This window comes from Phycisphaerae bacterium (assembly GCA_018003015.1).
GTDB lineage: Bacteria > Planctomycetota > Phycisphaerae > UBA1845 > PWPN01 > JAGNEZ01.
In genome coordinates this window covers 57,672-255,751 of the sequence record JAGNEZ010000002.1, presented here as the reverse complement: position 1 = coordinate 255,751, position 198,080 = coordinate 57,672, and the positions used below count along the sequence as shown (strand labels likewise).

Here is a 198,080-nt window from a genome sequence, read left to right as displayed (position 1 = left end):
GGTGCGGTCTCGGCTGCACGCAGGCCGTCCGCGTCGAACAGGCGGATCAGGGCGAGCGGGTGGACGTCGACACCCTCCTTCACGAGCAGCTGCAGAAGGAACCGATGGTTACCGTGGCGGAGGCCTACCGAGCCATGGTCATCCTCGCGGACGGTGACGACGCGTACAAGAGTTTCGAGGAGCGACGGGCATCACTGGAGAACCGGGGCATTGCCCGGGCCGAGTGGAATCTGAGGCGGGAGGCGTGCATCGACAAGGGCAGCGTCGCCTACATGGTCTGCCAGATCATCCAGGCTCCTGGAGGGGCGAATCTCAACTTGCTGGGCCGGGCGGCGCATGTCGGTGACCGGCGATACGCCCTTCGCGAACTGGCCTTTCTCGATCTGATGCCCCAGACCGCCCCGTACCGCTACATCACGGGCGGAGAACTGGTCGATCTGACCGCCAAAGCTGACCGCTACATGGCGGCGCACGGCCGCTACGCCTCGGAGCCGACCGACGTCCAGAAGGAGCTTGAAGCCCCAAGCTCGCAACCCGCGAGGAATTAGGCTGTTTGTCGAGGCAGGACAGGCTCCCATCGGCTAGAATGGTGTATCAGGTGAACATGATGAGACACTGCACAACCATCTGGTCCGGCGTTGGGATTCTTCTGATCACCGCGGCCTCGTGGGCTCAGGACGTCGCCCCCTCGGCTCAGCCGGCCGGCGGAGCCCCTGCCGCCGCTGCCACGGCGCCGGTGGGACAGCCGCCCGCCACCAGGCCGTCCGGCGAGCCCATGCAAGCCCGGGTGGCCAAGCTCGAGGGTACGGTCCACTACGCCTTGGTGGGCGCCGGGGGCACCACGGGTGAGTGGAAAGCCGCCAAGGTCGGCGACCTGCTGCCGGCCGGCACACGCATTCGCACTCGCCTGCGATCCCAAGTCGTCCTCACGTTTGGGGATGACACCGTGGTGATGATCGACCGGGCGACGCTGGCCAGTATCGATCAGTTTCAGCGTGTCGCAGACACCAAGGAGGTTCGTCTGGGACTGGGGCACGGCGCGGTCCGAGCCGGCGTGGCGGAGACCACCTTGCGAAGCGATATGACCATCGAGACGCCGACCGCGACGCTGTCCAAGAAAGGCACGATGGATTTCGGCATCGAGTACGAACCCAGCACCGGCCGGTTCAAGATTGATTTGGCCCAGGAGGGCCTGGTGACAGCCCTGAACAGGATGACCGAGGAATCGCGAAACCTGCACGCCGGACAGTACGTCACTGAACGCATGGTTCGCTGGATCGAGACGGCGACCTTCGACCGGCACGTCTCGTTTGCCGATGTCTTCGGACAGACAGGCGCTGAGAAGCTGTTCAACGTGCTGAACGGCTCGGGCGCCGGGTCGCTGGAGCCGGGCGGCGGAATCACCACCCGCGCTTTCGCCCGGCGTTTCCAGGGGGGCGCGGGGGGGCCTGCGTTGGGCCAGAACTTGACCAACGTCCTGAGCACGACGGCACTCCTGGCGCCACGGAGCACTGGCGGCGGCACGCGCGTGGTAAACAGACCCGAGGGCAACTTCGGCACCGGCAGCGGCAGACTTCCTCACCTCTGGGGCACCCGCTAGGCGACAACACGCACATCATGCGATGGATGGCGAAGCATCGGTGGGAACTGGCGACCGGCCTGGCGCTGACCCTGCTCGCAGTCTCGACCCACACGGGCCGTCTCGCTCTCACCCAGCGGCTCGAATGGGACGGCTTTGATTTCTTGGTTCGGCGTTTCAGCCGCGTTCCGGCCTCGGACCGGATTGTTCACATCGATATCGACGACGACGCGCTGAATCGCGTGGGAAGCTGGCCCTGGCCGCGCGATCTGCAGGCGGAAATGGTCCGCGACCTGAAGGAGCTCGGCGCCGCCCGAATCATGATCGACATCGTGTGGAGCGAACCTCGCCCGCGGGAGCTGCGCGTACCCGGACTTGATCGCTTCACGGACGTGGAAGGACCGGTCGCACAACTCGGGGAAATCTCGGAGGGCAATCTGGTCTACCCGGATGATGAACTGGCCGGGGCAATCGCCGAGGCAGGTCACGTCTGCCTGTCCATGTACTACGAAGCGGGCGGTGCAAGGCCATCCGCCAGCCGGTTGGAGGAGCAGCTGGCAGACCTGCTCCGCAGACAGTTCGAGCAGGATCTGGACGTTCTTGCGAAGACAGTGGGCCGCGGCCGGGGCGCCGTCGAAGCCGTTCTCCCCGGAGCCAAGCGGCGGGTAGCCGAGGAACGCGTGACCGCCTTCCTGGCCGAGCATCCTCAGGCGGATTACGCCACGGTTCATCGTGCGATTCTCTCAACCCCCGCCAATCGGCTGACCGCCGACCGCGAAGACGTGCTGGCGGCTTTCCACCGAGCCAAGAGCCTGCAGGTGCTGCGCGAGCGCTGTCCTCCCGTCCCCGCGGTCCTCAGGGGCCGACTGCCGAAGGCCGACCATGTGGTACCGCCACTTTATCAGATCGGGATTGCGGCCAAACGAATGGGATTCGTCACTTTCCATCCCGACGCCGACGGGCGAACCCGCCATGTGCCTCTGCTGCTCGACTGGGATGGCCGGCTGCTCGAGCACCTGGCCTTTGTGACCGTCCGCGAAACCCTGGGTATCAGGACCGAGGAGTTGACTTTTGACCGTCAGGGGCGGCTGATCATCGCCGGTCGTGACGGACGACCGGAATATCGCGTGCAGCTGAACGAACAAGGCGAGATGCTGATCAACTGGCACGTCGCCGGACGTGGCTGGCAGGAGTGCTTCGACCACAAGCCGGCCGCCCTGCTGCTGCGGCTCTCCGACTGTCGACGGCGGATGCGTGAGAACGACCAGGCTCGCCAGTGGAAGATCGGCCGGGCCATCAGCCTCATCAAGGACGACGCCGGATTCTCACTCTACCGCGCCCAGGTTAACCGGATGCTCGAGCTGGAACGGAGCGTGGGCCGAGCTCGCCTGCTCGGCCAGGGCGACACCGACGCGTCGCGGAAGGAGGCCGCCGAGGCACGGCAGCTACGTTCGATGGTCGAGCAGGATCAGAACGACACGCTGACCCTGATCCGCGAGGAATGGAGTCGGCTGCAGGCCGAACCCGATCCGCACAAGCCCGATATCGCCGCCGACTACAAGCGCTTCAAGGAAGCCCACGAATTGATCGCCGGTGACGTGGCGGAACTGGACCAGGCCATCGTCCAGCTCACCCGGGAGCACAAGCGTCTGACCGACCAGATGCGCCCGTTGTTCGAGGGAAAGACCTGCGTGGTCGGCTACACGGCCACCGCGGTGGCCGACATGGTAACCACCCCGCCCTACCCACGCGTGCCGGGCGTTCTGGTCCACTCCAATGTGCTGAACAGCTTCCTGGTCGGCCGTTTTCGCACCTGGTCGAATACGAGCACCCAAGCAGGGATCATCGCCCTGCTCGGCTTGGTCGCCACGCTGGCCAGCATTACCCGCGGCCCCTGGACGACGTTCCTCCTGCTGGTTTGTATCGCCGTCGGCGCCGCCCTTCTAAGCGCATTCGGGCTGTTCGCGAGGATGGACCACTGGCTGGCGCTGGTCACGGCTATCCTGTTGATGTTCGTCAACTGGGCCTTCATTGTCATGGTTCGCTACCTCACCTCGGAGCGTGAGAAACGGCGATTTAGTCGTGCAGTCGCCCAGTACGTCTCGCCGGCAATGGCCCGGCGGATTGCGGACAACACGGCCAAGCTCGACCTCGCCCCGGTCCAGGGCGAGGTGAGTTGCTTCTTCAGCGACCTGGCCGGCTTCACGCCCTTGAGCGAGCGCCTCGGACCGGAAGGGACGCGGACACTGCTCAATCCCTACCTCGAATCCATGTCCGAGGTTCTTCACCATCATCGGGCCCTGATCAACAAGTTCATGGGCGACGGGGTCTTCGCCTTCTTCAACCCGCCGATCCTGCCGTGCCCGGATCATGCGGTCGCAGTCTGCGAAGCCGCACTCGACAGCCTCCAGGCGCTAAGGGAATTGAAGGCCAGTCACCTCAACCACCCGCTCGGGCGGGAATTCGAGCGGCTGTTCGTGCGCATCGGGATCAGCTCCGGCCCGGTATTCGTCGGCGACTACGGCAGCGAAAACAAGCTGGATTACACCTGCATGGGCGACACCGTCAACCTGGCCGCAAGGCTGGAGTCCGCCAACAAGTACTTCGGCACGGCCATCATGGTGGCCGGCAGCACCCACGATATCGCCGGAGAGCGCTTCCTGTACCGGCGCCTCGGAGCGATCCAGGTGAAAGGGAAGAGCGAAGCCCTGGCGGTGTACGAGCTGTTGGGACGACCGGGGAAAGTGAGCGCCGAGCTAATCGAGGTGGCTGGGCAGTACGAACGAGCCGTGGCCGCCTTCAGCCGGCGCGACTGGCAGGAGGCCGACGCTGTTCTGCAGCAGTGCCTGCGCATCAGGCCCGGCGACTTGGCCGTCGAACGCTATCGGGAGACCATCCGGCGATACCTGTCCGCCCCCCCGCCGCCGGAATGGCACGGCGAAATCGAGCTCACCGAGAAGTGACGGCTGCGGCGGATCACGGCAGGCAAGCGAAGTCCACCGGCACGCCGGCACCGCTCAGACAGCCGATGAGCAGACGGAAATCGGTATCGTTGACAAAGCCGTCAGCATTGAGGTCGGCATCACGACAGGCAACGTCGGTTTGCGGCTCCAGCGAGCCGAGGAGGCACGCCTGCATGTGACCGGCGTCATCCAAGTCCACATCACCATCGGCATCGAAGTCGGCCTGAGGCACCAGCGGGCATGCGGAATAGGCGGCATAGTCCGAACCGCAGAAGTCGGCCGGCAAGCCGCTGCCCGGGGACAGGCCGACCAGGCCGTGAATCGGAGCCAGGCTCAGATACGTCACCCGCACCCGGCCGCTGAAGAACATCTCGATCTGGAAGCTACTCACCGTGCTGGCCCCATACTCGGGCACGCCCTGCCAGGTAACGACCACCCGATCGGCCAACTGGCACCAGGAGACGGCACCCGCCGACGACGGATCCAGGTCGCCGAAAATCCCGGACACCCGAGGCAGGCGGAAATGATCGGCCGCCGAGGCGCTCCAGTCCGCATCACCCTCATCGAAGGTGATGTAGCCGTTGCTGCTCACGAAGAAGGCGGAATGCATCTGACCGAAGAAGGGTATCTCCGCGCCACCGGCGAGGACGACCTGCTGATAGGCGTCGTCACTGAGACTCAGCGTCATCCCGCTCGACGGATCCACGGGAAAGGCCGTCGCCGGGCTCTGGCACACGGCGTAGGTTCCACTCCCGCTGCCGTATGTGAACGTCCAGGACTTGTTGGCAAGACTGCCGCTGTCTCCGTCAAAAAGCGCCGTCAGGTAATCCGGCTGGACGAGGGTCGCCAGGACATGGCAACTTCCACTGTTGTCGTCCAAGGCCTCATTGCCGGCAGCATCTGTGGCCCGCACGGCAAACGTGTAGCTCGTGGCCGGCGTCAAGCCACTGAGCGTGATCTGGTGCGACGTCGCTGCAGCACAGCCAAGGCGAATGTCGGAGAGTGATCCGCACTCGCTGCCCAGCAGAACCGCGCCACTACCGGTCTCGTTGGCCTCGAACGACACGGTCGCGGTGCGGGCGGTGATATCGCGGACGGCTATGTCGGAGATGACCGGGGCAACGCAGTCCACCACCGCCGCGTCGGTCGCCACCGCCTGCTGGCCGGTCCCGTCATCCGCATCGACGTACGTCGCAGTCACCGTCTGACCATCACTCACCTCGAGGATACCGCTTCCGCCGCTGGGTGCACCCTGCACAGTCGAGATTGAGCCGGCGAACACGCCGCTGTCGGGTGGCGTCTCCTGAACCATCACCTCCTCTGCGTCCTCACCCACGACCAGGGTGACGACCTGCGCGCCCTGGCCACGCAGGCCGGAGTCAAGCAGCGTGACGCCGACGGTGTCCGCACACCGATAGCTCTTGCGGTCCACTGTCACCGCCGCGGTCGGCCCGGGACCTGAACCGCTGATCAGCAGCGAGTAGTACTGCTGCCCGCCGGTCAACGCCCCCTTGTAGCTCACGTTGACCGTGTAGTAGCCTGATGTCGGCTTGGCAACAACCACCTGCTCGACGTTGTCGCGGGTGTTGTCGCCCGTGGTGGCAGCGGCCGAGGGGCTGGTCGGATCGAGAATCCAGGGCAGGTGAACGACCGCCTCAGCCGGGACCACAATTCGGAGATCGAGGTCGTTCACCAGGCGAACCGCAGCGTTGTCCAGTCCGGTCACGACTGCCGCCGGCGGATCCGTCCAGCAGAGCGTGGCCTTCAGGCTGTGCACACCATCCCAGGTGACGCGGTAAGTATCCACAGCATGGGTACCGGTCAGAAGGCCCTCGACCAGACCACGGGCGACAGGGATATCACGACAACTCCTGAGGTAATCCGCAGCAGTCTTGACGTTCACCAATCCCCAGCCGGTTCGGTAGTCGGGCCCCGCATCGCCGAGATCGTCGGCCGTGTGGATCAGCAGACCTTTCAGCGTGCTGGACCGCATGTATTGCCCAGGAAAGAGTAGGCCGTAGTCCTGGACGAGGAGTATGGCCGACCCACTGGCGTTGGGGGTGGCCATGCTCGTTCCATTCATGCTGGCGTAGCTTTCGTTCGATGCTGCGGTGCAGGAATACAGGCTCGCGCCGTTAGCCACGACATCCGGCTTGACCCGACCGTCGTCGGTCGGTCCCCAGCAACTGAATGTGGTCATGGTCGCAGCGGCCAGCGAACGTGCACCACTCGCCACCGCGTCGTTCACCGCACCGACGGTCACAATGTTCTTGGCGTTGCCGACGAGGGAGATGGTGTCGTATCCTCCGTTGTCCCACCCGTCGTTGTACGGATCGGTGGCCGAATCGTAGGTCTTGGTCACCCAGTCACCGCCGTTCTCGTACTGGAACGAGCTGCCCGACGAAGGAGCTTTCTCATTCCGATCATTGCCCGCAGCGACAAACGGCAGGAAGTACGGGGCATCGTGACAGAGCATGTCCCAGTCGTGGGCGAGGCTGTCATACTGCCCAAAGCTGTCCGACTCGCGATGACCCCAGGTCCCGTACCAGCGAGGCGGCGTCGTGCTGTGTGACCAACCGGCCAGGTACCCATAGGAATGACTGGAGACCTGGAGCGTTCCCGCCTCCCCCGGTTCGGCCATCGCCCGCAAGGTCATCTCCGCGACGTCGTTCGTCCAGTCGTAGGAATCGATGGCCACGCCGGAGGCCATCCCCAGCGCCGCCGCAGTCACGCCCGCTCCCCCGATCGTACCGCTGACGTGCGTGGCGTGATCGGCAGCGGCAACCACATCCCGGACGGTCACCCGTGTCCCGAACTCCTGGTGCGTGGCCCGAACGGCCGCACCGTCCCAGACGCCGATCGACAGGCCCTCGCCATTGAGGTTGTACGGACTGATGTTGCGGATTTCGACGGCTGCCGTGGAGATGGCCGCGTTCACGTTGCTGGTGGCGACGACCAGCATGGGGCGGCCGTCCGGGGCAGCCATGAGTTCATACGTTCTGCCACCAGCATGCCATCGCACCGGCAGGCCCCGCTGTTTGGCTCGCTGCCAGGCGACGGACTTGGCCGATTGGGCGGCGGCCGCCATACGCCTGGACCGCGCGGCTCGGACGGCAGGCACCCCCAGAGACCGGCCCCCCGCATCTCCGCCCCCCGCCTGCAGGGCAGCCGTCGAACTGACGACCGATAAGACCGCCAAGAAAAGGGGCACAAGGGCCGCCTGCTTCATCCCACACTGCCGCATACTCTATTGTAGGATCTTTCCGGGTATCGCTGCCCCGCTCGAAGCCACTACTGGAGCAGTTTCTCGGTCCGCAGAAGCTCGGGAACGGTCTCATCAGGAATCCCGAGATCCGTGGCGAATTGCAGCTCATTCATCGTCCGCTCGGTCTGAACCATGCTGGACGCCACCTGGTCCACCTGAGCCGAAATGAAGTCGGGCTCTTGGCGATTCACCGCCAACTCGCTGAGCGAGCGGATCTTGTTCTCGAGCCGTTCCAGTTCCAGTTGAACCAGTTCGCAATTGGCCTTTGCTTTCTGGTAATTGGCCAGCCGATCCCGGGAGGTCTGAAGGTTGTCCTCCAGGGCCTTGGCGAATCGTTGCCGTTGGACTTCGTCGCTAACCCCGGTTACGGCCTTGAGCCGCTCCTCGAGGCTGGCGATATCCCTCTGGATCTGGGCCTCGCTGGTCTTCTGCAGAAAGCGCTCGATGGAATACTGGGTGTAGAGCATCCGCAGGTAGATCCACAGAAGTCGATCCAGGCCGGCCCCCTGGGACTCCTCGAGGATGGCCGCGGGCTCGACCGCCTCCGGCCCTTTGAGCTGCTGGGCGATCTGGCGGAGCTCGAGGCACTGCGAACGAAGAAGACGAAATCGCTCGACCGACTTGGGCGGCAGGGACTGGATGATCGTCCGGTAGGTCTGCTGAGCCGTGTCCGTCCCCTGCTGCCGGAACACCTTGGCTTCATGGGCGTCCACGTAGGCCTGGAAACGCGAATGGGAGGCCAGCAGTCCGAGGTAGGTCACTTCGCCGGCCAGGACCAGCGGCACCCAGATGTCGGCCTGGCCGCTCAACATCGCGAAACCTATGGCTCCCGCGGTCACCAGCAGGTTCCAGCGGTTCAGGAAGGCGACCTTGAGATACTTGGCAAAGCGCATGCTAGCCGTCCTAGTCGCGACCTTCCTCGAGCTTGCTGATCAGATCCCGAATGAAAAACACCGTCTCCTGGAAACGCGGCTCGCGCTGCATCTCCCGGGACGGCCGGTCCGACGGCTCGATGGTCAACTCCTTGAGGATTGTACCCGGTGAGTTGCTCATCACGTAGACCCGGTCACCCAGAAAAACCGCTTCCTCGATGGAGTGGGTCACGAAGAAGACGGTGGCTTCCACCGATCGCCAGAGGCCGAGGAGGAGGTCTTGCATGTTCATCCGCGTCATCGGGTCAAGGGCCCCAAAAGGCTCGTCCATGAGGATAATCCGGGGCTCCAGGATCAGCGTGCGGGCGATGGCCACGCGCTGACGCATGCCACCGGAGAGCTCATGGGGGTACTTGTTGGCATCCTTGTCCACGTCCAGCCCGACGCGTTTGACCCATTCCCGGCCCAGCCCCTGGCGCTCCCTCCGGGGCATGCCCTGGCACTCCAGGCCGAAGGTCACGTTTTCCAGAACGGTGCGATGGTCAAAGCTCGTGTAGTCCTGGAAGACCATCCCGCGGTCCGCCCCGGGCTCCGTCACCGGCCGGCCCAACACCAAGACTTCGCCCGATGTCGCGGGATGCTGCGGCTCCAAGCCGGCAATGAGCCTAAGAATCGTGCTCTTGCCACAACCGCTGGGCCCAAGAACGCAGATGAACTCGCCCTTGTTTGCCAGATCCTCGACCACGAAGGTCACCTCTGTGATGGCCGTGTACTCGTTGGCTTGGCCGGGGTTGTAGGTTTTCGTCACCCGGTTGAACTGAACCACGTGGGGACGGGTCAGTTCCTCCGGCTTGCGGACGGCGGGTAGTACCTGGCCCACACCGACCGGCTGGGCCGAGAACCCTCTCAACGCAGTGCCAAGCGCGGCCGCGGCGGGTGCGGCGGTGACCGGGGCGAGCAGAGGATCACTCATGGTTTCTTCTCCGGGGCCGAAACCGAGGTGACAGGAAGCTCAACCCGCCGGTGGGAGCGCCAGAACAAGCCCTTCAGGTCCTCCCACAGATGCACGACGAAGCGCACCCCCGCGTGCAAGAAGCCGAAACCCCCGTATCGATGCGGGAACAGCTCTCGCTGGGCCCAATACAGGATCCGGTCGATCGCCAGGGCCACGACCGGAATGATCATCAGCACCAAGAGGATGTGCTCCTTCGGTCCGCGCCGCTGCGATGTGATGATGATGTCGCCCAATCCGCCGCTCTCACCGCCGAACTTCACCAGTTCAGCCAGCATGATGTACCCGAACGCCAGCCCGAACAGCAGGCGCAGAGAATTGAAGATGTCCGGCAAGGCCAACGGCACCAGGACCTTCATGATGATCTGCCGCCTTCGCGCGCCGAGCGTGTGGGCGGTATCCACGTAGCGCATGTCCACGTCGCGGACCGCCTGGGCGGAATCCGAGATGATGAAGGCGACACAGGCAATGAAGATGAACATGATCTTCTGCTGCTCGCCGATCCCGAAGAGCGAGAAAGTCAGCGGGATCAGGGCCGCGACGGGTATGTTCCGACCGAAGATCGAAAGCGGGGCGAAGAAGGCCTGGCACCAGGAGAAACATCCACACAACACCCCCAACGGAACGCCGATCAGCGTGGCCAGGCCGAAACCCAGAGCCACGCGCCGCAGACTGGCCAACGTGTTGCGCGTCAGGGCCCGGTCGAACCATAGCGTGTCGAAGGTGGCGAAAGTCTCCCCCGGGCTCGGCAGGACCGCCGGCCCCACGGTTCGGCTTTCCGCCTCGCCGCGGGTCACCAGCCACCAGACGCCCAGGCAGATGCCTAGGCAGAGGGCCCCGAAAAGGACCGATTGCCAAAGTGTCGGCTCACCGCGCACACGAAAAAGCCACCCGATCGGGCGCAAGACCCCGACGCCGGCGGCCCCCGGGGCAACTGCCGCCGGCCCAGGCTCCGCCGCTGCCGACGAGGCCGCGGAAGAAGGCTGTTCACTCATCGCCCGACCCGCTCTTTCGTGTCGTCACCCAGATCCTCCCTCACCCCTGTCCTGGTGGCTCGATCATCCTTTCTCCGCCGGGTAGACCTTGACCTCGACCCGGCGGTTCTTGGCGTGGTTGTCGGGGTCATTGGCGTCGGCCGGCTTGTCCCAGCCCACTCCTTCGACGGCGAACTGGTTGGGATCCATCTTGAACTTGTTGACCAGTTCTTCCTTGACCGCGTTGGCCCGCTGCAGCGAGAGCTCTTTGACCATTGTGGCGGGAATTTGATTCCGCATCGAGCCGTCGGTGTGTCCCTGAATGATGATCCGGGCGGCACCGAACTGGGCGGCCAGCTTGGCGATGTCCTCGAGAATGAAATCCACGTTGGGGTCGTACAGCTCCTCGACGTCCTTGCCTTCCCGCTTCTTGGCCACCTTCTTCCGAAGTTCCCAGCTGTTGGGGAAGAAGTGAATGAAGACGGTGTTGGTCAGGATTTCGTCCTCGGCCTTGATGCTGCCCGGCGTGGTCGGAGTGAACTGGACCTTGTACTCGTCTTTTTGGGAGGAGTACTTCTCTTCCTGGCCGAGCTTCTCGATGACCGAGGAGTCCATCACCTGATCGAACGGCACCTGCGGATTCCTGACCGCCCCGATCTTGCGATACAGGTAGTAGGATTGATTCCAGATCCGCTCGAAGTTGGCCGGATTGTTCTGATTGCGGAAAAACTGGTAGTTCTCGGCCCAGTTCGTGCTGTGGGCGTCGCCGAGCATGTTCAGGGCGTCGGACGCAGGAATGTTGTACCCCTGGGCCATCAGCTCCGCGACGTGCTTTCTGGCCGCCTCATCCTTGAGCGTGACCATGGCGTCAAAGATGCCCCGGACAATCCCCTCGCAGATGCCCGGATGATCCTTGGCGAAGTCGGCTCGGGCAAACCAGACGTCGGCGATGAGCTTGTTGGCCGTGGCCGTGGTCACCAGCAGCCGGTTGCCCGCAACCTTCTCGAGATTGTAGATGTCCGGCGCCCAGGAGACGGCACCGGCGATATCCTTCTGGGTGTTGAATGCCGCAGCGGCCTGGAACGCATCCTCGGTGAAAACCATGTTGACTTCGGAGGGCTGGAGACCGCCCGCCACCAGCATGTTCAGGGCAAAGTAATGCGACGGCGAGTTCTGAGCCAGCACCAGCTGCTTGCCGCGAAGATCGGCCACCGTCTTGATGGCGTCGCGGACCACGATGCCGTCGCCGCCGTTGGACCAGTCCACCTGCTGGTAGATGCGGGGCATGACCCGGCTGTCACGAGGCTTGCCGGTGGAATCGACGAAGCCCTCGACGAACAGCGGAACCATGTCCAGCGTGGCCCAGCCTATATGCACGTCGCCGGAAGCATAAGCATCGCGCATGGCCACCGGGTTGTCGATGAGCACAAGTTCGACCTTGAACTCCTGCCCGTCGGCCGTCTTCCAGACCTGGTTGGGCTTGAAGCCTTCATTGGCCAGAATGATCGGAGCCCAGCCAGCCCAAACATTCAGGGCGAAGCGGACGGTGTTGTCCACCAGTGGCTTGTACGCGCTGGTACCCTTGACCTCCGGCAGACGCTCCGAGGCCTTGAAGGTGTATTCCTTGACCGTGGTCACGCCGCTGGCGTCACTGGCGTTCTCGACCTGCTGGGCCGGAGGCAACTGCATGGGGCCGCCCGTGTCGGCCTTCCTCTCCCGCGGGGCGATGAGATCGCTCCGGTAGATCGCGAAGCCCACCAGCGCGGCGACCACCAGGGCCAGCGCCACAAAGAACGGTGCCTTGGGTTGTCCTGCCATGACTTGACCTCCATGTTGCTGGACCTTGCGGGCCGAACGCCCGCCGTTCCACTCGCCTTCGTCTCCACACCCGCTACTTCTCGACGGGCATCTGCTCCGCCAGGATCCGCTTCTCGTAGATCTCAGACAGCTTGGCCTGCAGTTGGGCCCCGTCGGCCGCTTCAACCACATGCCCGTTTACCCTGTTCAGGAAACCAAAGTACTTGGCCGAGGTGTCGAACGCAACAAAATGAAGCTCGACCTCGCCCTTGGTCTGGGCATACAACTGCTGAGCGATCCGATCCGGCCGCGGCCCCACCGTGTTCTCGCCGTCGGTGATGCACACCAGATGCTTGCGCGTGCAGCCGGACTGGTAGAGAGCCTTGAATCCGGCAGTCAGCGCCTCGCCAATGGCAGTCCCGCCGCCCGGACGACCAATGGAGCTGACCGCCGCGTCGGCCTGATCGGCCCTGAATTCGCCCATCGGCAAGATCTGCACCGGTGAACTGGAGAAACGGTAGATCCCCACGTTCAGAAGCCGGTCAGTGTGGTTCTTCTGCCATTGGGCCGTGTAAGCCACAATCCGCTTCAGGGCCTCCTGAGCCAGGACGTACTTCTGCTGCCAACCGCCGGTTGAGCCTCGGACCGACTGCTCCATGCTGCCCGAGGTATCGATCAGGATCGCCACGGCCGTGCACACCCGCTGCTCGGCTTCCGGCAGGGGAATGGTCGAACCACCGGCTGGAGGTGCCTGGGTCGATACCACTCCCGACTTGCTCGGGGGCGGTGACACCTGGCGGCCGTCGCAGCCGCCGAGCACCCACTTGGCCATGAAGGCAACGATCACCACGAACATGACGGCCCGTATGCCCGCCACATGAACCCGGCTGACGTCCGACCCCGCAGTCCACCGCCGTCGCGGGAAAAACCTGCGCCCCAAGCCGCCATGTCTCATGGCCCATCCTCCTCGCCTTCGCGCAATCCATGGCCCATGGGAGGATCCAGAGTCAACCCTGGAACACGCTCTTGGGCCGGTTCTCGCACATTGCATGCATCATCTGCATGATGTCGTACGCGGTGAGCTCACACAGGAGCTCGGTGACTTTCGCGTGCAGCGCGTCATTGAGCCTGGGCTCCACCTCTTTCATGAGCTTCACCAGCCGCTCTTCCTGGGCAGCCAGTTCGCGCTCCTCGATCACGCCGTCGGCCACGGCTTCCAGGAAACTGCGGAGCTGCCTGGCGTAGCGGTCGATCAGCGGTCTGTGGGAGGCACCGTCCAGCCAACTCAGGCGGGATCCCCTCTTGGCCGGAGCAGCCTTGGCCGCCCTCCCGGCCGTCTTCTTGGCCCTCGGGCCGGGCTTGGACTTCCCCCTGGCGGTGACCTTGCCCTTCGCCGGCCCCTTCTTGCCTGCCGACCTGGCGGCGACGGCTTTCCTCGAGGCTGCCCTTTTCACTTTCTTCGTAGTCGCCATTTCATCGCCCTCATTTCATCGAACCCAGAACGATTCCAAGGAGACCGAACCGGGGTCGGACCGGCGTCCGACGGCCCTCAGTCCTTCAACAGGCTTCGAATGGCCATCATCCGCTCCTGGAGCTGGGCCCGGCCACCGGGCTCTGCAACCCTCGCGCGCCACTTGGGCGGCAGGAACGTCAGCTGGGTACATTCCAGCACCGCCGCCAGTTCCTGCAGCTCCTTCTCCAGACCGTGAGCTGACGGGATGAACTCGGTGAAGGCCTCCTGGACGTCCGTCTGGGCCAGTTCCGTTCGACCGGCCCCGAGAGCCTTCCGCCTGGCGGTCAGGACGATGCTCTCGATGTCCGCACCACTGAGCTGCCCCTGCGCGGTGATCGGCGGCAGCGTCTCAGGTCTGAGGACCACCTTGTTCTTCCGGGCCATGGCCAGGAACATCTCCCGAACCTCGGCCTCGTCCTGCGGATAGAACATCGGAATGTGCACCTCGGCCCGCCCCTGCCGTTTCAGGTCGATCGGAAGCAGGTCGGGCCGGCAAGTCAGCAGCATCCAGACAATCTTGCCGCGATAGCGGGTGTCGCCCATCTGGCTGGCAATCATGGAGAATACGCGGCTTGATGTGCCCGAGTCACCTTCCGCCGAGCGATTACCCAAAGCCGCGTCAGCCTCGTCAATGATGACCACCACCGGTCCGAGCGAACGAAGGACGGTCAGCACGTTCTCCAGATTACCCTCCGTCTCGCCCACGTACTTCGATCGGAAATTGCGGAGTTTCAGACAGGGAATGCCGACCGAGCCGGCGTAGCACTCGGCCAGGAATGTCTTGCCCGTGCCGACCGGCCCGCTTAACAGGTAGCCCATCGGGGCCGCCTCCAGCCGGTTGTGCAGAATGAGATCGGCATCGTCGCGCAGCCGCTGCTTGGCGGCGGCCTGGCCGGTGACCAAGTCGAGCGTGTGCGGCGGCTCCACGAACTCGACCAGCCCCTGGCACTGCCGCTCGATCATGGTCTTCTTGAGCTGTTTGAAACGCCCAGGATCCACACCCCGCTTCGCATGCCGGGCTTGGGACAGGACCACGTTGAGATTCACCAGACTCAGGCCATTGGACATGACGGCCAACTCGGCCGGGGACATGTTTTGGCCCGTCGGCGGACCACTCGTCGAGCCCTGCGCCTCCATCACCGGAGACGAACCGGACTTGCCGGCATCGACCTGGCCGGCCGCCCACCGGGCAAAGGCCTCCCGCGTCGTGATGTCGGGCAGTGGAATCTCAATCGCGGCCACATGAGGGCTCTGGACCAGCCGGTCGTTCACCTCGGAGAGCTTGTCCGCCACCAGGATGAACGCGACGTTGATGCGCTTGATGTACGGATTCTGGGCCCAGGACAGCATCCGGACAAGATTCGTGCCCTGCCCGCGGGCCAGCGCCCCCAGGTCGCCAGCCGGCGCCAGGTACTGGGCATAATCCAGAACCACGGCGATCTTCTTGCGCCGACCGGGATCATCCTCCAGCAGGTTCCGCTCGATCAGCGCGTCCAGCAAAAGGAGCACTTTGTCGGGGTCGCGCGGCCAAGATGCCGGCTCGCCCATGCGTGCAGTCAAATACTGAACCATCTCCTTGAGACGGTCGGGATCGCCCCCACTCATCGGCCGCAATCCCTGCCCCAGATCATAGTGCAGGACCAAATGCCATGATCCAAACACCTGCGCCGCCAGGAACTCGGGCAGACCGCAATAGCCGCCATTCTCGTCGTTCGACAACGGGATCAGATCATGAACATTCCCGTGCAGAACGAACAGACAGGTCGTTCCGGAGAAGTAAGCCTCGGCCAGGGACCTTGCCCAGGCAGGGAAGAACGAAGGAAGATCGAAAGGACGGGCCACAAGTGATGAGTCGCAATGGGATACGGGCGCATTCTGCGTCATGGAACATCACTCCGCTCGGCAGAAAGCCGAAGTCCCTCCCGCAGGCAACGACATCCTCAGTCCAGCCGCTTCCTCCGACCCTCACTCATCGGTCATCACCTGCTTCTCCTTCGCCGGGCCGAGTTCCTTCGCCGTGTCCGTCACCTTGGCCGTCTCCGGGGTCACCAGGCCAGCCTGGATTTCGAAGTCGCGCAGAGCCTGGTCGGCCATGACCTTCTCCATGGCCTGCTCCTGCTTGATGTCAGCAATCCCGTCACCGGACAGATCGGCAGCCACGCGGGCCTTCGCTCGATTCAATCCGATCTTGTCCTGGATCACCTGCTCGATCTGGCCGAAATCCGTGGTCACGTCAAAGTTGAAGTCCGTGGCGAGCTTGGCCATCTCCGCCTCGGCCCGGCTCATCTTCAGTTCAGCGTCATACTTGGAAATCTTGTCGCGCACCTGAGCCAGTTTGCCGCTGGCATGCTTGATCTTGAGCAGGTTGTTGTTGTACGCCTCCTCATGAAGATTGAGCTGAGCCTCGTTCTCAGACAGCTCCTTCTTGGCCTTCTGCAGTTCGAGGGCGTACTTGCCAGCCGACTCCCGGTCGCCCGCCTGAAGATAGGCCTTCACCTTGGCCTCCAGGTTGGCAACGTGGGCCTTGTTCGCGGCAACCTGCCGGCCGACACGCTCGACCAGGCCCCGGTACTGCTCCAGGCCTTCCCGGCCTTCCTTCAGCTGATTGACGGCCAAGTCGTACTCGTACTGCATCTGGGCAATGGGGTCGGCTGTCCAGAAAAAGTTCGCGATCTTGTTGATCTGAGCCTTGATAGCGTGCCACAGCTTGCCTGCGATCATCTCGACACCTGGCCTTTCCATCCAAACAGGTCCAGCACACCGGGGGCGACGCAGCAGCGGCGAGCCGCCCCCGCGTCCACAGGTAACGAACTGCGCTACCCTTTCCTGTATAATCGACCCCTGGGCGAACGTCAACGAGAACCGTCTGGCATTTGCCCCCGATCACGGGTAGCTTTGGACCGGCGATTCCGCATATTCACGGGGAAACACCACGATGGCGACGAGTCAGACGAAGATCCGCACACTCATCGGCTCCGATGTCGGCAACGTCCTGGCAATCTGGAATCGAGCCCTGAGACGCGACCCGATGACGGAAGGGCGTTTCGTGGCCGGGATTCTGGCCGATCCCGACTACTGGGCAGGCGATGATTCCGGCTTCTTCTTGGCCACCAGCCACGACCGGCCGGTAGGCTTCCTCCGGGCGATCATCCGGCGACTGCCCAACGATCGCATCGGCCTCGAGCCCGAGGTGGGCTGGATCCCGATCGTGGCCGTCGACCCTGACCATCAGCGGGCGGGAATCGGCACCGACCTCATGGAGGCCGCCCTGGCCTACTTCCGCCGTCACGGCCGCAAACGCATCTGGGTCTGCGGCGGCAGCGGCTCCGCGCCAGGCTACATCTTCCCAGGCGTGGACAAGGACCTGTACCCCGGCGGACTCGCTCTCTTCAGGAAAACTGGCTTCAGCACCAACCGCGAATCAGAGTCCATGGCCCGAGAGATCGTCGACTTCGAGGTGGACAGGTTCCGTGCCGAGGCCTGGGCAACCGGCGATGATGTCAAGGTCGTGTCGCTCGTGCCCGAGTTGGTGCAGGATTTCGTCGAGTTTCTCGCCGAGTCGTTCCCCGGGGACTGGAACACCGCTGCCCGGGCGAAGATCCGCGCCGGACTGCTCCACGAGGTCCTGGTCGCAATCATTGACCGACAGGTCGTCGGGTACTGCCAGTGGGAAGGTGAACACTTCGGCCCGTTCGGCGTGAGAGAGAACCTGCGAGGCCGGCGCGTTGGAGCCAAGCTCTTCATCGAGGCCGTCCAACGAATCCGCGAAGCCGACGGCCGCACCGTCTGGTTCAACTGGGCTGAAGAGAAGGCGGCCAGGTTCTACCGGCGATTCGGCCTCGAGGCCACCCGGCGGTTCGTCATCTTCGAGAAGAAGCTATGACCCCAGGAACCACGATTGCGGCAGGCCGGTCCGGACAGCTGACCGCCCGTCTACCGTTGGCCGCCTTGACTATCTTTCTCCTGCTGGCCCCCCTCGCCTCGGCAGCCGAGTACTTCGTCAAGCCGGATGGACACGACGAGACCGGCGGTACAAGCCCCGATTCCGCCCTGCGCACCATCCAGAAGGGAGCAGACCGCCTGGCCCCCGGCGATACCTTGACCCTCGCCCCGGGAGAGTACCTCCAGCGGTTCACCATGCGACGATCCGGCACGGCCGAGAAGCCCATCACCATCCGGGCAGCCATCCCTCAGTTCTCTGTCATCCGAGGAAATGAGATCGTCAGGGGCTTCCGGAAGGTCGAGGGCATGCGCTTCATCTGGTCGATCCCCCGCAGTCGCCCCGTCTACCGAGTCCTGGAGCGGGACACGCAAACCGCCTATCTGGAGGCTCCTGCGCTGGTCGACATGGACCAGTTCAGGCGGTCTCACCTGTATGACCCCCGTGCGAAGATCCTGTACATCCACACCAGCGACGGCCAGCCCCCCGACCAGCACGTCATCGCCGCCACCGTCATCCCAGCCTATGGCGTGGAGATTACCGGAGAGTACGTCCACGTCGACGGCCTGGTGATCGAGGGCTTCTTTCCCACGCAGATGCGGGACTCGGGTCGAGGCTTCGGCATGTCGGTCACAGGCCAGCAGCATGAGATCCGACGATGCGGATTCCTGTTCAACGGCGGCGGAATCACCATCAACGCCAGGAAATGCGTGATTCGCGACAACCTCTTGATCGGGAATCTCAATCCGGGTTACGGCGAACTCGCCCAGATCTACTGCACGGGGCAGAGCGAGGGCGTGCGAATACTCAACAACACGCTCCTGAATGCCCAGATGTATGGCATCCGCAACTACGGTCAGCCCTCGGATGGCGAGGTCGCGGGCAACATCGTCAAGGACCATGCGATCGGGATCGACTTCAAGGCCAGCAAGGGAAAAAGATCTGCAGTACGTAACGTCTCCGTGGGCTGCAGCCACTTCAGTTGGTATTCCGGCGCGTTCGGAAACGATCTCCGGGAAGACCACAACACCCTGCAGGCGCCGGGTTTCTGGGCCCAAGGCCCCCAACCATGGATGGGCAAGCACACCCTGTTCTTCGGACCTGACCAGGGCGATCCGCGATTCGCGGCCCCGGATCACCTCGACTACCGCCTGCAGGCCGACAGCCCGTTCCGCGGCAGAGGACCGGACGGAGCCGATCTTGGCGCCCATCCCTTCGAGCCGAGTGTGTTCTTCGTCGGTCCGACGGGCAACGACAGCAACAGCGGACTGAGCGTCAACCAGGCCTTCAAGACCGCCGGCCGGGCGATGCGCGAATGCCGTCCCGGCGTAACCGTCTACCTGCTCGAGGGCGAGTACCGTGAGCCGGTGCGCCCGGAGACATCCGGCACAGCCGAGAGGCCGGTGATGATCCGGGGGCGGACCCTTGGACCGAACGTCTCCGTCAACCGTCTCGATCTGAGCGGACTGCAGCATGTGTGGGTCGACAACCTCGGGATCAAGGAAGGCGCAGTCCTCCGCGACACAACGAATATCCGGCTGGACCGCTGCCGCCTGCTCACAGCAGCCGGCGATGCCCTCACCGTCGAGAACGGAGCCGACATCTGGCTCCGTCGACTCAGCGTGTCCAGCACCACCGGATCCGCAATCCGGCTGAGAGGCGTCTCCAAAGACGTCAGAATCACCAGCTCAATCCTGCACGCCGCGGCCGGGCGCTCGCTGGACACCAGCATCGATCACACCCGCGGCCTGTTCTGCGAATACAACGACTACTCCTGCCCTCCCCCGCTGGCGATCGTCAACGGCCGACCCGCCCAGGACCTGACGGCTTTGCAGAGGTTGACCGGTGGGGATCGATACAGCCTCGCGGCCGAACCGCGATGGTCGGATCCGGATAGCCTCGCCTCGATCGAGCCGGATTCGCCGTGCGTGGCGGCCGGCGAATTGTGCTACAACATCGGAGCAGGCCAGACCGCGAGCAAACCGATCGAACCTCAAATTGCCGAGATCCAACTTCGCGACGTGACGCCAACGACCGCCAGCCTCACCTGGTGGACGCCTTACACGTCGAACGCCACTTGGCGAACACCACTGGATTGGAGCGCCGATCATCCCGTACACAGCGAGATCCACTACGGAACGAATTCGACCGCCAACGGTCGACAGTACTCGTTCGGGGACCTGTACCATCAGGTCACGCTGCATGATCTCAGACCCGGTACGTTGTATCAGTTCAAGATCGTGATCCCCGACCGCCCATGGCGGGACAGCATCCGACAACCGTACGCGGCAGCCGCCCCCCGAACCGGCTGGCGCGGAGCGGAAAGCCAGACCCTGGCCTTCAAAACACCCACGGTCGCCGAGTGGAAGCCGACACGCCGAACGTTCTACGTCGCCCCGACGGGCAGCGAAGCCAATCCCGGCCTGGACGAACGGGCCCCTACTACCCTCACCGCGGTCAGCGATCGCGTGCGAGCCGGCGACACGGCAGTCCTGCTCGACGGCATCTACCACGAGATGTTCGCCCCGGCGGCCACCGGAACCCAGGACGCCCCCATCACACTCAAGGCCCGATCACCCGGACGCGCCTGCCTGGACGGAAGCACATTCCTGCGGCCGGCCGCCATCGCCCTCTTCTGGAAGGACCAGATCGTCATCGACGGACTCGTCATCCGACGTTTCGCGGACAAGGCCTACGGCGACCGGGCGGGACTCTGCTCCAGCCAGGTGTTCCTCGCCCGGTGCGGCGAGGTCACGATCCAGAACTGCGTCCTGGCAGGCTGGGGCATCGGATACGGCCACGGTATCGTGGCTCGCGGCGGTGACCACATCACCATCCAGAACTGCGTCATCACCGGATTCGCCCACGCCGCCAACGCCCGGCAAACCCGAGCATTCACCCTGACGGGCAACACCTGGTATGTGCCGCTGATCGACTGCTTCAACCTCGATGGGCGAGTCGTCGTCAAGAACAACCTGTTCTTCGGCCAGGAACCACAGAAGGTGGTCAACTTCATCCCCATGGTCTGCACCAAGCGCCCAACCGAATCCGACTACAATACGTTCTACTTCGGCCCCGGCAACGAGGCACGATACATCGGCTATGGACTGAACCGCCGTCGTGAACGCGACATGGGCGGCGTGAGGCGCATCCAACAGGAACTGGGCCTTGAGCAACACAGCCTGGAGGCAACCACCCAAGACGTCCAATTGTCGGGCCCGGTACCCACCGAATACATGAACCCCGCCCTGCTCAATGCATTCGGAAACCGGATCAGGTCAGGCGAACTGATCCCGACGATTGAGATGTTCCAGTTGCCAGCCAGAAGCCGGCTCAGAACGGCGGGAGAGAACGGGCGGCCTATCGGAGCACAGCCTCCCGCCCGATGACGGTTCGTGACCTGCGTCGCCGGGCCGATGGAAACCCGAGCCTCGAGCGACTCCGGTCCGCATATCAGCCCCCCCCCCGCACCCGCCCGATCCCGACGCGCCGTGTCCTCATTATCGGCTGGCCGGACCCCCCACGATCATCCCGACGACAGGGTTCCGCGAGCCCTCATAACCTGCACAATCCACACCAACGCTCGAGAATGCCCCAATTCTCTCGGCGGCTCCCGGTTGCGTTTGACATTCAACCACAGATATCCCAAGTTTACACTCGGAGGCTCTGAAAGCGGGTGGAAGCAACCCCACGCCTTTTCAGAGACGTCCGGAACAGTGACGCCAAGCGGCCGCCTGACGGGCTGCGTCAACAGAACCAGGAGGGGCGATATGGGCGCCTTTTCGTGTGCATGGACCGTTCGTCGTGTTGGAGTGGCTCAGCTCTGCGGCTTCCTGATCATCGCCAATCTCGGCGGCACTTGCGAGGGCCCGGCTCTTCCGGTCCCCTCGTCGACCGGTAACGACGCGATCGATCCGGCCAGCACCGACAGCACCGACAGCAACGTCGATGACAACCCGACCGATAATCAGGTCGCCGGATCGACGCCGAGCCTGCCCATCGGCCAGGTCCGCGCCCAGCCGACTGGCATGACCGCCACCGCTGTCGCCGCCCATCAGATCGACCTGACCTGGAAAGACAACTCCGCCGACGAAGAGGGTTTCCTACTCCAGAGATACTCCGCCGACTCGGGATGGACCGATCGAGCCACGCTGGCAGCGGACACGGTCACTTACTCGGACACCGATATTGCCGTCGAGACGAACTACTGCTACAGGGTGCTGGCCTTCAAGGGCGCCGAGCGAACCGCCCCCTCCCCCTTGGCCTGCACCAAGACCTCCCAGTTCGATGGCAGCGGCAACACCATCAATCCCGCGACGACCGGCAACGTTCCGCAAGGAGCCCCCACCGCTCTGACCACGACCCTCTCCGAGGCCAACGAAGTCTTACTCAACTGGCAGGACAACTGCTCGGACGAGGAGGGGTTCAGGATTCGTCGATTTGTCGCCGGCGGTAGCTGGGCGGATTATGCGACAGTCGCGGCGAACAGCACCAGCTACGTCGACACCAACGTCGTCGCGGGAACGAGCTACTGCTATCGCGTTCTGGCGTTCAAAGGAACGGTCCAGACGGGGGCGACGGGCGTTGCCTGCGCCTCGCCGGTCGCTGCCGGTACGGAACCCGAGCCCGGCACAACTCCGTCCCTACTGCCCGACGGCATTCCCAGCAACGTCGTCGTGACCGCCGTGGGACCCGATCAGATCCAGATCCAGTGGCAGGACAACTCCTCGAACGAGGATGGCTTCAAGATCACGCGATACACCGCCAACGACGGTTGGGTCGAGCTGGCCGAGACCGCCGCCGGAGCCACGCAATACACGGATCAGAGTCTGCAGGCCCAGACCAGCTACTGCTATCGGATCGCCGCCTTCAACGGCAACGGTACGACCACTTCCACAACCCTCAAGTGCGCGACCACCCCGGAAGCCCCAGCGATCCCCGGCGACGAGCCGAACACCAACACAACGACCGACGACGAAGCGTGTTACGTCAACTGCGCCAGTCCCGCCCCCTACCGGGCATTCCCAAGCGCGGAAGGCTTCGGCGCCCAGACCCAAGGCGGCCGCGGGGGCCGGATCCTGCAGGTCACGACACTCGCCGACTACGATCCCGGCGCTAACCCGCCCGAGGCGGTCATTCCGGGTAGCCTCCGCTGGGCACTGCAGGCCCAGACGGGACCACGAATCATCGTGTTTACCGTCGGCGGCACCATCTCGCTGAAGGGCACTCTGGACCTGGTAGGTGAAGCCGGCAGCTACGTGACCATCGCCGGCCAGACCGCCCCCGGAGACGGCATCCAGCTCGGCGGGTGGGGAATCCTGATCAAGAGCGGCGCTCACGATATCATCATCCGCCACTTGCGCGTCCGCCCAACCATACCGTCGACCATCATCAACGATCCCTACTACGTGGGCTTCCAGAAGAAAGCCCTGCAGATCTACGGAAAGGCCAACGTGGGAGACAGCCATGACATTATCCTCGACCATTGCTCGTTCGAGTGGGGACTCGACTCCTCCGTGGGCATCCGAGACGCGAGAAGGGTGACCATGCAATGGTGCATCATCGGGGAGGGCTCCGCGTACGGCGACGCTCTCCCGACCGGCGTCTACGCCGGAAATCCTGCCCTCGCTCGCCCCGGGACCCCCAGCCAGGGAATGACCGTTGACTCGCAGACCCGATACGACGACTTCCTGACCGTCCACCATTCACTGTTCATCCACAACAGCCACCGAAACATGGGCATGGGCTCGAACGGGTGCGTGGTCGAGTTCATCAACAACTTCGTGTACAACCACAACGTCGGCACCTTTGCCTGCCAGGTCAAGGGCATCAAGGAAACCACCCGGGTCAACTTCATCGGCAACTCCTATCTCAGCGGCCCCAGCCGCCCCGAGAAGTGGCGCCAACGCCCGCTGGCACTCACCGAGTACAACGATGTGGAACATAATGCGAATGACACCCCGACCAGCCACTGCTTCTACGTGCAAGACAATCTCGACGACTACTTCCGCACCAGGACGTCCGAGCCCGAGTGGGCGGTGGCGGCCTGGGTCCATTGGCCGGGCTACAATGCCCCGCCCACACCCCCGTACGTGAGCAGCTACTTCTACAACCCGCTGCCCGAACTCTACCGAGCCACCAGCCCGTTCGCTGGGGCAGCTATCCCGGTCACCGTTCACACGGCGAGCACGCTCGAATCGAGGCTCGCCCCGGCAGTGGGCGCCACCCTGCCTCACCGTGATTCGGTCGACAACCGCCTGATCAACGAGTGGCGCACCAGAACCGGGGCCCAGGGCATTGGCGGCAACCAGCAGCCACCTGCCTGGGATGTGAATGGCAACCTGATCCGCAGCGGCTGCGATCCTCTGCCCACGCTGAGTTCAGGCACGCCACCGGCCGACACGGACCGCGATGGGATGTCCGACGACTGGGAGATCGCCCAAGGACTGAATCCCAACAGCGCGGCGGACGCCAAGACCGACCCGGACAGCGACGGGTACACCAATATCGAGGAGTATCTCAACTACCTCGCCGGCGAGGAATAACCGAGTTGGCTCGATCGGAACCGCGGCCGGCGCGCAGATCCACCGTTCGACCCAAAGCCACCGTCCCTCAGGATCGGGCGGCGGGGTCGGAGGTCAGATCGGCAACAACCTGCTCGATGGTGGAGAACTGGTAGCGGGAAAAGAGACGGCGGAGTTTGGAGAGAGTGTGCTTCCGCCAGAGGCGTTGATGGTAGTTGAAGAACACGTAACTGAGCCGCTGCTGGAGACCCATGCCCGGTAGCGGCTCGATCACGGGGTCGGTGATGACCTCGTAGGGATGCAGGTACACGACGGCCGGTAGCCCCTCGGCGTGCAACCGCCGAAAGGCCGAATCGGTAAGCCACAGGGGAAAGTGCCGCAGGTAGCCCCCGCCGCAAACCGGCCAGCGCCGCCCCAGCCAGGTCACCGTGCTCATCGGCAGCTCCCACAGCGTCCGGCCGTCGGCAGCACGATACTGGTACAAGCCCCGAGACCCCGCCGGAATGCCGTAGCGCCGGCCCTGGAAGGGATAGATCGAAGAGTCGTATTTGAAGCCCAGATCAACGAGAATGTCGAGCGCCCAAAGCGTGGACTCGACGATCGAGAAAGCCACTGCGCGGTGAGCGTCGGCCGTCCGGCCGGCGATATCCTCGACCAGCTTCTTGGCTCGCTCGATCGACTGCCGAAACTGTTGCGGGCTCTGCCGGTAGATGTGCAAATGATAGTAGCCGTGGATGCCCAGGTGATGACCCTGGGCAGCGATCCGGCGAACCAGATCGGGAAAATGCTCGGCGATCTCGCCCAGAATGAAGAACGTCGCCTGGACCCGGCATTCCGCCAGCAGATCCAGAACGCGATCCGTGGCCCGAACGGCCTCCTCCGCGGGCGGAACAATGCGATCCTGAAAATCCAGGGCAAGCTGATCGTGGTAATCCTCCACGTCGACCGACATGACGTTCACGATCGTGTCCGGTTTCATCATCACTGACGAGCCTGCCCCAGACGATAACGGAACGCACGCTCCCGGGCGTTAAGGATAATCAGGGCGTTCTCCAGAAGATAGCCGATCATAGGGCCGGGATCGCGAAGCGACCAGAGGTTGTCCGTGGTGCTGGGATCAAAGAAGTCAAAGAAGCTCGGCCTGGTCCTGAACCGCTGCCCCCTCGCGGTCAAAAACCACAACGCATCCCCGGCCAGAAAACGAAGATAGCGGTCGGTCTTGTACCCGAGCACCGGCCGGACCTTCTTGCCGCAGGCCATGCGGTGGAGAATCTCCGGAAAATCGACGCCGGCGATGGCGCACATCCGGAAGCTCTCCGGGAACCGAGGGTTAATCTCCATGATCTTCGGCGCGTTGTCGCGCACGTCATGGATGAAGTCGAAATCACACATCCCGAACCAGCCAATGCCGCGGGCCAGCCGGGCCGCGTGATCCAGCAGCTCCGGGTAGCGGACACTCTTGTTCAACACGCTGGAGCCGCCGGCGGGCGGATAGTATCGAATCTTGTTGTAGGCCACTCCCGCCAGCAGCGTGCCGTCCCGGTCGAGAATGATGTCCGCCTTGTACTGCATGCCGGTGTGCGGAATGAACTCCTGCACAAACGTCCGCCCGAATGCCCGGAACACCTCGTCATACGTCCGAACCAGATCACCCCGGTCGTGGACACAGTGGATGCCCCGGGCGCCGTTCGCGACGGCTGGCTTGACCAGAACCGGGTACTCGACCTCGCGGGCGATCTGATCCAGACTCCGCTCCTCGGGATACCAGGTGTTGGGCAGAGGCACGCCACAGCGGGCCGCCGCCTTCATGGTCTCAATCTTGTCACGGCCGAGCCGAAACGTGTCGTAGGGCACGACCACCAACCTCGAATACCGCGCAAAGTCATCCCGATGCTGTGAAACAAGGCCGGTCACGATATCACCAAGCGGCACGATCATCTCGAACCGCCGGCGCCGAACGAGACGGAGCAGGAAGGCCAGGCAGGCATCCGGTTCGTGCACCTCGCTGGGCATGGCAATCCGCTCACGAACCGACCGCGAGTAGAACGACGCGCAGCAGCGCCTGCTGGACGCCGCCACCACGCGGAAACCGCGGCGATGAAACGACTCGGCCACGGGCAGCGAGCTCTTGGCCTCAGCCTCGAAAACCAGAATTTCAGGACGCTTGGACACGCCGGAAACGAACCTTCACCCGAGAAACCAGAGAAGCAGGATGGCCACCATACTCGCCGCCAGCACCCCGGTAATCAGGACCATGCGCCGCATGGACAGGTGCCCACCCGGAATGAACCGCAGAATGACCTTCCGAAGCGGCAGCCACCAGGCCGGCCCCAGAATCCGCCCCGGCAGCCGCTTGATGAACGAAAGCGGTCGGCGCTGGGCGATCCCCCAGGGGCTCATCGCGGTGATAAACTGGCCAAGCGTGAACTCACCCTCGACATTGACTCGGTGCAGCCCGTAGCGGTTCGAGCCCGGACGGACGAAACCCGGGTTGGAGACCCACACGGCCCGGTAACCCACTTCCCGGGCAACCTGCATGACCTTCGCGTTCCACCAGTTGCCGGGAATGGCGAGATACTCGACCGGACGAGAAAGAAGCTGCTCGAGCTGCCGCTTGGACCCAGCGAGTTCGTTGCGAATCTCATCCTCTGCCAGACCGCGGAGCGGCCGGTGAGTCACGCTGTGAGATTCGAACTCGACGACGCCCCCATCCAGGGCCTTCATCTCCTCCTCCGTCAGCCGGGGTTCGTATCCCGCACCGATGTCGAACACGTAGGCGGATGGATCGGTGGTCACGAACACCGTGGCCTTGGCTCCGAAACGCGCGAGCGAGGGAACGGCCAGCGAAGCGACACTCCGGCAACCGTCATCAAAGGTGATCAGCACCGCCCGCCGCGGCATGGGCAGTTCTCCGGCGGCAAACGCCCGCACCTGGCCGGCAGAGACACATTCATACCCGGCGGACTTCAGGTACTCCAGCTGCGCGTCAAAGGCATCCACAGGCAGAGCGAAGACGCGCTCCGTACCCCGAACCGAGCGATAGGCCTCACGAGGACTCAGGCGGTGATACATGAGACATACGAGCCGGGGACTGCGAGTCTCCCACAGGCACAGCCCGACCAGCCCGACAACCGACAGGGCCAGGATCGATGCGAGGATGATGACCAAACCGTGAAGCATGCGGGCTCAGATCAGCACGGCATCCCGGCGTGCACGTCCCCTCAGCGAACCAGAAGGCTCCAGAAGAACAAGACGCTGCCCAGAAGGTAGAGAAGCCCTCCGGCCGCAATCGCCCGTTTCAGATTGCGCGTCTCGAACAACGGAAGCAGAGGGCCCCGGTACAGGATCTTCCGCACCCGGGCGGCAAATCGACCACCGCCCAGCCGCTCGGGAATGCGTTTCATGTTACCGGTGATGCGGAGCATGAGAGCGCCGCGCGGACTGAGGCAGCGGGCAAAGTCCGCCACGCTCATGTCGCGCTCGACCACGATCCGCGGCAGGGCCAGAAGATCCGACCAGCCGTTGACGCTTCCCTTGTTGTTGCAGCAGGCGGTTCGGTACCCGGCCATGCGGGTCAGCCGCTTGATCCGCCGACTGTATCCGGCGCGCGGGATGGCAATGTGTTCGACCGGTCTGCCGGTGATCTCCGCAATGCGCCGGCGAGACTCCTCCAGTTCGCGCAACGCGACCTCGTCGGCAAGATCGGCGAGGATGCAGTGCGTCACCGTGTGCGACTGGATGGACATTCCGCTGCCGGCCATCTCGCGCATCTGGTCCGGGCTGAGAAAACCGTCCACCCCCTTGACCAGGTTGCGAGTGTGCTCGTCCGGCTCCAAGGATACGAAAACCACACCCTTCTGCCCGAGACGCTTGAGCACCGGGAAACCCATCGTGTAAGTGCTGAGATAGCCGTCGTCAAACGTCACGATGACCGGCTTCGCCGGCAGCGGCATCTCGCCGGCACGAACGCGCAGGTAGTCGTCGAAATCGAGCGTCACGTAGCCGGCGTCACGCAGGTACTGCATCTGCTCGGCGAACCGGGTGTCGTAACTGACCCAGATCATCTCCTTGTCCGGCACCAGCCCCTGCTCCGCCGCCGCGTGGGAGATGAGGCGATGATACAGCAGGACGGGAACCCGGTCCCGTCGGTACTCGAGATAGACGTAGCGCAGGACTTCCAGCACCGCCAGGAGCGGCACCACCATGAAGACGACAACACCGGCGGCGGTCCATGGATCGATGTCCGCCAGGGGCACACAGCGTGCCGGCGCGGCCAAGTCGAGGATCGAGCTGGGACTCATTCGTGAACTCCGGAGCTGATCGAGTGGAGCCGCCCGGACCGCCTCCACCGTGGTTGGCTACGCGGGACGACAGGTCTCACGCAGGAATGCGACGATGCGTTTCGCGCACCTCAGACTGACTCGCGAATGGTTGGGCAGGTTGATGACTTCGCGGGCGGCTTTCTCGGCCTGCGGGCACTGGCCGGGAACGTAGCCGAACACCTCCTGCGCGGTCAGTCGCGAGTGGAGCGGGCGTATGAACCAGTCACCAATCTCCACCCGGCGAGCGTCGGCGATACGCAGAATCTCGTCCTTGTTGCTCACCCTCACCGGCACGCGCAGCAGGGCAACTTCCGCGTCGTGAGCTGGAAGCGGTATCTGCCAGCACGCGTCAGCCAGAGCGTTCAGGTAGTATTCGGTCACCCTCCGGCGATGCTCAAGCGTCTCCGCAATCCGGCCCAGCTCGTGAAGCCCGGCAGCGGCCTGAACGGCACACATCCGTCTGAAGTACTCCGGACTCCAGTGCAGGTTCTCGACCTTCCCGGTAGAACCGGCGATGATGCCCCGGCGAGTCAGCCAGCGATACGCCTCACGGGCGATGGCGGTGGTCCACGGGTAAACCAGCAGAGCGTGAAGGATGTTCTGCAAGGCCAGCTGAGCGGCGGATCTCCGACTCGGGGAAACGGCCTCGGCGTCACGCAGCCGGCACACGCGCTCATAGAGGTCTAGATCGCCACAGACCAGCAAACCGCCCAGCCCGGTGGTGTACGGCTTGCTCCACTGGGTGGAGAAGAAACCCGCTGCGCCAAAGGTACCCATGTGACGGCCGCCCAGACGCGTGCCCAGGGCATGGCAACAATCCTCGATGACCGGCAGACTCCTGGAACGACAGAGTCCCATGACCCGATCCAGACCCGCACTCGGGTAGCCGTACGTGTGCTGGACCAGGACGGCTCGGGTGCGCGGCGTGATCGCGGCGGCAAGTAGATCCGGATCGAGCGTGCAGTAGCCGGGCTCGATGTCCACGAAGACGGGCACGGCGCCAAGAAACCTCACCGCGGCCGGCACCGCCACGCAGGTGTAGCCGGGCATGACCACTTCATCACCCGGCCCGATGCCCAAGGCCTTGAGGACGGCGAAGAACGCCACCCGCCCTTTCCAGAAGCCGGCGCAGCAAGCAGAGCCGACCCGTTCGGCAAAAGCCCTTTCGTAGGCCTCGATCGTCTCCTGCCCCCCGCCAGGATTCGGCACAAGCAGATGTTTGACCAGAATGCGTGTCTTGCTGAGCATCGGCTGGTCCTTGTCAGCGCGAGGGTTTCCATCGGGCGACGCGCTCGCCTCGAAGATACTTCACCATCGCCACAATGTAGGCCAGGTTCACCGAGTTGTAGAAGACGAGCCCTGCGAGACCAGGTACCCGGATCCCCAGGTTGGAGGACACGTACCCGAACAGAGTCAATCCGTAATAGGCAAGCTGAAAGCAGAACAGAATCGCGTACACCCAGTGACAGGGGATCAGGATCGCGTTGATGATCAGGATCGGAATCATCAAGGGCCCCACCAGCCACCTCAGGAACTTGTGCGACATCACCTGGAAACAATAGAGAGGCGAACGCAGAACGGGAAAACGACGAAAAGCGTAAAACATGAAATCCAACGCCCGCATGCAGATCCGCACACGGGCTTCCCATTCATCCTTCACCTGGGTGCGGGATTCCTCCCAGGTCACGGCTTCGGGCTCGAACGTGGTCCTCAACCCCTGCTGCGCGGCGTGAAACGGGTCCGCCATGTCACCGGACGTGGTCGTCGGCAGCGGGCGGAAGACGGTCTTGCGGATCGAGTGAATCGATCCAGGGGCAACAATCCCGCAGCCGAACGAGGCCTCCGCGCGGCGCAGACTGGTCACGAAACGCTGGTACACGCTGAATCCCTGGGCGGTCAGGCTCTGGTCGTAACGGTACGCCACCCAGCCGGCCACACACCCAACCCGCGGGTCGGCATAGTGCTCCGCCATCTTACGAATGGACTTCGCGTTCCAGTGCCCGGTGGCATCCGAGAACGCCAGGATATCACCGCCAGCCCGCTCGGCGGCCACGTTGAGCGCCGCGGACTTCCCAAGATTGCCCTCGACCCGGAGAAGCTTGACCCCGCGCTCCGCAAAACCCCGAACGATATCGTCGGTGCGGTCGGTGGACGCGTCCGAGACCACCACAATCTCCAGCTTGTCACGCGGGTAGTCAAGGGTGAGGGAATTCTCCAGCTTGCTGGCGATCGACTTCTCCTCGTTGAACGCGGCGATGATCTGGGTCACGGTGGGGGTGACCGGCTCCCGGACAAACCGGCGGGGGAAAACCTTGCTGAGCACGTACATCAGCAGGGGATAGACGACCATGGTGTAAATGGGACACAGGATCAGCACCCACAGAATGACCTCGAGAATCCGCAAGGGCTATCTCCTCTGACACGGGGACTGGAACGCGACCTCCTCGAAGACGGCCGCCAGCCGATCCATGTTCTTGGCCATGTTGCCGTCCCGGTCCACCCGGCGGGGGTTCTCAAGGAAAGCCCGCCGACGAAGATCGCCGTCCGCCATCGCCGTGGCTAGAACCTCAGCCAGGCTCTCCGGCCGGCCGGTCTCGAAAAGCAGACCGTTGACCCCGTGCTCGATCCAGGGCCCATTGGCCCGAATGCGCGACACGACCGGAAGTATGCCACTCGCCATGGCTTCGAGCAGGGACGAGGCCGTGCCGTCGCTCAGCGACGCGGAGATGTAAATGTCGGAGTCCCGAAACAGCGCGGGCAACCGATCATGCGGCTGGTGACCGAGAAAAGTGACCACGTCGCTCAACCCCAGCTCCGCCGCCAGCGCCTTGTGCATCTCGAGGCGGGTGCCGCCGCCGGCCATCGTGCAAGTGAACAACCGGCCGGACGACCTCAACCGGGCCAGGGCGTGCAGGATCGTCGGGATGTCATAGACCCGCTGGTGCCGGCGAACGCAAACCAGTCGGGTGGCGTCCGCCCGAGGCCCCTCCTCCCGGGGATGAAACCGCTCAACGTTCACCCCCACCGGAATCCGGAACAGCTTCCGGGCCGGCACGCCCAGCCGCATCAGCTCGTTGTCCAATCCCTGGGACACGGTGTGGACCATGGCCGCCCGCCAGCAGACGAATCGCACCACCGCCTCACGAAACCACTGCCTCGGCCCCGAACTTCCGGCGTGCTCAAACACGTCACCTCCACGGGCGGCCACAATGACCGGATACCGCGAGGACAGCACCGCCGTCATCCCGTTTGAGGTCAGGTAAGGCCCGTAAACCAGGTCCGGCCTGAACGCCCGGATGATCCTTCGCACCCGCGGCACGCGGGTCAAAAACAGCCGCTTGTTCTTCCGGAAGTCAAACGGCTCGACACCCATGAAGACCGTCTCGATCCCCTCAATCCCATTGGGCGCAAACGTCACCACCAGGACCTCGTCCCCACGCGCCTTGAAATAGCGCGCGTAGTGCGGCGTCCAGGGGGCATCGCTGTGGGCCACCATCAGTAAACGCATGACAGCTCCACCCGCGTCACCGCCCCGGCGCGCTCGACGGATCCGAGCAGGGAGTGCGACGGCGAATCACCCTGGCGGGCGACCCGCCGACGATCGCATACTCGGGGACATCCTTGGTAACCACGGCACCGGCCGCAATGATCGCCCCGCGGCCTATTTTCACCCCGGGCAGGATAATGGCCCGTATGCCAATCCACACGTCATCCTCAATGACCACCGGTTTCGCCGGATAGTCGCCCTGCTGCCACATGGGAACGTCGGTGCGGTCAAACCTGTGATTCGAGGTCAGAATCACTACGTCGGAAGCCATCATCACACCCTTCCCGATGGCCACTGGGCCAATCACCAGGGCATTGACCCCGATGCCCGAGTAGTCGCCGATCTCGAGCTGGCTTCCGTCGCCGAAATAGGCCCCCTGCTCCACATTGATCTCTAGCCCCGCCCGCTTGAAGAGACCCCGGCAGATCCACCGGCGGAGAACACGGATCCCTCGACCACCAAAGTGATTGGAGGAAGGAAGAAACCGGGCAAAACAGTAGTAGGCGGCAAGCCTGACCGCGCGCGAGATCTTCACCCTCCCCCTCCTTCGCCCATGGCCGCGCTCTCCAGCTTGTCCGCCAGCCGCTTCATGTTGACTTGCTGGTCGGCTCGCTCGCAGACCAGCCTGCGATTCTCCTCGAACGCCCTGCGCTGCAGCTCCTGATCCTCGATCGCCCGATCGAGAAGCTCCGCCAGCATGTCCGGCCGCTGAGTGTCGAACAGCAGTCCGGTGACGCCGTGCTCCACCCACGGCGTGTTCGCCGGAATACGCGAAACAACGGGAAGCAGCCCGACCGACATCGCCTCCAGCAGCGCCGAACTCGTGCCGTCGCTCAGCGTCGCGGAAACATAGATGTCCGCCTGGCGAAGAAGCTCGGGAACCTGCTCGTGCGGGACTTCGCCGGTGAACCTCACCCGATCGAGAAGGCCAAGCTCCTCCGCACGCCTCTTGTGCGCCGCCCACAGCGTGCCCGTGCTCGCCATCACCCCGGTGAACTCCCGGCCGGCCGCCCTCAGACGGCCCAGGGCTTCGATGACCGTGATGTTGTCGTAGATCCCCTCGTGTTTGCGTACACAAATCAGCCGGGTGGCCGGATGACGCGGCATCTCCGCCGCCGGCATGAATCGCTGCGAATCGATGCCAACTGGTATCTGGAATATCTTGCTGGCATGTACACCCAACCGGAGTAGCTCGTTTTCGATCTCCTGCGAGACCGTGTGAATCATCACGCAGCGGTCACAGACAAACCGGATCAGTTTCTCCCGCATGCCCCGCCGCCAACCGACACGACGCTCCTGTTCGAGCACGTCGCCACCCCGCCCGGAGGTCACCGTCGGACCTTTCCAGGCCAGCACGGCAGTCAGACCGTTCGAGGCGATGAACGGGGCGTAGACCAGATCCGGCCTGAAACGCCTGATGATCCGCCGCAGCCTCGGCACGCGCGTGACATAGAGATGCTTGTTGGCGTGCTTGTCCCAGGGGTCCACGCCAATGAACTCCATGTCGATACCCTCGATCGGCTCCGGACTGAAGCTGACCACCAGGGTCTTGTCTCCCCGGGCAGCGAAGTACCGCGCGTAGTGAGGCGTCCACGGGTTGACGCTATGGGATACGATCAGAAGACGCACGCGATCCGCCTTCCAGATCCGAAAACCAAGTCTCGAGCCCGCCGTCCCCCAACCCATATCTCAACATGGCCGCTCCGGATCTGCCAGACTCTCCACCAGGCTCAGATACGCCCGGTAGAGATACTTCCGATCCCAGAGGTCGACAGCCGACGCCCGTGCCGCCGCACGCATCGAAGCCAGCCTCGCCGGGTCCGCGGCCAGCTCGGTCAGCGCCCGACACGCCCCCTCCTCGTCACCCGCCGCGTAGGTCACGCCGGTTTCGGTCCTGGCAATCCACTCGGCACACTCGCCCGGAATCGTGTTCAGGATGGCCAACCCGGCCGCCCAGTAGCCGAACACTTTGTTGGGAAAGAGAATCCTGGATTCCGGCCGGACGGCATTCCAGCCGATGTCGCACTCCTTCACCGTCGCCGCCCAGTCCGCCGCACCGACAAAGTCGAAAAGTCGAATGCCCGGCACGCCCGCGATCATCTGCCGCAGCTCGGGAACCAACTCGCCACGCCCGTTGAAGATGACCTCCAGATGGGGATGGGCGGCGACTACCCTCCGAGCCGCCCGCGCTGCGGTCAATACGTCGTAGTTCCGCGAGAGACTACCACTGTAAATGACCCGAACCTGGCCTTCCGACCGGGCAGGCAGCAAAGACCGGCCGGATGCGGCCGCCACATCAAAGGCGGCCAGATCAATGCCCAGCGGGATGACCTCCCGCCGACAAGCCCCGCTGCCGTACCGAATGGCCTGGTCCGCGTAGTCCCGGGCTACGCCCACCACCGCATCCGCGGCGGCAAAAGCCTCCCGATTGGCCCGAATCCACGGCCGGAATAGCAGCGGCCAGGCCCACCGGATGAGGAACGGAAGGAAACGCCGGCTGGTCTCAATCCAAATGTCCTGAACATCCACGATCAGCCGGGCACCAAGATCACGGGCCACTCGCCCCGCCGCCGCGGCCGACTCCATCGGCGGGTTGCTGGCTACGATGACCACCGGAGCCGCAAACGCCAAGGACGCCCGGGCAAAACCATCCGCGAAGGCCCGGTGCGACCGAAAACGGCTCAGGCTCACGTTCCGCTCATACGGCGGCGTTTCAACGAAACAAACCTCGATCCCCTCGCGACGGCAGGCGTCCAGCAGCGGCTCCTGATCGAGCCGACGCTTGTACCGATGTGAGAACGACGCCGTCCACCAGGTCACCACGTACCCGGCATCACGCAGCACACGAGCCAGCGACGCATACCGGCCAGGCGGCTCGGGATCACCAGGCAGCGGGTCAAACGGGTTGACGATCCACACCCGTTTCCGGTCAGCGGGGCAATCGATGGCCTGAGCCCTCCTCGACCGGAACACGATCCTCCAAGCCCTTCCGCCCAGCTAGCTCCTCATAGATCTCGGACATCGTCTCCACCAGACGGTCCCATGAGAAATGCCGCTGAACATGCACCCGGGCGGCCATCCCAATGTCTCGGCGGCGCTCCGGCCGAGCCAGGAGATCGCCGATCGCCTCGGCCATGCCCGCGTCGTCGTCGCACGATACCAGGATGCCAGCCCGCGGGTCGAAGATCATCTCCCGGGCCGAGGGAAAATCCGTGCAGACCACCGGCAACCCGGCCAGCATCGCCTCGAGCACCGCATTCGGAAAGCCTTCCGAGTCCGACGTGAAGCAGAAGATATCAGCCCCGGCCAGGAGCGAGGGGACATCGCCGCGAAACCCGAGGAAACGCATCCGTGAATCCAGTCCCGCGTCACGCACCCGCCGCTTGAGCACGTCCTCGTCCGGACCGGTACCCACCACCGCGACAACCGCGTCTGACTCGCTCCGCTCCAGCCGCCCGACTACGCGAACCAGCATCGGGTAGTTCTTCGGAAAACCGAGACGCCCCACGGTCAACACGACCGGGGTGTCGGCGGCGAGACCCAGTTCCCGACGAAGCGATGATCTGGCCTCTTCACGGTTAGGAAGCTCGAAACCCACGGCGTTGTGGACAATCCGCGTCTGCTCCGCAGGCAACCCGAAGTGCCGCTCCAGCGAGGAGGCGATGAACCGGCTGTTGGCCAGCCGCAGCGTGCGCCTCCTGAAGAACCACTCCGAAGCGCGATCGATGAGACCGGTCATACGCACTTCGCCCCGCTCGCTCGCGATGATGCCGGACACGCCGCAGGTCACAGCGGCCAGGCGCCCCCAGAAGTTGGCCGAGTACATCCAGGTATGGATGATGTCCGGCTCAACCTCCTTGACCACGCCGCGAAGCCGCTCAAAGAAACGCCACACGGACATGGACGGCTTGCTGAAAAAATGCGTCCACACACCCGCGCGGCGAAAGTCCTCCTCCAGCTCATCGGCCTGCCGAACATACCAGCAGATCGCCGAGTCGAAACGTGCCCGATCCAGCCGCCGACAGAGCCCCAAAAGCTGAAGCTCACAGCCCCCCCGCCGAAGCTGACCGATGACGTGGAGGATGCGAATCTTCCGCATGAGATCAAAACGGCCACGACCATCGATTGCCCGATCGACCGGTTGGATCGAGGCCGCACCGGCGCTCACACCAACGAATCCAGCGAGTCGTCGGGCCCCATCGTTCGATCGACGAACATCCGGAACCATAACTCCAGCCACAGCAGCAGCCAGAAACGAGTGCCGTGGCACGCCACGTGCGATTGATGCTCCTCCCACAGCCGGGCGACATAGCCATAGTCGAACAAACCCCGCTCACGGGCGGTCTTGCCGAGGATGATCTCGTGGGCCCGCCTGGCCCAGGCCCCTTCAAACCACCCGTCGATCGGAATCGAGAAGCCGTGCTTGCGGCGGAAGACGACTTCCTTCGGTACCCGTCTGGCCGCCAGTCGCTTCAACAGGTACTTCCTCTCCCACGGCCGCAGCTTGACCCCCGGCTTGAGGCGGGCCGCCCACTCCACCACCAGCTGATCCTGGAAAGGCGATCGGGCTTCAAGCGAACTCATCATCGTGGCGACGTCAACTTTGACGTTGTAGCAGAAGGGAAGGAGCACGTGCAGGTCGTCGAAGAGGGCCCGATCCAGGGCACTGTCCCCATCATAGCCTTTCATGACCTCCTGCGTGTAAGCCAGAAGGTTCTCACGAGTGGCAAGCGGTCTCGCAGCCCCCGCCCAGATCCGGTCAAGATGGTGCAGGGCCCAGCTGCTCACCCCACCCCAGGCCACGAGCGGGTCGGAATGAGCGTAACGCAGAAAACGGGCCGCCATGGCCGCCGGAGCACGCGATTCCGAGTACATGTACCCCCTGACCAGAGAGTAGACCCGATTGAGCAGCGCGTCGGGGAGACACCACCCGACCAGATGGGCCAGGTAGTACCCGTGGTGCTGGCTGTAACCTGCGAAGGACTCGTCCCCTCCGTCACCGGTCAGCGCCACGCTCACGTGCTGCCGGGCACAATGAGCCACGTAGTAGGTCGGAATGGCTGACGCGTCTCCGAATGGCTGCCCAAACGACCACACCAGCCGGGGCAGCAGCGACCAGGCGTCCGGAGAGACCTGGAACTCGGTATGATCCGTATTCCACCGACCGGCTACGATCCGGGCAAACGCTCGCTCATCGTGATCGGGATCCTCGGTGCCGATGGCGAACGTGCGCACCCGACCCGGACTGGCCTCGGCCATCAGACTTACGATGTAACTGCTGTCCACGCCGCCGCTCAGGAAGGCACCCAGCGGCACATCGCTGACCAGGCGGCGCCGGACCGCGCCGAAAACCAGTTCCGAGGTCCGCTCCATGATGTCCGAGAACGAGTCCCGTACCTTGTCGGCGAAGGACAGATGCCAGTACCGCCGCTCCACCCACCCGGCACGCGTCAAGGTGAGATAGTGCGCGGGAAGCAGCTGGTACACGTCCTTGAACGCCGCCTCGCGGCCGGGCACGAACCGCCAGTAGAGATACCGCGCGATGGCCTCCATGCGCGGTTGCCAACCGGAAGGGGCAACGCTCCAGATCGACTTGATGTCCGAGCCAAAAAGGAATCGGCCTTCATGCCAGCCGTAGTACACCGGCTTCTTCCCCAACCGGTCCCGGGCCAGGTGGAGCTCCTCGCGCCGCCCATCCCACAACGCCAGACCGAACATCCCGTTGACCCGCGTCAGCAGGCGCTCAATCCCCCACTGCTCATAGCCGTGAATGAGCACTTCCGAATCCGTGTCCGATGCGAACCGGTGGCCGGCCGACTCCAACTCCGGTCGCAGCTCCTGGAAGTTGTAGACCTCTCCGTTGAAAACCATCCAGAGAGTCTGATCTTCGTTGGCCATCGGTTGATGACCGCGAGGCGACAGGTCGATGATGCTCAGGCGGCGATGCCCCAACCCTGCGTGCGGCAGAACGACCGTCCCGGCGTCGTCCGGCCCGCGAGGCAGCATCATGTCGCGCATCCGGTCAACGAGCTCGCCGCTGATCGGCCGATCACTGAAGTCCACGATGCCGCAGATTCCACACATGCCAATCCTCTCGCCTCATCGACCCAAGGAAGAGCTCATCAACTCCTCATAGACGGATGCGGTCTCCCCAACCACTCTTTCCCAGCTGAAGCGTGCCGCCACGTGGTCCCGGGCGGCGGCCCCCAGATCCCGACAATGCTCCGGAGCGGCAAGCAGCCTGCCGACCGCATCCACCATCTTGTCCACGTCGCCGCAGGGAACGAGCACGGCGTGTTCCGGGCCCAGAATCACCTCGCCCGCCGACGCGAACTCCGTGCAGACCACCGGCAAACCGGCCGCCATCGCCTCCAGCACCGCATTAGGCAGCCCTTCGGAGTCGGAAGTGAAGGCAAACACATCCGCCGCCGCAAGGAGCCTCGCGATGTCCGGCCGCTCTCCGAGAAAACGGATCCGGCGCTCCCAGCCCTCGCGCTGAACCTGCCCGCGGAGCGACGCCTCCTCGGGCCCGCCCCCCGCAGCCAAAAAGTACGCCCGCTCGAACCGGCCGCACACCAGCTGGCCAACCCGGATGAACATCAGGTAGTTCTTCGGCCAGGTACAACGCCCCACCATCAGCACAAGCTGGCTGTCCGGGGGGAGACCGAGTTCGTCCCGTATCTCCCGCCGAGCCTGCTCTCGCTCCGGCAACGGTACCTGAACGGCATTGTAGATGACCCGCGTGCAAACGACGGGCAGGCCAAAATGCTCCTCCAGCGACCGCGCCACCGCCAGGCTGTTGGCCAGTCGCGTGGTTCGAGACGCCAGCAAGCGCTCGGCGATGCGCACAACCGTATTGTCCATCGCGACCTCGCACCGGTCACTCGCCACGATGCGCGGAACACGGCAGCTCATCGCCGCAAACCGTCCCCAGAAGTTGGCGGAGAACAACCAGGTGTGCACGATGTCCGGTGAGGTCTCCTTGATCACGCGCCTGAGCCGCCGGAAAAACTGCCACAAAGACCCGGCCCTCTTATCAAGGAAGATGGGCTGCACTCCCGCTCGCGCAAACTCCTCGTCGAGCTCCTCGTCCATCCGGACAAACCAGCATACCGAGAGATCGAAGCGAGCCTTGTCAAGACGTTCGCACAGACCCAGCAGCTGCGATTCGCAACCGCCGCGTCGAATCTGGCCGATGATGTGAAGAACCCGGATCCTGCTCATGGGCAGACCCATTCCCCATGACTCGCCTGGCGATGACGCCAAGAAGGCTCAAGCCCCTCTCGACTCGACCACCGACTCCCCCCTCACCGCCCGCCGCGACTTCAAGGCCCTGGTGAGACCCGGGAAACTCCGGCGGAGATGACCTTCCAGATAGCGAGCCTGAGCCTCCATCGTCTTCCCGCGAGCCCAGCGCAGACCGGACCTGGCCAGGCCCTGTCGGAACGCATCATCAGTCAAGATCCGTCGGATGGCGTCGGCCAGCGGCTCCACCTGCTTCGGTGGCACCAGGATGCCGGTCTCCGGCGGGACAAGGTCCGGAATCCCGCCAACCCGCGTGGCAACGATCGGCAATCCGTTGGCCAGGGCCTCAATGACGACCTTCGGTATCCCCTCCGTGAAACTGGGGAGCACGAAAAGATCATGCTCGCGATACACGCGCCAGAGCTGCTCGCCCATCGGCACATACCCGCGGAAGGTGACGGCATTCGCCACGCCTAACTCCTGGCCCAACACCTCGAACTCGGCGCGGTTCGGCCCCTCCCCGACCAGGGTCAATACCGGCGTCAAACCCTCGCCTCGCAGCAAGGCCAGGGCACGCAACAAGACCGCGATGCCCTTCAGATAGTCCAGCCGACCCACAAACAGCAGTCGAGGGGATGCCGGCAACGGGCCCAGCGTCTCCTCCGGGCGGATATCATCCTCGCGGAAAGTACTGTCCTCGCCCAACACGACATTCCTGCCACGTCCCTGGTAGGATTCGGCCAGCTTGCGGCCATAGGCAAACACCAGATCGCTGCTGAGAATCCAGCGGAGCAACGGGCGGTGAGCCATCACAAAACCGCGAACCAGCCGGGGATGACGCTCGGCCACTCGAGTGACCCCAAACAGAGCCTCCCAGTCGCCCACCATTGAGCAGAAGACCGGCTTCCTCAGCAGCCGGGCAAGAAAGAAACCGAAAACCTGGAGGTAACCGGGGAACATGAGGTGAACAATGTCCGCCCTTCGGATCACCGCCAGAAGCGGCATCGAGTAACCGATGGGGTGTAGCAGCGACTGAAAAGTGTATCGTTGCCTGTAGGTGGGCAGTTCAGCCACCTGGGCTCGCGCCACCCTCAAGGGCGTTACGCCGTCCGCGGGCATCTGGTGACGAACGGGAACAGCCACGATCACCCGGTCGAACAGCTGAGCCAGCACCTCGATGTACCGGCCAAAACCGCCCGTCGTACAGTACTGCCCGTCGACCCGGTAAAACTGCTTGTGCGAGATCACGCAGCAGGTGCCGCCGAAGGCCGCCTCAGGCAGAACGCTGGCAGAGTCATGCGGAGGGTCCGCCATTAGCGAAAGCTCCTTGCGGCTGGGCCGATCGCCATCTCTAGACGAGGCTCCCACAGGTCAGTACGCCGGAACCGGTGTGTAAACCGGCGCTTCGTATGTCTCCTGAACCCATGGACGATAAGTCCGCTCAAGCCAAACAAGGTATCCCAGAGACGCGGCACTCACGACCCAGAAAAGCTTGTAGTTCACCAGCGTGGCCGCCACTCCCCAGAAGAGCAGCAACACCTGGAGAAGACACAGACACCTCACCAGGACAAAGTCCGTTCTTGGCAGCGGCAGCCTGCTCACCGATCGAATCCGCAGCAGCAGGAACGCCCACCCTCCATAGAACAGACCCCAGCCGATGAAGCCCGTGTTGGCCGCAAGCCCAAGAAAGGTGTTGTGCGGGCTTCTCAGGCTCGAGCCGCCCAGACGACCAAGTTCGTAAGACACACAATCATACCCCACGCCCAGCATCGGATTATGCAGGGCCACTTCGAGCGACTTCCGCATGAACGCCGCACGGGCACCGGCGCTGGATTCCATCCGGCTGCTGGACGCAGTACCCAACATGGTCTCCATCCGCTTCCAGAACGGCGTCGTCGACATGTACAGAATCGCCGCGGCCAGCACGCCGCCAATCACGATCGCCCAGACGACCTTGCCGCCCGCCCGCGTGCTGGTCCTGCGGAGAACGTACCAGTACAGGGCCACAATGAGGAGGAAAAGGCCGATCATGGCCTGCCTTGAGCCGGTCAGGCCGATGGTCACCACGATGAAGCCCAGGCCCCCGATGAGTGCAGCTTTGGCCAGCTTGCCCCGACTGATCAGGAGGAGAGAAGCACCCGCCCACAGGGCCAGGCAACACAGCTTCCCAAGACCGTTCGGGTTGCCAAAGAGCCCCTGAATACGCTGTTCCCTTCCACCCGCATCCGTGGCCACCTCCACCCCTCGAGCCAGACCTGAAGCTCCACCCAGCGAGGCTGCAATGGTGGTCACTACGACTGCGGCCACCAGCCACAGAAACGCCCGCCGCCCGTTCACCGCGTTGGCCACCACGAAGGCCATCGGCAGCAATTTGAGCAGCGTCTTCAGGCCGTCCGAGGCAACCTGATGCTGTGAGGCACCGGGATAGCCCAGCAGGGCCCACGCGCAGAAACCGCTGGCCATCAGCATCTCCCGGGTGAATACCACCGGAACGCGGCTGGCGAAGATCGAGATCACGATCATCACCCCCAGCAGGCCGACAATGCCCTGCGAAAGATACCCCAGCTGGGTCGCAATCGACGCGTTGCCCCAGTAACTGATCAGGCCGGTGCAGAAGAAGATAATCGCGAGCATCGGACCCCGAACGCCCGCCGGTGGGCTATGGGCGCTTGCACCCTCCTGCACCTCCTGCGGGTATCCCCCCTGGAGAAGACTCGGATCAGCGGTTATCTGAGACACCATGCGACTCCTTCACTAGGCGGGACCATCCATCACCGACCTGAGCAGGTCGGCCAACCTGCGGCTGATCGAGCGGGATTCGTACGCCCGGACCCGCCCCTCGTCACGGTGGGACGCCAGACGACCCAAGACCAGATCACGAAGACAGTCGGCCAGACCCTCGACATCATTCAAGGCCACAACGCGCCCTACGCCGGTCTCACGGATCACATCGGCCGCAGCGCAATCAGGCGCCCCGGCCATGATGACCGGCCGCCCTGCACCCAAGTACTCATAGAGTTTACCCGGAATGCTCGTCTCGTGCCCCGACCCCACGATCAGCAGCAACGCCCCGGCCCCCTTGACCGCGGAAAGCACTTCCTTGTGGCTCCGCGAACCCCGAAACTCAACCATGTCCGCGACCCCCCCCGCCACCGCGGCCTCGTGCTCCTCCGGGCCGCCCGAACCGTAACTGACGTACCGGAAACTCGCCGGAGAAAGCACCCCAGCCTTGCACAGAATACCCATCGCCTGAATGAGCCATCGGGCCGTCCGGTTCCCGCCGCTCAGGCCACCGTGAACCAGAACCATCCGGTCAAACGGCTCCGGCAGCACGTCCACGAACTCCTCCGGATCATACCCGTTGGTCAACACCGCCCAACGGTCCGCCGGCAAGTCGGGATAGAGACGACAATACGCCCGATGACAGAGCTCGGAGTTGAGCACGACGCGGTCGGCCAACGCAAAAGCCTCGCCCTCCATCCGCCTCTCATGCTTGAGCCGCCACCGGTCACGCCCCTGATACCGCAGATCACCAGTCGTCCACGGATCACGAAGATCGAGAACAACCGGAACGCCAAAGGCCTTCTTCAGCCTCGGCACGATCCGGAAATAGCTGAACGGCGGACCGGTGATCCAGACCACGTCGACCCGCCGGCGTGCAAACACCCGAGTACACGCTCGAAACAGCCTCCTCGTACCCAGGACCCGGGTGTCCGGCAACAGGACCTTGTCCATCAGGCGCGACAGGACTCTCGCCGGCTTACGCGTCAGCCGGCCCACCAGGTCTCGGCGCAGCGTGACCCATCGACGAAGGTGCTCGGCCGGATCACCACAGCCAAATCGCACCACCTCCGTGGCCGGATCGATCTGCTCGACAAGCGTCTCATCGAGTCCCGGATGGCACTGGACCCGGGGCGTCACCACCACGCACTTCCATCCCAGCTCGGGGAGAAAACGGGTGAACCGAATCACCCGAAACGTGCCCGCCGCCTGCCGGGGAGGGAACGCCTGGGACAACATGAGCACAGCCCGAGTCTCCTCGGCAGTCGCAGAACTCACCATCCGTGCCCGCCTCTCGTCTCCCGCCGCCCCCGGCTGTGAATCACGAACCCGACTCCCGGATCACGTCCACCCAATCTCACCTCAGGATCTTCGCGTAGAGCGACCTGAGCTTGGCCGCTTCAACGTCGAGCGAGAAACACTCCCGCACCATGGCCGCACCGGCCAGGTTGGGCTCTCGCCGCTCCAGGATCTCGCCCAGCGACGCCTTCGCTTCCTCGGCAGAGCCGGCCCGATGGCAGCACTCCAGCGGCTGGTTGTAGATCACGTACCGACCGCGCGCCAGCATCTCGAGAACCATGGCCGACAGACTGTCGTGAAGAGGCATGCGAATCAAAACCGTCGAGGCCCGGTAAGCCTCTTCCATGTCTCCCAGGAAACCGAGAAACTCGACGTTCGGCGGAGCATCCACGCCGCGACCGCCGGCTCCGACAATCCGGAACTTCACCCCAGGGAAGGCCCGAGCCAGGTCCAATACCAGTGGTCCCTGGTAGAAGGCGAACTTCTCGTCGCTCCAGTAGCTCAGCACCGCCGGTTCACCAGGCAGATCCGCTACCGTCGCCTCAGTTTTCGCAGGCAGCAACCGGACAACCGCAGCCGCAACACCTACCGCGGTCAGCTCCTCCGCCAGCTGCGGCGAGTCCGCACAATGGGCCGCAGCCCACCGGCCCACCGCCCGGCGGCCCAACACCCGATCCAGACTGATCGCCCGACTTCGTTTGAACGCAAGCAGGTCGCTCCCAATCCAATGCCAGACCACCGGGCGACCGGTCGCCCGCAGCGCCGCCGCCGTCCGCCAGACCGTCGGACCACCAACATGGTGTATCGCCCCCAACCGGCGCCAGGTGCGGCCGCCCAGCCACCTCACCAGACCACCCCGACCGGCCGGAACCACCTCCTCGGGTGTGAACCCCGCCCGGCGCAGCAACTCCGTCGCCACGCGTCGCCAGTACGGGAACCCCATGACACCAATTCGTGCGACTTCCACTTGCGTTCATGCTTCCACAAACACCGCTCCGTCCACCATCACGCTTCAGCGGTCGCGGAACGCCGCCTAATGCGACTCGCCAACTTGCCCAGGACTTCCCACCCCGTCCGCCACACCAGCACCAGATCCGCTCGCCTGGGCCGCAGTTCATGCATCGCCCGGCCCGACTCCCGAACGTAAAACTTGATCCACAACACCAGAGCAACGAGATAACTGAGACTCGCGGCGATCGCCGATCCGCAGATTCCTAAAACCGGTATCAGCGAGAGATTGAGCGCCACGCTCACCGCCAGCGTCACCCAGGCAACGGTCATGTTGTACCCGGGCTTCTGCCGCGTGAGCAGATCGCTCGCGAGTATCGATGCCCCACCCAAAATGGCTACGCCTGGCAGAAGAAGTAGAAACGGAGGTATCGATCCCAGGAACTCCCAGCCGAACAGCAAAACGATTCCTGGAGCGCCCACGAGCGCGGTCCCGACCATCGCCGCAGCCGAGGCAATCACCGTCATCCGAAACACCGCGGGAACCTGTTCGCGGCGCGTCTCCAACTCGTTGGCCAGCCGAGGCAAGAACGCCGTCGAGATCGAACTCGGCAGCACCTTCAGATGCTCGGCTACGCCGACAGCCTGGGTGTAGAGCCCCAGTTGAAACTCATCAACCATGTATCCCTGAATGCCCTGGTCGATCCGGTAAACGAGAAAGCCGGCAAACGTGGCCAGACAGATGGGCCAGCCGAAACGGAGGCTCTTCACCAGCATCTCGCGGTCCCACCACCGGCTCCGCCAGTCAATGTCCTTCCGCAGGCAAAACACCGTCAGGCCACCACCCATGAGCGACGCCGCCACGTTCACCCAGACCGCCGCCAGAACACCGTACCGCAGAATCACCAGGAACAGGAAGAGGAGCACCAGCAGCACCAGTCCGTTGACGATCCGCAACATCGCCGCGGTCACCACCCTTCCCGAACCGCGAAGCAGGCCGAACATGAGCGTATTGAACATGGTGATCGGGGCGATGAAGCACATGGCCCAGATGATCGGCTGATCCAGCAGGGCGAACTTCCCGCGGGGAACGGGCAGCCACCAGAAATAGGCTCCTATGACCAGCGAACTGACGACGGCACCGACAGCCGTGAAGACCAGAGAGTGAAAGAAAAGGACCGTTCTGGCCTCTCTGTACAAGCCGGCAAACGTGTTGTTAACCACCTCCTGCCCCAACAAGGCGAACGTGCTCGTGATCGTCGGAATCAGGAAGGCCATGGCCAGCAGGCCCCGGCCAGCCGGACCGAGCGTCCGCGACGTGACCGTCGCCGTCCCCAGCATGATCACGATCAGGGCCAGATTGCCCACGAACGTCGCACTGATGTCACGCTTCAACATGCGAATGGTCAGTTCGAGACCGGAGAACCCGCCACTGCAGGGCCGCCCTCCGTCACCCCTGCCCCCCGTCGCCCGGCACCTTGCGGCAGCCGATCACCCGGGCCGGAACACCCGCCACAATCGCGTTCTCAGGAACGTCTCGGGTCACCACCGCTCGTGCTCCAATGACCGCCCCGTCGCCAATCGTCACCCCCGGCAGCACCGAACACCCCGCTCCGATCCACACATCACGGCCGATCCGCACGGCCTCAGACTCCAGAGCCTGATCACGAATGAGCCGCCCCGCCGCAATGCCATGATTGACGTCGGTAATGTGACAGCCCGGCGCGATCAGACAGTCATCGCCGATGCAAACCGATCGATGAGCCAGAATGATCGATCCCCGCCCCAGATACGTCCGGCTGCCCACGAGAAGCTCACCCTCCGGCCAGACGCTCACGTAACAGTCTCGCCCTACGTGAACCTGCTCGCCAAACCGCGTCCGCTCAGGATGCGTAATCTCGACACCGCGCTCCAGCATGAGCCCCTCGCCGAAAACCAGTCCCCGCCGCCGAAGACTACAAATGCGAACACGATCACGCAGCGAAAACACCCAGCCTCCAACTCGATCCAGGATGCTCATCGATTCACCGCAGGGTCGTGCCCCTCAGGACCGCGGAGGCCTCGCCTGGGCTGGCCGCCCCAACCACCCACCGCCAACGCAACGCCCTGCCCCAACAACCTCATGATCCCCGCAACCATCCAACAAACTCCGCCAGCCCCGCCGTCAGATCCGTCTTCGGCTCGAACCCCAATTCCGCCCGCGCCCGACTCACGTCCGCAAACGTCCGCTCCACATCACCCGGTTGAATGGGCAGCCGATCGACCATCGCTCTCTTGCCCAAGGCCCCCTCCAACGCGCCGATCAGATCGGACAGCGATACCGGACTCGAATTACCCAGGTTGTAGATGTGATACCCGCTCGCTCGCTCCATCGCCGCTACGATGCCAGCTACAATGTCCGAGATGAAGGTGTAGTCCCTCATCATCGTACCATCCCCAAACACCGGGATCGGCTTGCCTTGCTCGATCAGCCGGGCAAACTTGTGGATCGCCAGATCCGGCCGTTGCCGCGGCCCATACACGGTGAAAAAACGCAAACACGTCACCGCCATGCCAAACAGGTGATGATACGTGTGGCAGACCAATTCGCCGGCCTTCTTCGTCGCAGCGTAAGGCGAGATCGGATGATCCACATTGTCCAATTCGCTAAATGGGACCTTCCTGTTGTTGCCGTAAACACTCGAACTGCTCGCAAAGATGAACCGACCGACCGCGTGCTTCCGCGCCGCCTCCAGCAACACACCGGTCCCATGGATGTTTACATCCTCGTACAGCAGAGGCTCTTCAATGGACGGCCGAACCCCCGCCCGGGCGGCCAGGTGCACCACCGCGTCCACCCCCCCGCCTAAGACGGCATCAACGACCACCCCGTCCCGAATGTCCCCCTCAACAAGCCTAAAACCCTCTTGGCCAAGACAGCCCGACACGTTCCGCCACTTCACCACCGGATCATAAAAGCTGTCAAACGAGTCCAGCCCCGTCACCCGCCAGCCGCCCCGCAGCAGGGCTTCAGAAAGATGCGAGCCAATAAACCCCGCCGCACCAGTGACGACAACGTGTCCCATGAACGGTTTCCGACCCCCTGCCCTGCCTAGACTCCGTCCCCGTCGGCCGCCGTAGCGCCCAACTTATCGGACCACCCCAATCGAGGGCCAAATTGCCGCAAACACGGCAATGACAATATGATATCGGTCCGCCACAACCCCGCACAGGAGTTGGGGATCGGTTTTGAACAGAGTTTTCCAGCTTGTCCGAAAGCCTAGCCTTCGCTATCCCGGACGGGACGCCGAGCGACCACCAGCCCCGGCCCCAACGGGCGGGTCCGTCTTCTCCACATCTTCAGCGCTGATCTCGACATGAACGCTCTGACCCAGCGTGGTCACGTTCAGATGAAGACGCCAGCGGTCAGCACGACGCGTGACAACCCCCTCCAGACCCCGAAGCGGTCCGGCGACGATCCGTACCCAATCCCCAACCTCCAATCGGCTGGACACACTGAAATCATTCGTGTGCGCCAGCAAATGATGAACCTGCCGCAGTTCGGCCACAAGCTGCCCTTGATCCGGAACGTTCAACACCTGGGCAATGCGGTTTGTACGTAACGCCAGGTAACGCTGTTCCTCGTTGGCCAGAAAAAAAACATACCCCGGAAACACCGGAACCATGCTCCGGGACACACGCCGCGTCACCGCACTCCGGGTCACCCGCTCCGTCAGCGGCAGGTAGCTGAAGATCTGTATCCGGCCCATCTCCTCGGCCAGGATCTTCTCATTCCGCGAACGAGTGTGGGCCACATACCAACGACCCTCGCCTTCCGCGGGCACCACAAGACGGGATTCCGGCACAATCAAACCGCTGTCCGACCCAAGCCCATCTGCCAACGTCGTTACTCCTGACTCACCAAATACAACCTTAACTGACGCATTCCCGTCAGGCCGATACCCGATCCTCACCTGATCTGAACCGCCAGTAGAGCCGGAACACCACCAGACTCGCCAGCAACCCGCCCACGTCGCACACGAAGTCGATAACGTCCGGCGTCCGCCCCACAACCGCCTGCGTGCACTCGTCAAACGCCGCCCAGACAACCCCGCCCGCCAGCACCCACCCTATCACCCATCGGCTCACCGCGCGCCGACTCACCAGGAAGATCATCCACCACAACAAACCCCAGACGGCGTACAAACCAAAGTGCACCAACCGATCGAACTCCGGAAACGGCCAGCCGCTTTCCGGCCTGAAACGGTCTACGTCCGGCCAATGCGTCGCACAGAACATCAGAACCCAGTAGCCAATCAGCGTTCTCCGGAGGATCCGAAACGAAGGTAAACGCCGCCGGAGCAGTCGCGTCCCCCCAAGCACACGCGGGGCCGCCTCCCCTCCGACCACAACCTTACCTTGGTCCTCAGCCACGCTCATCGACCTCGATCCTCAGCCTCGCTCATCGACCGCCCCGCTCGCTGGAGCAGACCCACTGCCGTTCGGATCGTCCCACCGAAGCCTGTAGACCTCGATCGGCCCGAAGTCCGGGTCACGAAACGCACTCACCAGACTCCCCCGCTGCCGGCAGACCTGGTCGACGATGTAGTCGGGCCGCCACGCCGGCATCGACATCGGAGGCACATCAACCCCCCGACTTGCCTCGAACTTCCAGGCCGTGCGGACCGCGTAGCCAAAACCGTGACGCGCCACGTCCTCTACCGTCGCTCGCCAGCGATAGTCGAGCGGGTATGGACCATATCGAAAACGACCCTCCTGTACCAGCCAAAATAGCTGCTCACCATATACCTTCGCTTCAGGGCCGGTGATCGCCGATATCCTGGCCGCCACGCGATCCAGATCCGCGTTCCGAACACGCCAGATCATTAGCCCAATACCGGCCGCGCTCATCCCGACATACAGGACCACAGCCCCTGCCACGACGCCCATCTGCCACCAACGGGCCGAACGGCCCTCCACCCGCCGCTCCACCAGGAGGCGTTCACCCATCCGCACCGCAAGTGCCACCATCAGCGGAATGAGACCCACCAGGTACCGCGACGTGTTGTTCACCGTCGTGAATGGCATGGCCGCCGCAAACAGCAGAATGCATGTCGCCATGGCCTTGTCCCCTCGCGTTGAGCGGACCCATCCCGCCAGCCAGCCGACCAGAATCACCGCCGCCAGCGGAGCACCCTTCGGCCACTGCAGAAAATGCCTCCACCGCTGCAACTCACCCGTCACGATCACCGACCACCCGGTCGAAACCACCGGCTTCCCGCCGCGCATCTGCTCAAAAAACCGAACCTGAGGATCCTGAGTCGCCCAAAGCACATACCCAATATAAGGCAACAGCGTGACCAGAAAAGCAGGAAGACCCCAGATCACCAGGGTGCGGAGCCGCGTCGGCCTCATCCAGCACAACACGCCACCAATCAGCGCCACCCCGAGCACAAGTCCCGTCGGATGAGCCAGGGCGGCCAGGGCTGCCATCACCCCCGCGCCCACTGCTGCAAACCGCGGCCGCCGATCCACCTTGCCAACCCATACCCATAAGGCCGACCACGCCAGGGCAATCACGAAAATGTCCGGCCGCACCCGCCGGCTCAACTCGAAAAACCATGGATGCATCAGCGTGAACAAGGCCACCCATAACGCCAGCCGCCGCCCCAGCCAGACTCGCATCACTCCGTAGATGGCCGCCACCGCCAGCATCCCCATCAACACGGATGCCACTCGGCTGGTAAACAGACTAAAGCCAAAAACGTGGTACATCCCCGCCAGCAGCAGCGGCTGAATCACCTGGTTCTGCACGAAATGGACATGTAGCCCCCCCCAGCCTTCAATGATCCCGTGCCGAAGCGAGCCGTCATAGGCCAGGCAGTAACCGAGCGAGGCTTCCCAGGCGTCATCGTTGTACACCCGGGGAACCGTCTTGAGGCAGACCAGCCCCAACCCAAGCTGGACGACAACCAGTAGGGCCACATCCCGCGCCCATCTCCCGGTCGCGACCCATTCCTCGCCAGTCGGTGGAGAATCCTCGGACATGATCACTTGGCGGCCAAGCCCAGATTCTGCAGCACCTCGCGCGTCGAATGCACCCGGTTCAGCGTGTAGAAGTGAAAGCCCGGCACGCCGTACTCGATCAACTCCTGGCACATCTCCGTCGCCACCTCGACACCGTATTCCCGCGAGGCGATGTGATCGTCACCGAACGTGTCCAGCTTCCTGCTAACCTCGGCCGGTACCTTCGCCCCGCACAGACTGCAGAAACGACGGATCTGCGGACCACTCAGAATGGGCAGAATCCCGGGCACAACGGGTACCTGCACACCCATCTTGTTCTTGAGGTACTGGTCAAACTCGAAAAAGTCCCGGTTGTCATAAAACAGCTGCGTTATGACCAGCCCCGCCCCGGCTTCGACCTTCTCCGCGCAACGTTGCCAGTCCGCCACCTTGTCCGGGCACTCCGGGTGCCCTTCCGGATAGCCGGCCACGGCCACATCCAAGCCGCCTCGCCTGCTCAGGTAGGCCACCAGGTCCGCCGCATACCTCAAACCGGCCGGATTGGCCACGAAACCGGGGTCGTCCTTGGGCGGATCACCCCTCAAGGCCACAACATTGGTGATGCCCTGTTCGTGAATGTGATCGAGGAACGTGTCGATCTCCTCGGTGGTGGCCCCTACACATGTCAGATGACTGGCGACTTCCAGATCCGTTGCCTGCCTGATACGCGTGATCGTCTCAAGCGTCTTGGCCTTGGTCGTCCCCCCCGCTCCGTACGTGCAGGTCACAAAAGCCGGCTCCAGCTTGATCAGAGCGGGCAACGCCTGCCCAAACAGCTTCGCCTCACCGTCGCTGTCCTTCGGCGGAAACAACTCGAACGAAATCGTAATCCCACCTCGCCGGTGGGCGTCGGACATCCTCACGTTCTCACTCCGTCTGATAAACCCCGGGGCTCAACCCACCGGTCAAGCCCCTCCCCATCTATCGGCCATCGCGGCAAGGCCAACAAGTGATTAGGCCGGAGTTTACGCTGCATGCCCGGGTCGAACAAGCAAGGTCCAAGCCACCCTGGCCCGCTCGCCACGAAGTACCCAGGGCTCCTGCCATCTCCCTTTCGCCCGCCAGGGCTGAAGAAAGGTGCAGCCACCGGGCAGACGCCTCAGCCTCCGTCAGGAGCGATCCGACCGCCTGTCCGCCGGGCTGGTGTGAAACCCTACTTCTTCTGAGCATTTATAGGAGGTATTACCTTGAAAACGGCGCCTTCTAGTTCCTGGGCCTTTTGCACGGGCGACGGGCCCGGCGAGGCCGGCACCACGGGCAGGGTCGGGGGCTTCAGGGCAGGCAACCCGCCCGGAGGAGCCGGCACCGCGGGCAAAGCGGGAGCCTTCAGGGCCGGCATGCCCGGAGAAACCGGCCCCGCAGGTAGGGCCGGCACGCCAGTCAACGACTGACCGACCGGGGTCGCAGGCAGGGCGCTCGGAATCGGCACACTCAGCGTAGGCGTCGTCTTGCCGGAAGCGGTCGGGGCAGCCAGTTCCGCCGCCGGCATGGTCGCCGCCACGGCCAGCGGAGCTCCGACCGCCTGTTCCAGGTCGGCAATCGCCGTGGTCGCATTGCCCCGGGCCTGCAGGTGCTGATGACGAACATCGAACAGGGTCCGCTGAGCATCCAGCAACGTCACCGCCGGGATCTTCCCCGTCTGGTAATCCGCTTCCGCACCCTTGAGATTCAGCTCCGCCTGCGGAACGAGCTTGTCCCGGTAAAACGTGAGATTCCGCGAGGCCAGCTCGGCCCGGTCGTGCTGCATCGCAATGTCATGGCCCACGTTGGTCTCGAGCAGCTCACGCTGCTTCACCGCCTGCTCATGAAGCAGCTTGGCCTTGGAAACCTGGGCCAGGTTCTGGTCAAAAATCGGCAGCGTGACCGCCAGAAGTGGCCCCAGGGCCGCCTCCTCCTCGGGTTCGGCGGCCGCGGTCAGACCACCCAGCGGCAACGCGGCACCCGCACCCCCGGTTATGCCGCTGAGTGCCCGCGAACGCACATTGGTCCTCACCGCATCCCGAATCGTCGCCAGCCGACTCTTGCTGGTCTCCTCGATCTGCGGTTCACGCTCCATGTCCATGCCCAGATTAAACGCCGGAATCATCTTGGTATACTCGGATTTGATCTGGGCCTGAGTCGCCACCTCGGCCTTCGAGGCCGCCTGGAGATCCACCCGTTTCACACGGGCCACTGCGATGGCTTTGTCGGCAGGAAGCGGCACCGAACCCGCATCACGCAGCCGATCCGTCAGCCGCACGTGATCCGGCAACGACGCTAAACTGAGCAACTTAGCCAACTGGTGACGCCTCACCGCCACCTCGGCCTTCGCTTCCTGGGCGGCCAGCTCCGCCTGCATCGCGTCGCCACGCACCATGTCCACATCCAAGGGCGACGCGGCCGGGCTTCGCCGCCCGCGGACCACGGCCACCGATGCGCTCGCCTGCTGGGCGTTCCGGCTCGCCAGGTCGGCGCTGTCCTCCGCCGTCACCGCATCCTGATACGCCCGCCGGACGTTGCCGGCTACGCTGCTGCCCACTCCGGCCACGCGCAAAACGGCTTGCTCGACCAGCCCCTCCGCCACCTTCTTGCGGATCGGAATCTGCCAGAGGTCAGCGATGTTCTGAGAGAAAGCACCCAGGATGTCCGTCGAACCGCCACCACTTGGAAAACGCAGCGCCGTGCTGATCGTCGGGTTCGCCAGCAGACCCGACTGAACCCAATCGGCCCGCGCCACTCCAATGTCATAGAACGCCGCCTGCAGCTCCCGGTTGTTGAGCAACGCAATGCGAACCGCTTCCTCCTGCGCCAGCCCCTCCGCCAGGAAGGCCTGAATCTCGTCCTCGGTCAGCCCAGGCTCCGCAGGCGAGTAGACCACGTCCTGGCCGGCACTGGCCTTGATCAGATCGCGAGCCCGCGCATAATCAGGTTTCGGGTCCACTTGTGAACAGCCAAAACAGCACACTGCCATCGCCACACTGCAGGCTGCTCCGAGATACTTCGCCGCGAGCATCAAGACTCCACAACCACCTTCCTCAACACCATGCTTCATAGAAGCCACTCCTCGTTCTCGCCTCGACAGGAAACGCCACGCTACCGCACCCTCGCGACCCACAGCCACCCGATATGGCCCCGGTAGCGCACCGCCCTCGCCTCATCCGCCAAACAAAACGCCAACCACCAGCCTTCGGCCAGCCCTCGCGGACCGCCGGGCCTCCGTGAGCAACGACCACCTGCCCCGCCGATTCTCCTGAATCCAAGTTCATCGAAGGTAAGCAGGGCCCCTAACCTATCACAGCCTACCTACCGGTCAAGCGTTCAGGACCGGCGCACTGCGACACGCAGCAAGCTCACCCAAGCCGCCCCGATCACAGCGGCGAAATCCCACGTCCCGAGCTCGGCCGTCCCGGGCACGAAACCACAGTCGAACCACGCTCCCGGCCGCAGGAGCTGAGGCGATCGACCGCGATCCCCACCACCCCGGCGAGACAAGGGTGAACAACGCCGACCAGGACGAACACCTCCGGCACGGCGATTGCCCCGACCATCACCCTGCCCCTGCGACAACACCGGGCAACGTGGCAACACCGAGGGCATGTACCCCGACCCCAGTCTGGCCGTCAGGCCCCAGGACATCGCAAACGCTACCCATGACATCTCACGGATCGACCCGCGCCGCAATCCTTGCGGCCCCCACCGGCCCCAAATCCGACCAGCCGGCAAGTGTTGGAGGACGCCACGCCAAGTCACCCAAACCCGGGATGCGAACCACTCGCCGAGAGATTCCACACCTTCATCTTCGATATGGCTGGCCACGCCTTCGACCACGGCTCCCCCCAAAGCACCCCCGCTCCCATGCCACGCCGGAAGCCCCTCCGGCGACCGCGAGAAAAGAACCTGGCCTCCAGCGAATCACCAGACATCGAGGGGAAACAGGAGAATGGGCCTGCGAACCGGCGATCAGGCCAAGAACACCCGATGGGTCCGATAACATGCGATCGGTCCCATAAGATGCAAACACAGCGCTGGAATCGAACGGATGACCTTGACCTGGGGTGGGTGAGTGATATGATATAGCATGATACATCATGGAACCAACCCTCGCAGATCGCGCATACCACGGCCTTAGGCAGAAGCTCGTCCGCGGCGAGCTTCAGGCGGGCCAGCGTCTCGTCAACCGGGTCATCGCAAAGGAGCTGCGTGTCAGCCAGACGCCGCTTCGAGAGGCGATCAACCGTCTAGTGAGTGAAGGGGTCTTCGAGTTTGTGCCGGGCGCCGGGGCCTACGTGCACCAGATCGACTTCCAGGAGCTGCTCCAACTCTACGACCTGCGCGAGCACCTCGAACCCTTCGCGGCTCGCCGGGCAGCTCGCCACATCACCGACGCGGAACTCCTCGAGATGGAGGCCATTTGCGCGGACTGGCGGCGTATCGCCCGGCACATCCGCGACGAGGGACGCACGAGCGCCACACCCGACGAGATGCTCCGATGGAACGACAATGAGGAGCGATTCCACGCCCTGCTTCTGCTGGCATCACGCAATCGGTGGCTGACGGCCATCGTCGGAAACCTCCGCCTGCTCGCCATGGCCTTCGCGGTGCAGCGCCAAAACCCGCAGATGCTCAGCCTGCGGGCCGCGGCAATAACCTGGCGCGACCACGCACGCATCGTCCGTACCCTGCGTTCAGGTGACGAAGAACAAGCGGAGCAGATGATGCGCCGACACGTGGCCTTCGGACGAAGCTTCGTGCTGGAGTCGCTGCAAGGGCAGACGCCCTAACCGAAATGATGGGCGGCGCGAACGTCGCCCCAACTCACATGTCTCGTCTTGGCCGAGGAGGCGGGAGAAAGTGTCATGAGCATGAGCATGCGTTTGGCGGCCGTAACCCTCGTGGGCTGCCTGCTGGCCGTCGGGGCGTCCGCTCCGGCAGACGCCGCAACCATCACCAATCCATGGTCCGGTACGGCCGGAGACCGGGCCAACTACTCCGCGTTCGCGTTCCGCGTCACGGCAGGCAATTATCCGAACAGCATCGATCCGCTCGGGGCGCTGAACGAAGTTCAGGTGGTTGGGCTCGATTCGCTGACCTTCACGCGTCCCGCAAACGATACAACCCAGACCCCCATCCTGGGGATTGCCAACGGACAACTGAGCAGCGTGACCGCACCGGTCTTCCTGGACGTCTACACAAGCCGCGACGGGATCCTGTCCTACTCCGGCTACCTCGGATCCTCCACCAATTCAGTCATCTTCAACGACGGTATCGACCCGATCTCGCCAGGCGAGTCGTTCACCTTCTACTTCTCAGGCCTTCTCATCGATAAGGACACGACATACTGGCTGGTCTTCTCCGAGGACGCGATGGAGGGTGAGGTCTCCAGTTTCCGCACCCGGGTCAACACGTCCGGCAGCGACGGCGCGGCCGGACCGGGAAGAGGATATCTGGTTGGAAATACTGCCCAAGTGGAATACCCGGGAGCCCTGCAGGACTGGGGCGTCGAATTCATCGCCGTCGTGAATCCCAACCCGGGCGACTCAGCCACGGTCACGATCACGGCCGGCACACCCGCCGGCGAACCGGCAACCCCCGGCTCCTTCACGGTGACCCGCACCGGCGGGCCCTCCGGAGATCTGGAGGTGTCTTATCTCCTCAGCGGCACCGCCATCGCGGGCGTCGATTACCTGAACCCCTCCGGCTCCGTCACCATCCCTGCAAACCAGGCCCAGGCGAGCTTCACCATCACTCCGATCGACGACAGCGAGGTCGAGGATACGGAGACAATCACCGCGACCCTGACGCCAAGATCATACCTGGTCGGCACGCCCGACACCGCCACCATCGAACTGACCAGCGACGACACACCCGCCACCGTGACCGTGCAGGCGCCAGACGCAGCGGCCGGCGAGGTGGCAGGTGACCCCGGGTCTTTCGTCGTGACTCGCACGGGCCCAACGCTGTTTGCGCTGACCATCGCCTACGCCATGTCCGGCGGAGCCACGAACGCGGCCGACTACGCCTACCTCAACGGAATCTTGGTCATTCCCGCCGGCGAAGCCAGTGTGACCATCCCGGTAACCCCTTTCGAGGACGGCACCACTGAGGGAACAGAAACCGTCATCCTGACCATCACTCCCAGCAATGCCCCGATCGCCCAGTACGCGGTCGGGCCGCAGAGCTCGGCCACCGTCACCATCGCCGACGACGGTTCCTGGAATCACTGGACGCAATCACTCCCCCTGGTCTTCGGGGGCTATACCGGGAGCGAAGCCTTGACCGACTTCCCCCTCCTCGTGGTGCTGACACCCGATCGCGTGGGCAACTACGCGGGCTTCGCGGCCAACGGTGCGGACATCCGTTTCAAGTTCGGGGATCTGAGCCTCCCCTTCGAGATCGAGAGCTGGGATCCGGCCGGGGCATCGTTCATCTGGGTGCGCGTACCGCTCATCGCCAGCGGCTCCGATTCGATGACCTTGGTCTGGAACAACCCGACAGCCATCGCCGCCCAATGCCTTAACCTCTTGTGGTCCGGCGACTACATCGGTGTCTGGCACCTGAACGGGCCCGGCAACGACGGCCGCTATCTGGACTCCACCCTGCGCGGCAACGACGCCAGCCCGATGAGCGCGTTGGCCACCCCCGACTTGCCCGATCCCGTACTCGCCCGGATCGGAAAAGGGGTGAGCTTCGCGGCCAGCCAGCAGAACTACCTGGACACGGGCAATAGAGAGAACCTCGGCGACGGCATCAGCAGCACGGGCTTTACGGTGACCGCCTGGGCCCGCAGCCCGGCCGCACCCATTTCCCTCCAGGCCAGCGGCCTCGTGCATCGCGAAAGCAACTACCAGATCAACTGGAACCACGCCCAGGCCGCGTTCCAGGGCGCCTTCGCCCTCAACTGCCAAGGCGGCGTGCAAGGGGCCGCCTGGTACTCCTCCAGTCTCGAACCGCTTGAGGCTGAGACCTGGTACTACCTGGTGGGAACCTACGACGGCGAGACCCTCAAGAGCTATCGTGACGGTGTGCTGGTCAGTCTCAACGAGGGACCGTCCGGCCCGCCGATCGCCGAAACCAGCTCGCTCAAGTTCGGGCGCCACGCCGCCGCCGCCCAGTACTTCACCGGTGTCGTGGACGAGGTGCAGATCCTGGCGGCCGCCCGGTCCGCCGATTGGATCGCGAACCAGTACGCCACCATGGTGGACGACTTCATTCTCTACGGGGGCAGCGCGGCCCAGGTCCAGATCGCGGCCAGCCAATCGAACGCGGCCGAGCCCGCCACCCACGGCGAGTTCCTGATCACTCGCTCGGGAGGCAGCATGAACCTGCCGCTGACCATCGAGTATAAGGTGAGCGGAACAGCAACCGCCGGCGGTGATTACACCGCCCTGCCCGGCACACTGACACTGGCCGCCGGCCAGAGCGAGGCAACACTCGCGGTGAACGTGATCCATGACTGGCTGCCCTTGGAGGGGTCCGAGACCGTCGTCCTGACGCTCACCGATCGCGTGGCTTACGCCATCGCCGGAACACCCGACGCAACCGTCACGATCGCCGACGCGGCCGAGGACGCCATCAGCAATTGGCAGAATAAGCGCAGGATCGGCTTCGGCGGCTTCCGGGGCAGCACGCCCCTCCAGGATTTCCCCGTGCTGGTCACGCTCACCGCATCCGCCACGAATGACTACGCCGGCTTCGCCGCGACCGGAGCAGATATCCGGTTCTCCGATGCCGCCGTGACCACCGCCCTGGCATTCGAGATCGAGAAGTGGGATCCGACCGGAACCTCGCTCATCTGGGTGCGAGCCCCCCAGGTCTCCTCCGTCGGCGACTACATCTGGATGTACTGGAATTACCCGGACGCCGCCGCTGCCCAGATGGCCCGCAGCACGTGGTCGTCCTCCTACCTGGGCGTCTATCATTTCGCCGACCCGGTCGCCATCACCGACTCGACAGCCCATGGCCGCAACGGCATGAATACGAACACCACCAGCGTGCCCGACGAGGTCGACCCGGTCGGCGCGATCGGCTTGGGCCGCAGGTTCGATGGCACCAGCGCGTTCATCGACCTCGGCAGCCCCTTCCTCAGCAACCTGCATGAGTTCACCCTCAGCGGGTGGATCCACCCGAAAACCCTCGGAACCCGGATGGGATTGTTCGGGCAAAACGACGCCATCGAGTTCGGCTTCATCACCGGGACAGCCTCCCCCTTCGACCTCACCGGCTACACCCTGGCCGCCGGAAGCGTGGTAGCCCCCTACACGCCCGCCCTCAACGAGTGGCACTACCTGCACCTGGTCGGCAATCCGGGAGTCCCAGGAGCATACCCGGCGGTGCCTGGGCCCCAGCTGTTCATCGACGGCGTCCTGGTGGCCACCGGCGGCGATGCCCCCGTGGACGAAATCGCCAATAAGCCCGGCTACTACGGCGCCTCCAGCTACACCGTCAAGATCGGCGGAGGCGGGGTGTGGGATACATCCGGCAACTGGTTCAACGGACTGATGGACGAAATCCGCCTGGCCAACGTCGCGCGTTCGGCGGACTGGATCGCCAACGAGTACGCGACCATGATCGGCACCTTCACCCGATGCGGAACCCCGATCGTGGACGGAGACCAGGACGGAGACGTCGACCAGGTGGACTTCAGCATGCTCCAGTTGTGCTTCGGGACCGTTTCCGGACAATGGCCCCGAGCCGAGTGCGCCTGCTTCGACACCGACAGCGACCTGGCCATCACATCACAGGATGTGGAGGACTTCGTCAGGTGCGCCTCGGGACCCTACGTGGAGGCCAATCCCGACTGCCTGTCGCTGCCCTGACAGCTCGACGGGCGACGGATCTCAGCAGGACGCCACGGCGACTCGGACTGCTCGCGTACCGGCAAAACCGTGGAACCCGTGGCGGTGAGCAGACCATGCATGGCGCGAACGTCGCGCCAGCCCGCACACGCCGGCTCGCGTGTCATACCTCAACCAAAGGAGTTGGGAGGAAACACCATGGTCAAAAACAAACGCGTGGCGACCCTGGCCGTCGCCGGTTGCCTGTTGGCCCTCGGCCTCTCTGCCGCAGCGGACGCCGCAACCATCACCAATCCATGGTCCGGCACGGCGGGAGACCGGGCCAACTACTCCGCGTTCGCGTTCCGGGCGACGGCGGGTGAGTTCCCGAACAGCGTCAGTCCACTCGGCGCCCTCGACACATTCCCGTCCCTCACCCTGGACGCCCTGACCTTCACGCGCCCCGCAAACGACACCACCCAGACGCCCATACTCGGCACCGGCAACGGGCAACTCAGCACCGTGGCCGCCCCCGTCTTCGTGGATGTCTACACGACCCGCGACGGAATCCTGTCCTTCTCCGGCTACCTCGGCTCGTCAACCACCTCGGTCATATTCAATGACGGCGTCGACCCGATCGCACCCGGCGAGTCCTTCACCTTCAGCTTCGCCGGCATCACCCTGGACAAGGACGCTACCTACTGGCTGGTCTTCTCCGAGGACGGAATCGAGGGCGAGGTGTCCAGTTTCCGCAGCCGCGTCAACACCTCCGGAAACGACAGCACCCCCGGCCCGGGACCGGGATACCTGGTCGGCAATATTGCCCAGGTGGAATACCCCGGAGCCATCAAGGACTGGGGCGTCGAGTTCACCGCCGCCGTCACCGCTGTTCCCGAGCCGATCAGCCTGGTCATGCTGGCCCTCGCCAGCGCAAGCCTGCGACGGCCCCGCCGGCGCCGGTTGGCTTGACAAAAACGCCCAACGCACCGTCCAACGCCGGCGACGCTGAGAACCGAACCGCCCACATCGGCCGGCATGCGGGTGGCTGTTGCGATGTGCCCGGCGACAGGGCCTGAGACGCAGGCACGCGTGCGGGGCGGCGAGGAGTGTGTCGCCGAGTCGCCCCCTCCGACCACGACTTCGCCCAACCAGCGACGGCGCAAGTCGCGCGACGGTCGACCCTGTCCTTCCCGGCGCCCAGGAGGAACCCTATGCTCGTCTCAAAAAACAAGCCATGTGGCCTTGCCTTGGCCAGCCTGATCACCGCCGCGATGGCCTCCCCCGTGGCGGCCGACGTCAGACTGGAGCACAGGGATGTCTTCACCAACGGCGCGGACGGGTACTACATGTACCGCATCCCGTCCATTGCCCGAAGCGGCGACGGAACCATCCACGCCGTCGCCGAGGGCCGGCTCACCAGCACCGCCGACCCCGGCGGCACCCACATCGACCTGGTCTACAAACGCAGCACGGACGGCGGGCGGACGTGGTCAACCCAACAAATCCTCGATCGCCATCCAGATGCCAACCTGACCGACGAGCGAACCGACAACGACCGCACTTCGGCCGCCAACGCGGTCGCAGTGGTTGACCGCAGCAACAACCGGCTGTGGGTCTTCGACCTGCGGATGCCGAACGGCGTCGGAACCGCAAACGTCCAGAAAAACGTCGACGACCTGCAGACCTGGGCCAGGTACAGCGACGACAACGGATTGACGTGGTCCGCAGCCCAGCGGATCACCGTCCCGCAGTACGAGGACTTCTACCCCAACCTCGGCAGCTCGATCCAGACCCGGAGCGGACGGCTGGTGGTGCCCGCCACGGCCGTGCGGGCAACCAGCCTGTTTACCCAGTCATTCGCCCTGTTCAGCGACGACCACGGCCTCACCTGGCAGGCCGGCGCGCTGATGAACCTCGCAACGAATGAGCAGCAGATTGTGGAGTTGACCGACACACGGCTGTTCGCCAGCGTCCGACAGAACTCCGGCTCGTACCGGTTCCATACCCTCAGCTCCGACGGCGGGGCGACATGGTCGCCGCTGGCGAACGGCCTGGCGATGACCGCGGTAGCCTCAGGACTGGAACGCTACACCGAGGCGGGCGTCGATGACCCCACCGAGAACCGTATCCTCTTCTCCGCGCCGACAGGCGGGCCGCTGGGAGCTCGATCCCGGCTGACCATCAAATCCAGCTTCGACGAGGGGCAGACCTTCGGCAAGCCGCGTTTGCTGTACCAGGGACCGGCGGCCTACTCGGACATGGTCCGGCTCGACGGAGATGAGGTCGGCGTGTTCTGGGAACGCGGCCCCGGCACGGAAATGTGGAGCGATCCCGGCAACCAGTCAATCACCTACACCGTCTTCAACCGCGAGTTCCTCGAGCCGGCCACCACCCAGGGACTGTGGGCCTCCGAGTCGTTCGCCTATCCGACCGGACGGCTCAAGTACCGCATCGGTGGCAACGGATGGAACAGCACATGGAGCCAGACCACCACCCTGGCCAACGCCGCGACCGCAACCATCGTCGCTCAGAGCCTGCTGCATGCCGGCCTGGATTACCAGCCGGCGGGCGGGGCGGCATCCCTCCAGGGCTCGTCCATGTCCCGCGGCCTGGGCACGCAGCTGAACCTCGGCGCCGATGGTACCTACTACTTCTCCGCACTGGTTCGGCGGGAAAGCACCACCGGATCAACCCTTCAGGCCCTGGACTTCCTCCTGCTGGACGCCGCTGGCGCCCGGCTCGCAGCCTTCGGGGCCGGCACAGGCGGGCACTGGTTCGTGACCGAGTTGGGCGATACCCGCAGCACCGCCGCCGGGGCGGTCGTCTCGCAAATAACCTACCTGCTCGTCGCCAAGCTGGTGGCCGACGGCGACACGGCAACCGGCAGCTTCGATCAGCTGTTCATCAGGGTGTTCGCCGCGGATGAGGCCATCCCGGGCACAGACAACGCCCTGACCTGGACACTGGCGGGCGCAACCAACGAGAACTCCACCACCCCGGTGGACCGAATCCTGATCCAGGCCGGAGCCAACACCCTCTGGCTGGTGGACGAACTACGCGTGGGAAACGACTGGGCCTCGGTAACCGGCGCTCGGCAACCCGTGCCCCCGGACTTCGACCGGGATGGCGATGTGGATGCCGACGACCTGACCAGATTCCTGGCCTGCGTGACCGATCCGGAAGTCCTCCTCCAGAACGAGAATTGCCGCGAGGCCGATCTGGATCTCGACGACGACGTCGATCAATCCGACTTCGGAATCCTCCAGCGGTGCTACAGCGGAGCCGCCAGATCCCCAGACCCGAACTGCGCCGACTGAGCCCCAGCCCCCGGCACTGGGCGGCGGCCGCCCACGTCCTGGCGTCCCAGCGGCAATCAGCTGCGGATCGGGACAACTCCGGCCCGCTCCAGGCCTCCCGGGATGGAACCACCCAAAGGTCCATCTGCCGGCCCGCGGATCTTCACTCCGGCTCGTCGCTCGCTATCATGACCCACGGTGCGGTCAAGCTCGAAAGGAGGCAACCGTGAACATGCACTGCAATCGACGAGCATTCCTGGGAGCGGCCGGCGCGGCCCTCGGCGCTCTGCCCGCTTCGCATGCCAGTGAGTCAGCGGCTTCCCGGAGCAGCACCACAACGCCGTCCAGTCAACCGACAACACGCCCCGACCTGGGCCACCTCGCCGCAAAGAACCTCGGTGCGGGCGGCCAAAACTGCGCCGAGGCCATGCTCGCCGCCACCCTGCAATACCTCGACCAGCCACGGGAACTCGTGAGCGTGGCTTCCCTGTTCGGAGGCGGAATGGGAATGGGCGACCACTGCGGCTATTTCTGCGGTGGACTCATGGCCCTCGGACTGGCCTGCGCGGGCCGGCCGGATGGCAGGGCGGCGGCCCACCCGCTCCGCAAGGCCTTCACCGAAGAATGGAACAAGAAAAGACCACTCCGATGCCGTGAGATCAAGGAAGCCCAGCTGGCGGGCAAGCTCGCGGGAGACTGCGCCGACATCGGCAGGGACGCCGGGGCAACCCTGGCCAAGCTCATCGATCCAATCATCGACCATCCCAAGAGGGCCCGCTTCGCCCGACGCTCATGACCCGGGCCCAAGGTCAACCCCGCGATCAACCGCGAGCAGAGACTCCACGACCCGCCCCACCCTGAATCCCGACCAGCAGTCAACCCGTCACCCCGGCCCGGCTCGGCTCGGCAGCCCGCTCAAAGAAAAAACGCCCCAAGCGAAGCACCCGACCCGGGCCCTCTATCCACCAGAAACCGCTCAACACTGCTGTGTCAGTATTCCACAGCCCTTGGCAGGGCCTTGGCTTCCTGAATCCACTTCGTGACTTGCGATGCCTCCGGCAAAGCCCGGACCAGCTTCTTCTCGCCATTGACCTTGACCATGGCCGCGTGGAGGTTGTCAGCTTTGCGGCGGGCTAGCTCCGCTACCGTGTCCACACCCGCAGCTTCCAGCAACTCGGCATACTGGCCGGCAACCCCATGGATCCGGAAAAGATCCGCATGATTGACCCACTTGAGAATCAACGTCTCGCTGATTCCGCTCGCTTTGGCCAGATCGGCGCGGCCCTTGCGAGTCGCACCCTTCTCGAGCAGCGCCTCCACCGTCTGAAGCCCCGCCTTGGCCAGCGAAGCTTGATAAGCCGGGCCGATACCTTCAATGTCCGTCACTTTTGCCATTGCATCTCCTTCACGTTGGATTCCCTCCTCGCGACCTCCGCGAGAGAAGGCCGAACCAGAACAACATTGTATCTCCGCCGACCAGGCGTTCAATCTGGGGTCAAAAGACCGTATGTCCCGACCACGCAAAACACCTCCGAATACCAAACTATTCGCCCACCAAAACAGCACCGGTCAAACCGGAGAACCCGGACAGAGCGTCACCAATGACACATTCAACATCCCAATGCTTCCCGGCTCGACCGTCAACCTGAGACACCATGTGCAGTGACACGCAGGGTTAATGTGGAGGCATACGACCGAGTGGGCTAAGCGTCAGCTACGGCAGCAGCGTGCAGATGGGCAACTTGGGCGAAATCGGGAGGAGATGCGCTGGCCCGACAAACTCGGCCCGCCAACACCCATGAGACACCCCCAACCTCCATCGTCGGGCAAAACGTGATCCGGCCGCCGCCTCGATCCGTCACCACCCGGTTCTCCCCCACAACGGCGAACAAACAAGCCTCGTTAACTGGCTGATACCACACCGAATCAGCATGCACCTCTCACCGACTACACCAAACCGCGACCAAGAGTCACACCTGCATCACCCGGCCAGCACCGCCAACCTCGCGAGGGAATTGACCTACCAGCAACCAGCGGTACAATGAGCAAACACGGCGCAACTGAGCACCGAGCGAGGCCACCCCGCTGAAAAGAAGACCTCGCACATCTGACCAATCCTTAACTCCGGGAAGGAGCGTACGGCATGAACATCGTACCGTTGTTGATTCAGCTGATCAGCGGCGCTGCGGGCGGCAATGTCGCCGGAGCCCTGCTCAAGAAGTTCAGCCTGGGCCCGATCGGTAATTCGATCGCCGGTATTCTCGGCGGCGGACTCGGCGGCCAGCTCCTCGGAGCACTCGGCGTGGGCGGCGCCGAGGCGGCCGCCGGCGGGCTTGACATCGGCAGCATCGTATCAAGCATCGCCGGCGGTGGCGTCGGCGGGGGCGTGCTGATGTCAATCGTGGGGCTCGTTCGTCAGCAGCTGGGGAAGTCGGCCTGACGCTCCTTGCCCGGGAAGGTACCACGAACCGACATCAAGATGATAGCCCGCCTTCGCCGGCGAGGGCGTGAAGCCGGTCCGCCTCTACGCTCTCCACGCCTGGCAAGTGATCCAGGCGCAGCGGCTCTGCCTTCGCTCCCGGTCTAGGCGTTCTCCCCACATCCCCATGGTCCTTGAGGAGGCAAACGAGGCTCGCTCGCCCCGTTCCACCTCGTCCCGAGCACGATCGACCGGCGCCGCCATCAAAGACGCGGCCGTAGATCCGCGAAACAACCTGCGAGCCCAGCAGACCAGAACCGATGAGCCGTAACCCATGACCCCGGTTTGCCGGGACACCCGCGGTGTTGTTTCCCCAGGACCCCGGCTGCGCCCCCATCCCGCGACGTGATTGGCTTCGTTTGGCGCTCGCGAAAACAAGACCTCATGTAGCCGAAAACCCCTACCGGGCCCGGCAAAACCGCCTCCCCAACGCCCCCACAGGTGCGCCCCGAAAAAGGCCGGCGGCGCGGAACGCCGCCCCTGTTCTCATGTCCGAAGACCCGGCAAAGCAACATCAGAGCGGATCAGCTCGCCGGACGAGGCGGGGCGGGACCGTCAACCCCGCTCGGCGGCTGGTCGTCGGCGAATTGGTCCTCATCCCGGACTTCCTTCTTCAACCGATAAAGCTCCCCCTTGAGCTTCTCGATCGTCTCGCGTTCAGCCGGCTCAGGGTAGATGTTCCGCAGCTCCTCCGGGTCCTTGACGAGATCGTACAACTCCCACTGGTCCTTCTTCCAGAAGTGAATCAGCTTGTGCGTCGCGGTCCGCACACCGTAGTGGGTCCGGGTGTTGTGGTGGCCGGGATCATGGTAGTAACGGTAGTACATGCTCGTCCGCCAATCGGCCGGCAACTCGCCACGAAGCAGCGGAACAAGGCTCCGACCCTGCATGTCAGCCGGCACGGGCAGGCCCGCCGCCTGCATGAAGGTCGGGGCGAAATCCACGTTCAGGGCCATCGCCGTTTGAACGCTACCCGGCTTGACCACCCCCGGCCAGCGGACGATGAACGGCATCTTCAACGACTCTTCGTACATGAAACGCTTGTCGTACATCCCGTGGTCGCCAAGAAAGAAGCCCTGATCGCTGGTGTAGATGACAATCGTGTTGCCGGCCAGCCCGTTGGCGTCCAACCAGTCCAGCAACCGCCCCACGTTGTCGTCGATGGCCTGCACGCAAGCCAGGTAATCCCGCATGTACCGCTGATACTTCCAGGCATTGAGCTCCTCGCCTTTGAGCACCTTCTTCTCCCCGCCTACTTCAATCTCCACTTCCGTCGGCTTAACGCCAAGCCATTCGTTCAGCTTGGCACCCTTGAGATCCGCGGGCGGCTCCAGCTTCAGGTCTCGGCGGGTCATGTCGTCAAACACCCGCTGACGGTTCTCCCGAATCGCGTCCGTCCGACCCGCATAGTCGTCACGGAGCGTCGGCGGTTCGGGGATCTTCCTCTCGGCAAACATCGCCTTGTGCTTGGCATCCGGCTCCCACGCCCGGTGCGGAGCCTTATGATGACACATGAGAAAAAACGGCTTGTCCTTCGGGCGGTTCTTGAGAAACTCGATCGCCAGGTCGGTGGTCACATCGGTGGCGTATCCCTTGATCGTCCGCACACGGGTGGCACTGTAGTACACCGGGTCAAAATAGCGGCCCTGACCCGGATGGATCTCGTACTCGTCAAAGCCGGTCGGGTCACTGCCCAGATGCCACTTCCCGACGATCCCGGTGTGATAGCCGGCCGCCTGCAGGTGCTTCGCAACCGTGGGCTGCGAGCCGTCAAACCGATTGAAGACCGTCACCCCGTTGAGGTGACTGTACTTGCCCGTCAGGATCGCCGCCCGGCTCGGCGCGCAGATGGAGTTGGTGACGAAGCAGTGGTCGAAGCGCATGCCGCCTTTCGCCAGACGATCCAGGTTCGGCGTCTGATTGACCACTCCCGAATAACAACTGATCGCATGGGCGGCATGGTCATCGGACATGATGTACAGGATGTTCGGCCGCTGGGCAGACTCGGCCGCCCCGACCGCCCCCGAAAGAATGGCCAGCAAAGACGTGACCGACAACCAGGCCCTCGCAAGCTTGGAGTCCACGGAGAACCTCCTCTCAACCCAACCGGGCAACACAAGCCGCCAGTGTACCCGGAACCTGCCCGGCCAGCACGTACCATGCCCATAGCTGCCCGGAACCACCCCCCCACCCAAGCCACGGCAAAAAATGTCCGCCGTTCACTTCACGCCCAGCGGCACGTCGCAGATCGCCACCAGGTGGGCGTCGGCCACCGTTCCGATCTGCTCCACCTTCACCTCCATGCCCTTCTCAACAAATCGCCGATCCAGGATCGAGCCGTCCGCGGCAGTTACCAGAAACTCAATCGGATGAACGAACACAATCGGCACGCGGTTCTCACGCGAACGGTCCTGCAGGTGAAAGTCGTTCTTCTCCGGCCCCCACATGCCACCGGAAGGACACATGATCAGGTCGACCCCCCGCTCGGCGATGCGCCTGACCAGGGCGGCGTTGCGCCGGTCGGCGCAGATGATAAGGCCAACTCGCCCGTAAGGCGTCTCAAACACCGGACTGTCGTGGCCCGGCGTGTTGCGGGCAAGCTCATGCCCCAAATCCTGCTTGCGGTACTTGCCGATCAGCCGGCCATCAGGCCCGATCAGAACAGCCGTATTGCAGGTCTGCTCGCCGTCACGCTCCAGCATACCCGCCACAAGATGAATGTCGAGTTCATCGGCCAGCCGGCGAACACGCTCGAAATAGTCGCCTCCGGGGATCGGTTCGGCGAGATCCAGCCAACGACCCTGCGGAATTCCCTTGTCGCGGATGGCGTAGCCGTCAAGAAAACACTCGGTCGTGACGACAATCCTCGCGCCTTGACCCGCGGCTTCACGAATCAGCGGCTCGGCTCTAGCCAGATTCCGATCTTTGTCGGCGGCGATCCACTTGAGAACGATGCCGCCAACCCGAACCCCGGCAGGAGACGAACGAACGGCCGGAAGCCTCCCTTCATCCAGGCAACCCGAACATCCCAAGATCAACAGGCCAAAGACCGCCGCAGATCTTCGCATGGGACGTCTCCTCGTCCCCGCCATAGACAGCCAAAACGCGCCAAACACGCCCGTGGATCAGCCAATGTCCTCCCGCATAATGCGGAGATATCGCTTGCAGGTCTCCAGCATGTCGAAACCACCCTTGTCCTGCTCAATGGAGAAGAAACCGTTGAAGTGAATCTTCCGGCATGCCTCGACGATCGCCTTGTGATCCATGACCCCGGTGCCGAACGGCGGAAAACGGCGCATCTGCCCGTCAATGTCCCGCATGTGCAGGTTCATGAGCCGCGGGCCAACCTTGTGGATCGCCAGCGGGGGATACTCCCGCTGCGACAGCGTCCAGCCGGCATCGAGATTGTAGCCCAGGTTGCGGTCGCCAACGGCCTCGCACAGCCACATGAACGAGGTGGCGTCGTGAATCAGACAATGCGTGTGATGCTCGATGGTCATCTTCAAGCCCAACGATCCCGCCAGACGAACGCACTCACGCGTCGTCTCGACGAAATCGCTCCAGACCTTCGACCACTCGAAATCGTCGGCAATCCCAATGTGGAACTTGTCGTCACGGCCCGGATTGGACATCTCGTAAAAACGCGGCAGATAACCATGCTCCGCGCCGTAACCCGTAGGCCAGGGCGACACAATGTCGATGATCGGAGCATTCAACTTGGCGGCAATCCGACAGCCGGCCTCAAAGGCGCCAACGTTCTCGTCACGGACCCTCTTCTCCGGGCTGGCCAGCCCGGGAACAACCGGCTGAAAGAGAACGAATTGCGACACCTGCAGCTTGTGCCTGTCCAACCGCGAGCGAATCCGGTCCAGGCTCTCACCCGCCCAGACCGTCTTCATGTCCTCGCGGGCGTTGACGATCAGTTCGATACCGTCAAACCCCAGGCCACCAACCGTGTCGATGGCCTCGGTCGGATCCACCCCGCCCGCGAAACTGTGGAAACACCAGCTCAGACAGCCAACCTTCATCCGGCCCTTCGCGGTCGGCTCCGCCAACTCGGCGGCCTTGGCCGCACCCGGTCCGCCCGCCATGCCCGCCACGGCCGCCGTGCCCGCAATCACCGAGGCCGATTGAATGAACGCCCGGCGGCTCAGGCCACCCCGATCGAACGGCTGTTGGGTCTCCATCGTGCAACGCCTCCTCACCTGATCCCGATATCCTCGCCCCCATCCACAGCCGCGCTCGGTGCGGCCCACCGCGAATCGTCGCTCGCGGCTGTCAATGCCACAAACTCCCCGGTGTCTACGTGTAGCATGAAACGGCCATTCACACAACTCAAAAACACCGCCAGGAACACCCAACGGAGAACCCGCCGCCACGGCTTGAACGGCAGACGGCAGGCAAGACGACTCACCAGCCAACAACGAACTGGACAGCCAATCCGATCGAGTGGATACTCCCCCGGGGGGTCGGCGACAACGGGCGAGGCTGGCGATGGCCATCTGAGAACTATGAAGAACCTGACGGATCGTGCCCGGCGAGGACCGCGAATACGTCCAGCTGGTCGACGAACAATGCCCCGCGTGTGCGGCCGTGCGGCTGTCCAACCAAGGCGATTGGCCGGCGAATCACCCTTGCCATCCAGGCCCGTAGGCCGCAACGGACCCGCCCCGCTTCAACCGACCCACTCAACGCCGCCGCGAATGGAGAAACACCGCCGCCCCGAAGATCAGCATGAGACTCGTGGCCGGCTCCGGAGTCACCGGAGGATCCGAGGGAGGATTACTGTCATCCGAGCCGTCCGTGATGTCCGGAATCGGGTGCTGGGGCGAATCCGGGAACGTGGGCACGGAAAAGGCCTCCGGGGTGTCCTGGCTCATCGAGGAATCAGACAGCCCGGCCGAACCACCGCCGCCACCGCCACCGCCACCCCCCGAGAAACCGCCATCCTGGCTCACCCAACTCATACCGGTCACGCCCATGCCGCCGAATCCGGTGTCCACAATGTCCTGCCGAAGACTGCCCAGCCCCAGCCGGGAAACCGGCTCACCGGTGATGGTCGAGATCCGGGCAATCCGGAAACCAGTGAACGCATCCGCGTGGTTGCCCGCCACCAGCGTGCGCGACTGATCCTTGCCCTTGTCCAACTCGGTCAGAACGACACCACGAAGCACGTACTCGCCGCCCAGCTGGCTCTCCGTCCATTCACGCACATTGCCCCATTGGCCCACCGTGCCGTACGCACTGGTCAACTCGCTGAACAGGCCGCCGACCTCCGCGATCATGCCCGCGATCACCCGGCCGGAGTCAACAGGACCCTCGTCCCGCCGAGTGGCATATTGCCAGTATCCGCCGGTACCGGCCTTCGCTGGATCATAGTAGGCGGCCTTGTACCATTCATCCTCGGTGGGCACGACCCAGGGACCGTTGCCGGTCCGCGGCCCCACGCTGCCGGAATCCGGCCCGCCGCCGGTGATCGTGTAGGAACCCCACTCGGTACCGCTCATCAGGTAGCCGTTGGTCATCCAGTTCGCGAACCGGATGGCGTCGAAATACGATACGAAGTTGACCGGCATCCTGCCCATGCCGGGCTTGACGTGATAGCTGAACGGCGACGCCGACGTCCCCGCCCCGCGACGCGCGATCCCTCCCAGCCTGTGAAAAGCCATCCCCGGATGGTACAGGGCAAAGGCATCACCGTTCTTGGCCACCGCATTGAGAAAAAGAGCATACTCGTCGTTGGTCACGACGTACTTGCTCATGAAGAACTCATAGGAAGTAGCACCCAGACCCGACGTGTCGGCGGGATTTCCCGGGTTGCCAACCCGAACGACTTCAGTCTTGATTTCACCGAGGACCAGAGAAGGAGCGGCCACGAACGCCACGGCGGCAATCGCCTCGAGTGCGGTTCTCATTCTGAACCTGCCCCCTGGAACGGGAACCCGATCCATCAGGCCCGCTCAATCGAATCTGAGACCTCCTCCGTTCGTTGCTTTCGGGCGGCCGCTCCGCGGCCCAGCCACGAATCCATCTCCAACCACCGGGCATCCGCCTGCGCCGGTGCTTTCCGCTCTCCGTGTCAGCCTCTAAGCCTCTCCTCAGTAAACACTATTCCTCCTCCAGCCGGGAAGTCAACATGAGCCGCGGCGGTAGATCCCCCCTCCCCGGACGATCACTCCGATATTGTGGCAATACGGGTAAGCTGAGCATCCCAGGAGAGGCAATAACCCCCTGCGCCGCCGAGATGACCCCACGACGTCCGTGAATGCGCGGCGTTATCGGACGGCGGGCACACCGTCATCACCTCAGACCACAACCGCCGGGCTCGACGTCAGTGCATCTCCGCGTCACAGGTCCCAATGCCCGGCCGGTAGTAGTTGAACTGGACGTTCGGATGGTCGGCCAGCAGAGACATCGGCACCGAGGCGTCCGGCAGCCGCTTGGAGATCATGTACGCGCTGAGCCGGATGCCGAACGGGTTGTCGTGCCACCCAGGATGCCAGATCGATACCCTGCCCGCCCGCCAAGTCTCCACCGGCCCCACGCTGATCGCCATGTTCGGTACGCTCGGGATGTTGCCACCCCCAGAGGTCCGGGCGTTTTGCACCAGGGTCAACGGGTGAAGCTCGACCACCCGGGTGGTCTGCCTGCGATACTCGGCCGGCGTCGGAGGCTCGTCGGCATGCTTGCCCGCGCGCTTGGGCGGGTCGTTGAATGCCCAGTGCTTGACCTCGCCCTGCCCACCCTGCATGATCGCGCACCGGGCCTCGGACCAGCTCCGGATGTACGCGGCCGGATCAGCTTTGGGGAAATGGAGGTTCGACTCCGGCATCCTCAGGTCCGGCCGGATGCGGTTGAAGCACATCTCCCGATCGCACTTGGCGAACGATAACGGGTGATCCTCACCCACCTCCTTCCCGTTCATGTACCACTCGTCCATGCCCCAGAAGTGGGCGTGGCCCAGGTTGATCTCCAGGGCATTGACCAGCTGGGCCACCAGCGGCAACTGCTCGGTCGGCCCGATCGGACCGCAGATACCCACCGGTTCGTCCGGCCTGGCCTGACGCCAGGCCTCAATGTACTCCAAAGCCTCTGCCAGGAAGAACTCCCGCAGGTCGTCATAGAACACGACCCGGAACCCCTCTCGCCCCAGCTTCAGGATGTCCTCAGCCGTGAGGCGAGAGACCTCCGCAAGCAGTTCCCTGGGCAATGTCGTGTAATCCCACCAGCCCGGTGCAATCGTGCTCAACGGCCGTGCCATGATGAACCTCTCCTCTGGGACAGGGCAACCGGCAGCCGGCAAAGCCGGATACCTCATTTCACCAACACGCGCGAAAACGCGAGGAACTCCTTTTCGAAGGCGTCCAGATCGGGGGTGATGTAGTGGCGAAAGACGGTCTCGCCCGTGCTCAGCCCCTCGCCTCCGGGCGTCGTGAGCCGGTAGCCGCTGACCGCGACGGCCGTCCTCCGAGTGCCGGCGTCGGCCAGCAGCTTCGCGAAGCCCTGGGTGTAGGAGGCATTGCGACCCTCCTTCAGGAACATGATCAGGGCCCACACTTGGGCGTAGTAGCTCCGGGTCGTGGCCCCAGTCTCGGCCACGGCCTGACCGGCATTCATCTCCACAAGCCGCTTGAGGGGAATCCAGCGATCGGTGCTGGTGAGGGCGTCACGGAGGTTGTTTCGCCGAAACAGGTTCTGCCTGGACTTGAACACCGGCCGGCCGTCCTTCAGGTCAAACGCCTCCCACTGGCAGGCCAAGCCCTCATCGAGCCAGGCGACGACCGGCTCGGGAAAGTGGCCGGCCAGATACTGGTGCCAGCCTTCGTGAGCCAGCAGGGCCAGCGTGCGGTCTCGAGTCAGATCGTAGGCCACCGTCGTGGCGGTCGGGTAGTCCATGTAGCCCCCCTCCCGGATGCGCAAGTACATGTCGGCCCGCTGGGGAACGAAGGCCCGGGTGAAGCGATCCCACTCGCCGCGGGTCTCAAACAAGTACGTGATCAGGCGCTCGGGCCGCTCCGCCGGTGGTCGCATCACCCGCTGATACTCGCCAAAAGCCGTCTCCATGAATACCGGCACACACTCGATCAGCTCGCGATCCCGCACCGTGGTGCGGATCTCGTAATGGTCGGTTTTGACCCGCAATCCGTGAATACGGGCGGCCGGTGCCCACTCGCCGTACTCCACCGCCACCGGCTTCGGAGACGTGGCCCCGCAACCGCTGAGCAGCGTGATCCACAGCACGCTCGACAGCCCTGAAACGCCGCTCATGCTCATTCTGGTCATTCCTGGTCCCTTTCGATGTGCCGGACGTCTTGAAGACCCGGCCTGCTTTTGATACCGTGTTTGCTCCTGTTTTTCCATGGCCCGTGCCGGAATTCAGGTTTTTCTCGACTCTGCCAAGGAGTGTGCTCGTGCTGAACATAGCTGTCATCGGTGGGGATGGTACCGGACCTGAAGTCGTGGCCGAAGGCCTCAAGGTACTCAAGGCGGTAGCCGCGAAGGCCGGGTTCCAGTACAACACGACCGACTTCGATCTCAGCGGCAGGGCCTACCTGGCCCGCGGCGGCGATCCCAAGGCCCAGAACATCCCCCTGGTCACCCCCGAGCAGACCAGCGAACTCCGCAAGTACGACGCGATCTACCTCGGAGCGGTCGGCGACCCGAACATCGCCCCGGGAATCATGGAGAAAGGCCTCCTGCTGCATCTCCGCTTCGTGCTCGACCAGTACATCAACCTCCGCCCGGTCAGACTCTACCCCGGCGTCGAGTCGCCGCTCAGAGACAAGGGTCCCGAGCACATCAGCTTCGATGTTATCCGGGAGAACACCGAAGACCTCTACGCGGGCACGGGCGGCTTCCTCCGCAAGGGCACACCCCAGGAGGTCTCCACCCAGGAGATGATCACCACCCGCTTCGGCGCCGAGCGATGCATCCGCTATGCCTTCGAGTTCGCCCGAGCCAAGAAGAGAGCGGGCACGGGCAAGGGTAAGCTCACCCTCGTCCACAAGACCAACGTCCTGACCTATTGCGGCGACACGTGGTTCCGGACGTTCCACGAGATCGGCCAAAAGGACTATCCCGATATTGAGCGGGATTACAACCATGTCGATGCCTGCTGCATGTGGTTCATCAAGAGCCCCGAGTTCTACGATACCATCGTCGTCCCCAACATGTTTGGTGACATCATTACCGACTTGGCGGCCATGATCCAGGGCGGATTAGGGGTGGCGGCCGGCGGCAATGTCAATCCCGAGGGCGTCAGCATGTTCGAGCCCATGGGCGGCAGTGCCCCGAAGTACACGAGGCAGAATGTCATCAATCCGATTGCCGCCATCGCCGCCATGGGCATGCTGCTCCGCGTCGTCGGTGGACAGAAGAAAGACGCCCCCGTCGAACGAGCCGGCACTCTGGTTGAGGAAGCGATCCAGAAGACCTGCCCGAAGATGAAGAGCCAGTCGGCAGGCAAGATGGGGTACGGCACGAGCCAGGTCGGCGACCTGGTCTGCTCAGCCCTCTAGCTCTCGTGCCGAGCGCGGCCGCCGGATGCGGCATCACCGAAGCGAGCGGCCGGCCGTCCAGGTGTCAACGGCGCGCCGGTCAGCGTTGGGACTCCGGCATGATGCCCGTTGCCGCCAGCCCGCAATAACAGGACAACTGCGAAAAAGGAGGATCACGTGCGTATCCAGTCGGTTCGGATTCCATCGGCCACGATCGTCTGCCTCATGTCGGCCTCCCTGGCTCTTGCCCAGGCCACCGTTCAAGCCACCAGAGCGACCACGCGGGTCGCTCAGACGGCACCGGCGAAGAAACCGGTGCCTGCACGGACGACCACACTTCAGGGTGTCGTGTTCGAGGATCTCAACGCGAACGGCGCTCGGGACGCCGGTGAGCCCGCCCTGGAGGGCATGTCCGTATCCAACGGCCTCGAGTTCGTGGTGACACCGGCCTCGGGGGAGTTCAAGTTCGTCCTCAAAGAGCGGATCACTGGATCGGTCTTCGTCTGCACGCCATCCGGCTGGCGGGCGTCCAAGAGGTTCTACGTCCAGGCCGACTTCGAGCGATTCGCCGCGAAAACACAATCCGCGGACATCGGCCTGGTCCGCGATCCGGCGCGGTTGACGGACAAGTTCTCCTTCGTCCAGTTGACCGATACCCACGTCACCGACGATCCCACGACGATCAAGACGATGAACGAGGACATCGACACGGTCAATCGGCTGAGCGACCGGCCGATCTTCGTCGTGACCACCGGTGACCTGACCAACCGCGGCACGAAGCCGGAGGAGTTCAAGGGCTTCGTGGTGGGCATCGAAAACGCCCGGTTGCCGGTCTACAACACCATCGGCAATCACGACTACGGCGGCCAGTCGCGGGAGACGCAGAACTACGAGAAGGCTCTCGGCCCGCGCTACTATTCCTTCAGCTCGGGCCCCTATCACTTCATCAGCAAGGACATCATCGCCGCCGATCGCGACAAAGCCGGCTACCAGCGGCAGCAGGCATGGATCGAGGCCGACATCAAGCTCAACGCAGCCAACAAGCGCATCCTGGTCTTCCAACACTATGTTCCCACCAATCCGGAACTCGAATGGTGGGCCCGATACCAGACCGCAGGCATCTTCAGCGGCCACTGGCACGGCCGGCGTGAGCAACTCTACAAGGGCATCCTAGACGTCAACAGCGCTACGCTTCGGTTCGGCGGTATCGACCGCAGCCCGCGAGGATTCCGCGTCATTCACGTCGACGGCGACAGGCTCCGCTGCGAATGGCGGGTCGGCGAGCAGAACAAGCGCGTCGAGATCCTCAATCCGCCCAAGGATGGCGAGGCACACGGACGCGTGCCCATCCGCGTACTGGCCTACGATACGGCCGTGCGCGTCAACGGCGTGGAATACCGAATCCTCGAGGGCAACGCCGCCGATACCAAGCCGATTGCGGAAGGCAGGCTGGCCGCAGAGGGCGCCTGGTCCTGGGCGGGCGAGTGCCCTGCCCTGGCGAGGGCTGTGGCGGGCCCCAAGAAGATACAGGTGGAGGTCACTGCGGCGGACGGCACGACATGGAAGGACGAGAGCCCATTCACGCTCGGAACCGGCGAGCCGGCGAAGCCGACCATGGGCGAGGCCTGGCCGTTCTTCCACAACGATGCCGGCCACCGCGGCTATCTGAAGACCGGCCCCCAACCGCCGTTGTCCCTTGCATGGGCCACGAATATCGGCGGCAGCATTCACATCGCCGGACCGGTCGTTGCAGACAACCGGGTGTACGCGGCCACCAGCTTCCATGACTCACTCGACGACTGCGCGGTCGTTGGCCTCGATCTGGTCACCGGAAAGCGACTCTGGCGAGCGCCGGTCGATTCGTCGGTCAAACACAGCCCCTCCGTCTGGGATGAGAACGTGCTGGCCGTCTCGCAGGCCGGTACACTCTACTGCTTCGATCTCCAGGGGCAGACGCGATGGACCGCACCGCTGGCCAACGTCAAGAACCAGCGTTGGGAGGTCAGTTTCCCGGTGACGGATGGCAAGACCGTGTACGCCGGCCGTTCCGAGGGTTTTGGCGCGTTCGAGTTGGCGACGGGCAAGCCGCTGTGGGATCAGAAAGGCGGCAAGGACTGGTGGCCTAACCTCTACACCGGACCCAGCCTCGGCTCGGGTGTGGTTTACCAGGGCGGACCGTTCGTACGAGCCCTGGATCCGGCCACCGGCAGGATCATCTGGAACCTCGAGAAAACATCGGTCTCCACCGTGGCCGTCGTCCCCGCAGTGGTCGAGCGAGACCAGGCCGGCGACCGGTTGTACGTCTTCCACAACGGCAAGACACTGTGTTGCCTTGACGGGAGTTCGGGCAAGACCCTCTGGACGGCCTCATGCGAGGCCCCGGACGCCAAAGGGGCCGGCATCAAGTCTCAGGCCGTCCCCCTCGGCGACGAGACCGGCACACCCGCCGTGGGCGACAAGATGATCTGCCTCGGCGGCGCGGAAGTCGCCTTCCCCGGCGAGAGCCGCCCCACCGCCGCGATGCACGGCTTCGACAAGGCCACCGGCAAGCTCATTTGGCGATTCCCGGTCGGCCGAGACCTCGCTTCGTCGCTGCCCTACAAGCGAATCACCTCGACGATCAGCAGCTCACCGATCATCGTGGGCGAAACGGTCTACTTCGGGGCGAGCGACGGATTCGTCTACGGGCTCGACGTGAACAGCGGCAAGCTGCTTTGGCGGCACCGCCTCGGCGTACCCATCGCTTCCACCGCCGCGGCCACGGGTAACACGCTCATCGTGACCACCTGGGACGGCACGGTATACGCCATGACCGCCGGGGGATAGCGTCTGCCTGGGTCGGGGAGCGCGAGAAAAGTGTCCATCCTGTCGCTTGATTGGCGGGATGCCGGACCCGCGCCTGGCGGGACAGCTTCTCAGTGCAGTACCGCCTGCACGACCGAGAACGCCGGCACTTCAAGCATGAGATTCTCCAGGTTGACCACCGGCTTTCGAGTGTCCTCGCGGTCAACCGCTTCGGGATCGCTGACCGAGTTGAACGCCGCCGGCGACGCCGCATGAAGCGTGGAGATGTCGACCTTGGTCACGACCGGCTTGAGTGCCGCCAGATTGAACGGCACCACCAGGTAAGTGGCCCCGCTGTTGACGACGTTGAACACCAGGGCCTGACGGCGGACGTCCCAGGCGACCTGGGCGACCAGGTTCGGCGTTTCCTCGTAGCCCTGGAGTTTGAGCGGCCACGCCGCGGGTGACTGGGAAACGAGTTCGAAGGCCCGCCCCGCGGCGGACAGGAAAGCCCTCTCCTTGGGGCATTCGATGACGTTCTGCCCCCAGGTGTTGGCCATATTGTTGAAGTTCGCGAAGACGAAGTCCCCGCCCAGCCGCTGGAACACCAGGAACTGACGGACCAGGTTCATTGCATAGGCCCAGCGGATCTGCTGATTCTGGATCGTCTTCTCGGCCGGCTGCGGTTCGCGCCCCTTGTCGGAGATGAACGGCACGTTATCCAGCGGGGCAAGCCACTCGGTATTGCACAGCTGGACGTCCTGCTGCTTGGCCGCGTTGTACTCGGCGATCACCTTGAGGAGCTCGCGAAGGTAGGCCTCGCCGGTGCCTCGATCGGAGACGAAATCGATGGCGTCGCCCGCCTCGCCGAGCATTTGGGGCAGCGCAGGGCGGTAGCTCTCGTACCCCGCCATGATCACCTTGATCGACGGGTCCACCTTCTTCATCTCGCGAGCGAACTCGATGCACCGCTTCGCATACTCGATCGGTCCGAACCTGCGGTACGGCTCGTTGTCCAGTTCCCAGAACCTCACGCCCATGGCCTCGTGCCCGTGGGCTCGACGCAGCGCACCCATCGGATGACTCTCGGCCACATTGCAGTAGGCCACCCACTCGGCCGCCTCGGCCGCCGAACCGGTCATCATGTTCACGCAGAGCAACGGCTCCGCTCCGACTTCCCGGCACAGGTCCACGAACTCGACCGTACCGACATCGTTGTACTCAAGGCCGCCCCAGTACTCGCTCTCCCGCGGCCGACGATCGGTCCGTGAGCCGACGCCGTCGCGCCAATTGTAGAAGGACGCGTAGCAGCCACCCGGGAACCGGATGATTCGCGGGCGAGTCCGTTTGACTATCTCCACGACGTCCTTGCGCCAACCCTTGACGTGGTCGTTGGGCATGAGCGACAGACCATCCAGACGGAGCGCCTTGCCCGGCGGAACGGAAATGGCCAGGCTCCCGCGGCCCGCGAACTCGGCGTTCGCCAAGGGTGCTTCGACGGCCTTCCACTCTGGGTCAATGTCACCGATGGTCTTCTGCGCGATCGGCTTGTCCAGGCTCTTCTCCGGGTAGATGCCGATGGTGATGGCGAACTCGCTGTTGTCGGCCGACCGGAGGGCGCCGCGAAGGGTATAGGTCATCCCCGGCCGGAGGACTAGGCCGTCCTGAACGATGTACGCCGGCTTGTCGGTCGCCTTATTGGTCACTTGGGCGGCCTGCAGGCCATGATGGAATCTGCCGTAGCGAGGGTAGTCCAGCGACGCCGCCGGGTTGCCTTCGGCCAGGTACCAGGGGCTCTCCTCATAGCCGGAGTGATGCCATACCTCATTGGCCAGGACGTCGCCCGGCTTGCGCTGCAGCCATCGCCAGACCGAAGATTTGAGCGGAGTGATCGCCTCGAAACTCCGGTTGTAAAGCATCTCCGACCACATGCCGTCCACCTGGCGACCAAAACCGCTCTCGATGAAGTTGCCGTACAGGATCGGGCTGACCGGCTTGGCGCATAGCGCTTCCGTCGTCACGGTGATCGGGGGCAGTATTTGAGCATCTGACGGACGCTGGGGCTGGCTGGTTGCCGGCAGTGTTCCGGCGATCTGCGGAACGGCCGGCTGGCTGCCGGCGGGTTGCGTGCCGCTGGCCTGGGTTGTCGGTTGAGTGGAAGGGGCAGATGCGACAGGCTGGCTCGCCGGAGCGGTGGTGGAGGCGGGCGCCGTGGCCGGCGCCGTGGCCGTCGCTGGTTGGGAGGTGGCCGGTTCGGGCGGCGCCTCCTCGGCTGGCAGCAACTCCAAGCCGTCGAACCACACCGTTCCTGTGGCGTTGCCCTCGCCGCAGAGCGTGCAGAAGATGAAAACCTTGCCCTGCAGCGGGCCCTTGAACTCAACGCGGACACGCGTCCAGTCCGTCGAGCCGCGAAGGCTGGGACCCACGACCGTCTTGCTCGCGTCCGGTTCTTGCAGCGGCCCCACCAGCAGCGTGGCCAGCATGCCCGCCCCTTCTCGCGGCTCCAACTGGTCCGTCTTCACCCACCCGCGGAGGACGTAAGCCTTGCCCGCCTCCACATCGGCAACCTGCTGGAGGCCTGCCATCGTCGGTTGGCGGGCCGACATCCGAGCCGAGTACTTCCCCACCTTCACCGTCTTGGAGTCTTGGCCCACCGTGGGAGCCGCGCCCAGGACGGGAACCTCCCAATCCTTCGGCGGACCGGCTTCGCCGTCCAGACCCGATTCCTCGAACGAGCCGTTCCTCAGCGCGGGCGCACCTTCGATCGACGACAGACCCCACATCATGGCGATGAGCACGGCTAGCCAGAACCTCAGACCATCCCGCACCAACATCGATAGGCCTCCAAACCAGACCCGGGCGAAATCGGTCGCATTCTAACCCAAGTCCGACACCAATGTATCGTCGAGGAAACATGCCAAGTTGCCTTGACACATCGAATTATGCGCACAGGCTCAACCGCAGTCGGTTCAAGGCCGTCCATGCTGTGCGTTCCCGGATCTCAGCCCGAGTCAGGTGATCGCCAAACAGGTGCCTGGTCACTTCACACCCGGTCGCGTCGGCCAGCCCGATGTACACCAACCCGACAGGCTTCTGGGCAGTCCCGCCCCCTGGACCTGCAACGCCGGTGACACTGACGGCGTAATCGACCTCCCCCTGGAGACGGGCTTCCGTCACCAGGGCCTCGGCCACCTCGTGACTTACGGCCCCGTATTTCTGTATCAGACCTGCCGGAACACCTAGAAGGCGCGTCTTGGCTTGGTTTGCGTAGGTCACCAGGCCCTGACGGAAGTAGTCGCTGCTGCCGGGCACGTCGGTGATCAGCTTTGCGATGAGGCCTCCGGTGCAGGACTCGGCTGTCGCCAGCGTCTTCTGCTTGGCGATCAGAAGGCGACCGACGGCATGAGCCAGTGTATCCTCGTCCTGTCCGAACACGAGGGTCCCGAGACGCTTGCGAACCTCTGCGGCGGTCTCCTCGAGCAGCAGGCGAGACTCCTCCTGATTGCGTCCGTATGAGTGAATTCTTACGCTGATGACGCCTTGCTTGGCGGTCGTCCCGACCGTTGGGTTGCGTTTCCTGTCCATGAGATCTCGGATCAGTTCGCCGATGTCCGACTCCCCGGCTCCGAAGGTATGCAGGGTGACCGCCAGCATCCTCGCCCCCCCGGTTTCGCGGACCAGGAAGGGGCGGACGGCGAGTCGGTACATCTCCTGCATCTCCCGAGGCACGCCGGGCATGACGAAGACGGTGGTCTGGCCGCAGAGCGCTTTGATGCCTGGAGCCGTTCCGCAGGTGTTGTCGATCGGCTCGCTGCCTGCCGGAAACAAAGCCTGCACTTTGTTGCTCTCCGGCATTTGCCGACCCCGGGCGGTGAAGAAGGCCCGGATTCGTTCGACGTACTCTTCCCGAATCTCCAGGTCTACGCCCATGGCGGCGGCAAGCGCCTGGCGGGTCAGGTCGTCCTCGGTTGGTCCCAGGCCTCCGGTTACCAGGACGAGGTCCGTCTTGCGGGCGGCCTGCTCGATTTCCTCCCGGATGGCTTTGAGGTCGTCCGCCACGGTGACATGCCGAGGAACGCGGATACCGAGTTCCGATACTTGCCGCGACAACCAGGCGCTGTTGGTGTCCACCGTCTGCCCGGTGATGATCTCGTTCCCGATGCTCAAGATGACCGCTTCCATGGCCGCCGACGATAACACCGCGTCAGCCGATCGTGAAGCCCGGTCCGATGGGAGCGGTGACGCCCACTTGGATTTGCCCTTGTCCGATGGTAGTCTATGATGATGGCAAGGATGCACGGCAAGCCGCGTGAGCGAACCCGTGTTCCGATTCGAATTGTCGAGCTCACTCGATTGCCCATGCCGCGGGAGCAGCCATGACGATCCGCATGGAGGGGCGATCCCAGTCGAGGGGAAGGCGTGCGCTCATCGCGGCGGTTGCCTGTCTGGCTGCGATCGGCTGCCACAGACCGGCCACCCACAAGCCTGCTCGGCAGGTTGTTCTGCCCCCCGAGATGGAGTACTCCCCGCCGCCCCCCCTTCCCGGCTCGCGTGCCACCGCCAAGTCGGTCGAAGAGACCCTTGTGCTCGGCACGTCGCTGGAACGTCGGCCGATCGAAGCCATCGTGTTCGGTCGGCGCGGCGAGACGACACTCATCATGGGCGGCTTCCATGGAAACGAGTCGACCGGTGTCGAGCTCTGCCGTTCGCTCGTTGGTTACTTGAGGGATCATCCTGAGGTCTACCCGGATCGGCGTATTGCGATCATTCCGGAGGTGAACCCTGACGGCGTGGCCCACGGCACGCGGGCCAACCGCAACGGCGTGGACATCAACCGGAACTTCCCGGCCTCGAATTTCCCCGCCCGTCCTTCGGGCAGGTTTGCCGGCGGTCGGCGGCCGGCCAGTGAAGCGGAGACCCGGGCCGTGCTGATGGCCACCCGGCGGCTGCAGCCGGCCAAGATCGTCTCAATCCACTCGATCGCCGCGGGCCGGCACGGGAACAACTACGACGGCCCGGCCCACGCGCTGGCCACGATCATGAGCCGCTACAACCGCTATCCGGTCCTGCCCACCATGGGATACGAGACCCCGGGCAGCTTTGGCACGTGGGCCGGCGTGGACCAGCGCATTCCGACCATAACGCTGGAGTTGCCAGGCAACGTCTCTCCCGCTCGTTGTTGGGAAGTCAATCGCGAGGCCATTCTGGCCGCAATTCGCTTCGTGCCTCCGGACGGCGGAACGCTTCGGGCGGGTACGGACTCCGGCTCGCGCGCAACCGCCGTGGGGAAGTAGACATCACAGGGCTCTGGCCCGCCTTGAGGACTGAAGTCGCATGGTCTCTGATCCGAAGAACTGGTGGCATCGTCTGAAGAACACCCTCGCACGGACTCGACGCAACAGCGATCAGTACAACCTGCCCCCGGTAGGACAGGACGGTCTGCTGGCTGCGCCCGCGGAGACCGCCGCCGAGGAGGCCGATCTCACCACAGACAAGCCGGCTGGACTGGTCCGTTGGCCGCGACGGGACCAGACCCTCCTCCAGCTTCAGGAGGGCTACGAGCGGGTCACTCGCCTGATCGACGAGATTCAACGACACATGGTCGAGCAGGCCGAACGCGCGGACCGGACCTGCAAGGCGGTCGAGCAGCTCGCCCGCACGCTCGCCGATCAGCCGGACATGTGCCGCCAGCAGACGCAGATGCTCGAGTCGATCGCCGGCCAGCTCGAGAGCACCACCTCCCACACCCACCGACTCACCGAGGCTATCAGCGAGATCCCGCGGGTGACGCGTAGCCAAACGGAAGCCCTGGCCAACATCAGTCGACAGCTCGAAATGGTCGGCGAACAGAACGTGGTCAGCAACCAGACCCTGGACCGGCTCGGTAATGCGGTGGCCGGCGTCGGCCAAGCCAGCAGCAGCCAAACCGACCTGCTGCGGGAAATGGGCCTCAGAACCGATGAACAGAGCGGCATGATCCGATCGCTGATTACCACTCAGGGCCGGCGATTCATCATGTTGTTCGTCGTCACCCTGGCCCTGGCGCTCACCACCATCGTCGCGGCCATCGTCAGCATCGCCATGCGGCACTGAGCGCGGCGCTCAGCGGTCGGCAAGGTCTTGGTATCCGGATGCGACGCCCACAAGACAGGGCGGCTACCTCTTTCGAGAGGACGCGGTGAAGCAGGTCAGGGCCATCAACTGCAGGATGACCGCGAAGAGCAGGCGGGTGGTTCCAGTCTGCAGAGCCAGCAACTGATCCATCTGTGTCCTGATGCCCCCTGGCTCGATCAGCCAGCCGAAGATGGCCCAGAGCATCGCCCCGATGGCCATGATCTGGATGACTGCCCCCGCCAGGCGCGGGAGCGCGAAGTCCTCCGACTGCGCCCGGCGATCCGCCATCTTCAGGAAAGTCAGGATTTCCTGCAAGATGGCGGCCGGATCGGCGGGAGCCGCCGGCTGAACGGCAGCCGCGGTCTTCTCCGTCTTCCGGGTGTGTTTCAGCACAATGTCCACGGCCTCGCCGAGCGTGTTGGCCGTGAAGTCAACCGAGGTGTCCTTCGGCGGCTCGGAGGCCGCGGCCTTGCCGTTGCGGAGCAGGATCGTGCGGCACCCAGCCGATCGGCCCGCCTGCGTATCGCGAAGCGAATCCCCGATCATCCACGATGCCACCAACTCGATCTTGCGCTCGAGCGAAGCCTTGAGCAACATTCCCGGCTTGGGTTTGCGGAGATCGCTGTCCTGGCGGTACTCCGGAACGACCGCCTCATCACCCGGCAGGAAGGGGCAGTAGTAGATGGCATCAAGCCTGGCGCCCGCCTCAGCCAGCAAAGTGTGAACACGTTCGTGGATGCTCCTCAGCGTCGGCTCATCGATCAGGCCTCGGGCCACACCTGACTGGTTGGTGATCACAACATTCTCGAAGCCCGCGGCCGTGGTGCGCCGCAAGGCCTCCGCGGCACCGGGCATGAGTCGGACCTGGTCCGGATGGTTGAGATAGCCCGGATCCGCGATCAGCGTGTCGTCCCGATCCCAGAACACGGCCGGCGTTCCCATGGTGAGTACTATGGACTAACATAATGCCGAATGCAACCTTGGGAGGAGTCTTCATGCCCGGTTTCGAACGTCACGTCTTCGTCTGTACCAACGTCCGCCCCGACGGCCACCCGCGGGGCTGCTGCGCCGCTAGGCAGGGGGAGGCGGTTCGTGAAGCGCTCAAACAGGCCCTATCCAGCCGGGGCCTCAGCCGCCGCGTCCGGATCAATGCCGCCGGCTGCCTTGACCAGTGCGAACACGGCCTCACTTTGGTCGTTTACCCCGAGGCCGTCTGGTACGGCTTCGTGACCCCCGCTGACGTGCCCGAGATCGTCGAGTCGCACCTAGTCCAAGGCCGCCCCGTCGAACGACTCCGCCTCCCGGACACCTGCGTCAATACGCCCAGATGTTTGCACCGAGGCAAGCGGGAAGTAGGGGGGGATCCCGGGGCAGCGCCGCCGAACGAAATGACTGCATTAACTGGCTAAACCTTCTATAGCTGCGCACCCATCGCCTTCCGGCGGTTGCGGCGACGACCGCCGGCGTTCGCTGTTCGGCCCTGCGGACATGCCGGCACACCCTGGACGGACACAGCCACGGGACGGGCCGAGTCGTGAACACCGGATAGCGAGCGGATGAGCCCCCAGGGCCCGGCGGGCACATCGTCGTCCGGGGTATGCGGGCATACAACACTGCGTGGACCCGGTGGCGCCACCGGGCAAGCTCGCCGTCGAGGCTGTCTGACGGGTGATGGACATGACGAACAAAGGGACAGGATTCAGGTTCACGCTGTGTGTGGTTGGCGTTGCGTCCCTGGCCGTGGCCACCTGGGTGCGTGCCGCCGACTGGCCGCAGTGGCGGGGTCCGGCTCGCGACGGCCGGTCGGCCGATACCGGGCTGCTCCAGCGATGGGGGCCCGACGGGCCGGCTCTGGCCTGGAAAGCCACTGGCCTGGGCACGGGCTATGCCAGTATTGCCGTTGTGGGTGACCGCCTCTGCACGGTGGGCGACCTTGCCTACGTGACCTCCGGATACGACGTCGGCTGCCACGCATTCAGGATCACGGCAAAGGACGGCCGGTTCTCGGTCGAGGAGGTCTACGCGAGCAAGGAGATGGCCAACCACCACGGTGGCGTGGTCCAGGCCGGCGGGAAGGTATTTGGCCATTCCGACGGCCGCGGGCTGGTCTGCCAGGAGATCAGCAGCGGCAAGGTGCTCTGGGCGGAGAAGGACAAACTCCGGAAGGGCTGCGTTTCGTTCGCGGACGGGATGTTGTACTTCCGAGAAGAAGACAAAGATATCTTTATACTGGTTAGGGCCTCTCCGGACGGTTTCGCGGAGCAGGGACGTTTCGCCCAGCCGGACCGAGCCCGGCAGAAGGCGTGGCCTCACCCGACCATTGCCCACGGGCGACTCTATCTGCGTGATCAGGGGACGCTCCTGTGCTATGAGGCGAAGGGGAAGTAGCGGCGATCGTGCCCGGGGCATTCCGCTAGAACGGGAACTCGATCACTCCTGGCCGGACGTAGCGTTCGAGCAGCGCGGGATCGGGCTCCACGCCCCAGCCTGGGCCGGGCAGCGGTTTCGGACGGCCGCCCAGGCCGAAGCCCACCGGCCGGGAGGTAATATCGCCGGAAAGCAGGAACCGCCCGTAGCTGCCCTCCGCGAAGCTTGCGCCGGGCACCTGCTCCAGCCATCGCCGCCCCACGGCCGACAGGATGCTGGTTTCGCCGACCATGCACCCGAGCTGATAGTCCAAGTTGTTTCTGCGGGCAAAGTGGGCGAGGCGAAGCCCGGGCAGGAATCCGCCGTTCTTGCTGATCCGGACATTCAGCACGTCGAGAACGCCAAGGCCATGCAGCCGTTGGGCATCCTCGATCGTGACCAGCGACTCATCGAGCATGACGTTCACTTTCACCGCCTGCCTGAGAACCACAAGGTCAACGTCCCGGCTCTTCGCCAGCGGCTGCTCGACACACGCAATCGGCAAGTCGGCCACGGCCCGAAGGCGATCGATGGCCTGATCCAGTGTCCAGCCACCGTTGGCGTCCAGCCGGAGCGTCGTCGTTCGGCCCAGCGACCGGCCCAGGGTCTGGGCTACGGAGCGAATACGCTGCTCGTCATCCTCGTAGCCGACCTTCAACTTGAAATCACGCAGGCCGTACCACCACATCAGCCGCGTCTTGCGGGTCAGACTACCGGGATTGTCACCGGACAGGATCGCGCTGTACCGCATCCTGCGGATGCTCTCCGGCGAACCGAGCCCGGAGAGCCCGAACCAGCCCACGACCTCGCCAACCGGCATGCCGAAGTGCCGGCAATAGGCATCGATCAAGGCGAGTTCGATCCCGGCCCGGGCGGCGGTGGCGCAATGTCCCGCGGCGTTGTGCGTCGGCAGGCCGGCGATCCACTCCATCGCCTCGGGGAAGCCGGCCGGCCGCAGTCTGACCAAGCCCTCCAGCCACTCGTCCTGGATCGTCCGAATGACAGATTCCGGGGTCTCCCCGGAGACGTACGGCCGGGGCAGCGTTTCGCCGTAGCCGACCGTGCCGTCAGCCAGTTCGACCTGGATCACGATCGGGTCGGCGTCTTGCCGCACATGGGCGGCATGGCCGAACGCCTTTCGCAGCGGGATCGAGAGCGGATAGATCCGCAGGAACTTGATGTGTGAGCGGGGTCGCAAGTGGGATCCGTTTCAAGCATGGCCCTGGGAACGGTCAACTTCGCCAACCGGCAGGGCGGGCGGCGGTGTGACGTGCTCGGGCCGACTCTTCGCCTCACCCAGGCGCTTGAACATGCGCTTCACGTCAAAGAAGCCGCCGATAGAGACCACGATCGCAAGCCCGAAGTAGGAGACGATGGCGAGGTACAGGACGGTCTTCCAGCAATCCAACCAGCCACTCATGCCCCACCTCCCGCCATGAAAGAACCGGTGCCGATCCGGGGCCCGGTCGCCTGATCGCGCCGGCCCTCGGCCCACAGGCTGCCCACGACCATCCCGAGGGCGGCCAGCGGGAAACTGAGGATCCCGGTCCACGTCTCGGTCAGGGCGGCGCTCATCCGGGCGATGGCGGTTTGCGGAACGTACCCGGCATCGCGGATCGCGGGCTCGATGACCAGGCTGGCCATCCGCAGGGTGAGGTAGGTCAGACCGGGTAACGCTCCCCCCAGGATGGCACAGTAGGCTCCGGTCACATTGGCCCGCTTCCAGTACAGGCCCAAGGCCACCAGAGCGGCGGCGCCGGAGAGATACATTGTCCCGGTCATGGACAGGTAGTTCCAGATTGCCCCGCTGGCCTTGAACCATAGCCCGTACCACAGGAGGAACGCGGCCAGGCAGAGGATGAAGAACCGGGTGATCCAGATTCGCAGGGACGCGGGCAGGGTGACGCCAAGGAGCTCGAGGACCGGCGCAACCACATCCTGGGTGAGGACGCCGCTCCAGGCAAGCAGGTAGCTGGAGTGCGTGGACATCAGGGCCGCGAGCATGCCGGCCAGCATGAAGCCGACCAGACCGGCCGGCAGGTGGGTCAGCAGGCTGGGCATGGCCTGCAGCGAGTCTGCGTTGGCCACTGCCTCGGCTCCTTTCGCGGCGACGAAGGCCAGACCGGCCACGCCCCAGAGCATGGGGATGATCGCCCGGCCGAAGTAGTTCACGCCGGTCAGCACCCACATGATCCTCGCCGTCCTGGGCGAGTCGGTCGCCGCGGTACGGAAGGCCTGCGTCTGCCAGTTGCTCGTGGCCGTCCAGTGCATGAGCTGCCAGATGATCCAGGCCACGCCGATGCCGAGCGCTCCCTCCTTAGCGGTCACGAAGGGGTTCATTCCATAGTCCGGGCGGTAGGTATTGACTGCGGCGGCCATTCCCTGGAGCCCGCCGACCAATGGCGTGGTCAGCACCCACCAGGTCGTGGCGGCCATGCCGGCGGACAGGACGATGAATTGGACGTAGTCGGTCAGCACCACGGAGACCATGCCGCCCAGAAGGGTGTAGACCAGGACGAGGGTCACGAGAATGACCATGGCCAGCTTGATTGACGGCACGACGACCGGAGCGTCCCCGAGCCACCCGGCCGAGAGGGTCAAGTCGTGCATCTGGGTGATCAGCCGGACGAAATCGGCCTCCACTCGGAGGAAGACGCCGTAATTCAGGATGCCCGCCGTCGCGATGATCACTCCCCCGAGGATCCGCACACCTCGGCTGTAGCGCTTCTCGTAGTACTCCGCGACCGTGGTCACGCCCGAGGCTCGCAGGCCGGAGACCATGAAGCCGGTCAGCCCGACGAATCCCGACGTTACCACGGCGATCAATCCCAGGATCATGCCCGAGAAGCCGTTTCGGAAGCCCATCTCGGCCATGTACATGACGGTGACCAGTCCCATTTCCGTGGCCGTCAGCGTGGCGACGGCCAAGTACACGCTGAGCGTCCGCCCGGCCAGGAGGAAGTCTTCCTGGCCGCGAACGTACCTGCGACAGAGGAACCCGGGCACGGTAGCGATCAACAGGTAGACGGCCACGATCGACCAATCGACTGTGGAGAACGCGATGGGCATGACCGGCCGACGCTCCCTTCCGCACGGCATTGAGACCAGCCTCGCATTCTCGGACCTTACCCCGGCTTTGTCCAGCCCAGCCTCCGGGGAAACTGATTCCGCCGGGTATCCGAGCCGATGAACCGATTACCGTAAGGAGGCTCTGTACATGGACCGGGCGGTGGTTCTCGTCAGCGGGGGTGTCAACAGCGCGGTCATTACCGCCATTGCCCGAGAGCAGTACGAACCGGTCCTGCTTCATGTCGGGTGGAACCACCGATCCGCGGACCGTGAACTGGCCGCTTTCGAGCAGCTTTCCGCTCATTTCGGTATCGAGAAGACGCTGGCGGCGGAGCTACCCTGTATGGCCGCGTTTGGCGGCAACAGTCGAGTATCCAAGCGGCTTTCCATCGAGGATGCCAACACGCTCAGCCAGGAGACGCCGTCGACCTTCGCGCCCGGCGTGTTACCCTCGATGCTCGGTCTGGCCGCCGCCTGGGCCGGGGCGATCAAGGCCCGCCGGATCTTCGTAGGAATCAGCGAGGGCCCGGGCGGCACAGGCCCCACGCTAGCCCAGCTGTATCCCGACTACCGGCGTGAGTTCGTCCAAGCCTTCAATCTGACCCTGCGTTACGCCTTCCCGGCCAAGCAGGACATCCTGGTGGATGCTCCGCTGGTTGATCTCAGCCGCGCCGAGATCGTGCGGCTGGGGCTCAAGTGCGAGGTCCCCTACGCGTTGACCTGGAGTTGTTACGCGAGCGGGGCCAAGCCCTGTGGCCGCTGCCTTGGTTGTGTCAATAGGGCGCTGGGCTTCAGCAAGGCCGGCATGGCCGACCCGCTGTTCCTCGAGCCCGTGGGTGCGTGACGACTCCTCCGATCCGATTGACCGTCTCCCCTGGTGCGATTACAACAAGCCGTCGAGCGGTGCTGGAAGGCAACGCCGCATGTTCAGCCGTGTCCGTGCGACCGGACTGGCCACGACCGCGCCGGGTTATCGAACAGAAGGAGTGAACGACCGTGCCTGAATTCTTCCCTGAAGTCAAGATGGTCAAGTTCGAGGGCCCCAAGTCCCGCAACCCGATGGCCTTCAAGCACTACGACGCCGGCGAGAAGGTCCTGGGCAAGACCATGGCCGACCACCTGCGCTTCTCCGTGTGTTACTGGCACACTTTCAAGGGTCTGGGTAGTGACCCTTTCGGACCGGGCACCATCATCCGCAAGTATAACCACTCGAGCGACCCGATGACCGTGGCGGAGATGACTCTCTGGGCGGCGTTTGAGTTCTTCGCCAAGCTCGGCGTGGACTACTGGTGCTTCCACGATCGGGACATTGCCCCCGAGGGCGGCACGCTGGCCGAGTCCAACAAGAACCTTGACCGGATCGTCAAGCTGGCCCGCAAGCTCCAGCGGGACACGGGAATCAAGCCGCTCTGGGGGACGGCCAATCTGTTCTCGAACCGGCGGTACATGGGCGGGGCCGCGACGAATCCCTCTCCGGCCGTCTTCGCCTACGCCGCCGCCCAGGTCAAGAAGGCCATGGAAGTCACCCAGGAACTCGGTGGAGCGGGGTATGTGTTCTGGGGCGGGCGCGAGGGTTACGACACCCTGCTGAACACCGACATGGGTCGGGAACTCGATCACCTGGGCGCCTTCCTGCACATGGCCGTCGACTACAAGAAGAAGATCGGCTTCCGCGGGCAGTTGTACATCGAGCCCAAGCCCAAGGAGCCGACCAAGCACCAGTACGACTCTGATGCCGGGGCTTGTTTTGCCTTCCTGCAGAAGTATGACCTGGTCGACCATTTCAAGCTCAACATCGAGGCCAACCACGGCACGCTGGCCGGGCACACTTTCCAGCATGAGCTGGAGTTCTGCGTGGCCAACGGCATCCTCGGTTCGGTCGACGCCAACCGCGGCGACCTGCTCCTGGGCTGGGACACCGACCAGTTCCCGACCGACCTGTACGACTGCACGCTCGGGCTGTACACCCTGCTTCAGGGCGGCGGTTTCAGGACCGGCGGTCTGAACTTCGATGCCAAGGTCCGTCGCCAGTCGATTGACCCGGTCGACCTGTTCCACGCCCACATCGGCGGCATGGACACCTTCGCCCGGGCCCTCAAGATCGCGGCCAGGATGATCAAGGACGGCAAGTTCGCCAAGTTCGTCAGCCAGCGTTACGCTGCCTGGGATACGGCTTTCGGCCGCAAGATCGCCGCGGGCAAGGCCACCTTCGCGGAGATGGAGAAGTACACCCTGGCGCAGGGCGAGCCCCGGATCCAGTCCGGCCGGCAGGAGATGCTGGAGAACATGCTCAACGAGTACATCTCGTAGGGGGTGTCGAGCACGCCTTCGAGCGAAGGTTCCCATGATCGGCGGGGAGGGTGGCGAGCATCAGCCACACTCGCTTGTTCCTGGCCACCGGGGATCGATGCGTCCCGCCCCCTGCTCCCTCCTGCGAGCGGCTGCTATGATGGTCTCGCCGGCAAGGCGGGGATTCCCATTGGGGGACGACGACCGGGATCACGGACAGGAGTGCAACAGTTGAACCATCGACGTGCAGTCGGACCGATCATCCTCCTTTCCACGATCCCGTGTCTCATGTCGCTTGCCTGTGTTTCCGTTGGAGACCGTGCGCGTGACTCCGGGGCGCATCCCTCGAGCCAGCCGTCGTCCGGACCGGTTCGTGTCTGGACGCAGACCGGTCCTGAGGTTGCCGGGCTCAGCGCCTTCGACGAGGTCATGGCCAGCTACATGAAGGATCGCAACATCCCCGCCGGCAGTCTGGCGGTCCTGCGACACGGGCGGCTTGTTCTGGCTCGCGGGTACAGGTGGGCGCCTGAGGGAAAGCCGCCTGTCCCGCCGACCGCGATGTTCCGGATCGCCAGTATTTCCAAGCCGATCACCGCCGTCGGCATGCTTCAACTTGTCGAGCAGGGCAAGCTCCGTCTTGATCAGCCGATCGGCGAGCTCCTCGACGTCAGCCGCTGGAAGGACAAGCGAATCGCGCAGGTCACGGTGCGGCACCTGCTGACTCACCGTGGCGGATGGGACCGTGACAAGGCCTTTGATCCCATGTTCCGCGACCAGATCATCGCCAAGGCGCTGGGGCGTCCCCTGCCGACCGTGCCGCAAATGGTCATCGACTACATGGCCACCCAGCCCCTCCAGTTCGATCCGGGCACACAGTACGCGTACTCGAACTTTGGCTACTGCATCCTGGGCCGGATCATCGAGAAGGTCACCGGTCTGACCTATGAGGACTGCATTCGCGAGCGTGTGCTGGCTCCCGTCGGGGCCGGCGGCATGCGCGTCGGGCACTCGTTGCCTGCTCAGCGTTTCCCCGGCGAGGTCGAATACGTGGATCCCTCGAACAGCCAGGAGGACAGCGTGATGGGAGCGGACCCGCCGGCAAAGGTCCCCGAGACCTACGGTGGCTTCAACCTCCACACGATGGACGCTCACGGCGGATGGATCGCGTCGGCCGTCGACCTGGCCCGGTTCAGTGCGGCCCTGGATCCGAAGGGCAAGCGTCCTCTGCTGTCGGCGGCCTCGTTGGAGGAGATGTGGAAGCGGCCACCCGGCGTGCCGGACAGCGATCAGCGCTTCTACGCGTTGGGATGGTCGGTCCGCATCGTGGGTGCGGGCCGGATGAACACCTGGCACAACGGCAGCCTGCCGGGCACTTTTACCGTGCTGGTGCGGCGTTGGGATGGCTTGAGCTGGGTGGCGCTCTTCAATCAGCGATCGGAAGGCAAGTCCATGCCGTCCAGCGAAGCCATCGACGGCCTGCTTCATGAAGCGGCCGATCGGGTCACCCAATGGCCGGACCACGATCTGTTCGGGCGATTCTGAGGTCATTGGCTGCCGCGGCGTCGATCACCGACGGCGAAGGATCGTGGTCCCGTCGGGGGCGGCGGCGATGCGGCGGGTATTCCTGTCGGGTTGAGCCGCGGGCGTGGTCTTGCGCTCCGTGCTCTTTTTAACACTTTTTTCCATCTTCGAATTCCCCGTTTCGGCCGCGGGCTTCTTCCTGGGTGCTGGCGGTCGGTAGTGGCGCAGCGATTTGACCTCGTCGGGGCTCAGCGGCCGGGATGCACCGATTGGCAGGCCGCTCAGCGACAGTGGCCCGATGCGAATTCGGACCAGCTTGCGGACCTTGAAGCCCAGTTTGGCCATCACCCGGCGAATCTCGCGGTTACGTCCCTCGCGAAGCGTGACTTCGATCATGCTGCCGTCGCGTCCGGCGTGAACGATGCTCGCCTCGGAGACATGGGCCTTGCCTTCGTGGAGCCAGACGCCTTTCAGCAAGCGGGCGATCTCATTGTTGCCCACGAGACCGGGCAGATGGATGCGGTAGGTCTTGGGCACGCCGAATCGCGGATGCGTCATTCGCTGGGCCAATTCGCCGTCGTTGGTCAGGAGCAGCAGGCCGGTGCTGTCTGCGTCGAGCCGGCCGACGGGGAACACGCGTTCGGGGATGCGGGGGAGCAAATCGATCGCCCGAGTTCGGCCCTGCGGATCATCGTTTGTGCAGTGCACGCCCTTGGGTTTATGGAGCATGAAGTAGACCTTGCGAGGGGCGCGAAGTAGCTGTCCGTCCACGGTGATTCGATCGGACTGGGGATCGGCGAGCGCCGGCAGGGTGGAGACCTGCTTGCCGTTCACTGCGACCCGGCCGTCGAGGATCATCTCCTCGCACTCGCGGCGCGAAGCGAGACCGGCGGTGGCGAGGACCTTCTGCAAGCGTTCAAGAGCCATGGCGAGCTTGTACCACAAATCGAGGTTGATTGCATTGGCTAGCGCATGGCTTGGCGCACGCGTTGCCAGTAAGCGCAGGTTTTCTGCTCGCGAGTGCCGTTCGGGCCACCGTTGTGGATTCGGGCCAGGGTCCTGTAATCCCGACGGGCAAGGGCCTGGGGGCAGTGTTTCCGCCAGTAGGCGAGCATCACCTGTTCGGCGTAGGCCTTGTTCGTGACCCAACGGTAGCTGCCTTTCACCCCGCTATCCTTCCAGTACTTCCAGCTGATCTGATAGGGTCCCAGCGACCGGCCGCTGTCGCCGCGGGCGAAGGCGGGATTCGCGGAGCCTCCGGTTTCGACCTGGGCAACGGCGTCGAGGAATGAGCGCAGGTCGGCGGTCGCGGTCAGGGAGCAGAGACCGAAGCAGAAGGCGGACAGTGAAAGCAGCCATGCGGGGCGCATTGTTGGGAACCTCTCGTCGATCCCTCACCATTTCGCACCTTCGCGGCTCCAGTCAGCATCCGTGCTTCCTTGGCGGCATCCGAGGACTCTCGGAGTAGTGCAGGGGATTATACCCTGTGAGTTTGTTTGCCGCCAATGGTCCTGGATCGAAGCCGAGGCGTTCCTAATCTCATTGTCTACATGATGTTCCGTCGCCACGATCAGTCTGCCTGAGCCGGCAGGATCACATCGTCTGCCCCGCCCGATGCAGGCGTTTTTCGATCGCCAGAGCGGTTTCGTTGTGCCCAAAGCGGTGGATCCACGCCTCGTGATTGAAGATGACCCCGGTATAGAGCAAGGCGACCAGGGCGGCCACACCCAGGAGACCGCCCTTGTGTCCGGCACTGAGTCGGCCGGGCCATGTCGTCGCGGTCGACTCCCTTGTCGAGAAAGGGTGGGCTGGCCGATCGAGGGAGGAGGATCTCGATACGGTTGCGTCGCGCCACTCCGTCTCTGAGGTTTCGCCGTTAGTCGTACGCGCATTCTCGAGCGGCTTGGGAGTAGACCCGCAGGTTCTCGACCGGTGTTTCGAAGAAATGGTCGGCCACGGAGAGGATGTAGCCGCCGTCGCGGCCGAAGCCCTCGAAGAGACGCCGGACCTCGGCCCGGATCTGGTTGGCCGTGCCGCGGGTCAGGACGTTGAACTGATCCATGCCGCCGATCATCGCGACCTTGCCGGCGAAGGCTTGCCGGACCTTGCCGGGATCGGAGATGTTTCCGCCGACGCCAGGCGGTGAGAGCGTCTCGGAGGCATCGGTCCCGTTGGCCACGATCTGGTCGAGAATGTGCATCATCCCGCCGCAGGTGTGGTAGCTCACCCGATGACCGGCGTCGTGCAGGGCCTGATGCATGCGCCGGTCGTACGGCAGGCAGAACTCGCGATGCATGGCCGGGGAAATAACGGTGTCGCTGCCTGCCCCGCCGCCGGTCTCGATGAGATCGAACCTAGCCCCGCGGAGCGATTCCTCGATGAATCGGAGCTTCTTTTCGAGGAGGACGCTCATCAGGCGATGGACCCAAGGGGGGTCGTCGTGGGCGGCGAAAATGAGTTCTTGCACATCCATGAGGCAGCACGCGTGCTGCCAGCAGCCGGCCTGGTCACCCCAGACGAAGCCTCGAAGGACGCCGGCGTCACCGACGGCGTCGTAGGCGGCCGCCACTTTCTGACGATCCAGACGGGCGATGGGCATGTAGCGTTGGATCAGATCCACGTCCTCCGGGTGTTTGATGAGGTACTCGGTGATCCAGGTCGTGATCAGGTTGCCCTCGGTCTTGTAGGAAAGCCGGCCGCCGGGCGTGGCGATGGTATGGTGAACCACGCAGTGGAGGGGATCAGCGTCGACGACTGTCGCCTCGTCGCGCCAGTTGGGCACACCGGCGGTTGCGGTGGACTCGGGCACCCAGAACTGGCCCATGGTCTCGAAGTACTGAATGGCGGCGTCCATGCCGGTCGCCCGGAGAGCGGCCAGGGCGTCTATCCCGTCCATATAGGTGTTCAGGTGATAGGGCTGCCACTGATGAACGGTGACGGGAAGGCGGTCGGGCTTCTCACGCGCCAGGGCTCGCATCATTCGTTCCTTGGAGGTCATCGTGGTTCTCCTTGAAAGGCCGGGTCGCGCCGGCCTCGAGTATACCACGGCCGTGGCCGGCCGGGACTGCCCCCTTGCGGGCTCGCGTGGTCATGACTACCGTGTTCCGCATCAGGAGATCAGGTCTTGCAGCGAGGATTTCTTCCGTGGGCAAAGCCAACGCCAAGAGTCAGCGAGTGATCACCGCACTCAGTCGCCGGCAACCCGACCGGGTGCCCATTGGGGAGTTTTTCTGGACCAACTTCATCCGCCGGGCCAAGCGCGAGAACCACCTGCCGCACAACTTCGACCCTTACCGATACTGGGACCTGGACATGGTGGTCATCAATCCCAACATGGACCCGCACATCGAGGGTGTTCGCGTCGTGGAGGATGGCGAGGACCGCAAGGTGGTCAAGACCGGCTTTGGAGCGACGATCGAGCTCCGCTCGTGCTGCCCCATGCCTGCGTACCGTGATTTTGAGACGAAGACCTTCGAGGAGATCGACGCCCTGCGATTCGATGACCCGCGGGACGAGCGCCGCTTCAGCGTGGCGATCGACGACCAGATCAACGCGGTGGGTGATGCTCTGAACCTGGGCCTGCCGGCCTGGATCGACCGCATTGACGCGTACGCCGGCGATTTCTGCGTATTTGGGAGCGTCTGCGAGCCCCACGAGATGCTCTGGCGGATCATCGGAACGGAGAACGCGCTCCTGAAGATGGGGGAGGAGCCTGGCCGGATTGCCCGGTTCATTGAGCGGCTTGGGGACTTCGTGGTGGGCATCGCCGAGGCCCAGATCGCGGTTGGGGGCGAGCGGCTCGCCGGCCTGTACATCTGGGGTGACGTGGCCTACGTCAAGGGCATGTTCTTCTCGCCGAGGTACTGGCGCGAGGTGTACAAACCCCAGCTCAAGCGGATCTGCGACGTGATCCACTCCGCGGGGCTTAAAGCGATTTACCATGGCTGCGGCAATGCATCGGGCATCTACGAGGACATGATTGAGGCCGGGGTGGACGCGTACAACCCGCTTGAAGCCAAGGCCGGGCTGGACGTGGTCGAGCTCAAGCGGAAGTATGGGCAGCGGTGGTCATTCAACGGCAATATCGACGCCCGGGTGCTGGCCACCAACGACCCATGCCGGATCCGCCGTGAGGTTCTCACGAAGCTGAACGCGGCCAAGGGTGGCGGTTACGTTATTCAGTCGGACCACTCGATCCCGGAGAACGTGGATTTTGCCAGTTATGACTACATGGTTCAGTTGGTCAGGGAGCATGGCCGCTACCCGCTTCAGTTGGGCGAGTTCGACCGTTCCGTGTGAGCCGAATCCCGGAATCGACCGCAGCGCTTCTCGACCGCAGCAGAAGGCGGGCTGAAGGTTTGTTTTTGCCTGGGTGAGCACTGGGGGCTACCCTGGGGCGGTTGATGAGGATACAATCGATGCAGAGAGCGTTGTTCGATCCGGGGAGGTGTCGGGCGACAGCAGCGGACGAGGGCGAACGCGAACACATCGGAGCGTAGACACGGGCATGGAGACCTCCACGGACGGGGCATGGAAGGTTTGGGCTGCAGTGGGCGTCGTGGGCGGTGTGGCGGTCATCGCGATCCTGCTCTGGGGTCTGGGCGGGCTGGCCGCCTCGGTGAAGGGCAGCGACGAGCAGGTTCTGGCCCGGCTGATCGCCGCGAAGTCCGACGAGCGGGACCCGATGGTGATTGAACTGGGCCGGCGCGGCGTCAAGGTCATTCCCGGCATTGTCGCGGCGTACCGGAAGGCGGAGGACGATCCGGTCCTGAGGACGCACCTGGTGATGATCATTCGCCGGATCGGTCCGGTCGGTGAAGCGAAGCAGGCGTTGCAGGATCTCGGGAAGGAAGAGAAGGACGGCGAGGTCAAAGATCTGATCGAGCGGCACCTGGCGGATCTGAATCGCATGAGCAGGTAGTCCGGGAGAGATCAGATCGGAACTCGAGCGGAGGCCGGACATGAAACCGATGGACGGTGGTCGAGGTTTTACCCTCATTGAGGTCCTTGTGGTGGTGGCGATCATTGCGTTGCTGGTCGCCGTTCTGATGCCGTCATTCGCTCGGGCGCGTGAGCAGTCGCGGATGGTCATGTGCCAGAGCCAGCTGCACCAGTTCAGCATCGCCTTCCTGGCCTACGCCTCGGCAAACAAGGGGCGAACGCCGGGGATCAGTGAAGACCGCAATGCCGACTGGCTGGGCGGTGCGAACAGAGGAGGAAGGCAGCCGGAAGACGGCACCATCTACAAGTACCTGGGGGCCAACAAGAACATCTTCTGCTGTCCGACGGACGAGACGCTGCGTCCCGGCAACACTCTGCGGTACAGCTACACCGGCAGCACGCTGATGAGCGGCGTAGATCCCAACTGGGTAAGGGGCGCGCACTACCAGTACGAGTCGAAGAGCCTGAGCAACTACAGCACGTCCGACCACAGGACGAACATGCGTCCTCTGCGTCCGATGATGATCATCGAGGAGGATCCGGACTGGTATCTCGTCGGCGTCACCAACAGCGCCTGGGACAACGACGACGGGGTAACCACGCGGCATCTCAAGAAGTTCGGGAACATCGGTTTCCTCGATGGCAGTGTCGGCTCGGTCAATCTGCCCGCCACGCCGCACACCTACGGCAAGTACTTTTCGAACAACGCGATGTGCGTGCGGGTGAAGGACATGTGGATTTCCGGCAAATCCTGGGAGGACATGCTCTGGAGCGACACCACCAAAAGTGGAGCCTACGGCAAGCTGACTGTCCAGAAGCCCGCCAGCGCCAAGGGTGTCACCCACGCCACTCCCTGAAGTGCAGCGGGCATACCAGGCCACGGCATTGACACGTCCCGCGACGAGGTCATAAGTCGGGACCCATGGCCTCGTCGCCCCGTCCGTTCCAAGCCGTTCTTTTCAGGGTGATCCGCGCCCGCGAACCTTCGATCCGGGCGTGTTGAGAGGAGCGACATGATGCAGCGATACGGCATGGTTCTGAAGGTACGTCCTGAGAAGTTCGAGGAGTACAGAAGCCTGCACGCGGCCGTCTGGCCCGATGTCCTGAAGATGATCAGGGAGTGCAACATCCGCAACTACTCGATCTACCACAAGGATGGTTATCTGTTCAGCTACTTCGAGTACATGGGCACCGACTTCGCGGCGGACATGGCCCGGATGGCCGCGGACACGACCACCCAGCGATGGTGGGCGGTGTGCATGCCGTGCCAGGACCCGCTCCCCACTCGGGCCCCCGGCGAGTGGTGGGCGAACATGGAGGAGGTATTTCATTGTCCCTGACATCGCGTGAGCGTGTGCTGGCCGCCTTCGAGCACGAGGAGCCGGATCGGGTGCCGGCCTGGTGCGGGTCGTCGCCGGAGTTCTGGGTGAAGGCCAAGCGGGCCCTCGGGCTCGACGATGAAGGGCTGCTCGTGCGGTTCGGCGACGACTTCCGCCGGGTCTGGGCCCGCTACGATGGGCCCGCCTTCCCCTTGCCGCCCGGAGCCAGCCATCGCACGGTCTTTGGCAGTAACCGGCGGGGACTGGGCTACGGCCAGCCGATGGAGCACCCTCTGGCCGACGCCACCCTCGATCAGGTTCATGCTTACGCCTGGCCCGACCCCAGCTGGATGGACGTGAACCAGATCCGAGCCAGCGCGGTGAGCTACGGGCGGCAATACGCCATCCTGGGCGGCGACTGGTCCCCTTTCTGGCATGACGCGATTGACCTCTTGGGTATGGAGAACCTCATGCTCAAGATGTACGACCAGCCCGAAGTGGTCGACGCCGTCCTTGGCCACATCGTCGATTACTACGCCGAGGTCAGCCGTCGTATCTTCGACGCCGCGGGCGACGTGATCGACATCTTCTTCATCGGCAACGACTTTGGCAGTCAAACCGGCCCCCTGCTGGGCGAGCCCCTGTTCCGCCGCTTCATCCTTCCGCACTTGCGGCACTTGGTGGACCTCGGCCACGGTTACGGCCTCAAGGTCATGATGCACTGCTGTGGAGGCTTTGCCCCGCTGATACCCGCCATGCTCGAGACTGGGCTCGACGGGCTTCACGCCATCCAGCCGTCCTGTCGCGGCATGGACCTTGCGACCCTCAAAGCCCGCTATGGCCGCCAGATCTTATTCAACGGAGCCATCGACTCCCACCACGTGCTCATCGATGGTGATCCCGGCTCGGTCCGAACCCGAACACGAGAAGTGCTAGCGATCATGAAGCCGGGCGGCGGGTATGTAGCCGGCGCCAGCCATGACTCGATCCTTGAGGAGACCCCGGTTGAGAATGTACTGGCGATGTTTGATGCCATCCGCGATTTTGGGGGTTACGGAGATTGAGGCCTCGGGAGGGTTGCCCCGCGTCTCGGACTAGCTACCCACAAAGACTAGCGAATGCCGCACCCGAGGTGCCGGGGACGGGTCGCTGGCGAGCTACACCTGAGGCGGCATTCCGCGCGGAAAGCGATGCACGTCTAACATCATTTTCTAAAGACTCTTACATTCACTGAAGATCCTCATCCCCCAGCGTAGGCCGAAAAAGCAGGAATGGAATTGGCTGGGGGCAGGAGGATGCCTACAATATGACCGAGTTGGTTTTGAGACTGAGTCTCATTTGCCAAATGAGGTGGACACGATGACCAATCCCATTGCCCGCAGGCAGTTCCTGCTGAAACTCGGAAGGTCTGTTCTTGGGGGTGCGACCGCAACCGCCCTGCTGATTCCGAAGTCGGCCGTGATGGGCGCCGAGAAGCGCCCCTCCAACTCGGGAGACCCCTCGGGACGGACCCAACATCAACAAGGAGACAAACACATGGCTTACACACTGCCCGATTTGCCGTACGCCTTCGACGCCCTCGAGCCGTACATCGACGAAACGACGATGCGGATACACCACGGCAAGCACCATGCGGCCTACGTGGCCAACGTCAACAAGGCCTTGGAAGGCCATGCCGACTGGGCGGCGAAGACGATCGAGGATCTTGTGGTCGAGGTCGCGAAGCTGCCGGAAGCGATCCGCACTGCGGTGCGCAACAACGGCGGCGGCCATTTCAACCACAGTCTTTTCTGGAAGAGTCTTGCCCCCGCCGGCAAGAAAGGCGGTGGTGAGCCGAGCGGCGAGCTGGCCGCGGCGATCACGAGGGATCTGGGCGGCTTTGCGGCCTTCAAGGAGGCTTTCAACAAGGCGGCCACTACTCGGTTTGGCTCGGGTTGGGCATGGCTGTCGGTCGGCGGCAACGGGAAGCTGTTCGTATCCTCGACACCGAACCAAGACAACCCGCTGATGGCGGGGATTGCGGAGGCCCCGGGCAAGCCGATCCTGGGGTTGGACGTGTGGGAGCACGCGTACTACCTGAAATATCAGAATCGCCGACCGGAATACATTGAGTCCTGGTGGCACCTAGTGAACTGGGAGTTCGTGGCGGAGCAATACGCGAAGGCCAGGCAATAGTGCCGATGGAAGTGTCGGTGTGACCGACCGGTGAGGGGGGGCACCGGAGGTTATCTCCCCATGGGCGTGACCGTGTCGACGGAACCACTGAGCGACGGTGGTGCTGGAGTCGAAGGGAGGAGGGGCCTGAAGGGGAAGGAACGTTCTGGGGGATCGCGAAGAAGTCTGGGGGACAAGGGAGCGAGAAGGAAAGAGCTGTGATGGCCACGGCGTGGCGGGCAGACCGCCACGCCGGTTTTGTTTTGCGTACCCGTGTGGGTGAGTGGCCCTTGCCGCTCGCCTGACCGGCCCGGGCCGGGTCTGATTGCCCTCCTCCTCGAGTCGCCGCTGGTGGTCCTGATGGGCCACCGGCGGGTCGGCCGTTGTGGATCTGGATTTCCGTGAGAGCTTGCGTCACAATACCGACCGGTCACAGGAATCGAGTCTGTGGGTTTGGAGCATGGAAGGTGCAGAATGGCCAAGAAGACAATTGCTGACGTGAACGTGAAGGGCAAGCGGGTTCTGATGCGGGTGGATTTCAACGTCCCCCAGGACGACAAGGGGAACATCACGGATGACCGCCGGATTCGCATGGCTCTGCCCAGCATCGAGCAGGTGCTCAAGGGTGGCGGCCGACTGATTCTGATGAGCCATCTGGGGCGGCCGGAGGGCAAGGACCCGGGGGCCGACAAGCAGTGGACGATCAAGCCGTGTGCCGATCGGCTGAGTCAGCTCATCGGCAAGAAGGTGGTCTTTGCTCCGGACTGTGTCGGCCCGGAGGTCGAGAAGATCGTGGCCGGCATGAAGGACGGTGACTGCTGCCTGCTGGAGAACGTTCGTTTTCACGCGGCAGAGCAGATCAAGGACAAGAAGGCCAAGGACGACCCGGCCCTCAAGGAGAAGAAGGAGAAGTTTGCCAAGCAGCTTGCCGCCCTGGCCGACGTTTACGTGAACGACGCATTTGGCACTTGCCACCGTGACAACGCCAGCATGTTGACCGTTCCCCAGCAGATGGCCGGCAAGCCCCGGGTAGTCGGCTTCCTGGTCAAGAAGGAATTGGAGTACCTAGGCGAGGCGCTGAACCGTCCGAAGCGGCCGTTCGTCGCCATTCTGGGCGGCAAGAAAGTCTCGGACAAGATCGCGGTCATCGAGGCCTTGCTGAAGAAATGCGATACCGTGCTGATCGGTGGGGCGATGAACTACACCTTCATGCTGGCCCAAGGCAAGAAGGTGGGGACAAGCCTGGTGGAGGCTGACAAGGTGGACGAGGCCAAGCGGCTGCTTCAGCTTGGCGGTGAGAAGCTCAAGCTGCCGGTGGACGTGGTGGCGGCTGCCGAGTTCAAGGCCGGGGCGGCCGCGCAGACTTTGGCAGGGGACATTCCGGACGGACTCCAGGGTCTTGACATCGGCCCCAAGACCGTGGAGATGTTCAGGAAGATCATCGCCGGGGCCAAGACGGTGGCCTGGAACGGCCCGATGGGTGTCTTCGAGATGAAGCCCTTCGACGCGGGCACGCTGGCGGTTGCCCAAGCCCTGGTGGACGTCACGGCCAAGGGTGCGATTACCGTGATCGGTGGCGGGGACAGTGCCGCAGCCATTGAGCAGATGGGCATGAGCAAGAAGGTCAGCCACGTCAGCACCGGCGGCGGCGCCAGTCTGGAGTTCATGGAAGGCAAGAGCTTCAAGGCCGTCGAAGTGCTCGACGAAGCCTGAGTTGTGCAGATAGGGTCCCGTATACTTCGAGCCCCGGGCACCCGAGCCCGGGGCTTTGTTTTGGAGGCGACCGACCGTGCCCACTGCAGCCCAAGACACCTGGCAGCTAGCGACTCCGCGGATCCGCATTGCGCCTTCGCTTCTGGCGGCCGACTTCGCTCGTCTGGCCGATGACGTCGCCAAGATTGAGGCCGCTGGTGCCGAGATCCTGCACCTGGACATCATGGATGGGCACTTTGTACCGAATATCAGCTTCGGCATCCCGGTGATTGAGAAGCTGCGTAAGGTCTCGCGGCTGTTTTTTGACACGCACCTGATGATCACGGATCCGGTCCGCTACGCGGCGGCGTTTGTGCAAGCCGGCAGCGATCTACTCACTTTTCATATTGAAGTATCGCATGAACCCCTCCGCGTGGTTGACCACATTCGCGGGGTTGGTGCCCGGGTGGGTGTGACGTTGAATCCGGGGACGGAGGTTTCGGCTCTGGGAGAGGTTATCGCGTCGGTGGACTTGGTTCTGGTGATGAGCGTGTGGCCTGGTTTTGGGGGACAGACGTTCATCCCATCCACGCTGGACAAGTGCCGTGCGTTGCGTGGGCTGCTGAGGGCGGATCAGCGTCTGGAGGTGGATGGCGGGATTGGGCCGGACACGGTGGCGGCGGTGGTCCAGGCGGGGGCGGACACGCTGGTGGCGGGTTCGGCGGTATTTGGCCGAGCTGATCCCGGGGGTGCGATGCGTGAGCTGGAGCGATTGGCCGGGCGGCATGACCGGTAAAGTCCGCTTCGATCGGCGGCGACGGCGTCCTTGAGCTGGGAGGGGTGCGTTTCAAGGCCTGGATCGGGCTCCAAGGTGCCACCTTGACCGGACTCTTGCCTATTCCGTAGAATACGCCGGCCCGCAAGAGGTTGTGCTTGTGGATCTTGCGGGTCAAAACAGGCGGCAGGCCACCTTCGGCGGGCAGAGGGCGCGCGGGGGTGTTTGTCTGCCTGGGAATGAAACCACAGCACGAGCAAAAGGATGCGTTGCGCATGGCGGGATATCGCAAGAGCCTCGGCATTGGCACAATCACGGCGATCGGCCTCCTGCTGTCTCTGCCCATGGTTGTCGGACAGGGTTGCCCGACCGCAACGCCTGGCCGTGTCGTGCCCATTGGCGGCACCTGGTCTACCGGCGGATGGACGACTGGCGACGACACCACGGGGGGCGGCTCCTCGACGTCACCGCGACTGGTCTTCACCAACCCGCTTTCGGATGTCAGCATTGAGATTGGCGACTCGATGCTGGTTCAGTGGACTGAACAGGACCTGGCGGCCACTGCGGCCATCACTCTCCTGCTTGATCCCGACAACATCTACGGTAACGGCAACGAGCTGGTGGTGATGCCCCTGGCCCTGGCCAGCGACCAGGGCAACGTCGGGTCGTTCCTGCTCAACACCGGCCTGTTCAATCTGCAGGCTGCAACCTACCGTATCGTGGCCAAAGTCACGGATGGCACCAACCCGGACATGCTGGTGACCGCGACCGGGCGGATCCTGCTTTACGGCCACGGTCTGTTGCCGGGGAACATGGCTCCCACGATCAGCATGCCGGAGCCGGCCATCAACCTCGGCGCCGCTCAGGGTGACACGGTCGCGATCCAGTACTGCGGCAACGACCCGGACGCCGACGGCAAGACCCCGTCGACCAAACCTGACATTGTGCTGATGCTCGACTACGACAACGACCCGACGAACGATATCGACGGCGTTGTCGACTACTTCCTGACCAACGGTCTGGGCGATCGCCAGACCGTGTTCACTCGCATGTGCGCCGCGGGCAGCTACCCGGCACCGCTGGAGGACATTTTCACCGAAGTCCCGACGGCGCTGACGCTGGATAAGGTCATCATCCTGAGCTGCGGCAAGGACAACGGCTGCGGGCTGATCATTCAGGTCCCGCTGACGGACGCCCAGGGCAACCCGGTGTTGGACAATCAAGGCAACCCGGTCATGGTCAACCAGCTGACCGGCCCGAGCAGTTTCACCCTGTCGATTGATGTGGGCATTATTCCTCTGCGGGATGACGGCAGCCCCTACTACGTGCGTGGCCTGGAGTGGGACCATGTCAATCTGCCGGTCAACGCGTATGCTCCGGGCACCATCAGCATCACCGGGATGGGCGCCGGCACCATTGACCTCGGAAAGGTTGGACGGACCGTCACCGGCACGCGGTTTCTGGGTTTCAACGCCGGTGACCAAGCCGGCTCCGGCGGCACCGATGTCGGCGACATCAACAACGACGGCGTGGATGACTTCGTCATTGTGAGCCGCTACGGTCGGGGTTACGAGATCGGCAACGTCGGGATGGCCCACCTGATCATGGGTCTGGCCAACGCCCAGAAGTTCGGGAGTGAAGTCCCCCTCAACAGCATCACGACGACCTATCCGGGGGCGATGTTCTACATGCCGGCCACATCCGGCACCACGGGGATCACCTCCGCGTGCCGAATGGGAGACGTCACCGGCGACGGCCGGCCGGACTTCATGCTGGGCGTGCCGCACGTGGAGGTTTTTCCCGAGGACCACGACGACGACCCTTGCGACTGCTGCGGGGAGAACAACATGCCTTCCTGCAACTTCGACTACCTGCCGAACCCGGAGACGAACGATCCTTCCTGCGGCGAGGTTCTCGGCGATGCCATGACCGGGTATGACTATCGCGAGTTCGGTGACTGCACCAACGATCTCGATGTGACCAGGTCGACCCCGATCGATGGCGGATACGCGTTTCTCATCGCCAGCGACAACAACGACACCGCCGCCTACGACCTGGCGAGTTCGTCGTTTCCCAGCGTGCTCGCGCTGGACAGGTGCGGAAGTGATCGGATCGACGGCGCCGGCTGGTTTGGAGCCCGGTTCCGCGGTGCGTGGTACACAGACGAGGAAGTGGTTCTGAACACCAGTCAGACGGTCACGCCGTCATCGATCATTCCTGACAATCAGTTCGGCGAGACGGTCCGGACCATGCCGCCCATGGCTATCAGCGGCGGCGGGCTGAGCGCCGCGGCCTCGCGATTCGGCACGACGGTGCTGATCTCGGCGCCCAACGCCTGGGGCGGGCGCGGTAACGTCGTGGTCACGCCCAACAACGATTTCATCAACATGACGGACATCACGCAGATTCCCAACAACAGCCAATCCATTCCCGTCTATGACAAGGTCGGAGACTGCCCGGCGTGCGGCCGAACCTACTGGTTTCCCACCTACACGGCGATTATCGGCAAGGCGGCGGGCGACCATCTGGGTTACGGTGCGGCGGCGGGCGACTATAACCTGGATGGCAGCCAGGACATTCTGTGCGGGGCGCCCGGAGCCAGCCGTAACGGCATTCAGCGCGCCGGTATCGTGTACGTGATCTTCGGGCGGCCCGATTGGCCGACTGTCGATCTGCAGACCCTCAACCCGCCGCGGATGGAGATCTGGGGGACGCGTCAGGATGACGGATTTGGCTCGATGCAGGCCATTGTCGGCGACATGAACCAGGACGGTTTGCCGGACATCGGGCTCAGCGCCCAGTATGCCGATGGGCCCGGGGGCACGGACTCGGGTTTCATCGGGATTGTCTTTGGCGGCCGCCGGCTCACCGGGGAGAACATCTTCAGTGTCGACCAGATCGCCACGGCCCAGCTTCCGGGCGTCCGGTTCTACGGCACGCAGCCGGGCGGGCACGCCGGTTCAGTGATCAGCAATGTCGGCGACTTCAACGGCGACAACATGGATGACCTCCTGATCTGCGCGTCCGACGAGTACCGCACGGTGGACGGCATCCGACGGCACGGCGTGGCCTACCTGATCTTTGGCGGGCCGCACCTCCGCAATCAGAGCTTCAACCTCGACCAGGTCGGCACCGCCTCACTGCCGGGCATCATTTTCGTCAGCCCATACGCCGCGGATACCGCGGAAGAGGCTCCGATCGACTTCGTCTCTGCCGCCGGTGACATCAACAGCGACGGTTTCGACGACATCATGCTCGGCGTCAGCAAGGCGGACTACATCAACCCGCTCGAGCCCAGCCAGCGGCGCATCGATTCCGGCGAGATGTACCTGATGTACGGCAGCAACACCGGGTCAAACTCGATTCAGTAATGAACCTTGTCCTGATCGGGTATCGCGGCTGCGGGAAGACGACTGTTGGGCGGCTACTCGCATCGCGGCTCGGGTGGTCTTTCGTGGACACCGATGCGCTCATCGAGGAAGGGACGGGGGCCACGATCCGGGATCTGTTCTCCGATGGTGCGGAGCAGGCCTTTCGCGACCTGGAGAGCGAGGTGGTGGCGGAAGTGGCCCGGCGTGACCGACAGGTCATCAGCACCGGTGGCGGCGTCGTGCTCCGGGCGTCCAATCCGGCGGCACTCAAACGCAACGGCAGGATCGTCTGGTTCACCGCCCCGGCGGAAGTGCTCTGGCGGCGGATTCTGGGGGACAAGGAGCGGTTGGTGAACCGTCCCCCGGCGGACCCAAGCCGTGGCCTTGAGGTCGTGACCAAGGCTCTGGCCGTACGCGAGCCGCTGTATGCCCGGTGGGCGGATGTGGTGATGGACACCCGGCACCGATCGCCAGCCGAGCTTGCGGACGAGGTCCTGGCGGCCCTTCATATCCCCTTCGAGCGAGGCTGAAAGGACGCAGGATTGACATGAGACTGGTTGGCGAGGCATCCCGCCTCAAAGGGACGGTCGCGATTCCCGGCTCGAAGTCGCATTCGATCCGAGCGGTGTGCCTGGCGGCCCTGGCCGACGGCGAGAGCCGGATTGAAGCCGGGTTGGACTCCGCGGACACGCTGGCGGCGATCGACGCCTACCGGGCGCTGGGCGCGACCATCGAGACGTCGCCGGGGCGATGGCTCATCCGAGGCACGGGGGGTCGACCGATTGCGCCGGCCAATGTCATCGATGTCCGCAACTCCGGGACCACGCTGCGAATGGCCTTGGGTTCGGCCGCCCTGCTGCTGGAGCAGGCCGCGGTATTCACCGGTGACGACCAGATCCGCCGCCGGCCGATCGGGCCGTTGGCCCAGTCCCTGACCGACCTAGGGGCCGACGTCTGCAGCACGCTCAACAACGGCTGCGCCCCGGTCGTGGCCCGTGGCCGCCTCCGCGGCGGCAAGACCCGCATTGAAGCGGTGACCAGCCAGTACCTCTCCAGCCTGCTGATCAACTGCCCGCTGGCGGATGGGGCCTGCGAAATCGACGTTCCGCTGCTGAACGAGCAGCCCTACGTCCACATCACCCTGGCCTGGCTGGATCGCTGCGGGATTCGCCTGGAGCGGGACGGACTGAGGTGGTTTCGCATCCCCGGCGGACAGGGCTACCGGGCGTTTGACGCTCGCGTGCCGGCCGACTTCTCCTCGGCCACGTTCTTCCTGGCCGCCGGCGTGCTGGGCGACAACGACGTGCTCGTCGAGGGGCTGGACTTCGGCGACACGCAGGGCGACAAGGCGGTGGTCGATTACCTGCGGGCGATGGGAGCCAACATCGAGATCGGACCTCGGGGTGTCCGCGTGCGCCCGGGCCGGCTGACCGGCTGCGAGATCGACATGAACGCCACGCCTGACGCCCTGCCGATGATGGCCGTGGTCGGCTGCTTCGCCCAGGGGCGCACCGTGCTGGTCAACGTGCCCCAGGCCCGACTCAAAGAGACCGACCGGATCGCGGTCATGAGGCGTGAACTGGCGAAGATGGGCGCCCGGATCACGGAACGGCCGGACGGCCTGATCATCGAACAGAGTGATCTTCGCGGGGCGAGCGTGGAAGGCCATGGCGATCATCGCGTGGTCATGGCCTTGGCGGTTGCGGCCACGGCCATCGCCGGCGAGACGCGGATCAGCACGGCGGAGGCCATGGAAGTGACTTTCCCCACGTTCTTGGGGTGCATGACCGGTCTCGGGGCTGCCTTGCGCCTGGAGCCGGACGGTTGACCGTTCCCGGCAGCGCCATGAACCACAAGCCCATGACCGAACTGATCGTCGTGCGTCACGGAGAGACGCGGTGGAACGTCGAAGGCCGCCTTCAGGGCCACCTGGACAGCGGCCTGAGTCTGCTGGGTGTGCGTCAGGCGGAGGCCATCGCCCGGCGGCTTGGCCAGGAGCGGTTTGGCGGGTTGTACAGCAGCGATCTGGGCCGGGCCTTCCAGACGGCGGAGCCCATCGCCCGGACCACCGGCCTGGCGATCGTGACCGACTCGCGGCTGCGAGAACGCAAGCTGGGGGTTTTCCAGGGGCTGACCATGTCCGAGATCCTGGAGCGGTTTCCCGACGATCACCGCCGGTTCGTCTCGGGCGACCCCGATCACGCGGTCCCCGGCGGCGAGAGCGGCCGGCAGCGGTACGAGCGCACCGTGAACTGCGTCAACGAGATTGCGGCCAGGCACGCCGGCGAACGGGTGTTGATCGTGACCCACGGCGGTGTCCTGAACGGCCTGCTTCGCCGAGCGCTGGGTATCGACTTGGCGATTCCCCTCAGCTACCGGCTGTTCAACGCCACGATCAACACGTTCTTTGTCTGCCAGGGAGCGTGGAAGCTGGGCACCTGGGGCGATATTCACCATCTTCGCGACATTGGCACGATCGAAGCCGGCGCCGAGGCGAACGCGTGAAGGGCGATACGGAACGCTGGTGGAAGCGCGTTCGCATCGAGTATTATGGCATTGGTATCGGGCTTGCGCATTTGAGCCGAGGGAGGCCGAATCATGCTGGGTTGCGATCTGGGTACGATGTTCCGGACCACGGTGGCGGGCGGTTCCTACCAGGAGGGTCTGACCATCCATCTACAGGGCGTGCCGCCGGGGCTTCTGGTGACCGAGGAGCAGATCTACGAGGACCTGTTGATCCGCAAACCCGGGCAAGGCGATCTCACCTCGCCGCGGCGCGAGCCGGACATTCCGATCATCTACAATGGGGTGAACGCGGCGGACACGATGCCGGGTTTCACCAACGCCGGGTACACGAACGGCACCCCGATGGTCATTCTCATTCCGAACCTGGACCGGCACTTCGAGCACATCGAGCAGTACCAGTCCACGAACCGGACACCGCGGCCGGGTCACGCCTCTTACGCCTCTTACATGAAGTACGACCACTGGGACGATGCGATCGGGGCGGGCATTTTCAGCGGGCGGTATACTTCGACGATCGTGGCCGCGGGCGTGGTCGCCAAGCGAGTCTTGGCCAATCATGGCATCGAGGTCACCGGGTACGTGAAGGAGGCCGCCGGGGTGGTTGCCCCGGACATGCCGATCGAGGAGATCCGGGCCCGGGCGGAGGCTTACCGGCGGGTGCGCAAGGTTCACGACCCGATCTGGAATCACGTCTACAAGGCCGGCCGGATCAAGCCGGGCATGCGTTTTCTCGAGAAGCTCCCGGTGCTCAAGGAAGTCGAGGATCTCATCGAGCGTTTTCCGCAGATCCCGATGAACGAGGATGAGGTGCGGGCGGAGTACGGCGTTCATCCCCAGCTTTTCTGCCCCGACCTGGCGGCTGCCGACGAGATGTTCGACCGCATCGTGGCGATCAAGAAGGCGGGCGACTCGAGCGGCGGCGTGGTCGAGGTCCAGGCCACCGGTCTGCCGGCCGGCATGGGCGAGCCGGTCTTCAAGAAGCTGGACGGCGAACTCGGGCGGATGCTGAGCATCGGGGCGGTCAAGGCGGTTGAGATCGGGGCCGGCGTTCAGGTCAAGGACATGACCGGCTCGCAGTGCAACGATCAGCTCTTCGCCAGGGACGGGAAGGTCTACTTCGGGAGCAACAAGGCCGGCGGTCTCACTGGGGGGCTGACCACAGGCCAGACGCTCATCGTCCGGCTCACGGTCAAGCCCACGCCGACGATCAGCAAGGACCAGCACACGATCGACAAGGTGTCCAGGGAAGAGACGGTGCTGAAGGCGGTGACCCGCAGAGATCCCACGCTGGTTGCCCGGATCTGGCCGGTGGCGGAGGCCTTCACCGCCCTGGTTCTGCTCGATCATCTGATGATGCATCTGGGCTACCAGGCGTTGTGGCGGAAGTAGGGCTCGCCGGCGTCATTCGATGGTGATGCGGCCGGCGCCTGCCCCGACGCGGACCGTCTTCTGGCGTCCCCCGAGGACGATCACCACGGTCCCCGGCGAGGAAGGCCCGCCGAATCGGTCGAAGATGAGGGTGTCCGGGCCGCCGAAGTCGAAGGACGCGATGGCGGCGCCTTCGTAGGGCGGCTCGCCGAGTTTGACCGTGTAGATCGCAGACGGATGATCCGGATGGGGCATGTCGACCAGCGTATAGGAGTTGGCCAGCACGCTGAAGGTGACGCTCTGCTGCTGGACCGTCTTGATGGCCTGAACCTGGGCCAGGCGCAAGTCGGTGGCCAGCCGCCGGGCGGCCAGGTCGACCGCCTTGCCCTGAAGCGCGTTGGCGAACCTGGGGATGGCGATGGCCGAGAGCACGGCCATGATGGCCATGACCACGACCGCCTCGATCAGCGAAAAGCCCCCCGGCCGGCAGCTCTCCGATCTGAAGGCTCTCGCAAAACCAAACCGCAACGAGCTCCACCTCAGTACCCGGCTCACGGCTCCTCCTCCCGCCACGAACCAGGGATGACCTTCATGCTGGTATCGATGAAGCCGGGAATCATGACCTGGGCGAGTTGGGGGTCGTCGTCAATCACAGCTCTATCGTGGACCTCGATGCCGCCTCCGATGATGCACCCCGTGACGCCCGCGCTGGAGCGGTGAATCGTGATATACGAACCGTCGGTCCATACAATACCCTTCAAGGACGAAGCCGGCGAATCCGTCTTGTCACCGTCTTCGTTGTAGTCCATCGAATCGCTCGACTCCGAGAATGTCGCCTGGTCGAGGTTGAACTCGACATTGCTCTGATTGGTGAAGATCAGGATGGAGGGAAAGGAATACCCACTCGGCTCGATCAGCAGCTGGTGCTGGAAGGTCACTGTCTGCGAAGTGTTATGGATAATGAGTGTCCCTTTGAGGCGCAGTTTCTCGATGACCACCGCTCGATTCGAGCAGTCGAGGGAGTAGATGCCATTGGCATTTACGTTCGCGGAAGACTCCGAATTGCGGGTCGGCGTCAGAACGTACTTGCTCAGCTTGGCCGTTGCACCCGTTGTGCCAGTGACGGGTGTCGCCAGCGATAGGTAGGAGGACAGGCTCGGCTGTGGATAGCTCATTGACGTCGAGGCGTACCTGGAGGGCGTCAGGGCGGAATTGATGTAGGCTCCCTGAAGCGATTCGAAAAACGCATTGCCCCCGGGATCGAGGTTACCGTCGCTCCACATGCTGCCATTGGACCGCATGGGTCCCTGAATCACCGCGTTTGTGCGAACGCCCGCCTGGTAATACCCGAATGCGGCGAAAGCCAGGGCGGGATGCGGCCGAGGAGCCAGAGTCACTTTCACCTTGTGTGCGGCATCGCCGACCCTGCCGCTGCTGGTCAGAGTCAAGGCATCGCCCTCGTCGTCCGCGAGACTGCCGTCGGAGTCGGTGGCCCTGACCGCATACTCGCCCGCGCCAAAAGCCTGGTTAGTAAACCAGTTGCCGTTGGGCATGGTCTGCCGCCACGTGGGGTTGGCATACATGTAGTTGAACGCCTTCTCGATACCCGCCTGGGCGACACACTGGGCCTGGAGCGATTTCTGCAGGCTGTCGTGGATTCGGTGATTCGCGCGAGCCACGGACAGGAGCGTGAAGCCGGTCATGGCCAGGATGGTGGCGACGCCGAGCACCAGGATGTACACGGCCACACCCCGACGAGCGGTACGTCGAGCTCGCTTGAGACGATCACCGCGCGTCCGCGTCATGTCGGGCCCTCAACAAGTGGAGTTCCGCCCGTGCCTTACCGTCCTTGGCGATGGTCACGGTGATCTTCTTCAAATCCGTCGAGCCGTCGAACTCCACGACGACGTTCTGGCTGAAGTTCGGGTACTCGCCCATGGGCGTGCCATCGCGCCGCTGGGGTGGAGTAGCCGTCCAGCCGTTGTAGTCGTCGACGTCGTCGAAGTCCTGGCGGGTGCCGTCGGTCTCGTCGGTCTCCGGACCGAAGACGATGGTTGAACCGGGGTCCTCGAACGCCTGGGGGCGGATCTCCGCGGCCAACTGGGCGGCCAGCTCGGTAGCGATCGCGGTCTCACGATCGAATAGGGCGCCCCTGGCGAAGGATCCGAAGGTGTGCAGAGCCATGGCCACCGTGGTACCGATGACCGCGACACTGACCACGGCCTCGATGTAGCCGAACCCGAGTTGAAGTCGAGCCGACATTGCCTCCACTCCTACAAGCCGGTGATCTCCGGACGATTGAGACAGGACGCGCCGGAGGTCATCTCGGCGATGTTGGTGTCTTGGGCGAGTTTGAACCGAAGAGTCAAGCCGGTCAGGTACTTGCGGGTGCTGGCCTGACCTTCCTGCGGCGAGTCGTACTTCAGCTGGCCGTACAGGATGTAACGGCAATCGCGGTCGGAGTCGGCTGACCAAGTGAGGCCGCTGGTGGTGGAGTACTTGTAGTAGTCGCTGCCCACGGGATTGGTGTCGTACTCGTCGCGCCCGAAATTAGCCCCGATTGAGCTGGTGTTCGTATAGGCGATGAGTGAATAGGTCGTGCCGGGGCTCATCGCGGTGAGGCTGGAAAACGTGAACTCGTACCAGAGATACTCAGCCGAGGACAATGAGCTCAGGGAAAGAGTCTCCGTCTCATAGGTGATATTTGTCGAGGCACTGCGGATTGACAGGTAGAGCGTACCCGTGAGACCCGTGCCTTTCAGGTACACTTTGGCCCTGGTGATGCTGTACGACTCGAGGTCGTCCGCTGACACGCTGAATCCCTCGCCTCGCCATGAGGAAGAGGACATCGGCCCGGCTCCGAACGATCCGGTCGAGCCCGATGGAATGGCCTCGTGCGATGCGAGCACGACCTCACCGGTCAGATCGCTGGTTTCGCCGGGCAAAGCCACGGTGGAGCAGGTCGAGGTCATGGAGAACTCGCTGACGTTTTCGACGATGGGCACGGCGGTACCGCCGGCGACCTGTCGGGTGATCGAGCTGCCGGCGACGCCCGGCCAGTCATAGATGATGAGGTCGTCGGCCCCGTCGTCGTCGACATCGGGATGGGTGAATTCGATGTGGGTGGGGGTGAGACTGGTGACGGTGACGGCGGCCCCGAGTTCGCGGCGCATGCGGGCCATGGCGACAGAGGCATCGGCGTTCAGTTGGGAGGATGCCTGGATGCCCGCGGCCCCGCGGGTCATCAGGTGCAGGGCTCCGCCGACGGCGAGCATGACGATGACGGTTAAGCTGGAAGCGACGCTCAACTCGATAAGGCTGAATGCATAGCGCCGCGATCGCATAGGCTGACTGGTTCTCGTCCTGGCCATGGTCGGTCACCCGAACGAAGGCGGCAGCCACACGTCATCGTGCCGCTGCCGCCGGGAAACGCAATGCTCAAAGGAATAGGCCGGATTGCCCTGACCTAGTACTGGTTGTACTGCTTGTCGGATTCGTCCTTCTCGGTATCGGCACAGTTGGCGATGATTTCCCCGGTCTTGTGGCAGTAAACCCAACCGGTTGTACCGCCAGCCGCCGGGGTCGATGCAGTGATGGTCACCTCGTTGCTGCCGCGGTTAGTGCCTGTAGGCAGGGCGGGGATCTGTTTGCGGATATAAGGCCCATACACGTGAGTGGTGTCCTTGGTCTCGGCCACAGCGCCGTTGGCATCGGAATACATGAGCAACTGGTTCTTGAAGGCGTCGGCGGTCTCCGCGGCGCCGAAGCTGCCACCCGCGGCGTTAGCGCCGGGGAAGACCCCGTTGTGCTCCGAGGCGTAGAGCTCGATGGCATTGCGCAGCACCGCCAGGTCGGAACGCAGGGCGGAGTCGCCGGCGCCACGCGCTCCGCGGCTCACTCGCGGGATCGCGATCGCGGCGATGACGCCGATAATCACAATGACGATGACCAGCTCGACAAGACTGAAACCCGTTCGGCTCTCGTTCTTGTTCGCGTACACGGTGGTACTCCATCCTTTGCCGGCAATGCGACTCACAAATTGACCCCTCTACCGGGGACATCCGTGCTATCGGTTGCCGCACTGCGAGGCTTAAAAAGAACGTCATCGGAAAAACGACGGGCGATTCCGCTATCTTTTCTGCTGCATTCTCGGACTGTCTTGGGACATGGTCAGAACGGCCTCGCGATCTCTGTTTCGAAAGACGGCCCGATAAGGCTCGACCTTTTCCAGCCGGAAACCGTCCAGCACCTGCCCTGGTCGCAGGGCGCGGCCGTTGACCATTGCCATGCGGTTCCTGCCGTCGTTGAAGGTTCCTTCCAGGCGATGCGCAGTCACGAAGGCGGCGACCTCGTCGAGCTCCGCATCCTGTTCGCGGGCCTGCTCGGTCTCCGACAATGCCGGTTCGGTGGCCGTCGGCCGAAACAGATCGCGCACCTCGGTGATCTCCGGCAGGTTCCTGATTCTCTGGGCCGCCGGGCTGATGGGTTCCGCAGCGGCGGCGGCTTCGCTTGGAGCGGGCGGTGACTTGGTACCCCCGGCCGCGGTGGCGGCGGACGAGGGGGCAGCCGCCTTCGCGGGCCCCGCCGCGGCCTCTCGGGCTCCGGCCTCCTCTGGTCCGGGACCGATGATGCGATCGACGGCGAAGCCGATGCAGGCGAGCCCGAAGATGGTGCCGTAGATGTACTTCTTACGGGGCGACAGCATGCGACACCGCCTTGACCATCACCTGGCCTTCACGACTGGTACGAATCCGCAGCGACCATTCCATCTGGCAATCCGGGCCGTCGGATGAACCGAGGGCGGAGACCGACAGGTGGGTTACATCCGCGTAGTCCAATTCCCTCTCGATGCCGCGCAAGAGCCGGTGGAAAGCTGGAAACGTCCCCCGGCCGGTGAAGAACACATGGATCTCGCGGTGGTCCTCCCGTTCGCGCGGCGGGGTCGGGACGAGGGAATCGACGGTAATCCCCTGGGCGGAAGCGAGGGTGGTCACGTGAGCGAGGTAGCGTTCGACCTGGTTGGCCCCGGGCAGGCCTCCGCCGATAGACGCGAGTTGCCGGCGGGCGGCGTCGGCCTCGGCGCGGAAACGACTCGTCTCGCTACGGAGGGCGTCGAGTTCCCGGACCACGTGGGCACACGTCGACTGGGCTTGCCAGAGCCCGCGGGCCTCGCGGATCGGCCCGGTGAGGAGGAGGGTAGTGCCGGCGATCGCCACGACGGCCACTGCCGTCGCTCCGATCGTGTCCACCAGACCCAGATTGACTCGTCCGATCTTCACGGCCGACTCCTACCACTCGCAAGTCACGCGAAAGCTCACACCTTCCTGCTGGCCAGGCTTGCCCCTTCTTGCCTCCTCCAGCCGCACGGTCTGGAACAAATGGGTCCCGTTGATGGCCTCCAGCAAGGCCAGCAGATCGCGGTGCTCGACGGCGTTGCCGGCGATCCGCATGGCCGACACGCCGGATGCCGCCGCAGGTTTCTGTTTGCTGGCGGCGGTCCTGATCTCGAAGGCCGGAGAATCCACGTACTTGGGCGGGTCGGTCTGGATGCTGGTCAGCACGACGCGATCGGGCACAATCAGGCCGAGGTTGCCGAGCCACCGGCTCCAGCAGTGCTTCTCGCGGAGCCGCTCCGCCGCCCGGACTTCGCGAGCCATGGCCGCGGCCTCAATCTGAACGGTCTTGCGATCCGTCTTCTCCTGTTCGAGTAGCTTGGCCAGCCTGACTGCCTGGGCGCGTTGTCGCTCGACCTCGCGGACCCGGTCGCTCATGAGCAGGAATACCACGAGCTGAGCACCTATCACCACCAGGCAGGCGCTGATCCACAGGCGGCGACGACGGCGATCGCGGCGACGACGCCGGAACTGGGCGGGCAGGAGGTTGACTCGGGCGGTCATGGCGGTCCCTCCCCCAGGGCCATTCCCAGGCAGCCGGCCATGACCGAGTAGATTTCCGTTCGGGATATGGGATGCGACGGGGTCACCTTGAGGACGCCGTTCGATCCAGCCGGGGCGGCCTTGACGCCCAATTCCCGGGTCAGCCAGTCGGCCAGGCCCGGCATCCTCGAGCCGCCGCCGACGAGAACCAGGGCACCGGCCTGACGCCGCGGATACTGTTCCATGACGAACCGGAACGCCCGTTCGACATCGGCGAGCATATCCGTGAGCGGCCCGCGGAGGATCGACAGTAGGACGCCGGGCAAGGCCGCTTCGTTCAGTCGCTCCATCGAGCTGGGTGAGGTGCGGCACCCACGGATGTCGGTGCCGATACCGCTCTTTCGCTTGTAGTCCTCCGCGAGAGCGGGCTCGACGCGCAGTTCCTTGGCGATCAGCTGCGTCCAGCCGTGCCCGCCGCCACGGACGCTCCGGGCAAACACGGGCGTAGAATCCACCGCCACATAGAGCCGGTTACCGGTATGGCCCAGGTCGAGCACGCCCCAGATTTCGTCCTGTTCGCACAAGGCCGACGCCCGGCATGCCCTGACCAGGGCAAGAGCGGCCGGCTCGACCCACTCGCAGTCCATGTGTTCCGAATCGAGCGATCCGATCGCGGTGACGATGCCGGGGCGCTGGGCGGCCACGGCCATGGCGTTGGATCCGCCACCCATCGGAGCGGGCAAAGGCCATGCGCTGAGTTCGGCTTCGTCGATGGGGCAGCTGAGCCGCCTTCCGACTTCCCAGCGGATCGCGTCGGCCAGGGTGGCCGGATCCTGCGACCACACCGCCCCCGGGACGGTGAGCAGGCAGTACTCGACTTCCGATGATCCGACCACAAGACCCGCCCGACGGGTCTCGAACTGCTCGATTCCGGCCAGTCTCACGGATGCGTCCGTCGCGTTGTTCGCACCGGCGGTTTCCGCTGGGGTGGGCGATGACACGGGTAAACGGCTCTCGGTGTTGAGCCAGTGTACGACGGTCGGGAGCTCCTCCCCAAACGCCAATTGCACCGCCCGGACCGAGCGGGCCCCGCAGTCCACCGCCACCAGCGATCGCCTGGAACTGGGCCACTTCACGCTCAGGCTCCTCCCGCCAGTGTAGCCACATCGAACAACGGCATGAACAGGGAAACGGCCACGAGGCCAACGACCACACCCATAACCACAAGAATCACCGGCTCGATGATCCGCGACAGGGATGCCAGGAGCTGGGAGTTCTCCGATTCGAGGGTCCCGGCGATGAATAACAGTGACTCACCCAGCCGCCCGCTTTCTTCCCCGGTGGCGACCGCGGCAGCCATCGTGGGCGGCACGAGCGCTGACTCGCGAAGGGCGCTGCCGATGAGACGGCCATCGGTCACGGCCTCAGCCAAGTGGTCGATCAGGCCATGAAAGGCCCGGCTTCGCGTGGTGCCCCGGGCCAGATGGAGTGCGTCGATGACCCCGACGTTGTTGGCCACCAGCACGCCCCAGACTCGAAAGAACTTGGCGAGGATCACCCGCCGAACGATCGAACCGGCAACGGGAACGCGGGTGAACGCCCCCGCCCACCAGCGTTGGCCCGCGGAGCTGCGAAAGGCGAGCACCAGACCTGTGACCGTCGCGGCGACGGCGACAAGCACCACGAGCCAGTGGTTGCCGATGACATCGGAGAGGTCCATCATGATGCGTGTCGAGGCCGGCAGATCGGCACCGAGCGTGGAGAACAGCGAGCGAAAGCGGGGTAGCACGAAGCCGAACAGGCCGCCCATGACTCCGAAGCACATGAGCACCAGCACGGCCGGATAGGTCAGGGCGCCGATCAGCCGCTGCCGTATTTCCTGCTGCTTCCTGGTGTATTCCGCGAGTTGGGTAAAGGCCCCGGGCATCTGTCCGGTGGACTCGCCGGCGGCGGTCAGGCTGCGAAACACGCCGTCAAAGACCTTGGCATGATCGGCCAACGCGACGCTCATAGGAACGCCATCCTCGACCCGAGCCCGGAGTTGGCGGATCAGCCGTTTCATGGCGTCGCTCTGGGCCTGGTGTTCGACGGCCTGCAGGGCGGGCACCATTCGGGCTCCGCTGCCGAGCAGCATGGCCATCTGCTGGGTGAAGTAGACCACATCGCGCGAGCGCACGCGTCCGGTTTTCTTGGAGGCATGGCTCGCGGCGGCAGCTGGGGTCTCGGTGGCCGTCTCCCTTTCCGCCGTCTCGGTCAGCCGGGTAACCAGGAGTCCCTTAGCCTGGAGCAAGCGCGCGGCTTCATCGACTGAGGCGGCATGGATCAGGTCGCGCACCGCCCGGCCGGAAGGATCGATCGCCTGATAGCAGAACGCCACGCTCAATCACTCCTGTTTCCGTGAGCGGCTCCAGCCAAGGCTGGTGTCGAATGATCCCGTTGGCCCTCTGGACAACCTGCGGTGTTCTTGGCTGCCGACGCCGGGCGACTCTCGGCCCGGATTTCCTCCTGGGTATCCGAATGGGTGACCCGCAGGACCTCTTCGAGTGTGCTCCGACCGTTCTCGACGAGATGCAGGCCTTCCTCGCGAAGGGAGCGCCAGCCGCGATCGCGGAGGTAGCGTTTGATGTCCTGTTCGTCCTGCTGCCGATGGATCAGCTCGCGCAGGCCGTCGTCGACCTCGAGGATCTCGTAGATTCCCATCCGGCCCCGGAAGCCGGAGTCGTGGCATTGGCGGCATCCCTCGCCCTTCTGGAAGGCCCGCGGGCCAGCCTTTTCCCAACCTGCCTGGAGCAGGGCCGCCGGGGAGGGGAAATACGAGGTCCGGCAGTTACCGCAGATTGTGCGTGCCAGCCGCTGGGCGACGACACCGTTCAGGGCGGAGGCGATCAGATAGGGTTCGACCTCCATGTCCGTCAGGCGGGCCAGCGCCCCGGGGCTGTCATTGGTGTGAAGGGTGCTCAGCACCAGGTGGCCGGTCAGAGCCGCCTGGATCGCCACGCGGGCGGTGTCGGAATCGCGAATCTCGCCGACCATGATCACATCCGGGTCCTGCCGCAGAATCGAACGCAGGGCCCGTGAGAACGTCAGGCCGACGTGATCTGCCACCTGGATCTGGTTGATCAGGTCGAGCTGATACTCGACCGGGTCCTCGACGGTCACGATGTTACGTTCCGTGCTGCGGAGCAGGTCGAGGGCCGAATAGAGGGTGGTGGTCTTACCGCTGCCGGTCGGGCCGGTGACCAGCACCAGTCCGTGGGGCTTCATCAGCATGCGGCGGAAAGCGGCGAGGGCCTCGGGCTGAAAACCGAGGGTTGCCAGCTCGATCTTGAGATTGGATTTATCCAGGATGCGAAGCACGATCTTCTCGCCGAGAATGGTGGGCATGCTGGACACGCGGATGTCGATCTCTCGCCCCTCTGCGACGATGTGGACTCGCCCTTCCTGGGGCAGGCGTTTCTCGGCGATGTCCATCTTGCCGATGACCTTGATTCGGGAGACGATGGCCGCGTGCATCGTCGCCGGCGGATTCATCAACTCCCGGAGAATACCGTCGATGCGATAGCGGATCCGGGTCCGTTTGCGGTCCGGCTCGACGTGAATGTCGCTCGCCCCGTCGCGAATCGCGGTGAGCATGGCCAGGTTGACCAGATTGATCACCGGGCTACCGTCGATCATCTGGTCCAGGTCGGTGACGGGAGAGTCGTCCACGCTCTCACGCTCGACGACCTCCACATCGCTCTCCTTGAGCGACACCAGGAAGTCATCCACGGACACGTCGCCAGTCAGGTATTTCTGTGAGAACTCCTCGACGTCCTTCTCCAGGGTGAGGATGGGCCGGATCTCGCAACCAGTGAGCTGCTGCAGGCGGTCGATGGTCGGCAGGTTCTGGGGCTCGGCCATGGCGACGATGAGCCGGTTGCGGATCTTGAACATGGGGAGGACCTTGAGCCGTTTGCCCTCCTCCCGGTCGATGAGTCTGGCCACCGCGGGGTCGACCAGCCCGTGGCGGAGGTGGCAGCCCTTGACCCCAAGTTTGTTGGCCAGGGTCTGGACCAGGGCGGCGGCCGTCACCACGCCCTGCTTGACCAGTATTTCGCCGAGTCTGTGGCCGCTCTGTTGATGCTCTGCCAGGGCGGCGCGGAGCTGATCCTGGTTGATCACGCCGGCTTCCAGCAGGGTCTGGCCGAGTTGTACCTTTTGACGCAGCACGGCTACAGGAAACTCCTCACCGCGGTTTCAACCGAATCGAATGGCTCGAACTCCCCGAGGAGATCGGTCACATCCAGTATTTCGCGCAAGGTGTCGGTCAGTCCGGCGACCTTTGCGTTCTGGCCGGCCGATCGCTGGCGGTCCGCAAAATCCAGCAAGGCCTCCAGGGCCAGGGAATCCGCGTAGGGAACGCCGCTCAGGTCGAGCACGACCCGGCCTGCGGCCGACTGCCGGGTCATCTCCATGGCCGACACGAGCTCCTCGACCTCGGCTTGGGTTACCGACCCGCGAGGAGCGACCACGCCGACGCTTCCGACCTTCTGGCGCTCGATCTTCACGGTTGTCCCTCCCCGCACAGGACCGCCTGCTGAGCCGGTTGCGGCTTGGACGGAGTAGCCAAGGACCGGGCCGGTGGTGTTTCATCAGCCACGTACAGGTCCTGCTGGAGCCGGCGGGCCTCGCCGGACGCCGCCAGGGCCCGCTTGAGCAGGTCGGCAAAGGTCAGCCGTTGAACCGGCAGGCCTTCGACCTCGGCCAAGGCCGTCTCGGCGTTCTCCGGTCGGGGGCGTGCCACTCGGTGATTCGAAGCCAGCCCGCAGCGGATCTTGACGGAGTCTAAAGCCATAACTGACTGGCAGCTAGCGAAATCACCCTCTCCGGGATTCCCTTCGTCTGACCCGGCAGCAAGGCCTCCGACGGCCGTCTGCAATGCCTCTCGCACCCACCCGATCACCTTCTCGGCAATCAGGCGGCCGAGTCCCACGTCCAGCCAGCGAAGAAGAACCACGAATCGATCGTCACTGAATCGGCCGACGAGATCATCGTTGCGGAGCTTGCGCCTCAGAACGCGACCCGCTTCGAGGATGATGCGATCGCGAAGCGTCCAGTGTCCCAGATCGTCGAATCGGCGCAGGCCCTCCACCGCAACGGCCATGACGACGATCGGCTCTCCTTCCCGTCTGGCCTCGGCGGTCGCACTCTCCCCGGTGCTGAGGAAGTCGGCTCGATTGAGCACTCCGCTGCCGCGGTCGGTCCGCCGGGCGATCTGCAGATGCTCGTAGTCGCGGACGTGCAGCCAGAAGGCACTGATCAACTGCGACAGCCCGTCGAGCATGGATCGGTCTGACAAGCTGGTTTCAGGCAAATCGCCTACCACCACCAGACCGACGGCCTGCCTGCCGGCGCCCTGCACGCCGCCGCTTGCCTCGGGTGAGGCGGGACAGAGGATCGGGAACATCCAGGCGACGGGTCCCTGCTCAAGCACCGGTCGGGGGCTCTGCGTCGCCCGGCCGGATCCTGGTTCAGGAAGCTGGAGTGAACTGAGCACCTGCTGCGCCGACTCCGCCGCAAGCCGGTCTACCATCGGACCGTGGCTCCAGTCGCCCTGGACATACACCCGTCCCAGATTCAGCACGTGGCCCATGAGGGTGGTCGGCGCGATCGCGCCGGAGGCGCTTCGGGCGTCCTGGGACAACGAGCGCAGGACCCGGCCGTTCTCGGCGGTGTGGAACAGGCGGACCCGCTTGGCTCCGGCGATGTCCAGAAGGGTTTCGCGAACGAACAGATCAAAGGCCGGCCACAGGCACGTTTCGGTGTCCTGAGCGGACCACCAATCGAGGAAACTCGACGTCACCGTGCTCAAGCTCATCATCCCGCCTCCTGTGGCCCGAGGCCAAAGAGTTCCTCCAGTTCCGGGGGCCGCAGTCGCTCGACCCGCTCCACGACCTTAATGAACTTCTCGACGACCGCGGGATCCATCTTCGTTCCCGATTCCTGCTGAATAATGCCGAGGGCCCGGCGTGTGTCGAACTTGCGGCGGTAGGACCGGTCGGACGTCAATGCGTCGAAGACATCGACGACGTGCATGACCCGCCCGGCCAGGGAGATCTCTTCCCCCCGAAGGCCGTTCGGGTAACCCGTCCCGTCGAAGTTCTCGTGGTGCTCGATCACGATGCGCATGACACCTGCGAGCGAGGCGACCGGCTTGAGGACCTCGTAGCTCATCTGCGGATGGCGTTTGATGATCGCGTATTCGTCATCCGTGAGCTTACCGGGCTTGTTGAGAATCGCCTCGGGAATCCCGATTTTGCCGATGTCGTGCAGCAAGCCGGCCCACTCCAACTCTTGAAGCTGTTCGGGCGAAAGGCCGAGTTCCTGGCCGGTCAGCCGGGCGAGTACGCCGACCCGCTCGGAGTGGCCGCAGGTGTACGGGTCCTTCTTATCGATCGCACTGACCAGTGCGCGGACCGCCTCGAACGAAGTTCGTTTCAGCCGTTCGACCAGGTGCATGTTGCGGAGCACGTGGCCGCCATAGGCCAGCACGGAGTCAAGCAGCAGCATGTCCCCGGCGGTGAATTCGGCGCAGCACCGGACTGCGGTCACGACCAGGGGCGGTCCTCCGTCGCGCGATCGAAGTGGCCCGGCCATAGCGTGCGTACCACCGGAGGGTAGACCTGCACAAGGCGATGACACGGTGCGAACCACCACCCGCTCCTCGTGGATGGCCCGGCTGGCCAGTTCGTTGATCTCCAGTTCAACCTCTGGCGGCAGCGTGCAGTTTCCGCAGGCCACCGGATCACGGAGGATGAACTCGTCCATGAGGCTCGACCGGCCCACGCACCAAACCCCCTGAGCATTCAGGATGGCCTTGAGTCGTTCACAGAGCAGTCGCTTGACCTCGTAGGCGTCGGTGAGCCCGGCGATCTGGGCGGTCACGTCGAAGATCAAGTTGAGCTGCTCGTAGGTTCGCAGGACCTCGTCTGCCAGTCCCTCGTTCTCCTTGAGCAGGGATTCGAGGCTGGCGGTCATGCCGCCGAGGACTCCCTCGGTTCCGCTTGCAGGGCCGGGGCAAGATGCAGGTGCTGTTTCGTTGGACCCTGTCATCAGATTATCCCCGAGCAGATGCCGGCCCCGCGACCACCGCCAGCTTGTCCTCAATCACCTGGATCAGCCGGGAAGGGCTGAACGGCTTGGGGTGTACGACTCCACCATTGGTTCTGATCGCGTCGGAGATTTCCTTCTGATCGCAGCGCGAGCTCAGCAGGATCGCGCCGTTGGGCAGAAGGCCCTCCGCCTTGCCGGCTTGCAGGAGTTCGATCCCACTCATGCCGGGCATGTTGATATCCGACACGAGGAGGTCTATGCCTCCTGCGCGAAGGCGATGTAGGGCATCGGACCCGTTGCGCGCCTCGCTGACCTGGTGCCCGTTTCGCTTGAGCCACAGGGCGACGACGCGGAGGATGTGCACATCGTCCTCTGCCACCAAGATGACCGCCATGAACAGGCTCCTCGTCACAGGTCGCCCGCCAATCAGGCATTGCTGACCGGCAAGGTGACATGGAATGTCGACCCTCGCCCCAATGTGCTCTCCACGGTCACGTTTCCGCCGTGGAGCCGAATCGTCTCCTTGACGATGGCCAGACCGAGCCCGGTGCCGGGCTCCGCCTCGACGCGCTCGTCGTGGACCCGATAGAACTTCTCGAAGATCTTCTCGTGGTGGGCTTCGTCGATCCCGACGCCGGTGTCGGACACCGAGATGCGAAGCACCCCCGGACCCTGAGCATGCTCGTTCTCCTTCTCTACGACGCAGGACACCTCCACATGCCCTCCCGAGGGGGTGTACTTGACCGCGTTGCCGACCAGGTTGGCCATGACCGCGGCCAACCGTTCCTTGTCACCGCGGATCACCGGGAGCTTGGGAGGCAGCCGCAGCCGCAAGTCGATGCCCTTGGCCTCGGCCTGGGCCTGCATGTCTTGAACGGCGTCGCGGACCATGCGATCGGCGTACACCTCCCCAAACGACAGGCGAGCCGAGCCAACCTCGAGCTGCGACACGCTGAGAATGCCCTCGACCAGCCGACCCAGCCGCTCCGTTTCGCCGGAGATCACGTTGTAGCACTCGCGCAGGGCGACCGGGTCGTCGAGCACGCCGCCCGCCAGGGTCTCGGCGTAGGCCCGGATGTTGGTTAGGGGTGTTCTCAGCTCGTGGGTCACGTGGTAGAGGAAGTCGTCCTGGGCCCGTTCGACCTCCTTGAACTGGCTTACGTCCTGCAGGAAGATGACCTTACCACTTACGACCGCCGCTTTCTCCAGTGCAACAGCCATGAAGCGGATTGTGGTCGAACCCTCGGTACCTTCGAGGGTGTGGTCGGTCCAGCGGCTTGGGCCCCGGTTAACGCTCAGCACACCCGCCGATATCGGTTCGGGCAGGACCTCCCTGACCTCCCTGCCGGCCAAATCCTCCTCGCGCATGCCAAGCATCCGTGATGCCGATCGGTTGGCGAAAGCGATCTTGCCGTCATCTTCCGCGATCAGCACGCCGTGGGGCATCTGACGGAGAACCGCCGCGAGTCGCTCGGATCGATAGCCGTCGAGCGTCGACTCAACTGCCGTCCGCAGGTGGGCCGAGCGCATCTCCTCCTGCATGTCGTTCGCGAACTCGATCAGCCGGTTCCACGCCGCTGCCGCCTGATCCATCGAGTCATTTACGCGCATGGTGGCCAGCTGCTCGGCGATCTGGTCTCCGCTGCTCAGGAGGCGTTCTCGAATCGTCGCCATGGGCCGCAGCGCCCGGCTGGCGGCCCGGTAGAGTACCCAGAAGAGGCCCATCCCTGCCAAGGCTACGTATCCGATAGACGCCCACCAGGCGAACACCTCTCCGCGACCCTTCGCTCGAGCACCTTCGACCACCAGCCAGGCCAGCGAAACCGGACGTTTCGATGTCGGCGATGAGACGGCACTTTCGGTCGGCCCGCTGGCCGCCCGAGCCGGTGCAGCGGTCTTGCGGAGCCGGATGGCCACGGTGGAAGCTTCCCCCTCTGATTCCAGGGGCATGGAAACCGCTTCGACATCCGCGACGCCGATCAATCGGCCGGCCAGTTCCTCGCTCAGGGCCTTGCCGACGCGTGATTGCTCCGTACTCGCGAGGATGCGCCCGTCTCGCCCCACGATCTCGCAACGCCGAATACTCGGGTCCTGCCGGGCACGCCTCAGCTCGCTCACGGCCGCATCATAGGACTCGCCCTGGGCGGTGTTGCCCACGGCCCGCGCCAGCCAGAAGGTCTGCCGAAGCAGGAAATCTCGTTCCTGAGCCTGCGTCTCAAGGCGATGAGACCAGAGGGAGACGGCCCCCAGCGCAAGGCTCACCCCAAGGTATAGACCCGTGAGACTCAGGCCGACCCAACCCGGGATGCCATCCGGGCGGTGCTGCCGGGCCTTTGCGTATCCCCATCTCATCCTGGACCTCCGGGCCGATAACCACCAGCCAACGTCCGCTAACCGTCTCCCTCCTGGAAACTGGGGCACAGAGCACCCTCCCGTGTTATCGTTCCGGCCCCCGCATGACTTAACACCCATAGCCCACCCCTGGCACTATGGTTTGTGGCCGAAGGTCCGCATTCCACAGCTAAAGGTCCGCATTTCAGGCGTCGATACCGATAACCAGGCGAAGGACTCGCCCCCAACGTGCCCAGGTCCGACCGCGGCCGACCGCCCCCGGACCGAGGTACCGCTACTGGAAAGAGGAGCCAAGGACGGGCGAATGATCCGATCGAGGCGTTACCGGCTGCGTCTTCTGCTCGTGCTTCTGGCAGCTCAGCTAGGCTGGGCTACCGCCCCGCTTCTGGCGGCCGAGAGGCGACCGGCAACCCGGCCCGCCTCGACCCGCCCTGCGGCCGGTGCTTTGTCGCGGCTACTCGGGCTGTCCGCGGCTCGTCCGGCGAAAGGGTCGGTTTTAGAGGGCGAGTCGATGAAGGCGGAGGCGTCACCTGAGGGCCGGCTGGCCGACGATGCCCCCGAGCCGGAAGTGCAGGTGTCGTCGCGAGGTACCATCGAACTGCACGTCGCGGACGCGGATTTGTCGACCGTGCTCAAGGCCCTCAGCCGTCAGAGCCGCAGAAACATCATCGCTGCCAAGGACGTGGAAGGGAAAGTCACCGCGGATCTCTACGACCTAACGCTTGAGCAGACGCTGGATGCGATCCTCAAGGCCAACGGTTGCGGCTGGCGGGAGAGCGACGGCCTCATCTACGTCTACACCAGCGAAGAGCTGGCCAGGATCCAGGACGCTGAACGCCCGCCCGAGTGCCGCGTCTTCCATCTCAAGCACGTCAACGGAGAGGAGGCCAGCAAACTGCTGCAGCCGCTGCTGAGCAAGGAAGGCCGAATCACGGTCACGTCCAAAACCCAAGTAGGCGTATCGGAAGGAGACACCGAGTCGGGCGGCAACAGCCTGGCCAACGAGGACTACCTGCTGATCATCGACACGCCGGAGCGGTTGGCCGCCATAGCCAAGGTACTCGACGAAATCGATGCTCGCCCCAAGCAAGTGCTGATCGAAGCCACCATTCTCCGTGCCCAATTGAACCAGGACAACGCCATGGGCATCGACTTCAACATTGTCACCGGCGTTGACCTTCGAATGCTGAACTCGGTTTCCACGGGCGTCACCGATCTGACCACCGGCGACGTACCCCAGGGGATGCTCCAGGAAACCAACATGGCATTCAGGGAGGACTTCACCTCCGCGGTGCCCGCAGGCGGTTTCACGTTCGGGATCATCAAGGACCACGTGGGAGCGTTCGTTCGGGCCCTCGAGTCAGTCACTGACACGACGGTCATCGCCAACCCGAAAGTCCTCGCCTTGAACAAGCAGCGTGGCGAAGTGATCGTCGGGCGGCGTGACGGCTATCTGACCACGACCGTCACCGAAACCACCGCCACCCAGACGGTGCAGTTCCTCGAGACCGGCACTCAGCTGATCTTCCGGCCGTTCATCGAGAACAACGGCTACGTTCGAATGGAGATCCATCCCAAGGACAGCAGTGGCGGTCTCACCGCGGCCAACCTGCCCTTTGAACAGACCACCGAGGTCACCACGAACATCACCGTTCGCGACGGACACACGATCCTGATCGGCGGCCTGTTCCGCGAGGTCAGCAAGGCGGCCCGCAGCCAGATCCCCTACCTTGGCAACCTCCCGCTGGCCGGCGTCCTCTTCCGCAACACGGCCGACAACACTCAGCGGGAGGAGGTCATCATCCTGCTCACCGTCCACATTGTGAAGGACGACGACCAGCTCAACGAGGAAAGCCGCAAGGCGATGGAGAACGTCGAACGATACCGAGCCGGGCTGCGGGCCGGGCTGCAGCCGTACGGCCGCGAGCGGCTGGCCCAGGCCCACTATCACTGGGCCATGCAGCACCTTGCCAAGGGGAACACACAGCGGGCCCTCTGGGACGCCCGCCTGGCCACCCACTTGAACCCCATGTTCCTGGAAGCCATCGAGCTGAGCGAGAGACTCACCAACGAGCGAGCGTGGGAAGCCGATGGCAGCACGGCGAACAACTTCGTACTGCGTGAGATCCTGAGAACGGAAGGCGATACTCGACCTCTCCACGGACGGCCGAGCCTGGATCTGCCGATCATGGACACGAACCGGAGCGGGGGCCAGCGGCAATCCGAAGCGAAACCCGCCGGCACGAGTTCCGCTGAATCCAAACCATAGGACGATCGACCCATGATGCGCACGATGAGCCTGTGGATGACCACCTGTGCCTTGATGGCACTAACCGGCTGTACTGCCCTGGCCCCGACGGACATCAAGAAGGAAGCACAGGGGCGATGGGAGAAAGTCCGCGGACAGGTCAAGCTCCAGCTGGCCCAGGAACACCTTCAGGCTGGACGGATCCTGGATGCCGAGCGTCAGTTGAAGGAGGCGTTGGCCCTCGATTCCTCGTCCGCGGACGCTCACATCCTGGCCGCTCGCCTGAACCTTGAACGCGGCGAGCTGGCCGGGGCGCGCTCGTCGCTGAACACCGCCATCCAGTTGAGCGGTTCCTCCGCGGAGACTGAGCACCTTCTCGGTGTCATCGCCGAATGGACCGATGATGCCCAGGGCGCTCTCGAGCATTACCGCCGTGCCGCTCAACTCGCACCCAACAATCCGGCGTACGTCATTGCGCAAGGGGAGATCCTGGTTACGCTGGGACGATTCTCGGAGGCGATGGAGCTGGTCCGCACCCGCCGAACCGACTTCGCCGGCAATCCGGCAATGTGTACTTTCACGGGCAACGTCCACAGTTCGCTGGGGGAATGCAAGGAAGCGGTCGCGGCCTATCGCGAGGCGGCCTTGCTCGTTCCGCACGATGCCCAGGCCCAGGCGCGCCTTGGCACCGCCCTGTCCCGCGCGGGCCACTATCAGGAGGCTATCTCCGTGCTGACTCCGGTGGTGGCCGGTCGCAAAGACGCCCCCTGGTCAGCTCGGTTGGCCCTGGGCCTGGCCCACCTCGAGCATGCCGATCCCGCCTCCGCCCGAGACGTCTTCCGGGAGGCCGCGCGGCTGGAACCGGCCCACGCCGATCCCCACGCCTATCTGGCCCGAGCGGCCATCCGTCAGGGGGACTACACCACTGCCCGCCAGAGCATCGAGAAGGCCTGTCAACTTGCGCCGAGCAACGCCGGGCATTGGCTGCTGCTCGGCTATGTCTGCACTCGCCAGGCGGACAACGCTCGGGCCCGGACGGCCCTCGAGACGGCACTCAAGCTCACCCCCAGTGATCCTGTGGCCCACTACCTCATGGGTCGCACACTCGAGTCCGTGGGCCAGGCCACCGAGGCCATTCGCCACTATCGTCAGGCACGGGAAGCCGATCCCAACCATCCGCTGGCCCGCGACCTCCTGGCCGCCGCCCCACAGTAGCATACGCCGCGCAGGATAGCCGCCGGTTCACTGACTGCCGCCACTGCTCAGGGCTTGATGAGAGCGAGAACGTCGGCGGCGCGGACGGTATCGTGGAACACCATCACCGTCTCGCTGCCGTGGGCCTGGTCGGTACCCGCGGAGCGCAGTCTCTCACCGTGGACCGATACGGCCGAGAAGTGGGCGACGGCATTCCCGAACCGATCCAGGACGGCGGCACCGCTGGAGCCGGGTGCGCCCTCCACCGAGACGTTGATCCGCACCGGGTATCGCTCCTTCGAATTGGCTGGATGCAGGTGCTGGTAGATGCGGTTCACCATGCCCCGACTGAAGAACCCGGGGCGATTGGCTGGATCGCTGTAACACCAGACGTCGTCGCCCGGGGCGATCCGGCCGCTGAGCGGCAGCGGCCGCAGCGGCTTGTCCGACGCGATCTTGACGATGCAGGAATCGGTGAACCGGCTGCCGGCGAGGATCTCCGTCACCGGCACGACGTCCCCAGCATCGGTCACGGCCAGCAGGTAGCCCTCTCTCATGTCCTTGGGATCGACCACGTGGAAACAGGTTGCCACGGCGCCGTCGCCGGTAATCGCATAGCCGCCGGCGACATTGAAGTGCCATTTGCTGCACTTGCTGCACAGGAAGTAGTAGCCCACTCGTACGTGGGCGCTGCGAGCCAGATTCCAGAGTTCACCCCCGCTCAGCGGTCGGATCCTGACCGGGGCAAGCGACAGCTGGCATGAGGACTTGCGGAGCTGAGCCTTGACCTCCTTCGTTTCCAGAAGCCGACCGGCTTCCTTCAGTCTCTTCGCCTGCTCGATCCACTCGGGATCGGTCCCGTGATACTCGCGGATGATCGCGCCTTCCGGAGCCCCAACGGGTGAACAACCCGCCACCCACACCAGCATCCCACACAGGGCCACAGCCATTGTTCTCATGTCCGCCCTCACTCAGCTTTCCTGGTCTGGAACAAGATGCGCTTCCGCGCGGGCTCCTTCACGTCGGGCGTCAGCCACCCGGCCGAGACAACGTCCAGCACTCTCACGCGATCCGAAGGGTCGACCACCCACACCCGCCCGGCGGCATCCAAGACCGGTCGGCCGGCGCCGTCCACACGAACGGTCCATGGCACGTCCACATTGGCCTCCGCGCTCGAGAGCCCCAGGCACAACGGGCCTTCAAAAACGGCCATTGCCTTCGGATCCTCGGCGGGCCACGGAATACCGTACACTTCCGTTCCGAGTGCGACGTCCACGACGGCCGACGCCCGCCAGTCACGCGATATCACCACCCGCCGACCCGGGCCGGTACTTCCCATCGGCAACCCGTCGCATGTCACCTTCGCTGATCGCGCCCAAAGGGGCACCCGCAGAGACAGAACGCACGATCGAGGCTTTTCACACGTCACCCGAATCCGCACCCGTTCCATACGCGGAAAGTCGCTGCTGATTTCCAGACACATGCCCCATTCGGCGATTCTGATTTCGGCCGCGGGATAGAGGTTGACGTTCAGCGTTCCGTCTGCGACGGTGGCAATGAACCGCCCCACCTGCCCCAAAGCCCACTGCCCCCACAGCGAGCAGCAGCCGGGATTCTCGCTGCCGAACCGCCCATCCCAACCTTGCCAGTTCTTCCCACCGACGATGTCCTGAGCAAAGGTGCGATGTCCGAACCCCCCGGTGTGAAACTGGTTGGTGAAGAAGTGGTTCACCAGAGTGTGCTCGGCGTCATCGAGATAGCGCTCCTCGCCGGTGAGGGTGTACATCATCAAGTTGACGACGATCCAATCTGCCAACGCACATCCCTCGTCCTGGGGTGAGCCCGGCATCTCTTCGGGCAGACCGCCATCAACCGTGCGGGACTCCCGGCACCAGGCGAGATAGTCCTCGACCTTGGCCAGGTACTCCTTCTTCCCGGTGACCCGAGCCAGATCGATCAGCCCGCGACACAGGGAGAGCGAATGATGGGTGTGCTTGGTCCGGCCGGCGCGCTGGGCCAGGCGTTCGGCGAACTCGATGGCCCACTTGTCGCCCCCCTGTTCCGCCAGAGCCACGAGGCCATCCAGACAGTGGCCGTAGAACTCGTGGAGCTTGCCACCGGAGCGGGCCTCCCATTTTGGCGCGATCGCTTCGAAGTAGCGTGCCAGCCTCCGAGCCGCCTCCAGGTAACGTGGATCCTGCGTGTCCGCGAACGCATCCATCAGACCACGAAGGGCGAACGCGTTACCCGAGGGAATCCGCGCATCATCCGAACCGGCGGAGCCCGGCGGCCCGAAATGGCCCTCCCTGGTCTGCAGCGGCAGAATCGCGTCCGCAACCGCCTTGCGATGCCACGCCGCCTGCGACCAGCCGTAGCCCTCGGCCACATTCAGTACCGAGAGCCACCGACCGACCTGGTCCCCCGGCCAGTCCCACCACAACGCCCCCGGCTTGCCGGCCGCACTGGCCGCGAAACTCGACAGAGGGTACCGGTCTGTCCGGGTCAACAGATTGCACGTGGCTGCCACGTACCGAGTGCCTAATTCACCGGACAACCGAACAGCGGCGAATGGCATCGGCTTCGATCCGCCTGCCTGCTGCGGACTCTCGGGAAGATCATCCGCCATTGCAGGAGCGCAGCCGACGGCCGTCAGACAGCAACCCCAGATGCTCGCCAGCACGGCTCGATTCATCTCACCCACCCCGTCCTTTCGCGAGCGCGCCAATATCTCGCAGCATCTGCTCTTTCACGTCGTTGGGCAATCGCGTCAATCCAAATCCATCTCCCCAGCCGTTGGTCACACTCACCGCGGCGCCGACCTTGCGGGCCAGATCCATCTGGGCCGGCCACAGCGACTTGTATAGCCAGGCACAGGGCAGCCAGGCTTTCTGGCCTAGTGCGGCCATATACCGGATCGGCGGTTTGCGGTAGAGCTCGTGCCCGAGCAGTCGATCATAGCAGTGATCGCCGCCCTCGCCGTCGCCCCACAGGCAGAAGTTGGACATCGAGCAGTCGCTGGCGAAGAGAGCCTTCTCCGGTCCGAACGACCGCACCGTCTTCCGGAGTTGCCGCATCAGTTCGATACCGCCGGGTGACAGCGGGCCGCTGCGATCCTTGTGATGCTCCCAGCCCCAGGCGGCGAACGTCTCGTCAAGCACGATCGCATCGGGATTCAGCAGTTCCATGATCCAGGCCGCCTGCTGCACCAGGTGATCGCGCCACTGCTTTGAGCTGTGTGACATCCGCCACGACTTCTTGATCGTATCCGGGCCCACCCAACCGAACGGCGTGGGCTTGCCCGCCGCATCGACCAGGATCGAGTCCCTCATTCTCTCGAACAGAGGCGAGCCCTCGTCCAGAATCGCGTAGTGCATGTAGATGGCCGGCCGAACACCCGCCTTTCGGGTCGCATCAACCCGGGCCCTGATCTTCTCGAGACTCATGGTCACCGGCCCGGCCGCGTCACCGGGCATGGCCTTCCATTCCTTCCGGTCGGGATGGATGAAGTCGCCGTAGGACAAGTAGTAGCCGTGCTGTGTGGCCATGCCGACGTGAAACTCGCCGAAATGCGGGAGGTCGAGATCGTAGCCGTCCCCGCGCGGTCCTTCCGCCTTGACCCCGGACAGGAAATCGTAGTAGTGAACACGAACGTCGCGTGGCCAGGCGATGGCCGGGAACTCATCCCTGTGGGCGAACTCATGGAACACCCGCCAGGCCTCCCCGGCGTCGCCGGAGTGGACCAGCAGGAAGGCCCTGACCGTCTGGGATTGCCCGGCCGCCAGCCGCACCCGCCGACCCAATCGCCAGGCCCGTGACGAAACCCCCTGCAAGGCCTGCCACATGAGCGGCTCGGTGGATGTGCCGAACAACGCGACATGGCAAGCACCCTTCTCCGCGAGGATGTCGACCACCGGCGCTAACAGCGTCGCCCGCGTACGGGTCCGCATCGGATCGCTGGCTTGCACTTCCAGATAGTGACAGGCGAAGCCCTCGGAGCCAATTGGCTGCTGACAGTCTTTCAGCCGATGGTGCGTCCCGTCGTCGGGATCGCCCAGACTTGCCGCCGACAGCGGCACGTACACCTTCTGATCGGCCGGGTTTCGACAGGGACGTGCGCCGGTCACGAATCCCGCGAACACCTCGCAAGGCTGATCCGAGCCGTTCCGCAGCGTCAGCGTCGCCTCGAGCAGGTCCTCCCGGCAACCGCCGGTCGCCCGGTGTAGCTGATGAGCCAGCACAACCTGCACCGGGCCGCAAGCGCCCCTCGACGCTCCGCACCCGAATTTCACCTCCGGGCCGGGCTTGCCGTCCTCGATCGACCGGCAGAAAGCATCGAAAAGGCCGACCTTCTCCTCAGGATTCACCAGGGGTTGCCCGTCCACCGCGACCCCGTCGAACAACTTCGAGCTCTCATGCCGGCGCCACGCGATCCCGGATCCTCCGCCGGCCTCTACCTCCTGACCCGGGAGTCTCTTCGATCTCATCGTTGCGCTGAGGATCGCCGCACCACCTAGGGCCATGAATTCGCGTCGGTTCAACGCAGAGACTCCTTCGCAGGCAAGAGAAGAGCGACCGCCCGGCGTTCGCATCCGGACCCCGCACCCACTCCGTCGCTTGGACTGAGATTATACTACCGGAATCGAACCTGCCTACTACCGGATCAGCCCACGCCGACCTGCCATCGATCGCCGTCCACGTTTTCCACCTGCATCTCGATCCCGAGGAACTGCCTGATCAACGCGACGTGGGTGGTCGAATGCAGCGTCAGGGGCATGGTCATGAACGCCCCCCGGCCGGCAATGGCCAAGGGCAGCATCACCTGATCGGCCAAGTATGGGCCGACCGGCGCCTCCGCCTTCAGGTAGCGCTGGTACGCCTGCAGAGCTTGCGTTGCGACCGCCTCCGCCCTGCGCCGCACCTCCCCGAAGCCGGTGAAAACTTCGCTCACATGCTCGCACTCCACCTCGATCAGGACGACGTTCCCGGGTCCCTGAGCCTTACCCGCGCCCTCGATGGCGTAGTCCGAGGCCGCCCAGCCGGTCCGCCGCCGCAACAGGTCGATCTCCCGCTCGGCGATCGTCTGCGGCAAGTGGGCGATCAGGGCTCTGGCCCGATGGCTTCGAATCACACCCCGTTCGAGCAGCTCGATCCCCTTCAGTCTGGCGGCCGGTTCCACGGCAACCGTGAACCGCCCCCCACCAGCCGGATAGAACCCGAACCGCTCCAGGGTAGCAGTCACCTTCGGCCCCATCCGGTTGACGATCGGCAGGAACGCCTTGGCCAGGAAATCGAACGGCGGCGCGAACGGGTTGTGCGTCCCGCCCTCGAAGGTCAGCGTCGACGGACCCGATGCCGTCAGCAACGCCGGCAAAACGGTCTGCAGCACGAGGGTGGCACTCCCAGCCGTTCCCACCGAAAACGTGTATTCACCCGGCTCGACCCGGCCGGGCCGAAACGTGACCTGGCTCGACCCGATGGCCGCGCCGCTAAGTTCTGCCCCCGAAATCTGCCCAGCCGCCTGAACGGCCGTCAAGTGCTGGCGCATCAAGCCGGGCTTCGACCGGCCCGCCCGGATCCTCTCGATCCTGAACGGCGTGCCGGTCAGCATCGACAACGCCAGCGACGACCGCAGAATCTGGCCGCCGCCTTCACCAGCCGAACCATCAACGGTAAGCATCAATCATCCACCTTGTCCGCGTCCTTGACCACGAACCTGGCCTTCAGCCGTGCCACGTCCATCGCCAAGCCTGCGGCGGTCACGGAGCGCAGCACCTCGTCGAAATCCTTGTACACTGCCGGGGCCTCGTCCTTAGGGTACCGCCGGCAGTTGGTCAAGATGTCTTCTTCATCAAAAAGACCCCGCAATCGCCTTCTGATCCAACTGTGGCAAACTCATCGAGCACATGATGTCCACGCCAACCGGGCCGGGATAGATGTGCGTGGGTGAAACCAGCACACAGCCGATCGGTGCCCGAAGCCGCAGTAAGTATCGGGATTGAGGACCACGTCGGTCACACAAGGCATCTGCCCAAGCTCTGTTCATTCGTGCAACGTCACAACAACGGGACAATGACCCGGATTGGCCCCGAGCATGCTTGGACCGGCCAGCCATGACCTGTATTAACATAACCAATTATGTTACAATAGGTTATATGTTATTGGCCAGCCATGAAGGCCGGAAGACAGGAAACCGTGGGAAGAAGGAAGACCTGGATCCAACCTCCAGGAAGCTAAAGATGGCAAGGAGAGCGCACGTGAATCACGGTGACGTTGGGCGCATCTGGGACGAAAACGCCGCCGCCTGGACGCGGCTCACGCGGATGGGTTGCGACCTGCTGCGGGACTACGTCAATACGCCGGCTTTCCTGGAGGTGCTTCCGGAGGTGGCCGGTCTGCACGGGCTGGACATCGGTTGCGGCGAAGGCTACAACACGCGCCTCGTGGCCGGCAAGGGCGCGCGGATGACGGCGTTCGACATCTCGCGGATCTTCGTTCAGCAGGCTCACGCTTACGAGCGGGACCTGCCCCTCTACATCTCCTACCTTCGGGCCAGCGCGGTCGAACTGCCCTTCGCGGCGGAGAGTTTCGACTTCGCAATGGCAACCATGAGTTTCATGGACATGCCCGAACACGAACGGGTAATGCCCGAGGTGCACCGGGTCCTGAAACCGGGCGGCTTTCTGCAGTTCTCGATCAGTCATCCGTGCTTTGCCACGCCCCGATGGAAGTGGATCCTCGATGAGGAGGGGAACAGGATCGCCATGGAATGCGGCGACTACTTCCAGGAACTACACGGTGAGATGGAGCAATGGATCTTCTCGAACACACCCGAGGAGCTCAAGGCCGAGCTGCCCGAGTTTCGCATCCCGCGTTTCACCCGCACGCTGAGCGCCTGGTTGAATCTGCTGCTGGACGCTGGCTTCGCCATTGAGCGACTGGCCGAGCCTTGCGCCAGCGATGAAGCCCTCGCCCGCCAGCCGGGTCTGGCCGACTCGCGGGTCATCGCCTACACCTTGATCGTCCGGTGCCGCAGAGCGTGATCCACAGGGTCGGTGGGCCGGTCGTGCAAGCCTGGATGCCCCCATTCTTGAGCGGTACAATGACCGCCTTGAGGAACCTGGATCACCACCACTTTCGACGCATCCTGATCATCAAACCGAGCTCGCTCGGCGATGTGATCCATGCGCTGCCCGTGCTCAGCGGACTGAGGAGGCGGTTTCCCGAGGCGAGGATCAGCTGGCTGGTATCAACCTCCTGCATGGGTCTCATCGAGGGCCATCCGGAGCTGGACGAGCTCATCCCGTTCGACCGTCGGCGGTACGGCAAGGTGGGTCGAAGCTGGAAGGCAACCCGGGAGTTCGCCCGTTTCGCCCTGGATCTGCGTGCCCGGCGGTTCGATCTGGTACTCGATCTGCAGGGTCTGTTCCGCAGCGGCTTCTTCGCCTGGATCAGCGGCGCCGGCTTGCGGATGGGCTTCACCTCCACGCGCGAGTTCGGCTGGATCTTCCACACCCACCGCGTGTACGTCCCGCCCCGCGACTTGCACGCCGTGGAGCGCAATCTTCTCTTCGCCCGGCGGCTGGGCCTTGCGGAGGAGCCGGTCCGCTTCACTCTGCCGGTCCAGGAAGAGGCCCGTGCGGCGGTCGCAGCCATGCTTGACCCACATGGCATTCGGAGCGGCCAGGGCTACGCCCTCATCGCCCCGGGCACGCGGTGGGAAACAAAGGTCTGGCCGGTCGAGTATTTCGCCGCGGTCGCCCGGTACGTTCGCTTGAACCACAGCCTGCCGGTCGTTTTGGCCGGGGCACCCGATGAACTGGGCATTGCCGACCGGGTCCAGGAACTCGCCGGCGAGCCGGTGGCCAACCTGGCTGGGCGAACCTCGCTGCAGCAGATGGTCGCCCTGGTTGACAGGGCGGCGGTGGCGATCATGAACGATACCGGCCCGATGCATCTGGCCGTGGCCCTGGGTAGACCGCTGGTGGCCGTCTACGGCCCCACCAACGCCGTCCGAACGGGACCCTATCGCCGGCCGGAGAGCGTCGCCCGACTGGACTTGGAGTGCTCGCCATGTTACCTCAAGCGTCTGAAGGACTGCCCCCACGGGCACAAGTGCCTGAAGGAGTTGGGCCCTGAGACGGTCTGCCGACGAGTATCACAGGCCTTGCGAGGACGCGGCTAAGACGTGGACACCGTCCTGCTCATCCTGACGATGACGATCCTGGCCCCGGTCGCACCGGCGGTCCCACCCACATCCACGTCGGCAGGTCATGGCGTCGTGCTGAAGGCGGGTATCACCGCTCAGGATCCGCAGCGGCGAACGGCCGCGATCGGGCTGGGGCGCGAAGCGGGGGTCAGCGTGGGAGATCCCTTCTGGATCGTGAGCGACTCACGCGTCTACGGCCGGGGCTCGATCTTCCTGATCACAGACACGGCCTGCGTGGGTCGGCTGGCGAGCGATCCGGTCGAAGCTCCCGAGGCCCGAACGGCCCTGATCGTCCGTAGGGGCGGGTTGGCGGCCCTCCGTGATCAGCTGCCCGAGCCCGCAACGCTCCGGGGGCAATTGACTCGCCTTCCGCCCGGCCGGCGGACGGGATGGCTCAACCTCGGTCGGACAAGCGGCTTGCGTGAAGAAGACCCCTTGCTCGTCCGCCGCGAGGGAATCCCGATCGCCCGCGGACGCATCGCCCTGCTGGAGGACGATATCGCTCTGACCACGCTGCAGCCTCTGGTCGGCAACGCCCTGCCTCAACCCGGCGATGGCCTCGAGCTCTGGCCCGCACCCGCTCTTCGACGCAACGGCCAGCTCAACACTGCCGTTCTGGCGGTCCAGGCCCATCGGGAAGGTGCACTGGTCACGCTGGCGGGCACAGCCGAGGATGGGTTGGTTGTCGGCCGGCTCGTCGACCTGTACCGCGGAGGCGAGTATGTCGGGGTGGCCGTCGTCACGGCAATCAGCGAACCACTCAGCGTGGTGCAGATGATCGAATCCGCCAGCCGGCAAGCCCCGGAGGTCGGAGACACGGCCATCGTCCGCCCCAGCCCTGCGCCCCCGCTCAAGCCGCTCCTGGCCGCCGTGTTCCGGGTTGCGCCCGATCAGTACTGCCTGGTGGCGGCCGGCGAGAGCGACGGCGTCGCGGTTGGTGACAAGTTCATCGTCCGGCGCCCGGATCCGAAGGCTCCGAGCCGGCTCCTGGAGATTGCCGAATTGACCGTCAAGACCGTCAAGGTCGAGCATTGCGGGGCGGACGTAAAGCCCCTCGGTGACGGGGAGGGCAAACTCGCGATCTGGGATTTCGCCGAGCGGATAGGGCAACCTGTTCCCCGCTGGCAGGCGATTGGAGCCGTCAGAGAGGTTGACACCCAGGCGCGGACCGCGATCCTGGATACTGACGCCTCATCCGTACTCATCCGGGGGCAGATGGTGCGCTGGCGTCCCGTGGCTCAGGAATCCTCCAAGGGGTCGCCAGGTGGTCAGGCGCCCGGAGCGGCTCTAGTGATCCATCCCATGCTGAACCAGGCGATGCTGCATGTCCCCCCCGGCTGGGGGAAGCCGGAACAGCTGGAACACGCTCGTGTCGAGGTGCCGGCCACCCCGACGAAGTGAGGAATCTCCCCAGGACAGGAGAACAACCATGCGTGCCCATCAGCCCGCCATGATTGCGGGGCTCCTCGCCGCGACAGTCGGCGCCCAGGGCCAGAACCTCGCCTTCAGGTCAACGGAAGCGGGGCAGTTTGTTTTTGACACCGGGGCCTACAGGGGACTGCTCCAGGTCGATGACACGCATCAGGGCATCCTGTCCCTGGTCGATGTGAAGACCGGGGAGGAACTGGCCAAGGGCATCAAGGACTACGGCCTCTTCAACGTCTATCGCCTGCTGGCCTCCAACAAACGATGGGGTGACGCAGGCTGGACCCTTCCCAAGAAGTGCAGACTTATGGCAAACGGCTCCGTTCGAATCGACTGGGCTGCGGCGGACGACAGGCCGTTCGACCTGGCGGCGGCGCTTCAATGGAAGGCACCGGACACACTGGACATGGAGATCGCCGTCACCCCGCGGCAGGATCTGCCCAAGTTCGAGGTGTTCCTGTCGTCCTACGTCAAGGCGGGCATGCGCAGCCTGGTGTACCTCGGAACTGCCCGGCACGGCTCTGGTAAAGCCGCTTTTGTGCCCGGCGATGCGACTCCTCTGACCGTGGGCACGTATCTGTCGTTCCCCCGCAATCTGCATGCCGCCCAGCTGGTCTGCGACGGCCGATGGGAACAGGGCCAGAATCCGGTGCAGTGGTCGATCACCCGCTACCTGGCCGCCCCACTGGCCATGCGACAGGACCCCAAGAGCGGACAGACCCTCCTGTTCATGGCCCGCCCCCAGGACTGCTTTGCCATCGAGACCTCGTACAACATGGACCCTCCCGACGGCGTCGCCGGCCATTACTCAACCTACCTGTCGCTCTTTGGGCAGGACCTGAAGGCGGGAGAGGAGGCGAAGGCTGTCGCCCGGCTGGTTGCGGGAAGAGGAATCTCGCCGGAAACGGCCATGGCCCTGTACCGGCAATTCACCAGCACGGCCACACCGGGCAAGTGACCGTCGGGATGCAGGATCCTTGTTCCGCCACTGTCGGGGGCACGGCGACGACAGGGCTCGCCGATCGTGATCCCGAGCGAGGTACCTGCGCCGGGCGTGCCGCGAACTCGAACGACCGCTACAGCAGATTGGCGGCCAGTTCGGCCAAGGCGCTGCGCTCTCCCTTGTGCAACTCGACGTGGGCGGCGATGGGCTGGCCCTTGAAGCGGTTGACCACGTAGGTGAAGCCGTTGCTGTTGCCATCCACGTAGGGATTGTCGATCTGGTAGGGATCACCGGTGAGGACAATCTTGGAGTCCTGGCCGATGCGTGTGATGACGGTCTTGACCTCCAGCGGGGTGAGGTTCTGGGCCTCGTCGATGACCACGTAGCGGTTGGAGATGCTCCGCCCGCGGATGTAGGTCAGCGGCTGAATCTCGACCATGCCGGAGTTCACCAGGCCGATGGATTCGGTGTAGCCCTTGGCCGGCCCGCCGGCGTCGAGGAGCAGCTCGATGTTGTCGATCACCGGCTTCATCCATGGATCGAGCTTCTGGCCGACGTCACCGGGGAGGAAGCCGATATCGCGACCCATGGGGAAGATGGGCCGGGCGACGAGGATGGCCCGGTAGCGCTTCTGGTGAATGACGGTGTGCATGGCCGCCGCGAGGGCCAGCAGGGTCTTGCCCGTTCCGGCCTTGCCCATCAGGGTAACGAGCTGAATATGGTCATCGAGCAGCGCATCGAGGGCGAAGTACTGCTCCTTGTTGCGGGCCTTGACGCCCCAGACGCCGTCCTTGGTCTCGTGCAAGGCGACGAGGCGCTTGGCCTCGATATCGACCCGGGCAAGAGCGCTGCGCCGGCTGCCGTTCTCCGAGCGGAGCAGGGCGTACTCGTTAGGGGCGAGAGCCTCCATGCCAGGCAGGACGAGCACGCGGGAGTCGGTGAACTCGGTCATTTGCTCGGGGGTGATATTGAACTCGCGGTACCCGCTGTACAGGTCGGAGAGCTGAACCTGATCCGACTCGTAGTCCTCGGCCCGCAGTCCCGCGGCATCTGCCCGGATGCGCAGGTTGATGTCCTTGGTGACAATGATGACCGGCACATCGGGCTCGTCCTGGCGGACCTGCTGGGCCACGCGGAGAACCTCGGTATCGCCGTGGACCTTGTCGTCGGCGAAGATGCGGCTCGGCTCGCAGTAGACCTTGAGGAAGCCGCCGTTCTCAAGAGCGACCCCTTCGGCCAGGCTCCGGTTCGAACGGAGCGAGTCCAGCAGCCGCCCCACCGCCCGGGCGTTGTAGCCACGGTCGGTCATTTCCTTCTTGAACCGGTCGATTTCGCTGATCACCGAGATGGGGATGATGACCGTGTTGTCCGCGAAGGAGAAGATCGCCTTGGGATCGTGAATGAGGATATTGGCATCGAGGATGTAGTTCTTCCGCATAGGCTGCCTAGTATAGCCCGGACGACGGCTTGGACAAGTTGACGTTGCTTGCATCCGAGGTTCCTGTCATCATGTTGAGCGGAGTAACTCGTGGGAGGTCGCCTCGATGCGGTCCGGCGCGGCTGGCAGTGACCTGAGATCTTCTTCGCGCATCCATCATCCGCGCCGCCATTCCGCGGTGCGAACTCGCGAGTACGTGTTCGCTCAGCTCATCCCTTACATCGGCAATAAGCGAAAACTCCTGCACCTGATCCAGCGGGGGATCGAGGCCGCCGGCTGCCGCGGCGGGACCTTCGTCGACCTGTTCGCCGGAAGTACGGTGGTCTCGCGGTTCGCCAAGAAAGCGGGTTTCCGCGTCGTGGCCAACGACTGGGAACCCTATGCCTACGAGATCGCCCGCGGGACGGTGGCGCTCAACCGCCCCCCCCGTTTCCGCCGCCTTGGCGGGCCAGAACGGGTATTTGCGGACCTCAACGCTCTGCCGCCGCTGCACGACTACGTTGCCACCCACCTCTGCCCCCGGGACGACGACAAGCCCGATCCGCTCCGGGAACGCATGTTCTTCACCCGGGCCAACGGCGAGCGGATCGACGCCATTCGCGAACAGGTCGCGACCTGGGAAGCGGAGGGGCTCATCACGCCGGATGAGCGAGCCTACGTCCTGGCGGCGCTCATCTACGCGGTCAGCTACGCGAGCAATACCAGCGGCGTCTTCAAGGGCTTTCACCACGGCTGGGGCGGCAAGACGGCTACCGCCCTGTATCGAATCCGCGGCACACTGGCAATTGAACCTCCGGTGCTATTCGACAACGGGCAGGAGAACCTCGCCCTCCGCGAAAACGCCCAGACACTGGCCGGCCGGCTCGCCGAGGTCATTGGACGGCGGCCGGACATCGCCTATATCGACCCGCCGTACAATCAACATCCCTACGGCAGCAACTACCACGTGCTGACCACAGTCGCCCTGTGGGACAAGCCGCGGCTCAAACCGGGGATCCTGGACGGTGGACGGATACGCAACAAGTCCGCGATTCGCAGGGACTGGCGCGATCAGCGCCGCTCGGCCTACAACTCGGCCAACGAGGCCTTGCCCGCTTTTCGGCAATTGGTGGCAGACCTGGACGCACTTTGGCTGCTGGTCAGCTACAGCACGGATGGTAACATGCCGCTGGAGGAGATGCTGACCGCCCTGGCGGAGCGAGGCACGCTGCAGGTCTTCGCCGAGACGTACAAACGGTACCGGGTCAGCACGCCGCGGATGTCGAAGAGATCGCACAATGTGGAGTTTGTGGTGGTCGTGAACACACGAGGGCGTTCTTCGCGGGGAGCGGTTGACGCTATCGCCGCCGGGATTCGCAGGCAGGAGCACTCATGCAGGCCTCGTTGATCAGCGTGTTCGACATCTTCAAGATCGGCATCGGTCCGTCCAGTTCTCACACCGTGGGACCGATGGTCGCGGCCCGGCGATTCCGCCGATCGCTGGCCGCCGCGATCCCATCGGGCGAGTGCCATCTGCGGGTCGAGTTGTTCGGCAGTCTGGCGGCCACGGGCAGGGGACACCGCACGAACGACGCGATCTGCGCGGGCCTGCTGGGGCTTGACTCGGCGGAGTCGCCGACGGAGCAGATCTGGCGGGCCGCAGCCGGGATCCACGAGCAGGGCGGATTCGACATCGAGGGTCTCCGGGTTGGCTTCGATCCCGGCCGGGACATCCTCTGGAGCAAGTCTCCGCCGAGCGAAAGACGGCTGGCCCACCCCAACACGCTGTGCTTCACGGCCGATCAGAACGGAATCCCCCGGCTGGTCGTGACCGCCCGATCGGTCGGCGGCGGCTTTGTCGAGTATGACGACGTGGAGACGCCGAGCCTTCCAACGGCAGAGACCGTGCCCTACCCTTTCGACAGCGCGACCGAGTTGGTTGGGGTGTGCGCGATCCACGGGATCAATCCGGTCAGAGTGGCCCTGGCCAACGAATCCGCCCGGGGCCTTAACGAAGAGCAGATCCGCGCTCGTCTCACGAGAATCTGGGAAATCATGAACGTGTCGATGGATGAGGGACTCACCACCGAGGGCGTGCTGCCCGGCGGGCTCGACGTCGAGCGGCGAGCACCGCGGCTGTACCGGCAAAGCCGTTCCGACCGGTTGCCCCTCGAAAGGCACGCCGATCTCCGAACCAGCGCTTTTGCCATGGCCGTCGCGGAGCAGAACGCATGCGGGGGGCGGGTGGTCACCGCGCCGACCAACGGATCAGCCGGCGTGCTGCCCGCGGTACTCCGCGAGGTCTGTTACGAGCGCGATCTGGGCATCACCGAGATCCAAAATGGTCTGCTCATCGCCGGCGTGATGGCCGCGATCGTCAAATGCGGAGCGTCAATCAGCGGGGCGGAGGTCGGCTGCCAGGGCGAGATCGGGGTGAGCGCGGCCATGGCCGCCGCCGCTGCGACGGGCATGCTCGGCGGGCACGTTCGCCAGATGGAGGACGCCGCGGAGATCGCCATCGAACACCACCTCGGCCTGACCTGTGACCCGGTCCGCGGCCTGGTCCAGATTCCCTGCATCGAACGTAACGCTATGGGAGCGATCAAGGCCCTCAACGCCGCGGCCATGGCTCTGGCCTCCGACGGCACCCATGTCGTCAGTCTCGACCGGGCCCTGCGGGTCATGAAGCAGACCGGCATGGACCTGCAGGACAAGTACCGAGAGACGGCCACCGGGGGCCTGGCCGTGGGATAGAAACCACCGGCCAACTCGGATATACTGGAACTGTCTCGGAAGGAGTTGCGCCGTCGCCTCGCCGGTGATGGTTCAAGTGGGATACCTGCTTGACAGGGTCTGCGGAGACAGGCTCAAACAACGCCAAGGCTTCACGAAGGATGACTCTGCCCCTGGCAGTATGGTGGGAGAGAAGCGCATGCTCGAAAGAGGACATTCCGGATCCGTCGCCGCCGTTCTCAGCCTCACCGTCCTCTGGCCATCGACGGCCTTGAGCTCAACCTGGCAGATGAAGCAGCGCGACATGCAGCACACCGGCCGGGCGGACTACACCGTGCCCACCGAACGGCTGAACAGCACTTTCTTCGATGCCATCCTCTGGCAGACCCGCGCCCATGGACCGCTCAGCTCCACCTCTATGTCCTTCTTCGATGGAGCGGGCCCGAAGGGGGCGGACATCGTCGTCGCCGGCTACCATTGGCCCAAAGGCGTGCAGGGCATGGACCGGCACACCGGCCAGTTCTTCTGGGCGGCCAATCCCTCCGGCGGCGAGACTATCGGGGTCATCACGCCCGCCTTCTCCAACGACGGCGGGACCATCTACGTGGTCAACGACGCCACCGATGGTGGCGACTTCCCTCAAGGCCACCCGCTCATGGCCTTCTCTCCCATCGCAGGACCGGCGGCCGGCTACTGGCACAACGGCCACGATCCCCATCCGGGACAGCTCAGCATGCTCTCCCCCACTATCGCCCCCGACGGCCGGATCTTCTTGCACTCCTGGGTCGATCGCCCCTACGCCGGGCATGACGACGGCTCGGCCATCAGCACCGTCTGGTCGGCAGCCAGCTGGGCCGACTGCGGCTTGAGCGACCCGTCGCTCTACGACGACGGTAACCAGCTGTGGGTGGTCATCGGCGCTCGATACGGGCAGATCAAGGCCTACGACGGCACCAGCGGCGCAGACCTGTGGGCCACCTCCACGGGCCGAACGGTCGATGCCCCCGTGACTATCGACCCGGCCAACGGCAACATCTACGTCGCCTGCGGCGACAGCAGCGTCTCGGTCGCCGGCCTGGACAAGAACGGTAGCCCCTTGTGGGGGCTGCCGGTCAGTCAGGTCTACCAGTACATCGACTCGGAGAACAACCCTCAGCGAGCGGCCTCCGCCGGCTGCCTCAGCCACGACGGCCATACTTTCTACTTCCAGACCAACAGCAACCAGGGCGACGGCCGGCTCTACGCGATCCACACAGCAACCGGCTCATTGAAGTGGTCCTATCCCACACAGGCCACGGGCTGGGAAGACCACTCGTCCTGCCCCATTGTGACCCAGAACGGCGTGGTCATCGTCGGCAACAACTACGGCAGATCCTACTACGCCATCCTCGACGAGGGCACGCAGGGAACACTCCTGGACACGCTGACCGTGGCCGATGACGGCAACGCCCGAGCCAGCGCCACCGCATCGCCAGACGGCAAACTCTACCTGCCGATGCGGACGATCTGGACGGCCAGCAACGGCGACGGTGAAATCCCCAATCAGCAGATCGAGAACCTCTACGCGGCCCTCGACGTCACCGGCAACCCGCCCGCACCAAAGCTGCCCCCACCCGCCGGCCAGCAGGTTGTCGCTCTGAACCACGCGGTGGCGCTGTCCTGGAAACCGGTCGACGATCCCAACGGTTACTTCGACCACTACGCTATCTATCGCGATACCGCCCCGTTCACATCGATCGAGGGCCGGACGCCGATCACCACGGTAGACGGCCGCACCACCAGCAGCCACACCGACATGACCGCGCTCAATGGCACGGGCTACTACTACGCGGTGACCTCGGTGACCACCGCCGGCGGCGAGTTCAACGACGTCAAGGCCACGGGTCCGCGCACGCCTCGCGACGAAACCGACCTGCAAGTCGTAACCATCACCCGGACACCGCAGTACCCGAGATACTGGCCGGGCTACACCAACTGGCCCGTGACCGAGCCCAGCGGTTTCGGCCCGTACTGGTCAGGGGCCGCCGATCGACTCAAGGATGGCCAGACCGCGGACACGCAGCGCTGGCCCGAGATCGGCGATCCGGTCACCTATACCGCTACCATTCGCAACCGCGGCACCAATCAATGGAGCGGCACACTGACGGGTCAGTGGCTCGTTGACGGCGTTTCGGTCGATGCACCCTCCAGGAACATCACCCTCAGACACGCCGATCTGACCACCTTCGCAATCACTCGCCCATGGGACGGCCAGGCGCACGACATCCGGTTCGCCATCCACGTGTCCGACGCCCGGCCGGCCAACGACAGCCTCACCATCGGCAGCAAGTCGGTCGCGTTCCTGACCTACGCTGACGTCGATTTCGTCGAGCAGTTCCGCGAAGACACGGCCGACTACCCTCAGGCGGCCACCGATGATCTCTTCGATTGGCTCAACCGGCACATGGAGCGGTTCAACGAGATGTTCGCCGAAGCGGGCTGCCCGAAGCGCGTTCATTACGACGTGCTCGAGATGCTCAATGACTCCGATCTCGACCCGGACGACCGCCGAATCTTCTTTGCCATCTTCCCGTTCCGATACTACGTCACCGACAGTCATCCGCGCGGATCGGGTTACTACCACCCCGCCGTCGACATTGACTACGGCCTGCTGCATGAGATGGGCCACCAGCTCGGCCTGGTCGATCTGTACCAGATCGATCTTCCCCCGGAGCGGAACCAGGTATCCGGCCAAGGCTACAGTGCGGTCGCCGGCCTGATGCACGGCTGCTCGCCCTTCCTCAGCAAGCACAGCGCCATGGCCATGACCCACTGGCTGGACAAGGCCCACGGCTACTACGGGCAGTACATGTACGACATGCCGGGCGAAATCCGGCTCCGAGTCCTCGGTTTCGACGGCCGGCCGTTGCCCGGCGCGACAGTCAAGATGTACCAGAAGGTCAACCGCACCGATGTCGGCCAATACATCACCAAGCAGATCAAAGCCCAGGGCGTCACCGATGCCAACGGCGAATGGATACTGCCCAACGTGCCCATCGATCCCAATCTCGTCCCGCCGGCCTACAACGGTGACACACTGCACGACAACCCCTTCGGTTACTTGTCAGTCGTGGCCGAAAACGCCCTCCTCCACTTCCGCGTAGAGTACGAAGGCGGTGTGGACTACGCCTGGCTCGACACCCCGGAGGTCAACATCGCCTATTGGGAGGGCCAGTCCCAGACGGCCGTCTTCGAGCGGAGACTCGGCCTCGGCGGCAAACGACAGACCGTCGCCCCGGCGGACATGACCGAGCTGAACGCCACCGACTGGGCGGCATGGGCTCAGGGGTCGGACAGTGTCAACACTTACGTGGAGGACGACACCGTCCGCCGCGTGGTCGGAGCCGGCTCGGTCAAGTTCGTGACCGACGGCGGGTACGACACCTATCTCCGCTACCCGCGATCAGTCACCGCGATGTGGGATCTCTCCTGCGCTCATACGTTGCGGATGCACGTCTACGCCGAGAACCCGAACTTCTCTTTCCAGGAGTGCAGCCCGTGGATCCGGCTCAAGGACGCGGACAACAACTACTTCGAATACCGCTACTATCGCTGGTACGGCTGCACCGATCTTCTCAATGAGGCCTACAACCGCTGGCAGTATTGGGAGATCCCCCTCGACCCCACGGACACGGAAGGCGACGGCTGGCGGCGAACCGTGGTCGGCACACCCGATCTGAGCCGAATCCAGTACCTGGAGATCCACGCGGATACCTGGGGCGGCGGTTTCACCCTGTGGTTCGACGGCGTGAGTCTCGACGTGCCCGGGCACACTTCGACCGACTTCAACCACGATTGCAGCGTGGACCGCGACGACCTGGCCCCGCTGATCGACTGCCGCCTCGGACCGACCATCGCCCAGACCGATCCGGCCTGCCAGGAAGCCGACCTCGACGGCGATCGAGATGTCGATCAGTCCGACTTCGGACTCTTCCAGCGGTGTCTCAGCGGACCGGGAATCGCCGCCGATCCCCACTGCGCAGACTGAATGCGGGCTGGGCCATCAAGCGGTTCGGCCACTTTCGCAGGGCAATGACTGCCCCTACAATCCTGTCGGCGAACACTTCTTCGCCTAGTCACTGCTGCTTTCGTGTGGAGTTGATCGACATGCTTACCCTCATGCTCGCCCTGTGCCTGGCGGCCGGCAACGACGTCCATCCCACCATTGGGGTGATCGCTGACGATCTCGTCGACTACTCGCAGTGGGTCAGTCAGCACAAGGACTTGTGGCGCGGTAGCCAGGTGCTCCCTCTCCTGGAGGACCGGGGTGCCAGGCCCACGCTCTTGAGAAGCGAGGATCTGACTCTCGAAGGCTTCTCCCGGTTCGATGCAATCCTGATCAGTACCGATCACACCTACCCCGAACGCGGAGCGTGGGGCGGGCCGGTGGCCAAGGCCCTGGTCGAGTACGTTCGCGGCGGCGGGGTGTATGTCATGCCCATCGGCATCCCGCACTGGTCAAGCAAGGACCTCGAGACGGGCAGACTCGAATCCGGCCACTGGAACGACTTCTTTGACCTTCGCGGTTCGGCGGCCGCCGGGCGCGGTCCGCTCGCCTTGACCCGTCAAGGGCAAGCGATCAGCCTGCCCGATCCGGCCGGTCTGGACGCCAGGCCGGTCCGGTCGATCGACTGCAAGGAACAAGCGGTGCTGGTCTGGAGTGCCGACTATTTGCCCTGCCTGAGTGCGATTCCGTTCGGCAAGGGGTGGCTGCTCAACTGGCTCGGCGGCCCGGAAGGCACCATGGCCCAAGGCGTGCGCGACTACCTGATGTCGGCCGCCGTTTCAACCCTTCGGGCGGCCAAAGGCGGCAGACTCAAGGCGACGGACATGCGCGGCCTGATGGCCGCCGAAGGGCTCGCCGGCAAGTCGTTGGACGACCTCGATCGGCGGAGCTTCGCCCCCGGTCGTTCTCCCTTTGAATCGAGGCCGATCGAGATCACGCTGTCGCTCGACGATCCGCCCGCCCCCGCCCAGCCCTTCGTCCGAAAGACGATCTCGCTGGACGGCACCTGGGAGATGATGGGCGTGCCCACGGGTGCGGCCGACCCGCGTTCGATGGTGCAGGTAGAGCAGGGCCGAGGCTGGCATGCGGCCATCGGCATAAACATCCCTTGCAGCGTCCAGACCGGGCTCTTCACCGCAGGCAAGATCCCCGACCCCGCCGTCGGCTTCAACGACCAGATCGCCCGACAGGAGGTTGCAGCCAAGGAATGGTGGTTCCGCAAGGGCTTCGATCGGCCGGGCACCGGCCAGGTGCGGCTGATCTTCGACGGCGTGGACTACAGTGCCACGTTCTGGCTCAACGGGCACCGGCTTGGCGAGCACGAGGGGCCGTTCGGCGGGCCGGAGTACGACGTCACCAGCCTGCTCCGCGAGCACAACGTCCTGGTCGTCCGACTCGATCCTCTGCCGCCGGACTGGAAACAGGTCTTCAAGACCAACTGCGTCTACGGCTGGCACTACGTGGCCTGCCCACCGATCGGCATCTGGCAATCGGTGCGGCTGGAACTCGAGCCGGAGATCAAGATCCACGATCTGTTCGTGGCCGCTGCTGATGCCCAGAAGGGCCTCATCAATCTGGCTACCGAACTCGATGGCCCCGAAAGTGGTTTCAGGGTCTCGATGGAGGGTCTCATTCGTCCGGCCAACTTCCAGGGCAAGGCGTACCGGTTCAAGGTGCCAATCGAATCGCGCGCCCCGCACGCCGTGCGTCACTGGCGATTGACCCTGCCCGAGCCGCGCCTGTGGTGGCCGGTAGACCTCGGCGAGCCAAACCTGTATCGGCTCGACCTGGTCATTCGCGATGGCGAGCGAGTGATCGACGGTACGGGGACCCGATTCGGCGTCCGTACCATCCGCATGGCCCCCACGCCCGGCGGGCCCGCCCCCCACCAATACAACTGGACGTTCGTCATCAACGGCCGTCCGACCTTCATGAAGGGCTGCAACTGGTGCACGCTCGATGCATTTCTACGACTCACCCCGGATCGATACCGCCGGTTCCTGACCTTGGCCAAGGACGAGCATATCCAGATCATGCGAAGCTGGGGCGGCGGACTGCTCGAGACCGATACCTTCTACAACCTCTGCGATGAAATGGGCATCATGGTCATGCAGGAGTTCCCGCTCACCTGGCAGGTCTTCGACAATCTCCGCTTGTCAGTCAGCGACGAGATCGCGCACCGCAACATCGTGCGGATCCGTAATCACCCATCGCTGGCCATGTGGTGCGGAGGCAATGAGCACCAGGGCCAGGGCCCGCTCATCGAACTGCTCGGTCGGCGTTGCCTCGAACTGGATGGCACGCGCCCGTACCACCGCACCGATCCCTACGGGGGGAGCCTTCACGACTACGGCGTCTACTGGGGCCGCCAGCCGTTCGAGCACTATCTTACCCTCGTACCCTACAAGAACGGCCCCATCGCCATCGGCGAGACCGGTCTGGCCTCGCCCTGTGCCGTCGAGAGCACGCTGCGGTTCCTGCCCGAACCGGAACGCCAGGTCTGGCCGCCGCCGGACAACGGCACCTTCATTCATCACACCCCGACCTTTACCCGCGAGAACATGGACTTTCTCAACCGGCACGCCAAAGAACTCGACCCCTGCGCCGATCTGGCCGGCTTCACCCGCGGCGCTCAACTCGCCCAGGCCCTGGGACTTCGCCTGGTCCTCGAACGGATGCGCTGCAACTGGCCGCAGGCGACGGCCATGATCTTCTACAAACTGACCGACGTGTACCCCGGCTGCTCGTGGGCCACCGTTGACTACTACGGCGTACCCAAGATCGCCCACGATTTCGTGCGAAATGCCTTCGCCCCGCTGCACGTCTGCGCGCTGTTCGAGAGCCTGGACGCCGAGCCGGGCAAGCCGTTGAAGATCCGGGCGATGCTCCTGGACGACACCGAGCAATTAGCGGCAAACTCGGAGATCACCGTGCGATTGTTCAACGGGCTGCTCAAGGAAGTGGCCGCGCATCAGCTGCTGCCCAGGGGCAAACCCGAGCGGGTCCAGGATCTCGGTGAACTCGCCCTGCCGATTCCGGATAGGGATGCCGCACCGCTCCTGCTGGTCCTGGATCTGCGACGCGAGGGCAAACTGCTCGACCGAACTTGGTACTGGTTCAACTTCCGTTGCAGGCCCGGGTGCCTGTTTCAGCTGCCCCGAACAACACTCAGGGCGGAACACCAGCGCGGCCGAGTGACCATGACCAACACCGGCCAGACTCCGGCCGTCGGCGTCCAGGCAATCGCCCCCGAAGCCTCCGATTCGCTTCGCGTTTCCGACGGACACCTTTGGCTGAATCCCGGCGAGACCCGGATCATCGGCGCCGAGCTGATGGCCAACGTCGACGGCCACACTCCGGCCATCGGTGTACCGCATGTCACCGCATGGAATGCGGATCCCGCCAGGGCGCGATAGGACGCTTGACGCCCGATGGAGCACTTTCGTACGGTGGCGATACGAAGCGTGCGTCCGGGCGCCCGACGGCAGACTCCAACCCAAGGTGAAACGATGATGACTCTCCAGAGGTTCCTGGCGATCTGTTCGCTGACATCGGGCCTCGCGGTCATGGCCGCCTCCGCTGCCGAAACCGACCTCGAACAGGCCTTCCGCTCCCCCCCGGCCGCCGCCCGGCCCTGGGTCTTCTGGTGGTGGCTCAACAGCAACGTCAGTCGAGAGGGAATCACCCGCGATCTCGAAGCAATGAAACGCCAGGGCATCCAAGGTGTTCTCATCTTCAACGCGGGCGAAGGGGCAACACCGCGCGGCCCCAGGTTTCTCGGCCCGGAATGGCTGGAGCTGTACAGATTCACGCTGCAGGAAGCTTCGCGACTAAGCATGGAGGTCAGCGTCAACCTCTGCGACGGCTGGGATGCCGGCGGACCGTGGATACCGCCCGAGGCGGCCAACAAGAAGCTGGTGTGGTCAGAGTACCAGGTAGACGGGCCGCGAGGGGCGCCGCTGTCCCTGCCCCACCCGGCTACTGTGGATGGCTTCTACCGCGAAGTGGCGGTCGTCGCCATCCGGGAGCGGACGACCCGGCCGGTGCAGCCGGCGTCGATCCGGGCCAGCTCTTCGGCCGCCGGCTACTGCGACGAGTGGAATTGGCCCCCGGAGGATGCGGCCGACGGCGACCGGAACACGTGGTGGCAGGCGGCGGCGGCTCCTGCGCCCGGCAGGCCAGCCTGGATTGAATACACTTACTCGGAACCGCTCCTGGCCTCGGCCGTTTTCGTCGCCGGCGACAGGAGTGACGGACCTCGCGAATGCGAGTTGCAGATTTCAGAAGACGGAAAAGCTTACACGACGGTCCTGTCGTTTGAGCAGAGAGCAGGGTTCTCTCAGCAGTTCGAGCTCACCGAGACAGAGTCGAAGGTCTTTCGCTTGCTGGTGAAATCGTCGCACACCAGGGACCTTCGCGTTGCGGAGATGTGGCTGTTGCGTCAAGGCGACGAGCCGAGCCTGGGACGGGGAATCAAGTGGTGGTGGTTCAAGTCGGGCAACCGGAGCTTCTGGGACTGGCCCAGGGAAGGGCCGGCCGTAATCGAGGAGGAATACACCGACGACGGCACCCGCGATTGTCTCAGCAGTGAGGTCGTCGATCTGACTTCCAGCCTGGGCCAGGACGGCCACCTGCAGTGGGAGGTCCCCAAGGGCCGCTGGTCGATCCTGCGCTTCGGATACACGCTTGAAGGCCAGCGTACCCGCTGTTCATCGACCGTCATCGGCTACGAAGCCGACATGCTCGACGCCAAGGGCATCGAGACCCATTTCAAGCACTGCGCGACCCCCCTGCTGGAAGCCGCGGGCGATCAAGCAGGCAAGACGCTGAAGAGACTACACATCGACAGCTACGAGCTGGGCGCGGACGTCCGCGGGCAACAGCCGACCTGGTCGGCTTCATTCCGCGAGGAATTCCGCACCCGGCGGGGATACGACCTCACCCCGTTTCTGCCGGCCCTGGCTCGGCGAATCGTCGACGGACGTGAGAAGACCAATCGATTCCTCTGGGACGTGCGTATGACCATCGCCGACTTGATGGCCGAACGGTTCTTCGGTCGATTCGCGGAGTTGGCCCATGCCCGGGGGGTTGGCATTCAGTGCGAGACCGGCTATGGAACGTACCCGCACCCTCAGTTCGAAGGCCTTCGGGTAGCCGCCCAGTGCGACGTGACCATGGGGGAGTTCTGGTGGGGAACCGACATCATGTCGCAGTTCGAGCCGTTCTGTAACGTGATCCGCTCGGTCGCCTCGCCGGCCCACGTGTATGGCCGCCGAATCGTGCAAGCCGAGTCGTTCACATCCTGGCAGCATTTCCCGGAGTATCCGGCCACCCTCAAACCCCTGGGCGACCGGGCATTCTGCGACGGGCTCAACCGGATGGTATTTCATCAGTACACCCATCAGCCCAACGAAGACCGACCGGGGTACCAGTACGGCGCGGGAACCCACATCGACCGGCACGTGACCTGGTGGGAGATGGCCGCCCCCTGGCTGAACTACCTGACCCGTTGCCAGCACCTGCTCCAGAGCGGACGATTTCACGCGGACGTTGCGTACTTCTACGGGGAAGGGGCGGCCAAGTACGTGCCGGGCAAGAAGTACCTCAAGCCCGCTTTGCCGGACGGGTATAACTACGACTGCGTCAATGCCGACGTGCTGTTGAACCGAATGAAGGTCGCGGATGGACGGTTGGCTCTGCCGGACGGCGTCAGCTACCGGTTGCTGGTGCTGCCCACACAACGCACCCTGTCGCCGGGCGTGCTTCGCAAAATCCGGGAGCTGATCGAGTCAGGGGCTACGGTATTGGGAGACAGGCCCGCGCACGCCCCCGGATTGAGCGATTGGCCGAAGTGTGACCAGGAGCTGAAAACCCTGGCCGATGAAATGTGGGGAACGGCGCCGGGCGATCGCGGCCGCCACCAGATCGGCAAGGGACGACTGGTATGGGGCGAGACTCTGGCCGACGTGCTGGCGAATATCGGCGCCCTTCAGGATTTCGAGATCGCCGGTGACAATGAGAGCTTTGAGTTCATCCATCGGGTGATTGGCGACGCGGACATCTATTTCGTGTCCAGCCAAATCAACGCGCCGCAGAAAGTGGAGTGCCGCTTTCGCGTGCATGGGCGTCAACCTGAATTGTGGGATCCGGTCGCGGGTCGCCTGGGGGACCTGCCCCAACAGATCCAGACCGACGATGACCGCACGCGGCTGAGCCTGCGATTCGAGCCGTACCAGAGCTTCTTCGTCGTCTTCCGGAAGCCGCTACCGCGAGCTTCCCACGACGTCGTGGAACACAGCTTCGTTTCAACGGAGCGCGAGAGAGAGCTTGCCGGGTCGTGGACGGTCGGGTTCGATCCGGCGTGGGGCGGACCGGAGAAGACGGTTTTCGAGAAGCTCGAGGACTGGACGCAGCGGCCGGAAGAGGGCATCAAGTATTACAGCGGAACGGCCACATACCGGAAGACATTTGACCTGCCGCAGGCGGCTGACCAGGGCAAGACCCGGCGGTTCCTCGATCTGGGCACGGTCAACTATCTGGCTCGCGTGCGGCTCAATGGCAAGGACCTCGGCGTGGTGTGGACGGCTCCTTGGCGAGTGGAGATCACCGACGTGGTGAAGGCGAAAGGAAACGCCTTGGAGATCGATGTGGTCAATACGTGGGTCAATCGGATGGTGGGAGACGCCCGATTGCCGGCGGAAAAACGGTTCTGCAAAACCAACGTGTCACACCCGGCGGAGCACCCGCTGATGCCGTCCGGGCTGCTCGGACCGGTGACCGTACATATGGAGGGCAATCTGGCGGATGCCGAGTACAGCCTGGCGTGCGGGCGGCCGACGACCGTGTCATCTTCAATCGAAGCCGGGAACTGGACGCAAAGCAGGTTGGTCGACGGAGAGTGCAGGAGCGGCTGGAGTTCGCAGCGGGGAGCCGCGTTCGCCGATCACAGCGAGGAACCCGAATACGCAGCCGTCAAGCTGCGGCGTCGGGCAGCTATCGACCGGGTGGTTCTGCACCCGCGGGACGACGTCCCCTACACCGGACAAGGTTTCCCAGAGGACTTCACTATCCAGGTTAGCGAAGACGGCAAGACCTGGCAGACCGTGATTGAGAAGAAGGGCTACCCTGCGCCCGAGGACGCCACGCCGCAAGTGTTCCCTCTCAACGGAGCCTTCGCCCGGTACGTCAAGGTCCAGGCCACGAGGCTGCGAGCCGTCGAAGGGCTGCATTTCTTCCAGCTCGGGGAGTTGGCAGTTTTCGGATATGAACAATAGAGACCAGCGCTGTGACGCTGCGCAATGGTGAACTGAGAATGGAGAACTGGGAAAGGCTCGACCTCATCGCCGGTACGAGACCCCGGCCTTCTCCATTCTCCACTCTCCATTCTCCATTCGCGACGCCGCGGCGTCGCCCTCAGTCCCTCGGCTCATCGCGCTGCGGCTGCATGGCGTCGGCCGGGCTCGTGCGGAAGCCGGTGATCAGCGGCACGTTTTCGGGCTTCTCCGAAGGATGCACGGCGTAGACTTCGACCCGGACGATCTCGTCAAACGGCATGGTCACGATGAACGACCCGACCTTGTATTGCTCGTCGACCGGCTCGCACTCGAAGGTCAGCAGATTGTTGTGCACCCCGACGTCGACTATCTCCTTCAGCTCATAACTGAAACCGTCGCGGAGGTAGATGAGCGTCCGGGCTTCGAGCTCAGAGAGGAACTTCTGATACTCGGCATGGCTGCCGGCCGCCTCGGGACCAACCTGGGGAAACTTCTTGAGCATGACCCGCTCGCGGGCCTGCCGCTTCTGCTGGGCAAATGCGGCACCGTGGAACCAATCGTAATTGAAGATACTGGCCATTCCTGGCGGCTTCCTTTCTTGTCAGCGGGGCTTTACGCCTTGCCCGCCGCGACACCCTAGGTTGTGATCGGCCATGTGTCAAATGAGCCGCAGGTGACTCGGCTTTTTCAAGACTGAACTTTGAAGTAGCCAGAGACCGATAATAGACTCACTAGCGATGCCAAGAACGAGCCCAACAGGTTGGCGGGTGGACCTCAACCGAGCGATCCGTTCCATGTATCTCCCCCAAGATGCCCGGGTGGATCCCGGTCTGTTTCCAGAGGACGAGTTCCCCGTCTACTGCCCGTGGTGCAACTACCTGCTACGCGGCCTGCCCGACGACCGATGCCCGGAGTGTGGCAAGCACTTCGATCCGGGGCGATTGCTGGTGGTGCAGTACGTGGAGGACAAGGGCAGGCGGCAATGGCCGCAGATCAATAAGTGGCCGAAGCGGTTTTTGCTCCTCAGCGGCGTGCTTCTGCTCGGATGGCTGTATGGGATGGAGTACCTCATCTCCTGTACTCAATCCGGGACGAAGCCCTGGGCGATGTCCCTACTTCGCTGGCTCATGTCTGGAACGTGGCATCGTGCTCTGACAAGCAGTCCACTCGCCCTCATGACGACGCTTGCCGTCCTGTCTTTCGGACTCTACATCCGCGGCAGTCTACACCGCCGGAAGAAACGCCTACAAATCAGCGCCTACTTCTACAAAGACGATTCCCCTCGCGACAGACGCATGCGACGGCACGTGGAACTGGTTCTCCTATCTCTGGTCGTGGTTATCGTAGCTCCGATCGCAATGTTGGTAGGCGGATTCATCCTCCTCGACAATCAGACCAGGGCGAAGCCTCCCATTCAAGCAATGATCGTGGGCATCGTGGTCGGCATAGCGATTCTGGTCGTCGGTCCATTCCGGCCATCGCGAACAAGATAGGGGACAATCGGACAGCCCTACGAATCCAAGTCGTTCCGCGGGCAGAACGCCGCGAACCATCCTGCCATAGGAAGGAACGTTCCGGCGATTCGGCGGAGGCATCGGAGTGGAAATGGCCGGTGGGGCCGGAAGAAGAAACGAACGCCCGGCACAGCACCCGGATGTGACCTGTCGTCGGCGTCTCTGGATTGACCACAAATAGGAGGAACCCATGGCTCGACTGTGTTCAGACAAGATCCATCAACGATCACTTCCAACTGACTGCCGCAGGATGACGTGGCTCCTGACAGCCGTCCTGCCGATTGCCCTGTCGGTTGTCCTGGCCGGGCCGACGTCGGCGGCGGAAACACCGTCGGCGAAGGCTACGGCCGCTTCGCGACCAGCCGGGGGCGCGAAGACGATCCACGTCTCCAAGCTGGGCGACAACTCCGACGGATCGAGTTGGGCCAAGGCGTTCCAAACGATCCAGGCCGGGCTGCAAGCCGTACCCGACGACAAGGGCGGGCACAAGGTGATCGTCCGGCCGGATACCTACGTCGAAGCCAATCTGTACCCGGCCCACAAGGGGGCGGCCGGGGCGTACAACGTGCTGGTGGGCGACTGTGACGGCAAGCTCGGCTCGGGGGCGACCGGCTGGGTGGTGATCGATTCAGGCTGTCCGGACGTCGTGGTCCGTACCGACCCCAAGGGCGCGACCGGCAACCCGAGCTTCATCATCCTGCCGAGTGGACCGCCGGAGAAGGGACTCAAGAGCATCGACTGGTGGGGACCGTGGAAGTGCGATCCGAGCTTCTCCGGGGTGATCTGGGACCGCTGGGAGTTCCGCCACCTGTACGCCACCGGCTCGGAAGGCGGCATCGGCTGGGACATGACCTGCCAGGCGAATACCGAGTTCAGCGCCATGGTCGACGACTGCGTGGGCATCGGGCGGTTCTCCGGGGCGTGCGTGATGGCCCACGTCGGCCGGCCGAACGAACCCGTACTCTTCCGCCGGTCGTACTTTTGCTGCATGGACTGGTGGGGTGACGCCGGGGCGGCCTACGTGCGGGCCGGGCACACGAAGATGCCCGAGTGCCCTGACGCGGTCTTCGAGGATTGCACGCTGGTCTCGCCGGACAACGCATTGGAGTGCGGCTACCCCGGCTTTGACCGCTACACGCGGGTCAAGTTCACCAACTGCCGGATGATCGTGCTCAACTACTCCCAACCGGTAGGCACGCCCGGGACCGGCGTCATCCATACGCCGCTGGACGGCAAACAACTCCACGTCGATCTCGACGGCTGCACGCTCATGGGCTACAAGGCGTTCGGGGCGGGTAAGGGCGAGATCTCCTACACCGCCAAGAACACGAAGGCCTACGTGCAGTTCCAGCAGAAGCTCCCGGCGAACATCGAGCGGCTGGGGCTCTGGCCGACCGAGACCTTCCGGTCGATCGCCCCGCCGGAGAGGCCGCTGGGCGACCCCACCCTAATCAAGGACGAGAGAACATTCGGCGAGCTATGCGAGGTGGCGCCCATCATCTGGCAGGATCGGTCGGTGCTCCTGGAATGCCTCCGCCCTGCTACCGGCGCACCCGAGGAGCACGCCCTGGCCCTCAAGGACGTCGAGACCGGCGAGCGGCTGGCCCACTTCGCCGTGGGCTACAGCCTGGCGTCGGTCATCGTCCATGACCGGGTAGTGCATGTCTTCGCCGCCCGGCGCGGCACGGACGGGTCATGGAACGACGTCACCCACTTCTGGTCGAGCGATCTGAAGAAATGGGAGCAGAACGCCGCCATCCAGCAGGAGAACGAGCACCTGTTCAACTCCTCGGTGTGCCGGGTGGACAACGGCTTCGTGATGGCGTATGAGACGGATGACTCGCGTTTCACACCGTTCAGCATCAAGTTTGCGCGATCCAAGAACCTGCGCGATTGGACCAAGGTACCCGAGGTCGTGTTCGGCAAGGACCGCTACGCCGCATGCCCGTGCCTCCGGCTCGTCGATGGGTACTTCTACCTCATGTACCTGGAGCACAGGACGCCAAGATGGTTCTTCGAGACCTGCCTGGCACGCTCGAAGGACCTCAAGGACTGGGAGATGAGCCCGACCAACCCGCTGATCACGCCAGAGGCGGGCGAGGACATCAATACGTCGGACCCGGATATCGTCGAGTTCCAGGGGAAGACCTACCTGTACTACAGCATCGGCGACCAGAAGACCTGGGCCAAGGCCAAGCGGGCGATCTTCCCGGACTCCATGGGTGCTTTCTTCAAGAGCCGATTCCAGCACCCACAGCGTCCGCCGGGATAACGCCGGAGGCCCCGCCACCCCTTCTCCATCCACCGCCATTGCGGTAGCCACCCCGGGCAAGGATAATGACGCCACCGTCCACCGATGACGGACGAATAACCGACAGCGAGGCAGTCATGGCCCAGAAGAGGTTGAGCGGCATCTTCACCCCCCACATGGTCCCCTTGGACGACCAGGGCCGAATCAACGAGTCCGAACTCCGCCGGCTGGTCGACTGGCTGATCGCCAAGGGTATCAGCGGCCTGTACCCCAACGGCAGCACGGGTGAGTTCACTCGGTTCAGCTTCGAGGAACGTAAGACTATTGTCCGCATCGTGGCCGAGCAGACCGCCGGCCGGGCCGCGATCCTGGCCGGTGCCGCCGAGGCCAACCTGAAGATGACCCTCGAGGCGGCCGCCTACTACCACCAACTCGGTTGCGACGCCGTGGCCATCGTCGCCCCGTTCTACTACAAGCTCAGCCAGGACGCGGTCTACGCCTACTTCGCCGAGATCGCCCACGAGAGCCCCATCCCGCTGACCCTGTACAACATTCCCCAGTTCGCCAACGACATCGCCAACCCGACGATCCAGCGTCTGGCCGGCGAGTGCCCGCAGATTGTGGGTATCAAGGACTCAAGCCGCGACCTGCCCCGCTTCCTGAACATGATGCACGACATCCGCCCAATCCGGTCGGACTTCGTCTTCCTGACCGGATGCGAGGAGATGCTCCTGCCCGCCCTGATCATGGGCGCCGACGGAGGAACCATCGCCACCAGCGGCGTGGTGCCCGAAGTGGTCATGAAGCTCTACCACCTGGCCACGCAGCACAAGATCGAGGAAGCCCGGGCCATCCAGTACCAACTCCTCGACCTGATCCGGCTGATCGTCTTCGGCGCCGACTTCCCCGAGGGCGTTCGCCAGGCCGTCGGCCTGCGCGGCTTCCACATGGGCCAGGGCCGCCACCCGCTCTCCGCCGCCCAGCAACTCGACCTGAACGCCCTGGCCCGCACCATCCAGTGCATTCTGAACAGCTTCGGCTTCACCGACGCTCCTCCCGGCGGTTGCGACCCCAATCGCAGCCCAATCACCTCCACCGCGGTGGAACAGATCGTCAAGGAAGTGGTTCGGCGATTGCAGGGCTGAGTGCCAGCTTCGCCGGTCGCAGGCTTGATGCCGTGAGCTGGTGGACCGCAGCCCTCCTCGCGACCGCAACACCACCCCTGCTGCCCTGCGTGCAGTCGCAGAACGATCCGCGGCTATCCCGATCGGCGGTCAGCGGCCGTGAGCCCAGCTTTTTGATAGGTTCAAGCTCGGCGCCCAAGGAAGCCAACAGACAGGTTGGTCACCCGGTTCCGCCGCATCCGGTGGGTCCGCCTGCCAGCTGATTTGACCGCTGACCGCTTCCCCGGTCACTTCGGCAGCAGCGCCGCCAGCTCGTCGTGGGGACGAGCGATAACGTGCCCGAGGATGAGCTTGCCGCCGACGCGTTCGACCGCCGCAGCACCGGCTTGAACGGCTGCCTTCACCGCCGCCACGTCGCCGGTCACCATGACCGTCACGTACGCCGCACCGATCTTCTCCTTGCCGATGATCTTGACGTCCGCGGCTTTGCACATGGTGTCAGCCGCCTCGAGCAGACCGACTAGACCCTGGGTCTCGATGAATCCGATGGCATCTTGAGCAGCCATGGCAGCTCCTTGTGAATCAGCCGCCGGAGAGGCCCCCGCCCCGCCCGGCAGCATGTGCTCGTAGAACCCCAGGAGGGTATTATACTCCTGAGCGGAGTGAACCAGGAAGTCGGCGCCCGCCGCGTAGCTGGCCCAGTCGCGACCGCCGAGGAGCGCGTGCATCTGCTCGGCAATCTCGCGGCCGGCCTGAACCGAGGCCCGTACATCGGCGGCCCTCCCGGTGACCTTGACACCCATCCCGCCGGCGTGGTTGACCTCGATGCCAGCAAGGCGGACGTTGGCCGCCTTGACCATGACGTCGGCCACGACCAGACTGGCCGACAAGCCCATGACCTCGACCAGACCGACGCTGGCGATCGCCGAGTCCTGCTGCTCAACATCTGCCGACATCTTCACCTCAAGGCCAATATGTTAGCATCACCAGGCAAGAGTGCAATGATGCAAGTGAGAGGTGAAACCGAAGGCGACGATCGGCCGGTGCAATCACCCGCGTGGCGGCTGACAAGCGCGAGGTATACCCTTCGCACCGCGCCAACCAAGCCGCCCCGACGCCAACACAATCTCCGTGTACCCTCATCACCCTGGGGTTGAGCCACGATCGAAAAGAGACATAATGCAGGTTGTGCGAATGCCCGCGAGGACGGCCGAATGGCACCGAATGGAACAGCGCGAGTCGAACTGCTGGCTCCGGCCGGAAACACGGAGTCCCTGCGCGCCGCCGTGGCCAACGGTGCGGACGCAGTCTACTTCGGCCTGGAGGACTTCAACGCCCGACGCCGGGCGAAGAACTTCACCCTGGCCGACCTGCCGGAAACCATGTCGTTCCTCCACCGCCGCAACGTGAGAGGATACGTCACCTTTAACACGCTGATCTTCTCGGAAGAACTGGAGCGGGCGGCCGCATTCATCGCGGGCATCGCCGAGGCCGGAACGGATGCCGTGATCGTCCAGGATATCGGCATCATTCGGTTGATTCGAAGAATGTGCCCGTCACTGGCCATCCACGCGTCAACCCAAGCCACCCAGACCCACGCGGCCGGCATCGAGTTCCTCCGGGCCATGGGCGTGAATCGGGTGATCCTCGCCCGCGAGCTTTCCGTCGAGGACATCGGGCAGATCCACCGCGAGACGCAGGTCGAGCTCGAGGTCTTCGTCCACGGGGCGTTGTGCATCTCCTTCAGCGGGCAGTGCCTGGCCAGCAAATCGCTCTTCGGGCGGAGCGCGAACCGCGGGGTGTGCGCTCAGGCGTGCCGCCTGCCCTACCAGTTGGTCGTCGATGGCCAGCTCACCGACCCGGCCGAACCAGCCTACGTACTCAGCCCCAAGGACCTTTGCGCGTGCGATCACATTCCCAGACTGATCGAGGCCGGAGCCATCGCATTCAAGATCGAGGGACGACTCAAGAGCGCTCCGTACGTGGCCGCCGCTACCCGGCTGTATCGCCAGGCCATCGATGCCGCGGTACAAGGAATCCCGTTCGTTCCCGGCGAACAGCAGATGACCGACCTCGCCCAGAGCTTCTCGAGAGGATTCACCCCCGGCTTCCTGGACGGCAACCGCCATCGAGAGCTGGTCGATGGGCGATCGCCCAAGAACCGGGGACTGGTCGTCGGAACGGTCGTCGGGAGGACGCCACGGGCCGTGCTGGTCGAATACGACGCAAGCGCTTCCGCGACGGAGGAGCGACTCAAACCCGGCGATGGCGTGGTGTTCGACGACGGCCACCCTGAACGTGACGAGCAAGGTGGGCGGGTATACGCCGTACAACCAGTGCAGGCTCGGAAAGGCACCACCCGGGGCACGCACATCACCGCCGGCGCTCGACGTGTCGAGATCAGCTTCAGCCGGGATGACGTCAACACGGCGGCCGTAGCCATTGGAAGCACGGTATGGAAAACAGACGACCCGGGAACTCGCCGGCGGCTGGAGAGCAGCTACCGCCGCGACTATCCGACTCGACGCATCCCCCTGACCGTCACCGCCCGGATCGAGCCGGACAACTGGCTCCGGGTTCTTATGCGCGACAATGCCGGCCATGAGGCCGAGGCGGTCACCCCGCAGCCACTACAAGCCGCCCAGCGACACCCGATGACGACCGCCCTGCTGCACGGCCAGTTCGCCCGGTTGGGCGATACCCCCTTTGAACTGGCCGAGCTGGTGCTCCTGGACGCCGCCGGGCCGACAGACTCGCTCCCGTTCCTGGCCCCCAAGAGTGTGTTGAACGACCTGCGACGGCGAGCGGTGCAGGCAATGCTGGAGAATCGGTCGGCGGCGCGCCGCCATAGGGTGGAGGAGCCGAATGCCCTGGCGATACTGCGGGAGGAACGGATCGCTCCATCCGTCTGGCCCCGGAGTGAGAACGATCTTCAGCTCTGCGTCCTCGTTCGCACGCAGGAACAGATGGATGCCGTGCTCGCGTGGGCCAGGAAACATCCGTCCATCATCGCGGTCATCTATTGCGAGGGCTCACGCGGACCGGAAGCTCCTCACTTTCATGATACCTCTGCTCGGGCTGAACAACCCCGCCCACTGATCGGACTCCCCACGCCGGTCATCTGCAAGCCCGGTGACGAAGTCGCCCTTGCCCGGATCGCCCAGCAGCGGCCCAACGTCATTCTCACCCGCAACCTCGCGGCCCTGAGCTGGCTGCGGAAACACGCTCCAGAAATCCCTTTGGTCGGCGACTACGGGCTGAACGTGACCAACGAGCTGAGTGCGTCCGCGCTGATGGGCAGCGGGCTGACCCGCCTGACACCCAGCTGTGACCTGGATGAAACTCGGCGCGCACAGCTGATCAAGGCTTCACCAGGTGTTCCCTTCGAGATGATCTTCTATACCCACCTGCCACTCTTCCACACCGCTCATTGCCTGCTCGCGGCTCGACTGAACGGCGGAAACGACTGCACCCCGTGTGCCGCACCTTGCCGACGACACCATCTCGCGCTGCGGGACCGGGCGGGCGTCGAACATCCAGTGCTGCCCGATGAGCAGGGACGAAACACGGTCTTCAGCGGGCCGGTCTACCCCGCGACCGGCCTGCTCGAGGACCCCACACGGTCGGGCGCCAGGTATGGGCGGATCGAACTGCTGTCCGAGTCAGCCCCGCAGACCCGTGAGCTGCTCGATCACTGCGCGAGAGGGCTCATCAAGCAGACCGGCCATGGAGTGCGAGCACCTTGAGGCCCCTTTCGCTCATCGAAGCGGGTTCCTTCGGGCCTCGTACACCCGTCCCAGGAGAGACGCTACGGCGGCGGTGCACGGAAATGTCCGGAAACGCAGCGCCCCCCACGATTCGGGGCCGGTTGGCCAGAGACTCGCCCCCTTTGCATCGTGAGGCGAAACCCGCTACGATATGCCGCTTTATCCGCGTTGACAGGAGGTTACGCATTGGCCCCACCCGATCCAATCAAGGTCGATGACGCCCGCTGGCAGGTCCAGGAGTTCAGCGACCCGGCCGTCAGGCGACTCTTCGAAGCCGCGTTTCTCTTCGCCCGTGAGCTGGCTGTTGACACCGTCACCGTCACCCACGACGGACGGCTGGCCGCCACCCACGTCCAGGATCTGGCGATCGAGGCGGCGGTACGGATGGGCCTGAGGGTCTTCTCCTGCCCGCATCCCATCAGCACACCGTGCAGCTACTTCACGACACTCAAGGTATCGCAGCAGTACCCCAACACCATGGGCGTCACCGTCACCGCCTCGCACGACCCCAAGGAGTACGTCGGGGTGAAGTTCACCGCGCCGGTCGTCCGGGCCATCGGACTGGGCTGTGGTCCCAAGGGTGGCCTTAGCCGCGTCCGGGAGATCTATCACAGCCAGCAGAACGCCTCCGCCGCGCCGGGCGGCAGCCGCACCGACATCGACCTCACGCCCGACTACATCGACTACTCGATCAAGCAGGCGAACCTGCACGCTGGTCAGCTCGCCGGCCTCTGCGTCGTCCTCGATGGCCTCCACGGATCGGCTGGGCCGGAACTGGCCGAGGCCATCACGCTCGCGGGGGCCAAGATCGAGCCGTTGCGCCTGGAGGTGGACGGCAGTCTCCCGGCCGGTTCGCCCAACCCGACCAGCCAGGGCAAGATGGACCAGGCGGTGCGGGTGGCCGGGCAGAAGGGCTGCCAGGTCGTCATTGGAACGGATGGCGACGGTGATCGTCTTGTCTTCGGCGATCACCGGGGAATCCTGAGCGCTGGATTCGTCGCCATCCCCATCCTTCGAGCCTGCGGCTTCGACGGCGAATTGCTCGGTCGACCGGCCGTGCTCCACGATCCCAGGATCAACCCGCTAGCCCTCGCGGAATGGGGCAAGCTTGACGTGCGTCCGGTCCTGTACCGCAACGGGCACTCGCAGATCAAAGACTACATGCGAGCGAACGGGGCGATGATCGCCGTCGAGGAACCGGGGCACTACTACCACAACCTCACGATGGGTCCGCACGTCGTCGCGGTCGAGAACTCGGCCCTCACCGCGCTGCTGTTCCTCGGCCAGGTCAGGCAGGATCCAAGCCTGCTCGACAAGCTCTGGACCCTGCAGGAGAAAGTCCAGACCACCGGGGAGTTCAACTGCCAGTTCACGGGCGACGAAACCCGCGATCGAGCGTTGAACGCTGTCATCCGCCACTTCACCGGACAGGGAGCGGCCAGCGCCACGACCACCGCCGAGGGCATCGACCTCGAGGGTATTGTCCTCAATCATGGCGTCCACACGAACGGCGAAGGCACTCAGCTGAAGAACGGCTGGTTCAGCGGCTACCTGCGGGCCGCAACAAACGAAAAAGGCGTGATACGCTCGTGCTTCTCGGCCGCCGACCCTCAGCGACTCAGGCAGATCGAATCGGAAACCCGCCAGATCCTGGTCGGGCAACACAACGGACGAATCATCGATTGAAGTCAGGGGTGTCCTCGTCGGCCGGCACCAGGGCTGAGGGTGGAAAAACCGCCCGTCTTGGGCTATAGTGCCCACGGACAGGTAACTCAACCTATGGGGAATCTGCCGACCGAGAGACGGGCAGGAGACCGTCGCCGGAGTCGGCCCGCGACCCTGCACCCGAGCCGCTCAGTGTGCCCTGACATCGAAGGTATCACCAACCGCCAGCTGATGCGGTGGATGTTCGGCTTCTTGTCGCCGGTGAAAACCACCGTGGTTCTGGCCTGCCTTTACCTGTCGCTGTGGACGGCCGCGGAGGTTACCGCCGTGCGGATCACCGCCGGGGCGGTCAACTCGATCAAGGAAGTCCACTTCAGTCAGCTTCACGCCGACACCGGCGTCGTGGCCTGGATCACGGGCGGTACTCAGGAGGCGACCGCCCTGCGACACATCGTGTTGCTGCTCGCCGCGACAACCCTCGGCCTCGGCGTCTTCGCCTACCTCAAGGAGGTCACCAACGCCAAGCTGAGCATGAACATGGTCTTCTACATCCGGGAGGCGGTGTACGACAAGCTGCAGCGGGCGGGATTCGGCTTCCACGACGCGATCTCGACCGGCGAACTCATCAACCGGGCACTGAGCGATCTCCAGAACGTCCGGGCGTTCGTCAATTCCGCCGTGCTGGTCACACTCGAGATCGTGCTCATCGTGGGCGGATACCTCATCCTGCTGCTATCCCGCTCTCCATGGGTCGCGGCCCTGTCACTCGTGCCCCTGCCGCTGTGGACCTGGTACATCCTGCAATTCAGCAAGCGCGCTCAGCCAGCACTGAAGGCCACCATGAAGGAAGGCGACAGGAACATCTCGATCATCACCGAGAACATCGCCGGCGTCCACGTGGTCAAGGCGTTCGCTACCCAGCAGCAGGAAGTCGATAAGTACAGGGCGAGCTGTGACAGCTTCTTCGCCAAGGTGATGTATCGCATCCGCCTTTTCGCCAACTTCGCACCGGTCATGCGGAGTATCGCGACCGCTTCGCATCTCACGCTCTTTCTGGCGGTCGGCGTGCTCATCATCAAGGCCCGGCTGACCGCCGGCGACGTGCTCATGCTCGGAGCCGCCATGGGCGCGATCCTGGGCCGGCTGCAGCAGGTAGCGGTGATCAATGACCAGTACCAGAACGCCATCGTGTCCGCCCGGCGGCTCTTCGAAGTCCTGGTCGCAGCGCCGTCCGTGAAGCAGCGCCGGGACGCCCCGCCACTGCCTGACGGACCGGGTGCCGTCCGGTTCGAGAGCGTGACCTTCGGATACGATCCGGCCAAGCCCGCCCTGCGCGACATCACTTTAGAGGTTCCAGGTGGCAAAGTCGCGGCCATCGTCGGACCAACCGGAGCGGGCAAGACCACGTTGGTCAGCCTCGTCGCGAGGTTCTACGACCCACAGCAGGGCCGAATCCTGATCGACGGGACCGACATCCGCGAGGTCTCGCTCGACAGCCTGCGAACACAGGTCAGCTACGTGTTTCAGGAGACGTTCCTGTTCAGCGATACCGTCGAGGCCAACATCGCCTACGGCCGTCCGGAGATCCGCGGCGAGATGATCACCGAGGCGGCCCGGATCGCTCAAGCTCACGAGTTCATCGAGACGCTCCCGCTGAGCTATGCGACCCGGCTGACCGAGCGCGGCGGCACGCTCTCCGGCGGGCAGCGGCAGAGGCTGGCCATCGCCCGGGCCATTCTATCCACCCCCCGCGTCCTGATCCTCGACGACGCAACCTCGGCGGTCGACCCCGAAACCGAGGAGAGCATCCGCAAGGCGATGCGCAAGGGGCCCGCCCACCAAACCACGTTCGTCATCGCTCACCGGATCAGTACGGTCAAAAACGCCGATCTGGTCATCATCCTCGAGGAAGGGCGCATCACCCAGATGGGCACCCACGAGCAACTGCTCGCCCAGGAAGGCCACTACCGACAGGTGGTCAACCTGCAGCTCCACGGTGACGTGGACATCGACTCCGATGAGGTGTCACTGTCCCACATGAAACGGATGCGTGACTTCGATCGGCGACGCGGCAAAGGCCTCAGACAGGAAGAGGAAATCGCGGGAGAACCCGATGCCTGACCTCGAGGAGACAACCCGGCGCGCCAAACCCCTCCGGCAAATGCTGTTGGCCGCTCGGTCCGCCGCCGCCGCAGTCCGCCGCAGGCTCCGGCGGCGCACCACGGCCGAGCAGCTCGAGGTCCTCAACGAGGAGGGTGAGCCGCGCTATCGCCCTATCGATCGGCAGATGATCAGCCGGCTACTATCCTGCATGAAGCCCTACCGCCGTCACTACGTCAAGGGCATCACCCTCGGCATGGTCATGATCTTGCTCGAAATGCAGTCGCCGCGTTTCATCGGGGCGATCATCAACTGGACCACCAACTACGCGAACGGGCAGCTCAACCCTATGCCCACCGAGGCGGCTGCGATCCGCCACCTCGGAGCGATCGTCCTTCTCTGGGCCGCGGTCCTGGCCGTCGCCATGTTGCTGCACCGCTGGACCATCCTGATCATGACCCACGCGGGCGAGAAGGTGCAGTTCGATCTCCGCCGACGGCTCTTCGCCCACCTGCAGGAGCTCTCGATGAGCTTCTACGACAGGACCAAGCTCGGCCGGCTCATCAGCCGCAGCACCACCGACATCAACAGCCTGCGCGAGATGAACGTCTGGGGCATCGACAGCGTGGCGAAGAACTCGATCATGATGTGCGTGGCCACGACCATGCTGCTCGCCACCGAACCGCGCCTCTTCCTGGCCGTGGCGTGGCTCGCCCCGGTCCTGTTCATTCTCAACCGGGCCTACCGCCGCAAGGCTGCGATCATGTACCAGATCGCCCGCGAAGGCTTCACCCGCGTCTCCACCAACTTGGCCGAGAACATCACCGGCGTACGGGTCGTGACTGCATTCAACCGGCAATCATTCAACCTCGGCGTCTTCGATCGTCTCCAGGACGCGAACACCCTGAACAATGTAAGAGCCTCCCGCGTCAACGGCGTCTACCAGCCGCTGCTCGGCTTCGTCGGTTTCATCGGCCGGATGATCATCCTGGTCTACGGCGGCTATCTCGTGGCCACCAACCGCATCGACAGGCGCTTCGGCGTAGGCAGCGTGGTCACAGCGTTCCTCTACTGGGACTGGTTCATGGCCCCAATCATCAACTTCGGCAACTTCTACAACCAGCTGATGATGGCCATGGCCGGCGGCGAACGCGTGTTCACCCTGCTGGACACCAAGCCCGAGGTAACCGATCTGACCGGGGCTCGGCCCATGCCGCCGATCCAGGGACAGGTCGAATTCCACGACGTCACCTTCGGCTACAGACCGGACAAGCCCGTACTGCATGACATCAGCTTCATCGCGGAGCCGGGGCAGATGATCGCCTTGGTGGGCGCAACCGGCAGCGGTAAGAGCAGCATCATCTCCTTGATCGCCAGGTTCTACCTCCCGCAGAAAGGAGCCATCCTGGTGGACCGACAGGACATCCGCCAGGTCACCAGCGAATCGCTGCATCGCCAGATGGGACTGGTCCTTCAGACCAACTACCTGTTCACCGGCACGGTCATGGACAACATCCGCTACGCCCGACCGGCGGCCACCGACACCGACGTCCTCGAGGCCGCCCGGAAACTGGGCACCTACGACGCGATCATGAGCCTCCTCGATGGTTTCGCCACCGAGGTCGGCGAACGCGGAGCCAACATGTCGATCGGCCAGCGGCAACTCATCTGCTTCACCCGGGCGTTCCTGGCCAACCCGCGGATCTTCATGCTCGACGAAGCCACCAGTTCGGTGGATACCACGACCGAGCGGCAAATCCAGAACTCGCTCGAACAGCTGATGCGCGGCCGGACCACCTTTGTCGTCGCCCACCGGCTGAGCACCATCCAGCGAGCCGACTGCATCCTGGTCATCGACAACGGGCGGATTATCGAACGGGGTTCACACGCCGAACTCCTGGAGCAGGACGGCAAGTACGCCCATCTGCACGACCAGTTCGTGCTCGCTTGCGGGTGAGCCGGTCGGCAGCGCCGCCCCCCCCCGAGCTCGCCGCAGCCCAAGGCGCCAGACCTCGCCAAAGCGGTCCGCCCTCACCGTCGCCCGGCAGGAGATTGCATCAGGCCCCAGGGAAGCCTATAGTGATGCACCAGGAACCGACGAGCGAGGGGGGACAGGGTATGGAAACGATGAAAATACTACTTGTTTCCGCAGCCACACCGGATACGTTCTGGAGCTTCAAGCACGTTCTGCCGTTCGTCGCCAAGAAAGCGGCCTTCCCGCCGCTCGGGCTCCTGACCGTGGCCGCCATGCTGCCTCGCGAATGGAACCTCAAGCTGATCGACCTCAACGTCACCCGGCTGACGGATGCCGATCTGGCCTGGGCCGACTACGTCTTCGTCTCCGCCATGATCGTGCAGGCGGATTCCGCCCGGCAGGTCATCGCCCGGGCCAACTCCTTGGGCAAGCCCCTGGTCGCCGGCGGCCCGCTTTTCATGACCGGACACGACCAGTTCCCCGAGGTCCAGCACTTCGTGCTCGGCGAGGCCGAGAACATCATGCCCAACCTGATCGCGGACATGGTCGCCGGACAAGTGAAGCACTACTACCGCCATGAGCAGCGGCCAGACCTGAGCCTGACGCCGGTGCCCAGGTGGGACCTCATTAACATGAGTCAGTACGCCCTCATGCCCCTGCAATCCTCTCGCGGATGCCCGTTCAACTGCGAATTCTGCGACATCATCGTCATGAATGGGCGCGTGCCCCGGGTCAAGAGCACCAAACAGATGATCCGCGAGCTCGACTCGCTGGTCGACGCCGGCTGGGACGATTCGATCTTCATCGTGGACGACAACTTCATCGGCAACAAGGCCAAGGTGAAAGCCTTCCTCCGCGAGTTGATCGCCTGGCGAGAGCGACGCGATCCGGCCATCGCCTTCACCACCGAGGCCTCCCTCAACCTGGCCGACGACCCCGAGTTGCTCGACCTCATGGCCCGGGCTGGCTTCAAGAAGGTGTTCGTCGGCATCGAGACACCCGAGGAGGCCAGCCTGACGGAATGCGCCAAGGTCCAGAATACCCAGCGCGACCTGATCGCGGCCGTCAGAACCATCCAGAAAGCCGGGATCGAGGTCATGGGCGGCTTCATCGTCGGCTTTGACAATGACAAACCGAACATCTTCGAACGGCAGATCAAGTTCATCCAGGAAGCGGGTATCGCCACGGCGATGGTCGGCCTCCTGACCGCCCTGCCAGGTACCCGGCTCTGGAACCGGCTGAAGGAAGAGGGACGTATCATCAGCCAAACGACGGGCAACAACCTCGACGCCGTCCTGAATTTCATCCCCAAGCTCGACCGCGAAATGCTGATCGAGGGATACCGCTCACTGGTCAAACGGCTCTACACGCCAAAGGCCTATTACGCCAGAATCCTGACCTTCCTCCGCGAGTACCACCCCCGCGGTCCACAGATACCCCGCCCCGCCTCGGACATCCGAGCGGTCATCAAGTCACTGTGGATCATGGGAGTGCTGACCCGCGGGCGGCGCGAGTACTGGAAGTTCCTCACCAAGATCCTGGTCTTTCATCGCCGCGCGTTCCCCGAGGCCATGACCCTGGCCATCACCGGCTACCACTTCCGACGGATCGCGGCAGCCCTGTGACCCGATGACAGCGCCGCCCTCCGGCACCGGAACTCGAAGACCGGGATGCCCAACACCCCCCCTTGAATCCGAAGCCGACACCCCCGCTCGACCGCCGGCGGCCAGGCTCGGTCAGCCTGTTGTGAAACCCACCCAAGAAGAAGGCCACGCACTCTCGTGCGTGGCCTTCTTGATCGACAGGTCGATCGACCCGGGAGAAGCGGCTCAGTAACGGCGACCGCCGCCACCTCCGCCACCACCGTAGCCGCCGCGCCCCCCTCGTCCACCGCCACCGCCGCCACCACTGCGATTCTCCCGCGGCTTGGCCTCATTGACGGTCAGTACACGCCCGCCGTGATCCTTGCCGTTCAGAGCATCGATCGCAGCCTGGGCTTCCTGGGGCGAACTCATCTCGACGAAGCCGAATCCTTTGCTCCGGCCGCTCATGCGGTCGGCAATGACCTCAGCACTCTCGACAGTCCCATGGGCGGCAAAGAGCTGCTCCAGATCAGAGCTGGTCACGTCGTAGGTCAGGTTCCCAACATACAGTTTCTTGCCCATCTATTCTTCTCCTGTGATAGGGCAGAACGACCCAGGTTTCACTTTCCGGGTCGGATCAGAAAGCGGCCGGCATCTCGGCCTAGAAGCTGGAGCGGCGATTGAGGGAACGGTCCGGACATGCTACGACAGAGGTCGCGTACCCTGCTCGTTCGTCAAACCAACTGCAACAAGTATAGCGGCTGACCACGCGAATGCAACTTCAGCAAACCGACCTTCAATCCTGAAGCACACGCCAGCGCCTGCCCTGGACGATGAGACCCAACCCCCGCACCACACGTCTGACCAAGGGGAATCGATTGTCCAAAAAGAAAACACCAGGTGCCTTACGACAGCCCGGTGTTTTCCGGAGGGGAAAAGCCCCACGGCGAACCGCCCACAGGCGGACATCCTCTTTCCAACGCGAATCCGACGGACCCTCTTGTGACACGATTCCCCTACCGCCCCGTCCGATCCACCCGTGGTAACATACTACAACCCTGACCTGATTTCAAGCAACACGGGCCCAGAATCCGAGCAAGAACTCCGCGTCACACCGAGTTGTCCGCGCAAGTATGCCTAAGAAACAACATTATCTCTTTATATGAAAAGATGTTATGAATCAGCAAGCCCTGTGAATTGCTGAATGCCGTTCCGCTGTTCGCCTATGGGACAACGAGGATTCGAGCGGCCGCCGGCAGCCACCCGCGGTCCATACCACCGGCCGATCCCCCGTGGACGAGATCCGATAACTTAACCGATATATGAGCGTACCCGACAAGATCGTGAACAAGGAGGAGTTGCTGGACCAGGTCGCAGTCGCCCGCGCGGCCGGCCAGACCGTCGTCCACTGCCAAGGCTGCTTCGACATCGTCCACCCCGGGCACGTCCGCTAGCTCGAGTTCGCCCGCCAGCAGGGAGACCCGCTCGTCGTCTCGCTGACCGGTGATTCCCAGGTCGGCAAGGGCCTGCAGCGACCCTACATCCCTGAAGAAATGCGGGCCGAGAACCTCGCCGCCCTCGAGGTCGTCGATCTGGTTTGCATCAACCCCAACTTGACTTCCCCCGACCTCCTGGCGAGCTGCGTCCTGACGTCTACGTGAAAGGCAAGGAATACGAGCAGAACAACCGCCCGGACTTCGCTCGGGAACGGCAGGTCGTCGAGAGCCACGGCGGCCGATTCGTCTCCAACTGCTCGCCGGTCCATGCTGCCGCGTGCGGCCAGCGACTCGCCCGGATCACCACCGTACCGGTGCACGGCTGGTTTGGCGGCCGGCGATGACCCCGCCTCCCGGTGGCGGCGGCCTCGGTTCCGTGATGCCTTGGGCGGTCAATCCTGCCAAGCGGGTGTGAAGCAGGGGATGAGGAGCGGGCCGTCCTGAGGACCATTGCCCCGCCGAGCCGGACACGCTATCCTTGAGGATCCACGGAGCGAATACGGACACCACCGTGGCTAGAAAGTCCTGAAATGCGAGTCAATCTCCTGTGTATCGGAGATGTCGTGGGCCGGCCGGGGCGCTATGCGATCTCCCAAACCCTCCCCCATCTGGCCCGGGAATACAACATTCACTGCGTGATCGCCAATGCGGAGAACGCTGCTGGCGGATCCGGCCTCACCCCGCAACTCTTTGAGAAGTTTAGGCGCTACGGGGTCGACCTCATCACCCTGGGCGACCACATCTACCGCCGCCAGGAGATCATTCCGGTCCTGGAGAGTTCGGACCGGATCGTACGCCCCGCAAACATGTCCCCCCAGGCGGTCGGCAGGCACGTCGCGATCTGCCAGACCAAGCTCGGCCCGAAAGTGGCGATCATCTCACTGCTCGGGCGACTGTTCATGAAGACCATGGTGGATTGCCCGTTTCACGCCGTGGACCGCGTACTCAAGCAGCTCCCGCCCGACGTCAAGATCGTCGTGGTCGACGTGCACGCCGAGGCCACCAGCGAGAAGGTTGCCATGGGCTGGTACCTCGATGGGCGGGTCAGCGCCGTGGTCGGCACGCACACTCACGTGCAGACCGCCGACGAGAGCATCCTACCCAACGGAACGGCCTATCTCACCGACCTCGGCATGACTGGGCCGTTTGACTCGGTCCTCGGGCGGCTCAAGGACCGGGTCATTCGCACCTTTCTGACCAACCTGCCCCACGCGTTCGACGTGGCCGAGGGCGACCCGCGGCTGTGCGGACTCCTGGTCGGCGTGGAGTCGACCACCGGCAAGGCCGAGCACGTGGAGCGAATCTGCATCGACAAATCGAGCCCCCTGTTCGTCAACCTGGCCGGCGGAGAGGTGGACTGACATGACCGCCCAGCGCCCGGCGTTCGATCCCGACCGGATCCGGACCCCGACCGCTCCCCCCCTGCCGAGACAGGTCACGGTCAGCCAGTTAACCGCGGCCATCAAGCGGACTCTCGCCGACGGACTGCCCGGCACCATCCACCTGATCGGCGAGATCAGCAACTTCACCCGCCACACCAGCGGCCACCTCTACCTGACCTTGAAGGACAAAGGCGGCGAGATCAGGGCGGTCATGTGGCGATCCGGAGCCGCCGACCTGAAGTTCAAACCGGCCGACGGCATGGCAGTCATCGCCACCGGCTACGTGGACTTCTACGAGAACCGCGGTCAATGCCAGTTCATCATCCGCAGACTCGAGCCGCGCGGCACGGGCGCCCTGGAACTCGCTTTCCGCCAGCTCCGCGAACAACTGGAGAAGGAGGGCCTTTTCGACCCTCGGCACAAGAAGCCGATCGCCCCCTATCCCCGGAACATCGCCGTCGTCACCAGCCCCACCGGAGCGGCCGTCCGCGACATCCTGCGGACCCTTCAGCGGCGGTACCCCTGCGTGCAGGTCCTCGTCCACCCGGTGAAGGTGCAGGGCGAGGGGGCCGCCGCGGAAATCGCCGACGCGATCGCCCGGCTCAACCGTGAGGCCGCGTCGCTGGGCGGTATCGACACGATCATCGTGGCCCGCGGCGGCGGTTCACTCGAAGAGCTCTGGGCATTCAACGAGGAACCCGTCGCCCGTGCCATCCATGCCAGCCGGATCCCGATCATCAGCGGCGTGGGACACGAGGTGGACATCACCATCGCCGATCTGGTGGCCGACCTGCGGGCCGCCACGCCCACCGCCGCCGCCGAGCTGGCTGTACCCGTCCGGTCCGAGCTGCTCGCAGGACTGGACGAGTGCCAGGCACGACTCCACCGGGCGATGCGAAACCGGCTGGAGTTGTCTCGCTCGAAGGTGGACGCCATTGGCCGGGTCTCCTGGATGCGCGATCCGGGCAGCTTGATCCAGGAGGCCGAGCAGCGGCTGGACGATGCCACCTCGCGACTCCAGGCGGCCATTGGACGACTCATTGACCGCCAACGAAGTCGACTGCACCAGCTGGAGGTCAATCTGGCCGCCGGCCGTCCCCAGACCGTGCTCCATCGGCAGCTGCAGCAACTCGAACACCTGGCGTCGCGGCTGCAATGGAGTCAGTCACAGTCCCTCCTAGCTCATGACCGCCGACTCCATGCAACGGAAGTCAGACTGGCGGGCGTTCGACCGCAGGCTATGTTGCGGCAGGCTCACGACCGACTGGCGACAACGGCCAGCCGCCTCGATCGCGCCGCACGTCTGCACACTCGTCAACTGGCGAACCGGATCGACGAGAAGGAGCGAGCCCTGCGAGCCACCTCGCCCGTCCGCCAGGTCGCCACCGAGAACGAACGGCTCCGCAAGCTCGAGCTTGAACTCACCCGATCGCTCGCTCACCGCCTCAAACCGGCATGGCAATCGCTGCAATCGCTGGTCAGCCGCCTGGAGGCCACCAGTCATCACAAGACACTGGCCCGCGGCTTCACCATCACCCGCGACCGCAGAGACGGTCGCATCGTCACCGCCGCCGACCAGGTCCAGCCCGGCCAAGAAGTGGTCACCGAAACCGCAGACGGGGAGTTCGCGAGCCGGGTCACAGACTAAGGTAACCCCTGAGCTGCTCGCGCGGCGTACCGGCAGGAGCGGGCCGTAGACACGGCCAAGTCATCCGGAGCATACGGGAGCGGAAGCCCGGCGGCGGGCTGGCCAACGCAGACGAAGGGTGAGTTCAGTAGATTCGGCTGGTGATCAGCTTTGCGGTGGCCGCAGTCCGTCGGGCCGTTTTCGCTGATAGAACCTTCTGGTGCTTTCGGACACCTTAGAACTTCTTCCAGTGGCCCGGCAACAACCCGATCCCGCGTTCCGATGAGCGGACTACTTCGGAGCGAGAGCTCCACCGCTACCCAGAGTCTTGATCAGCTGGAGGGCGGCCGGTCCGACCAGCACCACGAAGATCGACGGGAAGATGAACAGAATCAGCGGCAGCATCAGCTTGACCGTGGTTTTCTGAGCACGCTCCTCGGCCTTGAGGCGTCGTTTCACGCGGAGCATGTCCGCCTGGGTACGGAGAGCCTTGGCCACGCTGGTGCCCAGCTTCTCAGCCTGGGTAATGACCGCCACCATGGCCCGCATCTCGTTGACGCCGCTGCGGCGGGCCATGTTCTCGAGGGACTCCGCCCGCGGCACACCCATTTGCGTTTCCATCGTCGCGATCTGCATCTCGTCACTGAGGTCCTTGTGAACGTTGCGCATCTCCTCGGCCACCCGAAGCAGACCGGCATCCAGGCCGAGACCGGACTCGACCGACACCACCAGCAGGTCGAGTGAGTCGGGCAGGCCGTTACGGATCTTCTCGGCGCGCTGGCTGCGGGCCAGGAAGAGCCATGCGTTGGGCAGAAGGAACCCGAGACCCGCGGCGGTCGCGGCAAAGCCGAAGAGTTGCTTGGCCTCGTAGCCTCCACCCCAGGCGACAAACAAGGTCACCACCGCCAGCAGCACGCCGACGATCGTCTTGCTCGCCAAGAAGTAGCGGCTGGCTTCCTCCTGGCGGTAGCCTGCCTGGGCCAGTTTCTCGCGAAGGGTCGACATCTGCGCGGCGTTCTTCGGCATGACCGGCTTCATCGCGATGGGCGCGACCTTCTCCAGCATCTGCTTGGCTGCGGAAGGACGACGGCCGGCGTCGGTGCCGGCCTGGGGGCTGCCCGACGAGCGCCCGGTCATGCGCCGCATCACCTTGTCCTTTTCCTCACCCCGCTTGGGCAGGAGGCTGTAGATGATCAGGCCCGCGCTGATCATGACCAGGACGATGAGGATAATGAGTTGCGTCATGACATCACACCTTGATATTCACGATCTTCTTGATCATGGCCATGCCCATCAGGTCCATGGCCGCCGCCGTGGCCAAGAGCATTCGACCGGTGGGCGTGTTGATCAGCACCTTGGAGTACTCGGGGTTCACGAACAGACAGGCGATGAACACGATGACCGGCAGGAGCAGCAGTACCCATCCGGACAGTCGGCCTTCCGCGGTGAGGGCCTGAACAGTACCCAGCAGCTGGACGCGATCGCGGATCACCTTGCCGATCTTGTCCAGGATCTCGGCCAGGTCACCGCCGGTCTGACGCTGAATCAGGACCGCGGTCACGAAGAAGCGCACGTCCATCTGGTCGACGCGGTTGGCCATATTCAGCAGGGCTTCCTCGACCTTGATGCCGAGGTTCTGTTCCTGAAACACTCGCCCGAACTCCTTGGCGATGGGGTTGGGCATCTGGGTACTCACCAGTTGAATTGCCCCCGCCAGGGCGTGGCCGGCGCGAAGGGCCTGTCCCAGCAGATCGAAGACATCCGGCAACTGCTCAACCAGCACACGGATGCGCTTCTTCCGCTTGCGAACCAGCCACAGCAAAGGCATGACCATCACGGCGACGACGGCCGCCAGGGCGGTGAGAATACTGAACTGGAGGAACAGGAGGAGAGCCCCGACCAGAAGCGCGACCGCTGTCACGTTGGTCAGCATCTTGGACGCGGACCAGTCCAGATCGGCCTGATCCAGCATGTGCTGAACCTTGCTGACGACGGCCAGTTTGGAGAGGACCGAGTCAAGCAGCCCTTCGTGCTTGCCGCCTCCGCGCCGCAGCAGCAGCGTCTCCTTGGCCTCGTTGGCACGCGCCCGGGAACGCGTCTCCGTGAGCCGGTCCACGACCTTGCGCTGCTTGCTCGTGCGAAGGTCCATGAGCACCTGAAACACGCCCCAAACCAGGAGCATGGAGCCCACCACCGGCAGTGCGATGAAAATGATAGGAGAAAGCACGGTACACCCCGTCTCAAGCCTCCTCCGGGCACCATGCCCCGGATGGAGGCGGGACTCTCGGTCCCGTCAACTAGCCCTCATGGTCACTGAGCAACACCTGGGCCTCGAACATCTCCGGCCCAACGTTGCATCCTGAGTACTTCAACCGGTCAAGGAACGTCGGCCGGATGCCTGTGCCCATCATTCGGCCGTAGGCCTTTCCGGCGCTGTCAATGCCCACCTGCTCGAACTTGAAGATGTCCTGCATGGTCACGACATCCCCCTCCATGCCGGTCACCTCGGTTACGCTGGTGATCTTCCTGGGACCGCCAGTCAGACGCTGGGCCTGCACAATGAGCTGGATCGCGGATGAGAACTGCTGGCGAATGGCCCGGACGGGCAGCTCGAAGCCGGACATCATCACCATGGTCTCAACACGCTGAACGGCATCACGCGTGCTGTTGGCGTGAAGCGTGGTCAGCGACCCGTCATGGCCGGTGTTCATCGCCTGGAGCATGTCCAGCGTCTCGGCCCCGCGGCATTCGCCGACCACGATACGGTCGGGCCGCATACGCAGACTGTTGATCAGCAGATCGCGAATCGAGATGTGGCCCTTGCCCTCGATATTCGCCGGACGGGTCTCGAGCCGGACCACGTGCGGCTGGCGGAGGCGAAGCTCGGCCGCGTCCTCGATGGTCACGATGCGGTCCGAAGGCGGAATGAACGACGACATGTTGTTGAGCAGCGTCGTCTTGCCAGAACCGGTTCCGCCAATAATCAGAATGTTGAGATGGGCAACGACACAGGCCCGGAAAAACTCAACCATCTGCGGGGCGCACGATTTGAAGTTGACGTAGTCCTCCCAGGTGATGGGGTCGGCACCGAATCGACGAATGGACATGCTCGGCCCGTCCAGGGCCAGAGGCGGAATGACCGCATTGACGCGGGAGCCGTCCTTCAAGCGGGCATCGACCATCGGACAGACCTCATCGCAACGCCGGCCGACGGCGCTGACGATCTTGTCGATCACGTGGATGAGGTGAGCGTTGTCACGGAATTGAACATCGGTCAGTTCCAGACGACCTTTGCGCTCCACATACACCATCCGCGGGCCGTTGATCAGAATATCGCTGATCGCAGGATCCTTGAGCAGGATTTCCAGTGGCCCCAGGCCAAACGTCTCGTCCAGAATCTCGCCGACCAGCCGCTGACGCTCGGTGTGGTTGAGGAGGACGTCCTCCTTCTCGCACAGGGCCAGCACCAGTTCACCGACCTTGTCGCGAATCCCCGGATCGTTGTTGTCCACCGCGGTCAGATCGAGCTGTTCGACCAGCTTGCGATGGATGCGGGTCTTGAGGGCGTAGTACTTCTCCAGCTTCTCGTCGATGGGCTTTCCGGTCCGTGACTTGTCCACGGTTGGCTTAGAGGCCACCTCGGTCGCTCTCGTCGGGGCAGGCTTGGGCGGCCCGGTCGGGTCTTCGGCCGGCCGGGGCCCGAGAACGGACTTGCCAGGGACCCCGGGCGGCGGCGCCGGCGGTGATTTCAACGCCACAGGTGGTTTGACTTTGCCGAACATCCTTGCCTTACTCCATTAGGACGACGCCCCGCTGAAGATCCGACCCAACAGGCCGCTTCCCTTCTCGCTCTTCTTGGCTGTGGTGTCATGCGGCGAGGCGATGCTCTCCGCCAGTTCCCGGATTGCCGCCCGCACCCGTGACTTGGGTGCGACGTCCATGAGGGCCGCACCGACATTGATGGCCCCGCTTACGACCTTCCAGTCGTCGGGAATCTGGTAGGCGATCTTGCGGTTCAGGGTCTGTTCCACCTGCTCGATGCCCAGATGGCCGGAGTCCTGACCGAGGCGGTTGCACACCAGCCTGAAACGGTCCAGGTTGTAGCCCCCCTCCTGAAGCTCGCTGAACATGCGATGCACGTTGCGGACGCTGGTAACCAGGAGCTGCATGACGAAGAGATTGACGTCGGCCAGGTCGAGCACCGCCAGCCCGCCCGGATCGAACCGGTTGGGCCCGTCGACAACGACATACTCGTAGATCTGCTGCAGGGAACTCAGCACGGAGGCGCAGTGGGCGGCGGTGATCTGGTCAGCCTGGGCGAACTGGTTGGGCCGGGCCAGAAGATGCAGGCCGCTGTCGTGCTTGACCATGACCCGGTCGATGACCGAGCCATCCAGCTGCTCCGGCGTGGAGCACAGATCGGCGATGGTGTAGTCCGCCTGCACGTCGAGCATGGTCGCCAGCTGTCCGAAGCGGAAATCGAGATCGACCAGGACCACCGGCTTGTTCTTCGCGAGTTGGGTGAGCTCGACGGCGAGGTTGGTGGCCAGCATGGAGGCCCCAGCGCCTCCCACGGTACCGAGGATGGAGACGAGCCGGCCCACCTCGACCGCATTCCCGGATTGGGCCACGACCTTCCCGATCGCCGCAGTGACCAGTTCTCGATCGATCGGCTTGGTCAGAAACTCGCGGACGCCCGAGCGCATGGCCGTCAGAATGTGCTGTGGGTCGGTGCTTTCGGACAGAACGAAGACGGCCAGCTCGGGATTGGCGGCGGCGATCTTGGCGGCGATGGGCAAGGTGGCGTCGGGTACGGGGTCGAGATGGACAAGCAGAATCTCGGCCGGGAACTGGCCCACCGCCTGCTCGACCAGGCCAAGCTCATCGACCTCCGCAACGATCTGGACGCCGTCCAGGCCGAGCAGTTCAGATCGGATCGTGACCGAGTAGTCCTCGTCACCGTTGGCAATGATAACACGAACCGACTGTCTCATGGCTTCCCAGATGCTTCCATTCCCCAGCCATGATTCTCAGCGTCTCCTGTTACTCGCGGCCGGCCGCAGCCGGTCGGTCGGGCGTGTCGGCCGCCGCGGGACGGTGGCGACCGGCACGCCGAACCTCGGTCCTTACTGAATCAGAATGACGGGCCGTTTCCCACCCAGGTTCTGAAGGATGTCCTGCAGCTCCTGCTGGTAGGTGGTTACCTAACGCTCCTTTCCACACCTTGTTACCCATTTGAAGGGGGCCGGCGCCGCGCGGCGGCCCAGGCCCCCTGGTGTCAGCTCATTGAATCGTCTCCGATGCTTGCGCCTGTCCCCAAGGTCCGTGAAGCGACAGTTGCTCCGGGGACGTGCGGAATTTCCTGTACTTGGGTGCGGCGCTGGTCTCCAGAGCCGCGTCCTCGCCGGGGGCCTCCGCCACCGGCTTACCCTCGAGCATGCCCAGTCCGAACAGCTCATAGTCGCTGGGATCGGTCATGAACTGGCCCGGCACCGGTCCAACCTGGTCCGGATTCATGGCCGCTACCAGTTCGGGGGTCACCAGGATGACCAGTTCAGTCTGGTTCCGTTGGTACTCGACCGAACTGAACAGGGCGCCGAGAACCGGGACATCACCCAGGCCCGGGATTCTGCGCGCCGCCGCCTGGATTTCCTCGTTCAGCAGGCCGGCAATCGCGATCGTGCTGCCGCTCACCAACTCAACGGTTGTCTCCGCGTTGCGGGCCTTGATGCCTGGCACCGTCGTGCCACCGGTCAGCGTCACCTGGGTGGTGAAATCCCTTTCGCTCACTTCCGGGCGAACGTTGAGTCGGATCCTCTGCTGCCCGATCACGGTCGGCGTGAAGCGTAGGAGCACGCCGAACTTCTTCCATTCAATCGTTGTGGTGCCCAGTCCCTGAGGGATGGGCACGGGGAACTCGCCACCGGCCAGGAAATTGGCCTCCTGCCCGCTCAAGGCAATCAGATTGGGCTCGGCCAGCACGCGGAGCAGACGATTGTCGCGCATGGCCCGGAAGAACAGCTGCATCTGGATCCTAGGAAAACCAAGCGTGAACTCCGGCCCGGTCGGCGCCGGGTAGGTGGGAATGCCCGGGGTTCCGAATACCATCGACTCGGTCGGCGCCCCGGTGGTGAACTGCGGTCCGAGGATGTTGCCGGTCGAGACCGCTCCGATGTTCGAAGGGTTGATCCCGTCCAGATTGTTGACCATGAAAACGTCGCGGACGTTGTCGCCGGCGAGCCAGCCGTTCACGCCCAGCTTGCGGATCGCGGACTTGCTGACCTCGGCCACGGTGCAGCGCAGCAATACCTGATGAACGCCGGCCACGGTCATATGGTTCATCACCCGGGAGCTCTGGGTGCTCTGGCCGGTCGTGTTGCTTCGCTGCGCGTCCCGCCCGCCCAGCTCACCGACAAACGCCTTGGTCAGCTTATCGATGGCGTCGGCGGTGTCGCTGTCCGGCACCATGCCGGTCAGCAGGACCCGCTCGCGAAGCGCCTGAACCTGCACTGTGGCCTTGGGGGCGAGCTTCCTGATCGCCGCCTCCAGTTCAGCAAGATCGAGCTGGACCGTCACCGGCATGGTGACCTGCCCTTCCTTCGCATCCCAGACGATGAGCTGGGTGCTCCCGGCCCGCTTGCTGGTCACCACGATCTGCTGGGGCGAGAGGATGTTCACCGCGGCCACCTCGGGGTCGGCGATCTGGCAGCGAGCCATGGGCTCACTCAGATCGATCACCACGCTGCGGCCGGCGAGCAGGAGGATCTCCTGCTGACGGCTCTTCTCCTCGCGGACGGTCACGAGCATGCTCGTCGTCGGTGAGGCCGATGAGATCCGAGGGGGCTCAATAGATGGCTGAGCGGCCGGAGGATCGGCCGCCGAAGCGGTGCTGAAGCAAGCCAATCCGACAACGGCGGCGATCGCCAAAAAGCCTCCGGCCAGGTGACGAGCTTGCGCGGTCACCTGGCGGGAAACCCTGTCCATCCTTGAACGCATGATGAGTTGACCATCCTTGTGAGCGATCATTCCAGCAACTCCCTCGGTTTCAATGACTCCTTGGACCGCGATGTCTCGGGGCGTTCAGCGTACGGGGCCGGAGCCACCTCCGCCGCTTGTGGTCCAGGCTTTGCCGGACTCATCTGCACTCCAGGCTGAGTCGGACGTGCCTGTCGCCCATTCCGCTTACCATCTGCTTCGTTCGCCACTCGATGAGCGTCTTTCGTCCCGTTCTCAAACCACAACTCCTGAACTTCGCCGCCGGCCATGACCTCGACTCGCCACGGCGTCGGCTTGGCTACCGGCGCCGGCTCGGCCCGCTCGGCGACCGGCTTGGCGGCCCGAAGACCGCCGCCCTCTTTATCGGTCTTGTTGGGCTCGATCTTCGGTACGTTGCTCAACATTCCGTTAAGAAACGTCTTGACCGCTCCACCCTTGGCTGAAGCCGAGGAAACCAGCTCTTTATCGGTCGTTTGCCCCCCGGCACCGCCGCTACCGTCACGAGAATTGCGCATGGCCAGCCGAACTTGCCCCTTGGTTGAAGCCAAATGCAGCTTGGGCACATCGTCCGGGCGAACCAGAACCGTCACGGATTTCGGCAAGGTGGCGTTCACGTCGCCGGTGCTGCCCAGGTCCTGCCCGACGGCCAGGACCTCGACATTCTCCAGGATTACCTTGCTGGTGGTTTCGTCGCGGCTGCTGCCGGTGGCGCCGTTCATGACGGCCACGACGTCGACACGGCTGCCCGGCTTGATCCAGCCGGCCACGCCCGCCCATTCATCGACCTTGACGGCCACTGCCCGATATCCATCGCGGATGCGGACCTCCATGCCCGCCAGTGTTCCCTTGGGGGCAAGCCCGCTTGCCACGACGGGGCCGCCCTTGGGAATGACCACGCTCGCCACCCGACCGATGACCTCCTTGGTATCGTAGAACGACTGACTGGGCACCAAGGATCTGGGCACCGCCCTCAGTTCGAGCATCGTGTCCTTGATCTCGACGGTGGAGCCAATGTCTGTCTTGGCGCACACCACGTTCACGGTTTCACTTGCCTGGGACCCCTTGGCCTTCTTGAGCACATCGGCAAAGAGTTTGATGGCCAGAATGCCAACGGCCAGTCCCACCACCAACGGAATAATCGCTCGACCTTTCATGACAAGCTCCTTCGTCGCCACACCCGGGCCGGCTCCTCAACAGGGCCGGCCGCAGTACCATTTCTCTCTCCCAGGAGGCCCGGGCGAGCCACGCCCGTGCTCCCTTCCAACGTCATCCGGACAGACCGCGAACAGCGCGGTCGGATCAGCTACTGGTTGTCGCTTCCTTGCGCATCGAGCAGACCGACCCGATGGTCTTGTCGCCGATGCACCCTCCGCTCCCGCCGAACATGCCGCTGAACAGGCCGGACGGCAGGATCCCCAGCAGCGTGACCTGGCTGTAGGGCACCGCCACCTTGACGGTCACGACAGGGTTGGCGCTCGTCGCCGGTTCAATGATGATCATGCTGTCCGTCACGGTCAGTCCTGTGGAGGCAATCGCCTGCTGAAACCTCGACCGGATGTCCGTGTCGGTCGAGCCCGGCAGGGTCGCCGTGCGACACGCTTCGCGGGTCGCGTTGGTCAGCGAGTTCTCCATCATGAAGATGTAGCCGAACTCGATGATCCCAAACAGCATCAGGAGCAACAGCGGGGTCACAACGGCCATCTCGACGACCGCTCCGCCACGTCGAGCCGCGGGCCGACGGGAGCTGAGCCCCCTCAATCCTGGGTTTCCCCTCGTCTTCATCTTGCGCCTCCTCTGTCTATCTTGTCACCCAATCAACCACTGCTGCCCGAAGAACACCATCAGCGTGCCGATGGTCAAAGGAACACCGTACGGCAACAGCTGGGAAGTACTGCCGAAGCTCTTGGCCGAGCCGAACTCGGTGAAAAGGGTCGACCGGCTGGACACCTTGGTTGCGATCGTGGCCAGGTTGGCATAGGCATGCCACAAACGCCCGCTGGACAGAATCATAACCACCGCGATGACTCCGCCGACCACCGCGCCCACACAGAATGACAGGAAGGTGAGCCACGGCCCCAGCCAAACGCCAATCGCCATCATCAACTTGACGTCACCTGCGCCCATGCCATGCATAAGCCATGGAACAATGAGAACGGCAAAACCGACGGCCAGGCCCGCGGCACCGGCCGCAAGACCCTGCCATCCGAAGAAGTGAGCCTGGGCGAGGAAACCCGTCATCGCAATGGCTGCGTTCAGCCAGTTCGGTACCCGGCGTTCCTTGTAGTCAATCCACGACGCCCAGAGAATCCCGGGGACCATTATCGCACAGGTCGTCAACCACAAAGCTGAGTGCATCGATCGACTCCAGTATTCGCTTCCTTCCCGGCTCCGACCGACTGCATCCTGTTTTCAGGCCCGCGGCATTCTTGCCCCAGACAGGCTGGTGGGCGCCCGTCCGACCTCCGAACGGGCGCCCCCCAAGACCTACTTGAATGCTTCCTTCCTACGCGAAGCCTGCGTACGCCCAACCATTACGCACCGGTGGCCAGGGCTCCCTCGACGTTCGTGAAGATCGCGTTCACCTTGGTGCCCAGGAGGGTAATGCCCGCCAGGGCCACAATGATGATCAGGGCCAGCATCACCGCGTACTCAGTCGCGGTCGGGCCATCTTCGCTCCGAACAAAACTCTTGACTCGCGTTACCAATGCCTGCATGAATCTCTCCTTTCGATTGGTTATCCCCTTCAGGGGCCAAACGTGCCTGCCGCGTCTTTTCCCTCTTGACCAGCGAGGCGTCTCTGACTCCGGGCCGACAAGCCCGAATAACACTCGGTGAATCCCTTCTTACGAGATTCCGTTCTTCACTTGTCCCGCTTCCGTCACAACCGCCTCGTTCGCCCCCCTTCGTCCGGCGGGGCACACTCGCGGCAGGCTCAACCTTCGCCGCTCAGGCAAGTTGCGTGCGTCTGCGACTCACGTTTCACCCTGAATCGTCCGAACGCAGTTGAAACATAAGAAACGAATATCCCCCGGGCAAACCGGCTCATCAAAAAAGTTGCCAATTCCTCCATCAACCACCATTAAGCGTGCTACCAGCGGGAACGCCGACGGTTTTATCGGCTGCGGCCCACAACCCGGCTGCCCAGCTTGACATCCCACATTCACCCCACGGCGCCCCGAGGGCGGGGGTTTCAACCGGCCGCTGCGGCTTATCAGACCGACGGCATACCAGTATTGAAAACACGGCTCGCGTTCTGGGGATTCGAATCAGGTACCGCCGGTGAGCCGGACAGGAGTCGGCCGCCCTGTGACCCGTGTGGCTTCGCCGTGCAAGCCGCATGGGAAGCGGGTGCAGGGAGAATAGCCACCGGCGGGCGATCCGCCCTGAGGGCCGTCGACGGAATCGCGGTCGGAAACGGAAGCGGCGTAAGGGCGAGATTGAACCCGTGTTGCGATCTGGACGTGGATGCGGGACCCGCGATCTGGACACGGCTGCGGGACCGGAGGAGCATGGTTGCAGAGCGCACGGAATTGGACGCGGGCGTGGGCCCTGATGGCGAGCCACCAGGACGGAGAGACGTCACTCTGCGCGCAGAGAATTGCCGTATGTTCTCCTGGGTCAAGTTGCCCGCAATTCGTCCGAAAACAACAGAATCGCGTCGTTCGCTTGGCCGATAATCTCACCGGGCCGCAGGAGAGGCAACGGCCTGGATTCACGGTTGCTCCTGAAGAGGATTGGACCTTAACCAGAAGAGGATTGGACCCATGAAACGAGAGTATTCGGCAACGGAGTATGCAGCACTGATCCTTTCGGCGTTTGCAGTCGCGGGCCTGCTTGGCCTGTGGGGGTGTGGTGGCGGCGCGGTCTCGCGGCTCAATGCTCCGCCCCAAGGAACTAGCGAGAACCCGAGCGCCCTCCAGGACGGGTACGTGAACATGACCGACAACGCCCTGCTCGAGGATATGTCGGTGTCGAGTGCTCACTTTGTGCCGCACACAGCGGAGCTCAATGCCCTGGGCGTGCGGCGTCTGAATCGCTACGCGGAGATCCTGAAGATCTACGGTGGGACGCTGCGATATGACGAGCTCGACGGTTCTGACGAGATGGTCAAGCAGCGTATGGACCGGATCAAGGGCATGTTGACCTCCAACGGTGTTGAGGCGGACAAGATCAAGGTCGTGCAGGCCATGGCCGGCGGGCCGGGGATGAGGGCCGGTGAAGCGATCGTCGCCCGGGAATCGAGCAGCGCCAAGGCGTCCGACTCGGAGAAGCAGGAAACGACGGCGATCGGCGAAGCGGCGAGCAAAGTCAACTGACATGATGCTGGGGGGCACATGAAGGAGCATGACGAATGGCAAGACGAAAGCAATGGTGGGCAGGCCTGTGCATAGCGGGGTTGTTCCTGTGGCCAGCCGGATGCGGGAATCTGCTCAAGTTCAAATCGGACAACGACCAGAAGCCTGTCTCTGACCTTCAGAAGGGCCAGATCGAGGATCTGCGCGAGGCGGACTCGCCGAGCATTCAGCCGGAAACGCATCTGGCCGCCGGGCGTCTGCACGAGACCCAGGGGCGGCTGGTTCGGGCGGCGGAGCAGTATCGCCTGGCGGTCGCGGCCAAGCCCAGCTCGGTTGACGCCTGGAACCGGCTCGGGATTGTGCTTGACCGGCTTGGCCGGTTCAAGGAGGCCGACGAGGCGTTCACCGAGGCCATTCGACTGGCCCCAGACCAGGCGTACCTGCACAACAACATCGCATTCAGCTACATCCTGCAGGCCCGTTGGCGTGAAGCCGAAGTGGCCCTCACCAAGGCCATCGAGATTGATCCGGCCATGGCTCGAGCTCGGGTGAACCTGGCGATCACCGTGGCCCAGCAAGGGCGCTTCCCGGATGCATTTCATCAGTTCCAATCAGTTCTACCGCTCGAGGACGCCCACTACAACATGGGGCTGATGTACCAGTCCAAGCGGATGAATGTTGAAGCGGCCAAGTCGTTCAAGGCTGCTCTGCGGGCCAACCCGAAGCTATTGGCCGCTCAGAAGCGTCTTGATTCGCTGCCCAAGGACACTGTCACCCAGGCCGAGGTGAACACCGAGGCCAGCGCATCGCCCCTCCCGCACAGCAACCAGCTTGCGGCCGACGGCGTCACCCTTCATCCCACGCCCACGACGCGTCCGGCAATTGCGGACCTCTCGCGCGAGCGACCGGCGGTCAAGGATATCTCCCACGAACGACGGGCCGCGGAGCCGGTGGTTGTGGAGGTCGTCCGGCCGGAGCGTACCGCGAAGGGCGACGCGAAGCCGGCGTGGCTTGAGCGATTCTCCGAACAGATGGCCCGCGTCTTCCGTCCCAAGTCGTCGGACGTGGAGGAGGCCGAGGCTTGGCCCGAGGCTGCGGCCATTGGCTCTGCGAGTGAGGCCGAGAGCCATGCGGAAGCCGATGAGGTTGACGTAGACGATTCGATGCCGCGTGACGACTGATCCCATTTCCCTGGGCCTCGACTTTTTCTATACCGTTTGCAGGGCTGGGCCAGCCGGCTTGCGTTCAGGTCATGCCGGGCGTTGGTACGGCTTGACGCGACGTGCACGAGCTCGGTGAGCCCCCTGAGAAGCGATGGTGAGCCGGCCCGAGCATTGCCAGCGCCAAACGAAGCCAAACTTGGGTACAAGGGGGTGATTTGGCAAGATTCAAGCCGTCGGATGATCGTGATTCTCGGTGTGAGCACCGGACCGCCTCCGGGTGAAGAACACCACGAGTGGTCCGCGGAATGGTCGGCAACCGGGACACCGTTGATGCTCGGGAGTCTGGTGGCCGCAGGCCATGGAGGAGCCTCGAACGGGGTGGCGAGCGGGGGTTGGGGATGGAGAATGGAGAGAGGTGTTCTCCGTCCTTGCAGGGGGGGTGAGTTTGGGGAAAGTGACAGGTCAGGTTCTGGTCGGCGGTTTCCGCATGCTGATTGTTGCCTTGCTCACCATTCCGCCAGTTCGCCGAAGATTTCCTCGACGACGTCGCGGAGGGTGATGATTCCGACCCAGCCGCGGCGGGGGTCGGTGACGACGGCCATGCGCTGGCGGTTTTGTTGGAGGAAGACGAGGGCCTTGGTGGCGGACTCGCTGGCGGCGATGGTGGCCGGCGGGTGCATGTGTCGCTGGATTGAGCCTTCGGCGCGATCAGCCAGGACGCTGTGCACGGTCACGATTCCGGCGATGGTCTGCCGGTCGTGGCCGACGACGGGCAAGCGGGAGTGTTTGCAGCGGGCGACGAGCTGCTCGAAGGTGTCACGGGTGGCGTCGATGGGGACGGTGGTGAGCTTTTGGATCGGCACCATCATCGCCCCGACGCGTACGCTGGAGAGGTTCATGACCCGCTCGATGATGCGGGCCTGGTCCTCGGTGAGCGTGCCCTCGGCTCCGCCCTCGCGAAGGAGGCCGATGACCTCGCCTCGGGGGTTTCGCCAGGCCTGTTCCTCGTCGTAGCCGGCCAGCCGGGCGCTGAGGCGTGAGATGCCGAGGACGAACGGGAGCACGCCGGTGAGGCGGGAGAGCAGCTCGCAGGCTCTCAAAGCCGGGGCGGCGAGGATCATCAGCCGGTCTGCCTCGATGCGGAACCAGTTCTTGGGTACGACGTCGCCGAAGACGAAGACCAGGGGGGTGAGGGCGAGGGCCACGTAGAAGTCGGCCTTGGCCCCGGAGAGCCCGAAGGCTTTGTCCAGGAAGGCTATGCCGGCCACGGTCAACAGGTAGCCGACCAGGTTGTTGCCGAGCAGGACGGTCATCACCGTGCGTTGGGGTTGCTGCACGAGTCTCCAAAGGAGTCGCGACCGGGCGTCCTGGCCGCGTTCCGCCTGGAGTCGGACGCGAAGGCGGTTGACGCAATAGAGGCCCATTTCCGAGCCGCTGAAGAAGCCGCTGGCCAGCAGGAGCATCACCAGCAGGACCAGCCAGAGGATGGCCATCAGGCCCCCTTCCCGGGCGGGTCGCCCACGGTGGTGGCGGCGTCGGCCGCCAGCTCCAAACGAATCCACTCCACTCGCCGGCCGCGGAGCAGTTCGACGGTCATGAGGACGTTGCCGAGCCGCAGTTGGTCGCCGACGGCGGGGAGGCGTCCGAGCTTGGCGAGGATCAAACCGCCGAGGGTACTGACTCGGTCGTCGAAGCGGCGGATATCGAACTGCTCGGCCCAATCGCGGACGCTGACCCGTCCGGAGATGCGGTAGTGGCGATCGTCGAGCCGTTCCCAGGTTGGCTCGTTCTCGCCCTCTTCCGCCGGGGCGAGTTCGCCGACGATCTGGGCGGCGACGTCCTGGATGGTGACCAGGCCGGTAATCCCGCCGAACTCGTCGACGGCCATGGCCAGCTGGCTGCGGGAGCGACGGAAATGCTCGAGCAGCTGGGTCAGCGAGATCACGTCGGGCACGAACTGAGCTCGGCGAACGAGCAGTCGGGGCGGACAGTCATGATGGAGGAAGAGGTCCTTGGCGTAGATCAGGCCCTTGAAGCGGTCGATGTCACCGTCGTAGACGGGGATCTTGGGGAGATGGCACTCGCGCATGAGGTGGTAGAGCCCTTGGGGGTCGTTGCGGAGGTCGAAGGCGATGATATCGACGCGTGGGACCATGACATCCCTGACTCTCGTCTCATTGAGGTGTATTACCCCGTCGAGCATGGTGTTCTCGTCGGCGTCGATGATCCGCTGGTGTTGGGACATTTCGACCAGTTCGGCCAGTTCCTCGACGGTGACCTCGTTTCGTGGGCGTCGGCCGCCGACGAGGAGGCGGGTGAGCGGCTCCACGAGGAGTGAGTTGAGGACCCAGGTCACCGGAGCGAGGATCACCTGGCATACCCGAGCCAAAGGTGCGGCCCGGAGCGCGAAGGTTGTCCGCATCACAATGGACGTACCTTTGGGCAGGATTTCGCTGAAGAGTGTCACCGCGATGGGGGCGATGAGCCCCACCACCGGGCCGAGATGACTGCCGGGTGCCATCAGGCTCTCGATGAGTGTCAGGCTGGTGGCGAAGATCACCATATTGACCGTCACATTGCAGACCATGAGGGTGAGCAACAGCTTGCGGGGTCGCTGCATGAGGGTAGCGACCAAGCGATGCGAGGCCCGGCGATTGTTGCGGAATCGGTGGAGTTCGCGTGGGGTCAACGAGAAGAGGGCTGTCTCCGCGGCGCTGAAGAAGGCGGACGCGGCCAGTTCCACGAGCAGGAGGATCACCTTGAAAGCCACGTGTGCAGTCATTCGTGTCGGCCACTAGTGTATCGGATCCGGCGGACATCACAACGGGGCACTCGCGAATGGAGGGCGCTTGAACAAATGGCCGGTATCGAACATGATCGGTTCTCATGGTGATGCAGCTCACGCACGTGGTCGACGAGGACAGCGGCATGGACGCCTTTCGGGGGCTTTCCCTGCTCGTGCATCGGCTGTCCGGGGCGTGCATCGAGCAGCGGGTTGTCGCCATCGGGCGGCCGGCGGTGGAGTTGCCCGCCGCTGCGGACCTAACCCGTGTTGCCCGCTGGGACGTGAACCTAGGTATTCCCTCGCGGGACCTCCGCCGGGTGCTCGAGCAGCAGTACTCCGGGGTGGTTCATGCCTGGGGTGGTCGAGTGGCGGCCGCGGTGCGGTCGGTGTGCCCTGACGGACTGCGACTCGTGGTCACGCTCTCGGATCCGGCGGATGCCGCGAATCTCCAGAAATGGTGGCCACTGAGGCGAGCCGGGGGGAATCCCTGTGTCATCTGCAGCTGCGAACGGGTGCGGCAGCGGCTAATCAGCTCGGGGCTACCGCGTGAAGCGACGGTTGTCGTCCGGCCGGGGGTTGATGCTGACGGGCTGCGATCGCCCGAACCGATCGTTACCCGTTCCGATCTGGGGCTAGGCGCTGAAACGGAGGTTTTTCTGACGGCCTCGCCGCCCTCGCGGGAGGGTGGGCAATACTACGCGGCGTGGGCGATGGCGATCGTGCACCAGATTCGCCCGGATGTCCGCCTGATCGTGCCTGGGCTTTCGCGCGAAGCCAGTCGGCTGGGGCGGTTGTTCGATGACATCTACTGCCCGGAGGTGTTCATTCCGGTCGGGGACCGTTACTCGCCGGCGGCCCTACTAGCCGTCAGTGACGCCATGCTGTTCACGCCGCTGGGGGACGTGCCGACCGGCTGGCTGGCGATGGCCATGGCGGCGGGTATTCCGGTGATCGGCACGGCGGTTCCGTCGGTCACCGAGTTGATCACCGAGGGGGAAACCGGTTTTCTCTGCGAACCGGGGCTGCCTCATCGGCTGGCGATCGCGATTCGCGAGGCGATGGAGTCGGGTGATGAACTCGGTCGTCGGGCCGTGGCCGCTCGCAAGCTGGCGGAGCGGCTGTTCGACGTGGGTCGGTATGTTCAGGACCACGAACAGCTGCTCATACAACCGAGGGATATGACTTGCCTTGCCGAGTCGCAGCGATTCTCGGTCTGATCCTGGTCGGCGGTTGTGTTGACTTCACGAGCGTCGAGCGGCGTGGACCTATTACAGCGGCATCGCAACCGGCGTTCAGCTACGAGCATGGCGGGATTGTCCGTGGGCCGACCGATCGCAAGCGGCTGGCCCTGGTATTCACCGGCGGGCAGCATGGTGAGGGCGCGGAGGCGATCCTGGACGCCCTGAAGCATCGCGGACGGAAGGCATCGTTCTTCGTTACCGGCGATTTCATACGTATCGAGGCTCACCGGCCGATCCTGCGCCGGATGGTGGCTGAGGGCCATTACCTGGGGCCGCATTCAGACTCGCATCCGCTGTACTGTGCGTGGGAGAACCGGGGCAAGACGCTGGTGACGGAGGCGTTCTTCCGGGCGGATCTCGACAAGAACCTCGAGGATTTGGCTCGTTATGGCCCCGGTCGGGGCCAGATGCGTTTCTTCATTCCGCCGTACGAGTGGTACAACAGCGACATTTCGACCTGGGCTACCGCGATGGGTATCGTGCTGTTCAACTTCACGCCCGGCACGCGATCGAATGCCGACTACGTGCCGGACCGCGATCCGCGGTTCGTGTCGTCGAGGAAGCTGTACGAGAGCATCCTGGCGTACGAGGCCGGGCACGCGGATGGTCTGAACGGTTTCCTGCTTCTGCTGCACCTTGGGGCGGGTCCGGGGCGGACGGACAAGATGCACGGCTACGTTGCACCTCTGCTCGACGAACTGGCCAAGCGGGGTTACGAGCTGGTGCGGGTCGATGAGCTGCTCGGGGGCGCGCTCCGCTGAGGATCCTGCGGCGACGATGACGATGCTGGGCCGGTCGGTATCTGGCGGCACTCATCTTGCATCCTGGGCCGTGGCCCCCTACATTTGGTGCCCTGCGCGGACGGTGCGGCCGCTGAAGCCCTTGCTTGGCGTGACTCGAGGGGTGCGTCGGGGGGAGGGGCGAAGATGGGTAAGATGGCCGGAGGTTCTCGTTCATGACGGATGTTTTGAAAATTGGCTTGATTGGCTGCGGCACTGTGGGTCAAGGGGTCGTGGAGCTGCTCCGTGTCGAGGGGGACGAGATCGCCCGTAAAGTCGGTTTAAGGCTTGACTTAGCTCGTGTGGCGGACAAGGACCGAGGTCAACCGGCCAAGGCTGGGGTTCCCGCGGACCGGATTACGACGAACGTGAGGGACATCCTGGACGATCCTTCCATCTCGGTGGTGATCGAGCTGGTGGGAGGGACGACTATCGCCAAGGAGTTGGTTCTTGAGGCGTTGGGGGCTGGCAAGCACGTGGTGACGGCCAACAAAGCCCTGCTCGCCAAGCATGGTCGTGAGATTTACCGCACGGCCCGCGAGGCTGGCCGGTGTGTTGGTTTTGAGGCCAGTTGTGGGGGTGGGATTCCGCTGATTCTGCCCATCCGGGAGGGGCTGGTGGCCAACCGGATCAGCGCGATTTACGGCATTCTGAACGGCACGTGCAATTACATTCTGAGCGAGATGGACCAGAAGGGGAAGTCGTATGCTCAGGCGTTATCCGAGGCCCAGCAGGCGGGCTACGCGGAGCTGGATCCGACGCTGGACGTGAATGGGACGGATACGGCCCACAAGCTGGCCGTGCTGGCGTCGCTGGCGTTCATGGCGGATGTGGAGTTTGACCGGATCCACATTGAAGGCATCGAGAGTCTGGAGGCTCAGGATCTAGCGGCCGGGCGGGAGCTGGGATATGTGTGCAAGCTGCTCGGGATTGCGGGGCGTACGGAGGCGGGGCTGAGTCTGCGTGTTCATCCTGCGTTTGTGAGCAGGAGTCATCCGTTGGCCGGCAGCAGCGGTTCGTTCAATGCGATCAGCGTCTACGGAAACTGGGTGGGCCACACGCTCTACTATGGGCGTGGGGCGGGGCAGAAGCCGACGGCGAGCGCCGTGGTGGCCGATCTGGTTGGAATTGCGGTGGGCAACATTCCGCGGGCTTTTGAGCGGTTTCGCATGCTGAACGATGTCAATGCTGAGCCGGTGTACGTGCCGATTGACGATCTGCACCTACGTTACTATGTGCGGCTGATGGTTGCGGACCGGGCGGGGGTCATGGCCCAGATCACCCGTTGTTTTGGCGATCTGGGGATTGGGCTGCGGGCGATCACGCAGCACGAGCCGACGGACGACGCCCCGGACGGGACAGTTCCGGTCGTGGTTCTGACGCACAAGACCCGGGAGGGTGAGATGAAGAGGGCCTTGGGGGCCATTGCGGCCCTGGACGCGGTGCGGGCGGAGCCGGTGACGATTCGTCTGGTGGAAGAGCACGAAGAGTACTCCTCATGAAGTACGTACTGGTTTTACCCGACGGGGCGGCGGATGAGCCGAATCCCGACCTAGGCGGACGGACGCCCCTGGAAGTGGCTCGCATTCCGCACATGGATTGGATCGTGACCAACGGGCGGATCGGCACGGTAAAGACGATCCCGAAGGGTTTCACGCCTGGGAGTGATGTGGCCACGCTGAGCGTCGTGGGGTACAGTCCGGAGAAGTATTACACGGGGCGGGCCCCGCTGGAGGCGGCCGCTCGCCGCATTCCGATCGGACCGGACGATCTGGTCTTTCGCTGCAACCTGGTGACGATCGTGGATGGGGTGATGGTCGATTTTGCCGCCGGGCACATCAGCCAGCCGGAAGCCGAGCAGCTGATCGCCGAGCTGCAGGCGACGCTTGGCGACGACAAGGTGAGCTTCCATTCCGGGGTGAGCTACCGGCACCTGGTGAAGATGAAGGAAGCGGGGTGGATGAAGGTCAAGTGTACGCCGCCGCACGACATCCCGGGCCAGCCGGTTGGGGGGCATCTTCCGAGCGGCAAGGGGAGCGAGGCGGTTCGTGAGTTGATGGAGCGGTCGGCGGCGGTTCTGGGCAACCACAAGATCAACCAGGTCCGCCGCGACCTGGGCGAGAATCCGGCGACGTCGATTTGGTTATGGGGGCAGGGTGGGAGCCCGCGGCTGCCGAGTTTCCGGGATCGGTTCGGTGTTCATGGCATCGCCATTGCCGCGGTGGATCTCATTCGCGGCATTGCGGCGTGCGTCGGTTGGAAGCTGATCGAAGTTGAAGGGGCGACCGGTTATCTGGACACGAACTACCACGGCAAGGGTGAGGCGGCGGTCAGGGCCCTGGACGAGGCGGATTTCGTAGCCGTGCACGTGGAGGCGCCGGACGAAGCGGGGCATAACGGTGATGCTGCGGCCAAGATCAAGGCCCTGGAGCGGGTGGACGAGCACATTGTCGGACCGGTTCTGGAGAAGCTACGGACCTTGGACGCATGGCGGATTCTGTGCGTTCCGGACCATCCTACGCCGGTGCGGCTGAAGACCCATACAGCGGCTCCGGTGCCCTTCTGCATGGCCGGGAGGGGCTTGGTGCCGGACGAGGCGACCAGCTTCTCGGAGACTGCGGCGGGTGAAAGCGATCTGCATATCGACCCCGGCCACGAGCTGATGGAGTATTTTCTCAAATCAGGCCGGGAGAGCTGATTTCCGGAAGGGCGATTGAGTTGCGATGCTGGTGGGTTTCTGGAGAATAGCCACCGGCCGGGTAGAATGGCGACCATGAGCATCATTGTTCAGAAGTTCGGCGGAAGCAGCGTGGCGGACGCGGAGAAGATCCACCGGGCCGCGCGGCGGGCGATCAAAGCGAAGATTGAAGGCCACAAGGTGGTCATCGTGGTCTCGGCGATGGGCAAGACGACGGACAAGCTGATTGCCCTGGCTCTGGAGGTCAATCCGAACCCACCCAAGCGGGAGATGGACATGCTTCTGGCCACGGGCGAGCAGGTTTCGATCTCGCTCATGGCCATGGCCATCGAAGCGTCGGGTCACCAAGCGATCAGCTTCACCGGTGGCCAAATTGGGCTGATCACGGACAGTTCGCACACCAAGGCCCGGATCCGGTCGATCGACGCGGACCGCATCTACCGAGAGCTGGACGAGGGGAAGATCGTCATCGTGGCCGGTTTTCAGGGGGTGACCGAGGAGGGTGCCTTGACCACGCTGGGGCGTGGCGGCTCGGACACGACGGCGGTGGCGCTGGCCGCGGTCTTGAAGGACTCGGTGTGTGAGATCTACACCGACGTTGACGGGGTTTACTCGACCGACCCGCGGATTGTGCCGCAGGCCCGCAAGATGAAGGAGATCAACTACGACGAGATGCTGGAACTGGCCTCGCTCGGGGCCAAGGTGATGCACTCGCGATCGATCGAGTTCGGCAAGAAGTACCACGTGCCGATCCACGTGCGGAGTTCGCTGACTGATACAGAAGGGACCATGATCGTGGCTGAGACGAAGGGTATGGAAGACATCGTCGTTCGCGGGGTGACGCTCAAGAAGGATCTGGCTCGGGTGTTGCTGATGGGCGTGCCCAACCACCCGGGTATCGCCTCGAGCATCTTCGCCCGAATCGCCCGGCACAGCATTGTGGTGGACGACATCATCCAGAACATTGTGGAGAAGGCCAAGGCGGCCAACATCGGCTTCACCACCTCGCGGGCGGACGCCAAGGAAGCCGCCACGGTTTGTGAGGAGATGGCCAGGGATCTGAGCATCGGCCAGGTTGAGGTGGAGGAGAAGCTGGCCAAAGTCAGCATTGTCGGCGTGGGCATGAAGACGCACACCGGCGTCGCCTCGCGCATGTTTGCCGCCCTGGCGGAGGCCCAGATCAACATTCAGAACATCACGACGAGCGAGATCGTCATCAGCTGTATTGTCGACGAGAAGGACGGCGAGCGGGCGATTCAGGTTCTGCACGGGGCCTTCTCGCTGGATCAACCGGAGAATGGTCGAACCTGACGGTCGGTCGGTCTGGCGGTTGTTCTGGTGCGGACGGTAGAGGCCGGCGCGGACGGAGGCGGTGGATGGCGTGTGTGCCGCCCAGCAGGTCGATCAGCAGGACTGGCGCGTACTCTCTGTCGAATCCGGCCTTTACGGGGAGCCGTCTGCCAACCGGCGGGCAAACTCGCCTGCCTCCCGGGTGATATCGTAGCCGACCCATCGCCGTTGGATCTCGACCGCAAAAGACATTACTGCGGGCATGGCCAGGGCCAAGGTGATCAGGACTGACCAGTGCACGACTCGGGCCCGCTGGACGGGTGGTAGAGACCGCGCCGACCGAACGACCCACGCCAGACCGGTACCGGTGAGCAATGCCGCCGGAACCACGAGGGGTTGGTAGTAATGCGCTGAATGGCGATTCAGCATCGTGAGGACGGCCACCTCCATGGTCAGCCAGATCCACAGGAACGAACCGGCGTCCGAGTGGCCGGTGATTTCCGGGGACGAATCCGTTTGTTCCGACCGATCTGCCGATCCCTCCCCCCACCGTGCGGCCGCGCC

At 64.1% G+C, this 198,080-nt stretch carries 150 protein-coding genes (1 of these 150 only partly in view); 63 read left to right on the top strand and 87 right to left on the bottom strand.

What is annotated here, in order from left to right:
• The 3 genes from KA354_01870 to KA354_01860 all read left to right on the top strand — a co-directional run.
• On the top strand, positions 1–548 hold a 548-nt coding region (locus KA354_01870; protein MBP7933371.1), incomplete at its 5' end, for a hypothetical protein.
• A gap of 50 nt (positions 549–598) precedes the next feature.
• Entirely contained in the window at positions 599–1,600 is a 1,002-nt protein-coding gene (locus KA354_01865) for a FecR domain-containing protein (GenBank protein MBP7933370.1), read from the top strand.
• Between the two features lie 26 nt (positions 1,601–1,626).
• Positions 1,627–4,542 (top strand): CHASE2 domain-containing protein, encoded by a 2,916-nt coding sequence (locus KA354_01860; GenBank protein MBP7933369.1) that lies wholly within the window; start codon positions 1,627–1,629, stop codon positions 4,540–4,542.
• A 13-nt stretch (positions 4,543–4,555) separates the two neighbouring features.
• Here the strand turns inward: KA354_01860 and KA354_01855 are convergent, their stop codons facing one another.
• From KA354_01855 to KA354_01815, 9 genes are all read right to left on the bottom strand, one after another.
• Positions 4,556–7,630, bottom strand: a complete 3,075-nt coding sequence (locus KA354_01855; protein ID MBP7933368.1) for a S8 family serine peptidase — start codon at positions 7,628–7,630, stop codon at positions 4,556–4,558.
• Between the two features lie 203 nt (positions 7,631–7,833).
• Complete coding sequence (locus KA354_01850) at positions 7,834–8,700, bottom strand: hypothetical protein (protein ID MBP7933367.1); 867 nt, start codon at positions 8,698–8,700, stop codon at positions 7,834–7,836.
• Positions 8,701–8,710: 10 nt separating this feature from the next.
• Positions 8,711–9,505, bottom strand: a complete 795-nt coding sequence (locus KA354_01845) for an ABC transporter ATP-binding protein (protein ID MBP7933366.1) — start codon at positions 9,503–9,505, stop codon at positions 8,711–8,713.
• A 143-nt stretch (positions 9,506–9,648) separates the two neighbouring features.
• Positions 9,649–10,686: an ABC transporter permease gene (locus KA354_01840; GenBank protein MBP7933365.1), complete on the bottom strand. Its 1,038-nt coding sequence runs from the start codon at positions 10,684–10,686 to the stop codon at positions 9,649–9,651.
• Positions 10,687–10,749: 63 nt separating this feature from the next.
• Positions 10,750–12,483, bottom strand: a complete 1,734-nt coding sequence (locus KA354_01835; protein MBP7933364.1) for an OmpA family protein — start codon at positions 12,481–12,483, stop codon at positions 10,750–10,752.
• A gap of 73 nt (positions 12,484–12,556) precedes the next feature.
• Positions 12,557–13,417, bottom strand: coding sequence for a VWA domain-containing protein (locus tag KA354_01830; protein ID MBP7933363.1), 861 nt, complete (start codon positions 13,415–13,417; stop codon positions 12,557–12,559).
• A 52-nt stretch (positions 13,418–13,469) separates the two neighbouring features.
• On the bottom strand, positions 13,470–13,934 hold the full coding sequence (locus KA354_01825; protein MBP7933362.1) for a hypothetical protein: 465 nt from the start codon (positions 13,932–13,934) through the stop codon (positions 13,470–13,472).
• Between the two features lie 77 nt (positions 13,935–14,011).
• Positions 14,012–15,859, bottom strand: a complete 1,848-nt coding sequence (locus tag KA354_01820) for an ATP-binding protein (protein MBP7933361.1) — start codon at positions 15,857–15,859, stop codon at positions 14,012–14,014.
• Positions 15,860–15,940: 81 nt separating this feature from the next.
• Positions 15,941–16,717, bottom strand: a complete 777-nt coding sequence (locus KA354_01815; protein ID MBP7933360.1) for a PspA/IM30 family protein — start codon at positions 16,715–16,717, stop codon at positions 15,941–15,943.
• Between the two features lie 193 nt (positions 16,718–16,910).
• Between KA354_01815 and KA354_01810 the strand changes: the two genes are divergently transcribed.
• From KA354_01810 to KA354_01800, 3 genes are all read left to right on the top strand, one after another.
• Positions 16,911–17,858, top strand: coding sequence for a GNAT family N-acetyltransferase (locus tag KA354_01810; protein MBP7933359.1), 948 nt, complete (start codon positions 16,911–16,913; stop codon positions 17,856–17,858).
• Positions 17,855–21,304, top strand: a complete 3,450-nt coding sequence (locus tag KA354_01805) for a right-handed parallel beta-helix repeat-containing protein (GenBank protein ID MBP7933358.1) — start codon at positions 17,855–17,857, stop codon at positions 21,302–21,304. The genes KA354_01810 and KA354_01805 overlap by 4 nt, the downstream gene beginning before the upstream one ends.
• A 381-nt stretch (positions 21,305–21,685) precedes the next feature.
• Entirely contained in the window at positions 21,686–24,460 is a 2,775-nt protein-coding gene (locus tag KA354_01800; protein MBP7933357.1) for a fibronectin type III domain-containing protein, read from the top strand.
• Between the two features lie 67 nt (positions 24,461–24,527).
• Here KA354_01800 and KA354_01795 read toward each other — a convergent pair whose 3' ends face one another.
• From KA354_01795 to KA354_01675, 25 genes are all read right to left on the bottom strand, one after another.
• Positions 24,528–25,421, bottom strand: a complete 894-nt coding sequence (locus KA354_01795; protein ID MBP7933356.1) for a DUF3473 domain-containing protein — start codon at positions 25,419–25,421, stop codon at positions 24,528–24,530.
• On the bottom strand, positions 25,421–26,611 hold the full coding sequence (locus KA354_01790) for an ATP-grasp domain-containing protein (protein ID MBP7933355.1): 1,191 nt from the start codon (positions 26,609–26,611) through the stop codon (positions 25,421–25,423). The genes KA354_01795 and KA354_01790 overlap by 1 nt, the downstream gene beginning before the upstream one ends.
• A gap of 15 nt (positions 26,612–26,626) precedes the next feature.
• Complete coding sequence (locus KA354_01785) at positions 26,627–27,619, bottom strand: polysaccharide deacetylase family protein (protein ID MBP7933354.1); 993 nt, start codon at positions 27,617–27,619, stop codon at positions 26,627–26,629.
• Between the two features lie 41 nt (positions 27,620–27,660).
• A complete protein-coding gene (locus tag KA354_01780; GenBank protein ID MBP7933353.1) occupies positions 27,661–28,740 on the bottom strand; it encodes a polysaccharide deacetylase family protein in 1,080 nt (359 codons plus the stop codon).
• Between the two features lie 57 nt (positions 28,741–28,797).
• Positions 28,798–30,009, bottom strand: a complete 1,212-nt coding sequence (locus KA354_01775) for a DegT/DnrJ/EryC1/StrS family aminotransferase (GenBank protein ID MBP7933352.1) — start codon at positions 30,007–30,009, stop codon at positions 28,798–28,800.
• A 13-nt stretch (positions 30,010–30,022) separates the two neighbouring features.
• Entirely contained in the window at positions 30,023–31,165 is a 1,143-nt protein-coding gene (locus KA354_01770; protein MBP7933351.1) for a glycosyltransferase, read from the bottom strand.
• A 3-nt stretch (positions 31,166–31,168) separates the two neighbouring features.
• On the bottom strand, positions 31,169–32,269 hold the full coding sequence (locus KA354_01765; GenBank protein ID MBP7933350.1) for a glycosyltransferase: 1,101 nt from the start codon (positions 32,267–32,269) through the stop codon (positions 31,169–31,171).
• Between the two features lie 16 nt (positions 32,270–32,285).
• On the bottom strand, positions 32,286–32,582 hold the full coding sequence (locus KA354_01760; protein MBP7933349.1) for a hypothetical protein: 297 nt from the start codon (positions 32,580–32,582) through the stop codon (positions 32,286–32,288).
• Between the two features lie 257 nt (positions 32,583–32,839).
• Complete coding sequence (locus KA354_01755; GenBank protein MBP7933348.1) at positions 32,840–33,937, bottom strand: glycosyltransferase family 4 protein; 1,098 nt, start codon at positions 33,935–33,937, stop codon at positions 32,840–32,842.
• A gap of 60 nt (positions 33,938–33,997) precedes the next feature.
• Entirely contained in the window at positions 33,998–35,281 is a 1,284-nt protein-coding gene (locus KA354_01750; protein ID MBP7933347.1) for a glycosyltransferase, read from the bottom strand.
• Positions 35,238–36,476 (bottom strand): glycosyltransferase, encoded by a 1,239-nt coding sequence (locus tag KA354_01745; GenBank protein MBP7933346.1) that lies wholly within the window; start codon positions 36,474–36,476, stop codon positions 35,238–35,240. Before KA354_01745 ends, KA354_01750 begins: the two co-directional genes overlap by 44 nt.
• On the bottom strand, positions 36,473–38,392 hold the full coding sequence (gene asnB, locus KA354_01740; protein MBP7933345.1) for an asparagine synthase (glutamine-hydrolyzing): 1,920 nt from the start codon (positions 38,390–38,392) through the stop codon (positions 36,473–36,475). The genes KA354_01745 and asnB overlap by 4 nt, the downstream gene beginning before the upstream one ends.
• A 15-nt stretch (positions 38,393–38,407) precedes the next feature.
• The gene (locus tag KA354_01735) at positions 38,408–39,532 is read right to left on the bottom strand and encodes a glycosyltransferase (protein MBP7933344.1); all 1,125 of its coding nucleotides are present in this window, start codon (positions 39,530–39,532) and stop codon (positions 38,408–38,410) included.
• A gap of 48 nt (positions 39,533–39,580) precedes the next feature.
• Positions 39,581–40,867 carry a glycosyltransferase family 4 protein gene (locus KA354_01730; GenBank protein ID MBP7933343.1) on the bottom strand — a complete coding sequence of 429 codons (1,287 nt, stop codon included), beginning with the start codon at positions 40,865–40,867 and terminating at the stop codon, positions 39,581–39,583.
• Between the two features lie 57 nt (positions 40,868–40,924).
• Positions 40,925–42,295, bottom strand: coding sequence for an O-antigen ligase family protein (locus KA354_01725; GenBank protein MBP7933342.1), 1,371 nt, complete (start codon positions 42,293–42,295; stop codon positions 40,925–40,927).
• A 12-nt stretch (positions 42,296–42,307) separates the two neighbouring features.
• On the bottom strand, positions 42,308–43,615 hold the full coding sequence (locus KA354_01720; GenBank protein ID MBP7933341.1) for a glycosyltransferase: 1,308 nt from the start codon (positions 43,613–43,615) through the stop codon (positions 42,308–42,310).
• 76 nt (positions 43,616–43,691) lie between these two features.
• Positions 43,692–44,576, bottom strand: coding sequence for a glycosyltransferase (locus KA354_01715; GenBank protein MBP7933340.1), 885 nt, complete (start codon positions 44,574–44,576; stop codon positions 43,692–43,694).
• A gap of 62 nt (positions 44,577–44,638) precedes the next feature.
• Complete coding sequence (locus KA354_01710; protein MBP7933339.1) at positions 44,639–45,979, bottom strand: flippase; 1,341 nt, start codon at positions 45,977–45,979, stop codon at positions 44,639–44,641.
• A gap of 52 nt (positions 45,980–46,031) precedes the next feature.
• The gene (locus KA354_01705; GenBank protein MBP7933338.1) at positions 46,032–46,370 is read right to left on the bottom strand and encodes an acyltransferase; all 339 of its coding nucleotides are present in this window, start codon (positions 46,368–46,370) and stop codon (positions 46,032–46,034) included.
• Positions 46,371–46,701: 331 nt separating this feature from the next.
• Positions 46,702–47,646, bottom strand: coding sequence for a GDP-mannose 4,6-dehydratase (locus tag KA354_01700; GenBank protein ID MBP7933337.1), 945 nt, complete (start codon positions 47,644–47,646; stop codon positions 46,702–46,704).
• 204 nt (positions 47,647–47,850) lie between these two features.
• Positions 47,851–48,462, bottom strand: coding sequence for a hypothetical protein (locus tag KA354_01695; protein ID MBP7933336.1), 612 nt, complete (start codon positions 48,460–48,462; stop codon positions 47,851–47,853).
• A gap of 49 nt (positions 48,463–48,511) precedes the next feature.
• Positions 48,512–49,000, bottom strand: a complete 489-nt coding sequence (locus KA354_01690) for a VanZ family protein (GenBank protein ID MBP7933335.1) — start codon at positions 48,998–49,000, stop codon at positions 48,512–48,514.
• Between the two features lie 12 nt (positions 49,001–49,012).
• Entirely contained in the window at positions 49,013–50,545 is a 1,533-nt protein-coding gene (locus KA354_01685; GenBank protein MBP7933334.1) for a glycosyltransferase family 39 protein, read from the bottom strand.
• 65 nt (positions 50,546–50,610) lie between these two features.
• Entirely contained in the window at positions 50,611–51,489 is an 879-nt protein-coding gene (gene metF, locus KA354_01680; protein ID MBP7933333.1) for a methylenetetrahydrofolate reductase [NAD(P)H], read from the bottom strand.
• 290 nt (positions 51,490–51,779) lie between these two features.
• Positions 51,780–53,657: a TolC family protein gene (locus tag KA354_01675; protein ID MBP7933332.1), complete on the bottom strand. Its 1,878-nt coding sequence runs from the start codon at positions 53,655–53,657 to the stop codon at positions 51,780–51,782.
• Positions 53,658–54,693: 1,036 nt separating this feature from the next.
• On the opposite strand from KA354_01675, the gene KA354_01670 reads away from it, so the two are divergent.
• The 5 genes from KA354_01670 (at position 54,694) to KA354_01650 (ending at position 63,471) form a co-directional block, all read left to right on the top strand.
• Positions 54,694–55,386, top strand: coding sequence for a GntR family transcriptional regulator (locus KA354_01670; GenBank protein ID MBP7933331.1), 693 nt, complete (start codon positions 54,694–54,696; stop codon positions 55,384–55,386).
• A gap of 75 nt (positions 55,387–55,461) precedes the next feature.
• Positions 55,462–59,421: a DUF2341 domain-containing protein gene (locus tag KA354_01665; GenBank protein MBP7933330.1), complete on the top strand. Its 3,960-nt coding sequence runs from the start codon at positions 55,462–55,464 to the stop codon at positions 59,419–59,421.
• Positions 59,422–59,598: 177 nt separating this feature from the next.
• Positions 59,599–60,348: a hypothetical protein gene (locus KA354_01660; GenBank protein MBP7933329.1), complete on the top strand. Its 750-nt coding sequence runs from the start codon at positions 59,599–59,601 to the stop codon at positions 60,346–60,348.
• Positions 60,349–60,590: 242 nt separating this feature from the next.
• On the top strand, positions 60,591–62,696 hold the full coding sequence (locus tag KA354_01655; GenBank protein ID MBP7933328.1) for an exo-alpha-sialidase: 2,106 nt from the start codon (positions 60,591–60,593) through the stop codon (positions 62,694–62,696).
• Positions 62,697–62,907: 211 nt separating this feature from the next.
• A complete protein-coding gene (locus KA354_01650; protein MBP7933327.1) occupies positions 62,908–63,471 on the top strand; it encodes a C-GCAxxG-C-C family protein in 564 nt (187 codons plus the stop codon).
• A gap of 194 nt (positions 63,472–63,665) precedes the next feature.
• Here KA354_01650 and KA354_01645 read toward each other — a convergent pair whose 3' ends face one another.
• Entirely contained in the window at positions 63,666–64,070 is a 405-nt protein-coding gene (locus KA354_01645; protein MBP7933326.1) for a DUF4332 domain-containing protein, read from the bottom strand.
• A gap of 748 nt (positions 64,071–64,818) precedes the next feature.
• On the opposite strand from KA354_01645, the gene KA354_01640 reads away from it, so the two are divergent.
• Positions 64,819–65,115, top strand: a complete 297-nt coding sequence (locus KA354_01640; GenBank protein MBP7933325.1) for a hypothetical protein — start codon at positions 64,819–64,821, stop codon at positions 65,113–65,115.
• 563 nt (positions 65,116–65,678) lie between these two features.
• Here the strand turns inward: KA354_01640 and KA354_01635 are convergent.
• From KA354_01635 to KA354_01610, 6 genes are all read right to left on the bottom strand, one after another.
• Positions 65,679–67,193, bottom strand: a complete 1,515-nt coding sequence (locus KA354_01635) for a sulfatase (GenBank protein ID MBP7933324.1) — start codon at positions 67,191–67,193, stop codon at positions 65,679–65,681.
• 180 nt (positions 67,194–67,373) lie between these two features.
• On the bottom strand, positions 67,374–68,222 hold the full coding sequence (locus tag KA354_01630; GenBank protein MBP7933323.1) for a carbon-nitrogen hydrolase family protein: 849 nt from the start codon (positions 68,220–68,222) through the stop codon (positions 67,374–67,376).
• Between the two features lie 57 nt (positions 68,223–68,279).
• Entirely contained in the window at positions 68,280–69,341 is a 1,062-nt protein-coding gene (locus KA354_01625) for a sugar phosphate isomerase/epimerase (protein MBP7933322.1), read from the bottom strand.
• Positions 69,342–69,842: 501 nt separating this feature from the next.
• The gene (locus KA354_01620) at positions 69,843–71,069 is read right to left on the bottom strand and encodes an SUMF1/EgtB/PvdO family nonheme iron enzyme (protein ID MBP7933321.1); all 1,227 of its coding nucleotides are present in this window, start codon (positions 71,067–71,069) and stop codon (positions 69,843–69,845) included.
• A 416-nt stretch (positions 71,070–71,485) separates the two neighbouring features.
• Positions 71,486–72,415, bottom strand: coding sequence for a glucosamine-6-phosphate isomerase (locus tag KA354_01615; GenBank protein MBP7933320.1), 930 nt, complete (start codon positions 72,413–72,415; stop codon positions 71,486–71,488).
• 53 nt (positions 72,416–72,468) lie between these two features.
• Entirely contained in the window at positions 72,469–73,437 is a 969-nt protein-coding gene (locus tag KA354_01610) for a hypothetical protein (GenBank protein ID MBP7933319.1), read from the bottom strand.
• A 128-nt stretch (positions 73,438–73,565) separates the two neighbouring features.
• Here KA354_01610 and KA354_01605 point away from each other — a divergent pair, with 128 nt between their 5' ends.
• Positions 73,566–74,672: a 3-isopropylmalate dehydrogenase gene (locus tag KA354_01605; GenBank protein ID MBP7933318.1), complete on the top strand. Its 1,107-nt coding sequence runs from the start codon at positions 73,566–73,568 to the stop codon at positions 74,670–74,672.
• Positions 74,673–74,828: 156 nt separating this feature from the next.
• Positions 74,829–77,477 carry a PQQ-binding-like beta-propeller repeat protein gene (locus KA354_01600; protein ID MBP7933317.1) on the top strand — a complete coding sequence of 883 codons (2,649 nt, stop codon included), beginning with the start codon at positions 74,829–74,831 and terminating at the stop codon, positions 77,475–77,477.
• Positions 77,478–77,566: 89 nt separating this feature from the next.
• Here KA354_01600 and KA354_01595 read toward each other — a convergent pair whose 3' ends face one another.
• On the bottom strand, positions 77,567–80,269 hold the full coding sequence (locus tag KA354_01595; GenBank protein MBP7933316.1) for a hypothetical protein: 2,703 nt from the start codon (positions 80,267–80,269) through the stop codon (positions 77,567–77,569).
• Between the two features lie 106 nt (positions 80,270–80,375).
• Positions 80,376–81,602, bottom strand: coding sequence for a competence/damage-inducible protein A (locus KA354_01590; GenBank protein ID MBP7933315.1), 1,227 nt, complete (start codon positions 81,600–81,602; stop codon positions 80,376–80,378).
• Positions 81,603–81,811: 209 nt separating this feature from the next.
• Here KA354_01590 and KA354_01585 point away from each other — a divergent pair, with 209 nt between their 5' ends.
• A complete protein-coding gene (locus KA354_01585; GenBank protein ID MBP7933314.1) occupies positions 81,812–82,729 on the top strand; it encodes a DUF2817 domain-containing protein in 918 nt (305 codons plus the stop codon).
• Between the two features lie 40 nt (positions 82,730–82,769).
• Positions 82,770–83,528 carry a hypothetical protein gene (locus tag KA354_01580; GenBank protein ID MBP7933313.1) on the top strand — a complete coding sequence of 253 codons (759 nt, stop codon included), beginning with the start codon at positions 82,770–82,772 and terminating at the stop codon, positions 83,526–83,528.
• 63 nt (positions 83,529–83,591) lie between these two features.
• Here KA354_01580 and KA354_01575 read toward each other — a convergent pair whose 3' ends face one another.
• On the bottom strand, positions 83,592–84,491 hold the full coding sequence (locus tag KA354_01575; protein ID MBP7933312.1) for an HAD family hydrolase: 900 nt from the start codon (positions 84,489–84,491) through the stop codon (positions 83,592–83,594).
• A gap of 53 nt (positions 84,492–84,544) precedes the next feature.
• Here KA354_01575 and KA354_01570 point away from each other — a divergent pair, with 53 nt between their 5' ends.
• Both KA354_01570 and KA354_01565 read left to right on the top strand, forming a co-directional pair.
• A complete protein-coding gene (locus tag KA354_01570) occupies positions 84,545–84,958 on the top strand; it encodes a (2Fe-2S) ferredoxin domain-containing protein (GenBank protein MBP7933311.1) in 414 nt (137 codons plus the stop codon).
• Positions 84,959–85,226: 268 nt separating this feature from the next.
• On the top strand, positions 85,227–85,937 hold the full coding sequence (locus KA354_01565) for a hypothetical protein (GenBank protein MBP7933310.1): 711 nt from the start codon (positions 85,227–85,229) through the stop codon (positions 85,935–85,937).
• 25 nt (positions 85,938–85,962) lie between these two features.
• On the opposite strand, the gene KA354_01560 is transcribed toward KA354_01565, so the two are convergent.
• The 3 genes from KA354_01560 to KA354_01550 are packed head-to-tail and all read right to left on the bottom strand — an operon-like array spanning position 85,963 to position 89,024.
• A complete protein-coding gene (locus KA354_01560) occupies positions 85,963–87,153 on the bottom strand; it encodes a hypothetical protein (GenBank protein ID MBP7933309.1) in 1,191 nt (396 codons plus the stop codon).
• Positions 87,154–87,165: 12 nt separating this feature from the next.
• Positions 87,166–87,375, bottom strand: coding sequence for a hypothetical protein (locus KA354_01555; protein MBP7933308.1), 210 nt, complete (start codon positions 87,373–87,375; stop codon positions 87,166–87,168).
• A complete protein-coding gene (locus tag KA354_01550; protein MBP7933307.1) occupies positions 87,372–89,024 on the bottom strand; it encodes a sodium:solute symporter family protein in 1,653 nt (550 codons plus the stop codon). Before KA354_01550 ends, KA354_01555 begins: the two co-directional genes overlap by 4 nt.
• Before the next feature lie 148 nt (positions 89,025–89,172).
• Here KA354_01550 and KA354_01545 point away from each other — a divergent pair, with 148 nt between their 5' ends.
• The 3 genes from KA354_01545 (at position 89,173) to KA354_01535 (ending at position 92,855) form a co-directional block, all read left to right on the top strand.
• The gene (locus KA354_01545) at positions 89,173–89,868 is read left to right on the top strand and encodes a 7-cyano-7-deazaguanine synthase (protein ID MBP7933306.1); all 696 of its coding nucleotides are present in this window, start codon (positions 89,173–89,175) and stop codon (positions 89,866–89,868) included.
• Between the two features lie 152 nt (positions 89,869–90,020).
• Positions 90,021–91,334, top strand: coding sequence for a xylose isomerase (gene xylA, locus KA354_01540; GenBank protein MBP7933305.1), 1,314 nt, complete (start codon positions 90,021–90,023; stop codon positions 91,332–91,334).
• Between the two features lie 210 nt (positions 91,335–91,544).
• Positions 91,545–92,855 (top strand): beta-lactamase family protein, encoded by a 1,311-nt coding sequence (locus KA354_01535; protein MBP7933304.1) that lies wholly within the window; start codon positions 91,545–91,547, stop codon positions 92,853–92,855.
• 24 nt (positions 92,856–92,879) lie between these two features.
• Here KA354_01535 and KA354_01530 read toward each other — a convergent pair whose 3' ends face one another.
• The 3 genes from KA354_01530 to KA354_01520 all read right to left on the bottom strand — a co-directional run bounded on the left by KA354_01530 (position 92,880) and on the right by KA354_01520 (position 95,832).
• Positions 92,880–93,761 (bottom strand): rRNA pseudouridine synthase, encoded by an 882-nt coding sequence (locus tag KA354_01530; GenBank protein ID MBP7933303.1) that lies wholly within the window; start codon positions 93,759–93,761, stop codon positions 92,880–92,882.
• Between the two features lie 38 nt (positions 93,762–93,799).
• Positions 93,800–94,204 carry a hypothetical protein gene (locus KA354_01525; GenBank protein ID MBP7933302.1) on the bottom strand — a complete coding sequence of 135 codons (405 nt, stop codon included), beginning with the start codon at positions 94,202–94,204 and terminating at the stop codon, positions 93,800–93,802.
• Positions 94,205–94,710: 506 nt separating this feature from the next.
• Positions 94,711–95,832 (bottom strand): hypothetical protein, encoded by a 1,122-nt coding sequence (locus tag KA354_01520; protein ID MBP7933301.1) that lies wholly within the window; start codon positions 95,830–95,832, stop codon positions 94,711–94,713.
• Between the two features lie 146 nt (positions 95,833–95,978).
• Here KA354_01520 and KA354_01515 point away from each other — a divergent pair, with 146 nt between their 5' ends.
• The 13 genes from KA354_01515 (at position 95,979) to KA354_01455 (ending at position 111,001) form a co-directional block, all read left to right on the top strand.
• The gene (locus KA354_01515; GenBank protein MBP7933300.1) at positions 95,979–97,133 is read left to right on the top strand and encodes a hypothetical protein; all 1,155 of its coding nucleotides are present in this window, start codon (positions 95,979–95,981) and stop codon (positions 97,131–97,133) included.
• Between the two features lie 208 nt (positions 97,134–97,341).
• The gene (locus tag KA354_01510) at positions 97,342–97,755 is read left to right on the top strand and encodes a hypothetical protein (GenBank protein ID MBP7933299.1); all 414 of its coding nucleotides are present in this window, start codon (positions 97,342–97,344) and stop codon (positions 97,753–97,755) included.
• Between the two features lie 40 nt (positions 97,756–97,795).
• The gene (locus KA354_01505) at positions 97,796–98,632 is read left to right on the top strand and encodes a type II secretion system protein (GenBank protein MBP7933298.1); all 837 of its coding nucleotides are present in this window, start codon (positions 97,796–97,798) and stop codon (positions 98,630–98,632) included.
• 159 nt (positions 98,633–98,791) lie between these two features.
• On the top strand, positions 98,792–99,115 hold the full coding sequence (locus KA354_01500; GenBank protein MBP7933297.1) for an L-rhamnose mutarotase: 324 nt from the start codon (positions 98,792–98,794) through the stop codon (positions 99,113–99,115).
• Positions 99,106–100,158 carry a hypothetical protein gene (locus KA354_01495; protein MBP7933296.1) on the top strand — a complete coding sequence of 351 codons (1,053 nt, stop codon included), beginning with the start codon at positions 99,106–99,108 and terminating at the stop codon, positions 100,156–100,158. The genes KA354_01500 and KA354_01495 overlap by 10 nt, the downstream gene beginning before the upstream one ends.
• Before the next feature lie 472 nt (positions 100,159–100,630).
• The gene (locus KA354_01490) at positions 100,631–101,269 is read left to right on the top strand and encodes a superoxide dismutase (protein ID MBP7933295.1); all 639 of its coding nucleotides are present in this window, start codon (positions 100,631–100,633) and stop codon (positions 101,267–101,269) included.
• Between the two features lie 453 nt (positions 101,270–101,722).
• Positions 101,723–102,961 carry a phosphoglycerate kinase gene (locus KA354_01485; protein MBP7933294.1) on the top strand — a complete coding sequence of 413 codons (1,239 nt, stop codon included), beginning with the start codon at positions 101,723–101,725 and terminating at the stop codon, positions 102,959–102,961.
• Between the two features lie 121 nt (positions 102,962–103,082).
• Positions 103,083–103,736 (top strand): ribulose-phosphate 3-epimerase, encoded by a 654-nt coding sequence (gene rpe, locus KA354_01480; GenBank protein MBP7933293.1) that lies wholly within the window; start codon positions 103,083–103,085, stop codon positions 103,734–103,736.
• Positions 103,737–103,990: 254 nt separating this feature from the next.
• Positions 103,991–107,086 carry an FG-GAP repeat protein gene (locus KA354_01475; protein ID MBP7933292.1) on the top strand — a complete coding sequence of 1,032 codons (3,096 nt, stop codon included), beginning with the start codon at positions 103,991–103,993 and terminating at the stop codon, positions 107,084–107,086.
• On the top strand, positions 107,086–107,616 hold the full coding sequence (locus tag KA354_01470) for a shikimate kinase (GenBank protein ID MBP7933291.1): 531 nt from the start codon (positions 107,086–107,088) through the stop codon (positions 107,614–107,616). Before KA354_01475 ends, KA354_01470 begins: the two co-directional genes overlap by 1 nt.
• Before the next feature lie 17 nt (positions 107,617–107,633).
• Positions 107,634–108,914, top strand: coding sequence for a 3-phosphoshikimate 1-carboxyvinyltransferase (aroA, locus tag KA354_01465; protein MBP7933290.1), 1,281 nt, complete (start codon positions 107,634–107,636; stop codon positions 108,912–108,914).
• A 32-nt stretch (positions 108,915–108,946) separates the two neighbouring features.
• Positions 108,947–109,591 carry a histidine phosphatase family protein gene (locus tag KA354_01460; protein ID MBP7933289.1) on the top strand — a complete coding sequence of 215 codons (645 nt, stop codon included), beginning with the start codon at positions 108,947–108,949 and terminating at the stop codon, positions 109,589–109,591.
• A gap of 93 nt (positions 109,592–109,684) precedes the next feature.
• Positions 109,685–111,001 (top strand): chorismate synthase, encoded by a 1,317-nt coding sequence (locus KA354_01455; protein ID MBP7933288.1) that lies wholly within the window; start codon positions 109,685–109,687, stop codon positions 110,999–111,001.
• A gap of 12 nt (positions 111,002–111,013) precedes the next feature.
• On the opposite strand, the gene KA354_01450 is transcribed toward KA354_01455, so the two are convergent.
• The 16 genes from KA354_01450 to KA354_01375 form a co-directional block, all read right to left on the bottom strand.
• Entirely contained in the window at positions 111,014–111,535 is a 522-nt protein-coding gene (locus KA354_01450) for a type II secretion system protein (protein MBP7933287.1), read from the bottom strand.
• A complete protein-coding gene (locus KA354_01445; protein MBP7933286.1) occupies positions 111,532–112,785 on the bottom strand; it encodes a hypothetical protein in 1,254 nt (417 codons plus the stop codon). The genes KA354_01450 and KA354_01445 overlap by 4 nt, the downstream gene beginning before the upstream one ends.
• A complete protein-coding gene (locus KA354_01440; protein ID MBP7933285.1) occupies positions 112,766–113,242 on the bottom strand; it encodes a hypothetical protein in 477 nt (158 codons plus the stop codon). Before KA354_01440 ends, KA354_01445 begins: the two co-directional genes overlap by 20 nt.
• An 11-nt stretch (positions 113,243–113,253) precedes the next feature.
• Positions 113,254–114,351, bottom strand: coding sequence for a hypothetical protein (locus tag KA354_01435; GenBank protein ID MBP7933284.1), 1,098 nt, complete (start codon positions 114,349–114,351; stop codon positions 113,254–113,256).
• A 95-nt stretch (positions 114,352–114,446) separates the two neighbouring features.
• Complete coding sequence (locus tag KA354_01430) at positions 114,447–114,980, bottom strand: prepilin-type N-terminal cleavage/methylation domain-containing protein (protein MBP7933283.1); 534 nt, start codon at positions 114,978–114,980, stop codon at positions 114,447–114,449.
• Between the two features lie 129 nt (positions 114,981–115,109).
• Positions 115,110–115,685: a hypothetical protein gene (locus tag KA354_01425; GenBank protein MBP7933282.1), complete on the bottom strand. Its 576-nt coding sequence runs from the start codon at positions 115,683–115,685 to the stop codon at positions 115,110–115,112.
• Positions 115,669–116,259, bottom strand: a complete 591-nt coding sequence (locus KA354_01420) for a hypothetical protein (protein MBP7933281.1) — start codon at positions 116,257–116,259, stop codon at positions 115,669–115,671. The genes KA354_01425 and KA354_01420 overlap by 17 nt, the downstream gene beginning before the upstream one ends.
• A 9-nt stretch (positions 116,260–116,268) precedes the next feature.
• Positions 116,269–116,877 (bottom strand): PilN domain-containing protein, encoded by a 609-nt coding sequence (locus tag KA354_01415; protein MBP7933280.1) that lies wholly within the window; start codon positions 116,875–116,877, stop codon positions 116,269–116,271.
• Complete coding sequence (locus tag KA354_01410) at positions 116,874–117,992, bottom strand: hypothetical protein (protein ID MBP7933279.1); 1,119 nt, start codon at positions 117,990–117,992, stop codon at positions 116,874–116,876. The genes KA354_01415 and KA354_01410 overlap by 4 nt, the downstream gene beginning before the upstream one ends.
• A gap of 2 nt (positions 117,993–117,994) precedes the next feature.
• Positions 117,995–119,233: a type II secretion system F family protein gene (locus KA354_01405; protein ID MBP7933278.1), complete on the bottom strand. Its 1,239-nt coding sequence runs from the start codon at positions 119,231–119,233 to the stop codon at positions 117,995–117,997.
• Positions 119,234–119,235: 2 nt separating this feature from the next.
• Positions 119,236–121,065: a Flp pilus assembly complex ATPase component TadA gene (tadA, locus tag KA354_01400; GenBank protein MBP7933277.1), complete on the bottom strand. Its 1,830-nt coding sequence runs from the start codon at positions 121,063–121,065 to the stop codon at positions 119,236–119,238.
• Positions 121,066–121,067: 2 nt separating this feature from the next.
• Positions 121,068–121,403 (bottom strand): STAS domain-containing protein, encoded by a 336-nt coding sequence (locus tag KA354_01395; GenBank protein MBP7933276.1) that lies wholly within the window; start codon positions 121,401–121,403, stop codon positions 121,068–121,070.
• Positions 121,400–122,716 carry a diguanylate cyclase gene (locus KA354_01390; protein ID MBP7933275.1) on the bottom strand — a complete coding sequence of 439 codons (1,317 nt, stop codon included), beginning with the start codon at positions 122,714–122,716 and terminating at the stop codon, positions 121,400–121,402. The genes KA354_01395 and KA354_01390 overlap by 4 nt, the downstream gene beginning before the upstream one ends.
• On the bottom strand, positions 122,713–123,873 hold the full coding sequence (locus KA354_01385; GenBank protein MBP7933274.1) for an HD-GYP domain-containing protein: 1,161 nt from the start codon (positions 123,871–123,873) through the stop codon (positions 122,713–122,715). The genes KA354_01390 and KA354_01385 overlap by 4 nt, the downstream gene beginning before the upstream one ends.
• A 79-nt stretch (positions 123,874–123,952) precedes the next feature.
• Positions 123,953–124,342 carry a response regulator gene (locus tag KA354_01380; GenBank protein MBP7933273.1) on the bottom strand — a complete coding sequence of 130 codons (390 nt, stop codon included), beginning with the start codon at positions 124,340–124,342 and terminating at the stop codon, positions 123,953–123,955.
• Between the two features lie 32 nt (positions 124,343–124,374).
• On the bottom strand, positions 124,375–126,300 hold the full coding sequence (locus KA354_01375; protein MBP7933272.1) for a PAS domain S-box protein: 1,926 nt from the start codon (positions 126,298–126,300) through the stop codon (positions 124,375–124,377).
• A gap of 304 nt (positions 126,301–126,604) precedes the next feature.
• Between KA354_01375 and KA354_01370 the strand changes: the two genes are divergently transcribed.
• Both KA354_01370 and KA354_01365 read left to right on the top strand, forming a co-directional pair.
• Positions 126,605–128,569 (top strand): hypothetical protein, encoded by a 1,965-nt coding sequence (locus KA354_01370; GenBank protein MBP7933271.1) that lies wholly within the window; start codon positions 126,605–126,607, stop codon positions 128,567–128,569.
• A gap of 12 nt (positions 128,570–128,581) precedes the next feature.
• A complete protein-coding gene (locus KA354_01365) occupies positions 128,582–129,763 on the top strand; it encodes a tetratricopeptide repeat protein (GenBank protein ID MBP7933270.1) in 1,182 nt (393 codons plus the stop codon).
• A 47-nt stretch (positions 129,764–129,810) separates the two neighbouring features.
• On the opposite strand, the gene KA354_01360 is transcribed toward KA354_01365, so the two are convergent.
• From KA354_01360 to KA354_01340, 5 genes are all read right to left on the bottom strand, one after another.
• Positions 129,811–130,701, bottom strand: coding sequence for a trypsin-like peptidase domain-containing protein (locus KA354_01360; GenBank protein ID MBP7933269.1), 891 nt, complete (start codon positions 130,699–130,701; stop codon positions 129,811–129,813).
• 8 nt (positions 130,702–130,709) lie between these two features.
• Positions 130,710–132,434, bottom strand: a complete 1,725-nt coding sequence (locus KA354_01355) for a glycoside hydrolase family 127 protein (protein ID MBP7933268.1) — start codon at positions 132,432–132,434, stop codon at positions 130,710–130,712.
• Position 132,435: 1 nt separating this feature from the next.
• Entirely contained in the window at positions 132,436–134,280 is a 1,845-nt protein-coding gene (locus KA354_01350) for a hypothetical protein (GenBank protein ID MBP7933267.1), read from the bottom strand.
• A 122-nt stretch (positions 134,281–134,402) separates the two neighbouring features.
• Positions 134,403–135,419, bottom strand: a complete 1,017-nt coding sequence (rtcA, locus tag KA354_01345; GenBank protein ID MBP7933266.1) for an RNA 3'-terminal phosphate cyclase — start codon at positions 135,417–135,419, stop codon at positions 134,403–134,405.
• A complete protein-coding gene (locus KA354_01340; GenBank protein ID MBP7933265.1) occupies positions 135,419–135,580 on the bottom strand; it encodes an RtcB family protein in 162 nt (53 codons plus the stop codon). Before KA354_01340 ends, rtcA begins: the two co-directional genes overlap by 1 nt.
• Before the next feature lie 398 nt (positions 135,581–135,978).
• Here KA354_01340 and KA354_01335 point away from each other — a divergent pair, with 398 nt between their 5' ends.
• The 4 genes from KA354_01335 to KA354_01320 are packed head-to-tail and all read left to right on the top strand — an operon-like array spanning position 135,979 to position 140,331.
• Positions 135,979–136,782 carry a class I SAM-dependent methyltransferase gene (locus tag KA354_01335; protein MBP7933264.1) on the top strand — a complete coding sequence of 268 codons (804 nt, stop codon included), beginning with the start codon at positions 135,979–135,981 and terminating at the stop codon, positions 136,780–136,782.
• 59 nt (positions 136,783–136,841) lie between these two features.
• Positions 136,842–137,924: a lipopolysaccharide heptosyltransferase I gene (gene waaC, locus KA354_01330; GenBank protein MBP7933263.1), complete on the top strand. Its 1,083-nt coding sequence runs from the start codon at positions 136,842–136,844 to the stop codon at positions 137,922–137,924.
• Between the two features lie 3 nt (positions 137,925–137,927).
• Positions 137,928–139,349 (top strand): hypothetical protein, encoded by a 1,422-nt coding sequence (locus KA354_01325; GenBank protein ID MBP7933262.1) that lies wholly within the window; start codon positions 137,928–137,930, stop codon positions 139,347–139,349.
• Between the two features lie 28 nt (positions 139,350–139,377).
• Complete coding sequence (locus KA354_01320) at positions 139,378–140,331, top strand: hypothetical protein (GenBank protein MBP7933261.1); 954 nt, start codon at positions 139,378–139,380, stop codon at positions 140,329–140,331.
• A gap of 118 nt (positions 140,332–140,449) precedes the next feature.
• Here the strand turns inward: KA354_01320 and KA354_01315 are convergent, their stop codons facing one another.
• Entirely contained in the window at positions 140,450–141,754 is a 1,305-nt protein-coding gene (locus tag KA354_01315) for a PhoH family protein (GenBank protein MBP7933260.1), read from the bottom strand.
• Positions 141,755–141,860: 106 nt separating this feature from the next.
• On the opposite strand from KA354_01315, the gene KA354_01310 reads away from it, so the two are divergent.
• The 5 genes from KA354_01310 to KA354_01290 all read left to right on the top strand — a co-directional run bounded on the left by KA354_01310 (position 141,861) and on the right by KA354_01290 (position 155,785).
• A complete protein-coding gene (locus tag KA354_01310) occupies positions 141,861–143,141 on the top strand; it encodes a DNA adenine methylase (GenBank protein MBP7933259.1) in 1,281 nt (426 codons plus the stop codon).
• Complete coding sequence (locus tag KA354_01305; protein MBP7933258.1) at positions 143,126–144,487, top strand: L-serine ammonia-lyase; 1,362 nt, start codon at positions 143,126–143,128, stop codon at positions 144,485–144,487. The genes KA354_01310 and KA354_01305 overlap by 16 nt, the downstream gene beginning before the upstream one ends.
• Positions 144,488–144,665: 178 nt before the next feature.
• The gene (locus KA354_01300) at positions 144,666–148,493 is read left to right on the top strand and encodes a PQQ-binding-like beta-propeller repeat protein (GenBank protein MBP7933257.1); all 3,828 of its coding nucleotides are present in this window, start codon (positions 144,666–144,668) and stop codon (positions 148,491–148,493) included.
• 119 nt (positions 148,494–148,612) lie between these two features.
• Positions 148,613–151,927 (top strand): hypothetical protein, encoded by a 3,315-nt coding sequence (locus tag KA354_01295; protein ID MBP7933256.1) that lies wholly within the window; start codon positions 148,613–148,615, stop codon positions 151,925–151,927.
• Positions 151,928–152,020: 93 nt separating this feature from the next.
• Positions 152,021–155,785, top strand: coding sequence for a discoidin domain-containing protein (locus KA354_01290; GenBank protein ID MBP7933255.1), 3,765 nt, complete (start codon positions 152,021–152,023; stop codon positions 155,783–155,785).
• A gap of 139 nt (positions 155,786–155,924) precedes the next feature.
• Here KA354_01290 and KA354_01285 read toward each other — a convergent pair whose 3' ends face one another.
• A complete protein-coding gene (locus KA354_01285; GenBank protein ID MBP7933254.1) occupies positions 155,925–156,365 on the bottom strand; it encodes a hypothetical protein in 441 nt (146 codons plus the stop codon).
• Positions 156,366–156,579: 214 nt separating this feature from the next.
• Between KA354_01285 and KA354_01280 the strand changes: the two genes are divergently transcribed.
• From KA354_01280 to KA354_01270, 3 genes are all read left to right on the top strand, one after another.
• A complete protein-coding gene (locus KA354_01280) occupies positions 156,580–157,278 on the top strand; it encodes a hypothetical protein (protein MBP7933253.1) in 699 nt (232 codons plus the stop codon).
• A gap of 211 nt (positions 157,279–157,489) precedes the next feature.
• Entirely contained in the window at positions 157,490–159,571 is a 2,082-nt protein-coding gene (locus KA354_01275; protein ID MBP7933252.1) for a hypothetical protein, read from the top strand.
• A gap of 116 nt (positions 159,572–159,687) precedes the next feature.
• Entirely contained in the window at positions 159,688–160,695 is a 1,008-nt protein-coding gene (locus tag KA354_01270) for a dihydrodipicolinate synthase family protein (GenBank protein MBP7933251.1), read from the top strand.
• 266 nt (positions 160,696–160,961) lie between these two features.
• Here the strand turns inward: KA354_01270 and KA354_01265 are convergent, their stop codons facing one another.
• On the bottom strand, positions 160,962–161,630 hold the full coding sequence (locus tag KA354_01265) for a BMC domain-containing protein (protein MBP7933250.1): 669 nt from the start codon (positions 161,628–161,630) through the stop codon (positions 160,962–160,964).
• A gap of 258 nt (positions 161,631–161,888) precedes the next feature.
• On the opposite strand from KA354_01265, the gene KA354_01260 reads away from it, so the two are divergent.
• From KA354_01260 to KA354_01240, 5 genes are all read left to right on the top strand, one after another.
• A complete protein-coding gene (locus KA354_01260; protein ID MBP7933249.1) occupies positions 161,889–164,420 on the top strand; it encodes a U32 family peptidase in 2,532 nt (843 codons plus the stop codon).
• 207 nt (positions 164,421–164,627) lie between these two features.
• Positions 164,628–166,127: a hypothetical protein gene (locus KA354_01255; GenBank protein ID MBP7933248.1), complete on the top strand. Its 1,500-nt coding sequence runs from the start codon at positions 164,628–164,630 to the stop codon at positions 166,125–166,127.
• A gap of 171 nt (positions 166,128–166,298) precedes the next feature.
• Positions 166,299–168,227 carry an ABC transporter ATP-binding protein gene (locus KA354_01250; GenBank protein ID MBP7933247.1) on the top strand — a complete coding sequence of 643 codons (1,929 nt, stop codon included), beginning with the start codon at positions 166,299–166,301 and terminating at the stop codon, positions 168,225–168,227.
• A complete protein-coding gene (locus tag KA354_01245; GenBank protein ID MBP7933246.1) occupies positions 168,220–170,163 on the top strand; it encodes an ABC transporter ATP-binding protein in 1,944 nt (647 codons plus the stop codon). Before KA354_01250 ends, KA354_01245 begins: the two co-directional genes overlap by 8 nt.
• A gap of 170 nt (positions 170,164–170,333) precedes the next feature.
• Positions 170,334–171,806 carry a DUF4070 domain-containing protein gene (locus KA354_01240; GenBank protein MBP7933245.1) on the top strand — a complete coding sequence of 491 codons (1,473 nt, stop codon included), beginning with the start codon at positions 170,334–170,336 and terminating at the stop codon, positions 171,804–171,806.
• A 204-nt stretch (positions 171,807–172,010) separates the two neighbouring features.
• On the opposite strand, the gene KA354_01235 is transcribed toward KA354_01240, so the two are convergent.
• On the bottom strand, positions 172,011–172,346 hold the full coding sequence (locus KA354_01235; protein ID MBP7933244.1) for an RNA-binding protein: 336 nt from the start codon (positions 172,344–172,346) through the stop codon (positions 172,011–172,013).
• Between the two features lie 1,015 nt (positions 172,347–173,361).
• On the opposite strand from KA354_01235, the gene KA354_01230 reads away from it, so the two are divergent.
• The 3 genes from KA354_01230 (at position 173,362) to xseA (ending at position 176,290) form a co-directional block, all read left to right on the top strand.
• Entirely contained in the window at positions 173,362–173,604 is a 243-nt protein-coding gene (locus tag KA354_01230; GenBank protein MBP7933243.1) for a hypothetical protein, read from the top strand.
• A gap of 186 nt (positions 173,605–173,790) precedes the next feature.
• The gene (locus KA354_01225; GenBank protein ID MBP7933242.1) at positions 173,791–174,621 is read left to right on the top strand and encodes a TIGR00282 family metallophosphoesterase; all 831 of its coding nucleotides are present in this window, start codon (positions 173,791–173,793) and stop codon (positions 174,619–174,621) included.
• 1 nt (position 174,622) lies between these two features.
• A complete protein-coding gene (xseA, locus tag KA354_01220; protein ID MBP7933241.1) occupies positions 174,623–176,290 on the top strand; it encodes an exodeoxyribonuclease VII large subunit in 1,668 nt (555 codons plus the stop codon).
• Positions 176,291–176,560: 270 nt separating this feature from the next.
• Here xseA and KA354_01215 read toward each other — a convergent pair whose 3' ends face one another.
• From KA354_01215 to KA354_01175, 9 genes are all read right to left on the bottom strand, one after another.
• Positions 176,561–177,514, bottom strand: a complete 954-nt coding sequence (locus KA354_01215) for a type II secretion system F family protein (GenBank protein ID MBP7933240.1) — start codon at positions 177,512–177,514, stop codon at positions 176,561–176,563.
• 4 nt (positions 177,515–177,518) lie between these two features.
• A complete protein-coding gene (locus tag KA354_01210) occupies positions 177,519–178,451 on the bottom strand; it encodes a type II secretion system F family protein (protein MBP7933239.1) in 933 nt (310 codons plus the stop codon).
• 115 nt (positions 178,452–178,566) lie between these two features.
• The gene (locus KA354_01205; protein MBP7933238.1) at positions 178,567–180,051 is read right to left on the bottom strand and encodes a CpaF family protein; all 1,485 of its coding nucleotides are present in this window, start codon (positions 180,049–180,051) and stop codon (positions 178,567–178,569) included.
• Between the two features lie 15 nt (positions 180,052–180,066).
• Positions 180,067–181,263 carry an AAA family ATPase gene (locus KA354_01200; protein ID MBP7933237.1) on the bottom strand — a complete coding sequence of 399 codons (1,197 nt, stop codon included), beginning with the start codon at positions 181,261–181,263 and terminating at the stop codon, positions 180,067–180,069.
• Positions 181,264–181,552: 289 nt separating this feature from the next.
• Positions 181,553–183,295 carry a type II and III secretion system protein family protein gene (locus KA354_01195; GenBank protein ID MBP7933236.1) on the bottom strand — a complete coding sequence of 581 codons (1,743 nt, stop codon included), beginning with the start codon at positions 183,293–183,295 and terminating at the stop codon, positions 181,553–181,555.
• Positions 183,292–184,419, bottom strand: a complete 1,128-nt coding sequence (gene cpaB, locus KA354_01190; GenBank protein MBP7933235.1) for a Flp pilus assembly protein CpaB — start codon at positions 184,417–184,419, stop codon at positions 183,292–183,294. The genes KA354_01195 and cpaB overlap by 4 nt, the downstream gene beginning before the upstream one ends.
• Before the next feature lie 145 nt (positions 184,420–184,564).
• Positions 184,565–185,047, bottom strand: a complete 483-nt coding sequence (locus KA354_01185; GenBank protein MBP7933234.1) for a pilus assembly protein — start codon at positions 185,045–185,047, stop codon at positions 184,565–184,567.
• 24 nt (positions 185,048–185,071) lie between these two features.
• Positions 185,072–185,620 (bottom strand): prepilin peptidase, encoded by a 549-nt coding sequence (locus KA354_01180; GenBank protein ID MBP7933233.1) that lies wholly within the window; start codon positions 185,618–185,620, stop codon positions 185,072–185,074.
• A 176-nt stretch (positions 185,621–185,796) separates the two neighbouring features.
• Positions 185,797–185,979, bottom strand: a complete 183-nt coding sequence (locus KA354_01175) for a Flp family type IVb pilin (protein MBP7933232.1) — start codon at positions 185,977–185,979, stop codon at positions 185,797–185,799.
• A 1,050-nt stretch (positions 185,980–187,029) separates the two neighbouring features.
• Here KA354_01175 and KA354_01170 point away from each other — a divergent pair.
• Together KA354_01170 and KA354_01165 are read left to right on the top strand one after the other, a co-directional pair.
• A complete protein-coding gene (locus KA354_01170) occupies positions 187,030–187,581 on the top strand; it encodes a hypothetical protein (GenBank protein MBP7933231.1) in 552 nt (183 codons plus the stop codon).
• 35 nt (positions 187,582–187,616) lie between these two features.
• A complete protein-coding gene (locus KA354_01165; protein ID MBP7933230.1) occupies positions 187,617–188,741 on the top strand; it encodes a tetratricopeptide repeat protein in 1,125 nt (374 codons plus the stop codon).
• A 488-nt stretch (positions 188,742–189,229) separates the two neighbouring features.
• Here KA354_01165 and KA354_01160 read toward each other — a convergent pair whose 3' ends face one another.
• Both KA354_01160 and KA354_01155 read right to left on the bottom strand, forming a co-directional pair.
• Positions 189,230–190,216, bottom strand: a complete 987-nt coding sequence (locus KA354_01160; protein ID MBP7933229.1) for a DUF21 domain-containing protein — start codon at positions 190,214–190,216, stop codon at positions 189,230–189,232.
• Positions 190,216–191,493 carry an HlyC/CorC family transporter gene (locus tag KA354_01155; GenBank protein ID MBP7933228.1) on the bottom strand — a complete coding sequence of 426 codons (1,278 nt, stop codon included), beginning with the start codon at positions 191,491–191,493 and terminating at the stop codon, positions 190,216–190,218. Before KA354_01155 ends, KA354_01160 begins: the two co-directional genes overlap by 1 nt.
• Before the next feature lie 116 nt (positions 191,494–191,609).
• Between KA354_01155 and KA354_01150 the strand changes: the two genes are divergently transcribed.
• The 5 genes from KA354_01150 (at position 191,610) to KA354_01130 (ending at position 197,537) form a co-directional block, all read left to right on the top strand.
• A complete protein-coding gene (locus KA354_01150) occupies positions 191,610–192,725 on the top strand; it encodes a glycosyltransferase family 4 protein (protein ID MBP7933227.1) in 1,116 nt (371 codons plus the stop codon).
• Complete coding sequence (locus KA354_01145; GenBank protein ID MBP7933226.1) at positions 192,692–193,510, top strand: polysaccharide deacetylase family protein; 819 nt, start codon at positions 192,692–192,694, stop codon at positions 193,508–193,510. Before KA354_01150 ends, KA354_01145 begins: the two co-directional genes overlap by 34 nt.
• 194 nt (positions 193,511–193,704) lie before the next feature.
• Complete coding sequence (locus KA354_01140; GenBank protein ID MBP7933225.1) at positions 193,705–195,030, top strand: homoserine dehydrogenase; 1,326 nt, start codon at positions 193,705–193,707, stop codon at positions 195,028–195,030.
• Positions 195,027–196,226, top strand: a complete 1,200-nt coding sequence (locus KA354_01135) for a cofactor-independent phosphoglycerate mutase (GenBank protein ID MBP7933224.1) — start codon at positions 195,027–195,029, stop codon at positions 196,224–196,226. Before KA354_01140 ends, KA354_01135 begins: the two co-directional genes overlap by 4 nt.
• 75 nt (positions 196,227–196,301) lie before the next feature.
• Positions 196,302–197,537 (top strand): aspartate kinase, encoded by a 1,236-nt coding sequence (locus tag KA354_01130; GenBank protein MBP7933223.1) that lies wholly within the window; start codon positions 196,302–196,304, stop codon positions 197,535–197,537.
• 132 nt (positions 197,538–197,669) lie between these two features.
• On the opposite strand, the gene KA354_01125 is transcribed toward KA354_01130, so the two are convergent.
• On the bottom strand, positions 197,670–198,080 hold the 3' portion of the coding sequence (locus KA354_01125) for a hypothetical protein (protein MBP7933222.1). The gene runs 894 nt beyond the window's last position; the window shows 411 of its 1,305 coding nt (coding positions 895–1,305); its start codon lies beyond the right edge, outside the window — the gene reads right to left on this strand; the stop codon is at positions 197,670–197,672.

What these genes read in the sequence shown, in the direction of transcription:
- KA354_01140 (MBP7933225.1), top strand. Translation starts at nt 193,705, where the DNA reads ATGACGGATGTTTTGAAAATTGGCTTGATTGGCTGCGGCACTGTGGGT.
- KA354_01500 (MBP7933297.1), top strand. Translation starts at nt 98,792, where the DNA reads ATGCAGCGATACGGCATGGTTCTGAAGGTACGTCCTGAGAAGTTCGAG.
- KA354_01525 (MBP7933302.1), bottom strand. Translation starts at nt 94,204, where the DNA reads ATGCGCCCCGCATGGCTGCTTTCACTGTCCGCCTTCTGCTTCGGTCTC.
- KA354_01285 (MBP7933254.1), bottom strand. Translation starts at nt 156,365, where the DNA reads ATGGCCAGTATCTTCAATTACGATTGGTTCCACGGTGCCGCATTTGCC.
- KA354_01760 (MBP7933349.1), bottom strand. Translation starts at nt 32,582, where the DNA reads ATGATGGCTTCCGACGTAGTGATTCTGACCTCGAATCACAGGTTTGAC.
- KA354_01735 (MBP7933344.1), bottom strand. Translation starts at nt 39,532, where the DNA reads ATGAGCAGGATCCGGGTTCTTCACATCATCGGCCAGATTCGACGCGGC.
- KA354_01270 (MBP7933251.1), top strand. Translation starts at nt 159,688, where the DNA reads ATGGCCCAGAAGAGGTTGAGCGGCATCTTCACCCCCCACATGGTCCCC.
- KA354_01375 (MBP7933272.1), bottom strand. Translation starts at nt 126,300, where the DNA reads ATGAGATGGGGATACGCAAAGGCCCGGCAGCACCGCCCGGATGGCATC.
- KA354_01435 (MBP7933284.1), bottom strand. Translation starts at nt 114,351, where the DNA reads ATGGCCAGGACGAGAACCAGTCAGCCTATGCGATCGCGGCGCTATGCA.
- KA354_01440 (MBP7933285.1), bottom strand. Translation starts at nt 113,242, where the DNA reads ATGTCGGCTCGACTTCAACTCGGGTTCGGCTACATCGAGGCCGTGGTC.
- KA354_01565 (MBP7933310.1), top strand. Translation starts at nt 85,227, where the DNA reads ATGACGAACAAAGGGACAGGATTCAGGTTCACGCTGTGTGTGGTTGGC.
- KA354_01710 (MBP7933339.1), bottom strand. Translation starts at nt 45,979, where the DNA reads ATGTTGAAGCGTGACATCAGTGCGACGTTCGTGGGCAATCTGGCCCTG.
- KA354_01585 (MBP7933314.1), top strand. Translation starts at nt 81,812, where the DNA reads ATGACGATCCGCATGGAGGGGCGATCCCAGTCGAGGGGAAGGCGTGCG.
- KA354_01785 (MBP7933354.1), bottom strand. Translation starts at nt 27,619, where the DNA reads ATGCTTCACGGTTTGGTCATCATCCTCGCATCGATCCTGGCCCTGTCG.
- KA354_01280 (MBP7933253.1), top strand. Translation starts at nt 156,580, where the DNA reads ATGTATCTCCCCCAAGATGCCCGGGTGGATCCCGGTCTGTTTCCAGAG.
- KA354_01265 (MBP7933250.1), bottom strand. Translation starts at nt 161,630, where the DNA reads ATGTCGGCAGATGTTGAGCAGCAGGACTCGGCGATCGCCAGCGTCGGT.
- KA354_01205 (MBP7933238.1), bottom strand. Translation starts at nt 180,051, where the DNA reads ATGTTCGGCAAAGTCAAACCACCTGTGGCGTTGAAATCACCGCCGGCG.
- KA354_01305 (MBP7933258.1), top strand. Translation starts at nt 143,126, where the DNA reads ATGCAGGCCTCGTTGATCAGCGTGTTCGACATCTTCAAGATCGGCATC.
- KA354_01820 (MBP7933361.1), bottom strand. Translation starts at nt 15,859, where the DNA reads ATGACGCAGAATGCGCCCGTATCCCATTGCGACTCATCACTTGTGGCC.
- KA354_01320 (MBP7933261.1), top strand. Translation starts at nt 139,378, where the DNA reads ATGCGTGCCCATCAGCCCGCCATGATTGCGGGGCTCCTCGCCGCGACA.
- KA354_01260 (MBP7933249.1), top strand. Translation starts at nt 161,889, where the DNA reads ATGGCACCGAATGGAACAGCGCGAGTCGAACTGCTGGCTCCGGCCGGA.
- KA354_01365 (MBP7933270.1), top strand. Translation starts at nt 128,582, where the DNA reads ATGATGCGCACGATGAGCCTGTGGATGACCACCTGTGCCTTGATGGCA.
- KA354_01715 (MBP7933340.1), bottom strand. Translation starts at nt 44,576, where the DNA reads ATGGGGTTCCCGTACTGGCGACGCGTGGCGACGGAGTTGCTGCGCCGG.
- KA354_01650 (MBP7933327.1), top strand. Translation starts at nt 62,908, where the DNA reads ATGCACTGCAATCGACGAGCATTCCTGGGAGCGGCCGGCGCGGCCCTC.
- KA354_01295 (MBP7933256.1), top strand. Translation starts at nt 148,613, where the DNA reads ATGCTTACCCTCATGCTCGCCCTGTGCCTGGCGGCCGGCAACGACGTC.
- KA354_01570 (MBP7933311.1), top strand. Translation starts at nt 84,545, where the DNA reads ATGCCCGGTTTCGAACGTCACGTCTTCGTCTGTACCAACGTCCGCCCC.
- KA354_01415 (MBP7933280.1), bottom strand. Translation starts at nt 116,877, where the DNA reads ATGACCGCCCGAGTCAACCTCCTGCCCGCCCAGTTCCGGCGTCGTCGC.
- KA354_01840 (MBP7933365.1), bottom strand. Translation starts at nt 10,686, where the DNA reads ATGAGTGAACAGCCTTCTTCCGCGGCCTCGTCGGCAGCGGCGGAGCCT.
- KA354_01185 (MBP7933234.1), bottom strand. Translation starts at nt 185,047, where the DNA reads ATGAAGACGAGGGGAAACCCAGGATTGAGGGGGCTCAGCTCCCGTCGG.
- KA354_01675 (MBP7933332.1), bottom strand. Translation starts at nt 53,657, where the DNA reads ATGAAGCATGGTGTTGAGGAAGGTGGTTGTGGAGTCTTGATGCTCGCG.
- KA354_01180 (MBP7933233.1), bottom strand. Translation starts at nt 185,620, where the DNA reads ATGCACTCAGCTTTGTGGTTGACGACCTGTGCGATAATGGTCCCCGGG.
- KA354_01150 (MBP7933227.1), top strand. Translation starts at nt 191,610, where the DNA reads ATGGTGATGCAGCTCACGCACGTGGTCGACGAGGACAGCGGCATGGAC.
- KA354_01195 (MBP7933236.1), bottom strand. Translation starts at nt 183,295, where the DNA reads ATGATCGCTCACAAGGATGGTCAACTCATCATGCGTTCAAGGATGGAC.
- KA354_01665 (MBP7933330.1), top strand. Translation starts at nt 55,462, where the DNA reads ATGAGCATGAGCATGCGTTTGGCGGCCGTAACCCTCGTGGGCTGCCTG.
- KA354_01640 (MBP7933325.1), top strand. Translation starts at nt 64,819, where the DNA reads ATGAACATCGTACCGTTGTTGATTCAGCTGATCAGCGGCGCTGCGGGC.
- aroA (MBP7933290.1), top strand. Translation starts at nt 107,634, where the DNA reads ATGAGACTGGTTGGCGAGGCATCCCGCCTCAAAGGGACGGTCGCGATT.
- KA354_01490 (MBP7933295.1), top strand. Translation starts at nt 100,631, where the DNA reads ATGGCTTACACACTGCCCGATTTGCCGTACGCCTTCGACGCCCTCGAG.
- KA354_01335 (MBP7933264.1), top strand. Translation starts at nt 135,979, where the DNA reads ATGGCAAGGAGAGCGCACGTGAATCACGGTGACGTTGGGCGCATCTGG.
- KA354_01510 (MBP7933299.1), top strand. Translation starts at nt 97,342, where the DNA reads ATGGAGACCTCCACGGACGGGGCATGGAAGGTTTGGGCTGCAGTGGGC.
- KA354_01505 (MBP7933298.1), top strand. Translation starts at nt 97,796, where the DNA reads ATGAAACCGATGGACGGTGGTCGAGGTTTTACCCTCATTGAGGTCCTT.
- KA354_01625 (MBP7933322.1), bottom strand. Translation starts at nt 69,341, where the DNA reads ATGGAGACCCAACAGCCGTTCGATCGGGGTGGCCTGAGCCGCCGGGCG.
- KA354_01620 (MBP7933321.1), bottom strand. Translation starts at nt 71,069, where the DNA reads ATGAGAACCGCACTCGAGGCGATTGCCGCCGTGGCGTTCGTGGCCGCT.
- KA354_01830 (MBP7933363.1), bottom strand. Translation starts at nt 13,417, where the DNA reads ATGAGACATGGCGGCTTGGGGCGCAGGTTTTTCCCGCGACGGCGGTGG.
- KA354_01555 (MBP7933308.1), bottom strand. Translation starts at nt 87,375, where the DNA reads ATGAGTGGCTGGTTGGATTGCTGGAAGACCGTCCTGTACCTCGCCATC.
- KA354_01135 (MBP7933224.1), top strand. Translation starts at nt 195,027, where the DNA reads ATGAAGTACGTACTGGTTTTACCCGACGGGGCGGCGGATGAGCCGAAT.
- KA354_01530 (MBP7933303.1), bottom strand. Translation starts at nt 93,761, where the DNA reads ATGGCTCTTGAACGCTTGCAGAAGGTCCTCGCCACCGCCGGTCTCGCT.
- KA354_01130 (MBP7933223.1), top strand. Translation starts at nt 196,302, where the DNA reads ATGAGCATCATTGTTCAGAAGTTCGGCGGAAGCAGCGTGGCGGACGCG.
- xseA (MBP7933241.1), top strand. Translation starts at nt 174,623, where the DNA reads ATGACCGCCCAGCGCCCGGCGTTCGATCCCGACCGGATCCGGACCCCG.
- KA354_01860 (MBP7933369.1), top strand. Translation starts at nt 1,627, where the DNA reads ATGGCGAAGCATCGGTGGGAACTGGCGACCGGCCTGGCGCTGACCCTG.
- KA354_01175 (MBP7933232.1), bottom strand. Translation starts at nt 185,979, where the DNA reads ATGCAGGCATTGGTAACGCGAGTCAAGAGTTTTGTTCGGAGCGAAGAT.
- KA354_01390 (MBP7933275.1), bottom strand. Translation starts at nt 122,716, where the DNA reads ATGATGAGCTTGAGCACGGTGACGTCGAGTTTCCTCGATTGGTGGTCC.
- KA354_01805 (MBP7933358.1), top strand. Translation starts at nt 17,855, where the DNA reads ATGACCCCAGGAACCACGATTGCGGCAGGCCGGTCCGGACAGCTGACC.
- asnB (MBP7933345.1), bottom strand. Translation starts at nt 38,392, where the DNA reads ATGTGTGGAATCTGCGGCATCGTGGACTTCAGTGATCGGCCGATCAGC.
- KA354_01690 (MBP7933335.1), bottom strand. Translation starts at nt 49,000, where the DNA reads ATGAGCGTGGCTGAGGACCAAGGTAAGGTTGTGGTCGGAGGGGAGGCG.
- KA354_01780 (MBP7933353.1), bottom strand. Translation starts at nt 28,740, where the DNA reads ATGAGTCCCAGCTCGATCCTCGACTTGGCCGCGCCGGCACGCTGTGTG.
- KA354_01160 (MBP7933229.1), bottom strand. Translation starts at nt 190,216, where the DNA reads ATGGCCATCCTCTGGCTGGTCCTGCTGGTGATGCTCCTGCTGGCCAGC.
- KA354_01775 (MBP7933352.1), bottom strand. Translation starts at nt 30,009, where the DNA reads ATGCTCAGCAAGACACGCATTCTGGTCAAACATCTGCTTGTGCCGAAT.
- KA354_01355 (MBP7933268.1), bottom strand. Translation starts at nt 132,434, where the DNA reads ATGAATCGAGCCGTGCTGGCGAGCATCTGGGGTTGCTGTCTGACGGCC.
- KA354_01725 (MBP7933342.1), bottom strand. Translation starts at nt 42,295, where the DNA reads ATGGTGTCTCAGATAACCGCTGATCCGAGTCTTCTCCAGGGGGGATAC.
- KA354_01445 (MBP7933286.1), bottom strand. Translation starts at nt 112,785, where the DNA reads ATGACGCGGACGCGCGGTGATCGTCTCAAGCGAGCTCGACGTACCGCT.
- KA354_01310 (MBP7933259.1), top strand. Translation starts at nt 141,861, where the DNA reads ATGCGGTCCGGCGCGGCTGGCAGTGACCTGAGATCTTCTTCGCGCATC.
- KA354_01720 (MBP7933341.1), bottom strand. Translation starts at nt 43,615, where the DNA reads ATGGTGAGTTCTGCGACTGCCGAGGAGACTCGGGCTGTGCTCATGTTG.
- KA354_01315 (MBP7933260.1), bottom strand. Translation starts at nt 141,754, where the DNA reads ATGCGGAAGAACTACATCCTCGATGCCAATATCCTCATTCACGATCCC.
- KA354_01470 (MBP7933291.1), top strand. Translation starts at nt 107,086, where the DNA reads ATGAACCTTGTCCTGATCGGGTATCGCGGCTGCGGGAAGACGACTGTT.
- KA354_01455 (MBP7933288.1), top strand. Translation starts at nt 109,685, where the DNA reads ATGCTGGGTTGCGATCTGGGTACGATGTTCCGGACCACGGTGGCGGGC.
- KA354_01200 (MBP7933237.1), bottom strand. Translation starts at nt 181,263, where the DNA reads ATGAGACAGTCGGTTCGTGTTATCATTGCCAACGGTGACGAGGACTAC.
- KA354_01795 (MBP7933356.1), bottom strand. Translation starts at nt 25,421, where the DNA reads ATGATGAAACCGGACACGATCGTGAACGTCATGTCGGTCGACGTGGAG.
- KA354_01670 (MBP7933331.1), top strand. Translation starts at nt 54,694, where the DNA reads ATGGAACCAACCCTCGCAGATCGCGCATACCACGGCCTTAGGCAGAAG.
- KA354_01595 (MBP7933316.1), bottom strand. Translation starts at nt 80,269, where the DNA reads ATGTTGGTGCGGGATGGTCTGAGGTTCTGGCTAGCCGTGCTCATCGCC.
- KA354_01360 (MBP7933269.1), bottom strand. Translation starts at nt 130,701, where the DNA reads ATGAGAACAATGGCTGTGGCCCTGTGTGGGATGCTGGTGTGGGTGGCG.
- KA354_01800 (MBP7933357.1), top strand. Translation starts at nt 21,686, where the DNA reads ATGGGCGCCTTTTCGTGTGCATGGACCGTTCGTCGTGTTGGAGTGGCT.
- KA354_01825 (MBP7933362.1), bottom strand. Translation starts at nt 13,934, where the DNA reads ATGGCGACTACGAAGAAAGTGAAAAGGGCAGCCTCGAGGAAAGCCGTC.
- KA354_01835 (MBP7933364.1), bottom strand. Translation starts at nt 12,483, where the DNA reads ATGGCAGGACAACCCAAGGCACCGTTCTTTGTGGCGCTGGCCCTGGTG.
- KA354_01485 (MBP7933294.1), top strand. Translation starts at nt 101,723, where the DNA reads ATGGCCAAGAAGACAATTGCTGACGTGAACGTGAAGGGCAAGCGGGTT.
- KA354_01210 (MBP7933239.1), bottom strand. Translation starts at nt 178,451, where the DNA reads ATGCTCCTGGTTTGGGGCGTGTTTCAGGTGCTCATGGACCTTCGCACG.
- KA354_01165 (MBP7933230.1), top strand. Translation starts at nt 187,617, where the DNA reads ATGGCAAGACGAAAGCAATGGTGGGCAGGCCTGTGCATAGCGGGGTTG.
- KA354_01385 (MBP7933274.1), bottom strand. Translation starts at nt 123,873, where the DNA reads ATGACCGCCAGCCTCGAATCCCTGCTCAAGGAGAACGAGGGACTGGCA.
- KA354_01615 (MBP7933320.1), bottom strand. Translation starts at nt 72,415, where the DNA reads ATGGCACGGCCGTTGAGCACGATTGCACCGGGCTGGTGGGATTACACG.
- KA354_01855 (MBP7933368.1), bottom strand. Translation starts at nt 7,630, where the DNA reads ATGGCGGCCGCCGCCCAATCGGCCAAGTCCGTCGCCTGGCAGCGAGCC.
- KA354_01215 (MBP7933240.1), bottom strand. Translation starts at nt 177,514, where the DNA reads ATGACGCAACTCATTATCCTCATCGTCCTGGTCATGATCAGCGCGGGC.
- KA354_01550 (MBP7933307.1), bottom strand. Translation starts at nt 89,024, where the DNA reads ATGCCCATCGCGTTCTCCACAGTCGATTGGTCGATCGTGGCCGTCTAC.
- KA354_01700 (MBP7933337.1), bottom strand. Translation starts at nt 47,646, where the DNA reads ATGGGACACGTTGTCGTCACTGGTGCGGCGGGGTTTATTGGCTCGCAT.
- KA354_01275 (MBP7933252.1), top strand. Translation starts at nt 157,490, where the DNA reads ATGGCTCGACTGTGTTCAGACAAGATCCATCAACGATCACTTCCAACT.
- cpaB (MBP7933235.1), bottom strand. Translation starts at nt 184,419, where the DNA reads ATGAAAGGTCGAGCGATTATTCCGTTGGTGGTGGGACTGGCCGTTGGC.
- KA354_01730 (MBP7933343.1), bottom strand. Translation starts at nt 40,867, where the DNA reads ATGGCGGACCCTCCGCATGACTCTGCCAGCGTTCTGCCTGAGGCGGCC.
- KA354_01850 (MBP7933367.1), bottom strand. Translation starts at nt 8,700, where the DNA reads ATGCGCTTTGCCAAGTATCTCAAGGTCGCCTTCCTGAACCGCTGGAAC.
- KA354_01810 (MBP7933359.1), top strand. Translation starts at nt 16,911, where the DNA reads ATGGCGACGAGTCAGACGAAGATCCGCACACTCATCGGCTCCGATGTC.
- KA354_01170 (MBP7933231.1), top strand. Translation starts at nt 187,030, where the DNA reads ATGAAACGAGAGTATTCGGCAACGGAGTATGCAGCACTGATCCTTTCG.
- KA354_01235 (MBP7933244.1), bottom strand. Translation starts at nt 172,346, where the DNA reads ATGGGCAAGAAACTGTATGTTGGGAACCTGACCTACGACGTGACCAGC.
- KA354_01580 (MBP7933313.1), top strand. Translation starts at nt 82,770, where the DNA reads ATGGTCTCTGATCCGAAGAACTGGTGGCATCGTCTGAAGAACACCCTC.
- KA354_01475 (MBP7933292.1), top strand. Translation starts at nt 103,991, where the DNA reads ATGGCGGGATATCGCAAGAGCCTCGGCATTGGCACAATCACGGCGATC.
- KA354_01300 (MBP7933257.1), top strand. Translation starts at nt 144,666, where the DNA reads ATGCTCGAAAGAGGACATTCCGGATCCGTCGCCGCCGTTCTCAGCCTC.
- KA354_01245 (MBP7933246.1), top strand. Translation starts at nt 168,220, where the DNA reads ATGCCTGACCTCGAGGAGACAACCCGGCGCGCCAAACCCCTCCGGCAA.
- KA354_01425 (MBP7933282.1), bottom strand. Translation starts at nt 115,685, where the DNA reads ATGCTGTCGCCCCGTAAGAAGTACATCTACGGCACCATCTTCGGGCTC.
- KA354_01765 (MBP7933350.1), bottom strand. Translation starts at nt 32,269, where the DNA reads ATGCGTTTACTGATGGTGGCCCACAGCGATGCCCCCTGGACGCCGCAC.
- KA354_01645 (MBP7933326.1), bottom strand. Translation starts at nt 64,070, where the DNA reads ATGGCAAAAGTGACGGACATTGAAGGTATCGGCCCGGCTTATCAAGCT.
- KA354_01660 (MBP7933329.1), top strand. Translation starts at nt 59,599, where the DNA reads ATGGTCAAAAACAAACGCGTGGCGACCCTGGCCGTCGCCGGTTGCCTG.
- KA354_01520 (MBP7933301.1), bottom strand. Translation starts at nt 95,832, where the DNA reads ATGACCTCCAAGGAACGAATGATGCGAGCCCTGGCGCGTGAGAAGCCC.
- KA354_01655 (MBP7933328.1), top strand. Translation starts at nt 60,591, where the DNA reads ATGCTCGTCTCAAAAAACAAGCCATGTGGCCTTGCCTTGGCCAGCCTG.
- rtcA (MBP7933266.1), bottom strand. Translation starts at nt 135,419, where the DNA reads ATGCTTACCGTTGATGGTTCGGCTGGTGAAGGCGGCGGCCAGATTCTG.
- waaC (MBP7933263.1), top strand. Translation starts at nt 136,842, where the DNA reads ATGACCGCCTTGAGGAACCTGGATCACCACCACTTTCGACGCATCCTG.
- KA354_01575 (MBP7933312.1), bottom strand. Translation starts at nt 84,491, where the DNA reads ATGGGAACGCCGGCCGTGTTCTGGGATCGGGACGACACGCTGATCGCG.
- KA354_01290 (MBP7933255.1), top strand. Translation starts at nt 152,021, where the DNA reads ATGATGACTCTCCAGAGGTTCCTGGCGATCTGTTCGCTGACATCGGGC.
- KA354_01370 (MBP7933271.1), top strand. Translation starts at nt 126,605, where the DNA reads ATGATCCGATCGAGGCGTTACCGGCTGCGTCTTCTGCTCGTGCTTCTG.
- KA354_01610 (MBP7933319.1), bottom strand. Translation starts at nt 73,437, where the DNA reads ATGACCAGAATGAGCATGAGCGGCGTTTCAGGGCTGTCGAGCGTGCTG.
- KA354_01225 (MBP7933242.1), top strand. Translation starts at nt 173,791, where the DNA reads ATGCGAGTCAATCTCCTGTGTATCGGAGATGTCGTGGGCCGGCCGGGG.
- KA354_01380 (MBP7933273.1), bottom strand. Translation starts at nt 124,342, where the DNA reads ATGGCGGTCATCTTGGTGGCAGAGGACGATGTGCACATCCTCCGCGTC.
- KA354_01240 (MBP7933245.1), top strand. Translation starts at nt 170,334, where the DNA reads ATGAAAATACTACTTGTTTCCGCAGCCACACCGGATACGTTCTGGAGC.
- KA354_01630 (MBP7933323.1), bottom strand. Translation starts at nt 68,222, where the DNA reads ATGCGAAGATCTGCGGCGGTCTTTGGCCTGTTGATCTTGGGATGTTCG.
- KA354_01815 (MBP7933360.1), bottom strand. Translation starts at nt 16,717, where the DNA reads ATGGAAAGGCCAGGTGTCGAGATGATCGCAGGCAAGCTGTGGCACGCT.
- KA354_01460 (MBP7933289.1), top strand. Translation starts at nt 108,947, where the DNA reads ATGACCGAACTGATCGTCGTGCGTCACGGAGAGACGCGGTGGAACGTC.
- KA354_01545 (MBP7933306.1), top strand. Translation starts at nt 89,173, where the DNA reads ATGGACCGGGCGGTGGTTCTCGTCAGCGGGGGTGTCAACAGCGCGGTC.